This window comes from Natronobacterium texcoconense (genome assembly GCF_900104065.1).
In the GTDB taxonomy this organism is placed as follows: domain Archaea; phylum Halobacteriota; class Halobacteria; order Halobacteriales; family Natrialbaceae; genus Natronobacterium; species Natronobacterium texcoconense.
This window is the reverse complement of the sequence record NZ_FNLC01000004.1, coordinates 1-224748: the sequence shown is the minus strand read 5'-3', so window position 1 is coordinate 224748 and position 224748 is coordinate 1. Positions and strand designations below refer to the sequence as shown.

225 protein-coding genes, 2 tRNA genes and 3 pseudogenes (1 of these 230 only partly in view) are annotated in these 224748 nt (G+C 63.5%); 128 read left to right on the top strand and 102 right to left on the bottom strand.

Annotation, left to right across the window (positions count from 1 at the left end; genetic code table 11):
- From BLR35_RS17195 to BLR35_RS17180, 4 genes are all read left to right on the top strand, one after another.
- Nucleotides 1–444 carry the 3' portion of a TrmB family transcriptional regulator gene (locus tag BLR35_RS17195; RefSeq protein ID WP_090384728.1) on the top strand. The gene continues 618 nt to the left of window position 1, outside the view, so the window shows 444 of its 1062 coding nt (coding positions 619–1062); its start codon lies beyond the left edge, outside the window; its stop codon occupies nt 442–444.
- Between the two features lie 120 nt (nt 445–564).
- The gene (locus BLR35_RS17190; RefSeq protein ID WP_090384771.1) at nt 565–1215 is read left to right on the top strand and encodes a bifunctional 4-hydroxy-2-oxoglutarate aldolase/2-dehydro-3-deoxy-phosphogluconate aldolase; all 651 of its coding nucleotides are present in this window, start codon (nt 565–567) and stop codon (nt 1213–1215) included.
- 139 nt (nt 1216–1354) lie between these two features.
- Complete coding sequence (locus BLR35_RS17185; protein WP_090384725.1) at nt 1355–2428, top strand: glucose 1-dehydrogenase; 1074 nt, start codon at nt 1355–1357, stop codon at nt 2426–2428.
- A 66-nt stretch (nt 2429–2494) separates the two neighbouring features.
- The gene (locus BLR35_RS17180) at nt 2495–3733 is read left to right on the top strand and encodes a mandelate racemase/muconate lactonizing enzyme family protein (protein ID WP_090384722.1); all 1239 of its coding nucleotides are present in this window, start codon (nt 2495–2497) and stop codon (nt 3731–3733) included.
- Between the two features lie 185 nt (nt 3734–3918).
- Here BLR35_RS17180 and BLR35_RS17175 read toward each other — a convergent pair whose 3' ends face one another.
- A complete protein-coding gene (locus BLR35_RS17175; RefSeq protein WP_090384719.1) occupies nt 3919–4347 on the bottom strand; it encodes a JAB/MPN domain protein-containing protein in 429 nt (142 codons plus the stop codon).
- A gap of 62 nt (nt 4348–4409) precedes the next feature.
- Nucleotides 4410–5099, bottom strand: a complete 690-nt coding sequence (locus BLR35_RS17170) for a hypothetical protein (RefSeq protein WP_090384716.1) — start codon at nt 5097–5099, stop codon at nt 4410–4412.
- 93 nt (nt 5100–5192) lie between these two features.
- Between BLR35_RS17170 and BLR35_RS17165 the strand changes: the two genes are divergently transcribed.
- The gene (locus BLR35_RS17165; RefSeq protein WP_090384713.1) at nt 5193–5882 is read left to right on the top strand and encodes a VOC family protein; all 690 of its coding nucleotides are present in this window, start codon (nt 5193–5195) and stop codon (nt 5880–5882) included.
- Between the two features lie 123 nt (nt 5883–6005).
- Nucleotides 6006–6503, top strand: coding sequence for a YciE/YciF ferroxidase family protein (locus tag BLR35_RS17160; RefSeq protein WP_090384710.1), 498 nt, complete (start codon nt 6006–6008; stop codon nt 6501–6503).
- Between the two features lie 82 nt (nt 6504–6585).
- Here the strand turns inward: BLR35_RS17160 and BLR35_RS17155 are convergent, their stop codons facing one another.
- The 5 genes from BLR35_RS17155 to BLR35_RS17135 all read right to left on the bottom strand — a co-directional run bounded on the left by BLR35_RS17155 (nt 6586) and on the right by BLR35_RS17135 (nt 10779).
- The gene (locus BLR35_RS17155) at nt 6586–6876 is read right to left on the bottom strand and encodes a DUF5779 family protein (protein ID WP_090384708.1); all 291 of its coding nucleotides are present in this window, start codon (nt 6874–6876) and stop codon (nt 6586–6588) included.
- 62 nt (nt 6877–6938) lie between these two features.
- On the bottom strand, nt 6939–7394 hold the full coding sequence (locus tag BLR35_RS17150) for a ferritin-like domain-containing protein (protein WP_090384705.1): 456 nt from the start codon (nt 7392–7394) through the stop codon (nt 6939–6941).
- Nucleotides 7395–7512: 118 nt separating this feature from the next.
- The gene (locus tag BLR35_RS17145) at nt 7513–9228 is read right to left on the bottom strand and encodes a nucleoside recognition domain-containing protein (RefSeq protein ID WP_090384703.1); all 1716 of its coding nucleotides are present in this window, start codon (nt 9226–9228) and stop codon (nt 7513–7515) included.
- Nucleotides 9229–9238: 10 nt separating this feature from the next.
- Complete coding sequence (locus tag BLR35_RS17140; protein ID WP_090384700.1) at nt 9239–10483, bottom strand: NAD(P)/FAD-dependent oxidoreductase; 1245 nt, start codon at nt 10481–10483, stop codon at nt 9239–9241.
- Nucleotides 10480–10779 carry a hypothetical protein gene (locus BLR35_RS17135; RefSeq protein WP_090384697.1) on the bottom strand — a complete coding sequence of 100 codons (300 nt, stop codon included), beginning with the start codon at nt 10777–10779 and terminating at the stop codon, nt 10480–10482. Before BLR35_RS17135 ends, BLR35_RS17140 begins: the two co-directional genes overlap by 4 nt.
- Before the next feature lie 220 nt (nt 10780–10999).
- Here BLR35_RS17135 and BLR35_RS17130 point away from each other — a divergent pair, with 220 nt between their 5' ends.
- The 10 genes and pseudogenes from BLR35_RS17130 to BLR35_RS20815 all read left to right on the top strand — a co-directional run.
- Complete coding sequence (locus tag BLR35_RS17130; RefSeq protein ID WP_090384694.1) at nt 11000–11593, top strand: winged helix-turn-helix transcriptional regulator; 594 nt, start codon at nt 11000–11002, stop codon at nt 11591–11593.
- Nucleotides 11594–11918: 325 nt separating this feature from the next.
- On the top strand, nt 11919–13163 hold the full coding sequence (locus tag BLR35_RS17125; protein WP_449289335.1) for a LeuA family protein: 1245 nt from the start codon (nt 11919–11921) through the stop codon (nt 13161–13163).
- Nucleotides 13164–13492: 329 nt separating this feature from the next.
- Complete coding sequence (ilvB, locus tag BLR35_RS17120; protein ID WP_090384691.1) at nt 13493–15280, top strand: biosynthetic-type acetolactate synthase large subunit; 1788 nt, start codon at nt 13493–13495, stop codon at nt 15278–15280.
- Nucleotides 15277–15945, top strand: coding sequence for an acetolactate synthase small subunit (gene ilvN / locus BLR35_RS17115; protein WP_090384688.1), 669 nt, complete (start codon nt 15277–15279; stop codon nt 15943–15945). Before ilvB ends, ilvN begins: the two co-directional genes overlap by 4 nt.
- Nucleotides 15938–16981, top strand: coding sequence for a ketol-acid reductoisomerase (gene ilvC / locus BLR35_RS17110; protein WP_090384686.1), 1044 nt, complete (start codon nt 15938–15940; stop codon nt 16979–16981). The genes ilvN and ilvC overlap by 8 nt, the downstream gene beginning before the upstream one ends.
- 30 nt (nt 16982–17011) lie before the next feature.
- Nucleotides 17012–17275, top strand: a complete 264-nt coding sequence (locus BLR35_RS17105) for a DUF7989 family protein (protein WP_090384684.1) — start codon at nt 17012–17014, stop codon at nt 17273–17275.
- Nucleotides 17272–18699: a 3-isopropylmalate dehydratase large subunit gene (gene leuC / locus BLR35_RS17100; protein WP_090384681.1), complete on the top strand. Its 1428-nt coding sequence runs from the start codon at nt 17272–17274 to the stop codon at nt 18697–18699. Before BLR35_RS17105 ends, leuC begins: the two co-directional genes overlap by 4 nt.
- Nucleotides 18696–19337, top strand: coding sequence for a 3-isopropylmalate dehydratase small subunit (gene leuD, locus BLR35_RS17095; protein WP_090384678.1), 642 nt, complete (start codon nt 18696–18698; stop codon nt 19335–19337). The genes leuC and leuD overlap by 4 nt, the downstream gene beginning before the upstream one ends.
- Before the next feature lie 113 nt (nt 19338–19450).
- Nucleotides 19451–21781, top strand: coding sequence for a S8 family serine peptidase (locus BLR35_RS17090; RefSeq protein ID WP_090384675.1), 2331 nt, complete (start codon nt 19451–19453; stop codon nt 21779–21781).
- 161 nt (nt 21782–21942) lie between these two features.
- A pseudogene (locus BLR35_RS20815) lies at nt 21943–22071 on the top strand (3-isopropylmalate dehydratase small subunit); the annotation flags it as partial.
- A 594-nt stretch (nt 22072–22665) separates the two neighbouring features.
- On the opposite strand, the gene BLR35_RS17080 reads toward BLR35_RS20815, so the two are convergent.
- The gene (locus tag BLR35_RS17080; RefSeq protein WP_139169320.1) at nt 22666–23574 is read right to left on the bottom strand and encodes a hypothetical protein; all 909 of its coding nucleotides are present in this window, start codon (nt 23572–23574) and stop codon (nt 22666–22668) included.
- Nucleotides 23575–23675: 101 nt separating this feature from the next.
- Here BLR35_RS17080 and BLR35_RS17075 point away from each other — a divergent pair, with 101 nt between their 5' ends.
- Nucleotides 23676–24101, top strand: a complete 426-nt coding sequence (locus tag BLR35_RS17075) for a hypothetical protein (protein ID WP_139169319.1) — start codon at nt 23676–23678, stop codon at nt 24099–24101.
- Nucleotides 24102–24250: 149 nt separating this feature from the next.
- Here BLR35_RS17075 and BLR35_RS17070 read toward each other — a convergent pair.
- Nucleotides 24251–24630: pseudogene (locus tag BLR35_RS17070) on the bottom strand (CBS domain-containing protein).
- A gap of 180 nt (nt 24631–24810) precedes the next feature.
- On the opposite strand from BLR35_RS17070, the gene BLR35_RS17065 reads away from it, so the two are divergent.
- Together BLR35_RS17065 and BLR35_RS17060 are read left to right on the top strand one after the other, a co-directional pair.
- Complete coding sequence (locus tag BLR35_RS17065; RefSeq protein WP_090384668.1) at nt 24811–25791, top strand: isocitrate/isopropylmalate dehydrogenase family protein; 981 nt, start codon at nt 24811–24813, stop codon at nt 25789–25791.
- A gap of 68 nt (nt 25792–25859) precedes the next feature.
- Nucleotides 25860–26933, top strand: coding sequence for an alpha/beta hydrolase (locus BLR35_RS17060; protein WP_090384665.1), 1074 nt, complete (start codon nt 25860–25862; stop codon nt 26931–26933).
- A gap of 317 nt (nt 26934–27250) precedes the next feature.
- Here BLR35_RS17060 and BLR35_RS17055 read toward each other — a convergent pair whose 3' ends face one another.
- Together BLR35_RS17055 and dph5 are read right to left on the bottom strand one after the other, a co-directional pair.
- A complete protein-coding gene (locus BLR35_RS17055; RefSeq protein ID WP_090384663.1) occupies nt 27251–27445 on the bottom strand; it encodes a DUF8066 domain-containing protein in 195 nt (64 codons plus the stop codon).
- Between the two features lie 65 nt (nt 27446–27510).
- Complete coding sequence (gene dph5, locus BLR35_RS17050; protein WP_090384660.1) at nt 27511–28299, bottom strand: diphthine synthase; 789 nt, start codon at nt 28297–28299, stop codon at nt 27511–27513.
- 193 nt (nt 28300–28492) lie between these two features.
- On the opposite strand from dph5, the gene BLR35_RS17045 reads away from it, so the two are divergent.
- The 4 genes from BLR35_RS17045 (at nt 28493) to BLR35_RS17030 (ending at nt 32074) form a co-directional block, all read left to right on the top strand.
- The gene (locus tag BLR35_RS17045) at nt 28493–29161 is read left to right on the top strand and encodes a metal-dependent transcriptional regulator (RefSeq protein ID WP_090384658.1); all 669 of its coding nucleotides are present in this window, start codon (nt 28493–28495) and stop codon (nt 29159–29161) included.
- Nucleotides 29162–29230: 69 nt separating this feature from the next.
- Nucleotides 29231–30214: a metal ABC transporter substrate-binding protein gene (locus BLR35_RS17040; protein ID WP_090384656.1), complete on the top strand. Its 984-nt coding sequence runs from the start codon at nt 29231–29233 to the stop codon at nt 30212–30214.
- 22 nt (nt 30215–30236) lie between these two features.
- Complete coding sequence (locus tag BLR35_RS17035; RefSeq protein ID WP_090384654.1) at nt 30237–30989, top strand: metal ABC transporter ATP-binding protein; 753 nt, start codon at nt 30237–30239, stop codon at nt 30987–30989.
- A 77-nt stretch (nt 30990–31066) separates the two neighbouring features.
- Nucleotides 31067–32074 carry a metal ABC transporter permease gene (locus BLR35_RS17030; RefSeq protein ID WP_090384764.1) on the top strand — a complete coding sequence of 336 codons (1008 nt, stop codon included), beginning with the start codon at nt 31067–31069 and terminating at the stop codon, nt 32072–32074.
- Between the two features lie 278 nt (nt 32075–32352).
- Here BLR35_RS17030 and BLR35_RS17025 read toward each other — a convergent pair whose 3' ends face one another.
- Nucleotides 32353–32811 (bottom strand): Rieske (2Fe-2S) protein, encoded by a 459-nt coding sequence (locus BLR35_RS17025; protein ID WP_090384651.1) that lies wholly within the window; start codon nt 32809–32811, stop codon nt 32353–32355.
- A gap of 90 nt (nt 32812–32901) precedes the next feature.
- Here BLR35_RS17025 and BLR35_RS17020 point away from each other — a divergent pair, with 90 nt between their 5' ends.
- The 17 genes from BLR35_RS17020 to BLR35_RS16940 all read left to right on the top strand — a co-directional run bounded on the left by BLR35_RS17020 (nt 32902) and on the right by BLR35_RS16940 (nt 46104).
- Nucleotides 32902–33882: a class I SAM-dependent methyltransferase gene (locus BLR35_RS17020; RefSeq protein WP_090384649.1), complete on the top strand. Its 981-nt coding sequence runs from the start codon at nt 32902–32904 to the stop codon at nt 33880–33882.
- Nucleotides 33883–33964: 82 nt separating this feature from the next.
- Nucleotides 33965–34038: transfer RNA gene (locus tag BLR35_RS17015), tRNA-Thr, on the top strand.
- A 422-nt stretch (nt 34039–34460) separates the two neighbouring features.
- Nucleotides 34461–34655 carry a CbtB domain-containing protein gene (locus tag BLR35_RS17010; RefSeq protein ID WP_090384646.1) on the top strand — a complete coding sequence of 65 codons (195 nt, stop codon included), beginning with the start codon at nt 34461–34463 and terminating at the stop codon, nt 34653–34655.
- Nucleotides 34655–35422: a CbtA family protein gene (locus tag BLR35_RS17005; RefSeq protein ID WP_090384645.1), complete on the top strand. Its 768-nt coding sequence runs from the start codon at nt 34655–34657 to the stop codon at nt 35420–35422. Before BLR35_RS17010 ends, BLR35_RS17005 begins: the two co-directional genes overlap by 1 nt.
- Before the next feature lie 111 nt (nt 35423–35533).
- On the top strand, nt 35534–36409 hold the full coding sequence (gene cobA, locus BLR35_RS17000) for a uroporphyrinogen-III C-methyltransferase (RefSeq protein WP_090384642.1): 876 nt from the start codon (nt 35534–35536) through the stop codon (nt 36407–36409).
- A 6-nt stretch (nt 36410–36415) separates the two neighbouring features.
- Nucleotides 36416–37039: a precorrin-2 dehydrogenase/sirohydrochlorin ferrochelatase family protein gene (locus tag BLR35_RS16995; RefSeq protein WP_090384640.1), complete on the top strand. Its 624-nt coding sequence runs from the start codon at nt 36416–36418 to the stop codon at nt 37037–37039.
- Nucleotides 37040–37134: 95 nt separating this feature from the next.
- Nucleotides 37135–37692, top strand: coding sequence for a precorrin-6Y C5,15-methyltransferase (decarboxylating) subunit CbiT (cbiT, locus tag BLR35_RS16990; protein WP_090384761.1), 558 nt, complete (start codon nt 37135–37137; stop codon nt 37690–37692).
- Complete coding sequence (locus BLR35_RS16985; RefSeq protein WP_090384638.1) at nt 37689–38417, top strand: cobalt-factor II C(20)-methyltransferase; 729 nt, start codon at nt 37689–37691, stop codon at nt 38415–38417. Before cbiT ends, BLR35_RS16985 begins: the two co-directional genes overlap by 4 nt.
- Nucleotides 38414–39235 carry a cobalt-precorrin-4/precorrin-4 C(11)-methyltransferase gene (locus BLR35_RS16980; protein ID WP_090384635.1) on the top strand — a complete coding sequence of 274 codons (822 nt, stop codon included), beginning with the start codon at nt 38414–38416 and terminating at the stop codon, nt 39233–39235. Before BLR35_RS16985 ends, BLR35_RS16980 begins: the two co-directional genes overlap by 4 nt.
- Before the next feature lie 167 nt (nt 39236–39402).
- Nucleotides 39403–40371, top strand: a complete 969-nt coding sequence (cbiG, locus tag BLR35_RS16975; protein ID WP_090384634.1) for a cobalt-precorrin 5A hydrolase — start codon at nt 39403–39405, stop codon at nt 40369–40371.
- Entirely contained in the window at nt 40368–41243 is an 876-nt protein-coding gene (locus tag BLR35_RS16970; RefSeq protein WP_090384631.1) for a precorrin-3B C(17)-methyltransferase, read from the top strand. Before cbiG ends, BLR35_RS16970 begins: the two co-directional genes overlap by 4 nt.
- A gap of 2 nt (nt 41244–41245) precedes the next feature.
- A complete protein-coding gene (gene cobJ, locus BLR35_RS16965) occupies nt 41246–42250 on the top strand; it encodes a precorrin-3B C(17)-methyltransferase (RefSeq protein ID WP_090384629.1) in 1005 nt (334 codons plus the stop codon).
- A 3-nt stretch (nt 42251–42253) separates the two neighbouring features.
- The gene (locus BLR35_RS16960) at nt 42254–42526 is read left to right on the top strand and encodes a ferredoxin (protein ID WP_090384627.1); all 273 of its coding nucleotides are present in this window, start codon (nt 42254–42256) and stop codon (nt 42524–42526) included.
- The gene (locus tag BLR35_RS16955; RefSeq protein ID WP_090384623.1) at nt 42523–43203 is read left to right on the top strand and encodes a cobalamin biosynthesis protein; all 681 of its coding nucleotides are present in this window, start codon (nt 42523–42525) and stop codon (nt 43201–43203) included. The genes BLR35_RS16960 and BLR35_RS16955 overlap by 4 nt, the downstream gene beginning before the upstream one ends.
- On the top strand, nt 43200–44429 hold the full coding sequence (locus BLR35_RS16950) for a CbiX/SirB N-terminal domain-containing protein (protein ID WP_090384620.1): 1230 nt from the start codon (nt 43200–43202) through the stop codon (nt 44427–44429). The genes BLR35_RS16955 and BLR35_RS16950 overlap by 4 nt, the downstream gene beginning before the upstream one ends.
- Before the next feature lie 23 nt (nt 44430–44452).
- A complete protein-coding gene (locus BLR35_RS16945) occupies nt 44453–44830 on the top strand; it encodes a DUF3209 family protein (RefSeq protein ID WP_090384618.1) in 378 nt (125 codons plus the stop codon).
- 2 nt (nt 44831–44832) lie between these two features.
- Nucleotides 44833–46104 carry an outer membrane protein assembly factor BamB family protein gene (locus tag BLR35_RS16940; protein ID WP_090384614.1) on the top strand — a complete coding sequence of 424 codons (1272 nt, stop codon included), beginning with the start codon at nt 44833–44835 and terminating at the stop codon, nt 46102–46104.
- 114 nt (nt 46105–46218) lie between these two features.
- Here the strand turns inward: BLR35_RS16940 and BLR35_RS16935 are convergent, their stop codons facing one another.
- The gene (locus BLR35_RS16935; protein WP_090384613.1) at nt 46219–46566 is read right to left on the bottom strand and encodes a (2Fe-2S) ferredoxin domain-containing protein; all 348 of its coding nucleotides are present in this window, start codon (nt 46564–46566) and stop codon (nt 46219–46221) included.
- 124 nt (nt 46567–46690) lie between these two features.
- Entirely contained in the window at nt 46691–48793 is a 2103-nt protein-coding gene (locus BLR35_RS16930) for an ATP-binding protein (RefSeq protein WP_090384610.1), read from the bottom strand.
- A 48-nt stretch (nt 48794–48841) separates the two neighbouring features.
- Here BLR35_RS16930 and cobN point away from each other — a divergent pair, with 48 nt between their 5' ends.
- The 4 genes from cobN to BLR35_RS16910 all read left to right on the top strand — a co-directional run bounded on the left by cobN (nt 48842) and on the right by BLR35_RS16910 (nt 55573).
- A complete protein-coding gene (gene cobN / locus BLR35_RS16925) occupies nt 48842–52765 on the top strand; it encodes a cobaltochelatase subunit CobN (RefSeq protein WP_090384608.1) in 3924 nt (1307 codons plus the stop codon).
- The gene (locus BLR35_RS16920; RefSeq protein WP_090384605.1) at nt 52758–53501 is read left to right on the top strand and encodes a precorrin-8X methylmutase; all 744 of its coding nucleotides are present in this window, start codon (nt 52758–52760) and stop codon (nt 53499–53501) included. The genes cobN and BLR35_RS16920 overlap by 8 nt, the downstream gene beginning before the upstream one ends.
- Nucleotides 53498–54292, top strand: a complete 795-nt coding sequence (locus BLR35_RS16915; RefSeq protein ID WP_090384603.1) for a cobalt-precorrin-7 (C(5))-methyltransferase — start codon at nt 53498–53500, stop codon at nt 54290–54292. The genes BLR35_RS16920 and BLR35_RS16915 overlap by 4 nt, the downstream gene beginning before the upstream one ends.
- 1017 nt (nt 54293–55309) lie before the next feature.
- Nucleotides 55310–55573, top strand: a complete 264-nt coding sequence (locus BLR35_RS16910) for a HalOD1 output domain-containing protein (protein ID WP_090384601.1) — start codon at nt 55310–55312, stop codon at nt 55571–55573.
- 102 nt (nt 55574–55675) lie between these two features.
- Here the strand turns inward: BLR35_RS16910 and BLR35_RS20405 are convergent, their stop codons facing one another.
- Complete coding sequence (locus BLR35_RS20405; protein ID WP_139169318.1) at nt 55676–56008, bottom strand: DUF7344 domain-containing protein; 333 nt, start codon at nt 56006–56008, stop codon at nt 55676–55678.
- Nucleotides 56009–56211: 203 nt separating this feature from the next.
- Here BLR35_RS20405 and yqeC point away from each other — a divergent pair, with 203 nt between their 5' ends.
- Nucleotides 56212–56940 (top strand): selenium cofactor biosynthesis protein YqeC, encoded by a 729-nt coding sequence (yqeC, locus tag BLR35_RS16905; protein WP_090384598.1) that lies wholly within the window; start codon nt 56212–56214, stop codon nt 56938–56940.
- Nucleotides 56941–56982: 42 nt separating this feature from the next.
- On the opposite strand, the gene BLR35_RS16900 is transcribed toward yqeC, so the two are convergent.
- From BLR35_RS16900 to BLR35_RS16880, 5 genes are all read right to left on the bottom strand, one after another.
- Nucleotides 56983–57342: a hypothetical protein gene (locus BLR35_RS16900; protein WP_090384595.1), complete on the bottom strand. Its 360-nt coding sequence runs from the start codon at nt 57340–57342 to the stop codon at nt 56983–56985.
- Nucleotides 57343–57454: 112 nt separating this feature from the next.
- Nucleotides 57455–58291 (bottom strand): ParA family protein, encoded by an 837-nt coding sequence (locus BLR35_RS16895; protein WP_090384592.1) that lies wholly within the window; start codon nt 58289–58291, stop codon nt 57455–57457.
- A gap of 113 nt (nt 58292–58404) precedes the next feature.
- Nucleotides 58405–59109, bottom strand: coding sequence for an energy-coupling factor transporter transmembrane component T family protein (locus BLR35_RS16890; RefSeq protein ID WP_090384590.1), 705 nt, complete (start codon nt 59107–59109; stop codon nt 58405–58407).
- Complete coding sequence (locus tag BLR35_RS16885) at nt 59103–59807, bottom strand: energy-coupling factor ABC transporter ATP-binding protein (RefSeq protein WP_090384587.1); 705 nt, start codon at nt 59805–59807, stop codon at nt 59103–59105. The genes BLR35_RS16890 and BLR35_RS16885 overlap by 7 nt, the downstream gene beginning before the upstream one ends.
- Nucleotides 59804–60394 (bottom strand): biotin transporter BioY, encoded by a 591-nt coding sequence (locus tag BLR35_RS16880; protein ID WP_090384759.1) that lies wholly within the window; start codon nt 60392–60394, stop codon nt 59804–59806. Before BLR35_RS16880 ends, BLR35_RS16885 begins: the two co-directional genes overlap by 4 nt.
- Nucleotides 60395–60786: 392 nt before the next feature.
- Between BLR35_RS16880 and BLR35_RS16875 the strand changes: the two genes are divergently transcribed.
- On the top strand, nt 60787–64758 hold the full coding sequence (locus BLR35_RS16875; protein WP_090384756.1) for a DUF7282 domain-containing protein: 3972 nt from the start codon (nt 60787–60789) through the stop codon (nt 64756–64758).
- 48 nt (nt 64759–64806) lie between these two features.
- On the opposite strand, the gene BLR35_RS16870 is transcribed toward BLR35_RS16875, so the two are convergent.
- Nucleotides 64807–65091: a DUF7545 family protein gene (locus BLR35_RS16870; RefSeq protein ID WP_090384583.1), complete on the bottom strand. Its 285-nt coding sequence runs from the start codon at nt 65089–65091 to the stop codon at nt 64807–64809.
- 138 nt (nt 65092–65229) lie between these two features.
- On the opposite strand from BLR35_RS16870, the gene BLR35_RS20810 reads away from it, so the two are divergent.
- Entirely contained in the window at nt 65230–65373 is a 144-nt protein-coding gene (locus BLR35_RS20810) for a DUF7557 family protein (RefSeq protein WP_170831065.1), read from the top strand.
- Nucleotides 65374–65382: 9 nt separating this feature from the next.
- Here BLR35_RS20810 and BLR35_RS16860 read toward each other — a convergent pair whose 3' ends face one another.
- The 4 genes from BLR35_RS16860 to BLR35_RS16845 all read right to left on the bottom strand — a co-directional run bounded on the left by BLR35_RS16860 (nt 65383) and on the right by BLR35_RS16845 (nt 67976).
- Nucleotides 65383–65844 (bottom strand): DUF5799 family protein, encoded by a 462-nt coding sequence (locus tag BLR35_RS16860; protein ID WP_090384579.1) that lies wholly within the window; start codon nt 65842–65844, stop codon nt 65383–65385.
- Nucleotides 65845–65907: 63 nt separating this feature from the next.
- Entirely contained in the window at nt 65908–66408 is a 501-nt protein-coding gene (locus BLR35_RS16855) for a gamma carbonic anhydrase family protein (RefSeq protein WP_090384577.1), read from the bottom strand.
- 357 nt (nt 66409–66765) lie between these two features.
- Nucleotides 66766–67161: an OsmC family protein gene (locus tag BLR35_RS16850; RefSeq protein WP_090384575.1), complete on the bottom strand. Its 396-nt coding sequence runs from the start codon at nt 67159–67161 to the stop codon at nt 66766–66768.
- A gap of 107 nt (nt 67162–67268) precedes the next feature.
- The gene (locus BLR35_RS16845) at nt 67269–67976 is read right to left on the bottom strand and encodes a metal-dependent hydrolase (RefSeq protein ID WP_090384572.1); all 708 of its coding nucleotides are present in this window, start codon (nt 67974–67976) and stop codon (nt 67269–67271) included.
- Between the two features lie 347 nt (nt 67977–68323).
- On the opposite strand from BLR35_RS16845, the gene BLR35_RS16840 reads away from it, so the two are divergent.
- The 5 genes from BLR35_RS16840 to BLR35_RS16820 all read left to right on the top strand — a co-directional run bounded on the left by BLR35_RS16840 (nt 68324) and on the right by BLR35_RS16820 (nt 73768).
- Nucleotides 68324–68587: a hypothetical protein gene (locus BLR35_RS16840; protein ID WP_090384570.1), complete on the top strand. Its 264-nt coding sequence runs from the start codon at nt 68324–68326 to the stop codon at nt 68585–68587.
- Between the two features lie 170 nt (nt 68588–68757).
- Nucleotides 68758–70917, top strand: a complete 2160-nt coding sequence (locus BLR35_RS16835; protein WP_090384567.1) for a DHH family phosphoesterase — start codon at nt 68758–68760, stop codon at nt 70915–70917.
- Nucleotides 70918–70997: 80 nt separating this feature from the next.
- Entirely contained in the window at nt 70998–71477 is a 480-nt protein-coding gene (locus tag BLR35_RS16830; RefSeq protein WP_090384563.1) for an SHOCT domain-containing protein, read from the top strand.
- A gap of 80 nt (nt 71478–71557) precedes the next feature.
- Complete coding sequence (locus BLR35_RS16825; protein ID WP_090384560.1) at nt 71558–73225, top strand: tRNA uridine(34) 5-carboxymethylaminomethyl modification radical SAM/GNAT enzyme Elp3; 1668 nt, start codon at nt 71558–71560, stop codon at nt 73223–73225.
- 117 nt (nt 73226–73342) lie between these two features.
- Nucleotides 73343–73768: a COG1361 family protein gene (locus BLR35_RS16820; RefSeq protein ID WP_090384558.1), complete on the top strand. Its 426-nt coding sequence runs from the start codon at nt 73343–73345 to the stop codon at nt 73766–73768.
- 24 nt (nt 73769–73792) lie between these two features.
- Here BLR35_RS16820 and BLR35_RS16815 read toward each other — a convergent pair whose 3' ends face one another.
- From BLR35_RS16815 to BLR35_RS16800, 4 genes are all read right to left on the bottom strand, one after another.
- On the bottom strand, nt 73793–74566 hold the full coding sequence (locus tag BLR35_RS16815) for an HpcH/HpaI aldolase family protein (protein WP_090384556.1): 774 nt from the start codon (nt 74564–74566) through the stop codon (nt 73793–73795).
- 40 nt (nt 74567–74606) lie between these two features.
- Nucleotides 74607–75413, bottom strand: coding sequence for a ZIP family metal transporter (locus BLR35_RS16810; protein ID WP_090384555.1), 807 nt, complete (start codon nt 75411–75413; stop codon nt 74607–74609).
- A gap of 236 nt (nt 75414–75649) precedes the next feature.
- Nucleotides 75650–76519: a M48 family metalloprotease gene (locus BLR35_RS16805; RefSeq protein WP_090384554.1), complete on the bottom strand. Its 870-nt coding sequence runs from the start codon at nt 76517–76519 to the stop codon at nt 75650–75652.
- A gap of 103 nt (nt 76520–76622) precedes the next feature.
- Nucleotides 76623–76967 carry a DUF8153 family protein gene (locus BLR35_RS16800; protein ID WP_211704983.1) on the bottom strand — a complete coding sequence of 115 codons (345 nt, stop codon included), beginning with the start codon at nt 76965–76967 and terminating at the stop codon, nt 76623–76625.
- Between the two features lie 103 nt (nt 76968–77070).
- Here BLR35_RS16800 and BLR35_RS16795 point away from each other — a divergent pair, with 103 nt between their 5' ends.
- The 3 genes from BLR35_RS16795 to mutL all read left to right on the top strand — a co-directional run bounded on the left by BLR35_RS16795 (nt 77071) and on the right by mutL (nt 81722).
- On the top strand, nt 77071–77961 hold the full coding sequence (locus BLR35_RS16795; protein WP_090384551.1) for a dihydrodipicolinate synthase family protein: 891 nt from the start codon (nt 77071–77073) through the stop codon (nt 77959–77961).
- 1092 nt (nt 77962–79053) lie between these two features.
- Entirely contained in the window at nt 79054–79419 is a 366-nt protein-coding gene (locus BLR35_RS16785) for a hypothetical protein (protein ID WP_090384547.1), read from the top strand.
- 182 nt (nt 79420–79601) lie between these two features.
- The gene (gene mutL, locus BLR35_RS16780) at nt 79602–81722 is read left to right on the top strand and encodes a DNA mismatch repair endonuclease MutL (protein ID WP_090384543.1); all 2121 of its coding nucleotides are present in this window, start codon (nt 79602–79604) and stop codon (nt 81720–81722) included.
- 5 nt (nt 81723–81727) lie between these two features.
- On the opposite strand, the gene BLR35_RS16775 is transcribed toward mutL, so the two are convergent.
- A complete protein-coding gene (locus BLR35_RS16775; protein WP_090384540.1) occupies nt 81728–82990 on the bottom strand; it encodes an MFS transporter in 1263 nt (420 codons plus the stop codon).
- A 127-nt stretch (nt 82991–83117) separates the two neighbouring features.
- Here BLR35_RS16775 and BLR35_RS16770 point away from each other — a divergent pair, with 127 nt between their 5' ends.
- Complete coding sequence (locus BLR35_RS16770; RefSeq protein WP_090384753.1) at nt 83118–84011, top strand: DUF7351 domain-containing protein; 894 nt, start codon at nt 83118–83120, stop codon at nt 84009–84011.
- A gap of 53 nt (nt 84012–84064) precedes the next feature.
- A complete protein-coding gene (rtcA, locus tag BLR35_RS16765) occupies nt 84065–85132 on the top strand; it encodes an RNA 3'-terminal phosphate cyclase (protein WP_090384537.1) in 1068 nt (355 codons plus the stop codon).
- Nucleotides 85133–85194: 62 nt separating this feature from the next.
- On the opposite strand, the gene BLR35_RS16760 is transcribed toward rtcA, so the two are convergent.
- Nucleotides 85195–85605 carry a hypothetical protein gene (locus BLR35_RS16760; RefSeq protein WP_090384533.1) on the bottom strand — a complete coding sequence of 137 codons (411 nt, stop codon included), beginning with the start codon at nt 85603–85605 and terminating at the stop codon, nt 85195–85197.
- 184 nt (nt 85606–85789) lie between these two features.
- Here BLR35_RS16760 and kdgK1 point away from each other — a divergent pair, with 184 nt between their 5' ends.
- The 4 genes from kdgK1 to BLR35_RS16740 all read left to right on the top strand — a co-directional run bounded on the left by kdgK1 (nt 85790) and on the right by BLR35_RS16740 (nt 89569).
- The gene (kdgK1, locus tag BLR35_RS16755; RefSeq protein WP_090384531.1) at nt 85790–86749 is read left to right on the top strand and encodes a bifunctional 2-dehydro-3-deoxygluconokinase/2-dehydro-3-deoxygalactonokinase; all 960 of its coding nucleotides are present in this window, start codon (nt 85790–85792) and stop codon (nt 86747–86749) included.
- 111 nt (nt 86750–86860) lie between these two features.
- Nucleotides 86861–88138 (top strand): putative sodium/potassium/calcium exchanger, encoded by a 1278-nt coding sequence (locus BLR35_RS20805; protein ID WP_090384530.1) that lies wholly within the window; start codon nt 86861–86863, stop codon nt 88136–88138.
- 197 nt (nt 88139–88335) lie between these two features.
- Nucleotides 88336–88860, top strand: a complete 525-nt coding sequence (locus tag BLR35_RS16745) for a GNAT family N-acetyltransferase (protein WP_090384528.1) — start codon at nt 88336–88338, stop codon at nt 88858–88860.
- Nucleotides 88861–89068: 208 nt separating this feature from the next.
- Nucleotides 89069–89569 carry a hypothetical protein gene (locus BLR35_RS16740; RefSeq protein WP_090384526.1) on the top strand — a complete coding sequence of 167 codons (501 nt, stop codon included), beginning with the start codon at nt 89069–89071 and terminating at the stop codon, nt 89567–89569.
- Between the two features lie 147 nt (nt 89570–89716).
- Here BLR35_RS16740 and BLR35_RS16735 read toward each other — a convergent pair whose 3' ends face one another.
- From BLR35_RS16735 to BLR35_RS16720, 4 genes are all read right to left on the bottom strand, one after another.
- Nucleotides 89717–91021 carry an RNB domain-containing ribonuclease gene (locus BLR35_RS16735; protein WP_090384524.1) on the bottom strand — a complete coding sequence of 435 codons (1305 nt, stop codon included), beginning with the start codon at nt 91019–91021 and terminating at the stop codon, nt 89717–89719.
- Between the two features lie 71 nt (nt 91022–91092).
- On the bottom strand, nt 91093–91395 hold the full coding sequence (locus tag BLR35_RS16730) for a DUF7562 family protein (RefSeq protein WP_090384522.1): 303 nt from the start codon (nt 91393–91395) through the stop codon (nt 91093–91095).
- A gap of 84 nt (nt 91396–91479) precedes the next feature.
- Nucleotides 91480–92568 carry an NAD(P)/FAD-dependent oxidoreductase gene (locus BLR35_RS16725; protein ID WP_090384519.1) on the bottom strand — a complete coding sequence of 363 codons (1089 nt, stop codon included), beginning with the start codon at nt 92566–92568 and terminating at the stop codon, nt 91480–91482.
- Nucleotides 92569–92647: 79 nt separating this feature from the next.
- Nucleotides 92648–93142 (bottom strand): TspO/MBR family protein, encoded by a 495-nt coding sequence (locus BLR35_RS16720; RefSeq protein WP_090384517.1) that lies wholly within the window; start codon nt 93140–93142, stop codon nt 92648–92650.
- Between the two features lie 160 nt (nt 93143–93302).
- Between BLR35_RS16720 and BLR35_RS16715 the strand changes: the two genes are divergently transcribed.
- A complete protein-coding gene (locus tag BLR35_RS16715; protein ID WP_090384514.1) occupies nt 93303–93782 on the top strand; it encodes an RNA-binding protein in 480 nt (159 codons plus the stop codon).
- Here the strand turns inward: BLR35_RS16715 and BLR35_RS16710 are convergent, their stop codons facing one another.
- The gene (locus BLR35_RS16710; protein WP_090384511.1) at nt 93783–94550 is read right to left on the bottom strand and encodes a DUF1028 domain-containing protein; all 768 of its coding nucleotides are present in this window, start codon (nt 94548–94550) and stop codon (nt 93783–93785) included. It abuts the gene before it with no gap.
- Nucleotides 94551–94779: 229 nt separating this feature from the next.
- On the opposite strand from BLR35_RS16710, the gene BLR35_RS16705 reads away from it, so the two are divergent.
- Entirely contained in the window at nt 94780–95136 is a 357-nt protein-coding gene (locus BLR35_RS16705) for a cell division protein SepF (RefSeq protein WP_090384509.1), read from the top strand.
- Between the two features lie 151 nt (nt 95137–95287).
- Nucleotides 95288–95989, top strand: a complete 702-nt coding sequence (locus BLR35_RS16700; RefSeq protein WP_090384506.1) for a helix-turn-helix domain-containing protein — start codon at nt 95288–95290, stop codon at nt 95987–95989.
- Nucleotides 95990–96022: 33 nt separating this feature from the next.
- Here the strand turns inward: BLR35_RS16700 and BLR35_RS16695 are convergent, their stop codons facing one another.
- A complete protein-coding gene (locus BLR35_RS16695; protein ID WP_090384503.1) occupies nt 96023–96457 on the bottom strand; it encodes a universal stress protein in 435 nt (144 codons plus the stop codon).
- A 286-nt stretch (nt 96458–96743) separates the two neighbouring features.
- Here BLR35_RS16695 and BLR35_RS16690 point away from each other — a divergent pair, with 286 nt between their 5' ends.
- Together BLR35_RS16690 and BLR35_RS16685 are read left to right on the top strand one after the other, a co-directional pair.
- Entirely contained in the window at nt 96744–97790 is a 1047-nt protein-coding gene (locus BLR35_RS16690) for a TAXI family TRAP transporter solute-binding subunit (protein ID WP_211704982.1), read from the top strand.
- Nucleotides 97791–97855: 65 nt separating this feature from the next.
- On the top strand, nt 97856–100042 hold the full coding sequence (locus BLR35_RS16685) for a TRAP transporter permease (RefSeq protein WP_090384500.1): 2187 nt from the start codon (nt 97856–97858) through the stop codon (nt 100040–100042).
- Nucleotides 100043–100047: 5 nt separating this feature from the next.
- Here BLR35_RS16685 and BLR35_RS16680 read toward each other — a convergent pair whose 3' ends face one another.
- Nucleotides 100048–101316 carry an MFS transporter gene (locus BLR35_RS16680; protein ID WP_090384497.1) on the bottom strand — a complete coding sequence of 423 codons (1269 nt, stop codon included), beginning with the start codon at nt 101314–101316 and terminating at the stop codon, nt 100048–100050.
- A 128-nt stretch (nt 101317–101444) separates the two neighbouring features.
- Between BLR35_RS16680 and BLR35_RS16675 the strand changes: the two genes are divergently transcribed.
- Nucleotides 101445–101819, top strand: a complete 375-nt coding sequence (locus BLR35_RS16675; protein ID WP_090384495.1) for a VOC family protein — start codon at nt 101445–101447, stop codon at nt 101817–101819.
- 6 nt (nt 101820–101825) lie between these two features.
- On the opposite strand, the gene BLR35_RS16670 is transcribed toward BLR35_RS16675, so the two are convergent.
- The gene (locus BLR35_RS16670; protein WP_090384492.1) at nt 101826–103025 is read right to left on the bottom strand and encodes an MFS transporter; all 1200 of its coding nucleotides are present in this window, start codon (nt 103023–103025) and stop codon (nt 101826–101828) included.
- Nucleotides 103026–103267: 242 nt separating this feature from the next.
- Between BLR35_RS16670 and BLR35_RS16665 the strand changes: the two genes are divergently transcribed.
- The 3 genes from BLR35_RS16665 to citZ all read left to right on the top strand — a co-directional run bounded on the left by BLR35_RS16665 (nt 103268) and on the right by citZ (nt 107983).
- On the top strand, nt 103268–104323 hold the full coding sequence (locus BLR35_RS16665) for a substrate-binding domain-containing protein (protein WP_211704981.1): 1056 nt from the start codon (nt 103268–103270) through the stop codon (nt 104321–104323).
- 80 nt (nt 104324–104403) lie between these two features.
- The gene (locus BLR35_RS16660) at nt 104404–106587 is read left to right on the top strand and encodes a TRAP transporter permease (RefSeq protein ID WP_170831064.1); all 2184 of its coding nucleotides are present in this window, start codon (nt 104404–104406) and stop codon (nt 106585–106587) included.
- 247 nt (nt 106588–106834) lie between these two features.
- The gene (gene citZ / locus BLR35_RS16655; protein WP_090384489.1) at nt 106835–107983 is read left to right on the top strand and encodes a citrate synthase; all 1149 of its coding nucleotides are present in this window, start codon (nt 106835–106837) and stop codon (nt 107981–107983) included.
- 28 nt (nt 107984–108011) lie between these two features.
- Here the strand turns inward: citZ and BLR35_RS16650 are convergent, their stop codons facing one another.
- Together BLR35_RS16650 and BLR35_RS16645 are read right to left on the bottom strand one after the other, a co-directional pair.
- Complete coding sequence (locus BLR35_RS16650) at nt 108012–108350, bottom strand: DUF8060 family membrane protein (protein WP_090384487.1); 339 nt, start codon at nt 108348–108350, stop codon at nt 108012–108014.
- Nucleotides 108347–109411, bottom strand: coding sequence for a DUF7490 domain-containing protein (locus BLR35_RS16645; protein ID WP_090384485.1), 1065 nt, complete (start codon nt 109409–109411; stop codon nt 108347–108349). Before BLR35_RS16645 ends, BLR35_RS16650 begins: the two co-directional genes overlap by 4 nt.
- Nucleotides 109412–109541: 130 nt before the next feature.
- Between BLR35_RS16645 and BLR35_RS16640 the strand changes: the two genes are divergently transcribed.
- Nucleotides 109542–109955, top strand: coding sequence for a gamma-glutamylcyclotransferase family protein (locus BLR35_RS16640; RefSeq protein WP_090384482.1), 414 nt, complete (start codon nt 109542–109544; stop codon nt 109953–109955).
- Nucleotides 109956–110209: 254 nt separating this feature from the next.
- Nucleotides 110210–111421 carry a threonine ammonia-lyase gene (gene ilvA / locus BLR35_RS16635; protein WP_090384481.1) on the top strand — a complete coding sequence of 404 codons (1212 nt, stop codon included), beginning with the start codon at nt 110210–110212 and terminating at the stop codon, nt 111419–111421.
- Nucleotides 111422–111427: 6 nt separating this feature from the next.
- On the opposite strand, the gene BLR35_RS16630 is transcribed toward ilvA, so the two are convergent.
- Genes BLR35_RS16630 through BLR35_RS16620 form a run of 3 tightly spaced genes read right to left on the bottom strand, consistent with a single transcriptional unit; the run spans nt 111428 to nt 114008 of the window.
- Complete coding sequence (locus BLR35_RS16630; RefSeq protein WP_090384478.1) at nt 111428–112117, bottom strand: DUF8130 domain-containing protein; 690 nt, start codon at nt 112115–112117, stop codon at nt 111428–111430.
- Nucleotides 112114–113121, bottom strand: coding sequence for an ABC transporter ATP-binding protein (locus BLR35_RS16625; protein WP_090384475.1), 1008 nt, complete (start codon nt 113119–113121; stop codon nt 112114–112116). The genes BLR35_RS16630 and BLR35_RS16625 overlap by 4 nt, the downstream gene beginning before the upstream one ends.
- Complete coding sequence (locus BLR35_RS16620) at nt 113118–114008, bottom strand: ABC transporter permease subunit (RefSeq protein WP_211704980.1); 891 nt, start codon at nt 114006–114008, stop codon at nt 113118–113120. The genes BLR35_RS16625 and BLR35_RS16620 overlap by 4 nt, the downstream gene beginning before the upstream one ends.
- A 172-nt stretch (nt 114009–114180) precedes the next feature.
- Here BLR35_RS16620 and BLR35_RS16615 point away from each other — a divergent pair, with 172 nt between their 5' ends.
- From BLR35_RS16615 to BLR35_RS16605, 3 genes are all read left to right on the top strand, one after another.
- Entirely contained in the window at nt 114181–114561 is a 381-nt protein-coding gene (locus BLR35_RS16615) for a Rid family detoxifying hydrolase (protein WP_090384469.1), read from the top strand.
- A gap of 9 nt (nt 114562–114570) precedes the next feature.
- Complete coding sequence (locus tag BLR35_RS16610; RefSeq protein WP_090384466.1) at nt 114571–114825, top strand: DUF7981 family protein; 255 nt, start codon at nt 114571–114573, stop codon at nt 114823–114825.
- 27 nt (nt 114826–114852) lie between these two features.
- Nucleotides 114853–114933, top strand: a tRNA-Ser gene (locus BLR35_RS16605).
- A gap of 40 nt (nt 114934–114973) precedes the next feature.
- Here BLR35_RS16605 and BLR35_RS16600 read toward each other — a convergent pair.
- The gene (locus tag BLR35_RS16600) at nt 114974–115492 is read right to left on the bottom strand and encodes a GrpB family protein (protein WP_090384464.1); all 519 of its coding nucleotides are present in this window, start codon (nt 115490–115492) and stop codon (nt 114974–114976) included.
- A gap of 157 nt (nt 115493–115649) precedes the next feature.
- Between BLR35_RS16600 and BLR35_RS16595 the strand changes: the two genes are divergently transcribed.
- The 4 genes from BLR35_RS16595 (at nt 115650) to BLR35_RS16585 (ending at nt 120735) form a co-directional block, all read left to right on the top strand.
- Nucleotides 115650–116354, top strand: a complete 705-nt coding sequence (locus BLR35_RS16595; RefSeq protein WP_090384462.1) for an SOS response-associated peptidase — start codon at nt 115650–115652, stop codon at nt 116352–116354.
- 213 nt (nt 116355–116567) lie between these two features.
- Nucleotides 116568–118220: a thermosome subunit beta gene (gene thsB / locus BLR35_RS16590; RefSeq protein WP_090384460.1), complete on the top strand. Its 1653-nt coding sequence runs from the start codon at nt 116568–116570 to the stop codon at nt 118218–118220.
- A gap of 334 nt (nt 118221–118554) precedes the next feature.
- A complete protein-coding gene (locus tag BLR35_RS20800) occupies nt 118555–118698 on the top strand; it encodes a hypothetical protein (RefSeq protein WP_170831063.1) in 144 nt (47 codons plus the stop codon).
- Between the two features lie 99 nt (nt 118699–118797).
- Nucleotides 118798–120735, top strand: coding sequence for an ABC transporter ATP-binding protein (locus tag BLR35_RS16585; protein ID WP_090384457.1), 1938 nt, complete (start codon nt 118798–118800; stop codon nt 120733–120735).
- An 18-nt stretch (nt 120736–120753) separates the two neighbouring features.
- Here BLR35_RS16585 and lrp read toward each other — a convergent pair whose 3' ends face one another.
- Nucleotides 120754–121215: an HTH-type transcriptional regulator Lrp gene (gene lrp / locus BLR35_RS16580; protein WP_090384455.1), complete on the bottom strand. Its 462-nt coding sequence runs from the start codon at nt 121213–121215 to the stop codon at nt 120754–120756.
- A 126-nt stretch (nt 121216–121341) separates the two neighbouring features.
- Here lrp and glnA point away from each other — a divergent pair, with 126 nt between their 5' ends.
- Nucleotides 121342–122697 (top strand): type I glutamate--ammonia ligase, encoded by a 1356-nt coding sequence (gene glnA, locus BLR35_RS16575; RefSeq protein WP_090384452.1) that lies wholly within the window; start codon nt 121342–121344, stop codon nt 122695–122697.
- 81 nt (nt 122698–122778) lie between these two features.
- Nucleotides 122779–123222, top strand: coding sequence for a DUF5680 domain-containing protein (locus tag BLR35_RS20900; RefSeq protein ID WP_211704979.1), 444 nt, complete (start codon nt 122779–122781; stop codon nt 123220–123222).
- A gap of 5 nt (nt 123223–123227) precedes the next feature.
- On the opposite strand, the gene BLR35_RS16565 is transcribed toward BLR35_RS20900, so the two are convergent.
- From BLR35_RS16565 to BLR35_RS16555, 3 genes are all read right to left on the bottom strand, one after another.
- Nucleotides 123228–124187, bottom strand: coding sequence for a phosphatase PAP2 family protein (locus tag BLR35_RS16565; RefSeq protein WP_090384450.1), 960 nt, complete (start codon nt 124185–124187; stop codon nt 123228–123230).
- A gap of 97 nt (nt 124188–124284) precedes the next feature.
- On the bottom strand, nt 124285–125628 hold the full coding sequence (locus BLR35_RS16560; RefSeq protein ID WP_090384447.1) for a YihY/virulence factor BrkB family protein: 1344 nt from the start codon (nt 125626–125628) through the stop codon (nt 124285–124287).
- A gap of 125 nt (nt 125629–125753) precedes the next feature.
- On the bottom strand, nt 125754–126869 hold the full coding sequence (locus BLR35_RS16555; protein WP_090384445.1) for a tRNA (guanine(26)-N(2))-dimethyltransferase: 1116 nt from the start codon (nt 126867–126869) through the stop codon (nt 125754–125756).
- Nucleotides 126870–126970: 101 nt separating this feature from the next.
- On the opposite strand from BLR35_RS16555, the gene BLR35_RS16550 reads away from it, so the two are divergent.
- From BLR35_RS16550 to BLR35_RS16535, 4 genes are all read left to right on the top strand, one after another.
- Nucleotides 126971–127621: a hypothetical protein gene (locus BLR35_RS16550; RefSeq protein ID WP_090384442.1), complete on the top strand. Its 651-nt coding sequence runs from the start codon at nt 126971–126973 to the stop codon at nt 127619–127621.
- A complete protein-coding gene (locus tag BLR35_RS16545) occupies nt 127618–128952 on the top strand; it encodes a hypothetical protein (protein ID WP_090384439.1) in 1335 nt (444 codons plus the stop codon). Before BLR35_RS16550 ends, BLR35_RS16545 begins: the two co-directional genes overlap by 4 nt.
- Before the next feature lie 55 nt (nt 128953–129007).
- A complete protein-coding gene (locus BLR35_RS16540) occupies nt 129008–129364 on the top strand; it encodes a hypothetical protein (protein WP_090384437.1) in 357 nt (118 codons plus the stop codon).
- Nucleotides 129365–129477: 113 nt separating this feature from the next.
- Entirely contained in the window at nt 129478–130125 is a 648-nt protein-coding gene (locus tag BLR35_RS16535) for a hypothetical protein (protein ID WP_090384434.1), read from the top strand.
- Nucleotides 130126–130201: 76 nt separating this feature from the next.
- Here the strand turns inward: BLR35_RS16535 and BLR35_RS16530 are convergent, their stop codons facing one another.
- The 4 genes from BLR35_RS16530 to BLR35_RS16515 all read right to left on the bottom strand — a co-directional run bounded on the left by BLR35_RS16530 (nt 130202) and on the right by BLR35_RS16515 (nt 137373).
- Nucleotides 130202–131029: a hypothetical protein gene (locus BLR35_RS16530; RefSeq protein WP_090384432.1), complete on the bottom strand. Its 828-nt coding sequence runs from the start codon at nt 131027–131029 to the stop codon at nt 130202–130204.
- An 81-nt stretch (nt 131030–131110) separates the two neighbouring features.
- Complete coding sequence (locus tag BLR35_RS16525; RefSeq protein WP_090384430.1) at nt 131111–132310, bottom strand: Cdc6/Cdc18 family protein; 1200 nt, start codon at nt 132308–132310, stop codon at nt 131111–131113.
- Between the two features lie 1036 nt (nt 132311–133346).
- A complete protein-coding gene (gene hisH / locus BLR35_RS16520; RefSeq protein ID WP_090384427.1) occupies nt 133347–134009 on the bottom strand; it encodes an imidazole glycerol phosphate synthase subunit HisH in 663 nt (220 codons plus the stop codon).
- An 88-nt stretch (nt 134010–134097) separates the two neighbouring features.
- On the bottom strand, nt 134098–137373 hold the full coding sequence (locus BLR35_RS16515; protein ID WP_090384425.1) for a cbb3-type cytochrome c oxidase subunit I: 3276 nt from the start codon (nt 137371–137373) through the stop codon (nt 134098–134100).
- Nucleotides 137374–137497: 124 nt separating this feature from the next.
- Here BLR35_RS16515 and BLR35_RS16510 point away from each other — a divergent pair, with 124 nt between their 5' ends.
- A complete protein-coding gene (locus tag BLR35_RS16510) occupies nt 137498–138325 on the top strand; it encodes a glycerophosphodiester phosphodiesterase (protein WP_090384423.1) in 828 nt (275 codons plus the stop codon).
- Here BLR35_RS16510 and BLR35_RS16505 read toward each other — a convergent pair whose 3' ends face one another.
- The 7 genes from BLR35_RS16505 to BLR35_RS16475 all read right to left on the bottom strand — a co-directional run bounded on the left by BLR35_RS16505 (nt 138326) and on the right by BLR35_RS16475 (nt 145989).
- On the bottom strand, nt 138326–138928 hold the full coding sequence (locus BLR35_RS16505; protein WP_090384420.1) for a hypothetical protein: 603 nt from the start codon (nt 138926–138928) through the stop codon (nt 138326–138328).
- Nucleotides 138929–139063: 135 nt separating this feature from the next.
- Nucleotides 139064–140605 (bottom strand): FAD-dependent oxidoreductase, encoded by a 1542-nt coding sequence (locus BLR35_RS16500; protein WP_090384418.1) that lies wholly within the window; start codon nt 140603–140605, stop codon nt 139064–139066.
- 165 nt (nt 140606–140770) lie between these two features.
- The gene (locus BLR35_RS16495; protein ID WP_090384415.1) at nt 140771–141976 is read right to left on the bottom strand and encodes a tubulin/FtsZ family protein; all 1206 of its coding nucleotides are present in this window, start codon (nt 141974–141976) and stop codon (nt 140771–140773) included.
- A gap of 35 nt (nt 141977–142011) precedes the next feature.
- On the bottom strand, nt 142012–143187 hold the full coding sequence (locus BLR35_RS16490; RefSeq protein ID WP_090384412.1) for a tubulin/FtsZ family protein: 1176 nt from the start codon (nt 143185–143187) through the stop codon (nt 142012–142014).
- A gap of 141 nt (nt 143188–143328) precedes the next feature.
- A complete protein-coding gene (locus BLR35_RS16485) occupies nt 143329–144210 on the bottom strand; it encodes a TIGR01548 family HAD-type hydrolase (protein WP_090384409.1) in 882 nt (293 codons plus the stop codon).
- A gap of 148 nt (nt 144211–144358) precedes the next feature.
- A complete protein-coding gene (locus BLR35_RS16480; protein ID WP_090384406.1) occupies nt 144359–145456 on the bottom strand; it encodes a M48 family metalloprotease in 1098 nt (365 codons plus the stop codon).
- A gap of 134 nt (nt 145457–145590) precedes the next feature.
- A complete protein-coding gene (locus BLR35_RS16475; protein ID WP_170831062.1) occupies nt 145591–145989 on the bottom strand; it encodes a UPF0146 family protein in 399 nt (132 codons plus the stop codon).
- A gap of 39 nt (nt 145990–146028) precedes the next feature.
- Here BLR35_RS16475 and BLR35_RS16470 point away from each other — a divergent pair, with 39 nt between their 5' ends.
- The 3 genes from BLR35_RS16470 (at nt 146029) to BLR35_RS16460 (ending at nt 148410) form a co-directional block, all read left to right on the top strand.
- Entirely contained in the window at nt 146029–146550 is a 522-nt protein-coding gene (locus BLR35_RS16470) for an archaemetzincin family Zn-dependent metalloprotease (protein ID WP_090384402.1), read from the top strand.
- Nucleotides 146551–146781: 231 nt separating this feature from the next.
- Entirely contained in the window at nt 146782–147621 is an 840-nt protein-coding gene (locus BLR35_RS16465) for a hypothetical protein (RefSeq protein WP_090384400.1), read from the top strand.
- 141 nt (nt 147622–147762) lie between these two features.
- Nucleotides 147763–148410 carry a class I SAM-dependent methyltransferase gene (locus tag BLR35_RS16460; protein ID WP_090384745.1) on the top strand — a complete coding sequence of 216 codons (648 nt, stop codon included), beginning with the start codon at nt 147763–147765 and terminating at the stop codon, nt 148408–148410.
- Here the strand turns inward: BLR35_RS16460 and BLR35_RS16455 are convergent.
- The 3 genes from BLR35_RS16455 to BLR35_RS16445 form a co-directional block, all read right to left on the bottom strand.
- Nucleotides 148407–149921, bottom strand: a complete 1515-nt coding sequence (locus BLR35_RS16455; RefSeq protein ID WP_090384398.1) for a glycosyltransferase family 87 protein — start codon at nt 149919–149921, stop codon at nt 148407–148409. The genes BLR35_RS16460 and BLR35_RS16455 overlap by 4 nt on opposite strands.
- A gap of 96 nt (nt 149922–150017) precedes the next feature.
- The gene (locus tag BLR35_RS16450; protein ID WP_090384395.1) at nt 150018–151832 is read right to left on the bottom strand and encodes a ribosome biogenesis/translation initiation ATPase RLI; all 1815 of its coding nucleotides are present in this window, start codon (nt 151830–151832) and stop codon (nt 150018–150020) included.
- Nucleotides 151833–151834: 2 nt separating this feature from the next.
- Nucleotides 151835–152182 (bottom strand): EMC6-like membrane protein, encoded by a 348-nt coding sequence (locus BLR35_RS16445; RefSeq protein ID WP_090384393.1) that lies wholly within the window; start codon nt 152180–152182, stop codon nt 151835–151837.
- Between the two features lie 197 nt (nt 152183–152379).
- Here BLR35_RS16445 and BLR35_RS16440 point away from each other — a divergent pair, with 197 nt between their 5' ends.
- From BLR35_RS16440 to BLR35_RS16430, 3 genes are all read left to right on the top strand, one after another.
- Nucleotides 152380–153990, top strand: coding sequence for a long-chain-fatty-acid--CoA ligase (locus BLR35_RS16440; RefSeq protein ID WP_090384390.1), 1611 nt, complete (start codon nt 152380–152382; stop codon nt 153988–153990).
- Nucleotides 153991–154160: 170 nt separating this feature from the next.
- Nucleotides 154161–154454 (top strand): MarR family transcriptional regulator, encoded by a 294-nt coding sequence (locus tag BLR35_RS16435; RefSeq protein WP_090384388.1) that lies wholly within the window; start codon nt 154161–154163, stop codon nt 154452–154454.
- An 89-nt stretch (nt 154455–154543) separates the two neighbouring features.
- The gene (locus BLR35_RS16430) at nt 154544–154954 is read left to right on the top strand and encodes a hypothetical protein (RefSeq protein ID WP_170831066.1); all 411 of its coding nucleotides are present in this window, start codon (nt 154544–154546) and stop codon (nt 154952–154954) included.
- Nucleotides 154955–155081: 127 nt separating this feature from the next.
- Here the strand turns inward: BLR35_RS16430 and BLR35_RS16425 are convergent, their stop codons facing one another.
- Complete coding sequence (locus tag BLR35_RS16425) at nt 155082–155471, bottom strand: DUF7344 domain-containing protein (protein ID WP_090384384.1); 390 nt, start codon at nt 155469–155471, stop codon at nt 155082–155084.
- Between the two features lie 90 nt (nt 155472–155561).
- Nucleotides 155562–156221, bottom strand: coding sequence for a helix-turn-helix domain-containing protein (locus BLR35_RS16420; RefSeq protein ID WP_090384381.1), 660 nt, complete (start codon nt 156219–156221; stop codon nt 155562–155564).
- A 167-nt stretch (nt 156222–156388) separates the two neighbouring features.
- Here BLR35_RS16420 and BLR35_RS16415 point away from each other — a divergent pair, with 167 nt between their 5' ends.
- Nucleotides 156389–157447 (top strand): M48 family metalloprotease, encoded by a 1059-nt coding sequence (locus tag BLR35_RS16415; RefSeq protein WP_394328368.1) that lies wholly within the window; start codon nt 156389–156391, stop codon nt 157445–157447.
- 246 nt (nt 157448–157693) lie between these two features.
- Here the strand turns inward: BLR35_RS16415 and BLR35_RS16410 are convergent, their stop codons facing one another.
- A complete protein-coding gene (locus BLR35_RS16410; protein ID WP_090384378.1) occupies nt 157694–159664 on the bottom strand; it encodes an aconitate hydratase in 1971 nt (656 codons plus the stop codon).
- A 181-nt stretch (nt 159665–159845) separates the two neighbouring features.
- Between BLR35_RS16410 and BLR35_RS16405 the strand changes: the two genes are divergently transcribed.
- The 3 genes from BLR35_RS16405 to BLR35_RS16395 all read left to right on the top strand — a co-directional run bounded on the left by BLR35_RS16405 (nt 159846) and on the right by BLR35_RS16395 (nt 162404).
- The gene (locus tag BLR35_RS16405; RefSeq protein ID WP_280139372.1) at nt 159846–160388 is read left to right on the top strand and encodes a deoxyuridine 5'-triphosphate nucleotidohydrolase; all 543 of its coding nucleotides are present in this window, start codon (nt 159846–159848) and stop codon (nt 160386–160388) included.
- Between the two features lie 66 nt (nt 160389–160454).
- Complete coding sequence (locus BLR35_RS16400) at nt 160455–161795, top strand: hypothetical protein (protein WP_090384374.1); 1341 nt, start codon at nt 160455–160457, stop codon at nt 161793–161795.
- Between the two features lie 54 nt (nt 161796–161849).
- Entirely contained in the window at nt 161850–162404 is a 555-nt protein-coding gene (locus BLR35_RS16395; protein WP_090384371.1) for a hypothetical protein, read from the top strand.
- 144 nt (nt 162405–162548) lie between these two features.
- Here BLR35_RS16395 and BLR35_RS16390 read toward each other — a convergent pair whose 3' ends face one another.
- Nucleotides 162549–163799 (bottom strand): RNA-guided endonuclease InsQ/TnpB family protein, encoded by a 1251-nt coding sequence (locus BLR35_RS16390; protein ID WP_090384369.1) that lies wholly within the window; start codon nt 163797–163799, stop codon nt 162549–162551.
- Nucleotides 163800–164060: 261 nt separating this feature from the next.
- Between BLR35_RS16390 and BLR35_RS16385 the strand changes: the two genes are divergently transcribed.
- From BLR35_RS16385 to BLR35_RS16370, 4 genes are all read left to right on the top strand, one after another.
- A complete protein-coding gene (locus BLR35_RS16385; RefSeq protein WP_090384366.1) occupies nt 164061–164525 on the top strand; it encodes a copper resistance protein CopD in 465 nt (154 codons plus the stop codon).
- A gap of 89 nt (nt 164526–164614) precedes the next feature.
- Nucleotides 164615–165052, top strand: coding sequence for a hypothetical protein (locus tag BLR35_RS16380; protein WP_090384363.1), 438 nt, complete (start codon nt 164615–164617; stop codon nt 165050–165052).
- A gap of 56 nt (nt 165053–165108) precedes the next feature.
- Complete coding sequence (gene gnd, locus BLR35_RS16375) at nt 165109–166014, top strand: phosphogluconate dehydrogenase (NAD(+)-dependent, decarboxylating) (RefSeq protein ID WP_090384360.1); 906 nt, start codon at nt 165109–165111, stop codon at nt 166012–166014.
- Nucleotides 166015–166252: 238 nt separating this feature from the next.
- Nucleotides 166253–166564, top strand: coding sequence for a HalOD1 output domain-containing protein (locus BLR35_RS16370; RefSeq protein WP_244510265.1), 312 nt, complete (start codon nt 166253–166255; stop codon nt 166562–166564).
- A 110-nt stretch (nt 166565–166674) separates the two neighbouring features.
- On the opposite strand, the gene BLR35_RS16365 is transcribed toward BLR35_RS16370, so the two are convergent.
- The 4 genes from BLR35_RS16365 to BLR35_RS16350 form a co-directional block, all read right to left on the bottom strand.
- Nucleotides 166675–167913 carry a hypothetical protein gene (locus BLR35_RS16365; protein ID WP_090384355.1) on the bottom strand — a complete coding sequence of 413 codons (1239 nt, stop codon included), beginning with the start codon at nt 167911–167913 and terminating at the stop codon, nt 166675–166677.
- Between the two features lie 113 nt (nt 167914–168026).
- Nucleotides 168027–168377, bottom strand: a complete 351-nt coding sequence (locus BLR35_RS16360) for a type II toxin-antitoxin system PemK/MazF family toxin (protein ID WP_090384353.1) — start codon at nt 168375–168377, stop codon at nt 168027–168029.
- A complete protein-coding gene (locus tag BLR35_RS16355; RefSeq protein WP_090384350.1) occupies nt 168374–168745 on the bottom strand; it encodes a MarR family transcriptional regulator in 372 nt (123 codons plus the stop codon). Before BLR35_RS16355 ends, BLR35_RS16360 begins: the two co-directional genes overlap by 4 nt.
- A gap of 73 nt (nt 168746–168818) precedes the next feature.
- A complete protein-coding gene (locus tag BLR35_RS16350; protein ID WP_090384347.1) occupies nt 168819–169010 on the bottom strand; it encodes a hypothetical protein in 192 nt (63 codons plus the stop codon).
- An 80-nt stretch (nt 169011–169090) separates the two neighbouring features.
- Between BLR35_RS16350 and BLR35_RS16345 the strand changes: the two genes are divergently transcribed.
- Complete coding sequence (locus BLR35_RS16345; RefSeq protein ID WP_090384740.1) at nt 169091–169504, top strand: DCC1-like thiol-disulfide oxidoreductase family protein; 414 nt, start codon at nt 169091–169093, stop codon at nt 169502–169504.
- Nucleotides 169505–169510: 6 nt separating this feature from the next.
- Here BLR35_RS16345 and BLR35_RS16340 read toward each other — a convergent pair whose 3' ends face one another.
- Both BLR35_RS16340 and BLR35_RS16335 read right to left on the bottom strand, forming a co-directional pair.
- A complete protein-coding gene (locus BLR35_RS16340; RefSeq protein ID WP_090384344.1) occupies nt 169511–170971 on the bottom strand; it encodes a lipase maturation factor family protein in 1461 nt (486 codons plus the stop codon).
- Nucleotides 170972–171032: 61 nt separating this feature from the next.
- Nucleotides 171033–171827, bottom strand: a complete 795-nt coding sequence (locus tag BLR35_RS16335; protein WP_090384342.1) for an HpcH/HpaI aldolase family protein — start codon at nt 171825–171827, stop codon at nt 171033–171035.
- Between the two features lie 84 nt (nt 171828–171911).
- Between BLR35_RS16335 and BLR35_RS16330 the strand changes: the two genes are divergently transcribed.
- A complete protein-coding gene (locus BLR35_RS16330) occupies nt 171912–172415 on the top strand; it encodes a cupin domain-containing protein (protein WP_090384340.1) in 504 nt (167 codons plus the stop codon).
- An 89-nt stretch (nt 172416–172504) separates the two neighbouring features.
- On the opposite strand, the gene BLR35_RS16325 is transcribed toward BLR35_RS16330, so the two are convergent.
- On the bottom strand, nt 172505–172789 hold the full coding sequence (locus tag BLR35_RS16325; protein WP_244510264.1) for an Hsp20/alpha crystallin family protein: 285 nt from the start codon (nt 172787–172789) through the stop codon (nt 172505–172507).
- 78 nt (nt 172790–172867) lie between these two features.
- A complete protein-coding gene (locus tag BLR35_RS16320) occupies nt 172868–174373 on the bottom strand; it encodes a sulfatase family protein (RefSeq protein WP_090384337.1) in 1506 nt (501 codons plus the stop codon).
- A gap of 208 nt (nt 174374–174581) precedes the next feature.
- Here BLR35_RS16320 and BLR35_RS16315 point away from each other — a divergent pair.
- Nucleotides 174582–174743 (top strand): annotated as a pseudogene (locus BLR35_RS16315) (carboxymuconolactone decarboxylase family protein); the annotation flags it as partial.
- Nucleotides 174744–174845: 102 nt separating this feature from the next.
- Here the strand turns inward: BLR35_RS16315 and BLR35_RS16310 are convergent.
- The gene (locus BLR35_RS16310; RefSeq protein ID WP_211704978.1) at nt 174846–175448 is read right to left on the bottom strand and encodes a hypothetical protein; all 603 of its coding nucleotides are present in this window, start codon (nt 175446–175448) and stop codon (nt 174846–174848) included.
- 122 nt (nt 175449–175570) lie between these two features.
- Between BLR35_RS16310 and truA the strand changes: the two genes are divergently transcribed.
- Genes truA through BLR35_RS16295 form a run of 3 tightly spaced genes read left to right on the top strand, consistent with a single transcriptional unit; the run spans nt 175571 to nt 177143 of the window.
- Nucleotides 175571–176479: a tRNA pseudouridine(38-40) synthase TruA gene (truA, locus tag BLR35_RS16305; RefSeq protein WP_090384329.1), complete on the top strand. Its 909-nt coding sequence runs from the start codon at nt 175571–175573 to the stop codon at nt 176477–176479.
- Nucleotides 176480–176533: 54 nt separating this feature from the next.
- Complete coding sequence (locus BLR35_RS16300; protein ID WP_090384325.1) at nt 176534–176776, top strand: hypothetical protein; 243 nt, start codon at nt 176534–176536, stop codon at nt 176774–176776.
- Between the two features lie 43 nt (nt 176777–176819).
- Complete coding sequence (locus BLR35_RS16295; RefSeq protein ID WP_090384322.1) at nt 176820–177143, top strand: NifU family protein; 324 nt, start codon at nt 176820–176822, stop codon at nt 177141–177143.
- Here the strand turns inward: BLR35_RS16295 and BLR35_RS16290 are convergent.
- Nucleotides 177140–178504, bottom strand: coding sequence for a M28 family peptidase (locus tag BLR35_RS16290; RefSeq protein WP_090384319.1), 1365 nt, complete (start codon nt 178502–178504; stop codon nt 177140–177142). The genes BLR35_RS16295 and BLR35_RS16290 overlap by 4 nt on opposite strands.
- A gap of 437 nt (nt 178505–178941) precedes the next feature.
- Between BLR35_RS16290 and BLR35_RS16285 the strand changes: the two genes are divergently transcribed.
- The 7 genes from BLR35_RS16285 (at nt 178942) to BLR35_RS16255 (ending at nt 184457) form a co-directional block, all read left to right on the top strand.
- Nucleotides 178942–179238 (top strand): hypothetical protein, encoded by a 297-nt coding sequence (locus BLR35_RS16285; protein WP_139169316.1) that lies wholly within the window; start codon nt 178942–178944, stop codon nt 179236–179238.
- Nucleotides 179239–179344: 106 nt separating this feature from the next.
- Nucleotides 179345–181138, top strand: a complete 1794-nt coding sequence (gene pepF / locus BLR35_RS16280) for an oligoendopeptidase F (RefSeq protein WP_090384314.1) — start codon at nt 179345–179347, stop codon at nt 181136–181138.
- A gap of 145 nt (nt 181139–181283) precedes the next feature.
- Nucleotides 181284–181886, top strand: coding sequence for a hypothetical protein (locus tag BLR35_RS16275; protein WP_090384312.1), 603 nt, complete (start codon nt 181284–181286; stop codon nt 181884–181886).
- On the top strand, nt 181864–182115 hold the full coding sequence (locus BLR35_RS16270; RefSeq protein ID WP_090384309.1) for a DUF8150 family protein: 252 nt from the start codon (nt 181864–181866) through the stop codon (nt 182113–182115). Before BLR35_RS16275 ends, BLR35_RS16270 begins: the two co-directional genes overlap by 23 nt.
- An 89-nt stretch (nt 182116–182204) precedes the next feature.
- The gene (gene pan2 / locus BLR35_RS16265) at nt 182205–183440 is read left to right on the top strand and encodes a proteasome-activating nucleotidase Pan2 (RefSeq protein ID WP_090384307.1); all 1236 of its coding nucleotides are present in this window, start codon (nt 182205–182207) and stop codon (nt 183438–183440) included.
- Nucleotides 183441–183497: 57 nt separating this feature from the next.
- Nucleotides 183498–183995 (top strand): pyruvoyl-dependent arginine decarboxylase, encoded by a 498-nt coding sequence (locus BLR35_RS16260; protein ID WP_090384305.1) that lies wholly within the window; start codon nt 183498–183500, stop codon nt 183993–183995.
- A gap of 69 nt (nt 183996–184064) precedes the next feature.
- Nucleotides 184065–184457 carry a DUF5811 family protein gene (locus BLR35_RS16255; protein WP_090384302.1) on the top strand — a complete coding sequence of 131 codons (393 nt, stop codon included), beginning with the start codon at nt 184065–184067 and terminating at the stop codon, nt 184455–184457.
- 90 nt (nt 184458–184547) lie between these two features.
- Here BLR35_RS16255 and BLR35_RS16250 read toward each other — a convergent pair whose 3' ends face one another.
- The 3 genes from BLR35_RS16250 to BLR35_RS16240 all read right to left on the bottom strand — a co-directional run bounded on the left by BLR35_RS16250 (nt 184548) and on the right by BLR35_RS16240 (nt 185950).
- Complete coding sequence (locus tag BLR35_RS16250; protein WP_090384299.1) at nt 184548–184961, bottom strand: DUF6276 family protein; 414 nt, start codon at nt 184959–184961, stop codon at nt 184548–184550.
- Between the two features lie 6 nt (nt 184962–184967).
- The gene (locus BLR35_RS16245; protein ID WP_090384297.1) at nt 184968–185681 is read right to left on the bottom strand and encodes a V-type ATP synthase subunit D; all 714 of its coding nucleotides are present in this window, start codon (nt 185679–185681) and stop codon (nt 184968–184970) included.
- 65 nt (nt 185682–185746) lie between these two features.
- Nucleotides 185747–185950 carry a zinc ribbon domain-containing protein gene (locus BLR35_RS16240; RefSeq protein WP_090384295.1) on the bottom strand — a complete coding sequence of 68 codons (204 nt, stop codon included), beginning with the start codon at nt 185948–185950 and terminating at the stop codon, nt 185747–185749.
- A 61-nt stretch (nt 185951–186011) separates the two neighbouring features.
- On the opposite strand from BLR35_RS16240, the gene BLR35_RS16235 reads away from it, so the two are divergent.
- Both BLR35_RS16235 and BLR35_RS16230 read left to right on the top strand, forming a co-directional pair.
- Complete coding sequence (locus tag BLR35_RS16235) at nt 186012–186278, top strand: DUF8143 family protein (protein WP_090384292.1); 267 nt, start codon at nt 186012–186014, stop codon at nt 186276–186278.
- The gene (locus tag BLR35_RS16230; protein ID WP_139169315.1) at nt 186275–186535 is read left to right on the top strand and encodes a hypothetical protein; all 261 of its coding nucleotides are present in this window, start codon (nt 186275–186277) and stop codon (nt 186533–186535) included. The genes BLR35_RS16235 and BLR35_RS16230 overlap by 4 nt, the downstream gene beginning before the upstream one ends.
- A 263-nt stretch (nt 186536–186798) precedes the next feature.
- Here the strand turns inward: BLR35_RS16230 and BLR35_RS16225 are convergent, their stop codons facing one another.
- From BLR35_RS16225 to ahaH, 8 genes are read right to left on the bottom strand one after another with little or no spacing between them, the layout of a single operon-like run.
- Nucleotides 186799–188208 carry an ATP synthase subunit B gene (locus tag BLR35_RS16225; RefSeq protein WP_090384287.1) on the bottom strand — a complete coding sequence of 470 codons (1410 nt, stop codon included), beginning with the start codon at nt 188206–188208 and terminating at the stop codon, nt 186799–186801.
- Nucleotides 188209–188210: 2 nt separating this feature from the next.
- Nucleotides 188211–189974 (bottom strand): ATP synthase subunit A, encoded by a 1764-nt coding sequence (locus BLR35_RS16220; protein WP_090384285.1) that lies wholly within the window; start codon nt 189972–189974, stop codon nt 188211–188213.
- A 3-nt stretch (nt 189975–189977) separates the two neighbouring features.
- A complete protein-coding gene (locus BLR35_RS16215; RefSeq protein WP_090384282.1) occupies nt 189978–190310 on the bottom strand; it encodes a V-type ATP synthase subunit F in 333 nt (110 codons plus the stop codon).
- Nucleotides 190307–191359, bottom strand: coding sequence for a V-type ATP synthase subunit C (locus tag BLR35_RS16210; RefSeq protein ID WP_090384280.1), 1053 nt, complete (start codon nt 191357–191359; stop codon nt 190307–190309). The genes BLR35_RS16215 and BLR35_RS16210 overlap by 4 nt, the downstream gene beginning before the upstream one ends.
- Nucleotides 191356–191937, bottom strand: coding sequence for a V-type ATP synthase subunit E (locus BLR35_RS16205; RefSeq protein ID WP_090384277.1), 582 nt, complete (start codon nt 191935–191937; stop codon nt 191356–191358). The genes BLR35_RS16210 and BLR35_RS16205 overlap by 4 nt, the downstream gene beginning before the upstream one ends.
- A gap of 21 nt (nt 191938–191958) precedes the next feature.
- On the bottom strand, nt 191959–192216 hold the full coding sequence (locus BLR35_RS16200; RefSeq protein WP_090384275.1) for a hypothetical protein: 258 nt from the start codon (nt 192214–192216) through the stop codon (nt 191959–191961).
- 5 nt (nt 192217–192221) lie between these two features.
- Entirely contained in the window at nt 192222–194483 is a 2262-nt protein-coding gene (locus BLR35_RS16195) for a V-type ATP synthase subunit I (protein ID WP_090384273.1), read from the bottom strand.
- Complete coding sequence (gene ahaH / locus BLR35_RS16190; protein ID WP_090384270.1) at nt 194470–194802, bottom strand: ATP synthase archaeal subunit H; 333 nt, start codon at nt 194800–194802, stop codon at nt 194470–194472. The genes BLR35_RS16195 and ahaH overlap by 14 nt, the downstream gene beginning before the upstream one ends.
- A 228-nt stretch (nt 194803–195030) precedes the next feature.
- Here ahaH and BLR35_RS16185 point away from each other — a divergent pair, with 228 nt between their 5' ends.
- Nucleotides 195031–195654, top strand: a complete 624-nt coding sequence (locus BLR35_RS16185) for a methyltransferase domain-containing protein (RefSeq protein ID WP_090384267.1) — start codon at nt 195031–195033, stop codon at nt 195652–195654.
- On the opposite strand, the gene BLR35_RS16180 is transcribed toward BLR35_RS16185, so the two are convergent.
- Nucleotides 195655–196143 (bottom strand): type IV pilin domain-containing protein, encoded by a 489-nt coding sequence (locus BLR35_RS16180; protein ID WP_090384265.1) that lies wholly within the window; start codon nt 196141–196143, stop codon nt 195655–195657.
- A 75-nt stretch (nt 196144–196218) separates the two neighbouring features.
- Nucleotides 196219–197478 (bottom strand): DUF7096 domain-containing protein, encoded by a 1260-nt coding sequence (locus BLR35_RS16175; protein WP_090384262.1) that lies wholly within the window; start codon nt 197476–197478, stop codon nt 196219–196221.
- 149 nt (nt 197479–197627) lie between these two features.
- Between BLR35_RS16175 and BLR35_RS16170 the strand changes: the two genes are divergently transcribed.
- Nucleotides 197628–198890 carry a helix-turn-helix transcriptional regulator gene (locus BLR35_RS16170; protein ID WP_170831061.1) on the top strand — a complete coding sequence of 421 codons (1263 nt, stop codon included), beginning with the start codon at nt 197628–197630 and terminating at the stop codon, nt 198888–198890.
- Between the two features lie 231 nt (nt 198891–199121).
- On the opposite strand, the gene BLR35_RS16165 is transcribed toward BLR35_RS16170, so the two are convergent.
- On the bottom strand, nt 199122–200117 hold the full coding sequence (locus tag BLR35_RS16165; RefSeq protein WP_090384257.1) for a radical SAM protein: 996 nt from the start codon (nt 200115–200117) through the stop codon (nt 199122–199124).
- A gap of 194 nt (nt 200118–200311) precedes the next feature.
- Between BLR35_RS16165 and BLR35_RS16160 the strand changes: the two genes are divergently transcribed.
- Both BLR35_RS16160 and BLR35_RS16155 read left to right on the top strand, forming a co-directional pair.
- On the top strand, nt 200312–201730 hold the full coding sequence (locus BLR35_RS16160; RefSeq protein ID WP_090384255.1) for an APC family permease: 1419 nt from the start codon (nt 200312–200314) through the stop codon (nt 201728–201730).
- A gap of 78 nt (nt 201731–201808) precedes the next feature.
- On the top strand, nt 201809–202948 hold the full coding sequence (locus BLR35_RS16155) for a DUF373 family protein (RefSeq protein WP_090384252.1): 1140 nt from the start codon (nt 201809–201811) through the stop codon (nt 202946–202948).
- 6 nt (nt 202949–202954) lie between these two features.
- On the opposite strand, the gene BLR35_RS16150 is transcribed toward BLR35_RS16155, so the two are convergent.
- The 5 genes from BLR35_RS16150 to BLR35_RS16130 all read right to left on the bottom strand — a co-directional run bounded on the left by BLR35_RS16150 (nt 202955) and on the right by BLR35_RS16130 (nt 209539).
- A complete protein-coding gene (locus tag BLR35_RS16150; protein ID WP_090384250.1) occupies nt 202955–203797 on the bottom strand; it encodes a polyprenyl synthetase family protein in 843 nt (280 codons plus the stop codon).
- 45 nt (nt 203798–203842) lie between these two features.
- Nucleotides 203843–206224 carry a methyl-accepting chemotaxis protein gene (locus tag BLR35_RS16145; protein ID WP_090384247.1) on the bottom strand — a complete coding sequence of 794 codons (2382 nt, stop codon included), beginning with the start codon at nt 206222–206224 and terminating at the stop codon, nt 203843–203845.
- Entirely contained in the window at nt 206224–207483 is a 1260-nt protein-coding gene (locus BLR35_RS16140; protein ID WP_090384245.1) for an ABC transporter substrate-binding protein, read from the bottom strand. The genes BLR35_RS16145 and BLR35_RS16140 overlap by 1 nt, the downstream gene beginning before the upstream one ends.
- A 314-nt stretch (nt 207484–207797) precedes the next feature.
- Complete coding sequence (locus tag BLR35_RS16135; RefSeq protein ID WP_090384243.1) at nt 207798–208751, bottom strand: electron transfer flavoprotein subunit alpha/FixB family protein; 954 nt, start codon at nt 208749–208751, stop codon at nt 207798–207800.
- Complete coding sequence (locus tag BLR35_RS16130; RefSeq protein WP_090384241.1) at nt 208748–209539, bottom strand: electron transfer flavoprotein subunit beta/FixA family protein; 792 nt, start codon at nt 209537–209539, stop codon at nt 208748–208750. Before BLR35_RS16130 ends, BLR35_RS16135 begins: the two co-directional genes overlap by 4 nt.
- 155 nt (nt 209540–209694) lie before the next feature.
- On the opposite strand from BLR35_RS16130, the gene BLR35_RS16125 reads away from it, so the two are divergent.
- The 7 genes from BLR35_RS16125 (at nt 209695) to argS (ending at nt 217133) form a co-directional block, all read left to right on the top strand.
- Nucleotides 209695–210162: a TRAM domain-containing protein gene (locus BLR35_RS16125; RefSeq protein ID WP_090384239.1), complete on the top strand. Its 468-nt coding sequence runs from the start codon at nt 209695–209697 to the stop codon at nt 210160–210162.
- A gap of 96 nt (nt 210163–210258) precedes the next feature.
- Nucleotides 210259–211797, top strand: coding sequence for a stage II sporulation protein M (locus tag BLR35_RS16120; protein ID WP_090384236.1), 1539 nt, complete (start codon nt 210259–210261; stop codon nt 211795–211797).
- A gap of 90 nt (nt 211798–211887) precedes the next feature.
- The gene (locus BLR35_RS16115; RefSeq protein ID WP_090384234.1) at nt 211888–212847 is read left to right on the top strand and encodes a succinylglutamate desuccinylase/aspartoacylase family protein; all 960 of its coding nucleotides are present in this window, start codon (nt 211888–211890) and stop codon (nt 212845–212847) included.
- On the top strand, nt 212847–213977 hold the full coding sequence (locus BLR35_RS16110; RefSeq protein ID WP_090384231.1) for a pyridoxal-phosphate dependent enzyme: 1131 nt from the start codon (nt 212847–212849) through the stop codon (nt 213975–213977). The genes BLR35_RS16115 and BLR35_RS16110 overlap by 1 nt, the downstream gene beginning before the upstream one ends.
- Nucleotides 213978–214002: 25 nt before the next feature.
- A complete protein-coding gene (locus BLR35_RS16105) occupies nt 214003–214539 on the top strand; it encodes an NUDIX domain-containing protein (protein WP_090384228.1) in 537 nt (178 codons plus the stop codon).
- Between the two features lie 92 nt (nt 214540–214631).
- Nucleotides 214632–214946, top strand: a complete 315-nt coding sequence (locus tag BLR35_RS16100; protein WP_090384224.1) for a YbjQ family protein — start codon at nt 214632–214634, stop codon at nt 214944–214946.
- 396 nt (nt 214947–215342) lie between these two features.
- Nucleotides 215343–217133, top strand: coding sequence for an arginine--tRNA ligase (gene argS / locus BLR35_RS16095; RefSeq protein ID WP_090384221.1), 1791 nt, complete (start codon nt 215343–215345; stop codon nt 217131–217133).
- A gap of 14 nt (nt 217134–217147) precedes the next feature.
- On the opposite strand, the gene BLR35_RS16090 is transcribed toward argS, so the two are convergent.
- From BLR35_RS16090 to minD, 3 genes are all read right to left on the bottom strand, one after another.
- Nucleotides 217148–218236, bottom strand: coding sequence for a hypothetical protein (locus BLR35_RS16090; RefSeq protein WP_090384219.1), 1089 nt, complete (start codon nt 218234–218236; stop codon nt 217148–217150).
- A 321-nt stretch (nt 218237–218557) separates the two neighbouring features.
- Nucleotides 218558–219070, bottom strand: coding sequence for a DUF8159 domain-containing protein (locus BLR35_RS16085; RefSeq protein WP_090384217.1), 513 nt, complete (start codon nt 219068–219070; stop codon nt 218558–218560).
- Between the two features lie 307 nt (nt 219071–219377).
- Entirely contained in the window at nt 219378–220238 is an 861-nt protein-coding gene (gene minD / locus BLR35_RS16080; RefSeq protein WP_090384214.1) for a MinD/ParA family ATP-binding protein, read from the bottom strand.
- Between the two features lie 160 nt (nt 220239–220398).
- Here minD and prf1 point away from each other — a divergent pair, with 160 nt between their 5' ends.
- Nucleotides 220399–221658: a peptide chain release factor aRF-1 gene (gene prf1 / locus BLR35_RS16075; RefSeq protein WP_090384212.1), complete on the top strand. Its 1260-nt coding sequence runs from the start codon at nt 220399–220401 to the stop codon at nt 221656–221658.
- A gap of 27 nt (nt 221659–221685) precedes the next feature.
- Here prf1 and BLR35_RS16070 read toward each other — a convergent pair whose 3' ends face one another.
- Entirely contained in the window at nt 221686–222549 is an 864-nt protein-coding gene (locus BLR35_RS16070) for an alpha/beta fold hydrolase (RefSeq protein ID WP_090384736.1), read from the bottom strand.
- Nucleotides 222550–222657: 108 nt separating this feature from the next.
- Entirely contained in the window at nt 222658–222903 is a 246-nt protein-coding gene (locus tag BLR35_RS16065; protein WP_090384209.1) for a hypothetical protein, read from the bottom strand.
- Between the two features lie 231 nt (nt 222904–223134).
- Between BLR35_RS16065 and BLR35_RS16060 the strand changes: the two genes are divergently transcribed.
- Nucleotides 223135–223875: a TraB/GumN family protein gene (locus BLR35_RS16060; protein ID WP_090384208.1), complete on the top strand. Its 741-nt coding sequence runs from the start codon at nt 223135–223137 to the stop codon at nt 223873–223875.
- Nucleotides 223876–223898: 23 nt separating this feature from the next.
- On the opposite strand, the gene BLR35_RS16055 is transcribed toward BLR35_RS16060, so the two are convergent.
- Nucleotides 223899–224231, bottom strand: a complete 333-nt coding sequence (locus BLR35_RS16055) for a HalOD1 output domain-containing protein (RefSeq protein ID WP_090384206.1) — start codon at nt 224229–224231, stop codon at nt 223899–223901.
- Nucleotides 224232–224748 lie beyond the last annotated feature (517 nt).

Sequence of the window (224748 nt, the reverse complement as noted above, 5' to 3'; positions counted from 1 at the left end):
CAGATTCTCACGAGTTCGACCAGCGACACGCGAGCGATCGCTCTCTCACAGGAACAGCTCGTCCCCGTCCTCACCGGTTCGTTCCTGGCGAACTACTGGCCGACTGCCGAAGAACAGTACGTCGCACCGCCGGCCGACCTCCCGGGAACGTACGAGGGATTCCGGAACGCCGTCTTCCAGATCGCCCTCCACCAGGCGGCCGACACTCGACTCGAGGCGACCGTCGAGGGGACACCAGTCGGCGAGCGCGACCTCCCGTCGACGCTCTCGGGAGAGATCGTCGACGTCCGCCAGAGCCTGGTTCGACCGGCCACGTCGACGGTTCCGATCGAGAACGCCTTCGAGATCGACGTCGACGGCGACCGGTACAGCGTCGGCGGCACTGGTGCCTTCCTCGAGGATTTCGAGGCCGAGTCGGTGACGATCCGGCCGCTCGAGGAGTAGGCTTTATTCTGTGAGTAAACTTCATGGATCGAGGGGGAGAACGTCGAGCGTAATGACTCGACGGATCACTGGCAGCAATCGTACGTATCCACGCACTCTCGAATGGAGGTACCGAGTACGATGACCGACGTTCGAGCAGTTCGCGACCGCATTGCCGAGGGCGGCGTCGTCGCCGTCCTCCGTGGCGTCGACGAGGACGACATTGTCCCCGTCGCTCGAGCGATCCACGAGGGTGGCGTCGCCGCGATCGAGATCACGGCCGACGGAAAATACGCCAGAGAGAAGATGGCCGCCGTCACGCGGGAACTGGCCGACACCGACGCGGTCGTCGGTGCTGGCACCGTCCTCGACGCTGCGACCGCACAGTCGATGATCGATGCAGGCGCGGAGTTCGTCGTCTCGCCACACCTCGAGGTCGACGTCGTCCGAACCTGTAACCGACACGACGTACTCGCCGCGCCGGGGATCATGACGCCGACCGAGGCAGTGACCGCGATGGAGGCCGGCGCCGACCTGCTCAAACTGTTCCCGGCGTCGACGGTCGGACCCGGACACATCGGCGCGATCAAGGGGCCACTCGGGGACGTCGACGTGATTCCGACCGGCGGGATTTCGGCGGGCAACGCCGGCGAGTACCTCGAGGCGGGCGCGCTCGCCGTCGGTGCGGGCGGTGCGATCGTCGACGACGAGGCGATCGCCGACGGCGACATGGATCGGGTTCGGGAGAGTGCAGCGACGTTCGTCGAGGCCGTCGACGACGCACGAGAATAGGTGTTCGTTCGACGCGTATCGGCCTCTCGTTTTCGCCGTTAGTTCGAAATTCGGTAGCCGTGACGACGGTTTCCAGCCAGTTTCAGTATTTACTACGAATACGGTAAATCCTTTATTCGTGGGGTGCGTTGTCCCGGCTATGAAAGCGATCGCTGTCGAACCAGGGGCCGGCGAACCGACGCTCGTCGAGCGGCCACGGCCAGAACCGGAGCCCGGCGAGGCCCTGGTTCGAACGCTACGAGTGGGCGTCGACGGAACCGACCACGAAGTTATCGCGGGACACCACGGGGAAGTGCCCGCCGGTGAAGACCGACTCGTACTCGGACACGAAGCCGTCGGCGTCGTCGAGGACTCCAACGGGACGGCCCTCGAGGAAGGAGCAGTCGTCGTCCCGACCGTCCGACGGTCGCCGACAGCGGTCGGCACGAACGACTACTTCGAGCGCGGCGAGCCCGACATGGCGCCCGACGGCGAGTACGTCGAACGCGGAATCGTCGGCGAACACGGGTTCATGGCGGAATACTTCACCAGTCCGGCGGAGTACCTCGTGGAGATTCCCGAGGAGTTGGCGTCACTGGGCTTTCTCGTCGAACCGATCAGTATCTCCGAGAAGGCGTTCGAACACGCCTTCGCCTCCCGGTCGGCGTTCGACTGGGAGCCAGAATCGGCGTTGGTGCTCGGCAACGGCTCGCTCGGACTGCTCACGCTGGCGATGCTCGAGGACGTCCTCGAGTTCGACCGGACCTACTGTCTCGGTCGCCGCGACCGGCCGGATCCGACGATCGACGCCGTCGAGAAACTGGGTGCGACCTACATCGACTCCCGTGAGACGCCGGTCCCCGAGATTCCCGACGCGTACGAGGCGGTCGACTTCGTCTACGAGGCCACGGGGTACGCCAGACACGCCGTCGAAACCGTCGACGCGCTCGCCCCGAACGGCGTCGGTGCCCTGCTCGGCGTTCCGGAACCCTGGGAGTTCGAGGTCGACGGGGGTCGACTCCACCGCGAGATGGTCCTGCACAACAAGGCGCTGGTCGGCACCGTCAACTCCCATCGCGGCCACTTCGAGTCCGCCGTCGACACCCTCACACAGCTTCCCGACTGGTTCACCGACGACCTCGTGACCGGCGTCTACGGCATAGAAGAGTACCAGAAGGCCTTCGAGACCGGCGACGACGTCGTGAAGACGGCCGTCGAGTTCGCCTCGCTGTAGTCCGTCCTCGCCCTCGAGCGGGACGTGATGGAAACTATTACTTGCTTTCGAGTTATGATTTTTCCTATGGGAGTCGATTACACGGATCTTCACGACCCGAACGCGGAGTATACGATGCGGGACCTCTCCGCGGAGACGATGAACGTCACACGCGAGCGTGGCGGCGGACGGGACGTCGAGATCACGGACGTCCAGACGACGATGGTCGACGGCAACTTCCCCTGGACGCTCGTCCGGATCTACACCGACGCCGGCATCGTCGGCACGGGTGAGGCGTACTGGGGGGCCGGAGCACCCGAACTCATCGAGCGAATGGCACCCTTCCTCGAGGGCGAGAACCCACTCGACATCGATCGCCTGACCGAACACCTCGTCCAGAAGATGTCCGGCGAGGGCTCGATCGGCGGCGTTACCGTGACAGCGATTTCGGGGATCGAGGTCGCACTGCACGACCTGGCGGGCAAGATCCTCGAGGTACCCGCATACCAGCTTCTCGGCGGGAAATACCGCGACGAGGTACGCGTCTACTGTGACTGTCACACCGAGGAGGAAGCCGACCCGATCGCCTGTGCCGACGAAGCAGAACGCGTCGTCGAGGAACTCGGCTACGACGCCCTCAAATTCGACCTCGACGTTCCCTCCGGCCACGAGAAGGATCGCGCGAACCGCCACCTTCGGGGGCCCGAGATCGAACACAAAGCGAGCATCGTCGAGGCGATCACCGAACGCGTCGGCTCCCGCGCCGACGTCGCCTTCGACTGTCACTGGACGTTCTCCGGTGGCTCCGCGAAGCGACTCGCGAAGCGCCTCGAGGAGTACGACGTCTGGTGGCTCGAGGACCCCGTGCCGCCGGAGAACCACGACGTCCAGCGCGAGGTTACCCAGTCGACGACGACGCCGATCACCGTCGGCGAGAACGTCTACCGCAAACACGGGCAGCGCCGACTGCTCGAGGAGCAGGCGGTCGACATCATCGCGCCCGATATGCCAAAAGTCGGCGGCATGCGCGAGACCCGAAAGATTGCGGATCTAGCGGACATGTACTACGTTCCCGTTGCAATGCACAACGTCGCCTCGCCGGTCGCGACGATGGGCAGTGCCCACGTCGGTGCGGCGATTCCGAACTCGCTGGCCGTCGAGTACCACTCCTACGAACTCGGCTGGTGGGAGGACCTCGTCGAGGAGGACGTCATCGAGGACGGCTACATCGAGATCCCCGAAGCGCCCGGTCTGGGCGTCACGCTGGATCTCGACGTCGTCGAGGAACACATGGTCGAAGGCGAGGAACTCTTCGACGAAGCGTAGCTTCGTCGAGCCAGCAAATCTTCGATTTGCGCTGTTTGACGAGGCTTACGCCTCGTCAGGCTCGCTGAGGTCTGCTCAGCGTTGTTCGACGAGGCGTAAACTGCCGATTCGAGCGGCCTACGACTGATTCTATCTCTCAATTCCCTCTCGAGGCGTCGTCGAACGAAAACGTCGTCCGCTCGGTATCACTCCGAAAGCGACTGCTCGGGTGGCTGTGCCTCGATGATCTCGAGCGGCTGTCGTTCCCCAGCCCGATCGAACGCGCCGAAGGAGTCCTCGGCGTCGGACCAGGGTGGGACGGCGACGAAGATCACCTCGGCGAGGTCGTCGCGCTTCGTCACCTCGAGTTCGCGAACGGGGTGGGAGACGAACTGCCCCTGGGCCTGGCGAGCGGGCGTCGAGAGGTCGACGCCGAAGACGGCGTTGACGGCGTTGCCAGGGTCGGGGAGGAAGAAGTCCGTAAAGACCGGGGTCTCCGGCGGGATCGCGTCGGCGTCGCGGCCCTCGAGTTCGCGTGCAGGAGTGATCGAGACGCCCGTCGTCAGGCGATCCGGATCGGCGTCGCTGGCGAGATCGAGCAAGACGTCGACGAGTGCACGCGTGATGTAGACCACGGTCGTAGTAGGCGCTGACGGTAGTTAGATGTATCCCCCTACACTGTCATCCTCGGGGGAGTTCAGATGGGGAGCAGCGACCGGACGGTCTTGGCGTAGAGGAACGGTGCACGCCGTCGTGAGCCGTCGAGGGCGTCCGCGAGCGTGGCGGTCGCCCCCTCGAGAATCCCGTCTCCGTGACCGACGAGCACGCGATCTGGGGATAGTCCGCCGAGCGCGCTTCGAGGCGGACGGAGTCGCTGCATCGGGTGGACGCCGAGCTGTTCGCTGCCGGTCAGGAAGTACGCCGACGTTCCGAGCGACTCGGGGACCACCAGCGTCCGTCGGTCGCGGTCGTACAGCACGGCTTCCTGCCAGAACCGGCTGTCGACGAGCGGGTACGAGACGATACCGGTATCCGCGAGTTCGTCCTCGAACCGGACGATCGGCGTGTCCGCCTCGAGTTTCTCGGCGACGCCCTCGAAGAACGACGGCAGGTAGACCGGAACGTCGTGTCGGGCCGCGATGGTCGCGGCGTCGCGCGTGTGGCGGTCGAGGAGAACGACGACACCGGCGACCTCGCCGAACTCGGCGAGCAGATCGTCGAGTCCTTCGGCGTCGACGGGGTCGATCACCCAGACCTCGTCGTCGACTGCGAGGGCGTGGCTCGCACGTTGCATCCGTTCGTCGGGGTGGGCGATCCAGCCGACACCGCCGTCGAAGCGGTCAATCTCGCGGAAGTCTGTCGCTCGTTCGTCGATTCGGAAGGTCATGGGTCTGTATACGCGCCTGGGGACTATAAACGCGGGAGAACCGGTCGGTCTCTCGGCGACGGTTCTTTGACCTCGCTCCGAGAAGGGAGGCACATGCTCTCCCGGCTGGCCTGGCTCGGACTCGAGGTCAAGTACCTCGAACCGGCACGGACGTTCTACGAGGACACACTGAGGATGACCGCTCGAGACGAAGACGAGAACGAGTGTGTCCTCGCTGCGGGCGACACCGATCTCGTACTTCGGCGACCGACCAGCGTTCCTCGCGGTGGCCTCCACACCCACTTCGCGTTCTCAATTCCCGCAGGCGAATACGACGACTGGTGGGGCCGACTCGAGGACGAGTACGATCTGGACGAAGCCCAGTTCGGCCCCGCGAAGTCGCTGTATCTGTACGATCCCGACGGCAACTGCGTCGAACTCGGCCAGCAGGACGTCGAGGGGCCGGGAATCGACGGGATCTTCGAGGTCGTCCTCGAGGTCGAGGATCTCGAGCGCGCCGAATCGTTCTACACCGAACTCGGGTTCGAGACGGTCGACACCAGCGGAGATCGGACTCGCGTCCGGATGAACGGGCCGATGGCGCTCGAACTGTGGGAACCACACCTCGGGATCGCCGACGCCCGCGGCGGCGTCCACGTCGACCTCGGGTTCGAGACCAGCGAGCCGACGGCCGCGCTCGAGGCCGTTTCCGACCGCGTCACACAGGTCAATCAGGTGGAAGACGAGCGGGTCGTCGTCCGAGATCCGGACGGTCACGTACTGACGTTCGCGACGAATCCGTAGCCACGTGCGGACATTTTCGGCGAATCCGTAGCGTTGAGGTCCGAGACCTCCATCGAATCCATCCGCTCAGGTGCAGGCCCCCGATTTATCGACAGAACCACTGTCGGCCCACACGGATCACCCATGACCATCGACTCCACTGAAGACCTCTTCGCATCCGGACTGAAACACGCCTACTACACCGAACAGCAACTCCTCGAGGCGCTCGAGGAACTCGAGGAGACCTCCTCGAGTGACGAACTCAAGGCAGGATTCGCGGAACACCGCGAGGAGACCGAGGTGCACATCGATCGCATCGAGCAGGTGTTCGACGAACTCGACGCCGACGCCGAACCCGAGGAGGATCCGATCGTCGAGGGGATGATCGAGGCGCACGAGGAGTTCATGAGCAAGGACCCGAGCGACGAGGCCATCGATCGGTTCAACATCGCCGCCGGGCAAAAGAGCGAGCACTACGAGATCGCGACCTACGGGAACCTCATCCCGATGGCCGACCAGATGGGGATGGACGAGATGGCGGACCTGCTCGAGAAGACCCTCCGTGAGGAACAGGACGAACTCGACAGCCTCTCCGAGATGGGTGAATCGTTCGATTACGGCGAACTGACAGTCTCGGAGTGAGAGAGCGAAGCAGCTGGATTCCGTCGTCCTGTCCTCTTTTCGCTGTCCGGCAATCAGAACGCGGACCCCCGTCCCTGACGGCCTAGAGTCGATCCGTATCTACGTCTACGCCAGGGGGCGTTACGATGAGAAATCCCCGGAAGTGAACCAGGTTCCCGCCGGCTTCCTTGACGTCGCGGGCGAAACCAGCCGCCAGTTCGTTGACGTCGCCTTCGACGTTGAGCACGAGCACGTTTCCGTTCGAGATCGTCTCGAGCCACTCGTCGGCCGGCGTCGTTCCGTCGAGAATGCCGAGAACGATGCTGCCCTCGAGGTCGAGTTCGTCGTCGATGTGTTCCTCGACCGTCCGCAGATCGAGGTCGAAGTCGCTCATGTGGGCTCCCTCGAAGCGCGACGAGAAAAACGTTCCTCTCCACTGAGAACGCAAACGCCCCCCTAGTCCGTCGGGAACTCCTTCTGGAATCCGCGGAACTCCGTCCGATGGGCTTCCTCGTCGACCAGCAACGTCACCGCCACGTCCTCCGTGACGGGATCGTTCGCGTCGTCCGCGGCCGCCGCCAGTGACCGATACGTCTCGATCGCGTCCTCTTCGGCCTCGAGGACGCCCTCGATGACCGACCGGACGTCGGTCGTGTCCTCGGGAGGCTGGAGATTCGCTTGCTGTGCCTCGAATGCCTCCGAGCCAGGTGGCGACTCGTCGAGTTGCTTGAGTCGCTGGCCGAGCATGCGAGCGTGCTCGAGTTCCTCCTGGATGTCCTCCTCGAGGCTCTCCTTTACCTCCTCGGCGTGGATGCCATCGAGGACGATGGCGTTTGTCATGTAGTTCATCACGGTCTCGAGTTCGTCGAGGTACGCCTCGGTCAGCAGGTCGGTGATTTCGTCGGTCGTCATTGCGGGCGGGGCTACCACGAACGGGGATAAAGTACTCACACGCACTCGGAGTGTCGTCCGTCCGTCGAACCAGTGTCGTAACCGTCGTGAGTGTCGAATTGCTGTGATTCGTCCACCATCAGCCGATCAACATCGTTCCGCCCCACGCGATCAGGACGGCAAAGCCGATCGCGGCAGCCATCTGTCGGGCCATCATCGTCAGTGCCCACTTCGGCGACACCTCTCGAGCGACCGTAAACGCCGTCACCAGACAGGGTAGCAAGACACCGGCCAGATAGACGGCGACGAGCACCTGTAGCGGGGAAAGAGCCGTCGCGCCACCGCCGTCTGCGGTCAGCAGGGCGATTCCGTCCTTCCGGATCGACGCGAGGACGACCGTCAACGCGACGTCGGCGGGCAGGTTGAACAGCCCCATCACCGGCCCGAGGATCGATCCCAGCGAATCGATGACGCCGAGTCGATCGAGTATCGCCGCGACGAACGTGATGAGCGCGAAGATCGGTAACGCCTTCACGAAGAATTCGCGTAATGCGCTCCAGGCCTCGCGAGCGACGGCTTTCGGATCCGGCCACTGGAGAAACGTTCGCCGGTCGATTATCATCGACGACTGGCGCGCTTCCGGTGGCGCGATCACGGCGACGTAGAGCAGCGTCGTCACGGCGAGTACGAACAGGTACGGTCCAACGAGCCAGCTCATCCCGACGGCGGCGAAGACGGCGAGAGTAGCCGGGAACTGGTAGGAACAGGCCGACCCGAACGAAATCGCGGAGATCGTCGTACATCGGGTGCAGTCCGAACACGACCGGGTGTTCACCACCGCCGGAACGTTACAGCCAAAACCCATGACGACGCGGACGAGGTCTCTTCCGGAGAGTCCGAACCGTCGCATCGTCGGGTGCAGGGAGACTGTCATCCGTGTAATCAACCCGGTGTTCTTGTAGACGCCGAGGACGACCGCGAAGACGAGCATCGTCGGGCCCGCCCAGACGAACAGGAACGGCCCCATCGAGAGGAAACCGTACTCGCTCGCCAGGACGGTCGCGAACGGCTCCGGCAGTGTTGCCGCCCGCGCGACCACGGGATCGAACGCCGCGGCGACGAACGGATCGAGTTCGCCGGCGAGCGTGTTTGCGAACCAGACTGCGATCATCGCGGGGACGAGCAACAGGAGGGCGCTCACCAGCGGGCCGAGATAGGGCCACTCGAGGATCGTCCTCGGTGGCTCGATCCGCGTTCCGACGCGTCGTCTAGCCTGTCCCGGAAACGGACCCGGCTGCTCGAGGGCGTTCGTAATCTGCGCGTAGGCATCTCGCCCTCCGGACGGGGTGCCGTCGCTCACCGTGCCGCCGTCGGTCATCGGTCGGGCCACGTCGCGGGCGTCGACCGGCACGATCGGCACGCCGAGGTCGGCGCTCAGCATCTCGAGTGCGCGACCGGTCTCGTCGGTGTCCTCGACCTTGTCCCAGAACGTGACGACGACGATCCCGAGGTGGTCTTCGACCAGCGGAAGCAGGTCCTCGAGGTCCTCGTCGACGTCCGTCGCCGGAACGACGAGCATCACGGTCTCATCGTCGGCTACCTGTGCCAGCGCGTCGCGGGTGGCTTCGGTGTCCTGGTCCAGGACGAGCCCCGGTGTGTCCACGAACTCGTAGGACGACGTCACGTACCGTTCGCTACGAACGGTCGTCCCGCGGAAGTTCCCGCTCGTCGGCCGGTCGCCGGTCAGCGAGGAGACGAGTTCGGACTTGCCGACGCTCTCCTTGCCGACGACGACCACTGTCTCTCGATCGGTGCCTCCCGTTGCAGTCTGGTTAGGTTCGGTCTGTCTCGTCATTCACGCTCTCCTAACAGTCACACATATCCGGTTCGCAACACGACAGGTCCTCGAGGTACATGTTCTGCTCCCGGTAGACCTCGAGCGGATCGGTTTCGACGCCCAGACGATTCCCGATCGTTTCGGCGATAACGGGGAACCTGGCCCTGAACTTGTAGATGAAGCAGAACTTGACTCCCTCGTGTGTTACCTCCGGACCGGCGAGGAACAGGCCCGGCATCGTCGGCGATTCGTCCCGATCGGTCAACTGGATCGTCCCCTCTTCGCGAGGGAAGTGATCGTCGGCCGGGCCCAGATTCGGTTCGAAGCCGGTCGCGAGAATCGGTTTCGTCGGGACGGTGTAGGTCGGTGATTCGCCCGTTTCGAGTTCGTATCCGTCGGCGGCACGCGCACGGATCTCGAACTGACTGTCATCGCCGCGACTGACCTCCTCGACGACGGCACCACCCTCGACGAGCAGGCGATCCGTATCGGCGACTGACTCGAGGCGCTCGAGGGTGTACGGTGACAGGACCTCGCTCGGATCGGGACCGCGTGTCGCCCACGGCTCGCCGCGGTCGAGAACGCGCACCCGACAGCCGGCCTCGACGAGCGCGACGGCAGCGTCGATGCCGCTTTCGTAGCCCCCGACGATCAGGAACTCGTCCTCGTCGCTCGCCGACGCGTGGTCGGTCCACGACCGGACGTCGCTCGTGTGGAGACACGAGTCTGCTCCCGGGAAGACGTCCGTCCGCGGGGAACCGAACTGTCCGGTTGCCCAGACGACGTACTCGCTATGGATCGAGCCCTCGCTCGTCTCGAGGACGAAGCCGCTGTCGTCGTCGGACTCCTCGCGTGCAGTGCCGCCGTCGACGGCCGGTTCCGCCGTCGATTCAGCGGCCGAGGTCGCAGTCGTCTCGTTCCGACGTCGGATCCCGGTCACGTCGACGCCCGTCTCGACCGGCAACTCGTGGAACTCGGCGACCGCCTCGAGGTAGTCGGCGTACTCGTCACCACTCGGGTGTTCTCGCTCGAGCGTGACTGCGGGTGAGGTGTTCGGCGTGACCGCGTTCAGATCAGTCAGACCGAAGCTGTTGCTCGGGAACGATGGCGTGATGAACCGCATCTCGTCGGGCCACCGGCGAAACGACGCCCCGAGCTCGTCTCGCTCGAGGATTACCGTCTCGAGGTCGAGCATCGACAAGGCCAGACCGGTCCCGATACCGGCCGCACCCGCACCGACGACTGCGACGTCGACGTGTTTCGGTAGCGTCATCGGGCGTTCGTCGTAGTCGAGTCGGTTGCGTCTCGTCTCTCGTCACTCCGCTCGGTTCTGGGACGGTGATGGGCGGGCCGTGGGATTCGATACGTCCCGGTCCCACCGGTCACGGTCAGTGTGAGCCGACAGAGGAACCAGTACGAGCCGCCGCCGACGGCCACTGTGATCAGTGTGGCAACCGCCAGTTGGCGACTGATCGGACCGCCACCTGCCAGTCCAGCCGATCCGCCGACGAAGAGGGCGATAAGCGTCACTGTCGCTACAAGCCACGGGTTGGCGGCGAGATCGTACATTATCGAGTCGTCCGTTATCGTTACCCTGTTCACGATATTACTAACACAATGCACCTTATTAATAAATGCTGCTAAGGAACTGGGATAGGATATTATAATGGTCACAGGCCAAACGGACGATCGACGGGAAGACAGCGACCGAAAGGCAACCCGTCCGAAGCCGGTGTACTCGCTCTCGAGACGGGACACACTCTTTTCGCTCCCACACGAACCCACTCGTATGCGCGACCTCGACGAGACGGACCTCGAGATTCTCGAACTCCTCACCGAAGACGCTCGCCGACCGTACAGCGAGATCGCCGACCACGTCGGCCTGACGCCGCCCGCCGTTTCGGACCGCATCTCTCGGCTCGAGGAGCAGGGAGTTATCCAGGGATTCACGATCGACGTCGACCGCGAGAAGTTACGGGGCGAGACGGCCGCACTGGTCGAACTCGAGCCGACGCCGGCCGCCGTCGACGACGTCTACAGAGCGGCGGCGGACCTCGAAGGTGTCGAGGGCATTTACGAGGGGATGGACGGCCGGATACTGGTGCAGGCGACGCTTGCGGGCAACGACGTTCGGTCGTGGCTCGAGACGGAACTCGACCTCGCGGATCTCGAGGGGTACGACGTCACGCTGCTGTCGCGATCCGACCGCGTGGTCGGCGTTTCGGCGGACGGCTTCGCACTCGAGTGTGTGGTCTGTGGGAAGGAGGTCACCGGCGACGGGGTGACCGCGACGGTCGGCGGCAAGGTCAAGACGTTCTGCTGTACGTCCTGTGAAGACCGGTACGTCAGCCGGTACGAATCCCATCAGGATGCACTCGAGTGACGGTTCGATGGACGACTGATCACGAGAGGCGTCTTTTCTGGACGAACACACAGATTACCGACCGATACTGTCGTCGTGGTGCCCATCCGTCAACTCGAGGGCGCGCGCCAGCGCGATCGTCCGCTCGAGACCCCCAATTACTCGGTGGTAAACCCCGTTTACCGCTGACAGCCGCCAACCGGACTCATATGATACCATCACGTATTATCTGTATAAGGTCGTTGGTGTCGTGCGGTTTTCCTCTTCGATTGCGACACCATACCATGACAACGTATCGATCGATTCCGCTTTCAGCACCAGATTTATATACGTCCTCCCGCCTGGGATTCGACTACAATGTCTGCACAAGACGATCCGTCCTCTGACACCAGTCAGGGGGGTCGAGTTCTTCCAGGGCACGTTAGATTCCACTGACGAAATAGAGTCAGCACGTGTCTTCGACACCACCCTCCGGGATGGTGAACAGTCGCCCGGCACTTCGTTCTCGTACGACGACAAACGGCAGATCGCCGCGATCTTGGACGAGATGGGGACCCACGTCATCGAAGCAGGGTTCCCCGTCAACTCCGACGCGGAGTTCGAGGCCGTTCGTGACATCGCTTCCTCGACGTCGACGACCACCTGCGGGTTGGCCCGCGTCGTCGACAAGGACATCGACGCGGCGCTCGATTCGGGCGTCGAGATGGTACACACCTTCGTATCCACCAGTGACGTCCAGATCGAGGATTCGATGCACGCCACGCGAGACGAAGTCCGGGAGCGCGCAGTCGAATCAGTCGAACGCGTCGTCGAGACGGGAACGACCTGCATGTTCTCGCCGATGGACGCGACGCGAACCGACGAGGAGTTCCTCATCGACGTGATCGAAGCGGTCACGGAGGCGGGTGTCGACTGGATCAACATCCCCGACACCTGTGGCGTCGCCACCCCCGGCCGGTTCCGGGCCCTGATCGAGAAGGTCACGGCCCACACCGACGCGCGGATCGACGTCCACACCCACGACGACTTCGGGCTGGCCACTGCCAACGCACTGGCCGGCATCGAGGCCGGCGCGGACCAGGCACAGGTCTCGGTCAACTCCATCGGGGAGCGGGCCGGCAACGCCGCCTACGAGGAGTACGTGATGGCAGTCGAGTCGCTCTACCAGACCGATACGGGGATCGACACGACCCGCATCACCGAGCTCTCGGAGGTCGTCGAGGAGAAAAGCGGGATGGACACGCCGGGCAACAAGCCCGTCGTCGGCGACAACGCCTTCTCCCACGAGAGCGGCATCCACGCCGCCGGCGTCATCGAAAACTCCGACACCTTCGAACCCGGCGTGATGACCCCTGAGATGGTCGGTGCACAGCGCCGACTCGTCATGGGGAAACACACCGGGACCCACTCGGTCCGTGAACGCCTGCAGGAGTGTGGGTTCGACCCCACCGACGAGCAGGTACGCGCGGTCACCCGCCGCGTCAAAGACTACGGAGCCGAGAAACAGCGCGTCACGGTCAGCGACTTAGAGCGCTTCGCAGAAGAGGCTGACGTCGACCGTCAGCAGGAGCAAGAGGAGGTGCGAGTCTAAGGAATGTCACCTCCGTTAGCCACCGGCCGCGAGCAGCGGCTGTCGCGAACGCGCCCGTCGATCGGCCGCGAACGTTGCCCCCCTCGCAACAGTTATGTCCCTCGAGGTGCGTATCCGTTCAGTAATGACGTCGCGCGCTTCCCTGTCGGCTCGCAGTCGGGACGACAGCAGCGCGTTCGCCGCGATCCGTATTGTAGGGGCGTACTAGCCCCTTACCTCTTACTCCGCACTGACCCCGGTTTCGCATCGTTTTCAGAGCGACCAGCAATCCAGCAGATGACACAAACAGCAACGAACGCGGATCGCCGCGAGAACGCGGGAGATACTCGATGAGCGAACGCGCAGCGAAAGTCACGCCACCGGAAGAACAGTACGACGAACAGGACGAACCCGCCGAGGAGGTGGGAGACGGAGCGTCCGAACCCACCCCAGTAACCACGGGTGCCGAAGCCGTCGTCCGCGCGCTCGAGAACGCGGGCGTCGAGTACGCCTTCGGCGTCCAGGGCGGAGCGATCATGCCCGTCTACGACGCGCTGTACGACTCGGACATCCGCCACGTGACGATGGCACACGAACAGGGTGCGTCCCACGCGGCCGACGCCTACGGCATCGTCTCGGGCGAACCCGGCGTCTGTCTGGCCACGTCCGGTCCGGGCGCGACGAACCTCGTGACCGGGCTCGCGGACGCGGACATGGATTCGGATCCGATGATCGCACTGACCGGCCAGGTGCCGACGGCGTTCGTCGGGAACGACGCGTTCCAGGAGACCGACACCACTGGCGTCACGACGCCGGTCACGAAGGAGAACACGTTCGCGGCCGACCCCGAGCGGGTCGGCGACGACGTCGGTCAGGCGTTCGCGCTCGCGAACGAGGGTCGACCCGGCCCGACGCTGGTCGACCTGCCGAAAGACGTCACGAACGCCGAGACCGAGAGCGAACCCGGCGAACCCGAGACGCCCGACACCTACGAGTACCAGGAACGGGCGGATCCGGAGATCGTCGAGGCTGCGGCCGAGCGAATCGAGAACGCCAGCCGTCCCGCCATGCTGCTGGGCGGCGGCGTCATCAAGGCCGAGGCCAGCGAGACCTGCCGAGAGTTCGCGATGGAACACGAGATCCCGGTCGTCACGACGATGCCCGGCCTCGGATCGTTCCCCGAAGATCACGAACTCTCGATGGAGATGGCGGGGATGCACGGCACCGGCTACGCGAACCTGGCCATCTCGAACTGCGATACGCTGATCGCAGTCGGTACCCGGTTCGACGACCGACTCACGGGCGGGATCGAAACCTTCGCGCCCGACGCGGAGGTCGTCCACGTCGACATCGACCCCGCCGAAATCTCGAAGAACATCCACGCGGACTACCCGCTGATCGGCGACGCCGACACCGTCGTCTCCCAGTTGGCCGAGGCCGTCGACGCCTCGCCCGAGGCGACGAAGTGGCGCGCCCAGTGCCAGCAGTGGAAGTCCGACTATTCGATGGCCTACGACGCGCCCGAGGACGAACCCGTCCAGCCGGAGTTCGTCGTCGAAGCACTCGACGAGGCCACGAGCGACCGCGCAATCGTCACCACCGGCGTCGGCCAACATCAGATGTGGGCCTGCCAGTACTGGACCTTCACCGAGCCCCGGACGTGGGTCTCGAGTCACGGACTCGGGACGATGGGGTACGGTCTGCCGGCGGCGATCGGCGCGCGACTCGCGGCCGACGACGACCAGGAAGTGGTCTGTGTCGACGGCGACGGCTCGTTCCTGATGACGATGCAGGGGCTGTCCGTGGCCGTCCGCGAGAACCTCGATATCACGGTCGCCGTGCTCAACAACGAGTACATCGGCATGGTCCGGCAGTGGCAGGACGCCTTCTTCGAAGGCCGACACGCCGCCTCGGAGTACAACTGGATGCCGGAGTTCGACAAACTCGCCGAAGCGTTCGGCGCGCAAGGCTTCCGGATCGACGAGTACGACGAGGTCGCCGACACCATCGAGGCCGCACTCGAGTACGACGGCCCCTCGGTGATCGACGTCCACATCGATCCCCAGGCGAACGTCTACCCGATGGTGCCAAGCGGCGGCGACAACGCCCGATTCGCACTGACGGAGGATCAGCTATGACCGGCGGACTCGACGGCCCGGCACCCGACGAGCGAGAGATGCCGAGCGGCCGACGGAACGAACAGGGCATCCGCGTCGACCCCGAAATCGAGGCGACCCACGAGCCCCGACGGACCGTCATCTCGGCGCTGGTCGAACACGAACCCGGCGTGCTCGCCGAAGTCTCGGGGCTGTTCTCGAGACGGCAGTTCAACATCGAGAGCCTGACGGTCGGCCCCACGGAGGACGAAGACCGCGCCCGGATCACCCTCGTCGTCGAGGAACCCGACCCCGGGATCGACCAGGTCAAGAAACAGCTGCGGAAGCTGATCCCGGTCGTCTCGGTGCGAGAACTCGATCCCGACGCAATGTCCCGCGAACTCGCACTGATCAAGGTCGACGCCCACGACCCCGCTGCGGTCAACGCCGTCGCCGACATGTACGACGCGAAGACTGTCGACTCGAGTCCGGAGACGGCGACGTTCGAGGTCACGGGCGCGCGCCAGAAGATCGAGGCCGCGATCGAGACCTTCGAACAGTTCGGCATCCGGGAGATCGACCGGACCGGGACGACGGCGCTGGCCCGCGGAACCGACGAGACCGCTGGCCCGACGCCCGCAGAGGCACGCGTATCGACCGCTGACGAGGCGAACCACCACACCTACACCAACGCAGACGATGACTGACGAATTCACCACCGACATCTACTACGACGACGACGCAGACGTATCGACGCTCGACGACGAGACCGTGGCCGTGCTCGGCTACGGGAGCCAGGGCCACGCCCACGCGCTGAACCTGAACGAAAGCGGCGTGGACGTGGTCGTCGGCCTGCGCGAGAACTCCTCGTCTCGCTCGGCTGCCGAAGCCGACGGTCTCGAGGTGGCGACGCCCGCAGACGCCGTCGCGCAGGCGACGTACGTCTCCGTGCTCGTCCCCGACACCGTCCAGGCCGCGGTCTACGAGAACGCGATCGAACCCAACCTCGAGGCGGGTGACACGCTGCAGTTCGCCCACGGGCTGAACATCCACTACGACCAGATCGAACCGCCCGAGGACGTCGACGTGACGATGGTCGCACCGAAGAGTCCGGGTCACCTCGTGCGGCGCAACTACGAGAACGACGAGGGGACGCCCGGTCTGCTGGCAGTCTACCGGGACACGACCGGCGACGCTCACGAACGCGCGCTCGCGTACGCGAAGGGGATCGGTTGCACTCGGGCGGGCGTCATCGAGACGACGTTCCAGGAGGAAGTCGAGTCCGACCTCTTCGGCGAGCAGGCAGTGCTCTGTGGCGGCGTCACCGCGCTGGTCAAGCACGGCTACGAGACGCTCGTCGATGCTGGCTACTCGCCCGAAATCGCCTACTTCGAGTGCCTGAACGAGCTCAAACTCATCGTCGATCTGATGTACGAAGGCGGAAACATGGAGATGTGGAATTCCGTCTCGGATACGGCCGAGTACGGCGGTCTCACTCGCGGTGAGCGTATCGTCGACGAGAGCGTTCGCGAGAACATGGAAGAAGTCCTCGAGGAGGTCCAGAACGGCGAGTTTACGCGCGAGTGGATCCTCGAGAATCAGGCCGGACGCCCGAGCTACGGGCAGCTCCGGGAAGCCGAGAAGAATCACGAGATCGAGGAGGTCGGGGAGCGACTCCGCGACCTGTTCGCGTGGGCCGAGGAAGCGGAACCGGAAGACGCCGAGGTGCCGGCGGACGACTAACGCACCACCAGAATACACCAACGCAAACCAATGAGCGAAAACGAGACCAATACAGACGCGATGGGCGAAGTCAGTCACACCAACCCCTACACCGGCCGGACGGTCGGACAGCTGTTCAGCCGCGGGCCGACGCCCGTGACCGACGGGGGAGAAACGACTGACGCCGAAAGGAACGGACGATCGAACGGGAACGAAACGATGGAGGACGTCGAGCATACGCCGCCACACGACGCCGACGACGCGAACGACGTCTTCGAACGCGGTCGTGAACACGAGGAAGTTGTAGAGGAATGAGCGAGGGAACCCTATACGACAAGGTGTGGGACCGCCACAAGGTGACGACGCTGCCGACCGGACAGGACCAGCTGTTCATCGGACTCCACCTCATCCACGAGGTGACCAGCCCGCAGGCGTTCGGCATGCTCAGAGAGCGTGATCTCGAGGTCGCCTACCCCGAACTCACTCACGCGACGGTCGACCACATCGTCCCGACGGCCGATCAGTCCCGACCCTACGAGGAAGACGCCGCCGAGGAGATGATGGCCGAACTCGAGGAGAACGTCCGCGAGGCGGGCATCGAGTTCTCGGACCCAGATAGCGGCGATCAGGGCATCGTCCACGTCATCGGCCCGGAGCAGGGGCTGACCCAGCCTGGCAAGACGATCGTCTGTGGCGACAGTCACACCTCGACTCACGGCGCGTTCGGCGCGCTCGCGTTCGGGATCGGCACGAGCCAGATTCGGGACGTGCTCGCGACGGGCACCGTCGCCATGGAGAAACAGAAGGTCCGGAAGATCCAGGTCGACGGCGAACTCGGCGAGGGCGTCGAGGCGAAAGACGTTATCCTCGAGATCATCCGCCGCCTCGGTACCGAGGGTGGCGTCGGCTACGTCTACGAGTACGCCGGCGAAGCGATCGAAAACCTCGGAATGGAGGGCCGGATGTCGATCTGTAACATGTCTATCGAGGGTGGTGCCCGCGCGGGCTACGTCAACCCCGACGAGACCACCTACGAGTGGCTCGAGGAGACCGATTACTTCCAGGAGAATCCCGAGAAGTTCGAGGAACTGAAACCGTACTGGGAGTCGATCGCGAGCGACGACGATGCCGAGTACGACGATGTCGTGACGATCGACGCGAACGAACTCGAGCCCGCCGTTACCTGGGGTACGACGCCCGGACAGGGGATCGGTATCACGGACCCGATTCCGGCACCCGAAGACTTGCCCGCGGACAAGCAGGACACTGCGCGACGCGCACAGGAACACATGGGTGTCGAGCCCGGTGAGACGATGGACGGCTACGAGATCGACGTCGCCTTCCTCGGCTCCTGTACGAACGCCCGACTGCCCGACCTGCGGCGTGCGGCCCGGATCGTCGAGGATCGCGAAGTCCACGAGGACGTCCGCGCGATGGTCGTCCCCGGCAGCCAGCGCGTCCAGGAGACAGCCGAACAGGAAGGGCTCAAGGACACCTTCGAGGAAGCCGGCTTCGAGTGGCGAAACGCCGGCTGTTCGATGTGTCTCGGCATGAACGAGGACCAGCTCGAGGGCGACGAGGCCTGTGCCTCCTCCTCGAACCGGAACTTCATCGGCCGGCAGGGATCGAAGGACGGCCGTACCGTCCTGATGAACCCGCGGATGGTCGCTGCGGCGGCGATCGAAGGTGAAGTGACCGACGTTCGCGAACTGCCGGAAGCGGAGGTGACCACCGTATGAGTGCCGATAGCGAGGTCGAGATTCCCGAAGTCGACTCCGTCTCCGGTTCGGGCATCCCGATCCGGGGTAACGATATCGACACCGACCAGATCATCCCGGCGCGCTTTATGAAGGTCGTCACGTTCGACGGCCTGGGCGAGTTCGCCTTTTTCGACCTGCGGTTCGACGAGAACGACGATCCCAAGGAGCATCCGTTCAACGAGGACCGGTTCCAGGACTCGTCGGTGATGGTCGTCAACAGCAACTTCGGCTGTGGCTCCTCCCGCGAACACGCGCCCCAGGCGCTGATGCGCTGGGGGATCGACGCGATCATCGGCGAAAGCTTCGCCGAGATCTTCGCGGGGAACTGCCTCGCGCTCGGCATCCCGACCGTGACGGCCGACAGTGAGACGATCGAGGAACTGCAGGATTGGGTCGACGAGAACCCGAACGAAGAACTCGAGATCGATGTCGAAGCCGAGACGGTCACGTACGGTGATCGGACCATCGACGTCACCGTCGACGACGCCCAGCGCAAGGCACTCGTCGAGGGCGTCTGGGATACGACGGCGCTGATGAAGTCCAACGCCGGCGAAGTCCGCAGCAAGGCCGAGGAACTGCCGTACGTCGAGGACGCGGCGATCCCCGAAGCCGAGTAGTCCGTTCCGACCGACGTCGAATTCGTTTTCGTTCGGTTCGATATTCGACCCGTTATCTCTGCTGTCCCGTTCGATAGCTACGTTTAACCTGCCGGACTGTCTGGGGACAGATAATGTCTCGTCGGTCGACTGATCTCCGGACGGGGTGGCGACTGGTGGGGATCGGACTGGTTCTGACGCTCGTCGTTTTGCTCGCCTCGAGCGGCACGCTGGCGGCTGGAGCGATGGCGGACACGGAGTCCGTCTCGGCTACCGGCACAGCCACGGACGAATCTCCTCACTTGGCCACTGGAGCGACCGACGGAACGGAGCCGGCGATCGATCCCGCTCTCGAGAACGCCACCGGCGAGGTACGCGTCGTCGTCCAGTTCGACGACCTCGAGCGCGATGAGATCCCCGACGGCGAGGCCGCGATCGAGACGCGGCAGGCACACGCGAACGCGAGCCAGGAACCACTCGAGCGGCACGCGAGCGAGACGTCCGGAGTCACGTTCGAACGCGGATTCTGGATCACCAACGCGGCGGTCGTGACGGTGGACCGCGAGCGGGCGGACGTCACGGAGCTGGCGACGATCGACGGCGTGTCCGGCCTGTACGCCGATACCGAGGTCGTCGCCTCGAGTGGAACGGTCGACGGCGCGACGACGGCAGCGACCGCCGACGCCGGCGAGGAGTACACCGAGGGACTCGAGACGATCAACGTCCCGCAGGCGTGGGACGAGTTCGACACGCGCGGCGAGGGCGCGACCGTCGTCGTCCTCGACTCGGGCGTCGACGGCGATCACCCCGATCTCGAGGTCGAGGGCTGGAAGGACTTCTCGAGCACTCCCTCCGACGAACCGGTCGATTACGACAGTCACGGCACGCACGTCTCTGGAATCGTCGCTGGTGGCAACGCGAGCGGGACCCAGATCGGGGTCGCACCGGAGGCGACCCTCGTCCACGGCGCGGTCATCACCGACTGCGACGAGGAGTGTCGCGGCCGCCAGTCGACCGTCCTCGAGGGGATCGAGTGGGCGATCGACCAGGATGCGGACGTGATCAGCACGAGTTTCGGCTGGGACGACTACCTTCCGAGCATGGTGCAAGCGGTCGAGAACGCCAACGACGCCGGCACAGTGGTCGTCGCCGGCGTCGGGAACGGCGGCGAAGGGACCTCGATCGCGCCCGGGAACGTCTACGACGCGGTCGGCGTCGGTGCGAGCAGCAAGACCGACTCGGTCATCGGCTTCTCCGCGGGCGAGGAGATCGACACTGCCGACGCGTGGGGTCGCCACGCGCTCGATAGCTGGCCCGACTCGTACGTCGCTCCCGACGTCGTCGCGCCCGGCGTCGGCGTGAAGGGACCGGTTCCCGGCGGCGACTACGCGTCCCGAAGCGGGACCAGCAAGGCCACGCCACACGTCGCGGGAACGGTCGCGCTGATGCAGTCCGCGACCGACGAGGAGTTGACTCCCGACGAGATCCAGCGCGCGCTCCGGGAGACCGCCTGGAAGCCCGACGGCGAACCCGACGAACCCGATACCCGGTACGGCCACGGGATCATCGACACGCGCGCAGCCATCGATGCAGTCGGCGATCACTCGAGCGTCGAGGGCACCGTCAACGACGCGGTGACCGAGGAACCGCTCGCGGAGGCGACCGTCGAGATCGTCGCCGAGGACGGAACGGTCGCCGAGATCGAGACCGACGAGGACGGCACGTTCGACCGCTTCGGACTCGCGGGCGACGAGGAGTACACCGTCGTCGTGGCGAAGGAAGGATACGAGACGATCGAGGAGACGGCGTTCGTCCCCACCGACGAGCGAGTCATGATCGACGTCGTCGCGGCCGGTGACGGTGAACTCGAGGTCACGCTCAGGGACACTCACTTCGACGCGGGGATCGAAGACGGGACGGTTTCCCTGAACGGCAGTCGCGGAATCTACCCCGGAACGACCCTCGAGAACGGGACCTACGTCGTCAGCGACGTGCCGACGGACGAGCACTATACGCTCGAGGCCAGTTCGGACGGCTACGAGGACGAAACACGACGGGTGGCAGTCGAGGACGACGCGGCGACGAGGACGGTCGCGATGACGGGTGACGCGACGCTCGAGGTCACAGTCGAGAGCGAAGAAGAAGGCGATCCGATCGAGAACGCCTCGGTCGTACTCGAGCGCGGCGACGGGGAATCCTACGAAGCGGCCAATTTGACCGACGAAAGCGGACAGCTGACAGTAGTGATCCCCGGAACGGGCGAACCCTACACGGTCGAAGCCTCGGCACCGGAGTTCGCGTCGACCGCCGTCGAGAGCGAACCGATCGAGAGCGAGGCGACCGAGTCGGTGACGGTCGTCCTCTCCGAGCCGTTGTTACCGATTCCCGGCTTCGGGCCGGCGGCGGCAGTGATCGCGCTGGCAGCGTTCACGCTGCTCGCGATGCGGGTCGATCGGCGGGACTGATCGTCGACTCGAGGATGGTGCGGGAACCGCAGAACTGACGGTATCGATACCCTCTTTTCGCCCCTGGATCGATGGGTGGGTATGACTCCGAGATCGCCGTTATCCCGGGCGACGGAATCGGACAGGAGATTACGCCCGCAGCGGTCGAGGTACTCGAGGGGCTCGACGACGCCCAGCGCAAGGCGCTCGTCGAGGGCGTCTGGGACACGTCGGCGCTGATGAAGTCCAACGTCGGCGAAGTACGAAAGAAGGCCGAGGAACTACTGTACGTCGAGGACGAGCGGGTCTAGAAGTCGAATCCATCGATTGGTTTCACCGCACACTGAGACGACACTGGATCACACCGATCCGGAAGTCCAGTCGTGATCCGTCCGAAGGGACTCAATCATCTTCTCACGCTATGATCGCTCGTCGTGTCGAACTCATCAAACGGCTATAGTGTGAAATGATTTACACACCCTCACAGCGAGACGCCCCAGAAGCGGCAGTCGCCGATTTTGGGCCGGTGGATCGGAAAGATGTGTACAATGACTTTTGCTGGTTACTATATATTTAGCCAACTGTCATCGACACAGTGGGTCCCGATCGATCCTAATTGTTACCTTCGATCCCGTCAGCGACGGTTTCATCACAGTGGGAGCAAAAACTATCTGTGACCTTTTGTGTCACATAATGCATAACACAGCTAGTCGTGCTATACGAAGAGTGGTGTGCCTGGTCTTCGTCGTGACCCACGGTGGTACTTTTGTAGCACCCGAAGTTATGTCCAATCTCATGTTGGAGCAGCGTCGTCTTTGACCAGGCTTGCGGCGGATTGTACCACGCCGTGCTATCAATGGCATTCACCGAGTAGAACCCAGGGAGTCGAGCTCTTCCTCTGTTGTTCATCTCTTCGACCCACAGCGTTGCGAGCGTGTTTTTCGAATCTGCATCTCGGCGTCGTGAGCGTAGTCAGCGAACTCATCAAGCTGGGTTGATGAGGAATCGGTTTCGGGTGGGTCGTAGTCCCCATAGTGTGTGGTGACTGTTGTGTTGACCGAACTATTGAGGTTATCCAGCTCGTCGTCCTCAAATCGGCCGAACGCTTCCTGCGTATCGCTTAACGTTCCTTCGGACGGATACTGGTCGTGACCGAACGGCGGTAAGTACCGGTGGAGAATCAGTTCCGAGTCCTCGGCGGTCGGCGTCGTACTCGAAACACCGGGTGGCCGTCGACTCTGGATTCCAATCGTATTACTGTTGCAGCACTCGCACATGCCTGCATCAGCCGCGTGTTCCTGATACTGCCGTCTGAGCTCGTCGGTCGAATTGCCAGTCAGTGTTTCAATATCTATCGTCGATGGTACACTCTGTTGGCTGTGAACGACCTCTTCGTACAGATCCTCGAGGAATTCATCCGGGACAAAAAGATCCCCTATCCGCGTCATCGCCGGGTCACGAGGATCAACACCGTACTTTCGCTGATAACGTTGGGCTGCTCGCTCCACGATCCGCTCTTCGTCATCGCTGGAAAGGAACGTATCGTAGTTGGCGTTTTCTGGAATGTAGGTTCGATCAGGAGCAGCCAGAATGCGTTCGTCCGGCGCAGCTAACTCGGTCCCTTCTAAGAAGTGAGGGAGCTCACGCCTTGCAAACCGAATACGACTGTTCGAGACATTGTACTCCGCATACACGTTTTGTAATTCCTTCTGAACAGCACTTCGATCATCACTGCTTGCAACCGAAGGTTTGACAAACGCGATTGAACAGAGGAGTCCGATGCCGAATCCTCGCCGAGATGTTTTCTCCGTCATATACATTGGCGAATTTCATTAATTCAAATAAATTCTTCTGCTAATTAGGTCCTTCTTATTATTAAGGTCAGGAATATATAGTTTCGAATGGATTGAATCGTATGAGCGTTCCTACGCGCGTTCGAACGGCATTCCGAGGCGAAAAACCCCTCGAGCCAGTGCGACTCGCACTACTCGTTCTTGTCGGAGTGGGACTCGGTACTGGCTGGCTCGCGTTCAACAGCTTCGTCCAGAGCAGAGTTGCGTTTCCCGGTGAGTTCGCTCTGTTTGTCTGGTTCGGCGTACCTGCACTCCTAGCACTCCTTGCCCCGGCAGTGACCATGTTCATGCGACGCGGGGTCTTCACCGGAATGCTTCTCGGTGCGGCATTCATTGGCCCACAGACGCGGCCGTTTTGGGATCCGTACGCATCGACGATGGAGAATATGGTGATGTCACTCGCGCTCAGTTGTTTGCTCGCGTTGCTGTTCGGACTCCTGGGTGTCATCAGCGGCTCCGCAGCCCGCACACTCCGATCGATCGTGTGATCGACTTCGCGATTCGTACGTGCCCCTTTCCGGCGGTTCGTGGGTACGTCGATTACGAATACCGGACACCCAGTGTATTTGAGGGCGGTAATTTCCGCGGTCGTATGCGAGTGTTTTGTCCACTGCACAGACCCGGTGGGCACCCTGTCCTACGATAGCTGTGCCGTGACGTCCGTCGAGGAGACCATTCCCACGTATTCGTCGTCTCCGTCGACGACGGGAAGGTGTGTGATCCCGAAGGTGGGCATCATCGCGGCGATTTCCTGGAGGGAGATGTCCTAGGGGACGGTTTCGACCGACTCGGTCATCACGTCGGTTACGGGCACGTCGCCGGCGTTGCGTCCGTCGGCGGCGACCGAGATCACGTCCGTGCTGGTGATGATCGAGGGCAGATGGGTCGTCACGACTAGCGCGCTGAGTTCCTCGTCAGGCACCCGTCGCGCAGCGTCTTGGACCGTCGTGTCTTCGATATCGTCTCGAGCGGCGTCGGCATCACTTCGTCGACCCGGGTTCGGGAATTCGAACTCATAGAACGTGCTATGGATAGTAACTACTTCGAGGTATGGAATACACCGATCGGTGATATTCATCATTTTCGAACGGAGATACGGGTCGTCCACCGGGGGACACCGTCAGTCGATCGCCGCGTTCGCGGCCCGCGGTGGTCGACATCGATACCCTCTTTTCGCCCCCGGATCGATGGGTGTGTATGACTCACGAGATCGCCGTCATCCCGGGCGACGGAATCGGACAGGAGGTCACGCCAGCAGCCGTCGAGGTGCTCGAAACGCTCGAGATCGACTTCGAGTTCCGCGAGGGTGACGCGGGCGACGCAGTACAGGAGGAGACGGGCGAGGCGTTGCCCGACGAGACCTACGAACTCGCGGCGTCGGCCGACGCGACGCTGTTCGGTGCCGCCGGTGAGACGGCCGCGGACGTGATTCTCCCACTTCGGGAGGCCGTCGACTCGTTCGTCAACGTTCGTCCCGCGAAGGCGTATCCGGGGATCGACGCCGTACGCCCAGAGACTAATCTGGTCTTTTTGCGGGAGAACACCGAGGGCGTCTACTCGGGCCACGAGGACCGCCTGACCGACGACGTCGCGACGCTGACCCGCGTCGTCACGGAGTCGGCCTCTCGGCAACTCGCGGAGTTCGCCTGCGAGTACGTCGAGGACAACGACTACGACGGCTTCACGACCGTCCACAAGGCGAACGTGATGCGGGAGACGGACGGCCTCTTCCGAGACACCGTCGCAGACGTCGCCGACGAGAACGGCGTCGAGACCGACGAGGTACTGATGGACGCGTTCGCGACGCACGTCTGTCTCGAGCCCGACAATTTCGACGTGGTCGTCTGTCCGAACCTCGCGGGTGACGTGCTCTCGGACCTCGCAGCGGGGCTCGTCGGCGGCCTCGGCCTGCTTCCCTCCGCGAACGTCGGTCCCGACCGCGGGCTGTTCGAACCCGTCCACGGAACCGCGCCCGACATCGCCGGCGAGGGCGTCGCCAACCCTGCCGCGGCGATCATCTCGGCAGCCATGCTCGTCGAGTACCTCGGCTACGACGAGGACGGTGCAGCGATTCGCGAGGCCGTCGAGACGACGCTCGAGGAGGGGCCACGCACGCCCGACCTCGGTGGTGACGCCTCGACCGACGACGTGACCGAAGCGATCGTCGACCGACTGTAGCGGGCCCGCCCTCTCGCAAATTCGAGTTACGGCTGAACGTTATCAGGGGGGCCGTGGTATCGCCGGCCATGACTCGAGACGATACCCTCGCCGGCGTCCAGTCACGTACGATCGAGACCGACCGCCTCGAGACCCACCTCCTCGAGTCGGCCGATCCCGACGCCGACGGCGACCCGGTCGTTTTCCTCCACGGCAACGTCTCCTCCTCCCGTTTCTTCGAGGACCGACTGACCGACCTGCCGGAGAGCCACTACGCTATCGCTCCCGACCTCCGAGGGTACGGCGACAGCGAGACGAAGCCGGTCGACGCGACGAACGGTCTCGGTGACTTCGCAGGCGACCTCGAGGCGCTGTTCGACGAACTCGGCCTCGAGACGCCCGTAACACTCGTCGGCTGGTCGAACGGCGGCGGGGCTGCGATGCGGTACGCGCTCGAGAACCCCGAGCGCGTCTCCACGCTCGTGCTCGTCAACCCGCTCTCACCGTACGGATTCGGCGGGACGAAAGACCTCGAGGGGACACCGTGTTTCGACGACTACGCCGGCTCCGGCGGTGGGACCGGTAACGACGAGTTCGTCGCCGGACTCACGAACCGCGACCGAGGAGAAGAGGGCGAAGCCAGCCCACGGAAGATCCTGCGGACCTACTACGTCGATCCGACCCACGAGTTCGACGAGGAACGCGAGGAGTCGTACCTGACAGGGATGCTCGATACGGCCACCGGCGACGAGAACTACCCCGGATCGGCCGCAGAGAGCGAAAACTGGCCAGGCGTCGCACCCGGTGAGACGGGTGTGAACAACGCGATTGCACCGAAGTACTGTGACCTCTCTGGGATCACGGACATCGATCCGGACGAAAAGCCGCCCGTCCTGTGGATCCGCGGCGACTCCGACCAGATCGTCTCCAACGAGTCGCTGTTCGACCTCGGAACGCTCGGTCGGATGGGGCAACTCCCCGACTGGCCCGGAGAAGACGTCTTCCCGCCACAGCCGATGGTCGACCAGACCCGTGCCGTCCTCGAGGAGTACGCGGACGCCGGCGGCGAGTTCGAGGAAGTCGTCTTCAGCAATGTGGGGCACACGCCACACCTCGAGGTGCCGAGTGAGTTTATGGGAGAACTCGAGGGCGTGCTCGAGTGAGTAGGTCCCGACGGCTCGATGCGAACCGGTTCGGTCGAACTGCTGTCCGTCGTCCTTGGCGTGCGGTGGCGCGCGCTGTCGGCCGCTCTTTAGGGCGGCCGACGATTGCGTGCGAGGGATGAGGACCGTCGCGCCTGATCGCGGCGTGAAGCGCCGCGATCAGGCGCGAGGACCGCAATCGGCTGGGGAGGACGTGGCTATTCCTCGTTGCCACGATAGCAATGTCTGCGTATCTTCCTCAGGTCTCCTTCTACCTCGCTCGATCGGGAGCGTTTGTAGCAGGACGAATTATCCAGCAATCACGTCTCATCAATACATTACATCTTGGCAGCGATCTCTTCAACGGCAACGACGAACCGATAGAGGAGGTGGAGAAAAACCGCGCCGAATACGACCACGACTATTACGAGCAGCCCGAGAAAGATGTTCGCGGTCAGGACGGCGTAGACCAGAATCACCAGCAGCAGAATTCCGAGAGCGGTACCACCGAGCGGTCGAAACTCTTCGTCCATCGGGTCGACGATTCGAAGAACCGTCGTAAATACCTGTGGACGACTATCCGATCTCGAACCATCCCTCAGGCGATCTCGAGCATCTCCCGGTCCACACCTGCGAGTTCGACCAGCGCGTCGGCCTCGAGGAGGTGACACTCGCCGGGGACGACGAGCAGGTGCAGCGGATCGCCGAACTCTCGGTCGGCGAGGTCGGTCATCGTGCCAGCCTCGACCTGTGGGTCGGGGCTGCCCGCGCGGGCGACGACGACGCCGACGAGGTCGGGGTACTCTTCAGCGAGCAGTTCAGCGCCGACGTCGGCGGTCATGTACTCGTCTTCCTCGGTACGCTCGTGGCCCACCTTGATGTCGAGGTAGACGACCGTGTGCAGGCCGTCCGCACGATTCGCGTCGATCGTCTCGGTTACGCTCGCTGGGAGACCGTCGGCACCGTGCGCGTAGGGAAACGGCAGCGTCGTCGCCTTGCCGAACCGGTAGTTCTGCAGCCCCGTCAGCGAACTCGTGGCGGTCTGGGCGGTGACGCCGTGGATCACGTGGGTCTCGATCCCGCGTTCGTGAGCGCGCAGGCGAAGATCGACGTGGGTCGTCGAGATCATCGTATCGCCCGCAGTCAGGAAGGCAACGTCCTCCTCTTCAGCCGCCTCGAGCATATCGTCGGGTTCCTGTTCGACGCCCGCGCGGTCGCGGACCTCGATCTCGAGGTCGTGGTGGGCCTCGAGGTCCTCGATCGTCGTCCCGATGAGTTTACTGGTGTAGAACTCGGCGTAGGCACGGTCGGCGTTCCGGAGTGCCTCCTGGCCCTCGACGGTGATCGATCGTTCGTCGTAGAGCCCGAGACCGATGAAGGTGAGCATATGGGTCGTAGACGGACCGGTCGGGAGAAGGTTTCGAGTCGTGTCGCCAGCGGGAGGTCAGCAGAATCTCCAGCGAAAAACGGTACGCAATTTTCGAGTCAGTGACAGCCATCGCCCGCACCTATTTAGACTAGTCTAAAGCCTTCTTTTCATAGGACAATATATTAGGGAAGCCATCGTGAACCGGCTGTTGATGGATCTCAGTCCGGTCGCAGAGGACTATCTCAAAGCGATTTACCACCTCGAGAACGATCACGGAGAGCCGGTCCGTACCGCCGAAATCAGCGACGCCGTCGGCGTGACCTCGCCGACCGTCTCGAGCATGGTCGATACGTTAGACGAGCGCGACCTCGTGGAGTATACGCCCTACGAGGGCGTCGAATTGACCGACCAGGGCGAACGGGTCGTCCTCCGACTGGTGCGGAACCACCGACTGCTGGAGACGTTCCTCGCCGAGCACCTCGACGTTCCGTGGGCGGACGTCCACGACGAGGCCGACCGACTCGAGCACCACGTCAGCGACGAGTTCGTCGCCAGACTCGCGGAGTTTCTGGGCCATCCGACGACGGACCCGCACGGCGATCCGATCCCGGACTCCGAGTTTCGACTCCCGGAAGAAAGCCCGTACGACCCATTGACGACGTACGATCCCGGTGAGAGGCTCGTCGTCGAACAGGTTCCCCATCGGGACCCGGACATCCGGGAGTACCTGTCCGACCACGGAATCGGGCCCGGTACTCGACTCGTCGTCGAGGAGGTTTCGGCGGTCGACCTCGTTACAGTCGTTCCGACCGCGGGAGAGAATCCCGTTCCCCTCCCGACACGTGTCGCTCGACGGATCGGCGTTCGTCCGACAACATAGATTAGATCTATCTAACTATTGTATTCGCCTAGGGAAATAATAAGTACGGGTTTCGAAAACCCGGGAGTGATGACAGTCGATTCGAACGAATCCAACTCTCGTATCGTCTCGCGTAGAACGTTCGTCGCCGTAACTGGAGCAACGCTCGGGGCCGGTCTTGCGGGCTGTCTCGGTGACGATCCGCAAAACGGTGACCAGGGGGACGAGTCCGCCGACTTCACTGTCTTCGCCTCGATGCCCGCCGTCTGGGACTTCATTCGGCAGACGGCCGGCGACCAGATGGAAGCGATCGATCTCGTTCCGGTCGGCGAACACGGTCACGACTGGGATCCCAGGACCGACGTCGTCGAACAGATGGACGACGCAGACGGGTTCGTCTATCTGCGGGATTTCGCAGCCTGGCAGGACGACGCCGCCGACCAACTCGAGCGACGCGACGACGTCGTCGTAATCGAAGCCTCCGAAGGCATCGAGTTCTTCGACAGTCCGGCAGAAGACGACGACGAACACTGGTGGATGGATCCGGTCGAGTGTCAAACCGGAGTCGAGAACATCGCCGACGGACTCGCCGAGATCGATCCCGACAACGCCGACACGTACGAGGCAAACACCGAGGCGTTCAACGACGAACTGCAGGACCTTCACGAGGAGTTCGAGGAAATCGTCGAGCGAGCGACCCTCGAGTCGCTCGTCGTTGCGACACACGACTCGTTCCAGTGGTGGAACCGACGGTACGGCGTCGACATCTACTCACCGGTCGGCACCTCGCCCGACGACGCGGCCTCTCCCGGCGACGTCGAGGAAATCGAGAACCTGATCGAAGCGGAAGGGATCGAATACGTCCTCTACGACGTCGGCGAACCTGGACGGCTGGCGGAGTCGCTCGCAACCGAAGTCGACGCGGAAATCCTGCCGCTGTCCCCGGTCGAAACGCAACTCGACGGAACTCCCGAAGTCGATACCGGCCTCGAGATGGAGCCCGACTGGGGGTACGTCGATCACTTCCAGGAGATCAACTTCCCGACGCTCGAGCAGGCGTTACAGACCGAATAACACCAGTACACTACTTTCAACGATGACGCACGCGATATCAGTCGACGACGTCAGTTTCGCCTACGACGACCAACCGGTTCTCCGGGACGTCACGCTCTCGATCGACGAGGGGGAGTTCCTCGGTCTCATCGGTCCGAACGGCTCCGGGAAGACGACGCTGCTGAAGATCATGCTGGGGTTGCGCTCGCCCGATACCGGACGGGCCGAACTGTTCGGCACGCCGGCCAAGGAGTTTTCGGATGGAACACGACTCGGGTACGTCTCCCAACACGCGACGGACGCAGAAGAGATGATGCCCGTTACGGTTCGCGAAGTGGTTCGAATGGGTCGATTCCCACACGCGGGGATCGGACGGCTCTCGGACGACGACAGGACGAAAGTCGACGAGGCTCTCGAGACAGTCGAGATCACAGACCTCGCCGACAGGCGGCTGAATCACCTGTCGGGTGGACAGCGACAGCGAACGTACATCGCCCGGGCGCTCGCCTCCGAAGCCGACCTGCTGGCGCTCGACGAGCCAACCGTCGGCGTCGACGCCGATTCCGTCGAAGCGTTCTACGAGCTTCTGGAAGCCCTCAACGCCCGTGGGATCACCATCGTCCTGATCGAACACGACATCGCCACGGTCGCAGACCACGCGAGCACGATGGCGTGTCTCGACTGCGAACTGTACGAACACTGTGAAACGCGTGAGTTTCTCGAGAGCGATGCACTGGAGCGAGCGTTCAGTTCGGCTCGACTGGTCGGCTCGACGGAACTCGCAGCGGGTGATTGAACGTGTCGACTGCATGCGTCGATCGACTCCACGCGATCCGCGAAGAGTACGCAATCGCCGGGATCTTGCTCGCAGTAATGGTCGTCGCCAGTCTGTTCATCCTCGGTTGGCTGCCGGTGGTCCGGCCGGCGACGTGGACGGCGTTCTCCCTCGGGATTCCCGGGATCGACGCACTCGAGGCCGAACTGCCGATCCCGCGCGACTGGGGGCTCGCGTTCGCCGGTTTTCCGGCGCTGTTCGACGCGTTCTGGGGAGCCACCTGTGGAACGTTCGATACGTGGCTCGTCTGTAGCGGATTCCTCCAGCGAGGGTTCACAGCGGGTATCCTGATCGGGATCACCGCGCCGATCGTCGGCAGCTACCTCGTCAACCGCCAGATGGCGTTGATCGGCGAGGCGCTCGCTCACACGGCCTTCGGAGGCGTCGCGATCGGGTTGTTCGTCGGATCAGCCGTCCCGCGCCTGGACTACCCGTTGCTGTTCGCGCTCGTTGCTGCAGCGATCGCCGCGCTCGGAATGCAGTACGTCGCCGTCAAAACCGACGGATACGCGGACATTCCGATCGCGATCATGCTCACTGGCGGGTTCGCACTCGGCGTCGCCGTCATCTCGTACGGCGTCGTCTTCAGTGCGACCGTCGAGAGCTACCTGTTCGGTGATATCCTGTTCGTCCCGTTCGAGAACGTCCAGCTGATGGTCGGACTCACCCTGCTCGTGCTCTCGACGGTCGCCATCACGCACAAGCAACTGCTGTTGATCACGTTCGACCGCGAAGCCGCACGACTCGCCCGGATCAACGTGTGGTTCTACGATACGCTGTTGATCGTCCTCACGGCACTGGTCGTGGTCGCGGCGATGCAGGTCCTCGGCGCGATTCTCGTCGCCGGCATGCTCGTGATCCCCGTCGCAGCCGCGATGCAAGTGACCGATAGCTTCAACGGAGGGCTCGTCGCGTCGATCGTGCTCGGGCAGGTAGCAGTGTTCGGCGGCATCTTCCTCTCGTACTACCTGAACGTGGCGACCGGGGCGACGATCATCCTGGTCGCAATCGGGACGTACGTCGTCGCCGTCGTGACGACCTCGTAACGGCTGATCGGCGGTAGAGCCACCGCTGCGATACGTTCGGGTTTCTGCTGCTCGAGAAGCGAGAAGGAACGCCAACAACATTTAGATTGGACTAATATAGAAATTAGCGAGGAGTAAATATAAGTGGTTCTTCGATGTCGTTCCACGTGCGTTCCGGAGACGGAGCGCAACCGTAGCTACAGGGTGAGCTCCTGTGGTCGATCGAGAGCGGCGTGGTCAGTCAATCTCGATCGCCGCCTTATACTCTAAAAAAACGGTTTTTCGGTGTCTAGTCGTCGTTAAAACGAGATATGTGAGGTCGAGGAGGGGTCGTCGTCCTCGTCGTCGATCCCGCCCCGATGGGCGAAATGTACGTCGTCGTCGGTCAGGTAGACGTCGCCGTCCTCGAGTTCGATCTCGATTCCCGGCAGCGTCGTGTCGGCGGCGGGGCCGTTGTCACACTCGCCCGAACAAGTGTCGAACATCGAACCGTGGCGCGGACAGACGAGCTGACCGTTTCGGATCGGTGCGCCACGGCCGGTGTCGAACTGCTGGGCCTCGTGCGTACAGCGGTTGATCCACGCTTCGACGCCTTCGTCGGCCTGTGACCGACTGCTCGTGGAACCCTCTCCCCCGCTTTCCTCGCAGGGGACGAGGATCACCTCCTCGTGTTCGCCGTTTCGATCCCGGACCGTGAACAGCCACGACCCCTCCTCGCGGACCGTCTCGAGGGAGGTGAGTCGCATTCGAACGCCCATACCGACGAGTACCGCCCGTGACACGAAAACGTTCGGGACGGCGACGAGCGGAAACGTCAGCGTTACGGCGCCCCCGGAGCGAGTAGGCGTATGGAAGTGCCGTGCGTCCGCGTCCCCCGCGAGGAGGGCGAGACGACGCGACGACGACTGGCGGAGGACGATCTGATCGACGACGGCTACGAGATTTCCGTCGAGGAGGGATCGCTCTACGTTCCAGTCGCCGATCCCGACGCCGTTCCCGACGACCTCGAGGTCGTCCACCGGTCGCCCTCGGAACGCGAGACCCAGACGACGCCTGCGGACCTGCTCGAGTTCGATCCTTCCTACGAGCGACTCGGGAAGGCAGCGCTGCTCGACGAGGACGACACAGAGCGCGCGCGGGAAATCGCCGACGCCGTCCTCGAGTCGGACCTGCCGGTCGAGACGGTACTGAACAAGGCCTCGAAGGTGAAAGGCGAGACGCGAGTCCGGGACTGGGAACTGCTGGCTGGCGAGGACACCGAAGTAACCCACCGCGAGTACGGCTGCGAGTACGCGCTGGATCTCGCGGAGGTGTACTTTTCGCCGCGGCTGGCGACCGAGCGCTACCGTGTCGCCCAGCAGGTGAGCGATGGCGAGCGAGCGTTCGACATGTTCGCCGGCGTCGGTCCCTTCGTCGTTCCCTTCGCGAAACGCGGCGCGGCGGTCGTCGGCGTCGACGTAAACCCCGATGCGATCGAGTACCTCGAGGAGAACGCCCGCCGCAACGACGTCGAAGACCAGGTGACCGCGATCAACGACGACGTCCGGACGGTTGCGGACAAGTACGAAGACTGGGCCGACCGGATCGTGATGAACCTACCCCATAGCGCCGGCGACTTTCTCGAGTCGGCCGTTCGGATCGCGGGCGACGACTGCGTGCTCCACTACTACGACATCCAGCACGAGAACGACCCCTTCGGCCCCGGCGAGCGAGCGATCCGCGAGGCCGCCGAGCCCGAGTACGACGTGACCGTCGAGACCCGCCATACCGTCCGCTCGTACGCGCCACACGAACTGAACGTCTGTCTGGACGTGCGACTCGAGCGGTAGCCGGGCTACGCAACAGCGTCACACGACGGCCGCGATTCGCAATCCTTATGGCTGACATCGCCCCTACGAACAAGTGCACGGTGCCGGTGTAGCTCAGACTGGCAGAGCGAATCCTTCGTAAGGATTAGGTCGAGGGTTCAAATCCCTCCACCGGCTCTTTTTGTTCGAACGTCAGTGGGAACGAAAGAGCAACTGGTGGGATTTGAACGAGACCACGAGCGAGCACCGCGAGCGAAGTAGACGGAGTTCACAATCCCCTCCACCGGCTTGCTTTCTGCGACGAACATCCGTGAGGAGCGAACGAGCGACTGGTGGAGCCTGAACGAGACGAGACGCGCAGCGTAGCGAGCAGTCTCGGCGTTGTTCAAATCGCTCTATCAATTGCTGTTGTTACGAGCGGTCATCTCGAGCGAATTCCGTCTAGAGTACCGATCGGGACACACTGCGTAGCGAGCAGTTTCGGTGGTATAACTGCCAATTCCGTCGTGAACGACGAACGAGAACGTGTTCTCTGGTGATAGTATCACGTCGAATCCAAACATTTACAATCTAACTTTCAGTACACCAACTCAGGTTTCATGAGTACGACGACAGCAAACGAAACAGTTCACGACCGAATTGCAGTCGCAAAAGAGACGATGACGCTCGGGCAGATGGCAGCAGTGACCGCGTTCGCCGCAGCCATCGCGTTCGCGCTGATATTCGTTCAGGAACCGCTCGTGCACGATTCGATGCACAACTTCCGACACGCCGCCGGGATCACCTGCCACTGATGATTTACGACTACCTCAAACGCGGCGTCGCGGCGGGCGTGCTCGCCGGGCTCGCGTATGGCCTGTACATCGCACTGGTTGCCAATCCGCTCCTGGAATACATCCACGACGCTGGACACGGTCACGACCACAGTCATGGACACGACCACGGCCATGGACACGATCACTCACATGCCGTCTCCGAGACGACGAACGCCGTCGTCAGCGTCGGGAGCGGCATCCTCTGGGGAATCCTCCTGGCCGGCGTGTTCGCCCTCGCGTACTACTTCCTCGAGCCCGAACTCCCGGGCCGAGAAACCGCGACGGCAGCGATCCTCGGTGCAGCCGGGTTCTTCTCGGTCTCGATCGTCCCGTGGCTCGTGCTCCCTCCGGCAGCGCCCGGTGGGGAGGCAACACTCGGCATCGACGCACGGCTGGCGATCTATACGGGGCTGATCGGTCTCGGTATCCTCGTGTCGGGAGTTGCCATCGTCGGCTATCGACGTCTGGCTCCGGCAGGTCGGCTCAAAGCACTCGCCGGTGCGAGTGTTCCGATCGTGATCACCGTGGCCGGTCTCTCGATAGCCCCACCGACGATCATCACGCAGCCGGACGTCGCCGACGAACTCGTGTACGCCTTCCAGGGAAGCGCGCTCCTGAGTCAAGCAGCACTCTGGGCGCTGATCGCCGGTGGATTCGTCTGGTTCCAGAACCGTGCTCGAGCGACACCATCCTCGCAGTCCATCGACGCCGACGACGGCCATCCGGTAGCGTCGAACCGAGCCTGATTCTCGAGCGACACTCGATATCACAGCCTTCACTGGCTGTCGACGACGGGGCGTCTCACGCGACACCAATACAAGTAAATTGAAGTTACTGCAAATTTCTATTAACTCTCGATGGAAGACGACACCGCTCGAGGGACAGCAGGATCGAGCGACCCGTACCCTGTTCCGGGGAAGGATACCGAAGCGAGGACGCCGTCGATCCCCGAGCGGTGTCGTGCCGCGCCCGGACACGTATACCTGATCGGTGCCGGGCCGGGCGATCCCGACCTGCTCACGGTGCGAGCGCGCTGGCTGATCGAAACGGCGGACGTCGTTCTCCACGACGCGCTCGTTCGAAACGCAATGCTCGAGAGTCTACCCGACTCCGCCGAGATCGTCGACGTCGGGAAGCGCGTCGAGTACAAGACGCCCCAGTCGGAGATCAACGACCTGCTGGTCGAACGCGCTCGCGCCGGCGACGCCGTCGTCCGGCTGAAAGGCGGCGATCCGTTCGTCTTCGGCCGTGGCGGGGAGGAAGCCCAGCATCTCACCGAACACGACGTCCCGTTCCAGATCGTCCCCGGCGTCTCGAGCGTGATTGCAGCGCCGGGTATCGCCGGAATCCCGCTTACCCACCGCGACATCTCCTCACGATTCACGGTCATCACCGGCCACGAGACGCCGGACAAGGACGAGAGCGCGCTCGACTGGGGCGCGATCGCCGCCGCGGTCGAAAGCGGCGGGACGCTCGTCGTGTTGATGGGTGTACGAACCCTCGAGCGAAACGTCGAAGCCTTGTGTTCTCACGGTGTCGACGGCGACAAACCCGTCGCGCTCGTCCAGAAGGCAGCCTGGGCAGACCAACAGGTCGTCCGGGGCACGCTCGAGACGATCGTCGATCGAGCCGAAACCGAATCAGTATCGCCGCCGGCGACGGCGATCATCGGTGACGTCGCCGCGATCCGAGACGAAATCGAGGCCGAACTCCTCTCGTTCGATCCCGCCTGAGAAACGATGCTTCCGCTCTTTCACGATTTCGAGGGTCGATCGGTCGTCGTCGTAGGCGGTGGCTCCGTGGCCCTGCGAAAGACGCGGTTCTTTTCCGAAGAGGCCGACGTGACGGTCGTCGCTCCCGAGTTCGTCGACGGATTCGAGGCCCTCGAGTGTGAGCGCCAGCACCGGAAACTCGAGCGCGACGAAGTCGAGGACGTCGTCGACGGGGCGTTTCTCGTCGTTCCGGCGACGGACGACCGAGAGCTAAACGATGCCATCGCGGAAGCGGCACGAGCGGCTGGCTGTCTGGTCAACCGGGTCGACGAACGCGGCGACACCGTCACGCCGAGCCGAGTGGAATCCGAGCGAGTTACGGTCGCCATTTCGACCCACGGAGCGAGTCCGGCGACGACGAAGTACCTCAGACAGCGGATCGAACCGATGCTCGAGCGCGCCCATCCGATGGTCGTGCTCCAGTCGGAACTTCGGACGGAGTTGCAGTCCAGCGGGAAGCTTCCGTCGGCAAAGCGCCGCGAAGCACTCCGGGCGGTCCTCGAAGATGAAGCCGTCTGGGAGTTTCTCGACGCGGATCGCGAGGCCGACGCACGGGAGCGGGCGTGGGAACTCGTCGACGCCCTCGAGTGAAATCGTAGTTGGAGTACTCCAACACCAGGTGTGAAATCACGCTTGGAGTAGCACAAACAAAATTGATTTTACGGATGAGCGAAACGGTTCAGGTGATGTCCCAGGTAGCCTTGCCACACGACGCGAAAGCCGGGCCGACAAAAGCGGAGGTCCGTGCGGTGACGCTGTCGAAACTCGGCCTTCGGCCGTCGGATCACTTCGTCGACGTCGGCTCCTGTACCGGCGCGGTCACCATCGAAGCGGCCCGCCGAGTCGCACGCGTGACGGCACTCGAGCGGAAACCCGAACGGGTCGAGGTCACGGAGCAGAACCTCGAAATGAACGAATACGACGCCGAAGTGACGGTGCGAAACGCGGAAGCACCCGAGGGGTTCCCCGAAGACGCCGACGCTGCGTTTCTCGGTGGTAGCCGGAACTTCGAGGCCGTGCTCGACTGCGCCCTCGAGTCCGGTGTCGACCGGATCGTGATGAACGTCGCTCGTCTCGAGGTCGCGGGCAAAGCCGTGGAGGCGTTCCGCGAGCGCGGAATTCTGGACGAAGTCGTCCAACTACAGGTGAGTCACGGTTACGACCTCGTCGGCGCGACGAGTTTCGACTCACAGAACCCGGTGTACGTCGTCGTCGGCCGCCGCGACGCGGAGGGGTTGACGTGACGGTCTACGGTATCGGCCTCGGCCCCGGGGACGCGGACCTGGTGACGGTGAAAGGGAAACGCGCCCTCGAGTCGGTCGAGACCGTCTACTCTCCGGGCCGTCTCTCGCGGTCGGTGGCACTCGAGTACGTCGACGAGTCGAAGATCGGCGACCTCGACTTCCCGATGACGCGGGACCCGGAGAAGCTCCGGAGCGCCTGGAAAGAGGCCGCCGCGGAAGTAGCGAGCGAGGCCCACGAGGACGACGTCGCCTTCGTTACGCTCGGCGACCCGAACGTCTACTCGACGTTCGGCCACCTCCGGCGGACGCTCGAGACGTTCCACCCCGAGGTGGAACTCGAGGTCGTCCCTGGCGTGAGCGCGATGACGGCGTTCGCGACGGCGCTGGGGGTCGAGGTCGAGGCCGGGACCGGACTCGCGCTCCGAGAGGCCGCGAACGGCACGGCACCGACGGGGCCGGATCGGATGATCCTGTTCAAGGTCACCGACGCGCCGGCCACGTACGAAAAGCTGACCGAGGCGGGCTACGACATCCGCTTCGGCCGTCGGCTGTTCATGGAACAAGGCGAGACCGTCGTCACCGACGACCCGGCCGAGATCGACGAGCGCGATTACTACACGCTGGCCTACGCCGAACGCGAGGATCTCGAGCGAGACCTCGCGACGGCGGAGTTCGACGTCGACGACGATGCGGACACCGACACCGAACTGGAGGGGACAGCATGAGCGACGAGGAGTACACCGCCGGCGACGTCCGCGAGGGGATCCCCTTCGTCGGGGCCGGTCCCGGCGACCCCGGTCTGCTGACCGTGACGGGCAAGGAACTGCTCGAGCGCGCCGACCTCGTCGTCCACGCTGGCTCGCTGGTCAACAGCGAACTGCTCGAGGCGTACTGCGATCACGCCGAACTGGTCAACTCCGTCGGCAAGGACCTCGAGGAACTCGTTCCGCTGATGGCCGACGCCTACCACGAGGGACGGGAGGTCGTCCGGCTCCACAGCGGCGATCCGGCGATCTACGGGGCCGCACTCGAACAGATGGACGCGCTCGAGGCCGAAGACGTTCCGACGTACTTCGTTCCCGGGGTCACCTCCTCCTTTGCGGCGAGTGCGACGCTCGGGACGCAGTTGACGTTGAACGAGGTCGCCAACCACGTTGCGTTCACCCGTCCGCAGGGCAAGACCCTGAGCGAGGAGGAAGATCACATCAGCGACTTCGTCGGGATGGGTGACGTGACGACCTGTATCTACCTCGGGACCCACGCCGTTCGCGAGACGATGGACCGGTTGCTCGCGGACGGCCACGACCCCGAGACGCCCGTCGCGGTCGTCTACCACGCCTCGTGGCCGGACGAGGACGTCATCACGGGGACGCTCGAGACGATCGCAGACGAAGTGGAGGAGGCAGGGTATCGGGCCTCGGCGCTCGTACTGATCGGCGAGGCCGTTACCGGCGCAGGATACGAACGATCCTACCTCTACGGGGACTGGGCCAATCGTGGCTCTGGTAGTTCCGAGGAGAGCGAAGAGGGGTGTTCGGACTGAGATGACTAGTCGTACAGCCCGGAACCGGAGCCAACGACAGGGTGAAAGCCCCCGACCCAGCCGGCCCCTTTCATTCCCGCCCGGGGTTGCTGGTCGGCGAGGCGACTCGAGCGGCCGCTCGATCACGCGATTCGATCGTGGAACGACCGATAATTCGGAGGTATACAATGAGTACTGACGACAACGATTCCGACAGTGGACACTGTAAAACGCCCGACAGCGACGGCGAAGTAGCCGAAGAAATCGCTATCGTCGCCTTCGAGCGGAAGATGGAGACCGCCGAGGAGATCGTCGACGGTATCGGCGATCGGTACGAGACGATCGAGATCCTCGAGTACCACGGCGACGTCTTCGAGGAGCATTGGGGCGAGTACGACTGCTTTATCGGCTTGATGGCCTCGGGGATCGCGATGCGAAAGACGGCCCATCTGCTCGACGACAAGTGGGACGATCCCGCGATCTGTGTCGTCGACGAGGAACTGACGTGGGCCATCCCGATCACGGGTGGTCATCACGGCGCGAATCAGGTCGCACAGGATCTGGCGACGATGGGCGCGATTCCGGCGATGACGACCGCGAGCGAGGCCGCCGGAAAGCAAGGCGTCGAGTCCCGCGCGAAGGCGATGGACGCCCACGTCGTCAACGGTGACTCGACCGTTCAGACCAACCTCGCCGTCCTCGACGACGAACTCGGACCGGTCGCGCGACTCGACGGCCCCCAGGCGGTGCTGGTCGGCGACGACGTGACCGTCCTCGAGCGGAACAAAGACGACGGCGTCGTCATCGGCACCGGGAGCGTTTCGGGTGCGAACAAAGAGACGTTCCTCGAGGCCTGGGAGATCGCCCTCGAGCAAACCGACTACGCCTTCGCGGACGTCGAGTTCGTCGCGACGGCGACGCGGAAGGAAGACGAGGAAGGGTTGCTCGAGGCTGCAGACGAGCTCGGCCTGGGGGTCGTCGCCTTCGACAAGGAGACGCTGCTCGCTCACGAAGGGCCGACGCCCTCGAAGTCCAAGGAGTTGATCGGCTGGCCGGGCGTCTCGGAGTCCTCGGCGATCGCCGGCGGCCGCGAGCAGGAACTGGTCTTAGAGAAGATCAGCTACGAGGACGAGGTAACGGTGGCGATCGGTCGATGAGTTCGGACGTCGACTCCACGAATTCGGCCGATGGTACCCCTGACGACCACGGCACGCTCTACGTCGTCGGCATCGGGCCCGGCCTCCCCGAGCACATGACCAAGCGGGCGAAGGCAGTGATCGAATCGGCGGACGTGGTCATTGCCTCGAACCTCTACCAGGAGTTCCTGCGAGCGGACGGTACGTTGTCACCCGAAGACGCCGTCGACGACGACGGCTTCGTAACTCGATCTAACGGCCACGAACAGCAGATCGTCCGCTCGTCGATGGGGCGACAGATCGAACTCGCCCGTGCAGCGTTCGAGTACGTCCGCGAGGGGAAAGACGTCGCTCACGTTTCGGGCGGCGATCCCTCCGTCTACGGCAAGTCCGACCTCATCTTCAAGATGGCAGAGGAGGAGTCGGCGACGGACGTCCCGATCGAGATCGTCCCCGGACTCACCGCAGCACTCGGGGGAGCAGCAAACGTCGGCGCACCGCTGTGTAACGACTTCTGTACCGTCTCGCTGTCGGACAAGTGGCGCGGCTGGGACGAGATCGAGGAGAAACTACGCGCGGCGGCGATCAGCGACTTCGTGATCGTGCTGTACAACTGCTGGCGCAACTACGAGAAGGCAGTCGAGATCGTCCGCGAGGAACGCACCGACGACGCACTCGTGGCGATCGTCAACGACGCCGGCCGAGCAGACGCCGGACGAAACGGCGAGGACCACTTCATCACGTCGCTCGGCGAGGCCGCCGACCACGACGACAAGGTCTCGGGCATGGGTACCTCGCTGATCATCGGCAACCACGAGACCGAAACCTGGAGCAACGACGATCGAACGTACCTGGTCACCCCGCGTGGCGGGCGTGACGTCGACGATTTCTAACCATGAGCAACGATACCGACACCGAATCCAACGAATCGACTTCGAACTGTGGCGCGAAAACTGACACCTCGAGCGACTCCGGCTCTAAATGCGGGGCCTCGAGTAGCGACGACTCGAGTTCCTCGAAGTGCGGTGGATCGAGTTCGAGCGACTCGAGTTCGAACTGCGGTTCCTCGAGCAAGAAAGAGACGACCGAGGAGAAAGTCGGCGCGACGGTCGACGACTTCGACGCCGACCCTGGCCAGTTGATCGCCGTCGGTCTCGGTCCGGGACATCCGGAGGGGATGACCCAGCGTGCAAAAGACGCACTGCTCGAGGCAGACCACATCGTCGGCTACACGACCTACATCGAACTCATCCCCGACGAGATCACCGAGCAGGCCGAGGACATCTACGACACGCCGATGTGTGGCGAGGTCTCGCGAACCGAGGAGTCGGTCGACCGGACGCTCGCGGGCAACGACGTCGCCATTGTCGGCAGCGGCGATCCGAACGTCTACGCGCTGGCGGGGCTCGCCCTCGAGATCCTCGAGTCGAAGGGTGCGACGGCGTCGATGGTCGAGTTCGAGGTCGTGCCGGGCGTTCCGGCGGCGCAGTCCTGTGGCGCGCGCCTGGGTGCACCGCTCGTGAACGACACCGTCTCGATCTCGCTGTCCGATCATCTCGTGCCAATGCCAGAGATCGAGTCGCGGCTGCACGCTGCCGCCAAGGAGTCGTTCACGATCACGATCTACAACCCCTGGAGCCGCAAGCGCCGGGAGAACTTCCAGAAGTGCTGTGAGATTCTGCTGACCCACCGCGATCCGGAGACGCCCGTCGGCATCGTCCACGCCGCCGGCCGCGAGGACGAGGAAGTGATGATCACCGAACTCGGCGAACTCGAGGACCTGGGCGAAAGCGAGATCATCGACATGACGACCACCATCGTCGTCGGCAACGAGGAGACGTACGTCTGGGACGATCGGATGGTCACCCCGCGCGGGTACGAGACGAAGTACGACTACTGAACCATGCCCGAGTACGAAGTCACTCTCGAGAAAGCGACCTGTGACGGCATCTTCGCCTGCCTGACGCGCGATCCGCGGTTCGTCGAGGACGACGACGGGTTGGCGACGATCGACCCCGACGCCGACCCCGTCTACGACGCGACGGGCGAGGAGACCGTCACGGTCGAAGACGACCGAATCGTCGCTACGTTCGACGACGACCGCCTCGAGGACACGAAGCAGGCAGCCGAGGCCTGTCCGGTGAACGCGATCGAGGTCAGGGAGGTGGGCGAATGAGCGCCGACGCTCTCGAGATCGAGCGCCCGTCGGATCTCCTCGCCGGCCATCCGGCGACCGCCTACCTCTGGGGCCACGTCGCCGGCAGCGGCGAGGTGACCGACGAAGGCCTCGAAATCGTCGCGAACGACGAGGAATCGGCCGAGGTGCTCGCGGCGATCGCGGGCGGCCCAGCCGCCGACCCCGAACGCGAGACCACGACCCGCGAGTACGCCCACGACGCGTCGATCACCCGAACCGACGAGGAGTACACCGTCTCGATCGACGGGGCGGACCTCTACGGGGTGAGCGGCCCGCTCGGACTGCCGGTCGACGGTCGCGGCAACTACCGCTTCGGCGCCTTCACCGGCCACGAGCGTGAACTCCTTCGCGGACTGCTCGAGGGCTGTGGAACGGTCTGTTTCAAGTCCTCGAGCGGTACGGTCGGGATATCGTTCGTCCACGACGACCGCGAGTTACTCGAGGTGATCGACAACCTGCTCGCGGCCTGTCCCGTCGACGCGCCCACGGGAGAGGTCGGTGAGACCTCCTCGGGCGGCTACTGGTTCGGCCTCGAGGACGCGGCCGCTCCAGCTTTCGGCGAGTGGGTCTACGACGGGAGCGAGGCAACGAGGCTGTACGCACCGAGTCGGAAACGGAAACTCGAGCGCAGCCTCGAACAGGCCGAACACGCATGAGCGTCGATAGCCCGGACCTCGCGGACGACGTACTCGAGGACGACACCGTGCTCGTCGTCGGCCACGGGTCGCGACGCGAGAAGTCGAACGAACAGGTCAAAACGCTCGCGGCGATGCTCGAGGAGCGCGTCGACGTGCCGGTCGACGTCGCCTATCTCGAGCTCGCGAAGCCATCGATTCCCGACGCAATCGAGGGGCTCGCACCGACGTGTGAGCACCTGTCGGTCGTCCCGCTGTCGCTGTTCGGCGCGAGCCACGTCAAAAACGACGTGCCACTGGCCGTCCAGACGGCGCGGGCGCGATACGACGACCTGTCGCTGTACTGTGGCGCTCACCTCGGCGTTCACCCTGCACTCGTCGAGTTGCTCGACGAACGGGCACGGGCGGTCGAGGCCGACCTGGGCGTCGACCGCGAGGACGACGACGTCGCGGTCGTCGTCTGTGCCCGGGGCTCGAGCGATCCGGACGCCAACGCCGACGCCCACAAACTCGCGCGACTGCTCTACGAGGGGCGATCGTTCTCGCGAGTCGAGACCGCGTTCATCGGGGTGACGGAGCCCCGACTCGAGGACGCCCTCCACACCGTCGCGAAGAACAGGCCCGACGCGGTGGTCGTGCTCCCGTACATGCTGGGTGACGGCGTTCTGACCCAGCGGATCAGGGACCGAACTGCAGAGTTCGATTCGGAGTATCCCTACGTGGCTGCTGGGAGCGGCGATCCGCTCGGAACCGACGAGCGGATCGTCGACGTGCTCGCGGATCGCTTCCGGGAGGCACGCACCGGCAGCGTCGAGATGTCCTGTGACACCTGCAAGTACAAGGTCGAACTCGACGGCTACGAGGACGACCGGGGCGGCGCTCGAGCGATGTTACGCTCGCTGGTCCACCAGGCCGAACACGCGGACCGAGAGGACGTCGGCGACGACCCCCACGTCCACGACGCGCCCGACCACCACGTCGCGGTCTGTACGAACCAGACCTGTGCGGCAAGTGGTGCGACGACCGTTCTCGAGCGCCTTCGACAGGAGATACGCGACGCCGACGAGTGTGACGCCCACGTCACCCGAAGTTCCTGTCTCGGGCAGTGTGGCGACGGCCCGATGGTCGCCGTCTACCCCGACGGGATCTGGTACGGCGGCGTCACGCCCGAGGACACCGAACGCATCGTTTCGTCCCACCTGGAACGGGACCGCATCGTTTCCGATCTGGTCCATCAGACGCTGTAGGACCACGAACACGACAATACAACATGGCTTGCGCAGAACTCGAAGCACTGAGACTCGCACTGATGAACGTCAACGGTAGCGTCGACGAACAGGTCAAACAACACGCCGAGGCCGAAATCGGCGACGCACTCGAGGAGAACGGGCCGATCGCGGCCCTGGCGAACGCGGAGACGCTCGAGGAGATCCAGCGCCACCTCGACGCGGCGCTGGTCGACCTCGAGGAGGAAGCAGCCGACGCTGACTCGACCGACCCATACGGGGCCTACCTCCGGGGGCGACTCGTCGCGGTCCGGGACGCCGAACAGCGGATTCGACGGCTCCGCGAGCGAACCGACGGACTGCTCGAGGACCTCGGCGAAACGCACCACACGCTCCACGAGGCGTTCCCGGTCGAGGAGTGAGCATGAACGAACCGCTGTGTGACGACGGTGACGGCGTCCTCGAACGCGAGACGCGAGTATCGCTCGGGGATCTCGGTCCGGCTGCGAGCCGACACAACTGGCGTCGATCCGCCGTCGCCGTCGGCGAGGAGTGCGTCTTCGCCGGTCTTGCGGACGGGCGAGTGAGCACCTACGACCTCGCGGACGGCGAGCCACGGGAACGCTGGACCGTCGACGGCGACGGGGAGCGATACGTCGTCTCGATGGCCGTCGCCGACGGCTACCTCGTCGTCGGGGAACGGGGTCCCGAGGGACGGGTTCGCGTCCGCTCGAGCGAGACTGGCGACCTCCTGTGGGAGTACGTCACCGCCGAAGACGTCGGTTCGCCCGCCGACGAGACGTTCTTCGCCCAGCCGTTCGTCGTCGACGTTCGGATCGCCGACGGAACGGTCGTCGCCGCTGCCAGACGGTACGAACGCGACGGCGACGTCCAGCACTGGTCGAGCGTCGTCTACGGCTTCGACCTCGAGGGTGGCCTCGAGTGGGCCTACGACGCCCGGGCTTCCCCGATCGCGGTCGACGTCGACGATCGGCGGGTAGCCGTCGGCTACAATCGCTGTCCGCCGAACCACGAGCACGATCACGGACTCGTCGTCCTCGACCTCGAGACCGGCGACGAGGTCGCGACCTGGGACCCCGGTACGTCGGGCGAGCGCCGCGTCGGTGACGTCGCTCTCACCGACGAGGGAATCGCTGTCGCCAGCCACGGCGACAAACACGGCTATTTCCTCGACGACGACTGCGGCGAAGTATGGCACATCGATCTGGCGAGCGAGCGCAGCCTCGAGGATGAGACACTGTACGCCTATCCGAATCACGCTACCGTCGCCGACGGCACCGCCGTTTTCGTCACCGGAAACACCTTCGCCGAGGACAGTCGCGATCCCGACGGTCGCCATCCGAACGAACACACGGCAATCGGGGTCGACCTCGAGGACGGGACGAAACGCTGGTCGCACGACGTCCGCGGCTTTGCCCGCTGTGTCGCTCGAGACGGCGATCTCGTAGTGATCCCGTCGGCACAGAACTTCCGCGAGCGGGACGCCGAGACCCACGCTGTCCACGTCGTCGATCCCGAAACAGGGCCGGTCGAGATTTGTCCGATCGAGGGCATCTCGACTGTGGCTTCCCTGTCGAACGATCGACTCGTCGTGATCGAGGAACCCGTCGAGTACCACGACGAAGGGGTTACGCGAGGAGCCTATCGGCTCCACACGTGGCGACTCGAGCGGTAAGCACCCCGGAGGCGCGATCGAGCGCGTTCCCCCGAGCCTTCGAGCGTAAAACCATCGACTGGCGGAGTTGATCGACGACTGTCGACCGCGGCGTCGGTTCTCCGGTCTCGAGGGTTACTCGCGGTCCTCGGGAGGCTCGTCGTCGACGCGGGACGCCTCGGGGCCGAACTCGCGTTCGAGCAACGCGGGGACGTCTTCGGGGCGAACGTCGGAGTACCACTCGTTGTGGGGCTGGATCGTGATCGCCGTCCCACCTTCGCTACAGAGTGCGAGACAGCCCGTGGTCGACACGCCGATCGGCGACCAGAACGCGTTCCGCTCTCGAAGCCAGTCTTTGACGGCTTCGAGCGTCTCTTCGGCTCCGGCATCGTGACAGCACGCGTACTCGGAGTCGCGGTCGGTCGTACAGACGAAGACGTGGGCGTCGAGCCGTTCTCGCTGTTCGGTCGTGCGGCGTTTCATTCGTATTCGGAACGGACGACGGGTTCGTTCACGTGCTGACGAGAACCTCGTCGGTTGCGGTTTCTCGCTCGATTCCACCTTCGTATCGCCGGAGTAAGTTGCAATTCGTCCATCGATTGAAACCTCATTTGTCTCTCTGAACTGTATTTTCTCCGCGTCCGATCGCCGATGCAGTTTCTGCCACTCGCTCGGCTGAGAGCTCCGAGAGCGGTATCCGTTTCCCCCCGGTTTCGGCCTCGAGGATGCCGATCAATCCCGCCCCGTCGTCGCCGGCGTCGACGACCACGACCTCGGAATCGGTTCGAGCGAGTCGACGCGCTGCTTCTCGCGTGCTCGCCGTCGGACTCCCCTCCGCGACGTTTGCCCGCCCGTCGGTCACGACGACCACGAGGCTCGCGTCGGCGTCGGTTCGCGTCACGAGGCGGGTCGCTTCCTCGAGACCCGACGGCAGCGGCGTCCGGTCGCCGGTCGGGAGTTCTTTCAGATGGCGAGCGGCGAGCGTGACGCTGTCGGTCGGCGGCAACACGGCTTCGGCCTCCTCGCCGGCGACGGCCACGAACGCCACCTCGTCGCGGTGTTCGTAGGCGTCCTGCAGCAGGTTCATGACCGTCCCCTTGGCCTCGGCCATCGCCGGACGCATGGAGGCGCTGGCGTCGACGACGAAGACGATCAGGGAACCGGCTCGAGATTGCCTGACGGACTTGCGGAGGTCCCCTTCCTCGACGTGTGTCCGGCCGTCAGTCGCGGCGGCCCGGACCGACGCGGCCGCGTCGACCGACTCGTCTGCAGTTGCACGCTCGGTCCGCACCCGCGCGCCACGGCCCCGATCCGACGCCCGTGCGCGCACTCGAGCGCCATCGCCTCGAGTCGAGGTGTCGGCCTCGACGTCGTCGACAGTCGGCCGTTCTGCATCACCGATTTCGGCCCGTTGCTGGCCCGGGACGAGCGGTGTCGCCTCGTCTTCGTCGTCGCCCTCGGCTGGCGCGTCCGTATCCTGTGTCCCACCGTCTCCGTCTCCGTCGTCATCGTCGAGGGCATCATTCGAAGGCTGGCTCGAGCCGTTAGCGCCGCTACTGCCGGTGTCACTCGAGTCGCCGGAGCCGTCGTCTTCGCTGTCGCCTCGAGCGTCGGTTTGGGGCTCGTCGTCCTCACTCGCTTCGTCGCTGCTCGCTTCCGGTTCATCGGCTTCGCCCTCGCCGTCTCTCTCCTCGTCCTCTTCGTCGAAGTGATCCTCGAGTACGTCCTCCGGGTCCGGCGCGTCCTCGAACGGTCGACTCTGGAGACGGTGTGGAAGCGCCAGCCGAGCGGCTTCCTCCACGTCGGGTTCGATCACCTTCCGTCGACCGTCCAGCGCAGCGAGCGTTCTGGCAGTACGGGCGATGGCGATGTCTCCCCGGTGGCCGTCGACGCCCGCCTCGAGACAGAGTTCGGCGATGTCGCGTTTGAACTCGTCGGGAAGGGCGACCGTCTCGAGCAGGTCTCGGGCCTCGCGTAACTGCGTTCGTCGAGCGGCGGTGTCAGCCTCGTAGTTGTCAGCGAACGTCTCGGGATCGACATTTCGCTCGAGTGCGCGGTCGATGATCTCGATCCGGTCCTCGGGGTCACGACAGCCGGTTACGGTCGCCTGGAGGGAAAATCGATCCCGAAGCTGTGGCCGCAACTCGCCCTCTTCGGGGTTCATCGTCCCGATCAGGGTGAAGTCGGCGGGATGAGAGACGCTCACGCCGTCGCGCTCGACGCGATTGACGCCGCTCGCGGCTGCATCGAGGAGGACGTCCACGAGGTGGTCCTCGAGCAGGTTGACCTCGTCGACGTAGAGGAAGCCACGGTTCGCCCGTGCGAGCAGGCCGGGATCGAACTCGGCCTCGCCCTCGAGGGCGTTGGCGACCGAGAGCGTGCCGACGACGCGCTCGCGGGTCGCCCCGAGCGGGAGCGTCACCAGGGGGACGGGCCGGGTTTCTACTGCGAGGTCGTCGGGATCGCGTGAGCGACACGTCTCACACTGGCTGGCCGGATCGTCGGGTGGACAGCCGTACGGACAGTCCGCGACGGCCCGTTGCTCGGGCAGCAGGTCGACGAGTCCGCGGACGGCCGTCGACTTCGCGGTCCCCTTCTCACCCTGGACGAGCAGGCCGTCGAGCCCGTCGTCGACCGCGACGGTGAGCAGCGCCCGCTTCAGTTCCTCCTGTCCGACGATCGCCGAAAACGGCGCTCGGTGACGCTCCATGTCGATGTACAACTTTATTTGTAGTACCGAAATAATACTTTACCATCGATGCCGACCATCGGGTTATACACGGCGACCGAAAACGAGTTGGGCGCGATACAGGAGGCCGCGGACCGGCTCGAGGGAATCGACCTCGAAGTTCGCTCCGAGAGCGACCTCGAGGACGAGGCCGAACTCGAAGCGTACATAGAGGCACTCGAGTCCGTCGACGCGGCGGTCTTCTGGCTTCACGGGGCCGAAGACAGCATGCCAGGGTACGATCTGGCGACCGAGCGACTCGAGGACGCGGGCGTCCCACTGGTCGTGAAATCGACCGGCGACGCCTACGCGTTCGAGGACACGACGGTCGCCGAAAGCGACCGCGAGCAGGTCTACGAGTACCTCGAGCGCGGCGGGACGGTCAACGTCGCGAACTGCTGTCGGTACCTCGCGGCGGCGTACGGCGACTACGATGGCGACTACGACGATCCCGTCGAATTGCCGACGGAGGGCGTCTACCACCCCGACTACCCCGCCGTCGAGTACGAGGAACTGCTCGAGACCCACGACGACGAGAAGCCGACGATCGGCGTCTGGTTCTACGAGTCCCACTGGACGCACGCCAACACGCGCTACGTCGACGCGCTCGTCCGGGCGCTCGAGGACCGAGACGTGAACGTCCTGCCAGCGTTCTGTAATCCGGCGACCGACGAGGAGGGTCAGGAGAACGCCGAGTGGGTCGCGAGAAACTGGTTCAGCGACGAGGACGGGCCGATCGTCGACGCCGTCGTCAGTTCCTTCATGTTCTCGCTGGGGATGAGCGAACGGGGCCGGTCGGCCAGCGACGAAGGAAACACGGAGGACATCTTCCTCGAAGAACTGGGCGTTCCAGTCCTGCAGGCGATCACGACGATGCGCTCGCGGTCTCGCTACGAGGCGAGCGACACGGGCGTGATGGGGTTCGAACTCGCACTGTCCGTAGCGCTGCCGGAGTTCGACGGCAACGTGGTCACTCATCCCGTCAGCGGAAAGGAGCGGATGGACGACGAGGCCGGCGTCGGCAGCGCGCCGAAACAGCACTTCCCGATCGAGGACCGGATCGACCACGTCGCCTCGCTGGCAGTCAACTGGGCACAGCTTCGTCACACGCCCAACGAGGAGAAGAACGTCGCCGTCGTCCTCCACAACTACCCGCCGAGCGACGACGGCATCGGGACCGCCTTCGGCCTCGACAGCCCCGAGAGCACGATCAACCTGCTCGAGGAACTCGAGGCCCGCGGCTACGACCTCGAGAATCGGCCCGAGGGCGGCGGGGAACTAATCGACGAGTTGACTTCGCAACTCACGCTCGAGGATCGGTGGGTCGCTCCCGAGGACGTCCGCGAATTGAGCGTCGACACCGTCTCGTCCGAGCAGTACGCGGAGTGGTTCGAGGACGCGGACGACCGCTTCCAGGAACACGTCGTCGAGGAGTGGGGCGAACCGCCGGAACGCCCGTTCGCGATTCCGGGCATGGAGTGTGGCAACGTTCTCGTGACCGTTCAGCCGCCCCGCGGGTTCGGGATGGATCCCTCGAAGGTCTACCACGATTCCGACCTGCAGCCGCCACACGACTACTATGCGTTCTACGCGTGGCTGCGCGAGGAGTTCGAGGCCGACGCCGTCGTCCACCTCGGCACCCACGGCAGCCTCGAGTGGCTCCCCGGCAAGACGGTCGGATTGAACGGCGAGAGCGCCCCCGATGCGCTCGTCGCCGACCTCCCGAACGTCTACCCCTACATCGTCAACAATCCCGGCGAGGGAACTCAGGCGAAACGCCGTTCGTACGCCGCTATCGTCGACTACCTCACGCCCGTGATGCGTGCCGCGGGAACCTACGACGACCTGGCCGAACTCGAGGAGCTGGCGAGCGAGTACCGCGAAGCCGGGATGGAAGACGCGCGAAGCGACGAGGGCGAGCATCTCGAGCGTCTGCTCCGGGAGAAAGTCGAGGAACTAGATCTCGCAGTGGAACTCGGTATTGCAGGAACGGTAGACGAGAAAGCCGACGTTCGTGGTCCCGACGAGGCTGGGTCGACTCTGGCGGAGGGCGACGTAGACGGCGACGAGGTCGATATCGACGAACTCGTCGAACGCATCCACGAGTACCTCACCGACGTCAAGACGACCCAGATCCGGATGGGGCTGCATACGATGAGCGAACCCCCCGAGGGCGAGCGACTCGTCGAGTATCTCGTCGCGCTCACTCGTCTCGAGAACCCCGGCGCGCCGAGTCTGCGCGAAAGCGTTGCGGGGGCGCTGGGCGTCGACTACGAGACGATGCTCGAGTCGCCAGGCGAGTACGACGAGGAACTCGGCATGACCTACGCCGAGGCAGCGGACGTCGTATACGAGCAAAGCGTCGAGTTGATCGAGACGCTCGCGGCCCACGACTTCGACGTTCCCGTCTCCGAGTTGGAGGGTGGTCCCGAAGACGAGGTCAACGTCAACTTGCTGATCGTCGACCTCGAGACGATCGGTGACGCGAAGGCGAAACCGGGCGCACACGACGACCTGCGGGAGGTGCTGGCGTTCATCTGTGAGAAAGCCCAGCCCCGCGTCCAGGGGGCCGACGAGGAGGTTCCACGGACTGTCGACGCCCTCGAGGGCAAGTACGTCCCACCGGGAGGGTCGGGCGCACCCACCCGCGGCGGCGTCGACCTGCTGCCGACCGCGCGAAACTTCTACACGCTCGATCCGCGCAAGGTGCCGGCGAAAGCCGCCTGGCAGGTCGGCAAGGAGGTCGCCGAGGGTGTGCTCGAGCGCCACTACGACGAGAGCGCGACTCCGGAGGAGTCGCGAGAAGGCGGCGAAGCCGCCGGAGCGGGCGAGTATCCCGAGGAGATCGGCGTCGTCGCCTGGGGCACCCCCACGATCCGCACGCGCGGGGAGACCATCGCCCAGGTGCTCGCGATGATGGGCGTCGAACCCGTCTGGACCGACGCGGGCCGGATCGACGACGTCGAGCCGATTCCGCTCGAGGAACTGGGCCGGCCGCGAGTCGACGTGACGACTCGGGTTTCGGGCCTGTTCCGGGACGCCTTCCCCGCGGCCGCGGGCGTGATTCACGATGCGGTGGACGCTGTCGTCGATCTCGACGAACCGCACGAGATGAACTACGTGAAAAAGCACGTCGAGGAGGAAACTGCCGAACTCGAGGACGACGGACTCGAGGAATCCGACGCCCTGAAAGCCGCGAAGCATCGCGTCTTCACCACGAAACCCGGCGGCTACGGGGCCGGGACGAACAAGGCCGTCGACGAAGGCAACTGGGAGGATCGCTCGGACCTCGCCGACGTCTACGTCCAGTGGGGTGGCTACGCCATGGGGTCGAGAGGGCGCGTCTCCGACGCCCACGACGCCTTCGAGCGGCGACTCTCGAGCGTCGACGCCACCGTGAAGATCGAGGACACGATGGAACAGGACGAGTTCGACTCCTCGGACTGGTACGCCTTCCACGGCGGATTCATCTCCGCCGTCTCGGAGGTCTCGGGCGAAGAGCCCGCTTCCTACGTCGGCGACTCCTCGGACCCCGACAACGTCTCGGTCTACACCAACGAGGAGAAGGTCCGGAAGGCGATGCGGGCCCGCGTCCTGAACCCCGACTGGCTCGAGTCCATGGAGGAACACGGCTACAAGGGTGCCGGCGACCTCTCGACGACGGTCGACGTCACGCTCGGCTGGGACGCCACGACGGGCGTAATCAGCGACCGACTCTGGGAGGACGTCGCCGACGCGTACGCCTTCGACGAGGATCGACAGGAGTGGATGAAAGACGTCAACCCGTGGGCACTCGAGTCGATCACGGCGACGTTGCTCGAGGCGATCGACCGAGGGCTCTGGGACGCAGACGACGATATCGAGGACAGACTGCGTGACATCAACCTCTCCGTAGAGGGCGATCTGGAGGCGCGAACGACGAACGAGCTGACGGAGGTAACCAACGATGACTGACAGCGAATACGAAGACGAGTACGCGGATCTGGGCGCAACGACACAGGAAGCGATGGACATCGCCGAGACGAGCATCGACATCGTCCGGCAGTTCGTCCCCGACGAGACGCTCGCCGATCGAGTCCGTCAGAAGTCGGTTCACTCGATGGGCGACATCGAGTTCCAGCACATGATACGGTTTACCGGCGAAGACGAAATCGGCGACGACGAGGACGCTCCCGTCCGGGCGGGCGCTCGAGCGGTCCTCGAGGAGGCGAACGTGGTCACGGACATCACGATGGCCCAGGCCGGCATCACGGGCCGCGGGCACGACTGCGAGAAACACAAGGCGATCGGCCACGGGTCCGAGTTGGCGAACGAGACGGGGATGACCCGGACCGCCGCTGGCGTGCTCGAACTCGACAAAGAAGGCGTCTACGACGGATCGATAGCGACGATCGGCAACGCGCCGACGGCCGCGTTCGCGCTGGCCGACTGTATCGAGAACGGAACCCGTCCGGCAGTCGTCGTCGCGACCCCCGTCGGGTTCGTCAAAGCCGAAGAGAGTCGACAGCGCATCCGCGAGATCAGCGACGAGTACGGTGTCCCGGCGATCACGAACGTCGGCCGACGTGGCGGAAGCGGACTCGCCGCCGCGCTGACGAACGAACTGATCCACGTCGCCAAAGACGTTCGAACGGATGCGCTCGACCTCGAGCAGACGGCCGACGCTCGAGCGAGCACGGAGGATCGATGAGCGACGGGTACGACCTCGAGAGCGGCCCCGATCCGGCGACGTTCGCGGCCGCCGACCCGGAACCGGATATCGACGGCTCGGCCGTCGATCCCGTCTACGCGGTCGGTGTGGGGCCGGGAAACCTCGAGTATCTCACCCCACGTGGCGAGCGAGCGATCCGAGAGGCCGACGTCGTCGTCGGGTTCTCGACCGTCGTCGAGTTCGTCGCGGATCGAACCGACGCGGAGCTGTTGACCTGTGGCTACAGCGACGAGGGAGAGACGCTCGAGACGTTCGCCGAACGGGTCGCCGCCGGCAAGTCGGGGACCGCCGTCGCGATGGGCGATCCGAACCACTCGGGATACCAGTTCGTCGGGAAGGTAAAGCGGGCCGTCGAACGCGAAGCACCCGAGAAACCGGTGCAGGTGATACCAGGTATCTCCTCGCTGCAGGTCGCCGCCAGCCGTGCTCGAACGCCGATGGAAGACACCGAGTTCGTGACGCTGCACAAGAGCGGCGACCTCGCCGACGACATGGATCGACTCGCGGCGGCCGTCGGCGACCGACACCTGCTCGTGCTCCCCCGACCGTACGACCGCATGCCCGGCGATATCGCGGCGTTTCTGCTCGAGAACGGCGCAGATCCCGAACTCGAGGCGCTGGTTCTCGAAAAACTAACTCACGATGACGAGGAAATCCATCGGTTCGGACTCGCGGAACTCGCGGCGTACGCCGGTGGCGACGAGAAATCGGATACGCCGTTTTCGGATCTGGTCGTACTCGCGGTTCGCCGACCGGTAGAGATCGAGTAGGTCGAATCGACCGAGCAGCGTCGCTACTTTAGGACGTAAAACCGCATTCGGCGGGGAACTCCACGAGTTCAGTGGACTCACTCATGACGGTAAACTCCCCAATCCCCGCCGGATGGGAGATTACACTAATATCGATTAAAGCTACTGGCAAACCGGAGCAGGTGGCGGGGATAGTACCAGTCGAACGAGCACGAGACGGCAGTCGCGGTCCCCAATCTCCCCGCCATGCGGAAAACCCAGTTGTTCGGCAGTAAATTTATCGATTCGTTCACAGGTAACGACGACCGCAGTAGAAGTCCCAGGAACGGAGACGGGTCGTGGCGTCTGGCCCGAACGACTATTGACGAGTCCCCATCCCCGCAGGGAGTGTATTTTGTGGGCGGGTAGTAAGGTCAGTTGGTTCGATCGTCGAAACGGTTGGTCACCGTTTACGGATGAGAACGAATGAAACCGGCCGAAAGAGACAGGATGGCCGGTCGAACGAATCAGTCCATGATCGAATCGGGAAGATACGATCGGGGAAGTCACCCTGGAGTGACACGGATTGGCGGGGTACTGTCACGTATCGGACGAGATCAACCGACGAACGATTGAACCCCAATTTCCCGCCGGGTAGACGTTGCTCGTAGCCGGTAGTAAAGGCGTTGGCCGAAACAGTACGCAGTCCATCGATTTCGGGACGTTACGGTTCGAAGTTGGCCGGGTGGTGAACCGACCGGCCGAATGCCCCCAGTGTGGGTGATCGGGAAGATGTGGTGGTTGAATCGATGTGTCGACAGTGGAGGCGGCAGGGTGTGTCACGAGTCGAACGGGACCAACCGTGGCAACGACTGAATCCCCCAATCCCTGCCAGTTGAGCGAAGGTGGCTCTCCATACTAAAACTGTTGGCCATATTGACAGTGTCTACCGTTCTAACGGCCGGTTGCGTTCCCTGAAAGGGAGAGCTGAAGCCCTTCATTTTCCGTACGTTCTTGCTTGCCAATATGTTTATCAGGTGGCTCGTCGTACCGACTGGCATGGATCGGGGCAAGCGGCCGAGTCAGATGGTCGTCGAAGAGGTAGCTGCAGCCGAGGAGATCGAACCGGTAGCGCTGGATCGACCGCTGTACGAGACGATCGATCCCGACGCACTCGACAACCTACTCGAGTCGGCTACTCGAGGGACGGCGGTTACCTTTACGTACTGTGGGTACGCGATCCGTATCGACGAATCCGGCACCGTCTCACTCTCTTCTACCGACCGGGACGGTGGACCCCAGCACGGAACGTACAACGACTGATACGGAACGCTGTAACGATTTACCGGAACGACTGCAGGACGCGGAAATGGCTTACAGCGGCCCGGATGAATCGCTGGCTCGACTCGAGAACGATGCCCTCGCTTATTCGTTCCCTGCCGGCCCGTACTCCTCGAGACACTCGAAAACGTCTTCGACGAACGCGGTCGGACGGTATCTGACGACCTCGCTTCGGACGTCGTACTCGACCACGCTGTGGTCTACGAGTGCTGGCAGTACCTGGTGGACGAGACGAATCATTTCGGCGTCTTCGTCTCTGGCATTCGAGCAGTTGGTAGCGAGTTGCGTCGCGAGTTCTGGGAACGTCGCCGTCCCGTCGGTCGTATCGCGGAGGTAGAGAACGACAGTCCGTCGGCGGCAGTCAGAGAGAACGGTGAGAAATTCGTCAACTAGCTCCGGGTTCCTGCAAGATTTCATACCGGTACTAGATATAACGAGACTACTAAGTTCTACTCCCCGATATGTATTTTCGTCCCGCTGTATACTGGTCTCCAACTCATACACCAGTATCAATTTATTAAGATACAGCGATTGCCGGAGACCGATCTATTTCAGTTCGGCGACCGTCTTGAGAGTCGAATGAGCGATACACGACCACGTCCGAGTCCGGGTGAGAATCCGTGACCGATTCGCTCGTCGACGCACTCGAGGCCGAAACCGGCGTGACCTGCGTCGTCGGAGCGGGTGGGAAGAAGTCGACGCTGTACGCACTCGCAGCACGACTCGAGCGGGCGATCGTAACGGCGACGGTACGCATTCCGCCGTTCGAAGAGCAGGTCGCGGACCTCGCGATAACCGAGCGGCCACTCGAGGTCGCCCGGTCGAACGAAACGTGGCCGCTCGGTCTGGTTCCCGCTCGAGAGGGGGACGACCGGTATCGCGGCTACGGGCGGGAGACCGTCGATGCGCTCGCGGACCTCGAGGGCGTTCCGATACTCGTGAAAGCCGACGGCGCACGAACCCGCTGGTTCAAGGCCCCGGCGGAAAAGGAGCCACAGTTGCCGTCGACTGCGAATACCGTCGTTCCGATCGCGAGCACACGCGTCGTCGGCGAACGACTCGAGGACGAACACGTCCACAGGCCCGAACGAGTCGCTGCGGTCACTGAACTCGAGATGGGTGACCGAATCTCGCCGGCCGACGTCGCGACCGTGCTCGCGAGCGAGGCGGGTGGCTGCAAGGACGTTCCCGACGGTGCGACGGTCGTCCCGCTGCTCAACATGGCGGATACGCCAGAACTCGCGGAAACCGCTCGAGAGATCGCCGCCGCAATACACGATCGACGCGACGTCCCGCGAGTAGTCGTGACCAGTCTGCTCGAGGAGAACCCAGTCGTCGACGTCGTCTGATTTTATCTTCTGGGAGGGGCAGGGCAGAACACGTCTCGAGGCCTATCTCGGTGTATCCGTGGTAAAGTAGTCGGCGTTCAGGAAGACGATGCCAACCAGCAAACCCCAGGAGACCACCACCGCTGTCCACTCTGTCGACGTTCGATATCCGATTTCGAAGACGCCGAAGTACACCATCACAATCCCGAGGTGAACGGGGATAACGACGAGACCGATACGATGCGCTCGCCAAAGAGAGGCATACATTCCCAGCAGACCAGTGGTAGTGAGAATCGCGTAGAGGGCCCAACGAGGGTGGAAACCGAAGGAGACCAGGAATCGCCATCCGATGTTTATCGTGGAAAGGACGACAAATCCAATGACAAATGAGAGGGCAATACTGGGAGTTCTATCGGCTTGCATATACAGGCACCCACATATATTTTTTATAAGGATCGACGTTCAGGGTATTCATCGTACTGTAGTTACGGTTCTGACAACTACTATTGACGGCTCGGCGAGTATTTTGCCGGAATCAGGCGATCTCCCGTCCCTTCTCTTCGATCTTGTTCGTGAGCGAGTCGAGTCGGTCGAGCATGTCGACGTCCGGATCGTAGGACGCGAGCGGGACGCCGCTGCGGTACGCCCGGCGAAACGCCACTCGTTCGCGGATTCCCGGACCGGGCGAGTCCGCGTCCTGGAGCAGGCTCGAGCGGGCGAACGCCGGCAGGTACGGCTCGAACTGGCTGTCTTCGAGTGCCTCGAGGACGCGCTTTTCCTCGTTGTCCCCGCTGACGCGGTTCGGAACGATCGCGAGAATTTCGATCGGTTCCCGTTCCGGCAGCCGGTCGTTGAGCGCGAATAGCTGGTTCGTGACCGTCCGCGTCAGTGCGTCGGCGCTCGGTTTCGATAGCTGCAGCGGGACGACTGCCTGTCGCGTCGCGACGATGGCCGAGTTCGAGAGCGGTCCGATCGTCGGCGGCGAGTCGAGGACGATCCAGTCGTACCGGTCGGCAAGCGGGCGAACGAGCTTTCGATAGAGCTGTGCCTCGCCGTTTTCGGTGGCCTGGATCTCCGCCGCGAGTCGGTCGAGCGACGCGTGCGACGGGACGAGATCGAACGACAGTTCGGTTCCGGTGGATCGGACCACGTCGCCGGGCGTCGTCGGATCGGACGGATCGAAGACCTGCCCCAGGTGGGTATCACCGGTGTAGGCATCGCCACAGCCGACGCCCTCGGTCGCGCTTCCCTGCGGGTCGACGTCGACCAGCAGGACGTCGTGTCCTCGGGCCGCGAGCCGTTCGGCCAGGTTGATGGCGACGGTCGTCTTCCCGACTCCCCCCTTCTGCAACGTAACTGTAATTCCCCTCATATCAATTCTCTCCCGCGTGCGACTCCCCCACGCGTCGCGAGCCGCGGTCCTGTCACTGTCCCAGTACACTCATTGCAGAGAACATAAATCTCATCGCCGACTGACGTTTCTCGCTAGAGAACCGCAGTCACGGCGAGCAAAAGTGCGACTCCCAGTACGGGCACGTCGAGTCGGGAGAAGGATAGCGATGGCAGCGTCGGATTCCAGGCGAAACAGCGGGCCTGCAGGGCCAGCGAGAGCCGATCGGCCCGATCGAACGCCCGGGTAACACTGAGCAGTCCGAGTCGACTCGCCCGATCGACCGCGCCGCGTTCGGTGCCGAGACGAGCAGCCGACGCCTGGCGGATCGTCCGGACGTCGGCCTGCAGGACGGGGAGAAACCGGAAGACGAGGGCAATCCCGACGCCCAGTAGCTGCCCCGGTTTGCCCGGGATCGTCCGCTGGATCGCAGCCCGAGAGTCGCGTACGGGTGTCGACCGAACGTAAGCGGCACTGACCAGCAGGATGAGCAACACGCGATAGCTGGCGCGCGCGGACGCGAGGCCGTCCGAGACGTCGATCCAGGGTGGGCCAAGCGTCACGGCGGCGACGAGCGGCGCTATCGCGATTATCACCAGTGCGAACCGGTAGGCGTACAGCGTCCGCAGAAGCGAAACGCCTGCAACGGCCAGGATTCCGGCAGTGACGGCCGACAGTGCGAGCAACGCAGGCAGGCTCGTGTGAGCCAGCGCAGTCACGGCGAACCCCATCTGGACCGCCAGCTTCGACCGCGGATCGAGTCGATGGGCCAGCGTGTCGTCGGGTTCGTAGCTCAACATCGTGGCACGCGAACCGCAAGTCCCTCCAGTCGTTCCACGGCCTGTGCCGGCGGTGCGTCGACGACCACCTCGCCGTCACACATCGCGATCACGCGGTCCGCCAGGTCGAGGACGTCCCGGAGGTCGTGGGTCGCGAGCAAGACGCCGGTACCGTCGACCGACAGCGCCTCGAGGCGCTCGAGTACCGACTGCCGGGCGGGTTCGTCGAGTCCGGTAAACGGCTCGTCGAGAACGAGGTGGGTCGGTTCCATCGCCAGCGCGCCGGCGATCGCGACGCGGGCCTGTTCGCCGCCCGAAAGACCGTCGATTCGATCGTCCTCGCGGCCCGCGAGGTTGACGGCCTCGAGTGCGACCGCGACACGACGGTCGATCTCTTCGCGGTCGAGACCGAGGTTCTCGGGGCCGAAGGCGACGTCCGCGCCGATCGTTGCGGCGACGAACTGGTCTCGCGGGTGTTGAAAGACCATGCCGACGCTCGCGCGGGCGGCGACGACATTCTCCTCGACGGGCGTGCCGTCGACGAGGACGGTCCCCGAGTCGGGCGACAACAGCCCGTTACAGTGTCGCAACAGGGTGGTCTTCCCGCTGCCGTTCGCGCCCGCGACGAGGACGAACTCGCCGTCCGCGATCGATAGCGAGAGGTCCTCGAGGACGGGGACGTCCTCGAAGGCGTAGGTGACCGAGCGGAACTCGATCATCGGGCGCCGACCGGCGTGATCCGCCCGCTCTTGACGATCGCGAGCGCAGCGGCCATCTTGAGGAGTTCGAAGGGGATGAACGGAACCGCACCGACGAGGATCGCTTCGACGAGACCTAGTTCGAAGAGCCAGGCCATGTAGCCGACGCCCATCGCGTAGATGACCGCCGTCCCTGCCACGAGCGCGGCGACGAGCACGGGTGTGGAGACCGTCGCTGGATCACGGAGGTCGCGGCCGCGGTGAACGAGCAGGCCGATCAGCCCGGCAGCGATCGGATACGCCCAGAGGTAGCCGCCACTGTCCCCGAGCAAGACGCCGGGACCGGCGGTGAACGCGGCGAAAACGGGCGCGCCGACGGCACCGGCCGCCAGGTACAGCACCATCGAAACGGACCCCCAGACGGGGCCGAGCACGATACCGGCCAGGAAGACGAACAGCACCTGTAACGTGACCGGTGCCGGTGAGAACGGGTTCGGAAACGCAATCTGTGCCCCGACACCGATCAACGCGGCGAGCAACGCTGCTCGTGCGAACTGCCTGACGACGACGTCATCGACCGCCTGAACCGAGCCATGTTCGGTTTCCATGCACCTCGCTCTCTCGTAAACCCAGTTCAAAACTTCGGTTTCCGAGATCGGTCGGGTCGACTCGACGACGAGGGAGAGAGTCGCCGCCATCGGTCGAAATCGGCCGCTTCCTGTCGGGATTCGTGAGGGATTTTCGATCGGCTCGGACGACGAATACGGCGTCGTCGTCGATAGACTGGCGGATCGAATCGGTTGCCACGGCGTAGTAATCGCGTATTGTGTCAGACAACAGGCCGAAACGACCGGCGTACTTATGGACCGATTCGGCTGGGTGGTGAGAGAATGCGCTTCGATCGGCCGCGGTTCGGATATCGAGGGTATCGAACGGGTGGATGGGCGACACCACGACAGGTCGATGGCGCGTGCCGTCGGATCGGTGGCGGGTGGCGACGATGACGCAGCGACGAACGCGGACGGTCGTCGTGATCGCGGTCGCGTTCGCCGTCCTCATGGCGACGAGCGTCGTCGCGTTGCCGTTTCTCGGCGGCGGGTTCGGTTCGGCGGAGGACGACGAAGCGCCCGCCGTGAACGATGGGGCAGCCGAGAGCCAGGACGATGGAGCGTCGGCTTCGATCGGTGCCGAAGCGAGCGACGACCTCGAGTTGATCTCGATGGAATCACCGGAAATCGAGGAGGCTGCGGGTGATACCGGCGGGAGCCCGACGGCACAACTCCAGGAGGACCGCAGCGAGGCCGTCGAAGCCGGGGTCGACGAGGGAATCTCCCTCGCCGAGGAAGAGGGCGTCGAGGTGACCGACGACGAGCGCGAGGCCGCCATCCAGGGAGCAAGCGAGTTCGTCACAGAGCACGACGACGCCGACGACGAACAGGTCCGGGAGGCGACGAAAGGGGCCGTCCACGGCTCGCTGCTCGCCGCCCAGGAGGTAAACGTCACCGCGACCCAGTACGCCGTCGGTGGTGCGGTCGACGGCGCGCTCGCCCAGCACGCGACGGTCGAGGCGAGCCAGCTACAGCGTGCAGCCAAAGGAGCGACCTTCGGCGCGATCACGCAGGAACAGCGCGTGACCGTCGAACAGATCCAGGTCGCGACGCGCGGTGCTGCGTCCGGCGCTGCGAGCGAAGCCGGTGAACGCGGCGTCGAGGACGGCACCAAGACGGAGGAAGCCGCCAAGGGAGCAGCCTACGGCGTCCTCGAGCAGTACCAGTCGATTACGGTCGAACAGCGCCAGCAGGTCACCCTCGAGCACGTCCAGCACGCGGCCGCGGGTGCGGGTGCGGGAGCGATTGAGGGTTCGGACGAAGTGGACGTCGTGGACGAAGAAGTCGACCTCGAGGCCGACCAGTACCAGCGTGCAGACGCCAAGCAGATCCAGAAGGCGGCGACGGGAGCCGCGAAGGGCGCACTCGTTCAGCGTCAGACGGTGACGGTCGAACAGACCCAGTCCGCGGCCTGGGGAGCCAGCGCGGGGGCGCTGAAGGGAGTGCAGTCGGTAACCGTCGAGCAGGTCCAGCGGGTCACGATAACCGGGGTGCAGGAGGCCTCGTTCGGCGCGGCCAAGGGAGCGATCTATCAGAGTCAGGAGGCGACCGTCGAGCAGATCCAGGCCGCCGCAGACGGGGGTGCACAGGGAGTGCTCGTCCAGCAGCAGGAGGTCACAATCACGCAGATCCAGTCTGCCGCGACCGGGGCCTCGAAAGGAGCCGTCGAGTCGGCGATCCAGTATCAGGTCGTCGAGATCGAACAGATCCAGAGCGCCGCCTTCGGCGCCGGTGAGGGCGCAGTAGTCCAGCAGCAGGTCGTCGACGTGACGCAGGTCCAGCAACTAGCCAGCGGAAGTGCAAGCGGTGCCCTCTCCCAGCATCAGGAGGCGACGGTCGAACAGATACAGATCGGGGCCGCGAGCGCGAGCCAGGAGACCGCCCGCGCGATCCAGTACCAGCAGATCAGCGTCACCCAACTCCAGGTGTTGACTCAGGAGACCGCCGCCGACGCGACGGGGTACGCGGTCGCCGAAGGCATCGACGACGCGACCGCGGTCGTCCAGTACGTCGAAATCGAGGTCGTCCAGCGGGTCGAGGAGATCGACGAACTCGAGGGCGAGGCGACGATCACCTTCCAGGATCAGGACTCCGACGGCGACAGCGTCGTGATCGACGCGATAGAGCTCTCCGAAGGCGGCTTCGTCGCAGTCTACGACGAGCTAGCGGTCGACGCCGATCCCGAGGCCGTCCTGGGCTCCTCGGAGTACCTCGAGGCCGGCGCGTACGACAACGTGACCGTCGAACTCGACGAGTCGCTCGAGGAGAGCCAACCGCTGACCGCGGTCGTCCACCACGACACGACCGGCGACGAGACGTTCCAGTACGTCGAGAGCGACGGCTCCGAGGACGAACCGTACGTCTCTGAGGGTGGTGCGCCGGTGCTCGACAGCGCGTTCGTCACCGTCGACGAAGAGCCGGAACCCGAACCCGAGGCGGAACTCGACGTCTCGGATCAGACCGGTGACGGCGAGACACTGACCGTCGACGAGGCCAACGCCTCCGTCGACTACACGGTGTCGGCCGAGTACGACGACGGCGAACGCGTCGACAGCGAGGCGTTCGATGCAGACGACGGAGTCGAAGACCTCGAGCTGGAACTCGAGCCACCGATCGACGCCGACACCAGCGTCGACGTCTCCGTCCGTGACGTCGAAGACGACGAGGTACTCGCGAGCGAGACGATCGCGTACGCGCTCGAGGACGACCCCGAACCCGTCCCCGAAGCCGAACTCGAGGTCTCGGATCAGCGCGGCGACGGCGAGGCGGTAACGATCGGCGAGGCGAACGCGACGGTCGACTACAGCCTCACCGTCGCCGAGGAAGGCGAAGACGACTTCCTCGTCGAGACCGATCCGTTCCCGGCCAGTGAGGGAATCGAAAACGAGTCGATCGAGTTCGACGACCCACTCGAGGATAACGCGACGCTCGAGGTCTCGATCGTCGACGTCGCCGACGACGAGGTGCTCGCGAGCGACACGCTCGAGTACACCCTCGACGAGGCGTTCGAAGTCGAGTTCGTCGACTGCACGCGCGCGGAGGTCAGCGACTCGCTCGAGGAGGGAGACACTGTGGCGGCCAGCACCGGGTTCTACACCGCCGGCGGGTTCGGGAACACGATCATCGAGGACTTCGTGACGGTCGGAGAAGACGTCGAAGCGCCGTTCACCGGAACGATAGTCTTCGAGATCGGTGACGGCGAGGGTGTCGTCGAAGCCGACGAGGACGAGGTCGTCGTCGACGTCGGCGACTACGGCGACTACGGAACGACCATCACGGGCATCAGTTCGCCCGAGGCGGTGCCGACCGCGAGTATCGATCATCCGAACCCGGACAGCGCCGAGTGCATCGCGGAGACGCGGCCCGACCTGCCGACGGTCTCCGTCGAGGAGACGACCGTCGTCGACGAGGGCGACACCGACGAACCGCCGACGATCGACGTCACCTTCGGCTACGAAAACCCCAACGACGCGAGCATCTTCGTCGGGACGGAACTCGAGGGGACGACCGACGACGAACCGATCGACGAACTCGAGCCCGGCGAGAACACGTTCACCGTCGAGTGGACGCCCGAGACCGACGAGGAACAACTCGTCTGGACGGTGGACATGACGATCTACGACTACGACGAGGTGCTCACCGCGGAGACCGATCCTGCAGGCGAGATCGTCGACGTTCCCGAGGAAGAGCCCGCGACGTTCGAGATCAGCGAGGTGGCGACGAACTCGCCGATCGAACAGGGCGAAGACCTCGACATCGACGCGACGATCACGAACGTCGGCGACGAAGCCGGTACCCAGGACGTCGAACTCGCGCTCGAGAACGAGACCGTCGACACGAGCGAACTCACGCTCGAGGCCGGTGAGTCGGCGACCGCGTCGCTTGCCGCGGAGACCGACGATCTCGAGCCCGACACGTACACTGCGACGCTCTCGACCGAAAACGAGAGCGTCGAAATGACGCTGGTGGTCGAGGAAGCCGAGGACGAGATGGAGGACGTCGAGACCGAAGAGGAGACCGACAACGAACTACCGACTGAAGCCGACGACGAGTTCGAAGACCCCGGCGACGAGACCGACGTTGACGACGAGACGGAAACGGACGACAGTCTCGAGGTGCCGGACGACGGCCTCGAGGAACCGGATGCAGAGACTGACGAAGACGACGAAACGGATGCGGGCGACGAGGAAACTGATACCGGTCTCCCGGACAGTCCGGACGAAGCGACGGGGCCAGACGGGATTCAGGACGACGGGTCAGAACCGGGAGCGACCGACGAGCCGGCCACTGGCGACGATGGGCCACAGATCGAGGACGGACCAGCGGCCAGCGATTCGCCGGACGAGACGGCAGGGTCGGCGTAGCACCGGAACTCGCGAGTGGAAAAACGAAAGGTCGGTCGAACGCTCGAGTCAGTGCTGGTGGCCGGTCGCTTCGCCGAACGTGACGCCGAACCGTTCCTCGAACAGGTCCATAATGCGTTCCTCCTGGGCCTCGAGTTCCTCGTCCGCGCCGTCGCCGTGGTGGACGATGTGGTGGGCGCGGCTGGCGAACGACAGCAGGGTGACGTCGCCGATCGTCTCGGCGGACGTCTGGTCGCCTTCCGCGACGAGGTCGACGAGGCCGGCGGGAATGGTGACTTCGTCGGTCGAGTCGTCGGCGTCGATCGAGACAGTGATCGTGTCTACGTCGGACATACAGTGACGGTCGGGAAGCGTACCTAAAGGTGCTGTGACTTGCAGGTGCGCGGATCGATATTCGCCACCCAGCACCAGCAAGCACGGAAAGTCGACGGCCCCGTGGCGCTTTTGCTCGTCGACGTCGAACCAGTAGCTATGCCAACCGTCGAACTCGAGGAGGAGACCGTCGAACGGCTGGACAGGCTGCGCGTCGAGGACGAATCCTACGACGAACTGGTCACGGAACTCATCAACATCTACGAGGCCAGCGAGTACACGATGTTCCGGGCTGGCGACTGATACCCCTCGTTACTCGCTTTCGGCTGCTGCCTCGCGAACCGAGTCCCAGCGGCCGTTCTCCTCGAGGTGGGCCTGTAGTTCGTCGGCGTACTCCTGGGTGAGTCGTTCGGCGATCTCGAGTTTCTCGTCGTGATCGTTGCCGCCACCGCCGAGTCCGAGCGCGCCCTTGATCGAGTCGACGAGCCCACCCGAAGCGCCCGAACCGCCGCCCTGTGCGCCCGGACCGCCCATCGCCCCCATGCCGGCCTGGACGTTCTCGAGTTCCGGAATGATCTGTTCGACCTGATCCGTGTTCGCGACGATCCGAGCGCGGTCGGGATCGTCGGGGTGTTCGATCTCGAACTCGGTGGCCGTCATCACCAGACTCCACTGCTGGTTCGACAGCTCCGACGACGCGATACGTGACGAAAACTCCTGATCGACGGTCATTCGCTCGCCGACGATCCGGTCGGTCCACGACCTCTCGCTCATGACCGTCGGTTCGGCCGGTGGCTGTATCAGCGTTTCCCATCGCTCGAGATACGGTTCGAGCGGTCAGTCCAGTCGCTCCGACGTTTCCTCGTGTTCGCTCGAGAGCTGCATGTACCGTTCTGCGGTCACCTCGAGTCGCGGATCGTCCACCTCGGCTTTCGGTTCGGCCGGCGAACCGGCGACGAGCGTCTCCGGAGGGACCTCGGTTCCCTCGGTGACGACGCTTCCAGCCGCGACGACGGCCTTCTCCCCGACGTGGGCGCCGTCGAGGACGACCGCGTTCATCCCAACGAGGGCGCGTTCGGCGACGGTGGCGTCGTGGACGATCGCGCTGTGGCCGACCGTCGCGTACGGCTCGAGTTCCGCTTCCTCGTGGAGGACGGCGTTGTCCTGGACGTTCGCCCCCTCGCCGACGACGATGGTCCCGTGATCGCCACGGATCGTCGTATTCGGCCAGATGCTCGCGTCGGCTTCGACGACCACGTCGCCGATGACGACCGCCGTCTCGTCGACGTACGCCGAGTCGGCGACGTCGGGTTCTGTCCCGTCGAACGAACGTAACATGGTGGTTCCTGTCTCGAGCAGCGTCTTGAAGGTGGCTATCGGTCGAGCCCGGCAGGTACAAGCGATCCCAACGTACTTTGGCGTCACCAATAATACCAGCGTCGTTGCACGAACTGATGCAGCGGACGTCGCGGCCCGTTCCCAGCCGGGCGTACCGCTGACCACCTTCCACCGACTCACCCCACTTCCCACCCCAATCGGCGACCGAGGCACTCCCTCCCTCCCTTTCCCCTACCCATCCCCCTTCCGATCCCGTGCCGAACAGTCGCGACTGGTGAGTTCCCCGACTCGAACTCCGCAAAACGAGCAGCAACTTCTGGCTCGAGATGCCGACGAACGGCACCACACTCGAGAGCGTTAGAACGCGCCGCCTTCGAAACTCGTCTCAGCGTGGAGACTCTCCTTCAGCGCGTCGTGGACCTTGCAGAGTTCGAACGCGCGCTCGAGGATCTTCTCGCCCGTCTCGTCGTCGACATCGGCCTCGACGCGGATGTCGAACTGGATCGACTCGAGTTTGTCGTCGTCGTTGAGTTCGCCCGTCGTTTCGATCTCGATCTTGCCGAGATCCTCGACGTCGCGTTGCTGACCGCCGACCCGAAGCGCGGGGACGTAACAGGAGCCGTAGGCGGCAAGCAGCGCCTCGAGGGTGTCGGGGGCCTCCTCGCCGTTGGGGTCGATCGTCTGTTCGAAGTCTCGGATGTCGTTCGTCGCGCTGAACCCCTCCTCGGAGGTCGTGGTGACTGCTTTCGACATGGCAGTCGGGACGTCCACGGCCGATGCTGTAAACGTTGTTCTCCCGGAGGGTACCGTTCGCTCGAGCGACGAATGCGCGTGAGAACGAACGGGGACTGGTGATCGCGTTACAGGTCGAACGTCTCGTCGCCAGAGAGGACGTGGACCTCGGCGTCGTCGACGTACTCGGCGAACGCCTCGGGGTCGGTCTCGATCGGTGGGAAGGTGTCGTAGTGCTGTGGGAGGACGTGATCGACGTCGAGCCAGTCGGTGGCGATGGCGGCCTGCTGGGTGCCCATCGTGAAGTGGTCGCCGATGGGGAGGATCGCGGCGTCAGGCTCGAGATGCTCGCCGATGACGTCGCGCATCTCGGACATCAGCGAGGTGTCACCGGCGTTGTAGACGGTCGTGGCGTCCGGACCGGCGTCGTGTGGGTGTTCGTCCGAGATGACGAAACCGGCGGGCATCCCGGCGTCGACGTCGTACTCGGTCATGATCCCGTTGGTGTGGTCGGCCCGGACCATGGTGACGTAGGCGTCGCCACACTCGACGGTGCCGCCGAGGTTCATCCCCATCCCGCCGACGGCGTCCTCGAAGCCGAACTCCTCCTCGCAGTAGGAGACGAGTTCCGGCGTCGCGACCAGCATCGCGTCCGAAAACTCGCCGGCGTGGGCGATGTGGTCGGCGTGGCCGTGAGTCAACAGGACGTAATCGGGCGTGTCGACCTCCGAGGGCTCCAGATCCGTCTTCGGGTTGTCGAAGAACGGGTCGATCAGCAGGTCGGTGTCGCCAACCGATACGTGCCACGTCGAGTGACCGTGCCAGGTGAGCTCCATAGCGTTCGAACTGTTGGTTCGAGGATACCTTAAAATTGGCTGAGTAGCAGGGGGACGTAGCCGAACAAAATCGGCGTTTCGGCTGTTCGGCGGTACGAGGCCCTGACGCGGAGAATGTACGATCACCAACACTTATCAACCATACCGTATCCACTTACAGGCGACCGCAGGCGATCTGACACACCACGCATGCGGTCCGATCGCAACGCGCGATCACCTCACCAGGCAGAGCGCGGTTCGGCGGCGTGGTCGAAATTCCACAGATCACGGCCGAGGGCGTTACGTCCACGGATACCGTCGTCCCGGCGATGCCGTGTCGTTTTTTACCCGGGGGCCGTAGAGCGACCATGCTCGCACTCACGCTCGAGGACTTCATGGTGGAACTGAACGACGGATCGATCAAGAACGTCGGCCCGAAGAACAAGGCAGCGACCGCGAAACTGTTCGACGTCGAGTCGGTCGAGGCCCGCGAGTTCGGCGATAAACGCGTCAAACTCGTCTTCGAGGACGACGACGGAAACGAGATCCAGATTTCGCTGTTCCCCGAGGACGTCCAGAAGCTCACCGACGACGTCGAGGCGCTCGAGGAGGACTCCCCCGTCTTCGACTGAGACGAATGGCCGACGGGTTGCTGTCGCAACCGCGGACCGTTCGGCGATTGTGCCGAAAATGACGTGCCGTCAGCCGATAACTCTCATAGCTGGTGACTGATCGTCAGCACGGAGATTTGTCGAGCGCATTTCGACAACCGTTTTAGGACGAACCTGCTTGACTCGAATAGATGGGTAACTGTATCATCTGTGGCACAGCTGTCGACGGAGAAGTCTGCGAGAGTCACGAGGAGGACGTCGCTTTCGAATTTCGCGGTACCTCCGCTTCGCATCTCTCCCCCGGCCGGTACTACCGGGGGACCGTCGACGGCTATGCCGACTTCGGCGTCTTCGTCGACGTCGGCGATCACGTCACTGGCCTGTTGCACAGAAGCGAACTCGACCAACGACTCGAGAGTCTCGACTGGGAGCCCGGGGACGAAGTCTTCGTCCAGGTGCTCGACGTTCGGGACAACGGTAACGTCGACCTGGGCTGGTCGATCCGCCAGCGCGAACGCGAGTTCCGCGGCAAGCTGATCGAGACGGCCGACGACGAGTTCCAGCCCGAGGAGTTCGACGACGAGTCCGAGAGCACCGAAAGCGAGTCGGCAAGCGACGACTCGACCGCGGACGCCGACGACGTCGCTGCCGGTGACCTGCAGGCGGCCGCCGAAGAGGACCAGTCTCCCTCAAGCGGCGGTGACGCTGTCGCCGCCAGCGGTTCCGGCGGCGCGAGCACTACGGTGACCACCGAGACGTCGTCCGGGTCGACGGCCGCAACCGACGACGCGGCCGACGCCGAGCCCACCACCGACGCGGAGCCCGCACTCAACCGGACGACCGTCGACGCCATCGAGAACCAGGTCGGTAGCATCGTCCGTCTCGAGGGCGAGATCACTGGCGTCCGCCAGACGAGCGGTCCGACCGTCTTCGAACTGAGCGACGAGACCGCGACCGTCGAGTGTGCCGCCTTCGAGGAGGCCGGCGTCCGCGCCTACCCCAGCGTCGAGGTCGACGACGTCGTCGCCCTCGAGGGCGAAGTCGAACGTCACCACGGCGACCTCCAGATCGAGACCGAGACGCTCGACGTACTCGAGGACGAAGACCGCGAGACCGTTCGCGACCGCCTCGAGAGCGCGATCCAGCAGGAGGCACAGCCGGCCGAAATCGACCTGCTGGCCGAGCACGACGCCGTCGTCGCCGTCGAGGACGGACTCGCCGACGCCGTCACCGCGATCCGACGTGCCGTCATGGAAGCGCGACCGGTCGTCGTCCGCCACGGTGCGACCGCCGACGGCTACGTCGCCGGTGCCGCTATCGAACGCGCCGTCCTCCCATTGATCCGGGAGAAACACACCCGCGAGGACGCGGAATACCACTACTTCGAACGGCGTCCCCTCGACGACCGTGTCTACGACATGGACGCCGCAACCGACGACGTCACCTCGATGCTCGAGGCTCGCGACCGCCACGGCGAACAGCTGCCGCTGGTCGTGCTCGTCGACGTCGGGTCGACCGTCGAGTCGGTCGACGGCTACGACCTGCTCTCGCTGTACGACGCGAACGCGATCGTCATCGACGACAGCCGCGCCGACGAGGAGATCACCGACGCCGTCGAGGTAACCGTCGCACCGTCGCTCGCCGGCGCCGACGTCTCCGACGTCACGTCGACGGCACTCGCCGCCAACGTCGCCGCCCACGTCAACGACGACGTTCGAAGCGAGATCGAACACCTGCCGGCGATCAGCTACTGGGAGGACACTCCCGAGGACTATCTCGAACTCGCGACCGACGCCGGCTACGACGAGACCGCGATCTCCGAGCGCCGCGAAGCCGTCGCGCTCGAGGCCTACTACCAGTCCTACAAGGACAAGCGCGAACTCGTCGCTGACCTGCTCTTTGGCGACAACGAGTCGCCGGAGGCACGGGACGGCGACCTCGCCGCCCACGTCTCCGAGCAGTTCCGCGCAAAACTCGATACCGAACTCGAGACCGCACGGGAGAACGTAGAGACCGAGGAAGTCGACGGCATCACCGTCGCCGTCCTCGACACCGCGGCGTTCACCCACCGGTACAACTTCCCGACGACGACGCTGCTGCTCGACGAACTCCACCGTCGACAGCACGACGAGGGGCCGTTCGTTACCCTCGGCGTCGGCGACGACGAACTGCACGTCCGTACGACCGAGTCGCTGAACGTCCGCGACCTCGGTAACGAAATCGCTGACGCAGCGCCCGACGCCGGCGTCCGCGTCGTCGGCGGTCAGGACGGCCACGTCGAGTTCCTCCCCGGCGAACGGGAGGCCGTCCGCGAGGCCGCGCTCGACGCACTCGACGAGACGCTGAACTAAACCTCCTGTCGCTGTCCTCGCGGCATCGCTGCCTACTACCCGGGAGAAACATCTTTCGTGGTCGACAGACGAGATTTCGTATGGACGACGATCCGAAGCGCCGGTTCCGCGAGAACGTGACTGAAATCGCGGCGACCGTCGTCACCGGCATCTGGCTCGCGGCACTGCTGACCGGCCAGGGCTGGTGGCTGGGGGCGCTGTTGATCGGATACATCGTCGTCGTGCCACTGATCGCCTTGCTGTTCGGGGACGAGGAAGACCGGGCGGAGTGGTGGGACGACGACTGGTGGGACGAGGAGTCGGAATCTGCCGACGAACCCGCCGATTCCGGCGAAACGAGTGTCGCGCCACGGTCCAACCGCGACGCCCTCGAGACGCTGCGCGACCGCTACGCTGCCGGTGAACTCACCGACGAGCAGTTCGAGCGGAAACTCGAGCGCCTGCTCGAGACGGAGACGCTCGAGGACGCCGACCGGTGGCGACGGCAGGCCCGCGCCGAACGCGACCGACAGCGGGACGCGAACGACGATCGGGACCGTGATCTGGAGTACGAGACGTAGCGAGTAGCGTCCACGGTCGAAGCCCGAGAGGGGTTGCGAGTCCGACACGCTTATTCGCGCCGCGGTCCGAAACGCGTGTAGTGAGTACCGAGACGCCCGATTCCGATCCAACGGAAACCGAAGCGTTCCAGCAGGTCTGTGAGACGCTCGTCGAACGGATCCTCGCGGGCGAGATCGAACGCGACGAGGTCGAGAAGGCCAAACTCGAGGCCTGTTCGGAACACTCGGCGCCGAAGGTGCCGAAAAACTCCGAACTGCTCGACTACGCGCCCCAGGAGCACCGCGAGGACTTGGAGACGGTGCTCCAGCGCAAACCCGTCCGCACCGCGTCGGGAGTCTCGCCGGTCGCGATCATGACGTCGCCCGAACGCTGTCCGCACGGGAAGTGTCTCTACTGTCCCGGTGGCCCGGACTCGGAGTTCTCGAGTTCGCAGAGCTACACGGGAGAGGAACCCGCGGCCGCCCGCGGCGTCCAGAACGACTACGATCCCTATGGACAGGTTCGGCTGCGTCTCGAGCAGCTACGGGAGATCGGTCACCCCGTGGACAAGGTCGAACTCATCCTGATGGGCGGGACGATGACCGCCCGCTCTCACGACTACCAGGAGTGGTTCGTCAAGCGAGCACTCGAGGCGATGAACGACTTCGACGTCGACAAGGAGCCCGAACCGGCCGAGGGCGTCAGCTTCGCCCAGGATCCCGAGGAGTACGAGTGGAAGTACGTAGAGGACGTCATCGCGGAGAACGAACGCGGCGACATTCGTAACATCGGGACGACCTTCGAGACCAAGCCCGACTGGTGTGATCCCGAACAGGTCGACCGGATGCTCGATCTGGGCGGAACGAAAGTCGAGGTCGGCGTCCAGACCACCTACGAGCGGATCAACCGCGAGATGCACCGCGGCCACGGCGTCGCCGAGTCGATCGACGCCAACCAGCGCCTGCGCGATGCGGCGTTCAAGGTCGGCTTCCACATGATGCCCGGCCAGCCCGGAATGAGCAAGGAGATGTGTCTCGAGGACTTCCGCCGGCTGTTCGAGGAAGAGCAGTGGAAGCCCGACTATCTGAAGATCTATCCGACGCTGATCGTCCGCGGGACGGCGACCTACGACTGGTGGCACGAAGGCGAGTTCGAACCGCTGGGCAACGAGGAGGCCGCCGAACTGATCGCCGAGATCAAGGACATGATCCCCCGGTACACGCGGCTTCAGCGCGTCCAGCGGGACATTCCGGCGGACTTCATCGACGCCGGCGTCTGGAAGTCGAACCTCCGACAACTCGCCCGACAGCGCATGGACGAACACGGCTGGTCGTGTGACTGCATCCGCTGTCGCGAGGTCGGGATGAACGACGAGGAACCCGAGACCGTCGAACTCGACGTCATGAAGTACGACGCCTGCGGTGGCACGGAACACTTCATCTCCTTCGAGGACTTCGAGAAGGACCTCCTGATCGGGTTCTGTCGGCTGCGGTTCCCAGATGACCCGATCCGGCCGGAACTCGAGAACACCGCACTCATCCGGGAACTGCACGTCTACGGCTCGGAGGTCGCGATGGGCGACGAGGGCGACGGCGACCAGCACCAGCATCAGGGCTACGGCACCCGACTGATGAACCGGGCCGAGGAACTCGCCGCCGACGCCGGCTACGACAAAGTGAGCGTAATTTCGGGCATCGGCGCTCGAGAGTACTACCGCGAGAAGCTTGGATACTACCAGGACGGGCCGTACGTGAGCAAACGGCTCTGATCGGCCGTCGCACGGAGTTCGGGCCCGTTTTCCGATTCCCGTCGAATGTGGATCGACTGCCCGGTCGATCCCGCTATTCTGGACAACGAATTAATACGTCGGGCGAGAAGCACGTCCATGAAGCGACGGCCCCTTCTCGGGCTGGCTATCGGTACTACGGCGTCCCTTTCGGGCTGTCTCGGACGGATTCGTCCGCCGGAAGTGATCGGCGACGAGCCGACGCTCTCGCCGGGTGAGGAAGCGACGCTCTCCATCGAGGCACGCTCGGCTCGAGGGCTCAGATTCGAGGAGTTGCCGGACGAAACGCACGCAGTTCTCGAGATAGGCGACGCCGAGATCGAACCCAGCCCGTCGAGGATCGCCGAGTCGTATCCGCCGGACTGGTACTGGCGGTTCGCTCGCTGGAGCGTCGAGGTGCGCGTCCCGATTCGGATTCCCCCTGATTCGCCGCCAGGTGAGTACCAGTACGCAGTCACCGTGACGGCGACCGACGACATCAGGTCGGACGCGACGACCGAGGAGTTCTCGATACTGGTGGAATAAGCAGAACTGATTCGATACGTCGAATTATTCCACGTCCTGCTCGCCGACGGCCTCCTCGAACGCCCGTTTTGCCCGTTTACTACCGGAGAGTACGTAGTCGACGTCGACGCCGACCATCACGGCATCGAACCCGCGCTCGAGCCAGCGTTCGACGTCTGCTTCCTCGAGTGCGATCGTCGCCACGGGTTTGTCCACGGTGTGGCCGGCCTCGAGAATGCGGTCGACGGCCTCGAGAAAGTCCTCGCTGTCGGTCTCCCCGAAGATTCCGAGCGCGGCCGAGAGGTCGGCGGGGCCGACGAACAGGCCGTCGAGTCCGTCGACGGCAGCGATTTCCTCGACGTTCGCGAGGCCGTCGCGGGTTTCGATCTGGGCGATCGTGACGGGATCGGCGTTCTCGACGGAGTCGGCCAATGAATCACCGTAGCCGGTGGCGCGGCCGATACCGACGCCACGGACGCCCTCGGGCGGGTACCGAGTCGCGGCGACTAATTCCTGCGCTTCGGCCGCGGTCTCGATCATCGGTCCCATCACGCCGGCGACGCCGGCGTCGAGGACGCGTTTGATCTCAGTGGCGTCGTTTTCGGAGACGCGAACGAGCGTTTCGGTGTCGGTTCTGGTGGCGTCGACCGCCCGTGCCATCTCGGTCGTCGTCTCGAGCGAGATCGGCGTGTGCTCGCGGTCGATCACGGCGACGTCGAACTCGAGTTGCGCAGAGGCTTCGGTGACGGCCGGATCGGCGAGCGTCAGCCAGTTGCCGACGACGGGGTCGCGGTCGCGGAGTTTGCTGGCGAGGGTCACAACTCGCCATCCGGTCACGGTGAACAAAAGCGTACACGTCTCAGACCGCGAGCACCGTATCCACGACCAGCATCAGCGCGAAGCCCGCGACGAACGTCACCGTCGCCGTGTCGGCGTAGCCGTGGCCGTGACTCGAGGGGATCAGCTCCCGGAAGACGACGGCGATCATCGCACCCGCCGCGAAGCCGGCGGCCAGCGGAAAGAGGCCGGTGACCAATACGACCAGCGTGAAGCCGACGGCGGCGGCGATCGGCTCCGGAACACCACCTGAGAGAGTTGTGTAGAGTATCGTCTTCGGGCTCGAGACGCCGGCTCGAGCGGCGGGGACGGCCATCGCGAACCCGTCGGGGACGTTCTGGACGGCGATGGCGGTCGCGATGGCGAAGCCGAGTCCGGCCTCGCCGCTGCCGAAGGCGATGCCGACCGCAAGTCCCTCGGGAACGTTGTGGATCGTCACCGCGGAACCGACCAGCAGCGCTCGCCGGAGGTCGTCCTCGGGAGTTTCGTCGGCGCCCGTATCGTCGATTCTGCGGGGAGCCGTTCCCTCGACGCGCGGCCCTCGAAAGCGGAGATGGAGGTGAGGGAGGACGGCGTTCGCGACGAGCAGAAAGCCGGTTCCGGCCGCGAGGCCGGCAACGACCTCCCAGGGCGTGCCGAACTCGAGGCCGGGAACGATCAGCGCGAAGACGGCAGCGCCGACCATGACGCCCGCGGCGAAGCCGATCGCACCGTCGTAGACGCGATGGCTCACGCGGGAGGTAAGAAGCGTCGGCAGCGCGCCGATCCCGGTGGCACAGCCGGCGACCAGCGCGACGGCAACCACGAGGACGAGATCCGGTTCCGCCACGGGACAAGTACGGGTTCGGCGGACAAAAAGCGGGACCCTGCTCGTGGCGCACTCGAGCGGTACGACTGCATTCCTTCTCAGCAGCCGTCAGTCGTACTCTTCGTGAGCGGCGGGCCGGCCTCACCAATCGTCTCGTACTCGAGTCGCAACCGGACACAGTCGGCGGCGGAGTCGAGAGCGACGAACTTCTCGGAGCGTCGGTTATTGTTCTTCTCGAGGAGTCGATCTCACCGCTGTCACACCCCGTCGGCGAATTCCTCTCGCAACCGTTGAATCCGTTTGTGGGTCGGCGGATGGGTTGGGACCGGGAGCATCGACGCCGTCGGGACGATACAGAACGCGTTGAAGGCAGCGACCGAGCGGAGGTCTTCGTTCGGCGGCGTCGACTCGCCGTGGATGGTCGCGAGCGCGCTGGCGAGTGCGAACGGCTTGCCCGTGATCGCGACGGCACCGCGGTCGGCGGCGTACTCGCGGTACCGCGAGAGCACGAGCGTCCCGGGGAGGCTGGCGACGTAGACGGGGAGGCCGACGAACAGCAGGTACGTGGCGATCCAGAACGGGAACCCCAGAAGCATCGACGCAGGGGTAATCGCTCGGCTGGCCGTCGAGAGCGCGACGATCGAGACGGCCGTCGGGAACCCGGCAACGGTCAGCACGCTCGAGTCGCTGTTCTTGAGGTGGGCGAGTTCGTGGGCCAGCACCGCCTCGAGTTCGTCCTCCTCGAGCGTCTTCAGGAGGCCGGTGGTCACGCAGATCACGGTTCGGTTGCCCGTCCCCGCCGAGAGCGCGTTCGGTTCGTCGGAGGGGATCACGGCGACCGGCGGTCGCGGGACGTCGGCTTGCTGGGCGAGGCGGTCGGTGAGATCGTAGACGAGCGGGTGCTGTTCGCGTTCGATGGCGACCGCGCTCGTCGCCCAGTAGGCGATGTAGTCAGCCCAGTAGACGCTGGCGATCATGACGATACCGAGTACGACGCAGGCAAACAGCGCGAGCGCCGTCGGAAGCACCCAGAACAGGAGCCAGAGGAGGACGCCGTAGCCCGCGAGGGTGAGGGTGAGCGCGAGGAGCATCCGCCGCTGGAGGCGGCGATCGGAGGACCAGTCCATACACACCCTTGGGCGAGTACGGTCAAATAAGTAACTGGTCGGTTCTGATAGCTTCGTGAAGGCTCGAGAAGTGGCGCTCGAGTCGAACCGGTTCGCCTTCGAGTCACGATTCGTCAGTCACGTCCAACTCTGCGGTCGTGAGCACCGATCCGAACAGCAGCAACCCGTATCCGGCGATGCCGGCGGGAATCGAAACCTGCAGCAAGCCGATGCAGACGAAGGCGCTGACGCCGCCAGCGATTGCACCCATCTTCCACCCTGCTCGAGACTCTCGGCTACCGAACAGGCTGGTTGGAAGCGCGTCCCAGTGTGCGATGGCAGTCGTGGTAGCATACACGAGCGGAATCGCGAGCAGGATCGTCGGGCTATCGTATCCGACCAGCAACACGGGGACCGTTACGGCGAGACCGACTACTACCGAAATCGCGTAGCGGGTGAGTCGTCGCATACTCCCCCGGTTGCTCGCTCGAATCAAATGTCGTTCGATCGACCTGTCCCACGACGCTCGCCTCGAGCGAAGACGTTTACTTCCGACGGAGAGAGTTCGACCCATGACACTCGAGCACGACCTGCAGGGGATCACCACGCCGCTGGTCACCCCGTTCGACGCGGATGCCGAGGAAATTGACGAATCGGCACTCGAGGACCTCGTCGATCACCTCCTCGAGAACGGTATCGACGGCCTCTTTCCCTGCGGGACGACCGGCGAGTTCGCCAGCCTGACGCCCGCAGAACGCCGGCGCGTCCACGAGGTCGTCGTGGATCGTGTAGACGGCGAAGTACCGGTGCTTGCGGGCGCGGCCGCGACGACCGTCGAGGAGGCGGTCGACTACACCGAACACGCCGCCGAGATCGGTGCTGACGTCGCGGTCGTCACGGAACCGTACTTCCACGGCCCTAACGCACCCACCGGGAACCGGCGGTTCTTCGAGCGCGTGGCCGACCGATCGCCACTGCCCGTCCTGCTGTACAACATCCCGCCCTGTACCGGCGGGAAGATTGCGGTCGAGACGCTCGAGGCCGTCGCCACCCACGAGAACGTGATCGGGATCAAGGACTCGAGCGGCGACCTCGAGTACATGCTGTCGGTGATCCGCCGGACACCCAACGAGTTCGTCGTCCTCCAGGGGTACGATGCTCTGCTCGCCCCCGCGCTCCGGATGGGAGCCGACGGTGGTCTGAACGCGGGGTCGAACGTCGCGCCCGCCACGTATGCGGAGCTGTACGACTCGTTCGACGACGAGCGTGGGATCGAACTGCAGGACGCCATCGAACCGCTGTTTGGCGCCTGTGCAGAGTACGGGTTCGCACCGGCGACGAAGACCGCACTCGAGTATCGTGGCGTAATTCCGAGCGATGCCGTTCGTCCGCCGCTGGTTCCGGTTCCGGAGGAGGGGCAGGCTGGGGTGGCGGAGGGCGGCGACGCGTTGCTCGAGAAGTGAGCGAGTCGAATTCAGAAAAGACGTCTCGAACACCCCGAAAGCTCCGGACCACTCGAGTCGCCCGTTCGAAATTCTGTAAACACGAATTCGGCGAACGCGTTTCCCTACCACTCCGAAAGCCCCCGGGCCCTTTCAGTCCCGCCCGTACAGCACCTCGAGCCTCGCCAGCCGACTCGTTCGTCGCTTCGCTTCCTCACTCGCCCCTCGCGCAGAATCGAGACGCGGTTCTGTCGTTTACCGCGCCTCCGCGCGCGCCAAAACGTGACACTGGTCATTCACTACATACGTATCATTTACCAAACCTATCTAAGAATACTCTAAAATTATAATAGCCGATGCGAGTGCGAGAATCGAAATTACGAGTAGAATATTCTCACTTACCTCGTTCATCCACTCATCTACTGATTTTGAGACGAGTTGTAAGGCGGTAAACACGGCCAATACCATACAAAAACTTGCTGCGATTAGATTCTGCTGGAGATACATCGTAATCCCGACCAATATAAGGCCAATTCCGCCGAGCGCGATACTTAGCCTGGAATTATTCATTGGGATGTCAAGAGTATCGATCCTATTAATTCTTCTTCGGCGAGGTAACAGGATAGCCTCCAGCAACGGGTCTGTTGTACTAAATCACCCTCTGAATTCAGCGAGAATTTCTGGTAGCTACAGAGCAGTTCAGCAGAGCCACCGACAGAACGGGCTCACTGGCGCGCAGGCGAGGCGTCCGAGCAATCGCGAGGACGCCTCGCTAACTTGCGAGGGACGAGTGAGGAAGCGAAGCGACGAACGAGTCGGCTGGGGAGGGCGTGGCCACTCATCGTTGCCACGATAGCAGGATGCGAGCAAGAGTACTCGAGTGATTACAGGACGCGAACGAAAAATCCGCGAGCGGTTCGAAGCGAACGATCGACAACTCGATCGTTTCGTGGATCACCCCACATCGTTCCAATCACGTACAGTGAGTGATCTCGAGCAGAAGCAAGGCACGTCGAGGGTTTCGAGAGTAAGAGTTCGACGAACAACGATTTGACCGCACTACGACGTCCGAATTCACAGAAAGACTTTACGCGAATCGATCGGATTTCTTGTATGAACCGGCGACGGGTGCTCGCCACGTTCGGACTGATCGGTCTCTCTGGCTGTCTCTCTCGCATGCGGTCACCAGAAGTCGACGCGACTGTCACGCTCTGGAACCAGACAGATCAGCAACAGCAGGGGACGGTGAGAGCCTACAAAAACGACGAGGAGATACTCGCCGAGGAGTTCAGTCTGGATCCCGAGAAAGGCAAAGACCTGATCGAACTGACTCGCGACATCTACCGGTTCGAGATCGAATCCGATACCGTATCGTGGGGAGAGGAATTCGACGTCGTAGCGGAGGAAGAAGGGGTAGACATTTTCAATATCCATCTCTATGACGACGAGGTGTCCGTATTCTGGGGAGTAGAGGACTGATAGGGAGAAGTAGCCGTCTCGAGCGATAGGGTCCACGAATCGCTCGAGTCGGAAAGCATAGACGAGGACACGCAAGGACTTTGCCGATCCGCCCGTCCTAGGCGAACAGTGAACGCGACTCGAGTCGCGTCGACCGATATCGGGGGAGTCGACGCGCCGAGCGAGGGAGAATCCAGCCAACGATGACCGACGACACAGACATCCACGAGCTAGACGAGGACACGGTCGCCCGCATCGCCGCCGGCGAGGTCGTCGAGCGGCCGGCGAGCGCGGTGAAGGAACTCGTAGAGAACAGCCTGGACGCGGACGCTTCCCGCGTCGAGGTCGCCGTCGAGGAGGGTGGCACCGAGTCGATCCGGGTGGCCGACGACGGCCACGGGATGACCGAGGCCGACCTGCGGGCCGCGGTTCGCCAGCATACGACGAGCAAGATCGAGGGGCTCGAGGACCTCGAGTCGGGGGTCAGAACCCTCGGTTTCCGAGGTGAAGCCTTACACACCATCGGCTCGGTTTCACGGCTGACGATCCGGTCGCGCCCTCGAGACGGGAGTGAGGCGGGGACGGAACTCGTATACGAGGGCGGCGACGTGACGAGCGTCGAACCGGCAGGCTGTCCCGAGGGGACGGTCGTCGAGGTCGAGGACCTCTTCTACAATACGCCTGCCCGCCGAAAATTCCTGAAGACGACGGCGACGGAGTTCGCTCACGTCAACCGCGTCGTCACCCGCTACGCGCTCGCGAATCCGGACGTCGCGGTCTCGCTGGTCCACGACAGCCGTGAGGTCTTCGCCACGACGGGCCAGGGCGACCTGCAGGCCGCCGTCCTCTCGGTCTACGGCCGCGAGGTCGCCTCGGCGATGATTCCAGTCGAGGTGGACGAGGAAGACCTCCCGCCGGGACCGGTCGACTCGGTCTCGGGGCTGGTTTCCCACCCTGAGACGAACCGCTCGAGTCGCGAGTACCTCGCGACGTACGTCAACGACCGCGCCGTGACCTCGGACGCGATCCGCGAGGGGATCATGGGAGCCTACGGCACTCAGTTAGGAAGCGACCGCTACCCGTTCGTCACCCTCTTCCTCGAGGTTCCCAGCGAGGCCGTCGACGTCAACGTCCACCCGCGCAAGCGGGAGGTGCGGTTCGACGACGACGATGCCGTCCGCCGACAGGTCGATTCGGCCGTCGAATCCGCGCTACTCGAGCACGGGCTGTTGCGGTCTCGAGCACCGCGCGGCCGATCGGCCCCGGGGGACGCTCGAGTCGAACCCGATCGCGGGCCGTCGAAGTCGGAGGTCGAGGGCTCGAGCGGAGATGAGCCAGAAACATCGCCCTCGAGCGACGAGATGGGCGAGCAGTCCCCTACCAGCGACGAACCAGCAACGGCCGATTCGGAGGCCGGTGTCGAATCCAGTGCTCCCTCGAGCCCCCCGCGTTCGGAACGGCCCGAACGGTCGAGATCGACCGGAAGCCAACCCGTCGATCCCACGCCGAAGTCGGCGACTGACTCGAGCGAATCCGGCAGCCCCACACCGGAACCGGAGCCGACGACTGAACCGGCTGCCTCGAGTCCTCAGCCCGACGCGCAGGCAACCACCGACTCCCGCCACCCCGAACGCGATCCGGAACGCAAGTTCGACGGCCCCACCGAACAGCGAACGCTCGAGGGGGGCCGCGCGACCGGCGAGGAGACCGATTTCGACTCCCTGCCACCGCTGCGCGTCCTCGGCCAGCTCGGGGACACCTACATCGTCTGCGAGACGCCCGACGGCCTCGCGCTGGTCGACCAGCACGCGGCCGACGAGCGGGTGAACTACGAGCGTCTGCAGGAGGCGTTCGCCAGCGATCCGCCCGCGCAGGCGCTGGCCGAACCCGTCGAACTCGAACTCACGGCCGCCGAGGCCGAGGCGTTCGCGGGGTACAGCGAAGCACTCGAGCGGCTGGGGTTCTACGCGAATCAGGTCGATGATCGCACTGTTGCCGTCACGACCGTTCCCGCAGTCTTAGAGGAGACGCTCGAGCCAGAACACCTGCGGGATGTCCTCACGTCGTTCGTCGAGGGCGACCGCGAGGCGGGCGCGGAGACGGTCGACGCGCTGGCCGACGAGTTCCTCGGCGACCTGGCCTGTTACCCCTCCGTCACGGGCAACACGTCGCTGACGGAGGGCTCGGTCGTCGACTTGTTCGCGGCGTTAGACGACTGCGAGAACCCCTACGCCTGTCCGCACGGGCGGCCGGTGATCGTCCAGTTCGACGAGCGCGAGATCGAAGAGCGGTTCGAGCGGGATTATCCGGGTCACGGCGGCTGACGAAGTCACGCCTCGTCCTGTGGCCGACCGGACGCGTCGATCACGACCGGCGACGCGACGGCAATGATGAGGACTGCGACAGTGAGAAAGCCGCCGCCCAGCGTGCCGACGGCTGTGATCGGCGACGCGACGTCGGCGACGAGTCCAGCGAGGGGCATCAGCGGTGCCCGCACGCCCGCTTTCGCCATCGAAATCGTACTGAGCACCGTTGCCCGACTGGTCTCGCCCGTTCGATCGTTGACGTACTGTGCAACGAGCGGCGTGACCAGTTCCGCTCCGCCTTTCATCGCGAAGAAGACTGGAATCGCGAGCAACGGGAACACGAGTGGGAGGAGAAACGCCGCGGCGACGCAGACGGGAAGCGCCACGAGCGCGCGACGGAGACCGACGTGACGGCGGACGGTCTCGGCGTGGTAGCTGGCGACGGCGGCGACGACGGCGAACCCGGCGTACACGAACCCGAGCGTCGTCTCCGCCTGGATCGGGAGTCCAGCTAGTTCCGGGCTCGAGAGGACGTCCCCGACGCGGGCCTCGACGACGTCGACCGTGATCGGCTGGATGTATTCGTCGGCCGCGTGGACCACCCCGAAAAACAGCGCGACGTAGACGACGAACACTCGAAGTGCGGGGGTTGCGAACTGCGTGGTGAGTATCGAGACGGACTCCCGGACGCCGACGCGATCGTCGCCCGTCGACGACTCGAACCGCGGATTCCTGGGCATCGCGAGGACGATCAGGACCCCGACCGCGTTGAGAAGCGCCGATGCGACGAACGGGTAGGTGGGGTGGACGACGTACAGGAAGCCGCCTGCGACCATTGTGACCGCCGACATCCACTGGTAGACGGAACCGCCTCGGCCCCGGACGTGCGTGAACGAGCGATCGTCGACCGCCCCGCGTAACGCGTCGTACAGCCACGCGTCTGCGGTTCCGCTCTGGAGCGCCATCGAAAGCGCCCAGAGCGCGTACAACGCCGCGAACTCGAGGAACGTATCCGCGACGACGAATCCGGCCGTAGAGACGGCCATCGCGGTCATCCCGATCGCGAGTGCGGTCCGTCGACCGTATCTGTCGGCGACGTACCCCGTCGGGAGTTCGAGCGAGACGACGAGTATCGCCGAGAGCGCGCTCAGCGTTCCGATCTGAGTGTAAGTGAGGTCGTTCCACAGCAGGAAGAGCGTGAAGATCGGCCAGATAAATCCGACCGAGTCAGCCGCCTGGTAGAGGTAGTAGGTGAGAACGACTGGCTGCGGTCCGTCTCGCACCATGTATCGTGCTCCGTACCTGTGACCGAAACACGAAATACGCTCGCGAACGCGCGTTTTAGTTGGAAATCAAACATATCCGGCGCAAGTCGACGCGAAGATTATCGTATCAGTGGAACTACTCGACGGTATGGACCGTGAGCAGTCGGATTCCGGCGGACTTGCACCTGCCGACGCGTTTTCCCTCCTCGGTCACGACTTGCGGGTCGACATTCTGCGGGGCCTGTTGGAACTGAGCCGAACGCGGGCGGAGTATCCCGCGTCGTTCTCGACGCTGCGCGAGCGCGTCGGTGCCGACGTCAGTTCGCAGTTCAACTATCACCTCGACGAACTCACGGGACACTTCGTCAGGCGAACCGACGACGGGTACGAACTCCGGTATGCAGGCTGGGAAGTTGCGACGTCGATTCTCGCGGGGACGTACAATCGTCGGGCCGCGTTCGGCCCAACCGAAATCGACGGTCGGTGTCCCCACTGCACCGAATCGTCGCTCGCTGCGACGTATCGCGAGGAGTGGCTCACCGTCGAGTGTCCCACCTGCAACGAACGACTCGTCCGGTACCCGTTTCCGCCGGGCGGACTCGAGTCGCGATCGCTTTCGGAGGTTCTCGAGGCGTTCGACCGACACGTCCGATCCCACGTGGCGCTCGCCCGGGACGGGATCTGTCCGGGTTGTACCGGCCCCGTCACGGTGCAGACCGCGACCGACGCCGACCTCGAGGGAGAGAGGATCGCGATCTTCGTCTGTCAGCGGTGTGGCAACCGGCTTCGTCCACACCTGGGACTGGCGCTCGTGGCGGACGAACACGTCGTACAGTTCGCCCGCAGTCACGGACGGTCGCTCTCGAAGACGCGGTTCTGGGAACTCGAGTGGTGCGTCTCCGACGCGGCCGCGTCAGTGTCGACCGATCCGTGGCGGTGTACGGTCCCCATTCCGATAGCGGACGAGACGTTGGTGCTGACGGTCGACGACGAACTGGTCGTTCGGTCTACGCGCATCGACGACGGCGAAATCGAACGGTAGTACGATTCGCTGCGAACGGTACGGCTACGGCACTCGAGTCCCTACCACCAGCCGTGACGCCGACGTACGAACTCGACGGAAACGAGGCCGGCGGCCAGTTCGTCCGGACCGCACTCGCACTGTCGGTCCTCGAGAACGAGCCGATCCGTATCGAGAACGTCCGCGGCGACCGGCCGGATCCCGGCCTCGCCCACCAGCACCTCGCGGTTCTCGAGACGATGGTCGAACTCGCCGACGCCGACGCGACGGGTGTCGAACTCGGCGCGGAGACGATCGAGTTCGATCCGGGACTAGACAACGGACTCGAGGGAGGCCAGTACGCCGTCGACATCGGGACCGCGGGCAGCGTGACGCTGCTGTTCGACGCCGTGTTACCGCTCGCGACCGTCCTCGAGTCGCCGCTCGAACTCACCGTTACCGGCGGGACGGACGTGAAGTGGTCGCCGCCGCTGGATTACGTCCGGCACGTGAAACTCCCCTTGCTCCGGCAGTTCGGGCTCGTCGCCGACTGTAAACTCGAGCGTCGTGGCTTCTACCCCGACGGTGGCGGCAAAGCGACGCTCCACCTCGAGCCCTCGGCGATCGAACCCATCGAACTCGTAGCGCGCGGCGATCCCAAAACGGTGCGGCTCTACTCGACTGAATCCGAATCACTCGCCGACCGGGACGTCGCTCACCGACAGGCCGAGGGCGCACTCGAGCGCCTCGAGTGGGACGGCGACCTCGAGCGCCAGGAGACAACGGCGGACAGCCCCTCGCCGGGATCGGCGGTCGTGATCTGCGTCGATTACGCACTCGAGGGCTCGAAACCGATGGGAATCGCGGGCTTCAGTTCGCTCGGCGAGCGCGGAAAGCCGGCCGAGCGCGTCGGCGAGGACGCCGCCGACGCCGCGAACCGATTTCTCGAGGGGACGGCACCCGTCGATCGACATATGGCCGACCAGTTGCTCGTCTACCTCGCGATCGCTGGCGGCCAGGTTCGAATTCCGGCCGTGACCGACCACGTCGAGAGCAGTCTCGAGTTGTTCGAGGAGATGAGTGTGGTGACGGAACTCGAGCGCGACGTCAGCGACGAGGAGACTGCAGTCGTGACGGTCGACTCGAAGTCGACGATCCAATAGTTACACCTGGCCGATAAACTGTCCGTCTGGACACTGACGTCGTTGTATCCGGTCGACCGACGTCAACAATCCGGCTGGTCTTCGGGAGTAAGAATATCTATCTCTGTTCTCGAGTCGGTGTAGCGGACGATCATTTTGGCACAGTAGTCTCCCTTGACGTCGGTTCGTTCCATACGGAACACCCCTGTTCCGACTTCGTCGTTTACAACCGCATGTATACGTTCTTCTGTCCCGTCTCCAGGCAGAGGCATAGAAACTGTTTCGCGATCGTTCGGTTCTACGTCCCGCTGGTTCCACTCGCTCAACCCGTCAGACGTCTCTATGACAAACGAGAAGGTGTTTGCGGTCTCAGCACGGTTCTCGAGTTCCAATTCGAGTTCTACGAGCTCTCCGTCAGTAGTGACGTCTGTACACCCAGAGAGCAAAAGGGACGAAGAACCAACCGCTAAAATGTACCGGCGAGATCTTTTCATGTATCCGTACCGTCTGTGACAGAACCCTACTATTTTGGGGAGGTAATCTGCCGCAAGATATGCGAGGATACCCGTATCTCGTTTTTCGACTGGACGGCGTCCGCCTCAGCAACGGTCTTATATCACGCCCGGTTGTGTTCCGATATATGACAGCAACGCGCACCGAACGGGAGGGAGTCCGACCGTGAGCGGGGACGACCTCGTCGCCTTCGGCGAGACGATGCTTCGTCTCTCCCCGCCAGGAAACGAACGGATCGAGTCCGCCGACGAGTTCGAGGTGTGTGCCGGCGGTGCAGAGAGCAACGTCGCGATCGCGGCCCAGCGACTGGGAACGTCGGCAACCTGGATGTCGAAGGTCCCGGAGACGCCGCTTGGCCGGCGAGCGGTCGGCGAACTCCGCCAGCACGGTATCGAGACCGACGTCGTCTGGAGCCACCGCGGGCGCCAGGGAACCTACTACCTCGAGCGGGCCGGCGAACCTCGCGGGACGAACGTCATCTACGACCGGGAGAACACCGCCGTCTCGACCGCGAAGGCCCGTCAACTGGATCTCGAGCGGATCAAATCGGCGTCGATGTTCTTCACGACGGGGATCACGCCCGCGCTCTCGTCGACGCTGCGGGACACGACCGCGAGCCTGATCAAGGCGGCACAGACGGGCGGGACGACGACCGCTGTCGACTTCAACTACCGAAACAAGCTCTGGTCGCCCGAGGAGGCAGCGGAGACGATGACCCACCTGTTTCCCGGAATCGACCTGCTCGTGATCGCTGCACGGGACGCCCGTACGGTGCTCGGCATCGAGGGTGATCCGCGACAGCTCGCACACAGGCTCGGCTCCGAGTACGACTTCGAGACCGTCGTCGTCACCCGCGGCGCCGAAGGCGCGGTCGGCTGGCACGACAGCGTCGTCCACGAACAGCCGGCTTTCGAGACCGACACCGTCTCGAAGATCGGCACCGGCGACGCCTTCACCGGCGCGTTCATCGCTCGTCGACTCGACGGCGACGACGTTCCGACCGCACTCGAGTACGCTGCGGCGGCTGCGGCACTGAAGCGAACGATCCCGGGCGATATCGCCCTCATCACGGAAGAAGAGGTCGAAGCGGTCGTCCGCGACGGTGGCGAGGCGCTGTCGCGATAACGGCCGATCCGTCTCGACGTCTCACGAACGACGACCGTTCCGGTCATTTACCCATCATTTGATGGGACACTCCGCAAACTATTTTGAACCGTATTCTAGTTCCCTGGTACGATGAGTCGTGGAATCACACTACTTGTTACGTTACTGGTGGTTACGAGCGTCGTCGGAATGACGGCGACTGCCGGTGCAACGACGGCATCGGCGAGTACGGTCGAATCGAGTGGCGAAGCCTACGCGGGCGCACACGTCGACTTCGAGGTCGATGGTGACGCTATCGCGGACTACCGCGTCGGGGGCGAGCAGACGTTCTCGTCGGTCGCGGTCCAGTCCCAGAGCGAGGCTGACGTCGGTGCCGGCCTCGGTGCCGACGTCGCGCTCGAGGCGATGACGAACCTCGAGGGAGCAGAACTGTCGCTTGCAGCCGAGACAGAGACGAGCGCCCAGGTGCAGGCGGAAAGCGGTGCGACGATGTCGGCCCACGACAACCAGCGTGGAGCGCTCGTCGTCGAGGCTGGCGGCGAGTCCCAGTACGTCGAAGCCGAACTCGCTGCGGGTACCGAAGCCGAAAGCGAGGGTGACGGCGCGGTCCGTGTCGAAACCGACGGCCAGACCGGGACCTTCCTCGTCGTCGGCGACGGCGACGTGACCGTCAACGAGGAGGGTGACGTCGTGGCCGACCTCGAGGGCGACGCGACCCTCGCGTACCGCTCCTACGGGGACGGCGAGCGCGACGACAGCGCCGAGTACGAGGAGTCACTGATCGCCAGCGGTCAGGCGGCCGCCGAGGTCCACGTCGAGGACCGAACCGAGGAGACGGCCTCGAGCGCGGTCACCTACGGCGAGGAGACGAGCGCCGAGGTCGCTGCGGAAGCCGAAAACCAGGTCGAGGTCACTGTCGAGCGCACCGTCAGCGAAGGAACGGTCGCGATCACGACCGTTTCCGAGGAAACCGTCGGGAACCTCGAGGACCTCGCGGTGACAGTCGACGGCGAGGCGGCCGTCGAAGCTTCGTCCGAGAGCGAACTCGAGGGTGCGATCGACGGCGACGAGTCGCGCTACATGGTCTCCCAGAACGCCCAGGCACAGGGTGAGGCGACGGTGTACATCGCGTTCAACCACTTCTCCGAGCGCACGGCGACCATCGAAAGTAGCGACGATACCGATGAGAACGGCGCGTCCGACGACGAAACCGACGGTGCCGACGACGGCACGGACGAAGGAGAGACGGACGACGCGGCGGACGAAACTGACGAAGACACAGAAACGACGGACGCCGAAGACGAGCCCGCCGACGAACTCGATAGCGCGCTCGATAGCGTCCCCGGGTTCGGCGCAATTGCCGCCCTCGCTGCCCTACTAATCGGTATCGGCATCCGCGTCCGGCACTGACTCGTCTGTCGGTCCGGGCCGTTCTCCACCACTTTTTGAGTCGGCTGCGTGGTCGCTGACACCGACGGCGACGCAGTAGGTAATGACCGAGACGACGAAACTGGACGGCTGCGAACGCAAGGAGGCGTAGCGATCGTCGCCTCCGGCCGGCGACTGCGGCCAGCCGCTTTTTGCCGGTCGCTGGCCTACGTCCGTCCGTGACCCGAGTCGTGCGGGAGGCGACGACCGACGATGTCTGGGCGATCCACAAGACGGCACGCGAGAGCTGGCATGCCGCCTACGACGACGCACTCGGGCCGGAGACGGTCGACGAGATCGTCGACGACTGGTACGCGCTCGGCGACCTCGAGTCCGCCATCGACGACGCAAGCGAGCGCGACGACGCACAGTTTCTCGTGGCGACCGCAGACGACGAGAGTCGCGTCGACGGTGCCTGTGACGGTTTCGCTCACGTCGTCCCCTGGCCCGAAGACGGTGACGTCGCCTATCTGGTACGGCTCTACGTCCGTCCCGACCGCTGGGGCGAGGGGATCGGAACCGCGTTGCTCGAGCGTCTCGAGGCCGACCTCGAGGATGCGTTCGATCGGGTTCGACTGGCCGTGCTCGCGACCAACGACGTCGGAATCTCCTTCTACGAGTCGACGGGGTTCGACCGCATGGGGGCGCGGAAGACGGATCTACCCGGCGGACTCGAGGAGTACGTCTACGAGAAGCTGTTGTAATTCTACGGCGTCGTTTCGATCTCTTCGCGGGAAACGACTTCGATGCTGTCGACACGAGGCCAACCTCTCGGAGGTACTGCTCGTGCTCGCGCTCGCTCGCGTCGTTGTTCTATTGTCGCTCGTGCGGTCACGGCCCTACGAGGCTAAGTTCACGTTCTAAACCGTCAGGTATGATAAGACTGCTTCTGGAACATACTGCTATTCAAACATGAACCGACGCGAAATATTGTTCGGTGGAACTGCGTTCGGAGCGGCGATAGCAGGTTGTCTCCAGGCGCATGGACGGAGCGAAGACGGGGCGACCTCCGCTACCGACGCAGTCGAGCAGTATTTCCTGGCGCTGAGAGAAGGTGACCGGGAGCGCGCGAACCACTATGCACATCCGGACGGTGAGTACTATCTCGACGATGAGAACGAGCTCTTTCTGGACGCAGAGGGCATTACGATCGACGAAACGGAGACCGTCGACGTCGAAACGGGTGTGCGGCACATGCACGCCGATCCCGACGAGCATCCGATCGACGAGTTCGTTGAGGAAGAGAGAGCCGCGTTAGAATCGCTTCAAGACGAGTACGGATTCGACGACTACGCATACGTTCGTCACGATGCCGAAGCCGAGACGCTCACGTTCAATTCGATCTACGTCCTCTTCGAGGACGACGATGGATGGGCCATCTGGTCGTTACCGACCATCCTCCGCGAACGCTGAGTTTCTCTCTCGCTTGTGATACAATCAGCCAGCACGAGACCGGACTCGAGCGGCCTCCCGAGAGGTGCGCGGTGCGACGTTCGACCGGTCAGCGAGTCGCGAGAGTTCGGTCCTAGCGGCGACGATGGAACCGATGGCGTGCACTCGCTACAGCGTCTTCTCCGCTTCCTCTTCATCCACGACTTCGATCCCACGGTTGTTGACCGCCATCGGATCGAGGCCGACCTCCTGAAGGAATCCTTTGTACTCGCGTTCGCACTGCTCGGCGTCTTTCTGCTTGTCGCTCGCGCGATCACAGAGTTCCAGGAGGTTCTCGGGGACGTCGTTCTGGTAGACGATCCAGTGGTTGATCAGGTCCGAGAGCCGGCGAATGGGGCTCGTGAAGTGGCCGTAGATCTCGAAGTTCAGCGCGTGGTGGCCGCCGAACGGGTCGTTCATGTACTTCGCGCGGGGCATCACCTTCATCACGGCCCACTGGATCTTGTCGAGCTGTCGGCCAGGAGCCTCCTCGAGCGTCGCGTTGACCGCCTTCCGCGGGTCGTCCCAGGAGTCGCCGGGGATCGAGACGCCGTCTAAGTCCTGAATCTCCTGGAGGGCTTCGGACCACTCGTCGGGGCTGGGCTGTGGGTGGACGCGGTACATCGCCTCGACGCCCCGGTCCCACATCAGCGTGTGCGTGACGGCTTTGTTCGCCTTCAGCATGCACTCCTCGATGATGGTGTGGGCGCGATCGCGGGCAGGGTTGAGAACGAGCGAGCCGTCCTCCTTGCGCTGTTCGTGCATCCGGTCGGCGAGTTTGTGAACGAGTTTGTTCTCCTCGTGCAGCGGCGCATCGGGGTCGTCCAGTCGACTTTCGGCCTGCGAGTAGGTGAGGCGTTCGTCGGACCGGATGACCGACTTGTAGATGTCGATGCTCTCGTAGCCCAGGTTCTCCTTGTCGAGGTGCATCTCGACGGTGTGGGCGAGTCGATCCTCGTTGGGGACCAGCGAACAGACCGTCTCGGCGAGCACCGGCGGCAGCATGTGGATCGTGTACCCCGGCAGGTAGACCGTGTTACTGCGCTCGACGGCCGAATCCCACATCGCGGTGTCGGGGTTGACGTAGTGCGTGACGTCGGCGATGTGAACCCAGAGGACGTACTCGTCCTCGCGTTCCTCGATCGAGATCGCGTCGTCGAAGTCCTGGGCGTCGATCGGGTCGGTCGTCCACGTCGTCAGATCGCGGAGATCCTCGCGTTCCTCGACCTCGTCCTGAATCTCGGCCTGGACGCCTTCGGTTCGTTCTTCGGCCTCCTCGAGTACCTCGGGCGGGAACCCGTCGGGAATCTCGAACTTCTCGAACAGTTCCTCGCGTTTGTTCTCGAGGTGACGCGCGAGGTCCTCGGAGATCTCGACGGGGCCCTGGCCTTCGGCCGTCCCAGCTTCGGCCTGCGTGTCTGCGTCGTCGCTCATAGGGTAGGTTACGGACGTGGGTATGAAAGTCGTGTCGGGACGAGAAGCGAGTGGCTCCGCCTGGGATCGTCCTAATCGTGGCCTTCCTCGAGCGGCCCGTACCGGTCCTCGACCGTCGAAAGGTACTGCGAGAGGAAGACGGCCTGCGTCGTCTCGCCGGCCTCGAGTTCGACGAGCAGGTCCTCGAGTTCGTCCCGTGGGTGATGACAGAGGTCGCCGTGACAGGACTTGCAGAGGTGTTCGAACGTCTTGTCCTGGCGGTCCCAGCGGTCGCCGTGTTTGTCGTACTCCCGGGCGTCGTCTCGGGGCACGTCGTCGCCGCAGGCGAGACAGGTAACCGTCCTGGTGCGGTTTCGGGAGGACCACAGGGGCATGGTTGATCCGATGCCATGCTATTACTTAGCGATTGTCACAGGTTTCGGGAGTCAGGACAGTCAGTCCGGACGACTCGCGGTCCGTTACCGGCCGGGGGAGGGATCGCGAAGCCCTGGATGGGTCTCGAGCGTCCGGACGCGGCGCATCTGTGCCCGCAGTGTGGCCGAAGCGCCGGGCGCGTCGTTGTGTGTCGCGTCCTCCTCGTCCCGGCACTCCTCGAGTGACAGTGGGAACCGGCGCAGGTCCTTGTGGACCACGAGACCGGCGTAGGCGCCGTCACCGATGGCGATCGTGGTCTGGTTCTGTCCGTGGGTGACGTCGCCGACCGCGTAGGCGCCGTCGACGCTCGTCTCGCGGCGTTCGTCGACGTCGATCGCGCCGTCGTCGGTGAGATCACAGCCCAGTTCTGCCGCGAGGTCGGCGTTGTACGCGGTGCCGTACATCGCGAACCCGCCGAGATAGTCGCGTTCGGTGCCGTCGCCGAAGGAGAGGCCGCCGAGCCACGGCCGTTCGCTCGAGTCGGCGGCACTGTCCTCGTAGGCCGAGACGACCGTCGTCTCGATTCGGTCGACAGGGTGAGCCTCGAGCAGTTCCGCGGTTTCGTCGCCCCACTCTGGCTCGCGACCGTCCAGCAGGAGGTCGACGTCGTCGGTGAAGTTGCACATCGTCATCGCGACGTGAGCGGCGCTTTCGGTGTGACCGAGTACGAACACGGAGCCGTCACCCAGCGTGTACGCATCACAGTGCAGACAGTAGTGGAGGCCGCGGCCGGTAAAGCGCTCGAGGTCTGCCACCTCCGGGCTGCGGTCGCGAAAGCCGGTCGCGAAGACCACGCGGTCGGCGTCGACGGTGGCGTGACTCGCCTCGAGTCGAAATCGGGGGCCGGAGTCGTCCTCGAACCGGGAGACCGATTCGACGGCGTCGAGGTAGAAGTCGCCGCCGTAGTGCTCGAGTTGATCGACGGCGTGGGCCGCCAGTTCCTGGCCGGAGACGTTCTCGGAGACGCCGAGCAAGTTGTGGACGTGGTCGACCGCCGCGTGGCGGCCACCTTCCTTCTCGAAGACGGCTGTCTCGTGGCCGAGTCGGGTAGTGTAGATCGCGGTCGTCAGTCCGGCAGGGCCACCGCCCACGACGACGACCTCGTAGTCGGGATTCGATCGGTCGCGTTCCATGGGAGAACGGTGGTCCGGAGACGGTTGACCGTACGGCGTGACTATGCGCTCGAGTGATCATCCGTGGCGTCGCTCGAGGCTACGTTCCGGCGTAGATCGCGTAGTTGAGCACGGTCGCGAACGACACCCAGGCGAGATACGGGACGAGGAGGGCCGCAGCCAGTCGATCGACGCGGTCGAAGGCGACGATCGTCCCGACGATCGCCAGCCACAGTGGGACGATCACCGCGAGCCCCAGGTCCGGGCGCTGCATACCGAAGAAGGCCGGCGTCCACGCGAGGTTCAGGGCGAACTGGACGGCGAAAGCAGCGATCGCAATTCGGACGTCACGGCGCTCGAGGCCGCGCCGCAAGACGAGAAAGAGTGCGACGCCCATCAGGGTAAACAGGAGCGTCCAGACGACGGGGAAAAGGATCGTCGGCGGGAAGAACCAGGGTTCGTCGATCCATCCGGTGTCGGAACTGAAGAGCACGCCGGGAGCCGAACCGAGAACGTTGACGCCGACGACGAGCGCGAGCGCGACCAGCAACTCGCGAGCGGAGAGTCGCGGACGCCAGCCACTGACCGATTCCATACCGACGGTTCACCTCGAGAGGAGTAGGTGTTCCGGGCAGCATACGCCGGCAGCGCTAGCCCGTCACCGCTCGCAGCGAGACGTGGTCTCTCACCGGTCGTCGAGTGGCGAGCGCGGAACTCGAATCCTTAAATGGGCCGGGACGGTAGAACACACCGATATGGACGTCAAATCCCGACATCATCTCCGGAGTGACGCCGTCTCGGACCTCGAGAGTGGTCTCGAGGAGAAACTGGGCGTCTCGCCGGACGGCGACGCCTACGAGCGCGTCGAGTTCGAGGACACCGACTGGGAGGTCGTACTGATCGACGGGGAGCCACAGGTCGCACACTTCGACGAGGAGCCGTTCCTGACGGTTCGGGGCGCGAACGCCTACGAACCCGAGCGACGCCTCGTCACTGTCGACTCGGGCGCGATCTCGTTCGTCAGCGACGGCGCGGACGTGATGCGGCCAGGAATCACGGAGGCGACCGAGGACATCTCTCCCGACGACCTGGTCGTCATCGCCGAGGAGTCCCACGGAAAGGTGCTCGCGGTCGGCCGCGCCCGCGTCGACGGCTCGGAGATGGCGGGCGACGAAGGGAAAGTCGTCGACTCGCTGCACCACGTCGGCGACGAACTCTACGAGTTCACCGGCTAGTTATTCTGTTTCGGCGAGCGAATCCTCTTCGTACGCCTCCTCGTACTTCTCGAGCGACGTCTCGTACCCTTGCATGGCGAGGTCGTAGGTCTCGCGCAGGTCGGCGATCGGTGTCTCGGTTGCGTCGACCCGCAGATCGTTGTACGGCGGCGTCATGTCGTGGCTCTCGGTCGACTCGACGACGACCGCGGCGCTCTGGACGGTGAGTTCCTCGCGTTTGTCGCCGCCCTCGCGGTGGCCGGCCGCCAGCGCGTCGATCAGTCGTTTCGCGAGCGGGTCCGGGTCGTCCTCGTCGTCGCGTCTGGCGGCGTTCGGACCCGTGGTGGGGTCGGTTGTCTCGTGGACTGCGTTGGACTCGTAGGCGTCCGCGGTCGCTTCGATGACGCTCTCGCCGGTGAGCAGGTTGCCGGCGACAGTGAAGTGCTCGCCCTCGAGATGACCGAACCAGTCGCCACACTCCTCGCCGGAGAACGTGAACGTCCCGTCGGCGTCGACGCCGTGTAGCTGGCGCTGGGGTGCGCCATCGTCGGCGTTTAACAGCGCCTCGAGTGCGTCGTCGACGGCGAGTCCGTCGTCTATGTACTCGACGCCACGCCGTCCGAGGTCGACGTTGACCAGGCTCTGGGTGGCGACGGCACCGTTCTCGCTGACGAACGGGCAGAGGGTGCCGACTCCCGGCAGGCGGGTCGTCACGGCGACGCCGAACCGCTCGTGGGACTGGCCGTCTGCCGTCTCGTAGCTCTCGTGGACGCAGATGCTGAACGTCATACGTACGAACTGTCAGACTGAATCGTAAAAACGGTACTCGTCGTCAGTAGTCACGAGTCTCCCCACGCGATCATCGGTGAATCGATCGGAGCGATAACTCAAACGGCGGGAAACACACAATAAACCCATGGACAGGCGACGAATCAGCCGTTTTCGGGGTGACTGGTCGGCGAGACTGACGTTCCGTCTGACGTAAGAACTATACTGGCGGCGATGATGGATACCGGCAATGGGACTCATGAGCAAAATCCTTGGCGGGGACCAGTCGCGGACCGCCGAGGACTACGTCGAACTGGATCTCGACGACGTTTCGGCTGAGTCGGCAGCCGCAACGATGCAGGTCCATATCGCGGAGGTCAGCGGTCAGGCCGACGCGATCGACATCAAAGACGCCGTCTACGACGGCGATATCGTCATCGCCGACGTCACTCGGCTCCGGACCGAAGACAGTACCGTCGAACACATCGTCGACGAGTTACGACAGGTCGCCGAAGAGGTCAACGGCGACATCGTACGAAAAGGCGACGACCAGATGATTATCACCCCGACCGGCGTCCACGTCAGCCGGGAGAAACTCGGCCAGTGAGACCGGCTACTGTAACGACGCCCCGGCACGAACCGTCGCAGTCGTGCCGAAGCGGACAGTAGCCCGTATGAACGTCGGGAACACGTTCGGCAGTTGCCAGTCGGCGGGAATTACGACAGCGCGTTATTAGAACGAAGCCGTACAACCATGTATGACCGGGTTCCGAGCCACCGTCGTCGTCCGAGATCCCGCCGACTGTCCGGTTGCCAGTATCTCGGCGACCACCGAGGAGTCGATCGACTCCGTTACCAGAACGCGAGCCAGCCCCCGATCACCGTCCGGTGACGGAAACGAACCCAACCCCGATCGAGACGACGTCATCGTCGAGGAGTTCGAAATCTCCGCGAACGCCTCGCTCGAGGACCTCGAGCCCGACGAACTCGGGACCGACCTCGAGATGACGGCGGTGCAGGCGAACGAACGCGAGGAACGGTACCGGTTCGAACGCGACGGTACCGGCAGCTGTGCGTGCGAGGTCGTCGAGGAGACGGGAACGCCGATCTCGTCGGTTCGGGCACAGAACGGGGCGTTGTTGCTGTCCTTTCACACGCTGAACCTCGACGATATCTCCGCGATCGTCGCCGACCTCCGGGAGCAGTTCGACGGCGTTCTCGTCGAGGATTTGACCAAAGACGAAGAGACCTCGGGCGATCCCGTCATCGTCGATCGCGAGGAACTGACCGACCGACAGCAGGAGATCCTCCAGACGGCCCACGAGATGGGATACTTCGATTACCCGAAAGGAGCGAACGCGACCGACGTCGCCGAGGAACTCGGGGTCGCCCGGTCGACGTTTACCGAACATCTGGCGGCAGCACAGACGAAACTGCTCGACACGATCGTCGAGGAGTGAGCCGGACTCGACCGTTCGGCTCGATCGGTGGGATTAGCTGACGAGAACGGGCCGGTCCGTCTCCAGGATTACCGACTGCGTAACGCTTCCGAAGACGGCTTTTCCGACGGGAGTTCGATCTCGAGCGCCGAGTACGATCGTGTCGGCGTCGGTCTCCTCGGCGATCTGCAGGATGCTGTCGGCCGGATCGCCGACCATCTCGGTACGATCGGTGTCGATGCCGTGTTCCTCGAGGCGTTGCTGGGCCTGATCGACGGAGTCGGGAATGTCCCGAATTTCGGGCAACGACTCGTTGAGGTCCTCGATGAACGTGGGGCCTGCTTCGTCGGCCGCCGCGTCGATTTCCTCGATGACGTGGAGAATCGTCACCGAGAGATCGTCCTCGTCGCCGGGTAGCGACAACAGTGTCTCTACCTGTTCGGTGGCACGGTCTGGATCGGCGTCGACCGGTAAGAGCACTCGGTACATATCACACAGTGTGAGGGGAGGTACAATATACGTGACGACGGGTTCCTGTCAAGTATCTATTTTCTCACTCGAGTCTCGTTCCGGCCGCTCAATAGTGAATGAATGTTGCCAATAATAATTGACGTGAGGGACTGCTTCCTGTTCGAGCCATCAGTAATTGCGACTGGATCTGTCACTACACACATTAAAATATTAGTGATATTTGGCATTGTATGGAGGATTAGCGCCCATTTGGGCAGAAAATAGGAGTTACACTTTTCACCACCCTCATGGAAACCCGTTTTGTATGCCAGATAATCGCTCACAGGGAAGGCGGAATTTCCTGAAAGGTGCAGCAACGGTGGGGATCGTCAGTGCTGCTGGCTGTCTCGGTGGTGACGCAGACCATACGATCACGATAGCCGGCACCGCAAGCGGCAGCGCGACGCAAGCAGCGGGACAGGCACTCGCTCGAGCCGCGTCCGAACACAGCGACGAACTACAGATCGACGTCCAGGAGACCGAAGGCTGGACCGCGAACATGTACGAATTCGACGAGGGCGAGTTCAGTACCATCGGCGTCGACAACAACTCCTGGCAGGCGGCGATCAACGAGGAGGAAGACTTCGCCGACAACCCCGTCGAGAACATGCCGATGCAGGGGTTCCTGTTCACGAGTCTCGAGATGCACTGGGTTGCGATGGACGGCTCAGGCATCGAGTCGACGGAAGACCTCCGTGACGGCGGCTACACGATCTACCCGATCGAACCCGGGTTCGGGACTCGGCTGCTCACGGAACAGCTCCTGCGTGAAGACGGCATCTGGGACGCAAACGATATCAACAACGAAGACACCGACGACATCCCCGGAGCCGTCGAGGAAGACCGCGTCGACGCACTCGCACTGTACGGCTCGAACGGCATCGAACTCGCCGGCTGGTGTCAGGAAGTCGACGTTCGAAGCGGTGGCGAACTGTACGCCATCGAAGCCGACGACCAGTTCCGCGAGTCCATCGAAGAGCTAGAAGGCGCCGCGCTCGTCGAACAGGAGCCCTACGGCTACGAACAGGACGTCACCAGCGAACTCGGCCTCGACGAAATCAGCTTCTGGGCACTGCAGGGACAGTGGGCGTTCGGCCCCGACGTCGATCCCGACGCCGTCTACGAGATGGCACGGATCGCCGACGAACACCACGACACGATGCGCGAGTCCGACCCGACGACGCTCGAGTACGATCCAGAAGTGATGACCGAGGTGATCATGGAAGACGTCGACGTCCACCCCGGAATGGTCGAGTTCTACCAGGACAACGACGTCTGGGACGACAGCTGGTCCGAGGGAGAAACGGAGTAGCTGCCGTTCCAGTCGTCGACCACGTATAGCGCGGGAAGACAACTGCGATCGGACGAGACACGACAATGGACGATGGACCACCGATAGACGAGGACGACACCGAGGCCATCGATATTTCGAGCGAGGAGTCGACCGTCAAAGACGTCGACGAGGACCTCGCAGAACGGTCCATCGGTGCGGCCGTTCGGGAACGAGTCGGGGCGGAGAGTCTGAAACGAAAGACGACGCTGTGGACGCTACTCGGCGTCCTCTCGATCCCGTTCTGGCTGTACGTCATGTGGATGGCGTACCTCCAGGCGGAGCTGACCGGCCAGGCTCCCTCGCGTGCACAGTTCGGGGCGGGGTTCCTCGGCGGGATCATCGCACTGTACGCGCTCCACGAGATGGCACAGCGGGTCGGTGGCGGACAGCGGTTCATCTGGACGGACGTGAAGGCGCTGTTCTCCCGTGAAAATATCGGGGACACGCTGACGTTGATCGTCGCCGTTCTCCTGATGATTCCGACGGTCGTCTACGTCTACGTCAACGCATTAGATCTGGCTGGGCGGGGTGGCGCGACTCAGCCGGAACTCGTGATGGCGGCGCTGTTTACGCTCGTGATGATCTACGTCACGTGGCGGGCGTTCGGGATTACGTTCCTCGCCGTGTTACTGGCAGGGATCGGGTACGGGCTGTTCGGCTACCTCATCCCCGGGACGCTCGGACACACCGGGATCGGCTACCAGCGGATGCTCCGCGTGCTCGTGATCAGCATGGATGGCTTCTTCGGCTTCCTGACACAGCTGACAGCAGCCTGGATCGCGCTGTTTCTCCTCTATGCGGGGATGCTCAAGGCCTACGGCGCGTTCGACCTGATCCTCCGTGCTGCAGTACAATCGGCGAAGTACCTCGACTCCGGTGTCGCCCAGACCGCCGTCATCGCAAGTGCCGTCATCGGCTCGGTCAACGGCAGTCAGACCGCAAACGCCGGTATGACCGGCTCCTTTACGATCCCGATGATGAAACAGAGCGGCGTCAAGCCCGAAACCGCCGGCGGGATCGAATCGGTCGCCTCGACCTCCGGACAGGTGCTCCCGCCCGTGATGGGTGCCGGTGCGTTCGTCATGGCGACGCTCATTCCCGGCATGTCCTACTTCGACGTCATCATCGCCGGACTCATTCCCGCGGCGATCCTGATGATAACGATCGTCGTCGCCGTCCACTACGCGGCCGCCCCACAGATCGAGGAACCCGACATGGACGAGATGTTCGACCAGCGCCTCACGCGGTTCGAACTCGGCCTCGAGGCCGTCAAGTTCGGCATACCGCTTGCCCTGCTGGTGTACCTGCTCGGTATCGTCCAGTTCACCGTGATGACCTCGGCGTTCTGGACTGTCGTCACGATGGCGACGCTCGGCATCGTCATCCCGACAGGCAAGCAAGCGTTCGACACGACGAGCCTGCGGCTGACGTTCTGGACGTTCGTCGGGACGCTGAAACAGACGTTCGACGGCTTCCGCGAAGGAATCGTCGTCCTCGCACCGGTGGCGATTATCCTGGCAGCGATCAACGGCGTCGTCGACATCCTGATGGCAACCGGCGTTCCGACGGCGATATCGCTGACTCTGATGGACCTCTCGGGTGGCGTGTTGATCGTCGCGGCGATCATGGCGATGATCATCTGCATCCTGCTCGGACTGGGGATGCCGACGACGGCAGCGTACACGATCGTCGCCCTGTTGATCGCGCCGACGCTGGTCGAACAGTTCTTCCTGCCCGAATTCGCAGGACACTTCTTCGTGTTCTACGCCGCAATTCTGGCGGGGCTGACACCGCCGATCGCGACGTGTGTCGCGGTGGCGACCGGGATCGCCGGCTCGAACTTCTGGCGGACCTGTTTCGAGGCGATCAAGATCTCTGCACCGCTTTTCGTCCTGCCGTTCTCCTTCATCTACCACACCGACATCGTCAACCATCAGGGCGAGTTCGGCTCGGGACTGCTGTTCATCAGCGCCCTCGTCCTCCTGGGTGGGCTGGTGATAATCCACGGACTGAACTACCGGTTCGACCTCGGAACGTGGCCGACGTACGGGCTTCGCGGCCTGTTCGTCGTGCTCGGTATCGTCGTGATGGTCCATCCGGAGTTGCTCGTCCAGCTCGGGGCACTCGGCGTCGCCGCGTTCCTCTATCTCACGCAGGCGGCCGTCGGCGAAGCGTCACCGCTCGAGAAACTCCAGAACGTGACCGCCGGAATCGGAGGGAGACGCGAGTAGCCGTTTTATTCGGCGCTTCGGTCGACGCGACGCAGGACGAACGCGATCGTCGCACCGATCACGGCGATCGTCCCGAGGACGAGGAACAGTTCTCGAGCGCCGGCGACCGTCAGCACCCAGCCGGCGAGTCCGGCACCGAGCGCACCGATCCCGAAGATGACGAGGAACGTGTAGCCGAAGGAGATCCCTCGCGTTCCGGGAGAGGTGTGTTTCGCGACCGTGGCCTGCTGGAGCGGCTGGATCGTAAAGAGCGCGACGCCGAGCAACAGTGAGACGACGACGAACGCGGGAGTCGTCGCGGTCGCCGGGACGAACAGCACGGCAAGTATCGTCAGCGTCACGAGCACGTAGACGAGCGCCCGCTCGACCGGGATGCGGTCCGCGAGGTAGCCGCCCAGGTACTGGCCGAAGACGCCAAACACCAGGATCGCGACGTAGAAGTACCGTGCGAGGTCGAACTCCTCGGCGTAGGGGCTGTCCGGATCGACCAGTTCGATATCGACCAGCCCGGCGAGGAAGTCACTCAGCAGGTCCGGCAGGAACGTGAGGAAGGCCCTGTAGTAGAGACCGCTCATCATCACGACGAGCAAGACGAGCCCGAACGTCAGCGTCAGGAGTTTGCGAGTATCGTCGACGAAGCTATCTAGCGACACCTGGCCTTTCGTGTCGTTGCTTTCCTCTCTCTCCGGGCCACCGTCGGTCGTCGCCGCCGACTCGGCCTCTCGAGGAGCTACCTCGACGAACAGGCCGAGAACCAGCACCACGACCGCGGGGATGGCAAGCAGGATCGAGACGATACGCCAGTCGAACCAGAGCAACAGGATCGCGGTCGCGAGCGGGCCGAGTGCAATCCCGAGGTTGCCGCCGATCCCGTGATAGCCGAGCGCGATCCCCGTGCGTTCGACTCGAGTCGAAAGTAATGCGAGTCCGGCGGGGTGGTAGACGCTCGCCGTGACGCCCCAGAGGGCGATCGCGATCGACAGAAAGAGTATCGATCCCGACAATCCGACCAGGACGAACGAACCCGCCATTCCCGCGAGACACGCGAGTATCAGTGGTTTCGAGCCGTACTGGTCGACCAGCACGCCGCCTGGCAGTGCGCCGACGCCGAACAGTCCGTAGCCGACGGTGACGATCAGGCCGAGCATCGCCTCCGTCGTCGAGAACTCGACCAGCCAGACGGTCATCAAGATCGGGATCGACAGCTCGTAGGTGTGAACGAGCCCGTGAGCCGCCGACGTGAACAACACGATTTCGCGGTCCGAGTCGTCCATTGTCGCGCTGTATTTCGACTCATCGGATTAAGAATCGGGGGTGTGTGTCTAGCTTTGCCGGTATGTTACACGTCATCAGTAATCACGAATCCGGTACGGCTTTGGCAGACCGGCGGTCATTCGAACGCATGGACGTTATTCACACGGCACTGTGGGTTTCGGACCTCGAGCGAACGCGGGAGTTCTACGTCGACGCGCTCGGCCTCACCGAAAACTGGTCGTTCACGGCAGACGACGGCGTCGAGAACGTCTACGTCGGGGGCGAGAACGCGGAGTTCCAGTTCAAGTACGATCCCGACGGCGGGCCGAAGATCGATCCGGGAACGATGGCTCACGTCGCCGTCGGCGTCGAGAGTACCGACGAGACGTTCGAACGACTTAGCGAGCGCGCCGATCCGCCGGTTCACGAGGAGCCGACGACCATGGAGAAGATCGACCGCCGCGTCGCGTTCGTCGAAGATCCGGACGGGTACGTCGTCGAACTCGTCGAACGACTCGAGTAAGCGAGGTCAGCCGCCGGTCGCTGCGGGGTTCGAAACCGACGACGGAATTCGAACGACGAACACGAGAAGGATGGACGCGATCACGACGAGCATCGCGAGCAAGAGCCAGGACGCACGGTAGCCGACCATGTCGGCGAGGTATCCGAAGGCTGGCGGTGCGAACAGCCCACCGCTTGTGAGTGCGAGCTGGCCGCCGGCGGTCGCGCCACCCATTTCGTCGGCACGGACGAGCGTCGCCATGACGGAGTAGTAGACGCCGGTGTAGCCGAGGACGAAGAAACCGAGCACCGAGAACGCGATCGTCGCACCGATCACGGTCGTCGTCGATGCAACGACGACGAACATCACTGCGCCGGCCAGCGACTGGACGATGAGGATGCCGCCGATTCGAACCTGTGGGTCACCGGGCAAGACGTCGCTCAGCCACCCCGTTACGACGCGGCCGACGCTGCCGAATAGCTGGACGAGTGCGAGAACGACGCCGCTGTAGGCGACCGATGCCTCGATCGACTCCTCGACGTACAACACCGTGTAGCCGGTCGTCGTGAAAAGCGCTGCACCCAGAAAGAGGCCGGAGACGGTAAGCAGGAAGTACGGACGGTTCGAGAGCAACGCACGGAAGTCGGGATATTTGGCCGCCCCGTCGCCACCGCTTCCCGAGTAGAGGACGTAAAACGCGGCTGCGATGGCCAGCGCAAACCCGGCAGCCAGGAGGAATCCGGCCTGCCAGAAGAGAACGCCGGCGAGACCGGTCACCAGCAGGGCACTGATACCGCTTCCGCCTGTCACGCCGACCTGCTTGATCCCCATCGCGAAGTTCTGTTTTCCCGGTTTGATGTTGTCGAAGATCGCCTTGTTCGTCCCGGGCATCGCGGTTCCGTACAGCGAACCGAGAACGAACACCGCAGCCAGAAGCAGGGCAAACGTCGGTGATCCAGCCACCAGTGCAGTTGCAGTACCGAGTCCAACCAGTCCGAGCGTGAGCATCAATCGCTCACCGAACTTATCGACCAGTGCACCCTGTGGAAGCAGGAAGACGGCGTAGCCGAACGTCAATGTCGTGACGACGACGCCGACCCAGAATCGAGAGAGACCGAACGTATCCCGGAAGAACGGAGTTGCGGCGAACACCGAGTAGTAACAGATACTCGCCGAAATTTGCCACAACGTAACGAGAAGCACTGTCCGCCAGTACGACGTATCCATCGGCGTTAGCTGGCCGAGTACAGGATAAAAGGGTATCGTTCCCGGAAAGTAACGGGAATCCGCCGAAACAGCAACTACATTAATAAAATGATGTGCTCGTATAAATAATATAGTGCTATCATTATAGATGCGAGATTTACGGTTTGAGGTACCAGTATGTCTCTTTTGGATATAATACACGGTAGATAATTTGTAATGAAGAACGATGGTTTTTTATAGTGGGGATAGAAAGCAGTTGGCACATGCCTGGTAATGGAACACAGGGGAGACGGAACTTCCTGAAAGGTGCAGCAGCAATGGGCGTCGTCGGCGTCGCCGGCTGTCTCGGTGACGATGACGGACACACGATCACGATTGCCGGAACCGCGAGTGGAAGCTCGACGCAGGCAGCGGGTCAGGCCCTTGCTCGTGCCGCACAGGAACACAGCGACGAACTATCGGTCGACGTGCAGGTGACCGAAGGCTGGACCGCGAACCTGTACGAGTACGACGAAGACGAGTTCAGCACTATCGGCGTCGACAACAACTCGTGGGCGGCCGCGCTCAACGGAGAAGAAGACTTCGCCGACAACCCAGTCGACGACCTGCCCATGCAGGGATTCCTGTTCACGAGTCTCGAGATGCACTGGGTGGCGATGGACGGCTCCGGCATCGAGTCGACGGCCGACCTCCGTGACGGCGGCTACACGATCTACCCAATCGAACCCGGGTTCGGTACCCGACTGCTGACCGAACAGCTCCTCCGCGAGGACGGCATCTGGGACGAAAACGACATCAACAACGAGGACACCGACGACATCCCCGGTGCCGTCGAGGAGGGGCGTGTCGACGCGCTCGCACTCTACGGCTCGAACGGCGTCGACCTCTCCGGCTGGTGTCAGGAAGTCGACGTCCGCAGTGGCGGCGACCTCTACGCCATCGAGGCCGACGACCAGTTCGTCGAGTCCATCGAGTCGATGGACGGTGCGAGCCACGTCCGGAAGGAGCCGTACGGCTACGAACAGGACGTCACCAGCGAACTCGGCGTCGACGAAGTCGACTTCTGGGCGCTGCAGGGACAGTGGGCGTTCGGCCCCGACGTCCACCCAGACGCCGTCTACGAAATGCTGCGAGTCGCACACGAGCACCACGACACGATGCGCGAGTCGGACCCGACGACGCTCGACTACGACGATCCAGCAGTGATGACCGACGCGGTCATGGAAGACGTCGACGTTCACCCAGGTGCAGCCGAGTTCTTCCAGGACAACGACGTCTGGGACGACAGCTGGAGCGTGGGCGAAGCCGACGCCGAGTAACGCACGAAAGAATAGATTCTTACTGTTTCGAGCGCGACCCATATGCTAACGACTCGCTTGTATAGCGGGACCAGGTAACAATGGACGACGAACCACCGACAAATACCGACGACGACTCGATCGACCTCTCGGACGACGAGGCGGACGTCACCGACGTAGACGAAACGCTCGCAGACCGCCCAATCAGAGACGTCCTCCGGGAGAGTTTCTCGAAAGAAAGCCTCAAAGAGAAGGCGACGCTCTGGAATTTCCTCGCAGTCTTTTCGATCGTATTCTGGGGGTACATCATGTGGATGGCGTACCTCCGGGGTGCGGTTACCGGGAGTGCTCCCTCACGTGCACGATTCGGTGCAGGATTCCTCGGCGGAATCATCGTGCTGTACGCGTTCTACGAGATGATAAACCGCGTCGACGGCGGGAATCGGTTCTTCCTCACCGATCTCAAGGCACTGTTCTCGCGTGACAATCTGGGAGATACAGGCCTGTTGCTCGTCGTCATCCTCCTGACAGTCCCGACCACGGCCTACGCTTACGTCAACGCGCTCGAGCTCACCCAGCGAGGGTATATCACGCAACCGGAGCTCGTAGTGGCCCTCCTGTTTACGCTCGTGATGATCTACATCACGTGGCGAGCCTTCGGTATCACGTTCCTCGCAGTCTTGCTCGCTGGAATCGCATACGGCTATTTCGGCTACCTCATTCCCGGAACGCTCGGACACACCGGGATCGGCTTCGATCGGCTGTTCCGAATCCTCGTGATGACGATGGACGGCTTCTTCGGCTTCCTGACCCAGCTGACGGCAGCGTGGATCGCGCTGTTCTTGCTGTATGCAGGAATGCTGAAAGCCTACGGCGCGTTCGACCTGATTCTTCGTGCGGCGACGCGCACCGGGAAGTACCTCGACTCCGGCGTCGCACAGACGGCAGTGATCGCGAGTGCCGTCATCGGCTCGGTCAACGGCAGCCAGACCGCAAACGCCGGCATGACCGGCTCCTTTACGATCCCGATGATGAAAAAGAGCGGCGTCAAGCCCGCGACGGCCGGCGGAATCGAATCCGTCGCTTCGACCTCCGGGCAGGTGCTCCCGCCCGTCATGGGCGCTGGCGCGTTCGTCATGGCTCAGTTCGTTCCGGGTTCGTCGTACTTCGACGTCATCGTCGCCGGACTCATTCCCGCGGCGATCCTGATGGTCGTCATCTTCGTCGCCGTCCACTACGCGGCCGCCCCACAGATCGAGGAGCCGAACATGGACGAAATCTTCGACGAAAAACTCGAGACGCTCGAACTGGCACTCGAGGGGCTCAAGTTCGGTATTCCGCTGATCCTGCTCGTCTACCTGTTGGGTATTCTCCAGTTCACCGTCGGTACCTCGGCGTTCTGGACTGTCGTCAGTATGGCAGTGCTCGGAATCACCGTTCCGGTGGCCAAAGAAGTGTACGACAGTGCGGACGTCCGCCGGGCGTTCTGGGCGTTCGTCGGCGGCCTCAAACAGACGTTCAACGGGTTCCGCGAGGGGGTCGTCGTCCTCGCGCCGGTTGCTGTCATCCTGGCGGCGATCAACGGCGTCGTCGACATCCTGATGGCGACCGGCGTCCCGGGCGCGCTCTCGTTGACCCTGATGGATCTCTCGGGTGGCGTGTTGATCATCGCGGCGCTGATGGCGATGGTCATCTGTATCATCCTCGGGCTGGGGATGCCGACGACGGCCGCGTACACGATCGTCGCGATCCTGATCGCGCCGACGCTGGTCAACCAGTTCTTCCTGCCCGAGTTCGCCGGCCACTTCTTCGTGTTCTACGCAGCGATCCTGGCGGGGCTGACACCGCCGATCGCGACGTGTGTCGCGGTGGCGACCGGGATCGCCGGCTCGAACTTCTGGCGGACCTGTTTCGAGGCGATCAAGATCTCCGCGCCACTGTTCGTCCTGCCGTTCTCCTTCATCTACCACCCCGAAATCGTCGACCACGGTGGTGAGTTCGGAACCAGCGTCCTGCTCACTGGATTCATCGTCCTGCTGGGCTCGCTTGTAATCATCCACGGACTGAACTACCGGTTCGACCTCGACAGGTGGCCGGCGTACGCGCTCCGAGGGTTCTTCTTCGGGCTCGGCGTTATGGTGATGGTGCATCCGGAGCTGTACTTCCAGCTCGGCGCACTCGCCATCGCGACGTTCCTCTATCTCACCCAGGCAGCCGTCGGTGAATCGTCGCCGCTCGAGAAGATCCAGAACGCGGCTGCGGGAATCAACGGCCGACAGAAGTAGCCGTCGTCCCGCTTTCCCGGATCACTCGGCTGAACTATAGTAACAACTGCAACTATTTACACCTGATCGCACAGCTGTCGTGCGATCAGGTGTGCATTGACTTGCAGTGGCTACTATACATTTTCGTCGACCGACCGACGTACACTTGGCGAGCGTTCGCTGTCCGAACCCGACGTACCACCGGTGTTCATCCCAGCCGACGAGGGAAACGATAATGCTTTTCCATGGGCGACGGAAAGGTAAAATCATGGCAAACGACCTCAAGAAAGGGCTGGAGGGTGTTCTGGTCGCAGAGTCCGATCTGAGCTCGATCGACGGTGACGAAGGGCGCCTGATCTATCGAGGGTATCCTATCGAGGAACTCGCCCGCGGCGCGAGTTACGAGGAAGTCCTCTATCTTCTCTGGCACGGCCAGCTCCCGACGGAAGACGAACTCACGGAGTTTGCCGACGCGATGGCGACCGAACGCGAGGTCGACGACGACGTGCTCGCGACGATGGAGCGACTCGCCGACGCCGACGAACGGCCGATGGCCGCGCTCCGGACCGCAGTCTCGATGTTCTCGGCCTACGAACCCGAAGCCGACGTCGATCCGGACGACCTCGAGGCGACGCTTCGCAAAGGTCGACGCATCACCGCCAAAATCCCGACCGCGCTCGCGGCTTTCGAACGCTATCGGCTCGGCGAGGAGCCGGTCGATCCCGACCCCGACCTTGGACTCGCCGCAAACTTCCTCTACATGCTGACCGGCGAACAGCCGGACGACGTCGCCGCCGAAACCTTCGACCAGGCACTCATCCTGCACGCCGACCACGGACTCAACGCCTCGACGTTTACCTCGATGGTGATCGGCTCGACGATGGCCGACATCTACAGCGCCGTCACCGGCGGCGTCGCAGCACTCTCCGGGCCGCTCCACGGCGGCGCGAACCAGGACGTCATGGAAGTGCTGATAGAGATCGACGACAGCGGCAAGGACCCGCTCGAGTGGGTCGAAGAGGCTACCGACGCAGGTCGACGCATCCCCGGCTTCGGCCACCGCGTCTACAACGTCAAGGACCCACGCGCGAAGATCCTCCAGAGCCGACTCGAGGAACTCGCCGCGAACGGCGACGACAAGTGGTACGACATCACGACGACGATCGAAGACTACCTCACCGAAGAGAAAGGCCTCGTCGAGAAGGGCATCGCCCCGAACGTCGACTTCTACTCCGGCTCGGTCTACTATCAGCTGGGCATCCCGTTCGACATGTATACGCCCATCTTCGCGATGAGTCGCGCCGGCGGCTGGATCGCCCACGTCCTCGAGTACCAGGAGGATAATCGTCTCATTCGCCCACGCGGACGTTACACGGGTCCCGAGAGCGAGGAGTTCGTCCCGCTCGAGGATCGATAAAACAGTTCTCGGTTCGGCTTTTTTCGATTCAGCTGAGTTCTCGGACGACGAGCGAGATGCCGACGAGCGAGCCGAGCAACACGACGAGGTTGAACGCCGCCTGCATCAGCGGCTGGTAGCGATCGGCCACCCAGAGATCGATCGCAGACGTGACGCTCCCGTAGAACTGGACTGTCGCGACGAGCGCGAGGAGCGAACAGACGGCGAGCCCGCCCCAGGCGAGGTATCGCCTGACCCTCGTCGGCTCGAGGGCGACGCCGCCGTCCTCGTCGATCGGTTCCGGCGGTTCGTCCGGTAGCTGCTCGGCGTCGGTGAACGATTCCGTGGTCGATTCGGTCGTCTCTGCTGGTGGTGTCGTATCGGTCATGGCTTTCTGGTTCGTGTCACTGCGAGCGCAACTATCGCCGCGATCACTGCAATCGTCGTGAGAACGATGCTGAAGCCGGGCGTTCCGTCACCCTGGTCCGCTACGTCGTCGCCGGCGCCGTCGTCGTCTACCGGTCCTCTGGTGGGTCCGGCGTCCTCTTCGACCGTCTCGAATCCGCCGTCGTCGTCCTCGAAGTCGGCCGTCTCGAACGACGACTCGCCGTCCTCGCCGTCCGGACGCAGGTCGGCGAGTGCCCGGTCGGTCTCGACGATCGTCCCGTCGAGCCAGAGGACGGCATCGAGGTAGTACTCGTACTCGTCGGAGACCTCGAGTTCGGCCGCTGGCGTGACGGTCTCGCCGGGCTGAACCGCCGGCACGGAGACCGTGCTGGCGTCCGCGACGACGTTCGAACCGGCCTGCCGAGCCTTCAACTCGACCTCGAGATCGGTGGCTCTCTCGTCGCCCTCGTTCGTGAGATAGCTCGTCACCTCGAGAGTCGCCCCACCGTCGCTCGCGTCCGCGACCGAGTACTCGATCGCGGGGACGTCGGCGAGTACGCCCCCGTCGCCGAAGCGGTGGAACTCGACGGAGCTATCGGCGTAGGCCGGCGTCAGCGCGTCGACGCCGGAGACGCGGTGGCTGGTCGATTCCGTCCGTGTCCCGTCGACGTAGACGAACGTCTCGACCTCGTACGATCCGTCTCGAGGAACGTCGACTGTCGCAGTAGCCGTCGTCTCGACTTCGCCATCGAGCGTGCCGACCTCGTGGTCGGTCGTCTCCTCGACGAGTCCCGTTTCCGTATCGGTGGCTCGATGGACGATCGTCACGTTCGATACCGGGCCGCCGTGGTGCTGGAGGTGGCTGTCGACCTCGAGTGCAACCGTCTCGCCCGACACCTCGTCGGCAGCGATCGTTACCTCGAGCAGCGACGCGTGACCGTCGAGTTCGGCCGCCGTATCGGGTTCTGCGGGGTCGGCGACCGCACCGGAGAGGGCAAGCGTCGCGAGTGCAAGGGCCACGACGACGAACGCGGCACCACTCAGGGCTAGCTCGCGATTCATGAACCTGTGTCTCGAGAGATATTATAAATGTTTTGTGTATTAGAGAGTGAATTAACGGCCGCCGAATGATGGCCCGGGAGACCACCGAAACATCGTCGAACAAAAGTAACCGGCCGTCCGACGAACGCGCGTGTACGTCTTCGTCTACGGAACACTGACCGATCCCGACCGGGTCCAGACCGTCCTCGAGGGGCATCCAACAGCGGAGTACGCTCTCGAGGAGACGGCCACGCTCGAGGGGGTACACCGCGTCGACGGCCGCTATCCGACGCTTGCACCGGGTGGAAGCGTCGACGGACGGGTACTGGCGGTCGACGAGGTGGGACTCGAGCGCCTGGATCGATACGAGGGGGTCGAAGACGGACTATACGTTCGGGTTACGGTCCCGTATTCCGGGCGTGACGACGAAGCCTTCGTCTACGTCGGCGATCCGGCCCGTCTCGGAGTCGACGACCGGATCGACTGGCCGGGTGATGGTCCCCTCCTCGAGCGGGTTCGTCGCGTGGTTCGCGAGGACGAAATCGTGCTATCGAGTCGCGAATGACGACCGTCAGTCGATCGTCTGTCGACCGTCTGACGGAGGTTTCATCCCGGCGCCTTCTTGCACTTTCACTTTCGGTCCGGAGGGGTGGGTTTTATGGTCTCTCCGTTCCCGTCTACAGTCGCACGTCACACGCCGTGTATTCCCTGTCGTGCTGCCTGCACCCGGCAGCACTTTCCTGTCATAACATCCATACCGGCTGGACTATCCGGATGTGATCCCAACAATATTACGAGACCCGGCGAATAGTCGGACGTATGATCGAACTCTCGGACGTTCTCGAAGCACGCGAACGGGTACGGGAGACTGCCCGGCACACGCCACTGGACTACTCACACACCTACTCTTCGATGACCGGCGCGGAGGTCCACCTGAAACTGGAGAACTTCCAGCGGACGGGCGCCTTCAAGATCCGTGGCGCGACGAACAGGATCGCGACGCTCTCCGAAGAGCAGAAAGAAGCCGGCGTCGTCACCGCGAGCGCGGGCAACCACGCCCAGGGCGTCGCACTCGCAGCCAGTCGCGCGGGCGTCGACTCAACGATCGTCATGCCCAAACACGCGCCGATCTCGAAGGTGAAAGCGACCAGAAACTACGGCGCGGAGGTCGTCCTCGAGGGCAGCGACTACAACGAGGCCGCAGAGCGCGCCCACGAGATCGAACGCGAGGAGGGGATGACCTACCTCCACGCCTTCGACGACGAGGACGTGATGGCCGGCCAGGGGACGATCGGCCTCGAGATTCTAGAGGACTGTCCGGACGTCGAGACCGTCGTCGTTCCGATCGGCGGTGGCGGCCTCATCAGCGGGATCGCGACGGCGATCAAGGGGAAAAAGCCCGACGTACGCGTCGTCGGCGTCCAGGCCGAGGGTGCTTCCAGTGCCGCCCCCTCCCTCGAGAAAGGCGAGCGAGTGACGATAGACGGGGTGGACACGATCGCCGACGGGATCGCCACCCGCAGCGTCGGCGAGCAGACGTTCCCGCACATTCAGGAGCGCGTCGACGAGGTCGTCACCGTCTCCGATCCCGAAATCGCCATGACCATCGTCCACCTGCTCGAGCGCTCGAAGACGGTCGTCGAGGGTGCGGGCGCGGTCCCGCTCGCAGCCGTCCTCTTCGAGAGGTTCGACTACGACGAGGACGAGACGATCGTCCCGGCGATCTGTGGCGGCAACATCGACCTCAACACGCTCAGCAACGTCATCGTCCGCGGACTGCTCGAGACCGGCCGCTACCTGAAGATCCGGACCGTCCTGACCGACCAGCCGGGTGCCCTGGAAGGACTGCTCGATATCTTTACCGCTCACCAGGCGAACATCTACGCGATCCACCACGACCGGACCTCCCGCGGCGTCGAACTGAACGACGCCGAAGTCGAGATCGAACTCGAGATGCGCGGCCCCGAACACGTCGAGGAGTTCCTCGCCGACCTCCGGGAGGCCGGCTACGAGGTCGACGTACTGGCCTAACACGACTCAGCGGAACGGAATCCGACTCCGAGAGTCGACCGTGACTTCGATTCGAGGAGTAACGCCAGTTCCAGCCACCCTGCTCCCGTCCTCCTCGTTTTCCTCGTTCTCGGACTCGCCAGTTCCCGTCTCCTCGTCGTTCGTCCCGTCCGGACGTCGATACGTGACGATATCCTCGTTGCCGAGCCCAGCGGCGAGTTCGTACGTGCCGGTCGGCCCGATATCGTCGCCGTGAATCTCGTACGCGAACGACGTCGTTTCGCCGGGTGAAAGCGTCATGATGAGTTCCTCACCGTCGAGACCCATCCCGCTGGGACGGACGTCGACGTGGTCGCTTTCCTCGTACTCGTCGCTCCACAGGCGGATCCGTGCTTCGCCCGGATACCCCTCCGGCTCACCACGTAACTCGAGGATACCGTACGGTCGAACGCCTCGACTCGCGATCTCGAGTTGCTCGTCACCGTCGTTCTCGGTAGTAAGTTCGATCACGCCGGGTGAATCGACCCGGATCTCCGGATCCAGTACGTCCAGATCGAACGAGAGCAACTCGTCCGGACTCGAGTGGGTCTCGACAGCGCCGATCTCGTACTCGGAGTCGGCCATACAGCCCGCGAGGGCGGTAGTCGAGCCGGCGACGACGCCGAGCAGCGTACGGCGACGAATGGACGGGCCACGGGAGGGGTCGTCGCCGTTCATTCTCGGTCACCTCCGTTCGATCCGTCGTCGGTGTACGCGACGAACAGCGACTCGACCGACGGCTCGTCGACGCTCGTTCGCTCGACGCGGATGCCGGCGTCCTCGATCGCGGCGACGACTGCTTCGCGTCGCTCCGGCGACTCGAGGTGGACGGTCATCGACTCGGCCGCTGTTTCGGTCAGTCGACCGCCAGCAGTATCGGCGTCGGACGAAGCATCTGTCGGCGAGTCCAGGAACGCGTCGGTAACGCCGTCGACTGCGGCCGCCGTCCGGCGTGCCCGATCGGAATCGCCATCGATCGTTAACTCGAGTTCCGTCGCAACGGGTGCGTTCGCTCGCAGTTCCTCGACCGTTCCCTCCGCGACGAGTCGACCCTCGTGGAGGATGCCGATCCGATCGCAGACGAGTTCGACCTGCCCGAGGACGTGACTCGAGAAGAAGACGGTCGCGCCGCGGTCGTTCTCCGCGTGTGCGATCTCGCGGACCGTCCGGACGCCGTGGGGATCGAGCCCCGAGAACGGCTCGTCGAGAATCAGCAGGTCCGGTTCGCCGACCAGTGCCATCGCGAGCGCGAGTCGCTGGCGCATCCCGCGGGAGTAGCTCCCCGCCTTGTCGTCGATCGCATCCGCGAGGCCGACGCGCTCGAGCAGGCGTTCCGGGTCGTCGTCGGCCCGTTTCGTGTCGATGACAAGCCGCAGGTGGTCGTGGCCGGTCCGGTTCTCGTAGACGCTGAAGCCGTCCGGCAGGATGCCGACCTGCTGGTGGACCGAGACGACGTCGTCGCGGGGATTCATCCCGAGGACGCGACACGAACCTTCCGTCGGGCGCGCGTAGTCCATCAGGAGGTTGATCGTCGTCGACTTGCCGGCACCGTTCGGCCCGAGGAAGCCGTAGATTTCGCCCGATTCGACGGTGAGCGAGAGATCTTCGATGGCTGCCTTGGAGCCGTAGCGTTTCGTCAGTCGATCGGTGTCGATGGCCGGGTCGAGGTCGTTCGAACTCATACGAGATCACCGCGATCGAAACGGAGGTAGGCGATTCCAAGCGGTACCAGCCCCCAGGCGGCGAGGATAACCAGGCCACCCGCTTCGTGGAGATACAGCGGGACGGTCCCCGGGTCGAACGCGGTATCGACGACGAGCGCGTTCGACGAGACGTTAGGTTGTATTTCGCTCAGGACGCTCGAGTAGTGCCACGCGGAGTTGCCGGTGTCTAAAATCCCGTTCGTGACAGTGTTGTACGCCCCGCCCGGCGAGAGGCGATCCAGAAGAAACAGTCCACCCTCTGCCGGTGGATCGTACGGATCGACAGGGGTGCCCGTGAGCCGCGAGTACAGCATCGGTGATAGCATCTGCCAGAGAAACTCGAGTAGCAGGAAGAGGCCGACGAACAGCGTCACGGCAGCAGTAGCCGCACGGCCAGCCAATGCCGAGACACTAACGACGATCGAGACGAGCACCGCGAGATACGCCAGCGTGACGAGAATTACGGCGAGATACCGCAGTGGAGAGAACAGGCCGAATCGGACGACGCCGACGAGCGTGACGAGGCCGAGTGCAAGCAGCATCGGGATCGCGATGCCGACTGTCAGCCCGACGAGCTTCCCCAGAAGGACGTCACCGCGCGTGAGAGGGAGTCCGAGGACGAACTGCAGGCTTCCGGACGTTCGTTCGCCGACGATCGTCTGATATCCGAGTGCGATCGCGGCGATCGGAAGCAGAAACGCGGCACTGTACTGGACGAACCCGATCGTCATGTCGGGACCGAGTTCCGCCCAGGCGGTGTAATCCGGTCGATACGTCCAGAGCGGAAGCGCGAGCGCGAGCAGCCAGACGCCCTTGGTAGAGAGCAGGGCTTTACACTCCTCGCGCGCGAGCGGGAGCCATCGCATTACCGACACTGCTCACGACCTGCATATAAACCCAGACGGGCGTTTTCCGACAGGGAACACGGGTGAGACAAAACGACAACCGAGTTCGGTAACCGCTTGCGAATGTTCGACGATCTAACCCTGGCACTGGATTTCGTCTGGTTTTAAGACGTGTTGGAGAGTCATCCCGTGTATGAAACGAATCATCGAAACCGACGAGGCTCCCGCAGCCGTCGGCGCGTACAGCCAGGCGACGACCAACGGCGACGTCATGTTCACCGCCGGCCAGATTCCGATGACGCCCGACGGTGACCTGCTCGACGACGAGTCCATCGCGACCCAGACCGAACAGGCCCTGGACAACCTCACCGCCATCCTCGAGGAAGAAGGTGCGAGCATCGACGACGTGCTCAAGGTGAGCGTCTTCCTCGACGACATCGAGGACTTCGACGAGATGAACGAGACCTATGGTAGCTACTTCGACGACGAACCCCCGGCCCGTAGCGCCGTCGAGGTCGCCGCACTCCCCAAGGGCGTCGGCGTCGAAATCGAAGCGATCGCGACCGTCGAGTAACGCCGACCGATGGAGCCACGCACCAAATCTGCACTCCTGTGGGGCGCGGTCGGCTTCATGGCGTTTCTGGTGCTGGTCCAGGGCTACGCCCTGGTCGTCGAGCCACTGGTGACGATCACGCAGGGCGGTGCCGTCGCCGTCCTCGTGGGTGCGGCAACGGCAGTGAGTGCGTACGCCCTCGAGCACCGGATCGCCGCGTGGTCGGCACGCCGCGTGGCGGACGAAACCGAGTCACACGGCGGCGACAGTAAAAGTAAGAGTTAAACGACCGACGTGGTTACGTTTACTCGAGCCAGGATGGCCGAACGGTAAGGCGCACGCCTGGAAAGCGTGTTCCCTTTGGGATTCTGGGTTCAAATCCCAGTCCTGGCGTTTTCGTACTTAACACTCGGAAGTGTCGCGAGCAACGCGATTAGCTATTCATCGCTCGTTCGAGAACGTCCTGAATAAAGTCGCCTTTCGCGGCGGTATACTGCTCTCTGTTCTCGGGGTACGTTTCGGCCAATCGTTTCTTCAGTGAAGAGTACTGGGCAGCGATTTCTGGATGGTCGCGGAGATAATCTCTGAAGGCGATTTTCTCTTCGTAGAAGTCGCTTCCTCGCTCCGTAACCGAAAGGTAGTACGTGCGGTTCGTGTGTGGCCCTTTGGCGAAAAAGAGCCGTCCTTCTACGTCTTCAGGGCGATATTCGTACTTATGGTCTTCGAGTCTGGATATGAGGTCTTCCGTTTCGTCTAGTGTTTCGACGACGGCGAGGATATCGATTATCGGCTTCGCCAGCATCCCCTCGATGGCGGTACTACCGATGTGTTCGAAATCGAGGAACCAGTCATTCGCAATATTCTGTAGTCGCTCTGCTTCCTCTTCGTAGAGGTCCACCCATTCTTTTCGATACGGCTCCAGTTCGACGGTTCCTCGTTCTAACCCGACCATTGATTCCAGAAATTAGAGTTGTGTGTATATGTCTTTGGACCGATCAATGCACGCGAGGAATCTATCGACTGAGGGTGCAATAAGCCTCCAGAAATACAACTGTACATTTCGTGGGCCGAGCGGAATCCGTTTGACCGAGGAGCACGAAACTTCGCCCATGTGCGGCCGGTACACTCTCACCCTCGAGTCCGACGACCTCGAGGAACGATTCGACGCAACCCTCGAGGAGGAGTTCTCGCCCCGCTACAACGCTGCACCCGGCCAGCGGCTGCCGGTGATCACCGACGCCGAGCCCGAGACAGTCCAGCGCCTCGAGTGGGGACTGGTTCCGTCGTGGGCCGACGACGACACTGGCGGGATCATCAACGCGCGTGCGGAGACGATCAACAAGAAGCCGAGTTTTCGGGAAGCCTACGAACAGCGCAGATGTCTCGTGCCCGCGGACGGCTTCTACGAGTGGGTCGAGACCGAGGACGGGAAACAACCCTACAGGGTCGCCCTCGAGGACGACCGACCGTTCGCGATGGCGGGGCTGTGGGAGCGCTGGGAACCCGACGAGGAGACGACCCAGGCCGGACTCGAGGCGTTCGGCGGCGGCAGCGCGGATGCGGGCAGGGACGACGACCCGCTCGAGACGTTCACGGTCGTCACGACGGAACCGAACGATCTGGTCGGGGATCTCCACCACCGGATGGCGGTAATCCTCGAGCCCGGTGACGAACGGGAGTGGCTCATGGGGGACGATCCGAAAGACCTCCTCGAGCCCTATCCAGCGGACGAGATGCGGGCGTACCCGGTCTCGAGGGCAGTCAATGATCCGTCGACGGACGAACCGTCGCTGCTCGAGCCGATCGAATCCTGAACCACAATCCAGCGCACTTAAATATAGCGGAATGGCCGGCCGCGAACACGATCTCGAGTGACGGTACCACACCGCAATACAAGTGTACAACTCGTACGCACTATGGCGATTTCGACGTTGTAGATTCGTCGGTCGACGAACGACACGAACCCCGAAGAGCAGTACTTTTATGTAGAAGGACAATCAATGATTCGCTTGACTATGAGCCAGCGAATGCAGCAGGGTCAGCCGATGATCGTAATGAGCGAGGACTCCCAGCGCGTCAAGGACAAAGACGCGCAGGACTACAACATCTCCGCAGCGCGAGCGGTCGCCGAGGCCGTCCGCTCGACGCTCGGTCCGAAAGGGATGGACAAGATGCTCGTCGACTCGATGGGATCGGTGACGATCACCAACGACGGCGTCACCATCCTCGAAGAGATGGACATCGACAACCCGACGGCCGAGATGATCGTCGAGGTCGCCGAAACCCAGGAAGACGAAGCTGGTGACGGCACCACGACCGCCGTCGCGATCGCCGGCGAACTCCTCAAGAACGCCGAGGACCTCCTCGAGCAGGACATTCACCCAACGGCAATCATCAAGGGCTTCCACCTCGCCAGCGAGCAGGCCCGTGAAGAGATCGACGACATCGCCACCGATATCGACACCAGCGACGAGGAACTCCTGCGCAAGACCGCCGAGACCTCGATGACCGGCAAGGGCGCCGAGGTCAACAAGGAACACCTCTCGCAGCTGATCGTCGACGCCGTCCGCGCCGTCACCGTCGAGAACGACGCCGGCGAAAACGTCGTCGACCTCGAGTTCCTCAACATCGAGACCCAGACCGGCCGTAGCGTCGACGAGTCCGACCTCCTCGAGGGCGGCATCGTCGACAAGGATCCGGTCCACGACAACATGCCCGTCGAGGCCGAAGACGCCGACATTCTCCTGCTGAACGACCCGATCGAGGTCGAGGAGACCGACGTCGACACCGAAGTTTCGGTCACCGACCCCGACCAGCTCCAGAAGTTCCTCGACCGCGAAGAGGAACAGCTCAAAGAGAAGGTCCAGCAGATCGCCGACCTCGGTGCCGACGTCGTCTTCTGCCAGAAGGGCATCGACGACCTCGCCCAGCACTACCTCGCCAAGGAAGGCATCCTCGCCGTCCGCCGCGCCAAGAAGTCCGACCTCGAGTTCCTCTCGGAAGTCGTCAACGCGGCGATCGTCTCCGACCTCTCGAGTGCCTCCGCCGCGGACCTCGGTCACGGCGACGTCACTCGCGACGAGGACGACGGCATGTTCTACGTCGAAGGCGACGATGCCCACGGCGTCACCCTCCTGCTTCGTGGCTCGACCGACCACGTCGTCGACGAACTCGAGCGCGGCGTCAACGACGCACTCGACGTCGTCGCCCAGACCGTCTCCGACGGCCGCGTCCTCGCCGGCGGCGGCGCAATCGAAGTCGAACTCGCCTCCCGGCTCCGTGACTACGCCGACTCCGTCTCCGGCCGCGAACAGCTGGCCGTCGAAGCGTTCGCCGACTCGCTCGAGCTCGTCCCGCGCGTGCTCGCCGAGAACGCCGGCCTCGACTCCATCGACACGCTCGTCGACCTCCGTGCAGCCCACGAAGACGGCGACGTCAAGGCCGGACTGAACGTCTTCTCGAGCGACATCGAGGACACCTTCGAGGCAGGCGTCGTCGAACCGGCCCACGCCAAAGAACAGGCCGTCGCATCCGCCTCCGAAGCCGCCAACCTCGTCCTCAAAATCGACGACATCATCTCCGCCGGTGACCTGTCGACCGACAAGGGCGACGACGAACAAGGCGGCGCGCCCGGTGGCGGCATGGGCGGCATGGGCGGCGGCATGGGCGGCATGATGTAGGACTAAATTTTGCTCTGCGGGCCGCCGACGGCGGCCCTCGGCAAAATTTAGTACAAAAGTCTCCTCGCTCCCGATCGTCGCTCGTCGACCCGCGAGCGCCTGAAAGCGCTCGCGGTGAACGGCGTCGCTCACGGGCTCCGCCCGTTCGCATTCCGCGGTTCTCGCCCTTCGGGCTCCGAACCGCGCTCCACTCGGGTTCTTCGAACCGCTCGCTCGCCGACAGATTATTTTGGCAAGTGTCTGCCTGTCGACGGAAATGTATCGCTCGAGTAGCGCACCCACCGTTGCTTCTGGCAAGCCGGTGACCTTTTGTGCTCGCCGTCGTATGCCGGCTATGGCCTTCCAGACAACACTCGGCTGGTCCCTGATTTCGTCCGGTATCGTCACCCTAATCCTGAAAGTCCTGCCCGGCGACTCGCTGTGGTGGGGACTGCTGTTCCTCGTGATCGGCGTAACTGTGCTGTACATCCGGAGTTAAGGAGTTCTCTCACTGCAGATTTGGTTCTCGAACGGAACACTCACGGATTCCGGTACGAACCGAGGGAGACTTACGTTTCGAAACGATACCGGCGTGGCAGTGAGTACCAACGACGACGAGACGCCGTTCGACGCCTACCGCGAGGACGTCGATCGGCCGTTGATACGATTGTTCCGTGAGTATGCGCCCGGCCGACTGGGGTACTTTACGGCCGGGATGGTCGCGAACTTCGTCGCACGGATGGCGAGTCTCGTGCCACCGCTGTTGCTCGGGGTCGCCATCGACGCAGTGTTCAACGAAAACCCCGGGGCGTTCGAGTTGCCGCTCGTACCCGACGCCTGGCTGCCGGCCGAGCAGATGGCCCAGTTCTGGTTCGTCATCGTCTCGATTATCGTCGCCTTCCTCGTGGTGGCGGTTTTCACCTGGATCTACGGCGTCACCGCCAACTTGTTCGCTCACGACGTGATGCACACCGTCCGGGTCGACTCCTTCCGGAAGATGCAGCGGCTGGACATGTCCTTTTTCGACGAAAAACAGACCGGCGAGGTCATGGCAGTGCTGAACAACGACACCCAGAACTTAGAGCGGTTCCTCGACAACGCGCTCATGAACTCCGCGCGACTGATCGTGATGGTCGGCGGGATCACGGCCGTTCTCTTCTACCTGAACTGGCAACTCGCCGTCGTCACCCTGTTTGCCGTGCCGGCGATGGTCGGGTTTACGATCTGGTTCATGCGCGTCGTCGAACCGCGGTACGTCCGCCAGCGGTCCGCCGTCGGCCGGTTGAACACTCGCCTCGAGAACGCTATCGCCGGAATGGGGCTGACGAAGACGACCTCGAGCGAGTCCTACGAGGTCGGTCGCGTCCGCACGTCCTCGAAGAACCTGTTCGATCGGACGATGGACGTGCTCAAGCTGAGCTACGTCTACCGACCAGGGATGGAGTTGCTCGCCGGCGTCGCCTTCGCCGCGACCTTCCTCGTCGGCGGGCTCTGGCTGGCGACGGGAACCGCGCCGGGGCCGCTCACCGGGACGCTCTCGGTGGGTGACTTCGTCGTCTTCCTCATGCTCACCCAGCGGATCGTCGACCCGCTCGCGGAGGTCTCGAACATCGTCGACCAGTACGAGAACGCGAAGGCCTCGAGCGAGCGCATCTTCGGCCTGATGGACATCCCGGTCGCCATCGACGATCCGGACGATCCAGCCGACATAGAGCCGGTTCGCGGCCGCGTCGAGTACGAGAACGTCTCCTTCAGCTACGCCGACGCGGAGGGACGGAAGACGGTCGGGGACGACGAGGAGAAAGCGTTCGAGGAACCCGTCATCGAGGACGTCTCCTTCGAGGCCGAACCGGGCGAGACCGTCGCGCTCGTCGGTCCGACTGGCGCGGGGAAGTCGACGATCATCAAACTCCTGCTCCGGCTCTACGACGTCCAGGAAGGCTCGATCCGGATCGACGGCCACGACATCCGCGAGGTCGCCCTCTCGGATCTCCGGTCGGCCGTCGGCTACGTGAGCCAGGACACCTTCCTCTTCGACGGCACGATCGCGGACAACATCCGGTACGGCCATTTCGACGCACCCGACGAGGCAGTCGAAGAGGCTGCCAGGGCTGCCCAGGCCCACGAGTTCATCACCGACCTCGAGGACGGCTACGAGACCCGCGTCGGCGAACGCGGGATCAAGCTCTCTGGCGGGCAACGCCAGCGAATTGCGCTCGCACGCGCTGTGCTGGCCGATCCCGAAATTCTGATTCTGGACGAGGCGACCAGCGCGGTCGACACGAAGACGGAACTGCTCATCCAGCAGTCGATCGACCGGCTCACCGAGGATCGGACGACGTTCGCCATCGCCCACCGGCTTTCGACGGTCAGAGACGCCGATACGATCCTTGTAATGGCCGACGGCGAAATCGTCGAACGAGGCAATCACGAGAAGCTACTCGAGGCCGACGGCCGGTACGCGACGCTGTGGCGGGCACAGACGGGATCACAGCGAACAGCAGTAGACGGCGGAGACGTCTTCGGCGACGAGTAAGGAGTGACAGAGCGGAGATCAGGTGTCGTCGATATCGAGTTCGAACTGTTCGTTCTCGGAGACGGCGTTGAGAACGACGCTCGTGTTCGATGCCTTGATGTCGGGGTCGGTGAGCAGTTCCTTGATCTGGTCGTTCATCCCATCGGTGTCTTTGAATTTGCCGATGGCGATCACGTCGTAGTCTCCCGTGACCTCGTAGACGCTGGTCATCTGGCGGTGGTCACGGAGCGTGTCCGTGATGTCGGGGAGGGCGTTCCCCTCGACCTGCAACTGGATGACGGCGGTGACGTCGTAGCCGACCGCGTCGTAGTCCAGCCGCGGTGTGTACCCCTCGATGACGCCTTCGTCTTCGAGGTCGGAGAGATGATTGGAGACAGTAGTAACGGAGACGTCCAGCTCTTCGGCGAGGCTGCGGAGACTCGCACGGCCGTCACCGAGGAGTGCATTCACTAGTTTCGCGTCGAGATTTTCGTACGTCATCACGTGTACCAACTAATCCCACCCTTTAGAAATTTACGAATATACAATTCCGGCCGGTGAAGAGAAGATTTGCTTAGAACAGTAGGGTTTTAGTAGGGGAGATCCGAGGGTACCACGACAATACGGATGACAAGCGGAAACATCAGTGCTGCCGAACAGGCAGTACTCGACGAAATCGAGGAGAAAGAGATCGATTTCCTTCGTCTGCAGTTTACCGACATTCTCGGCACCGTCAAGAACGTCTCGGTGCCCGCGCGCCAGGCCGAGAAAGCGTTTACCGAAGGGATCTACTTCGACGGCTCGTCGATCGAGGGGTTCGTCCGCATTCAGGAATCGGACATGCGTTTAGTTCCCGATCCGGAGACGTTTGCGATTCTCCCCTGGCGGGACCGCGAAGACGGCTGCTCCGCCCGGATGATCTGTGACGTCTACGACACCACGTCGGGCGAACCGTTCGAGGGCGACCCGCGTCACGTCCTCAAACGCGCCCTCGAGCGCGCCGAAGACATGGGCTACACGGTCAACGCCGCGCCCGAACCCGAATTCTTCCTCTTCGAGGAGGACGAGAACGGCCGCGCGACGACTGATACCAACGACGCTGGCGGTTACTTCGACCTCGCGCCGAAAGACCTCGCCTCGGACGTTCGGCGAGACATCATCTACGGTCTCGAGGACATGGGCTTCGAGGTTGAGGCCAGCCACCACGAGGTCGCCCAGGGACAGCACGAGATCAATTTCACCTACGACGACGCCCTCGCGACCGCGGACAACGTCGCGACCTTCCGTACTGTCGTCCGTGCCATCGCTTCCGAACACGGCTACCACGCGACGTTCATGCCCAAGCCGATCCCGAAGATCAACGGCTCGGGGATGCACACCCACATCTCGCTGTTCACGGACGACGGTGAGAACGCGTTCCACGACGGGGACGACGAGTTCGACCTCTCGGACACCGCCAAGTCGTTCCTCGCAGGGGTTCTCGAGCACGCGCCGGCGATCACCGCCGTCGCGAACCCGACCGTCAACAGCTACAAGCGACTGGTTCCGGGTTACGAGGCGCCTGTCTACGTCGCCTGGTCGGACCGCAACCGATCGTCGCTGATCCGCAAGCCCGCAGCCCGCGTTCCCGCGGCGAGCCGTATCGAACTGCGCTCGCCCGACCCGTCGTGTAACCCGTATCTCGCCATCGCGACCATGATCCACGCCGGTCTCGACGGCATCGAGAACGACCTCGAGTGTCCCGATCCGGTCCGTGAGAACATCTACGAGTTCGACGAACAGACCCGCGAAGAGTACGGTATCGACACGCTGCCGTCGAATCTCGGTGAGGCCGTCGACGCCCTCGAGGACGACGACGTCGTCTACGACGCGCTGGGCGATCACGTCGCGCCGAAGTTCGTCGAAGCCAAGCGCCAGGAGTTCGAGGAGTACCTGATCGACGTCTCCCAGTGGGAACTCGATCGCTACCTCGAGACGTTCTGAAACTCGCTGCTCTCGAGTGGTTCACCGCTTTTCGCGTGGCCGTACCGGTAACCTATCAGTCGAGTATCTTGTACGAGATATATGACGAACCTCGCGGCGTTTATCGTCGAGGCACACAGGAACGGCTACGCTACTACTCAGGCGGATCCTGGACCAGACGGGGAGAAGGTCATCACGTACGGGCGTGGCGAGTACGGCTATCGCGATCAGTACTACGGATCGACGGCGTTCGTCGGACACGAGGTCGTCACCCGCGACGGTCGGCCCGTCTGGGGAATGAGTTACTACGGAGACGTCGTTCGCGAAGACGCGGATCCGAACGACGTGTACGCCGTTCTCCGTGAAGCACTCGAGCAGGCGACGACGGATCGACCGTACCGGGGTCCAGCGGCGTACGAGGGTGACGAGATGACGTACTCGAGTTCGGTCGACGGCGATCTCCAGCGGTTCGAAGGCGAAGAACACATCCAAAACAGTGAGACGGTCGTCTACCGCGGTACTTTCGCCGGTGGCCGCGTCGACTGATGGGGTCAGCCGGCGACGTCCGGCCGAACCGCGGAGATCGAGGCCAGTGAGACCAGCCGCGGCAAAGCGACGACAGTCGCTCCGCCGGCGACGCCGACGAGGAACCAGACGACGACGGCGTCGGTGACCAGCAAGACGAGCGCAACGACGGCGAGCGTCCCGATGCCGACCACCGCCTGGCCGACGCGACGCAGCGACAGCGACCACGGCTGACGGGCCGGCCTCGCGTACTCCCAGGCGAGAACGGCACCGATCGAGCCGCCGAGCAACGCCGCTGCATCGGTCCCCCCACCCGCTCGCAAGGCCAGCACGGAGAGGACACCGGCAGTCGCGAAGACGGCGGTCGCGGCCTGGCGCAGGTCCAGCGTTCGGGTGGGCGAAGACGCCCGACTCGAGCGTCGCCACGGCGCGGGCCAGCCGGTGATCCGTTCGCGCAGCCACAGGACGAGCGCCAGGTAGCCGACGGCGACGGCGACGCCGGCGACGACATCGATCGGGTAGTGAACGCCCGCTCCGATCCGCGAGAACGAGACGAGAGCGATCATCGTCGCCGCGACGACCAGTCGCTGGACTCGAGTCCCGACATCGACCTCGAGGGCGAGCATCGTCCAGACGATCGTGCCGGCGAGTGCGTGGCCGCTGGGGAACGTCGTCGTGTGGATTTCGACGGCCGGGGCGTAGAGGAGTGCCAGAACGGTCGGGAGGGAGTCGGGTGTGATCGCGGGACCGACGCCGGGGCGAGCGATCGAGAAGAAACTCTTGAGAGCGACCATGATCGCGTAGCCGCCCATAACGACGCCGAGCCAGTAGCCAAAACGGTGGCGATCCCAGAACCAGAACGCGAGGACGACCGCAGGCGCGACGAACCAGACGCTCCCGAGGTAGGAGAAGAACGCGAAGAGAAAGGCCATCCACTCGGGGAACGCGTCTCTAACGGTCTCGACCTGTGTCGACTCGAACCACATCGGGCGGCCGTAGTACGGACACGATATTATAGCCACCGACTAGTTAGGATACGAACACGTGTGGCGAGGCAAACGGGCCAGCGAACCAGACATCATGTCAGGACCGCCAGTCACTGACCCGATCCCGGAGTCGCCCCGGAACGCCCAGCACGGACAGTACCGCACCGAACAGGACCATGAGCGCGTAGACGCCGAGCGTCGACGTCCAGACGACGAACATCGCGAGGATCGCCCACCCACCCTCGAGGTAGTAAAACGCCCCGATAGCCATCGCGGTACCGTACAGCAAGACGAGGTACGGCCCCCAGTCGCGGGCGTGGCCCCGGTAGATTCGACGCCGGACGTAGCGTTTGAGGTCGCTCTCGAGAGAGGACTTCTCGACGGTCCGCGATTCGACGCTGGATTCGAACTCGTCGACGCGGTCCCGGAGCCGTTCGATCTCCTCCCGGAGCGCCTCGGGATCGTCCGATCGATCTCGAGTGCGGGACGTGGCGGTCGACGCGGCGCTCGCGTCCGAACGTGGATCCGTCTCCCCGCCCGTTCCGGTTTCGTCTCCGGTATTCTCGGTCCCGTCGTCGGCACTCGTGGCGTCGTCGACCATCGCTCCTGTTCGAACCTGTCGCGCGCCGGGACTTTGTAGCTGCCGGTCCACTTCACGACCGGCGAGAACGGCGTTGCAGATCGCGCCGAAGATGAGGAGCATCGCACTGGCGTACATCCAGATGAGAACGAAAAAGACCGCGCCGAGCGCACCGTAGACGGTGTATTCGGCCGCGATCCAGGCGTACCGAGAAAAGAGACGGGTCAGGGCGAACCAGCCGACTGCGGCGATCATCGTTCCCGGGATCGCCTCTCGAATCTCGACGGGTTCGCCGGGAAAGAGGACGTACAGCGGCAGAAAGGTGACTGCGAGTCCGAGCACGACGAAGCTGTCACCGAGATACGCAACCCGGATGTACGGAGCGGCCCCGACGAAAAACTCGAGTGCAGCGACGGCCGCCAGCCCGAGGGTGATCACGACGAACGCGATCGTCGAATCGCGGACCGTATCGATCATCGACTTCGATCTGGTCGTCCCATACACCGCCGAGAACGCTCCATCGAGGCCACGAAGTGCGCGACTGGCACCCCACAGCAGACCGGCAGAGCCGAGTACGGTCGCACTCCGTCGTCCAGACCCATCGAGGACTGTCGTGGCGAGGAGCTCCTGTGCTGACGGTGTGAGGAACTCACTGCCAGCTTCCGTGACTCGTGCAGCGAGGTCCTCGCCGCCCAGGGTCACCGCGACTCCGACTGCGAGCATTACGAGCGGAATGAGCGAAAGGAAACCGTAGAACGCGACGCCAGCCGCGAGTAGTGTCAGCTGCTCGCTACGGGCGATAAAGACGGCTCGAGCGACATACCCTGCTACGGTCCGCTCTCCTCGGCGTCGATTCAGCACATCCGGTTAGAAGGAGTGAACTTTCAAATAGCGTCTGGCCGAGCGGGACGAACTACTGGAAGTCAGTTCCGGCGTAGCAGCCAACAGGTCGCGGTTGCCCCGCTAAATCGGTACAGTACTCGGTATCAGCCGAGGTTGCTCTCGGTTGCGTCCCGGATCTGGGTAACCGAGGCGTCCGTCTTGAACGTCGTCCCACCGTAGTGGGCACGCGACGCCTCGTATCCCGCGTCGTGGAGATCCGCGAGGAAGTCGTCCATCGCGTTTGCGGGCAGCCCCCAGTTGCGACAGAGTTTGTGCTGGTCGTAGTGGGTCGGCTCGTCGAGTTCGGCCTCGAGCGTCGCACAGAGTTCGCGGGCTTTCTCCGCGGTGCCGAAGGAGTCGGGAATCGCCTCGCGGACCGCGGCGACGAACTCGGGGTCGCAGGTGTGGGCCAGCCAGACCGGTCCCGCGGTCAGCATGCGATTCCCGCCGCAGTTCGGGCAGGTTTCGAGCGGGTCGGCGATCATCCCGGGGTCGGCCTCGCGGTACGTGCAGTCCTCGCAGTGATAGATGTGGCCGAGTTCGTCGACGGCAGCGTCGGCTGAGGTGGCCTTGTGCTCGAGTTCGAGGTAGGTCCGGACGTAGTGGCTCGTCGCGTGGGTGAGCAGTGGCTGGACGCCGACGTCGAACCGCGCCGCGCTGCGGGCGAGCGCAGAAAGGAGGATTCGGACGCCCATCTCGGGGTGGTAGTCGGTGTTTCGCGGCACGGCAGAGTAGGAGCGGACGCCGCTGTTGAAGTGAGCGCCACACAGCGGCGCGGTGTCGGTCGCCGTCACGCAGACCAGATCCCGGCAGTTCGCGAACGCGGCGTCGCCAAAGGGCATCGGCGTCCCGTACGGATCGAGGTCGATCACGTCGAACACCTCGTCGTGCATGAGTGCGTTGACGTTGCGGTGTTCGACGGTTGCCTCGAGCCCATTCTGTTCGAGGTTCTCGCGGGCCAGTTCGACGGCCTCCTCGTCGACGTCACAGCACGTGACGTCCCAGCCGTCGGCCGCAGCGCGAACGCCGCGGATGCCGCTCGCCGTCATCGCGTCGAGGTACGTCTCGGCCCGTTCCTCGCGCTCGCGGTAGGCCCGCAGCGTCGCGATCGTCAGATCGCGATTCAGTTCCTGTCTCGGGTTGTAGAAGACCGACTCCTCGACCCCTTCAGTTTGCTCGCCGGGGACCTCGAGTTCGACCCCGCCCTCGGTGACGCGCATACGAAACGGTTCGGCGTGGTGGGGCGAAAAGCGCCGTGGTCTCGGCCCGACAGCGATCGATCACGAAAAGATACTTACACGATTCCTCGAAAGGAGTCGCTATGCCCCAGTCCCCGTGTACGCGCCGCAGAGCCCTCCATCTCGGTGTCGGCGCGCTCGCGCTCGCCAGCGGCTGTATCGGAACCGATCCGTCCGAAGACGAGCCGGACTCCGACGACGAGATCGACGTGATCGACGGCGTCGGCGTCCACACGTTCCGGTTCGACGCCAACGATAGAGAGGCCGTCGTCGAACGAGAAGACAACGACAATGACACCGTCTCACGCCGTTCGCGACTCCCCTACGTCTTCGAAGCGGAGTACGTCGACGCCCTCGAGTTGCAGTACGAGCCAGTCGCCAGCGACGGGGAGGACGAACCGGAGGATCCGCTGGCTGCGCTCCGCGAGATCGACTACGAGGAAGCGAGTGGGTTCGTGGTTCAGGCTACCGTCTCGGCCTGCCACCGGCAGGCCTTCCAGTACGCCGAACGTCGCGATACGAGCGACGACGAGAGCGGCGTTCGCGTCCAGTTCTGTACGACGAAACGCGAGCCAGACGTCGCGTGCTCGATCGACGACCAGCAGGTGCAGGTCACCGTCCTCGAGTTGCCGATTGCCTACGAGCAACGGCCGAGCGGACACGGACGGGGGAGAAGTAGCAGCTGTGGAGTACCGCCTGAGATGGCCGAAGACCTCGAAGGTGGTCGCGAATGACTCTCGATCGCTCCCGTCGCCGCTTCCTCGAGCGCGGCGTCGCTTTCGGTGCGACAATCGGGACGGTCGCTCTCGCGGGCTGTAGTTCGCTCGACGAGGACGACCACCCGGCGGTCGACGCTACGGGAGCAGAACTGACGTCGATCACGGAAATCGACCCGCCAGAACGCCTCGAGGAACTGCCGGTCGACGTCAGCGACGAACGAGTCGAGGAGGGGATCGATCGCGTCGAAACGCTGCTCGAGCCGATACCGGGCCCCGCCGGACTCGTCGAGGAGATTCCCAACGAAGCGGTCCGAAACTACGTCGACGAGACGCGGAAACGCGCTCGAGACGGGCTCGAGGACGTAGAGGAGGAGCCGACGAACTACGCACGACTGTCGTCGCTCGGCTCTCCGCGGCGGCGGGCTGCGGAGGCCGAAGCCGCGTACGCGGCTGCGACGGACGGATTGACGCCGGACGAGGTAGAAGAACAGTTGGCGGATCTCGAGGACGAACTGTCTGGGACCGAGTCGGAACTGACCCGGTTCGGAACCGACGACGAGCCCCAGTACGCGGTCGTCGTCTACAGCGTCGTCGAGCGCGAACTCGACACGGCAGGCAGGTTCGTCGAGAACGCCTATCGACCGATGCTGGGGGCGTCGACGGTCGAGGCCGTCGGCGACCTCGCGAGCCGGTACGAACGAGCAACCGCGTCGCTCGAGGAGGCACAGTACCTTATCGACCGACAGGCCGAGGTTGGTGAGCGAGCGTTCGACGACGAGTTCGAATCGGCAGCGTCGGCTCTCCTCACCGACCTCGAAGAGAGCGTCGAGAGACTGCCGCTCGAGAGCCGCGATCCAGCCGAAGAGCTGTTCGACGCACCGGTCGAAGGGACGCCCCGGGAGTGGGCGGGCGAAAGCGCGATCCGGCGGACGCGCTCGAGTTACGACGACGTCTCGGCCCGCCTCGAGAACGGACGACTCGCCCGGGCGCTCACGTCGCTGCACGCGGCCGAAACGGGTCGCCGGACGATCGAACGACTGCGATCGATCGTCGACGACGGTGGCCTCGAGCGACCCGAAGACGCAGACGACGTCCGGGGCGCGAAGCAGGACGCGATAGACGCGATCCGGACGGCTCGCGGCGAGACGTCGGCCCCGTATCTCGTCGACCGCAGTCTCGGAACGGCGATTTCGGCGATTCGGGGCGGGGATCGACGACTCGAGCGCGATGCCGATCGATCCTCGGATCGTGCCGTCCTGTATACGACGGCCGAGTACGCCTACGCCGCAGCCTGGGCACGGGCGCTGCCGGGAGCGACCGAGTGGTTCGTCGACGCCTTGCCATGACTCCGCCAGGCCCGACAACCAAACCGATTTTACAGTTCGGTGCACAGTTCCGGACGTGCCCGAGGCCACACCCGTCGAGCGTTGGCAAGCCGAACTCGAGGAGACAGGCAAGCTAACGCCGGATATCGTCGAACAGATCTCGCGCGTCCACGGCGACCGCGGGGTCCGGGCGATCGAGGCGGTTAGCGAGAACCGGGTGAAGGCCTACCGCGATTTCACGATCGTCGTCGGCCACGAGGACGAGTACATCGTCGAGAACGGCGGCTGTACCTGCAAGGACAGCGAGTACAATTTAGACGCCGAGGATCCGACGGACCTCTGCTGGCACGCGATCGCGGTCGCCGTCGCCCGCAGAATTGGACACGTCGACTACCACGATATGTGGTACTCCGACGTTCGGGAGTTCATGTAGCCGTTTCGTAGATCGGCACTACCTCGTGTACAATTATTCGTAAATCTGGGTGTGAAGAGCTTCAGTTTCGATATGAATAGGCTTTGAAGTACCGGCTGAGCGGAGCGTCCCGTATGCATCGTCGACACTATCTCGCGGCCGGTTCCGGGCTGATCCCATCGATCGTCGGATCGACCGGAGTGACCGCCAGTTCGGAGCGGAAAAGCCTACAAGACGAACCCGAGCCGCTCGAATTCGAAGGGTCAGGAGCGACCGTCAGCGACGAGTTCGAACTCGAAGGTGGCGTCACAATTGCCGAGACTGCCCACGACGGGGAATCGAATTTCATCGTCGAACTGATCCCGACTGACGGCGATCTCAGCGAACTGCTGGTCAACGTGGTCGGTGACTTCGACGGAGCATCTGGCGTCCTCGCGGAAGCGGGGACGTACCTGTTAGACATTGATGCCGATGGAGCATGGGAACTCGAGATCCTACAGCCGCGTGCAACGGAAGAGGAAGCCGATACGTTACCGGTAGAACTAGAGTGTGAGGAACCAGCCTGGGACGGACCGTTCCTGTTCGAGGGGCTCGGCCAGGCCAACGGGACTCACGAAGGCAGTGGGAACTTCATCGTCGAAGTCCTTCCACAGGACGGGCAATTTTCGGACCTCGTCTTCAACGAGATTGGACAGTTCGAAGGCGAAACCACGTTCGACATCGACGGAATTGGATACGTGACGATCGAAGCCGACGGGCCGTGGTCGCTCACGATGGAGTGAGAAGACAGCTGCTCCGACTCATTCAGGAGTTTGATACCTTGCTGGATTCGCCATCTGCCACCGACTGGATTCTACATCAGGCAGACATTTTCGGTGTATCTTTCCCACGAACACGGTTGAGAACCTGCTGTACGACCTCGGCGTCGTCCGGATACGTCCCGTAGACGATCTCGTCCGCGTACTCCTCGAGTTTTCGCGTGATCTCGGCGAGTCGCTCGGGTTCGATCTCGGCTGCCGAAAGCTGGATCGAGAGGTCGACCTCGAGTCCCTCGAGTTCGGTAGTGAACCCGCGAGCGAGCGATTCGAGCCAGTAGGTCGTCTCGTAGCCTGGGCTACACAGCGGGACGAGGAAGCCGTCGACGTGTTCGGCCAGCGCCTGCACGTCGAGTCCGGCACGCTCCTCGAGATGGCCAGGGTACGGATCGGGGTACAGCGTCGCGGTCAGTTCGCCGTCGACCCGCATCGCAGCGTCGGCGACGAACTCGGTGACGACAGCCGAACGCCACGCCGTACGGTCGTCGTGCTCGCTCTCGGCGAACTGACGGTCGCAGCGATCGCAGTGACAGAACGACTCCCCGGGAAAGCCGAGCGTCGTGAGTCGGACGTCACCCTCGAGGTCCTCGAGGCGCTCGAGCAGGTCGGCACGGTAGTCAGGATCGGTCGGACAGACCGTCCCCCAGTGGTGTCCCTCGGAATCGGGTGTCGCGCGAGTGCCGTCGGCTGAGACTGCTGCTCGCTCGGGATCAGCCTCGACTGCCGCGGTGTCGCCCCAGCAGGCGACAGAGGCGACCGTCCCCTCGAGCGGTTCGTTCGTGGTGCCGTCGACGTACTCGACGAAGTAGTAGGTGCGGTCGCCGATCCCCGCTCGAGCGAGGTCGGGGTCGTCGGTGAGAACGGCGTACATACTCCTCGATTCAGGTGAGTCGAAGTAAAACCCACTCTTCGGTAGTGGATTCGTCGGACGTAACCGGTCGAAGGGATTCCGCTACTCCGACTCGTTACAGGCCGCAAGAATGACGGCCGGATCGTCGATCAATCGGTTTTCCATGTAGTTGCCTTTCCCCTTGCCGGCCCACTTGCGCTCCTGTTCGATTATCGAGAGGAACTCGAGTTCCGAGAGGATGTCACGAACCCGGCGCAGTTTCAGGTGATCGGACTGATCGCGTTCGCACAGGCGCTTGTAGAGGTCGTACGTCTCGTTCGTCGTCACGGGCGCGTCGTTGCCCTCCTTCTGCTGGGTCAACAGCGCCATCGCCTCGAGGACGAGTTTCGCGTGACTGGGGCTTTTCGAGATCAGTTCCGCGAGTCGACTCGTCTCCTCGCGCTCGTGAGCCTGGTTGACGCACTCTTCATTCACGGTCTCGAGATCGTTCTCTTCGGCGATCTCACCCGCAAATCGGAGGATGTCGATCGCCTTTCGCGCGTCGCCGTGTTCCCGGGCCGCAAGCGCCGCGACGCGGGGGACGACGCCGTCCTCGAGGACGCCATCGTGGAACGCATCCGACCGTGACCGAAGTATCTCCCGAATCTGCGTTGCGTCGTACGGTGAAAAGACGTATTCGCGTTCACAAAGGCTCGATTTGATACGCTCGTCCAGCGAGTCCTTGTACCGAACCTTGTTCGAGATGCCGATGACGCCGACGGTACTCGAGGTGAGTTTCCCGGACTCGACGGCCCTCGAGAGTTGCATCAGGATGTCGTCGTCTTCGATCTTGTCGACTTCGTCCAGGATGATGAGGGCAACGTCGTAGCGAGTGTCGATGATCTGCCACAGCCGCCGGTAATACTCGGACGTGCTCAGCCCCGAGTGAGGGATCGAGATATCGGTTTCGGGCTGGTCGTTGAGCTGGTGGCCCGCTGACTGGACGGCCTGGGTCTCCGTCGACTCCTGGAGACAGTCGACGTACGCGACGCCGATCGACACGTCGTTACCCTTAGCGCGTTCGATCGCCTGGTTCGTGATGAACTTCGAACACAGTGATTTACCGGTGCCCGTCTTGCCGTAGACGAGCACGTTGTTCGGCGTATTCCCCCGTGTCGCCGGTTTGATCGCGTTCGCGAGGTTCGTCAGTTCGTCTTCGCGGCCGATGATGCGGTCGCCGTCGGGGAGATGAGAGACCTGCAAGAGTTCCTTGTTCCGGAAGATATCGTTCTCACTCCCGAAGTAATCCATCGAGTCCGACATTCGAATAGAAGTAACGTTTTGCGGGAGTGGCTTAAACGTTGGGAACCGAAGTTCCGCTGTATAGATCGGATTTTGGGTTGTATCGTACTCTAAATAGGAGTTTAGACCCTGTATTTCCGCTGTATAGCAGATCAAACACCCCTCGATGCCGCTGTATAGGCGCGGCCGACCCCACGATGCCGCTGTATAGTTGTCCCCAGTCCGTGATTGAGTCCCGCAAGCAACATTTTCTCGCAGGACCAGAGTCAAGCGCGAGTGATAGGACCCAACCCCGGAGTGCCGCTGTATCGTGTCGCCTCCGACGTTGCCCCTCGAGACCTGCACACGTCGCGAGAAGCGACGCGAATCCGGACCGTGCCCTCGAGCACGATGTGAACACCGCATTTCCGCTGTATCGGTTCAAAAGGATTGTCATCGATGTCGAACGGATCGTTCGACACCCCTCGGTGCCGCTGTATGCGGAGACACACACCCCGGAGTGCCGCTGTAACGCTGTGAAGAGGTTCTCGATTCGAAACGGAGGTGATCGTCCAGAAATGGAAAGAACCGACCCTGAGACCTGAAAGGACGCGATGTAAGGTGTAGGAAACGGTTACTCGAGCGCGGACGGACGTTCGATTCCGTCCGAACGTCGATCCGTTCGATCCTCTTGACGAAATTTTACACAGGTTTTCTATTTAATGATGGCGATCCACAATAACACCGACCTATCACTCGCACCCCCCTCGATAGATTAACGTCAGTTATAGTGCTCGTATTTAGGTCAACCCGACCTCCTCGAGCATCTATACAGCGGCAACGAGGGGTGTGTCTCCGGACAGGTCAGGACTTTTCGCTGTCACCGATCGCGAAGTTCGCCAACACTGACCAGGCAGCGAACTCCTCGAGAAAGAGAAACCGAGAGCTACTCGTCGGCGCAGATATCCACGAAGTTCCGCTAGACCACCTTTTCCCGCTCGGGTGGGCTTCGCCGACCACTCGCGGCAAAAATCTGGACCAAAAAAGCCGCTCACTCCCGTCGGTCGTTCGCGGTGACCTATCGTTGAGTACAGATCTCGACGAAGTTCCGAAGAATCTGCAGTCCGGTTTCACCGCTCTTCTCGGGGTGGAACTGCGTCCCGAAGACGTTGCCCTCCTCGTTGGCGACGATCGAGGGGAACTCGCGTTCGTAGTCGGTCGTCGCGACCGTCGCGTGCTCGTCGTCCGGGACGGCGTAGTAGGAGTGGACGAAGTAGGCGTAGTTGCCATCGATGCCCTCCACGAGCGGATGCTCGCGCTCGACCTCGAGTTCGTTCCAGCCCATATGCGGGACCTTCTGGCCGTCCGCGAACCGCACGTTCGTTCCGGGGACCAGGTCGAGTCCCTGGACGGCGGACTCGCCGTCGTTGTCGCCTTCCTCGCTGGTCGTCAGCAGCATCTGCATGCCGAGACAGATGCCGAACAGTGGCGTGCCGCTGTCGGCGACCGCAAGCAAGTCCTCACGGAGCGGATCAGCATTTTCGACGCCCTCACGGAACGCGCCGACGCCCGGCAGGACGACCCCGTCGGCGGCCTCGAAGGCCGCGGGATCGTCCGTGATCTCGACGTCAGCGCCGGCGCGCTCGAGGCCGCGAGTGACGCTGCGCAGGTTCCCGAGTCCGTAGTCGACGACGACCACAGAGGCGAGCGACTGCGTCTGGTCGGACGAGACGGTGCTCATACCCGTATTCGGTGGAGCGCGCTCAAGTGTGTTGTCTTTCGTGCAACCATGGGTACGACCCGAGCACTCCAAAAAAGAGAAGCCGACCTCAGCTGCTCTCGAGCGCTTCGCCTCGTGCCGCGTACAGGTGTCGAACCGCGGCGACGGTGAACGCGAGCGCGCCGAGGATCATCGGCGTGTCGCCGAGCGTCCGGGCCCACAGCAGGGTCTGGACGTGGTCCTGTTCGTAGAACTCGAGGCTGCGTGCGGCGGCGTAACCGTCCGTGTAGGCTGCTCGTAGCTGGACGAAACCGATCGGGAGCAACGATGCGACGGTCATGACGGTGAGACCGACGTTCGTCAGCCAGAACGCGCCGCGGAACCAGGTTGGATTCCAGGACTCCTCGGGCGTGACGACCCGCAGGATGTAGGTTCCGAGTCCGAGCGCGAGCAGGCCGAACGCGCCGAACGTCGCCGCGTGGGCGTGGGCGACAGTGAGGTAGGTGCCATGCTCGAAGTAGTTGATCGCCGGCAGGTTGATGAAGAACCCGAGCACGCCGCCGCCGACGAAGTTCCAGACGCTGCTACCGATGATGAAGAGCAGGGGTAGCGTGTAGGGGAACTCCTCGCCCTGGGCCGACAGCGTGCGGTACTCGCCGATGCTGCGATAGAGGATGAAGATCAGCGGGACGAACTCGAGCGTCGAGAACGTCGTTCCGATCGGCACCCAGAAGTCGGGGAGGCCGACCCACCAGTAGTGGTGGGAGACGCCGACGATGCCCGCGGCCATGATCGCGAACACCTCGAAGAGAATCGCTTTCTCGGCGTCAGCCTGGTCGACGAGTTCCATCGAGACCAGCGCGACCGAGATCACGGCGGTCACGAAGAACTCGAAGACGCCCTCGACCCACATGTGGACGACCCACCAGCGCCAGAACTCGGTCACGGCGATGTTCGTCTCGGGCGTGTAGAGCATGCTCGCGCCGAACATCAGCGCGATCGAACCGCCAGCGTAGGTCATGAAGTGTCCCAGGCCGGTCGGCGGTTCGTCGAGTTGGCGGACGCTGCGCAACACGAGCCCCGTCCAGCCGGCGAGTGCGCCGAGCAAGGCGAGTTTCCAGACCCGGCCCGTCTCGAGGTACTCGAGGCCCTCGGAGCCGAGCAGCCACCAGAGTTCGCCGTCTTCGGGCGTGCCGAGACTGCCCTGGATGCCGAGCCAGACGCCCACGAACGCGCCGACGGTGGCGACGACGAGCGCGCCGAGCAGGACGGTCGCGCCTTCGGCCTGCCAGGGCGGGTCGCGGTCGCTGAACAGTCCCGGCAGGAAGAGCCCGCCGGCGAGCCACAGCGTCGTGATCCAGAGCACGGCGAGGTTGATGTGCCACGTTCGGCCGACGGAGAACGGGACGAGCGAGACGATGTCGATCCCGAGCGCGTCGCCGATGCCGTAGAAGCCGGTCCGCTCGACGTAGTAGTGCGCCAGCAGCGCGCCGACCAGCGCCTGCGCGACGAACAGCGCACCGGCGACGGGAACGTACCACGCCGCGGCGTACTGGGCCGGCGTGATCGAAACCTCGTCGGGCGAGGGGACGTCGACGACTTCGGTCGTCGGCTCGGCGAAATCGAGGGCGTGGTAGCCCCAGACGCCGAGGCCGCCGCCGGCGATGAGCAAGACGACGCTGATCGTGCTCCAGACAATCACCTGGCCAGTCGGCCGGTTCCCCGCTTCGGGCACGTACGGCCAGTCGTTCGTGTACGAGTGATCCGAGCCGGGACGATTCGTGTGGGCCATCCACGCCGTCCAGCAGGCGAAGTCGGCGATGCGTTCGGCTGCGTCGGGTGAGTCGACGTATCCCTGCGGGACACCGCGTTCCGGGTCGCCGCCGTAGTAGCGGTCGACGTACTGCTCGCGGATGCGGCGGTGAGCGTAGACCTCCGCGTCCGAGTAGCGTGCGATCGACCCCTCGGGCGCGTCGGCGTCGAGTTCCCGCTCGACGCGTTCGGCGACGACCGCCTGCTGGTCGTCCTCGAGCGCGTCGAAGGAGTCGGTCCCGTGCTGGCGCGCGTAGTAGTCGCGCATGTACTCGACCTTCAGATCGAGTGCCTCCGCGGTGAGATCGACGCCGAAGTACGAGCCGTTGCCCAGGATCGAGCCCTGGTTCATCAGGCCGTTCGCCTGGAAGTACTTCTTGCCCAGTCGCACCTGATCGTCGGTGACGATGGTCTCCCCGTTCGGCCCCCTGATTTCGTCGGGAATCGGCGGGGCACGCTCGCGGGAGAGCCACGCCCCCACCGTCATCGCGACGAGGTTGGCGACGAACAGTGCGACCAGCACCAGCGACCCGTCAGACCGCGACCGGAGCGCCGACAGATCGAGGCCGCCGCTTTCGGTCTCGAGGAGCAGCGTCGAAACGACCCCGAGAAGCGCGCGCTCGAGTCCCGGATCACCCCCGTCGTCGGCCAGCGTCGACGCGAGGCCTGGAAGCGCACGTATGAGGGATGAATCGCCGTCTACGTCCGACGAGAGCAGCGTCGCCGCCGCGAACGCCAGCGCGGTCGTCGGCCGGGCGGTTCCGGCCCCCGCAGTGGGTTCGGGTCCAGGGTCGTCGATCGATATCTCGGCCGGCCCTGCAGTCGAACCGGCGGAGTCGGTTCCGGTGGCGTCGACTCGTCTCTCCTCGAGTTCTTCGCGCACTCGCGGTAACTCCTCGGTCACCAGTCGCTCGACTGCGTGACCGACGACGACCGCGTCCTGCTCGAGGACGTCCTCGGCCATCCCGGTGATCGACTGGTCCGACTCGACGTCCAGATCCGTGCGGAACGTCGAGTAGGCCTCGGAAAGTGCGTCGATCGGCGTCTCTTCGGACGCACCCGACGTGTCGGCTTCCGACGGCTCCGCCGAGCGGAGTCGCTCGAGTAACTCCTCGGGGTCGAGGTCGACGTCGACCTCGGCGGCGAGGTGGCTCCTGATCGCCGCGAGCGTGCCGTCGTCGAGTCGGCTCTCCTCCAGGTCGTACCGGCGCAGGAACGACTCGAGTGCGCGGTCGACCGGGTCGACACCGTCGGCACTCTCGAACTCCTGGAGATCCTCGAGCGACTGGTCCAGATACCGCGTACAGAGTTCGTCGACTGCGCGCTCGAGGAGTCGGTCGCGCAGTTCGTCGCGGTCCCAGTTGGTCGCACGCTCCCGTAGTTCATCGGGGTCCCAGTCGCTCGCACGCTCCCGTAGTTCGTCCACGCTCCGATCGTCGGCGACGTGACGGACTCGTCTCGAGAGGTTGGAAACGGTCTCCGAGCCCTTCTCGAGGCGATCCGTCACGTACTCGGCTGGACGTCGACGGCCACTACTCCAATCGCTGGTCGAAAAAACGTCGGTTATACCCATCTGTAAACCCAGCAAGACTAGAGGCTCGAAGGAATGGTGTAAACGTGGACGTGTCACTTGCAAGCAGTTATACGGTCGGTAGAGCAAACGCAGTCTCCATTAGTCCCGGCGTCGACGAACCGGTATGACCGATCCCGACGTCATCGCCCATCGCGGATATGCCGGCGTCACTCCCGAGAACACGGTCCGTGCGATCCGGGAAGCCGCGGCCCGCGACGAGACAGCGATGATCGAGATCGACGTCCAACCGGCCGCCTGCGGGACGCCCGTCGTCGTCCACGACAGCCGTCTCGAGGGGACTCACGACCGGGGCGGCCGTCCGCTTACCGACACCGAAGGAGTCGTCTGGGAAACGCCGCTCGAGGAGATCACGTCAGCGCGGGTTATGGGCACCGACGAGACAGTGCCGACGCTCGCCGCGGTGCTCGAGGCGATCCCCGAGTCCGTCGGTTGCAACGTCGAACTGAAGAATCCGGGAACCGACGACCTGCGGTTCGGCGAGTCGCTCCCGGCCGACGCGCACGACGACCGACGCGACGTCTGGCAGCCGTTCGTCGAGCGCGCCCTCGAGGTCTGTACGCCGTTCGACGGCGAACTGCTGTTCTCGTCGTTTTGCGAGGGCGCACTCGCGGCTCTCCGCGAGGTCACACCCCGCTATGCCACTGCAGTCCTCGTCTGGGACGACCTCGAGGCCGGTCTCGAGATCGCACGCCGATACGACTGTGAGGCGATTCACCCGCCGCGGAACGCGATCGTCGGGACCGACCTCTCGCGGACGGAGTACGCGGGACTACCGGCCGGGAAACCGGAGATCGACGTCCTCGAGGAGGCCCACGCCGACGGCCGGACGGTCAACGTCTGGACGGTCGAACGATGGAGTCAGTACGACGACCTCGCGTCTGCGGGCGTCGACGGGATCATCGCGGAGTATCCGGGACTGGCTGGCGGCTGATCACAGGGTTCGCGGCGTAAACGCGAGCCAGCAAGCACCGATCTGGACGACCGTCGCGACGGCTGCACCGACGCCGGCGGTCAGCCAGGCTGCGTCGACCAGAAGGAAAGCTGCGGCGGGAACGATACCGAGTGCGACCGCGTACGCGATCACGCGAACGAAATCCGCTGGCTCGAGGGCGAGGCGCTCGAGTCCGCCGTAGAAGGCGAGCCAGCCTGCACCGAGCGTAGCACCGAGAACGAAGAGAGCGTCGAACAGCGGCCCGTTGGCGACCACGAGTCCGATCGCGATCCGAAGCGGGGCGAACGCGAACGGAACGAAAAAGATCGCGAGCCACGCGAACGTCCACCCGGCAGAGGGGTCCGCACCGAATCGCTCGTAGCCGCCCTCGGAGAGAACTCCGGCGGCGACGATAGCGACGGCGAAGACGACGATCCAGATCGGCTCCGAGGGGACCGATACGTCAGTTACTGTCGCCTGGAGAGCCCGAACGACGACGAGACTAACGACGAAACACAGCCACACGATTCCGACGAACGTGGCGAGCGACCGCGAGAGTTCGGCGACGGCGTCCCCGACGCTCGAGCGGAGTGGCTCCGACATCAACGGCAACTGCGGCGTAGAACCAAATAGGCGTTCTGTTCTTCCCGGGAAATTGAGAGAACGGTTCGGCCGGTAATACCCGTTGAAACGGCTTACACAGGCACCGTGGAATAAATATGAGCCTATCGGCGACGGTCACTCGATCCGACGCGTCGGTAGCTCCTCCGTCGCCGGCCCCTCGAGGACGTCTCCCTCCGGCGAGAACCGCGAGCCATGACAGGGGCAGTCCCAGCTTCGTTCGGCGTCGTTCCACTCGACGATGCAGGCCATGTGGGTGCAGACAGCCGACGTCGCATGGAGGTTCCCGTCGGCGTCGCGGGCACAGGCGATCGGACGGCTTCCCTTCCGGAGGACGGTTCCCTCGCCGGGCTCGAGCGACGTCAGGTCGGGTGTGAGGAGAGTTCGAGCCCAGTCGGTCGCGAACTGGCTGATGGCGTCGGCGTTCTCGGTGACGGTCGAGGCCAGCGACGTCTTCGGCGTGAACCGCAGCGGATCGAAAAGGTCGCGTCCAGCCGGTCGTTCGTTCGCGAGAAGGCCCGCGAGCAGGCGGCCGGCCGCGACGCCGTTGGTCATCCCCCAGCCGCGGAAGCCGGTCGCGACGTAGACGTTCTCGGCTCTGGCACCGACACGGCCGACGAACGGGACCTTGTCGGCCGAGACGTAGTCCTGGGTCGACCACCGGTAGGCGACCGACTCGACGGGAAATCGTTCGCGCGCCCACCGGAGGAGTCGCCGGTAGCGGTCGATCGTCGACCCACCCTGGCCGGTCTTGTGGTTCTCGCCGCCGACCAGCAGGAGTTCTCCTTCCTCGTCGCGGTGGGTCCGGACCGATCGGTAGCTGTCGCCACTGCGGTAGTACATCCCTTGAGGCGGTCGTCCCTCGAGTCGTAACCCGAGAACGTAGGATCGTTTCGGGTGCATTCGGGCGAAGTAGCCCGCTCGATCGAGGATCGGGAAGCCGGTCGCGAGGACGACTCGATCCGCCCGAACCGTCGCTTCGGACGTCTCGATGCGACACGGCGAGCCAGGCTCTACGTCGGTGACACGAGTGTGTTCGTAGACGGCTGCGCCGTCGTCGTCTCGCAGTTCGGCGGCGATCCCCAGGAGGTATCGTCGGGGGTGGAACCACGCCTGCTCGTCGAATCGGACTGCGGCCTGGGCCCGTTCGAACGGTGGGACCGACGTGACGTAGTTCGCGTCGATCCCTGCGGCCTGCGCAGCGTCGGTCTCACGTTCGATCTCGTCGGGCGTGTTGCTGTAGAGATACGAGGAGACGCGTTCGAAGCCACAGTCGATCTCCAGTTCGTCGATCCGTTCCTCGACGGTATCGATCGCCTCCTCCTGGGCGGTCGCGTACTGGCTCGCCGCCTGGCGGCCGAACTCCCGGCGAAGGTGATCGTAGATCAGCCCGTGCTGGCTGGTCAGTTTGGCCGTCGTCTTGCCCGTCACACCCGTCGCGATCCGGTCGCGCTCGAGGACGGCAACCGTCAGGTCGCGCTCGCGGAGTTCGATCGCCGTCGACAGCCCGGCGATTCCAGCTCCGATCACGGCGACGTCGACGGATTCGGTTCCCTCGAGCGTCGCGTCGGGATCGCCGCTGTCGTCGTCGAGCGTCGTCGCCAGCCAGGGTGACGTCGGTTCGCCGGGGAGGTCGTCGGCACGGGAGAAGTTCGCCATTGGACTCGGCGGATACCTACACCGAGAGCGGGCAAAAAACGGCGGGGCGACTCGGACGGTCTGCTGGAACGGTTTACCGGTACAACTGCAAGATGGTTCGCGGTTGGATCGTCAACGACGGACAGCAGTCCGTATCACGGCCGTAGAACTCGAGGGAGAGAAGAGCTAGACGAACTCGAACTCGCTTTCCGCGGGATCGATCTCGTCTTCGTCGTCGAACTCGTCTTTGACGCTCACTGCCCGTTGTTGCATCTCGTCGATCCGGGGCACCTCCGTCACGTTCGAGAACAACACGGTGGCCGTCAGCGACGACGCTTTCGTCCGTGGCTCGTCGCCGGCCATCACCTCGACGGTGTCCGACTCGTTCTCGAGCCAGTGGCGGGCGCTCTCGAAGCCCTTCCGGGAGACGGCCGACGGTGGCCCCGAGAGAACGACCAACGTTCGTTCGGTGCTATCGACCGCACAGGGGAGCGAAAGCCGCTGATCGACGGCGTCGCGGACCACCTGTTTGACCTTCACGGCGTCGGTCGGCTCCGGTCCATCGCTGCCGCCGACGAACGGAACGAGTGCGAGGATGCGGGAGAGCAGGCTGTTGCTTCGTTCGATGTCGTGGCTTGCCTGTCCGATCGAGGAGACGCCGCCGGTCTCGAGGGTACGTGAGAGGTCGCTCGCGTCGGCCCGGTTCTCGGCGATCGTCATCGACTCGATTTCGCCTGCGCCCAGCAGCAACAGGACGTGTGAGGCGATCGAGCGGTTGAGTTCGTCGTAGTCTCGCTCGATCTCGTGATCGGTCTCGGCGTCCTCGTCGTACTCGAGTGTTTCGTCGTCCTTGTCGATCGAATCCGTCCACTCCTCGTTGTCGAAGAGGACCACGTTGTCCGCGATCTCGACGAACGACGGGAGTGCCCGCGCCGCGTTGAGCGCGGATCGATCGGACTCGTCGTCCTCGGGCAACACGCCGAGCGCGTAGACCGGTTTCTCCGAGATCGCCTGTAGCTCCTCGAGCAGGACGGCACCGGCGCCGCCGCCGGTCCCGCCACCGAGTCCCGCGATCAGCAACGTTCCGTCGACTTCGGTGAAATCGAGGGTGTCGAACGCCCGACTGATCTCGTGGACGTCCTCGCGGGCGACGTCGACGCCGAGGTCCGGGTTGCCCCCGGTACCGTTCTCGTCGATCCGCGGGCTGACGTCACCGAACAGCGCCCGGTGGTCCTCCGGCACGTGGTCGACTTCCTCGAAGGCTTCCTGCGTCGTATCGAACACGAGCATGTTGCCGTTACAGAAGTTCCGGCCCGTCTCGACCTCGCGTTCGATGATCCGGTCGACGATCCGCACACCGGCACTACCGACTCCGACGAGGGCGAGTTTCATTGATGGGGTCCTCCTAACATGACGTGATCAACGGCTCAAATCACCGGATCAAGTTCGTTGTCGTCGTCCGTGATCAAATCGTTGATGGCATCCTCGCGGTCGTCCTCGAGTTGCTGGATCTTGTCCTGGGCCTCGACGGCCTGCTCTTGAATCTCGTCGACGCGGGGGGTTTCGGTGACGTTCGAGAGCAGGACGACTGCCGCGAGGTCCGAGGCGTTCGGGCGTGGGTCGTCGCCAGCCAGCACTTCGACCGTGTCCGCCTCCTGCTCGAGCCACTGACGGGCGCTCTCGACGCCTTTCCGGGCGATCACTTCCGACGGGCCGGAGAGGATGACCAGTGCGCGGTCCGCGCTGGCGACGTTACAGGGGAGCGTGAGCCGGGAGTTGACTGCCCGGCGGACCAGACCCTTGATCTTCGCGGCGTCGGTCGCCTCACTGGGGTCTTGCTGCTCGTTTTTGAACCGGTTCAGTAGTCCTTCGTCTTCCTCTCGAGTGATAGGGGTCGAGGCGTAGCCGATAGAGGAGATACCGCTCGTATCGAGCGTTCGCATGACGTCGCTCGAGTCCATCGCGTTCTCGGCGACCTCCGTCTCGTCGATTTCGCCGGCTGCGAGCAGCGTCACGATACGAATCGCCAGTTCGCGGTTCATGTCCTCGTAGCCTTCTTCGATCGTCTGGCCGCGGGAGCGCCAGGCGTCGTTGTCGAAGGCGATCATGTTGTCGACTTTCTGAACGAACGACTGCAGCGACCGCGCGGCGTTCAGCGCCGGCCGACCGCCCTCGTACTGGCCGGGGAGAATACCGAGTCCGTAGACAGGCTCGTCGTACATCTTCTGAAGCTCGTCGATCACGACCGGTCCTGCGCCACTGCCCGTCCCGCCGCCGAGACCTGCTGCGACGAGGATCGCGTCGACCTCGTGGATCTCTATGTCGTCGAACGTGCGTCGAATCTCGTCGATGTCGTGTTTGGCGACTTCCGCGCCGACGGTTGCGTCACCGCCCACGCCGTGTCCTTTCGCTTTCTGGTGGGTATCGCCGATCAGGACCCGTCGATCTTCGGGGACGTAGTCCGGTTTCGCGAGGTCCGTCCGAGCAGAGTTGATAACCATAACGTGCCGACAGAGATTCCGACCGGTCTCGTCTTCGAACTCCAGCATTCGATCAATTATCTTACTTCCCGCGTTTCCGACACCTATTGTCGCGAGCTTCATACACCCTCCATTCTATTCCAGGGCTAATTCGCTTTCGTTTATATTCAAATAATTGATGGTACGTGTGTAAGGCAATCCCACTCCGTTACGGCGACCCAGAAATTACCGCCGGAAATTAATATCATATTTCGAACTCGATCGTCAGTTCTCGAGCCACGAGGGGAGGTCGTCGACCGACTCGAGGACCGTAGTCGCTCCTTCACGGTCGTACTTTTGTCGACCCTCTTCGCCCGTGAGACCGCCGGTCAGGACGCCGACGCCGTGATACTCGCGGTCCGGATCCGCCTCGGCCGCGTTCGTCGCCGTCCGGACATCGTCGAGCGTGTCGCCGACGAAGACGACCGTTTCGGCGTCGAACCGGTCGGCGAGCGTCGTCAGCGCGTGCGGATGCGGCTTTCCTTCCTCCCAGTCGTCCATCGTGAACCGGTGCTCGAGCGCGACGGCGTCGTCGAGTCCTACGCGCTCGAGCGCGATTTCGGCCTCGGCTCTCGGCCGACCTGTCAATATTCCGATGTTGTACTCCTCGACGAGAACGTCCCGAGTCTCCGACTCGAGAAGAACCGGTTCGTCGTGAATGAAGCCGGCGTCCGCGAGGTCGTCGTCCGGTTCGCCACCCTCGAGACCTCGATAGAGTTCGGGCCCGAGGTACAGTTGCTGGAAGACGTCCCGGAGTCGCTCGGGGTCCCAGCGGTCGTCGACACGCTGGAACGCACGGGCACCGATCGAATCTCGGACGACAGTCTCCGCTGCCTCGAGGCCGCCACCCTCGGCGGCGATTCGATCGGTGAACTCGTCGAGCGAGTCGTCGTACCCCTCGCTCGTCGCGAGGACGTACAGCGCGGCCGCGTAGGTCAGTTCCCAGTCGTTGTTGAACCCGCCCGCATCCTTGAACTCCTGGACGTCTTCCTTGCGGATCGTCCGGTCGTAAACGTACTCGACGGACTCGAGGATCGCCCGCCGGTAGGAGTCGGCGACGTCGACGAGCACTCCGTCGACGTCCAGTACGACGGCGTCTGCGTTCATACCGCAGTCGAGGACCGCGGCGAATAAAGTCGGTCGGGTTTCGGCCTCGGACGGGAGACTCGAGCGTCGATAGTCGGACCGCTGTACGTCGTCACCGGTCCCGTTCGTTCCACGAGTACATCGTACGACCGTTCGTCGGAGCTGTCGATCAGGCGTCGTTCCGGAGCCGATCGATACGCCGACCCAGCGGTGGCCGTGCTCGTAGCAGGTACCAGAACTTGCCTCGAGATAGCTCGAGGTCCTGCTCGTCTGCGACCCGTACGAACGTTCGAGCGAGGACGTCTCGCCCGACGACCGTGCCGGCGTACGCGTCGGCGCGATACAGCGCTCGCCGTGCCGCCCACTGAACCGGGAGCGAAGCCACGAGCCCGAGGAAGATCACGGCGGAGACCGTCGCCGTGTTCCCCCAGCCCAGCGCGACGACGCCAGCGACGACGAATCCGAGGAGCGCGTAGCTAGACATCCCGACGTGGTAAGTCCGGATTCGGCCCGTATGGAGCGCGAAGAGTGCCTCGAGCGCGTCGTCTTCGAGCGTCTCGAGGGTGGTTGCGCTGACGAACAGGTGACGGCGACCCGGCGGCCCGACGATCCGCACTTCGATGTCGTCGGTGTCTTCGACGACACAGACGTCAGTAGTGTCGAACGCGGCGTGTTCGAGGAGCGGGGTGAGGCGGTCTGCCTCGGCGTCGGTCACGCTCCGCGCGTCGCGTAGCGTTCGAGTCAGCTGTGGAAATCCGATTTCGAAGACGACGACAGTGAGGAGAGCGAGCAACAGGAGCGCCGAGAACGTTCTCCCATCGGAAAACGGGAGTTGAAAGAGCACCGCGAGCGCGAACGAGATGAGCGCGGCGATCGTGAGCCCGAACTGCCCGAGCCACACGAGTTCGTCCCGGATGGAAACGTCTGTCTCGAGGATTCGATCGGTTGCCGGAAGCAGTGCCAGATACGACGGAACCGTTACCCCGAGCGACGCGAGTGAAATCGCGCCGAACGCTGCGACGTCGCCGACGAGGGATTCCTCGAGCGAGGGCAACACGGCCCCGAGCGACGATCGACCGAGGTCGCCGATACCGAGGAGAGAGAACGTGACGAACGCGAGAGCGGCAACACCCCAGAGGCTTACTGCCAGTCGGTGGATCCACCGGCGTGCTCGTCGCCTGCGAGCGGCCGCTCGAGCGGCGATCCAGTACGCAGGCGGACAGACAGCGACGAACACCACGGCAGCCGTAACGATCGCTATCGCCATACTGTCAACCGAATGAACTAGTCGCTAGTAACGCTGTCGATCATCGGTTGCGAGAGCGATTCAGGGAGCACGTCGTCGTTCCGATTCACCGCACGACCGTCACGGTATCAGGCTGAACGCGCTCGGTGCGTCTCCTATCCCGAATTCGCGACGTACAGCGTTCCCTCCCGCACCGTCTTCCGTTCGACGGGGATCACGGGCTGGTCGCCACCGAGCGTCGTGAACAGCAGGTCGGCGTCGGCATCGCGCGCGACGGAGAGCGCCGGCCGGTGGAGTTCGGGCGGCAGGTTCCGCGCGTAGACCGCGTCGGCGTCGGCGTAGACCGACGGGTCGGGGTCGACGACGTCGTCTTCGACGAACGCGACGCCATCGGGGACCTCGCGGGAGTGGACGTCAGTCGCAGTTACGGAAACGCCGTTACGGGCGAGTTCGGCCGCCAGATCGGTCCGACGGCCGATTCCGAGCTCCACGACCCGGTCGTACGCGAGGAGGTAATCGATCATTGCGTCGAAATTCCGGCGAGAGTGGGACACGGCGGGACGTTTATGATGTACCCGGTCATAGCAGTTGCCATGCTCGTCGACATCGTGCCGGTCGGCAACGTGTCCGCGACGGTCAAGCGGGCGGCCTCGGAAGCGTTGCGATCGGTCTACGACTGCGAGGTCTCGGTCAACGACTCGCAGTCGGTCCCGAGCGGGGCATACGATTCGAGCCGGAATCAGTACTCCGCGGAGACGTTCATCCAACTTGCCGAACGGGTCGGTCGCGGAGAGAAGAACATCGCGATCACGCCACACGACCTCTTCTATCGCCGACGCAACTACGTCTTTGGACTCGCCTACCTCGACGGCAGCGGCAGCGTCGTCTCGACGTACCGACTCCAGACCTCGAGCGACGGCGGCTTCTCGAACAAGAGCGCCAGCGAAATCTTCGAGAATCGCGTCCGCAAAGAGATCGTCCACGAGATCGGTCACACGTACGGACTCGAGCACTGTGACAACAACCGCTGTGTGATGAACTTCTCGCCGACGGTCCGAGAGGTCGACATCAAAGAGGAGAACCTCTGTGGAAGCTGCCAGCGGCTGGTGAAGTAACGGACCTCGATAATACGGTTTCTGTATTCAGCGTGGCGTGGGAAACCCGCGTTCAGTATAGAGCGTGAGTGTAGCACGGCGTGAAGAGTGGGCGATGCAGACGAGTGAACGAATTTACGCGGCCGGGACGCTCAACGATGAAGCCGTCCTCCGAAAAGAGAAGCCTACGACGGATGCGACGAGTCAGAATATGGAGAAAATACTTATTTATTAACATGTTAGTGGGCAGTGATGAAGTCGCAGCTTCTCCTGGGAGTCTCGCTGCTGGTCGCGGTCCTGCTGGTTGGCGGAATGTTCTCTCCTGCCGTCTTCGGCGACCCGTACGAGCCCCGGTCGGAATCCCCGTCGTACTACATTGCTCACGAGTCAACTACGGACATCGAAGTCGACCCGGTTATCGTAGAAGATCGGCCTATCGAAGCCGACCCAACACCGCTAGAAGCGTTCGACGATGAGCAACAGCGCCTATTCGAGGCCATCTACGAAGAGCAACGCGATGAGGTATATAACTCTCCTGCCGACGATGAGTACGAGTCGTACCTGGATCTCCGCTCAGACCGAGAAGCGTACACGAGAACGGTGTGTGAAGACTGGACGCTCGCTTGTGATGCCTACGAGAGTGCGCCAACGTTCCCAGCGGATGGGTCCTACAGATATGGCTCGAAGAGCCACTTTGAACTCACGATCGTCGAATACGAAAACGAGACGTATGAAGTCGTAGAGCGTCATCAGTCTGAATCTCTATTTCAGAACGTCGTCGAGGTTCTGCTCCGGTTCGGGCTGTTTGGCCCGCTCGCGCTCGTGATCAGCGGAGTCGCAGTAGTGGCAAGAGAGACACGTCCGAAAACAGTAGTTGCACTGACTGGGTATGGAATCGGTCTGGGCGGACTAGGAGTTGCAACACCCTACCTCTCCATGTTCACTGGCACGGATGTACTGGCATATGCGACCGAGTTGGGACTGGTGACGTGGATCGTGATTTCCGCCACCGTACTGTCTCTCTGGTGGTCTGACCCCCCTACAGCGGATTCCGACTCGAGCACGTCTGGGACGGATTCAGATCCGGAATAGAGAGGAGCTACTGCTCTCGTCCAGCATAGCTTTTGTCCCTGATCAGTCCCACTTACAGAAGACACAGGTGAATGCTCACGGCTTCAGCCGTGTGGAGGAGGTCAACAAACACTTTCTTTCTGGGGTACAGTGGATCAGACGATGTCGACAACTGGTCCCTTCGAGACACTCACCGACGAGTACGATAGCTGGTTCAGCGAGAACGACGGTGCCTACCGTGCCGAACGAGCCACACTCGAGCGTGCCCTCCCCGACGCAGTCGACGACGACCGGGCGCTCGAGGTCGGCGTCGGCACCGGGCGCTTCGGTGGACCACTGGAAATCTCACTCGGCGTCGACCCTGCCCGCGAACCACTCGAGCGGGCACGTGACCGCGGCATCATACCCGTCCGCGGCGTCGCCGAATCCCTCCCCGTCGCCGACGACGCGCTCGACCTCGTGCTGTTCGTCACCGTTCTCTCGTTCGTCGACGACCTCGAGGCGACGCTTGCCGAGGCCCGGCGCGTCCTCGATGCCGACGGCACGCTCGTCGTCGCCGTGCTGGATCGCTCGAGTCCGGTCGGACAGGTCTATCAGGAGCACAAAGATGAGAGCCCGTTCTACGCCGACGCCGAATTCCTGACCGCCGGGGAAGCAGGGGAGGCGCTCGAGGCGGCAGGGTTCGTGGTCGAAACGCGACTGCAGACGATCTTCGAGGATCCTGCGGAGATTCCGACCGAGGGCGAACCGGACGTCCGCGAGGGCCACGGCGACGGGCTGTTCGCCGTCTTCCGGGCCCGCGTCGCCTAATCGTCGCGAGGGGTTCCGGGCCCGTACGGTGGCGTGATTCCCTCGAGAAGTGACAGCGATCCCTCGCCTGCCCGCCACTGTCGGTACGCAGAGACTGGATCGGTGCCGGCCGCGACTTTCGATATCGCACAGCCGAGCGCAATCAGTGCGATTCCCCATAGCTGGGTCGTCCCGAGCGCGGCGAGCGGCGCGAACGGCTGGAGCAGGGGAGCGAGCAGGTCGAAAGTGGCCAGAAGGTCGACCAGCGGAACGTAGCCGTCGGCCGTCTCGAGCCACCAGGGAGCGATTCCCGACTCGAGGACGGCGTAAACGTCGCGCGGATGTGGGCTCGTCGAAAAGACGACGACGCCGGCGACGAGAAACGGGTAGCCGGGCCCCTCCCAGCAGTACGCGAGAACGAGAATGGGGAGGTACAGCAGGACGACGTACCAGCGCAGGGCGGGGAAAGCGACGACCGCGGCTGCTGTCGTCGCGAAGATGGCAGCGTGGCGGTCCATCGGCCGCGAGAGGTCCGCGTAGAAAAAGGCCAGAAAGCCCGCGAGGACGACGGCGGTCGTCGCGTACAGCCAGCCCGTCGAGGCACCGGGGTAAACGGTCCAGACGAGCCAGGAGACCGGCCGCTGGACGGTCACGTAGTTGAGTTCGCCGACGCCGTAGCCGCCGACGAACGCCTCGGATTCCGAGCGACCGGCGACGACCTCGCGGAAGTAGAAGGTCGTCTGCTCACGACCGAAGAGGACGAGTCCGAACAGGAGTCCGCCGATACCGGTCGCGATTGCGCCAGCCGTCGCTCGCCAGGCACGCACTCGCAGGAGCCAGATGCCGACGAGTGCGGGAAAGAGTTTGAACAGTGCCGCGAGCGCGAACGCGACGCCAGCTACCATCTCTCGGCCGCGCAGCAGTGCGAGAAAGCCGATCGAGAGTAGCCCCGCGAGCCAGAGGTTGACGTTGCCGAAGACGACCGTTCCGGCGGCGTACAACGAGCCGACGAAGAACGCGAAGATCAACGCGACGTCGAGCCAGCCCAGGCGTCGGCCGTGGTCCTCGACGTAGGCGACGACGGCCCACGTGCTCGCTGCACCAGCGAGCATCGAGGTAAGCGTCGCGAGGAGAAACCCCTGTGCGACCTCGAAAAGCGTGAACGGGTAGAACGCCAGCAGCGTGATCGGCGGATAGAGGTAGACGTAGTCGGCGGAGAGTCGCTCCGGCGGCGCGTCGTAGAAGTCGCCACCGGACTGGGCGGTCTCGGCCGCGACGTGATAGACCTCGTAGTTGATCGCGAACGACGAAGCGGAGTCGAACGCGAACGGGACCAGCGTGAGCCCCTCGAGGTGCGACGAGTAGAAACTCGCGCCGAAACCGATCGCAACGAGCACGACGAGCCAGATTCCGGGGGCCAGGTGTGCAACGAGTGGACGGCCGAATGGACGGGTAAATCGGCCGGTGATCGGACGGATCCGCTGGCGAATTTCGGAGTCGATAGCCGACGAGTCGTTACTCGAGCGGTCCATTACCGTCGTCGTTCGACACCGATCGCCGAAGTTGTTTCGCCGACGAACAGTCGTTCGATCAAATAGTCGTTCGCGCTGGAATAAGCTCCGCGACGACTACGGTGCGTAGTAGTACTCGCCCTCGGACTTCTGTTCCTTGTCGAGTTGCGAGTCGGGCTTGTTGATCCGCGGCCGCGAGGTGCGGTTGTCCCGGCGGAAGGTGACCTCGAGGTTCGCGAGGAACTCGTTCATGCCATCTCGCATGGACTGTGGCGGGCTGGCGCGGCCAGCGACGGCGGGTTCGCCGTCGAAGACCATCAGTCGGTCCGCGAGCAGGTCGATCGTGTAGATGTCGTGGTCGATGACCATGACCGTCGCGTCCTGCTGTTCGGCGTAGCGACGGATCGCGCTCGTCGCCTGGACACGCTGTTCGACGTCGAGGTGCGCGGAGGGTTCGTCGAGCAGGTAGAGGTCGGCGTCGTCCGAGAGACAGGCCGCGATCGCCACGCGCTGGCGTTCACCGCCGGAGAGATCCGAGAGGTTCTGCTCCATGATCCGCTCGAGCTGGAGCGGCTGTGCGATCTCGGTGTTCCAGTACGACGACCCGAACTGGTCGGTGATCGAGGAGAGGAAGGCGTCGACCCGCATGTGCTGGTCGATGGTGACGTACTGTGGCTTGTACGAGATGTCGAGATCGAGGTCGGCGTCGCCCTCGTCGGGTTCGAGGTTGCCGGTGAGGAGATTCGCGAAGGTGGACTTACCGATCCCGTTCGGACCGACGATGCCCAGCACTTCGTTCTCGTGGATCTGGCCACCCTCGACCTCGAGGGTGAACTCGCCGTCGCCGTAGCTCTTGGTGAGGTCGGGGTAGTCGACGAGCACGTCGCCGTGGGTCGCGGTACGGGGTGCGTGTTCCTCGAACTCGATGGGATCCTGACGGATCCGCATGTTCTCGTTGTCGAGGTAGCCCGCGAGGTACTCGTTGATCCCGTTGCGGACGGACTTCGGCGAGGTGACGACACCGTACGCGCCGGGTTCACCGTACGCGACGTGCAGCGTATCGGCGACGAGGTCGAGGATCGCGAGGTCGTGTTCGACGACCAGCATCGACTTGTTCTCCTCCTCGGCGAGTTCGCGGATCAATCGAGCCGCCGTCACGCGCTGGCCGATGTCGAGGTACGGCGTGATTTCGTCGAGGAAGTAAAAGTCCGTATCGCGAACCAGCGTCGCCGCGATCGCGACCCGCTGGAGTTCGCCACCGGAGAGGTCCTCGATGGACTGCTCCATGACCGGACCCAGCGAGAGTCGTTCGACGATCGTCTCGAGGGCTCCGCGTTCGTCGACCCCCTCGAGCAGTTCGCGGGTGTTGCCGTCGAACTGCTCGGGAATCTGGTCGACGTACTGTGGTTTCCGGGCGACGGTCACGTTGCCGTCCCGGACGTCCGCGAGGTAGTCCTGCAGTTCCGTGCCGCGGTAGGCCTCGAGCACGTCGTCCCAGTCGGGCTGGTCGTCGTGGCGACCGAGGTTTGGCTCGAGTTCGCCTGCGAGGATGCGAACGGCGGTCGTCTTCCCGATTCCGTTCGGTCCGAGGATGCCCGTTACTTTTCCTTCCTGTGGTGCAGGGAGCCCGTACAGCGAGAAGGCGTTCTCGCCGTAGCGGTGAGCGGGGTCGTCCTGCAGTTCCTGTGGCAGGTTGATGATCTCGATGGCGTCGAACGGACACTTCTCGACGCAGATCCCGCAGGTCTCGCCGAGACAGATCTCTTCGGAGATACGGACCTGTTCGGGCTGGCCCTCCTCGGTCTCCTCGCCCCGGAGGGTGATACACTCCTTGCCGGTGCGGTTGGGCGGACAGTAGTTCTTGCACTCGTAGCTACATCGGTCTGGCTGGCACCGATCGAGGTCTACGACGGCAATGCTATCGTCAGCCATGATTATTGCGCGAGGTACGGAGCGGCTTCGGCGGTCAGCAGGATACCCAGCACCACGAACCAGAACGAGAAGGTCATGAACGTGATGTAGAGGTAGTGTTTTGCACCGAACTCCTCGTCGTCGTAGATGTCCGTGAAGTCGTACAGGACGAGCTGGACGAGGATGGCCCCGATAACGAGTGCGTACGCCTGCGCGTTCGATGCCGCTTCGTTCGCGGCCTCGAGCGACGTGATGTCACCCGCCAGGGACATGGAAGCGAGCGCCGCACCGACGCCGAGCAGCGCCGACAGCGCCGTCACGCTGATCGAGCGTATGTGCTCGTGTCGGTCACTGATCGATTCGGTCGACATGGGTCGAACTCTGTGGTCAGTGGTGAAAAGGGGTTCGGGTTCCGACGCACGCGGAATTCGGGGTATACGCTCGTGCGTCGAGCACTCCCGTCCGTCGCTCGAGGACCGGCGTGGAACGAGCTTATCACCGTATCTACCCAGGAAATTATCGCTAGTAATCGAAATATGTATCATGGTCGTTCGGGAAAGATTTGGGTATGGAAACGCCACTCATTGTCACGGACTTCCTCGAGCAGGCCCGCACGTACTACGCCGACGAAGAGGCCGTCGTCGCGACGGACGGCCAGCGGTTCACGTACGCCGAACTCGGCGAGCGCGCCGACCGGTTTTCGGCGGCACTGCAGGAACGTGGCATCGAGAAAGGCGACCGCGTCGCCGTGCTCGACCCGAACACCCACTACCATCTCGAGGCGGCCTACGGAACGATGCAGGTCGGAGCCGTCTTCACGCCGCTGAATTACCGGCTGACGGCCGACGATTACGAGTACATCCTGTCGGACGCGGGCGTCGACGCGATCTACGCCGACTACGAGTACGCCGAGAAGATCCAGGCGATCCGCGATTCGGTGCCGACGGAGACGTTCATCACGAACGACGTCGACGCCGTCGACGGCGAGTGGGAGGCGTTCGACGAGGTGCTCGAGGCGGCCGGAACCGAGGTCGACCGGCCGGAGATGAGCGAAGACGAGATCATCACGATCAACTACACCTCGGGGACGACCGGCGATCCGAAAGGCGTCTGTCGCACTCATCGGACCGAGACGCTTCATGCCTACCTGGTGTCGATCTATCACGAACTCTCCGAAGACGACGTCTACCTCTGGACGCTGCCGATGTTCCACGTCAACGGCTGGGGACACATCTACGCGCTGACCGGTCAGGGGGCGAAACACGTCTGTACGCGTGGCGTCAACGCCGACGAGATCGTCGACGCGATCACGACCGAGGACGTCTCCTTCCTCTGTGCGGCTCCGGCAGTGCTCAACCAGTTGATCGACTACTACGAGAGCGAGGGTGAACCGGCGATGGCGGGGGACAACGACGTCCGCGTCACCACCGCCGGTAGCGCCCCGCCTGAGGCGACCATCCGTGCCGTCGAGGAGACGTTCGGCTGGAAACTCAAACACCTCTACGGGGCGACCGAGACCGGTCCGCTGATCACGATCTCGGCCCCATCGAGACACGTCACCGACGACAACCGCTTCGAACTCAAGAAACGGCAGGGGATGGGTATCCTCGGAACGGACGTCCGCGTCGTCGACGAGGACGGCGACGACGTGCCGCGGGACGACGAGACGCTGGGCGAAGTCGTCGTCCGTGGCAATCAGGTGATGGACCGCTACTGGAACAAGCCCGAGGAGACCGAGGCGGCCTTCCACGACCGCGTCGAAGGCTACTACCACACCGGCGACCTCGCGACAGTCGACGAAAACGGACTGATCGCCATCCGCGACCGGAAGAAAGACATCATCATCTCCGGCGGCGAGAACATCTCGAGCATCGAACTCGAGGACACGCTGTTCGACCACGACGCGGTTGCAGATACGGCGGTAATCCCAGCGCCGAGCGAGGAGTGGGGCGAGACGCCGAAGGCGTTCGTGGTTCCCGTGAACGGTGATCCCGACGATCCGCCGGTGTCGGCCGAGGAACTGACCGAGTACACCCGCGACCGACTCGCGAGTTACAAGGTCGTCCGTCGGGTCGAGTTCGTCGAGGAGCTCCCCAAAACGGCGACCGGCAAGACCCAGAAGTACGAACTACGACAGCAGGAGTGGGAAGACGAAGAACGAATGATCGGCCAGGGGTGACGCCGTCGCTTCGCCGGGCCCAGCCAGATCCTGACCAGCCAGTCAAATACAGACATAGGCCTTCTCGAGCCCTCTACAGCAATCTTTCCCCAAATATAATATAGAATTTATATTGATTCACACCCAGTAAGGCTCAAGTTTTATACTGCTGGGGGTTTTCGATTCGTAATATGGCAGAGACCGACGGGGAGGAAATCGAGGACTTGCCACCAAGTGCCAAGCTCGTTTTCAAAGTACTCGAGTACGACGGTCCGTTGACCCAGAAACAGATCGTCCAGGAGTCGATGCTCTCGGCCCGGACGGTCCGATACGCCCTCGAGCGACTCGAGGGGATCGGATTGGTCGACGAGGATATCTACTTCGCGGACGCCCGGCAGAGCCTCTATCGACTCGAACAGCCGGTCGCTGCGGACGGAAACGGGGTCGAAGAGTCCCCGAAGAAAGACGCCTGCTGTGCGGAGTAACGCGCGGCTTTTCTGGTCGTTTTCCTCCGTTTTCCGCGTCGAATAGCGGTAGGATTATTTTGCCCCAGTAACCGTTTCCGTGCATGGATATCGACAAGGATCGGTTGCCACGGTGGGGCTGGCTGCTTGTCGGACTGTTCGTGGCTTCGATGGGAGCCCAGTTCGTCAACGCGTTCGTGTTCGCACCGGCTGGGCTGGCGGAGGAGTACTGGGTAATCACCGTCATCACGGCGATGGCACCGGTGCTGATCTACCTGGGGATCTGGTACGACGACGACCGCCAGCACTACTGGGAGTACCCACGGGAACGCATCGTCGGCGACCTCGCGTTCGTCCTCATGGGCGCTGCGGTCGGCTCGGCACTGGCTCTCGTGGCCATCATCGACTTCGACATCCCGCGACTTCTCCGGGAAGTCGTCTCGATGGGTGTCGGCTTCCTGTTCTCCTGGGCGCTGTTCTGGTGGCGAAACCCGGACCTGTACGGCGTCGGACCGAAGTGACTCCCTCCCCGTCGTAACCAACGGGGCTTCCGACGAGTTCGATCCACTGGGTAGGAAACTGGCGGTTGTATACCGATGGGAAGCTGGCGAGGCCACGCCGCCGTCACTGCCATCCGGTAGTGAGATTCTACTTCGGCTCCGACCGCGTCGACACCGAGATATCGAGTATTCCGCCCGGGTTTCGGATCGACACCGACAGGTGGTCCAGAAGCGACGAGAGTGTGATTCGCTCGCTCTCCCGGTCCCACTCGACGATCCCCGTATCGGCGAGCAACGGCAGGTGAACGTGCTTCAGACGGAGGTAGATCTCCTGTCGCTGATCGGTCGACACGCTCCCGACTGTCGTCCCGGACTCGAGTTCGGCGAGTTCGTTCGCCAACTGGTGGACCGAAACCGGTTCGGAGTGAGCCAGGAGGTACTGAAGAGCGTACCGTCGCTGTGTATCGGCCAACACCGAGTAGATCGTGTCGAGGAATTCGGGGGTTTCCACCCTGTCAAGCCGGAGTTGTTCGACCATAGTTTTCAGTAGGTGTAGATTATGAAAGCTGGCACTCCGGACTACTCAGGGTCTTTATCTTCGTAGTACTGGTTCCCGTGAATATCGGTGTTAAGCGTTTCGCTCACCGGGGTGGAGTAAAGCAGCACTCAGCACTTTGTCCGTCCCGCGACGAACCCGTTCCGAGAGCGCCTGCACGGAGACGTCGAGTTCTTCGGCGAGTTCGTCGTACTCCACCGCTCGAGGAACCTTGAAGTACCCGCGCTCGACGGCGAGTGCGAGGGCCTCGTACTGACTGTCCGTCAGTTCGTACTCGTGACCGTTCGAAGGCGCAGTATCGAGCGAAGACACGCGGTTGAGCCGGTACGAAATCCCGTGCTCCGTGCAGTACTGGTTGAACTGGGCGAGACCGGTGTGGTCTTCGAACCGGATGCGAAACAGCCACTCCTCGTCGCTGTGTGCCTCGAGTATCGTCGCGTCGGTCTCGGCGATGCCAGCGATCAACTGTTCGGCCGGATCCTCCCACTCGATCCTGTACAGCGCCCGATCGTCGTACTGGTCGAGGACCGTGATCGACTCCACGTTCGGGCTTTCCGCCATCGCCTTCTCGAACGCCGCCAGGTCCGTTCCGTACCCCCAGATGTACGGCATTACTCGCTGTTCCGCGGGAACGACGCGCTCGAGTTCGACGGAGAGTCCGGCGTGCTCGGCGATGATCTGGCCGAGGAGGAACTGATCGGCCTCGATCGAGATTTCGGCGACGACTGTCATACCGTCGGTAGGCGACGACTGGTATTAGACCTGCCTCCTGACGGTGTTTTCTCGCGGTTCGAGAGCGAAAACAGTAACACCGACAATACTATCAGCTCGCGGTGACGTCTCGAACGTAGACCTTTCAGACGATGGCTCCAGACTCCGATCGGCGATCACCCGTTCGAATGCTCGTTGCATCCGTCTCCGACACCCTCGAGTCGGCGATTCCCGGTCCCGAGCGCCAGCTCCGGATCCGGATGGTCGTCGCACTCGTATTGATCGCCCTCTTGCCGTTCGCGTTCGTCTACACGTTCCTGTTTCTCGCGAACACGGTCGGTATCGCGTTGATCAGTTTGGAGGATCCGCGGTCCAGCAGCGGCTTCGGCATCGACCCAATCCTTCTGACGGTCGTCGTCCTGGGTGGAATCGCCATCCAGTACCGGTACGGGCCGCGTGCGATCCTCGGCTCGGTCGGTGCGCGACGCGTCGAACGAGACGAGTATCCGAATCTTCACGCCACCGTAAACCGGCTATCCACCCAGATCGACCTGCCGACGCCCGGCGTCGCGGTCGTCCACAGTAACGTCCCCAACGCCTTCGCCGTCGACGGCGGCGACCGGGCCCGCGTCGTGGTTACGACCGGCCTACTCGAGACGCTCGACGACGAGGAACTCGAGGCCGTCGTCGCCCACGAACTCGCTCACCTCCGCAACCGGGACGCGAACCTGATGACCGTCGCCTGGCTGTTGCCGACGATTACCTACTACCTCGCGGTCGTCGCCTTCTACGTGCTGTACGGGCTCTTTCAGGCGCTCGGTTCGACCAGAACTTGGACGAGAGGCAGCAGCGACAAGCGCGGACTGGTCTACGCGACCGTTATTATCACCATCTGTGCAGTCCTGACTATGACCGTCTCGGCGATGTTCTGGTTCGCGAGCGTCCTCCTGTACCGGGTGCTCTCGCGTCACCGAGAGTACGCCGCTGATCGGGCCGCAGCGACGATAACGGGTTCGCCCGCCGCGCTAGCGAGCGCGCTCGAGAAACTCGCGGAGACGATGCCGGACCAGCCCGACGAGGACCTCCGGGAACTCGACGGGGGTGCGGAGGCACTGTACCTCGCACCGCTCGAGGACCGCGCGTTCGGCTCGAAGGAACTGGTCAGTACGGACATCTTCCCCGACACCCACCCGCCGACCGAGGAGCGCATCGAACGATTGCGCAACCTCGCTCGTGACGAACTGTGACCAGCGACAGGGGAAGACGGCTGGTCGCAGCGGTGATCGCCGTCCTGTCGAGTAGGCTCACTGGCTGTGGGTCTGTACGGGTTCCGGACGAAATGTGGAGACGCGTCTCGCTTCTCAGCTGATACGGTCTGGTGCAACGATTGCCGGCGCAACCCCAATTCGGCCCGCAGTCGTGTCGTCAACGACCGACAGTAGTCCATCCGAGAGAACGAAGACGACTTCGAAAAAGACGGAAACGAGAGCCGATCAGTCGTCAGCCGGCGCAGCGCCGCTGCCCTCGGCCTGTTCTTTCGTCCAGGCGAGCTTGCCACCGGCGGCGAGGATGTCGCGTTCGCGTTCGGAGGCGTCGAGGGTTGCGGTGTACTCGTCTTCACCGTTGACGCGGACGGTGAACTCTTCCTGACCGCTCGTGACGGCGTCGTAGACGTCGTCGACGATTTCGACCTCGTCACCCTGGTCGATGTTCTCGTAGGTGTCCTCGTCGATCGTCAGCGGGACGATACCGAAGTTGAAGAGGTTCGCACGGTGGATGCGTGCGAAGCTCTGTGCGAGGACGCCCTCGATGCCGAGGTACATCGGACAGAGCGCGGCGTGTTCGCGCGAGGAGCCCTGACCGTAGTTCTCGCCGGCGACGAGGAAGCCGCCGTCGGCATCGAGTGCGCGGTCGGCGAAGGTCTCGTCGACACGCGAGAGGGTGAACTCGGAGAGTTTGGGGACGTTCGACCGGTACATCAGGATGTCCTGGGTTGCAGGGATGATGTGGTCGGTCGTGATGTTGTCCTCCATCTTCAGCAGGGCCTCGCCCTCGACCTCGCTACTGAGCTGGTCGCGGATCGGGACGTCGCCGATGTTCGGGCCCTTGATGAGTTCGTCGTCGACGGCCTCGTCCGGCGAGATGAGGTCCGTCTTGGAGGCGTCGTACTCGTCGGGGAGTTCGACACCGGGAGCCTCGAGGTCGCCGAGTTCGTCGGCGAGGTTCCGTGGGTCGACGATCTCGCCTTTGAGTGCGGCTGCGGCCGCGACTTCCGGCGAACAGAGGTAGACATTGTCGTCTTCGATACCCGAGCGACCCTCGAAGTTGCGGTTGAAGGTACGCAGCGAGACCGAGTCGGAAGCGGGCACGTGGCCGATACCGATACAGGCACCACAGGTCGCCTCGGAGAAGTTGACGCCAGCGGCCATCATCTCCGCGACCCAGCCCTCGCGGGCGAGCATCTCGGAGGCCTGCTTGGAGCCGGGGGCGACGATGGTCTCGGTCTCCATCGAGGTCTCACGACCCTCGAGCATCTTGGCGACTGGGAGGATGTCCTCGTAGCCACCGTTCGTACAGGAGCCGACAATGACCTGCTCGACGGATTCGCCCTCGACTTCGCTGACGGGGACGACGTTGTCGGGCATCGACGGCTGGGCGATCAGCGGCTCGAGATCCGAGAGGTCGACGACGATTTCGTCGTCGTACTCGGCGTCGTCGTCGGGCTGGAGCTCGACGAACTCGTCTTCGCGGCCGACGCGCTCGAGGTAGTCCTCGGTCTGCTCGTCGGTCGGGAAAATCGACGTCGTCGCGCCGAGTTCCGTCCCCATGTTGGTGATCGTCATCCGCTCGGGGGCGGTCAGCGTCTCGACGCCGGGTCCGGTGTACTCGAGAATCTTGCCGACGCCGCCTTTCACGGAGAGGCGACGGAGAAGCTCGAGGATGACGTCTTTCGCGGTAGCCCACTCGGGGAGTTCACCCTCGAGACGGACGTTGACGATCTCGGGCATCTCGATGTAGTAGGGAGCGCCACCCATGGCGACGGTGACGTCGATCCCGCCGGCACCGATCGCGAGTTCGCCGAGGCCGCCGGGGGTCGGCGTGTGGGAGTCAGAGCCCAGCAGCGTCTTGCCGGGAGCCGCGAAGTTCTCGCGGTGAACGTTGTGACAGATACCGTTGCCGGGGCGAGAGAAGTAAGCGCCGTATTTGCCGGCCGCAGAACGCAGGAAACGGTGGTCGTCGGTGTTCTTAAAGTCGAACTGGTAGGTCTGGTGGTCACAGTACTGTGCTGCAATCTCGGTCTGGACCTCGTCCAGTCCCATCGCTTCGAACTGGAGCCAGACCATCGTACCGGTCGTGTCCTGGGTGAGAACCTGGTCGATCTCGATCCCGATTTCCTCGCCGGTCTCGAGTTCGCCCTCGACGAGGTGGTCGTCGAGAATCTTTTCGGTGAGAGTCTGTCCCATAGCACACGAAACTCGGCTTCCCGCCCTGATAAATCCAGCGTGTTTCTATGACGGTTGTTAATTCGTTTCCAGGTGGTAAGACACGTGGTCTGGCAAGTTTTTCGGTCTGTCGAGGACTCTCGATTACCGAATGGTACCCATCATTTGGCCGGTATTGAAGCGAAGTTCATAACTCGAATCCGTGCAATCTGTCCCGAGCGAAACGAATACGTTTTCTCGCTGCCGCCGTGAGAACACCACCATGTTCCGGTCCGGTGCGTTCGTCGCCGAGCACATCTCGCCGACGACCGACGAGCAAGTCCAGCCAAACGGCGTCGACCTCACCCTGGACGTCGTCTTCGAACAGCTCGAGCCGGGTCGCATCGGCCGCGACGGTAAACAGATCGGCGACCGCGTCGCCCGGCCGCTCGAGGAACTCGAGCAGAAGTCACCCGATACGTACTACCTGCCCGAGGGGGCCTACGTCGCCCGCTACAACGAACGGATCGAGATCCCTGAGGGCCATATCGGGTTCGTCTACCCGCGCTCGTCGCTGATGCGCAACTCCTGTATGCTCAACACGGCCGTCTGGGACGCCGGCTACGAGGGTCGCGGCGAGGGGCTGTTGCAGGTCCACCACGACGTCGAAATCGAACGCGACGCCCGGATCGCCCAGATCGTGTTCGCCGAGGCCGACCACGAGGACGTCTACGACGGCAGTTATCAGGGCGAGAACCTCGAGTAACCGTCTCCGCCGACCACCATTTCGGAAACCCAACCTTTTATTCGGCGGTGGTCGTTCTCGGTTCCTATGAGCCGCCCTCCACGACCCTCCCGCCGCCGGTTCCTCGCCGCGGCCGGCGCCGGCAGTCTGGCTGCCCTGGCCGGCTGTACGACGGCCTACAGCACGCTGCCGAACCGACTCGCCTACGCTCGAACCCGACGGCGCAGTATCCCGACCGTTCCCGCTCCCGTTCACGCGACCGACGAGTTGCTCCACGAGTTCGCCGACGAGACCGGTGAGTACGCCGCCGACGCGCTCGAGGCATGGGATCAGACCGACGAGCACGATCGCTTTCTCAGGTACAGCCGACCGCGGCTGGAACACGCCGCCGAGTACGCCGAAGACCGGCCCTGGGAGGCGCCGACGGCCGACGCCGTTCGGACGGTTCGAGGCCACCAGTGGCAGGCCGCTAGCGGCTACGCGTACGCGATGGCACGTGTCGGCGAGTTCGACCGTGATCCGACCGCCGACGCCGAGTCGTACCTCGAACGGGCCCGCGATCGACACGCGGAGTTCGAGTACGTGACCGCCGATCCCGCGACGTTTCTCGCGTACGGCCGATACGTCGAACACGATCTCCACCAGGCACGGGCGCTCCTGTCGCGTCGGGTGGATGCCGACGTGGACGACCGAGACGACGACACTAGCCGCGCCGAACGGATCGGAAGCCTGTACGGAGGGGTCCAACAGAATCGGGCTCGGGTCGACACTGCGGAGACCTACCGCGATGTGCTCCGGGAACGCGACCCCGTCTCCGACGGCGACCACTTCGCCGAGACGATGGCCGACGCTCGAGCAGTCTTCCACGACCGCGTCGAGGACCTGCTCGAGGACCGCGAGGAGTGGTCCGATCGTATCGGCGAGTTCGAGGGCGACGACGTCGGAGAATCCGAAACCGGCCGTCGTGACGTTCACAGCGCGCTGTACTCTCGATCCAGCTACGGCGACTCGCTGGTCGGGGATTCCGACCGACGCGTCGACGGTGGGTACGCCGTCTACGGCACCGTCGAACTCGCCAAAGGATGGCTCTTCCTGGCTGCAGGCCGCGCCGAACGCGAGCGCATCGAGGCCGAGGAGGTAGACGTACTCGACAGCGGCGCGATCGACGCCGCCAAACGCGACGCGGTCGAACGACTCGAGGATGTCCTCGCCGACGATCCGGATCCACTCACGCTGTTTTTCGCCGAGGAAGCACAGTCGTGGATCGAATCCGGCGACCGCGGCATCGAACGTTCCGGGCTCGACGACGACGAGGAAGACTGGCGCTGGAGCCAGGCCAACGGATATGCACGCTACCTACTCGCAAGAGGAATCCTCGAGCGGATCGACGAGGCCGTCGCGGTCGCCACCGGGGACGTCCGCGAGTAGTCCCGTTTTTCCCGTTCCGGTTCGAACGACCGGTATGACCGGTGATCGGGGCCGATGATGGCGACCACGCACGTTTTCGTCGCGCTCGCTGCAGTCGCCCCCGTAGCGATGGCTCTGCCCGAGTTCCGCGTGCCGCTGGCTATCGGTGCGATAGTGGGCGGACTCGCGCCCGATCTCGATATGATTCTCGAGCATCGTCGAACCCTCCACTTCCCGGTTCTCGGACTCGCAGTCGCCGTCCCTGCAGTTTCGATTGCCGTCGCCGTCCCCTCGAGTGTCTCCGTCGCGTTCGCTGCGTTTGCCGTCGCAGCCTGGCTTCACGCCGCCAGCGACGCCCTCGGCGGCGGTCCGGAGATGGACCCGTGGAACGATCCGACCGATCGGGCGGTGTACGACCACGCTCGCGGGCAGTGGATTCGGCCGCGACGCTGGGTTCGCTACGACGGCGCACCCGAAGACGCCGCACTCGCCGTTGCACTCGCGATTCCCGCACTGGTCGTCTTCGACGGCTGGATCGCAACCCTCGTCGTCGGTGCCGTCGTCGTTTCGCTGGGGTACGCGCTCGTTCGCCGACGGGTCGTCGGTTGGCTTCCCGAGTGGCTCGAATGAGACGGTCCGCTGTAACGATTGACCGGGACGACCGCGAATTGTCTGCGGTTGTCCTGGAAACGACGTACAGTGGTCCGCATGGTGACATCCTCCTCGCCGTAAACGGCGAGGCTTCCCGTACCGTAGGTTGGGATATTTGCTGGTCTACGACACGACCTGTTCTCTCGTGTTGAACGTCCCGCTCTCGCGGTCGAACAGGTGTACCGATGGCTGTGCCACACAGCCGTTACTCCTATCCTCACCGTGAGGACTCGGAGTTATCTTCTGACGCATATTCTCCGCCCCGTTACAATCCGCGTTCCCGACCAACTCGCACGACGAGCAGACATACAGCCCACGTTCGACCCGGTTTGATTTCGTGTCGTCTCCACACCGTGAGCAGGTCTTCGATGTCTCCCACTCGTTCTCTTTCAGTACCTCGACACCACGAATCTCGCCCTTGTATTCGAGATACTGGTAGATACGGTCGAACGCCCACGAGTGGAGTTTCTTGTTGCCGGTCTTGCCCCAGTCGGACTCTCGCACGTCTTTGGGCCAACTCACCGCGAGTGTTCCAACACCCCGTTCGACACACTCCGTGATAATGGTGTCCGTGAGAACGTGGTAGAAGTGTGTCTCTCGGTCAGCGAGTTTCCGACGTGCCCACCTCGACTTCTCCGAAGGACCGTTCTCCCCTTCGGTGTCGTACTCGGCACGTTTGAAGTAGTGCTTGTCCTGTTTGAGCGAGTTGCCGGGGTACAGGACGTACTCGTCAGGGAACGCGACCGTGGCGATGTTCTTGATGCCGAGGTCGATCCCTGCCACGCCGTCTCCTGCTGAGTCGTTGGTTTCGAGTTCGACTTTGCAGACGAAGTGCAGTTCCCACTCGTCGCCGTTCCAGACGGCTCGAACGTTCTGCACGCTGTTGACTTCTGTGAGGTCAACGTCTGGGCGTGTCTGGTACTCGCAGAGGATGAAGTCCGACCAGTTCTCTTTCAGGTTCGAACCTTTCGAGAGGCGGACGCGGTTGTTCTCTGGATCGTGTTTGAAGCCGTCTGCCTTGAACGTGACCGTACTCTTGGGGCGTGTGTCGCCATGTTTGCGGTAGCCGGGTGGATTCGCCTCGTCGTCTTTGTGTCGCAGGTCGAACCACGACTGGAAAGCGTCAGAAAGTTCTTCGATGACTTTCTGACTGGATTGTGCGTTCAGGTCTTTCCAGCACGCTTGGTTCTTCATGTACGATTTCAGCGTTCCTTCATCGGGGATTTCGCCGGTTACCTCCCAGATACGATCAACTGTCCAGCGTGCGATGTTCCAGATCTTCGAGGCGGAGTCGCCGAGCGAATCGAGGCCATCGCTGACCTGTTGCTGGTTCTGGATGGAACCAACGTAGGTGCGCGTGACCTCAATCGCCATACATAGCCTATGTAGAGAAATCTACTTAATGGTGTGGATTAGCGTGGAAGATCCGGTCTGCTGTCGAGCGGTGGTTCGCGTAGTTGAGTGACGCGATTCACGCCCGGTCGTCAGACTACGTCTGACGGGCAATCAGAAATCGAAGATTTCTGATGACGGCGTAAACGCCGGGATTCTCTCGCTGTAAGAAGATAGTAGCGATGACTGTTACTGACGGCTGTAAGTCGGAACGCTGATACCATCCCTCTCTAACCCAAGGGTATGGTCGATGCGTTCATCACACAGACGCTCCATCTCGTCTTCGCCGCTATCTGGGCGGGTAGCGTCGTCTACGTCGCGTTCGTCGTTCTTCCACTGGCTCGTGACGGTGCGTTCAACACGACGGCACCGCTCGAGACGATCTCGAGCAAACTGACGACGATTTCGAGAGTGAGTGCGCTGGTGTTGTTGTTGACCGGTGCTCACCTTGCAGAGGCTCGTTACACCGCCGACTCGCTGTTCGGCACGATCAACGGGCAACTGGTGCTCGTGATGGTCGCGCTCTGGCTGGCGCTTGCCGCCCTCGTCGAGATCGGCTCGAAGCGGTTCGAGGCCGGTCTCAACGGGAAGAAACTGCGCGAACCCGCCGCCGACGCACTCGGACTGTATCGGATCGCCGCCGTGGTCGCGATCGCGTTGCTCGTCGTCGCCGGCGCGATCACGTCGAACGTTGCCGCGGTGCTGTAGTCCGGGTTCCCATCACCTTTCAGACTTGACTTCTTAGAAACGAAAATTCTTGCGAAAGATACTTAGTCAGTTACTGTAACGTACTCCCCATGATGCTCAGGGGGAAAGACATGACACTCCCGTTGCTCGCCGTCGGGACGGCAGCGGCTGCTGGCTACTGGCTCCGGTCGCGACGGTCGCGCGCGAGCAGCGGACAGTCGAAAGCCGATCTCGGTGCGCGGATAGTCGACCAGACGGACGTTCCAAGCGGCGCGACGATCGTCGACGCCTCGTCGGAACGCCTGTCGAAGATTCCTGGCGCACAACGGGCGATCATCCGGGCCATCCGGAACGACGCCCGCGAAGAGTGGGAACACGTCACGATCGACCGAGAGGGTGCCTGGTCGGTCGTCGACAGAATCCGCGATTCGCTTCCGTACTACGACGGCAACGGCTCCGAGTACAACGGCGTCTACGTTCTCTGTAACGACCGGATCGTCGTCCTCGACGCGATCGGCTGGGCACGTCTCGAGCAAGCACGCCACTGACACGACCCGCGCGGGGAATCACAACCACTACCTCCCTCCCCAGCGGAACCACTGCCATGCAACTGGGCGTCATCGGACTCGGACGCATGGGACGGATCGTCGTCGATCGACTGCTCGCAGCAGACCACGACGTCGTCGCCTTCGACATCGACGACGACGCCGTCGACGCGGCGGCCGACGCGGGCGCGCGACCGGCCGACTCGATCGCGGCTCTCGCCGAAAAGTTGGACAGCGAGGACGGCAAGCACGTCTGGCTGATGGTTCCCGCCGGCGACCCCGTCGACGCGGCACTCGAGGAACTCGAGCCACACCTCGAGAGCGACGACGTGGTCGTCGACGGCGGCAACTCCTACTTCGAGGACTCTGTTCGGCGCGCCGAGTCCTGTCCGGCGGCGTACCTCGACTGCGGGACGTCGGGTGGGCCCGCAGGTGCGGAACTAGGTTTCTCGCTGATGGTCGGCGGCCCCGAAGCAGCCTACGAGCGACTTACGCCCGCGTTCGACGCCGTCGCAACGGGTCCGAACGGCCACGAACGGCTGGGGCCCGCGGGCTCGGGCCACTACGTGAAGATGATCCACAACGGCGTCGAATACGCGTTAATGCAGGCCTACGGCGAAGGATTCGAACTGCTCCACGAGGGCCGGTACGACCTCGACCTCGAGTCGGTCGCCTCGGTCTGGAACAACGGTTCGGTGATCCGCTCGTGGCTGCTCGAACTCTGCGAGGAGGCGTTCCGCGAAGAGGGCAACGACCTCGGGACGGTCGCCGACCGCGTCGAGGGCGGTTCGACGGGTACCTGGACGGTCCAGGAGGGTCTCGAGCAGGAAGTACCGCTGCCGCTGATCTACACTGCACTGGGCGAACGCTTCGGTTCGCGGGCCGACGACGGCCGGTTCTCGCGACGGCTGGCCAGTCGGCTTCGGTACGGGTTCGGTCGTCACGACGTCCCGCGACGGGAGTAGCCGTCTCTGTGCGAGGCAGAAATGTTCGAGTAGCGAAATACTAACGTTCGATTTGCCCGAATCCTTTTTCTGGAGAGAACAACGCTAACGGGCCAGACAAGGAATTACGACGCTCTTTTCGGAGTTATATCACTCATTAATTCGTGCTAGATAGCGATCTGGACTGTAATTCCACCGTAACAGTACCGGCCGGAATTTTGGGATATTTACTTTACCACTGGTGCCATGGACGTGGGTAATGAGTGCTTCACGAGCAACGACGGTAGTAGACGAGGAGCGACGACTCAGTATGGTGGTCATCGACCTCGTCGCTCACGAAACCGGTACTGACCCGCTCGAACTCGAGCCGCTCTACGACACGATCGATCCCGACGTGATCGACGCGCTAGTCGAATCCGACGGATTTACCAGTCTCGAGTTTGCCTACGAAGGCCGGACCATCAGGGTCGAAGACGTCGACGGTGATCTCCGCGTTTCGTTCGCAGACGGAAGCGTCACTGCCGACAGTGAGCCACGTACCGTCGACACCGGTTCGTCGCCGTCGCTGTAGGGAGACTCTTTTCCAGTCCAATCGTCGCCGGGTAGTCGAATCGCTCGAGGTTCGAACGCCAGTATCGCTCGAGAGACAGTCTTCAGCCAGCGACGACACGGCCACGACAGTCACACGGGCTCACGGAGAGCCCAGACGTCCTCGGTCGGCTCGAGGTTGCTCGGCTCGGCCCCGCGTTCGGTCAGAATGCCGGCGTGGTACAGCATCGCTTTCAGCTGAAACACTGTCGGCGAGTGGTAGACGGTCCCGTCCTCGAGTGCCGACGGACGGAGGTCGCCGTCTTCTGTCAGGACTCGCCTGCGAACGTCGTCGTCCCCGCGGACGAACAGTTCGACGGTGAACGAGGGGAACTGCTCGTGGAGCCACTCGACGGTATCGACCAGCGACGGGTTCGTGATACCGTGGTCGTGCATCGCCTGGAGTTCGCCGACGAGTAGTTCCGTCGCCTCGTAGTCGAAGACGACGCGACGAGCCAGTTGCCCCCACGCCGGCGCGAGGTCGACGAACCGTTTCGGCGAGCCGTGCCAGTTCTCGAACTGCTCGAGTGCCGACTCGACGCTCCCGTAGCGGGCCTTCCCGAACCGGATCACTTCCTCGCCGAGCGACGTCAGTTCGACCCTCGTGCCGTCCTCGATCAGTCCGAGGAAGGCAGCGCCACGGCGGGCGTCCGTGACGGCGTTGACCACCTCGTACTCCGACAGTAGCGTCGCCGTATCGCCGTCGGCGTAATGGGCCAGCGGATAGCCGAGGTAGTTTTTCGGGTGGTTGAGCCCGAACGAAGCGTCCGCGACGCCCTGGGCCCCGGCCTGGAATCGCAACGCTCGCGCCTCGGTCGTCGTCCGGTTGCCGACGACGCGTGGCACCTCGAGTACCTCGACGGTCCCCGCCGCGTCGACGCCCAGCACGCCGACGTTGAGTTCCCGCGCGAGCGTCCGGTCCGTCTCGGAGATGACGTCGACCGGTGCGGCGACGTAGGCCGCGTTCGCCTCGTTGAGACGGTCGTACGCCTGGACGATCCCGAGTTCCGTATCCACGCCGCTGCTCGTGTACCCCTTCGCCTCGATAGCGATCAGCGGCGGTTCGTCGCCGAGTCGTTCGACCGCCAGCAGATCCGACTCGAGGTTGCGAACGCCGACGAGGTCGGGATAGCCGCCGCCGACCTGCACGTGGTTGAACGGTGCCAGCCGATCCCGGACGGACGGCTCGATGGGCTGTCCGGGGAGCCACTCGTCTTTCGAGAACTGCGTGTCGGCGACGACGTAGGAGTCGTCCTCCTCGCCCGGAAAGAGCCGCCGCTTGGTGTGGGCAAGTACCTGCGGTTCCGACAGCGACCCGGCCGCACTGCTCATACGAGCGGAATAGGCGACGGGATGCAATAATTTTCCGGCAGTGGGGAACTTCGGAATTTCGTGGTGGTTGTCGTCGACCGAGAGCCACCCCGTTAAGAGAAACGTGCGTGGGACTACTGCAATTCGTCGACGAGGGCAGAAACCGCCTCGTCGACGAGAGACTCTTTCAGTCGGCCCTGCCAAAAATCGATGTCGCCGTGGTCGATCGATTGGACACCCCATGGAATTATTCGGCTCTCGTCCGGCGTTCCACCACGAATCCAACTCTCCTCGGAGATATAGATGAGGTCATCCATCCAGGACTTCGACGTTAACGTTAGTACGATGTACTGCTCACCGTGGAACGGACGACCTTCGTGATTCGAGAGAATGAGCCAGGGTCGAGCAGCTCCGTCACCTTTGAACGGGTCGTCGCCGTAGACGACATCGCCTCGCTCGAAGATCGGGGACTCTTCGTCAGTCACTGTTCGTTCTCCACGTTCGGATGTGGTTCGCTGGGAGCGTGTTCACGCCAAGCGTCCCTATCTTCCGTACCGAACTGTTCGTTGAACAGGGCAGTTGCCCGCTCGTAGCCGCTGTATCTTTCGAGGCGGTCGGCGTCTTCGGTGATTGCCCAGTACGTCGCTTTGTGTTCGACCAGATCGCGGTCCTTCAACCGCGAGAGTGCTGTACTAACAGCGCCTTCGTCGACGCTGATCTGGGTGGCAATTTCCCTGGCCTTGAATGCCCGATCTTCGTTTGCAGCGAGGAACCCGAGAACTTGCTCCGGAACCGAAAGTCCCGAAAGCTCTTCCTCGCTCGCGTTCTCGAAGGTGTCTCGATCGATGGACATCGTCGAATGGAACTACAGTATCTACCGTAAAGAGCGTTAGGAGTGAAAACTACGAAAATACCGAAAGAAGTGATCACTCAGAACCACGAACTAGCTCACTCTCGAGTTCGCTGAAAATCCCGGCGAAGACACTACCAGTACCGACCACGGCGAGGACGACTCCAGCCAGCCACGCGAGCGACCACCACTCGAACAGTTCGACGAGCCAGAGCCCGGCGACGAGCGCGATTCCGCCGGCCACGATCGCCTGCACGAATCGCTCCATATCGATCTTTCTCGAGTCCGACGGAAGTATTCCGCGTGTCGGGGTGGCGTATTTTGTACCTCGAGGCCGTCTGTTCTCACGTGAGCCACACCCAGGACACGTTCGTCTTCGACGACGACTGCGGGTTCTGTACCTGGTGGGCCGAGTTCTTCGACGAGCGCACCGACCTCCGGATCGTCGGCTTCAGCGATCTGACGCCCGAGCTACGGGAGCGACTGCCGGAGAACTACGAGGCCTGCTCGCATCTGGTAACGGACGAGTGGGTTTACTCCTGTGGCGCCTCGATCGAGGAGGCGTTCGTCCGCTCCGACGTCGCCAAGCCGCTCCGGGACGGCGTCTTGTTCCTCAGGAACTTCGAGGACTATGGCCGCCTCCGCGAGTGGGGCTACCGGTCGGTCGCCGACCACCGGGCACAGTGGGGCCAGGTCGTCTCGAAGACCCCACCAGTGAGACGAGACCGCGAAGACGACGACTCGAGTTCGAGCGATCGATAACCGGGGTTACGCCGCCGGTGCTCGCGTTCGAAGTTCCTCGAGGCTCACCGGGTGGACGTAGGTGCCGACCCGCTCGCGGCGCCACCAGTCGCCGGTCTCCTCGCGTTCTTCGGGCGTCGTGTACTGGTACCGGTAGCGGATCGCCCGAGCGTGGGTCGGCTGTTCGCCGTCCTCGAACGGCACTTCGGCGAGCAACGACTCCGTTCGCTCGTCGCGCTCGAGCAGTTTCACGAGCAGGCGGTAGAACCACGGCTGGCGACGCGGCGTCGGTCGCATGGCGGCGAACCAGAGTTGCCAGTCCAGTCGCAGGTGGTACGGCGCGATCTGTGGCGGCCGACGGCTCGGATCGGTCGGTTTCCCCTCGAACCGGTAGGTTCGCCACTCCGCGTCCTCGTCGGGCCGTTCGTCGGTCGTTCCCTGGATTACGACCTCGTAGCGATCCTTCGTCACCGAACCGAACGCGCCGTAGGTGTTGACCAGGTGCAGCGGGTCGAACGCCGTGTTCATCGTCTGGCTCTCCGAGAGCATGTTCTCGACGGGCCGGATGCTCATCGCGAGGACGACGACCGCGATCAGGATCACCGTGCCCTCGAGATAGAGCGGCGTCGCGACGGTTTCGGGTGCGGCGACGGGGAGAACGGCCTCGAGGATCCCGTCGCTGAAGGTCGCGATCGCGAGCACGATCGTCAGGGCGTTCAGCCACGCGAAGTTCCCGGTGAGCATCAGCCAGCCCATGAAGCCGATCGTCACGACGCCGGCGAACGAGGAGGCGGGCTGAGGCGCGAAGTAGAGAAACGGAATCAGCAGTTCGACGACGTGGTTTCCGAACGTCTCGCCGCGGTGGAACCGATCGGGGAGGTGGTGGGCGAACCAGCTGACGGGGTTCGGAATCGGCTGGGTCTCGTAGTGGTAGTCCATGCAGGTCAGGTCGCGCCAGCAGTCGTCCCCGCGGAGTTTGATCAGCCCTGCACCGAACATATTGCGGAAGAGCACCCACTGAAGCAACAGGAAGACGACGACCGGCGGCTCGACGGGACCTGCTCCGAGGAAGATCGCGAGGAAGCCGGTCTCGAGCAGCATCGACTCCCAGCCGTAGCCGTAGAAGGTCTGCCCGGCGTTGACGAACGAGAGGTAGAGCAGCCACAGCGTGGCCCACAGGACCATCGATGCGGGCGTCGCGTATGCGTCGGGCAGCCAGTACGGTACCGCAAGCACCGCCATCGCAGAGAGGACGACGCCGCTCCAGGCCGCCAGCCCGACGACCCGATCGTCGGGATAGACGTAGAACAGGCTCGGCCGTTCGCGAAACGACGCACCTTCGGCGTACCACTCGAGCGGCAGGAGACCGTCCTCGCCGGCCAGCGCCCGGAACTGGAAGGCGGCGACGAGGAAGGCGAGCAGATAGAGGATAGCCAGCCCCCGCTGGAAGAGAAACCGGACGAGCCAGAACTCCTCGCCGTGAAGCATACGGGACGCTGACAGGCTCCGGCGGATAAAGTCGTGGATTTTCAGCTGCGATGGCCACGGATCACTCGCGTTCGCCCTCGTATTCGGTGAACCACGAGCGAACGACCCCCTGCAACGCGCCGGTCGTGCTTCCGAGGTTCAATATCTGATAGCCCGCATCGACCTTCTCGTTGACGTCGTCCATCCCGAAACCGAGACCGCCGAGGGGAACGTCGGCCTCGAGCGCCTTCGTCCGAATCTCTTCGACCAGTTCCTCGACGTCCTCGTGGTCCGGTTCGCCGGGATGGCCGGTCGCGACGGCGAGGTCCAGCGGGCCGGCGAAGACGAAGCCGAGTTCTGGCACTGCGAGGATCTCCTCGAGGTTCTCGACTGCGGTCGGGTGTTCGATCGTCGCACCGACGACGATCTCCTCGTCCTCGGTGGCCGCGTAGTCGTTCGTGGTTCCCCAGCGACTCGCACGGGGATTCGCGAATCCACGTTGCCCCGGCTCGCCGTCGTACTCGAATCGGGCCGCCTGGACTGCCTGCCGGACGTCCTCGGCCGTCTCGATCCGCGAGACGAACAGGTTCCGGACGCCCGCGTCGAGGACCTTCCGGACCGCGCCGGGATCGGGATCTGGCAGCCGAACGAGTAGTTCCGTCCCCGAGACGTCCGCGGCCCGCAGGAGTTCCTCGAGACGATCGCCGTCACGGGGACTCGGACCGCCGTGTTCGAGGTCGATCCAGACGAAATCGAGGCCGAGTTCGCCGTACAGTTCGATCAGCGCCGGCGAGTAAGTACTCTCGAGAATGCCCAGTGCGACGTCTCCGGCCTCGAGCGTTCGACGGAGTGCGTTGAGCCGCGGTGATCTCGTCATGGGCGACGGACACCGGTGGCGAGGATAAACGTTGGCGGCGAGGTTGCGGGGGACCTATTTGTGTCAGGCGAACGGAATCTGGCCATGGAACGGATCTCGATCGACGACCTGCCCGCCGAACCGTACGACGAAAACCTCCACACCGACCGTCGGGATCTGACGGAGCCGCTGTCGCTCGAGGGCGTCTCGATGGTTCAGTATGCCCTCGAACCCGGCGAGCGATTCAGCGGCGCGGCTCACGCCCACCCGGACCAGGAGGAGGTGTTCGTCGTCCTCGAAGGCGAGGCGACGTTCGAGGTCGGTCGAGCAGCGGACGACGACGGCCCACGGACCGTTCGGATCGGCGAGAACGAGGCGATACGGTTCGCACCCGGTGAGTTCCAGACGGGATGGAACGACGTGGACGACCGACTCGTCGCGCTGGCGCTCGGTGCACCCCGCGAGTCGGAGGACGTCAGAGTCGATCGCATTCCGGTCCTCGGAGAGGATTCGGTTACGTGCCCGGACTGTGGGCACGATCACGCACGCATCGGCGACGAGGGACTCGTCTGTCCCGACTGCGGTGCGTCGATAGCTGTCGACGAGTGATACGAATCGCTGTAAGGCATTTCTGGCGCGACCGTCGGAATCGGGAGTACCAGTAAACTTTACAGCGTTTCGTACGAGAGCGCCGGAACTCAGCGACGCGACAGTCGCTCCGCTTCGGTCTCGAGCGTGACCGTCAGGATTCCGTTGTGGTAGACAGCACTCCGATCGTCACCGATCGGGAGAGGGGAGACGACCGTCCGTTCGTGCTGGTCGTCCCCGGCGTCGATACTGATCCGGACGCGACGAGTGCCGACTTCGACCGAGACGTCCTCGAGTGCTGCCGGTGCTGCGTCGACGGCAATCGAGAGGCGTCCGTCGGACCGATCGTGAACGGCCTGCATCGGAACCGGTCGCGCGTGGAGGGAGGGGGACACGAGTTCGTGTTTCCAGCGGAAGCGGAAACCCGTCCCCGTGAACGACTGTACGTTTGACGTTCGCACTCGAGTCGCGGCTCAGAGATATCCCAAGTCTGCGAGCCGTTCTTTCGTGTCGGTTCGCATCTCGACCTCGTCGTGAGCGGCGTCCTCGGAGAGCGGACCGAATCGTTCCTCGAGTCGGTTCCGAAGTCGCCTGGCTCGTTCCGGTTTGTCCGCGACTATATTCGTCGTCTCGGAGGGGTCGCTTGAGACGTCGTGAAGCCGTTCGAAGCCGTCGCTGCCCTCGACGTACTTGTACTCGTTCGTCCGGATCGCCCGGAGACGGCGGTCGAACTCGCGGACGCGGTCGGGAATCGCGTCTTCACCGAACCGAGCCTCGAGACGCTCGATCGACGGCTGCGGGGCGACGTACTCGGCGAAGACGGCGTCTCGAGTTCGCGTCGTGTGAGCGTCCGAGACCAACGGTACCAGTGACTGTCCCGAACCCTGCTCGAGCAGTTCCGGGTCGTCGATGCCGGCCGCCTCGAGCAGTGTCGCTGGCAGGTCGAGCAACTGGACGAGTTCGCTCCGTCGGCCGCCGTCGGTAAACGGCCCGCCGTGGGCGACCAGCGGAACGTCGAGCAGGGTGTCGTAGAGGTTGTACTGGTGACCGAAGAAGTCGCGCTCGCCGATGTGTTCGCCGTGATCGCCACAGACGACGAAGATCGTGTCCTCCCACTCGCCGGCGTCCTCGAGGGCCGTCCGGATCTCGGCGAGTTGATCGTCGACGTACGCGAGTTCGGCGCGGTACAGTCCGCGGAGAGCGGCGAAGTCGCGATCCGAGAGTCCGTAGTCGCCACAGTCGTAGGCGCGAGGGTCCTGGCGAATGTCGGTCGCCTCGTCGTAACTCATTCCGTCGGGCAGGAACCGCTCGGCGTACTCGCGTGGTGGATCGTACTCGACGTGGGGTTCGATGAAGTTACAGAAGAGGAAGAACGGCCGGTCCTCGCGGCGGTTCTCGAGCCAGTTCGCGATCCAGGTGGTCGATCGGTCGGCCCCGTCGTCACCGCTCGGCTGGAAGACCTCGCTGTAGAGGATGTTGGCTGCGTTGACGAGTGGGTTTCCGTCGAAGAGGTGCTCGCGGGCTGCCTGAATCTTCTCGCGTCGGTCCTCGCCCCGGACGACTGCGCCCATGTCTGCGTCCGACTGGATGTACTGCCAGCCCTTGCGTAACTCGTCGAACCCGCGGTCGAATCCGAACTCCTCGGTGAGCCAGGTGTTGTTCGAGACGCCGATGGTTCGGTAGCCAGCGTCGGCGAAGGCCTCGGGGATCGTTCGAAACTCCGCGTCGAGATAGGTGTGGCCGCCGTGAGCTCCGTGTTCGGACGGGTAGGTGCCGGTGAACATCGACGCGTGAGAAGGCAACGTCCAGGGAGCCGCTGCGAAAGCGTTGTCGAACGTCGTTCCTTCCTCGGCCAGCCCCGTCAACGTCGGGGTCGTTCGCTCACCCACGCTGGTAGCGCGGGCCGTATCGAGAACGACGAGAACGACGTTCCGCACAGTATCGTGTGACTCCACGTCACGTCCGTTGGATTCCGCCATGATAGGACAACTCCACCCCTCACGGGGAAGGTCGTCAGCCCGGATTATGCAGGTGATTCACGATATCGAGATGCACCACCCCGGAAAATCGGCCTCGAGTCGACCTGACGGAGCCGTTCTCGAACCTCATAGAACCACACCCGATCGTTAACACCGGCGGTCTGGAAGCTACGTGAGCATGGTCGACGAAATCGACGACCTCACGGAACTGCCGTCGGGCACCCAGTCGGAGGGAGCCGTCCACTCCCACGTCCGGTGGGCGCTCGAGGAGGACGTCGACCCGGAGCCGCTGCGACACGTCGCCGCCCTCCAGATCCCGACGGTCGGCTTCCCGAAGGCGATGGCCGCGATATCCTGGATCGACGAGTAACGTTCTCCACGGCTAAAGCCGTGATTTTTCGCCTCGAGAATATGCATTTCGAACTACTGGGCGGATCTGCTTCGCTGTGTCGGGAAAGCAAATTACAGTAGTTTAGCCGCTTTCGACGTGATACTCACGCTCGCCTTGATCTTCGAGAAACGACTCGATCCAGTCTTCGACCTCTGGTACTGTCACTCGTCTCTCTGCACGGTCCCCTTCCGCTACCTCGGTCTCGCTTTCTGGATATCCGATAATTCCAACTTCTGGAGTGGGCCATAGAGTAACCCAGGCCCCGACGTGCTCGTGATCGCCTTCGGCGACCGTCTTTTCGACCCAGGAGTCCGACTCCGGATATCGTACCCGGATGCCATACGCTGCAGGTTCGTCCGACCAGTTCGGTTCGATCATGTACTGGGACGCTGGCGTCGTTCCAGCAACGTCCGCTCTCGAGGTTCCAGCTGGAGGAAGTTCGTACGACGCCTCGACGACGGGCTCCCCGTCTTTCTCGACCCGAACGTCGATCTGCTGTTCGTCGGTTGTATTGTTGTTCAGGACGATAAATAACAGCTGTCTATCTTCGTCCTCGTTCAAAATCTCCTCCACGTTTGAGGTTAGATCCCCGGAAAGGCATCCTGAAAGGCTGATACTCGTAGCTGTGGCGAAAGTCAGCAATACGCTTCGTCGTGTGGAGGGCAAGCTCATACGAAATGACATTGATTGAGGAGAATTAATTTTACTCTCTAGAAATTTCGACGTCGAACGTAGTCACATCGGCCTCGAGGCCGACGGAGTAACGACGCCTCTAACTCCGTGGCGCGAATCGTCGAGTACGAACGATGCCCGCGCCCCGGACACCGTCGTCGACCCCGGACGAGAGAAAGCTGCGTGCGTTCCGGATCGCCTACGACGGCACCGACTACTACGGCTACCAGCGCCAGCCGTCCGTCCCGACCGTCGAGGACGCGGTCTTCGAGGCGCTTCGATCGCTCGAGGTGCTCGCCCCCGACGCCGAGAAGCCGGCCGGCTACGCCGCCGCGGGACGAACCGACAGGGGCGTCTCCGCGCTCGCCCAGACGATCGGACTCGAGGTTCCGGACTGGCTCACGCCGCGTGCGTTCAACGCGGAGTTACCTGCAGACGTTCGGGCGTGGGCCAGCGCCGACGCACCCGAGGGGTTCCACGCGACCCACCACGCGACCCGTCGAGAGTACACCTACCAGCTGTACGCGCCACCTGCGGACGGTGAAACTCCCCTCTCGCTCGAGTCCGTCGCCCGCGTCGACGACGAACTCGTCCGGAAAGCCTGCCGGGAACTCTCCGGCAGCCACGACTACCACAACCTCACGCCCGACGACGACCCCGACCGCACCGAACGCTCGCTGTCGATCGAGGCGAGTCGGGACGGCGACTACCTCGTCTTTACCGTCGCTGCCGGCGGTTTCGCCCACCAACTCGTCCGACGACTCGTCTCTCTCGTCCGCGAAATCGGGGCCGGAACGTCGAGCCTCGAGAAGGTCGACCGGGTGTTCTCGCCCGAGCCGTTGCCGGGGCCCGAGGGCGTCGCCCCTGCAGCGCCCGAGCCGCTGGTGTTGACCGCCGTCGCGTACCCCGACCTCGAGTTTACCGTCGACGAGGCGGCTGCCGCGAGCGCACGAGCGGTGTTCGGAGAGCGGGCGCTCGAACGAAAGACGGGAGCACGAGTCGCGAGGGAGTTAGCCGACGGCGTCGAGACCAGCGATTCGTAGCGGCGGCCGACGGCGGACGAAGAGGCTTTTTACCCCCAGTACACAGTTCGGCGCATGGAACTGTCGCCGGAAGAGTACGGTGCATACTGGCGTGCGTCGATCCGCGTCGCCGCAGGAGTGTTGCTCCTCGCGCTCGCCGTCCGCATCTCGTCGCCGTTGCTCACCCACCCGAACGCCGGAGCCGTCGGTCTCGGTCTCTTCCTGTTCGCCGCGCTCGTCTTCGCCGGCTGTTTCGCCGTCATGCTCGGCGTCGCTCGAGTCGTTCGGACGGCGGTCGACGCCGAGATGCGCGGGTAGGTGGAGAGACAGGTATACCACGCTCGAGTCCCTCTCGACTCACATGAGTGATTCCCGGCGCGCCGACGCGGACCGCGAAGACGAGGTTCGAAACGACGTCTCGTCGTTTCTCGCGCGAAACTTTCCGCAGATCCAGGGCCACGGCGGTGACTTCTCGATCGTCGACGTCGACGTAGAGGCAGGTCACGTCGAGATCAACCTCAGTGGCGCGTGTACCGGCTGTGGCGTGAGTCCGATGACGACCCAGGCGATCCAGCGACGGCTTCCGGGAGACGTCGAGGCGATCGATTCGGTCGCTGTCACGACCGGCTTCGACGGTCTGGGAGAGGGGTCTTCGCGGGACGTGCCGCCGGATACGCCGTTCTAACTGTTCCAGCCGTCGGGCCAGATTCCAGCGGCTCGCATTCCCGGCTCGTAGTCCTGCGCTCGTAATTTCTCCCGCAGATCCGCAACGTCGATCCGCGAGACCGATTCGTCCTCGTCCGTCAACTCGAGCACCAGCAGTGCCGTCAGCATGGCGTGTTCCCGCAGATTTCGCGGGTCAACCTTGTCCCGCGTGTCGGCTGCAGTGTGGCCCCAGCCACGGCCGCGTTCGCCGCCCTCCGGTGGATCGCTGTGCAGTTGCAGCGCCGGGACGCCCGCCCGGAGGAACGGCCAGTGATCGCTGAACGGATGGGGGTCGTCGTCGCGGACGACCGGTTGCCCGGCCGCGTCAGTTACCCGCTCCGCCAGGTTACCGAGATCGTCGGAGCCGTGGGTCATCGCTACCAGGTTCCGGAACCGGCCAGCACCGTCGACGTTGACCACCGCGCGGACCGACTCGAGGTCGAGGCCCTCGGCCAGCGCCTCCGCGCCGAGCAGCCCGATCTCCTCGCAGCCGACGCCGGCGATCCGGACCCGACGGTCGAGTTCGTCGGCGACTTCCGAGAGGGTCGACGCTGCGCCGGCGACCGTCGCGATCCCGCAGCCGTTGTCGAGTGCGCCTTCGGCGACGTCGTGGCTGTCGTAGTGAGCGACCACGAGAATCTCTTCGTCGGTGTCGGGACCGACGACGCCGGTGACGTTGCGACTCGAGCCCTCGTCGGTTGTCGCATCGACCGTAATTCGGCCGTGGGCTCCGCGTTCGGCGTACTCCCTGAGCCAGTCGCCAGTCTCCGCGCTGACGCCGATCCCCGGCGCAATTGCTTCGCCGGCGAACTCGAGTGCACCCGTCGGCGGAAGCTGCCCGTCGACGTGATTGACGAAGACGAACGCTTCCGCACCGGCGTCGACGGCGTGGCCGAACTTCTCCATGCGGTGAACGAACCGCTTCTCGGCGGGCGTGGTCGTGCTCGCGACGGCGATTCCCCCCTCGAGATCGGCCTCGGCGATCTCCTCGGGCGTACCGTAGCCGACGTCGACCAGCGGGCCCTCGACGTCGCCAGCAGGCGAGTATGGAAGCGCAATCGCCGCGAACGTACGATCGGGGCCGTCCTCGCGTACCACCTCGAATTCGGTGTGACCTCGCTGCCAGTGGTGCATCGGGAACTCCCGCTGTTCGACGTCCTCGAGGCCTGCTTCCGCAAACGTCTCGGCGACGATTTCGGCCGCACGCGCTTCGTGCTCGGAGCCACCCATTCGGTGTGGGAGTTGCGTCAGTTCGGTCAGCAACTCCCACGGCAGGTCGTCACGCCAGGCTCGACCGAGCGCCCGCTCGAGACGTTCGTCGTCAGCGAATCCGTCGTCCATACACGTTCGTACACGCTCGGACAGAATACGTTGATGGTCACGAATCCCGGCGGCTACAGGAGCCACCGAACCTGTTTGCACACCGACTGAGGATCGTCGAGCGAACGCCTGCCGCCCGCCGACGGCGAGAGCCGGTTTCGTTCGATGACAGTCACTTTCCAAAAACCCATACGTACTCGAGATTACCTTTGGGTATGGTACTCGGAAGGCCGTCGTGTCCGAACTGCGAGAGCAGGTTCCTCGTGGGGAGGATTCGGACGGGTGGGGCGATGTTTCCACCGTCCGAGAGATACTACCGGTGTTACAGGTGTTTCACCAAATTCGCTCCGGACGGCGAGCCGTCCGGCGACGGCACCAAACGAAGCATGCCTACGTCGTCGGATCCGCTGAAAGAGTCCCCCTCCATCCCCGGCGAATCGCGTTCGAGAGCCGAAATCGTGGATACTCGCTTGGAACTCGACGAACGCGGGACGAAATACGCCGTCGAGACGTTCGAAGTACGCATCAAAAATCGGAGTGATACGCCGCTACGAGTGACTCGAATAACCCTCACCTTCGACGGGGACGAAGAGAAAACCACGCCGAAAGACGAACTGGTCGTGCCACCGAATCAGACGGAGACGGCCGACATCCACTGGGACTGGATTCATCCGGACCAAAACAGCGTGACCATCGACGTCCGATCCGACGGCGAAACCGTTGCGACGGCCGACGTCACCATCTCTATGCCGTGACGTCGTCCGCCAGAGAGCCTTCCGTAGGTCTTGACAAACGTCGACGGCCGAGTGGCTGCGCTCGTCGTCCGATACGTTTTACCACTTTCGTTTCGAAGCACGTGCTATGAGTTCAGTCCCCGAACGCTCGGAAATCGACGAGGAGTACACCTGGGATCTCGAGAGCATCTACGCGACCGACGACGACTGGGAGGAGGCCTACGAGAACGTCGCCGAACGCGTCGAGGAACTCTCGAACTACGAGGGACAGGTTACCGACGACGCCGAGACGTTGCTGTCGGTGCTGGAGCTGCGCGACGAGATCATGCGCGAGGTGTCGACCGTCGCGGCCTACGCCCGAATGCGACGGGACGAGGACACCACGGACCAGCACTATCAGGCGCTGACTGCCCGTTCACAGTCGCTCGCGGCCGACGCCCAGTCTGCGTCGTCGTTCATCGAACCCGAACTGCAGGAACTGACCCGCGAGGAGTTCGACGAGATGATCGACGACGTATCCGACCTCGAGACGTACGACCACTACGTCGACGACGTGCTCCGGATGAAACCGCACACGCGGTCGGCGGAGGTCGAGGAACTGCTCGCGGACCTGAGCGAGGTCACGGGTGCGACCGGGGAGGTCTACAACATGCTCTCGAACGCGGACATGGAGTTCCCCACTGTCGAAGACCCCGACGGAGATGCCGTCGAGATCACCCAGAGCAACTTCACCAACCTGCTCAAACGCCCCGACCGGGAGTTCCGCCAGCGCGTCTACGAGAACTACTTCGACGAGTGGGAGTCCATGCGAAACACCGTCGCCGCGGCCTACAAGAACAGCGTCAAGGCAGACGTCAAGACGGCGCAGGCGCGCAACTACGACACCGCCCGCGAAGCCGCGCTCGACGGTCCGAACGTCCCCGTCTCCGTCTACGACAACCTCGTCGAAACCGTCAACGACAACCTCGAGAAGCTCCACCACCACGCGGAACTGAAACGCGAGGCCCTCGAGGTCGACGACCTCCAGATGTGGGACCTCTACATGCCCCTGACCGGCGACGAGGGCCCCGACCTCGAGTACGACCAGGCAACCGAATACGTCGTCGACGCACTGGAACCACTGGGCGAAGAATACCAGTCCCGCGTCGCCGAGGGCCTCGAGTCGCGCTGGGTCGACGTCTACGAGAACGAGGGCAAACAGTCGGGAGCCTACTCTAGTGGCACCTACGACACCCAGCCGTTTATCCTGATGAACTACCAGGACGACGTCGCCTCGATGTACACGCTGGCCCACGAACTCGGCCACTCGATGCACTCCCAGTTCACGAAAGAACAGCAGCCGTACGTCTACTCGAGCTACGAAATCTTCGTCGCCGAGGTCGCAAGCACCGTCAACGAGGCCTTGCTGACGAACCACCTGCTCGAGACCGTCGACAATCCCGAGTTCCGCAAGGCCGTCCTCAACGAATTCCTCGAGCGCGTTCGCTCGACGCTCTACCGCCAGACCCTGTTCGCCGAGTTCGAACACGAGGCCCACCGACTCGAGGAAGAAGGCGAACCCCTCACCGCCGACCGACTGGATGAACTCTTCGGAGACCTGAAGGCGGAGTACTACGAACCAGCAGCCGTCGACGACCGCATCGCCCGCGAGTGGATGCGCATCCCGCACTTCTACCGGGCCTTTTACGTCTACCAGTACTCGACCGGCATCTCCGCCGCGCTCGCGATCACCGACCGTATCTTCGAAGAAGGCGAGACCGCAGCCAAAGACTACCTCGAGTTCCTCCGGCAGGGCTCTCGCGAGTACCCGCTCGAGTTGCTGCAGACTGCTGGCGTCGACATGAGCAGTTCGGAACCGATCGAGCGTGCACTCGAGACGTACGGGCAGCGACTCGAGGAGATGGAGTCGCTGCTGGGCTGATACGGTTTACTGTAAGTCATTTCCGGCGCAACCGCGACCCGGGCGGCGGTTGCGCCGGTAAATCGTTACAGCAATCCGTATGACACGCTGACCCGATCCCCAACTGTAGTACACACTTATTGACGACGTCACACAAGTACCGACGATGAGCGGAATCGAACTTCGCGGCGATACACTCGTCGTTGATCGCGAACCTAACGCTCTCGATGAACTCGCTATCGACTTCTCCGCAGTTCTATCCGATCTCGACGTCGAACATGTTTACATTGCGGGCTACCTCGCTATTCTCACTGGCCGTCCACGAGCGACGGACGACATCGACGTACTCGTCGAACCGCTCTCTGAGACCGAAATCGAGACGGTAGTCGAAGAACTCCGAGATGCCGACTATTGGGGGCCGGCGATGCCGCTCGAGGAGATGTACGGAAATCTTTCCGAAGGGACGAACATCTGGGTCGCCCCGGACGGGCAAACGACGCCACATCTGGAAGTGAAGTTCCCGACTGACGAATTCGACCGTGCCTCGCTCTCGAACGCGATCGAAGCACGGGTTGCCGGTGAGACGATCCCAATCGGTCCGCTCGAACTTCAGATCGCGTACAAACTCTACCTGGGCGGGCAGAAAGATTTCGAAGACGCCGCTCACCTCTATTCGCTCTTCGGAGAAACGCTTAGGGAGACGGACCTCGAACACTGGGCTACCGAACTGGACGTTCTCGATACGTATGAGCGACTCAGAGAAATTTGAGAGATTGGCGGCGAAACACGAACGAATCGACGAAGAGCGATTAGCCGCCGTCACGGACTGGGTCGACTACATTACCGAGAATCCACCCGAGGTCTGGGGCCCGCAACAGAACGCAGTCGTCGATTCACAACTCGAGAGTGCCCAGCAGACAGGACTCTCGGCTGAGCACGAGCAACGCGTCCGAGACGTCGCCCGACAACTGAAGGCGGAGCAAACCGACCGCGACTAATTCGCTACTGGAACTATCTCGCCCTCCCCGAAAACCGACCGGGACCCAAAGGCACATTTATCGTGGGCCCCGTACCCGGGAACGTCAGGATGTCTCGAAGCCCGTCTATTCCCGACCGACCTCATCGCGATATCGATCCCGATCTCCCCGAAGACGAGCGGCTCGAGGCGCTCAGGGGCCACTTCGAAGATCTCGTGGACGTCAACGAACAGCTCTCGACCCAGCTCGAGGAGGCCGAAGACCGCCGCGGCCGCCTCCGGGAGAAGGTCGATCGCGTCGAACGGGAAAACGAGACGCTCAAGAGTTCGTCGCTGTACATCGCGACCGTCGAGGACGTGATGGACGACGACGGCGAGGTCGTCGTCAAACAGCACGGCAACAACCAGGAGGTCCTCACCGAGGTCTCTCCGCGAATCGTCGACCGCGTCGAGGCCGGCGACCGCGTCGCTGTCAACGACTCCTTTGCAATCCAGACGGTGCTGGAGGCGGAGACCGACGCCCGCGCCCAGTCGATGGAGATCACGGAGCGGCCGGAGGTCAGCTACGAGGACATCGGCGGCATCAACGAGCAGGTCCGGGAGGTTCGCGAAGCCGTCGAACAGCCACTCGCCGAACCCGAACGGTTCGAAGAGGTCGGCATCGACCCGCCAAGCGGCGTCCTTCTGTACGGCCCGCCGGGAACCGGGAAGACGATGCTCGCGAAAGCGGTCGCGAACAAGACCGACGCCACCTTCATCAAGATGGCTGGTTCCGAACTCGTCCGCAAGTTCATCGGCGAGGGCTCGCGACTCGTCCGCGACCTCTTCGAGATGGCCCGCGAGCGCGAACCCGCCATCATCTTCATCGACGAAATCGACGCCATCGCGACCACCCGCTCGGAGTCGAAGACCTCCGGCGACGCCGAGGTCCAGCGAACCATGATGCAACTGCTCTCCGAGATGGACGGCTTCGAGGCCCGCGGCGAGATCCGAATCATCGCCGCGACCAACCGCTTCGACATGCTCGACCGCGCTATCCTGCGTCCGGGCCGGTTCGACCGCCTCATCGAAGTCCCCGAACCCGATCGCGACGGCCGCGAGCAGATCCTCGAGATCCACACCCGTGGCATGAACGTCTCCGACGAGATCGACTTCGGCGACCTCGCCGACGAGACCGAGGGCTACTCCGGTGCCGACGTCGAGAGCCTCGCAACCGAGGCCGGCATGTTCGCCATCCGCAACGAACGCGACGAGGTCCGCCACGAGGACTTCGTGGATGCACTGGAGAAACTGGAAGACGACGACTCGAGCGACGTGATTTCGTCGGCCGGCTATTTCTACCAGTAGCCTCTCTTTTCGCTCTCGAACCGCAACTCCTTACGCCGTCGATCCCCGAGAGCGACCATGAGCACGATTCGAGTCGTCTGGGGTTCTGCCTCTGCGCCGACTGCGATGTCGTCCTACGACGCCGCGCTTGCGGACGCTGGCATCGAGAACTACAATCTCGTCTCTGTCTCCTCGGTGATCCCGGCTGGCGTCGACGTCGAGGCCGTCGGCACCGCACCTGATCTCGGGCCGGCAGGAGAGCGGCTGACCGTGGTCGAGGCGCGAGCGACGACCGCCGGCCCGGGAAGCGTCAGCGCCGCACTTGCGTGGTCACAGTCCCGGTCCGACGACTCCGCGTCGAAACTCGGACCCGGACTCTTCTACGAGGCTGCCGGCGAGATCGACCCCGAAGACGTCGAGCGACGAGTCCGTGAAGGAATCGCCACTGGCCAGGAGCTACGCGACTGGGAGTTCGACGAAACGCAGGTCGCAGTCGAGAACGGACAGGCCGACTCGGGCACCTACACGACAGCAGTCGTCGTCGCGGTTTACGGCGACAGCGACCCGCTGCTGTAATTCCGGGCGCAAGTGCATCGAGGCCAACCCTTTTCACTCATCGGCACTTTGTTAGTGTACAGACTTCTCATGAACGGAAATACGCCGTATGCCGGGCTGCCGGGTGAAACAGCCGCTGGTCAGCGTGCCTCGGTCGACGTTCCGGACCTCTCGAGGACGCAAAAGCGGCTGCTCCACCGGGACGTGACGCGGATCGCCGCGCGCACGCGCGAGTACCTCCCGAACGAGTACGTCGTCGACTCGGACGTCTCGACCGGCGTCGGTGGCCCGCAGGTGACCGTCGCCGTTCGACCGCCGGTCGGCCACGCGGTCAGTGCCGGCTTCACTCCCGACCTCGAGGACGTCTCCGAGGAGATTATCACGGCTGACGAACGCGACGAGGTCGCCCGCGGTCTGGCTGCGACCGCGGCGTTACAGGTCAAACAGGCGATCGGCGAGAACGTAACGCCGACCGCGAAGTAACGGGCTCGACTAGCTCTCTTCTATAGTAGCCACTGAAAGTCAGTGTGCACCCGATCGCACGACGGCGGTGCGATCGGTGTGCAAACAGTTTCAGTTGTTACTATAGTACAACAGCTGTTCGATCTGGTGACTCCGCCTCTCGAGGTCGACCCGCGGCTCGAGGTCGGGGTCACGCGCGAGTCGATCGATCGCGAGTAACGGATCCGCGCCTGCCCGTTCGACGTCCCGAAGTAGCGATTCGATCGCGTCTCGGTTCGTCGCGAGTGAATCGGCGAGTTCGAGCGCCAGCAGGAGTGGGATCGCTTGCTCCTGATCGGTCGGAACGGCGTCGCTGATCCGGCCGAACTCGGGAGTCGACGCGTCGGTGTCGGCGTCCGTAACTGGTTCGACAGTTAGACAGCGCGTACAACAGTTCGCGACGGCGGCGTCCGTCGAGAGAGACGCCCGGTACCGCTCGGGAAGGGAAAAGTCGATCGTCGGCGATCCACACTCCGAACAGGACATCGGCGACTAGTTTCCGCCGGCGACGCCACCCGCAGCGGCCTGTTCGACCGGTTCCTCCTCGTCTTCTGTCGTTTCCTGTTCGGCTTCTTTCTCCTCTTGCTCTTTCTTGTCCTTGATCTTCTTCAAGCGGAACGTCTCCTCGCGTTCCTGCTCCTCGAGTTTCTGCTCGATGTACTCCTGGCTGTCGTAGAGTTCGGGCAGGAGTTTGAATTCGAGTGCGTTGACGCGGCGCTTCGTCGTTTCGATCTCGCGGAGCATCTTCTTCATCGCCGTCTCGACCTCGGCGGCGAGGATGATGCTCTCGAGGAGGTCCTCGTAGGCTTCTGCGGCCTCGTCGATGCGGGCGGAGGTGCCCATGATACCGTAGCCGCGTTCGTCGAGGCTCTTGGAGACGCGCGAGGATTCGATCTGTGGGACGACGACGCCCATGATGTTCTTCGATTCAGTGGTGATCTCGGGGTGTTCCTGGAGTGCGGCTGCAGCCCCGCGAACCGCGACGTCGCCCTCCATGGCGCGTGCCATGTTGATCTTCTTCTGGGCCTGCTCGTAGTCGTCGGCGAGGTCGCCACGGACGTCCTGGGCCTTGTCCAGGATGTCCATGAACTCCATGATCAGCCCGTCCCGTTTCTTCTCGAGGGTGCCGTGCCCGCGTTCGGAGAGTTCGATGCGGTCTTCGATCTCCATCAGGTTCTTGCGGGTGGGCTTTACGTCCTTGGCCATCTTGTCGGTGGATTGCGCTCCCAGCCGGATAACTGTTTACAGTTTTGCTGGCGAACCCGGTCGTTCTACCCGAGGAAGAGGTCGACGATCTCACCGGAAGACTGGCCGCGATACAGTTCGGAGTAGCCACAACTCGTACAGCTCACGACGATGAACCGGCGGTTCTGGATGTCGAAGAAACGTGACATTCCGCTGCCGGTCGTGGAGATCTCGTCCATCTCGGTCTCTTCGTGTCCACACTTCGGACAGCCGCGGTCGTCGTCTCGCATGGCGCGTTCTGCTCATCCCAGTAACAAATTCTTTGTGTTCGGAGCGACGATAGGAGAAACGATGTCCGCTGGCGCCGTCTTCGTCGTCTTCCTGCTCGGTATCCTGCTCACCATCGCGGTGTGGGCTGCCATCCTCGGTGAGACGTCGAACGCGACCGTCCTCGACCGAGACGAAGCCGAACGACTCGCGAGGGAACGTGGAGGACGCGGGTTCGATCGAGCGCGCTCGAGCGAGCGCGACGACAGGTCCGGCGCGAACGGTGACGAACGAAGCGAGGCGTATGGATGGGGAGTCGACGAATCGAACTGGGACGACGATCGACAGTGACGGGTGCTCGAGAGAACGAGGCCGCTACCAATCGCATGGCGATGGCGTTCTTCGCAGCATTCGGCGCGATTATCTTCGTCCACGGGGTAGTCACTGGCGAAGTCTACAGAATCCTAATGGGTTGTATTTTCGGGATGCTCGCCGCTGGAGTGGTACTCTCATCGGCGTTCGAACGGTGGGCGACGGATCACGCACTCGTAATTCTCGCAGTGATGATTCTCGTGTTCCTCACGTCGCTGCAGTGGCAGGGACCCTGATGTCTCCAGCCGAACGCGACGTCCGAATCCCTGAACGACCGAGTTCTATAGAAGCGAGTGAGAGAAACTGGCGGCAAGTTCGTGAACAGTACAGTTACATCGCGACAAGCACCGTTCCGTACCTGTTAACGGCTGATATCGCGTAATTCACCGCAGGACGACCAGACCGGCCGAGCGTACAGCAACCCCTATCAGGTAAACAGTACGGCGTTCCGACGGCGGGAAAAAAGCTGATAAACGACGAAATCGCTACAGTCGACGTCTCAGTCGTCCGCGGTGGCTTCGACTGCCTCTTCGCGGTAGTGCTCTTCGATGAGGTCCTCGTCGATACGGTTGAGTTCCGTCTTGGGGAGCATCGAGAGCAGGTCCCAGCCGAGATCGAGCGTCTCCTCGATCGAACGGTTGGTGTCGTACCCCTGCTGGACGAACTCCGTTTCGAAGCGGTCGGCGAAGTCGAGGAACTTGTTGTCCCGCTCGGAGAGTGCTTCGCGACCGACGATGTTCACGAGGTCGCGCAGGTCCTCACCCTCAGCGTAGGCGGCGTACATCTGGTCGGAGACGTCGCCGTGGTCTTCGCGGGTCAGGCCCTCACCGATACCGTCGTCCATCAGCCGCGACAGGCTGGGCAGGACGTTGATCGGCGGCTCGATACCCTGGCTGTTCAGGTCCCGATCCATCATAATCTGGCCCTCGGTAATGTAGCCAGTCAGGTCCGGAATCGGGTGGGTGTCGTCGTCGCCGGGCATCGTCAGGATCGGAATCTGGGTGACAGATCCGTCCTTGCCTTCGATACGACCGGCGCGCTCGTAGAGCTGAGCCAGGTCGGTGTACATGTAACCCGGGTAACCACGTCGGCCCGGAACCTCCTCACGTGCGGCACCGATCTCACGAAGCGCCTCACAGTAGTTGGTCATGTCCGTGAGGATGACCAGCACGTGGTAGTCCTTCTCGAAGGCGAGGTATTCGGCCGTGGTAAGTGCGAGTCGCGGCGTGACCTGACGTTCGACTGCCGGGTCGTCCGCGAGGTTCATGAAGACGACCGACCGCTCGAGCGCACCGGTGCGCTCGAAGTCGTCCATGAACTCGTTTGCCTCTTCCTGGGTGATCCCCATCGCACCGAAGATGACTGCGAACTCCGAGCCTTCGCCGTCGCCTTCCTCTTCTTCCGGCACGGTCGCCTGACGGGCGATCTGGAGCGCGAGTTCGTTGTGTGGCAGCCCCGATCCGGAGAAGATCGGCAGCTTCTGGCCACGAACCAGCGTGTTCATGCCGTCGATGGCGGAGACGCCGGTCTGGATGAACTCCTCGGGGTACTCACGCGAGAAGGGGTTGATCGCCTCGCCGACGATGTCCTGTCGCTTGTCGGGGACGATCTCCGGACCGTCGTCGATCGGGTTCCCGGAGCCGTCGAGCACCCGTCCGAGCAGATCCTCGGTGACGGGCATCTTCATCGTCTCGCCCAGGAAGCGAACGGAGGCGTTGCGGTCGATACCGCCAGTCCCTTCGAACACCTGGATCGAGACGATACCTTCGCTCGATTCCAGTACCTGTCCGCGCAGGGTCTCGCCCTGTGGTGTCTCGATCTCGACGATCTCGTCGTAGCCGACGGGTTCGTCGACTTCGGCGAACACCAGCGGACCGCTGATTTCCGTGATAGTCTGGTACTCTTTCATCGTTAGTACAGTGCTCGCAGTTGTTCTTCGAGATCGCTCTCGATGTCCTCGATGAACGCCTCCCAGTCCTCGGAGGTGCCCATCCGGTTGAGTCGCGGTGCAGCGTCGACGTCCTGGATCTCGTCGACCGGGACGCCTGCCTCGAGCGCATCGAAGGCCTCGTCGTTGAAGGTCTTGATCGCCGTCAGCATCCGGTAGGTCTTCTCGGGTTCACAGTAGGTGTCGACGTCGTGGAGTGCGTTCTGCTGGAGCCAGGCCTCACGCAGGTAGCGAGCGACTTCGAGCGTGAGCTGCTGGTCTTCCGGCAGCGCGTCCTTGCCGACGAGCTGGACGATCTCCTGCAGTTCGTCCTCTTCGTCGAGGGTGTCGACAGCCCACTGGCGGACCTCCGACCAGTCGTCGGCGATCTCGGACTCCCACCAGGGGTCGAGCTGGTCCTTGTATAGCGAGTAGGACTCGTTCCAGTTGATCGACGGGAAGTGCCGACGTTCCGCGAGGTCGGCGTCCAGCGCCCAGAACGTCTTGACGATACGCAGCGTGTTCTGGGTGACCGGCTCGGAGAAGTCCCCGCCCGGCGGCGAAACGGCACCGACGACCGAAATCGATCCCTCGTCGCCGTTGATCAGCTGGAACTTGCCGGCTCGCTCGTAGAACTCGGAGAGCGCGGCGGCGAGGTACGCAGGGTACCCCTCCTCGCCGGGCATCTCCTCGAGTCGGCTCGAAATCTCACGCATGGCCTCTGCCCACCGGGAGGTGGAGTCGGCCATCAGCGCGACGTCGTAGCCCATGTCGCGGTAGTACTCGGCGATCGTGATACCCGTGTAGATACAGGATTCACGGGCTGCGACGGGCATGTTCGACGTGTTGGCGATGAGGCAGGTCCGGGCCATCAGCGGGTTCCCGGTCTGTGGGTCCGGCAGTTCCGGGAAGTCCTCGATGACCTCGGTCATCTCGTTGCCACGCTCGCCACAGCCGATGTAGACGACGATGTCCGCGTCGGACCACTTGGCGAGTTGCTGCTGGGTGACGGTCTTCCCGGAACCGAAGGGACCGGGAATCGCCGCCGTCCCACCCTTCGCGAGCGGGAACAGTCCGTCCTGGACGCGCTGTCCCGTCACGAGCGGCTCGGTCGGCGTCTCCTTGTTGCCCGCAGGTCGGGCCTCACGGACCGGCCACTCCTGGCGCATCTGGATTTCCTCGCCGGAGGAGAGTTCGGCGACGGTCTCTTCGACCGTGAACTCGCCGCTCTCGATCGAGGTGACTTCGCCACCCTCGTAGTCCGGCGGCACCATGACCTTGTGGTCGATGGTGACCGTCTCGGAGACGATCCCGACGACGTCGCCGGGTTCGACTTCGTCGCCTTCCTCGACTTCGGGCTCGAACTCCCACTTCTTCTCGAGGTCGATACCGGGGGCGTCGACCCCGCGGTCGAGGAACGCCGTCCCCATCTTGTCCTCGAGGACGTCCAGCGGACGCTGGACGCCGTCGTAGATAGAGTCGAGCATACCGGGTCCGAGGTCGACGGAAAGGGGCTCGCCCGTGTTCTCGACGGGTTCGCCCGGGCCGACGCCGGACGTCTCCTCGTACACCTGAATGGTGGTCAGGTTCCCTTCGATCTCGATAACCTCGCCCATCAGTCCTTCGTCGCCGACGTAGACGACGTCGTTCATCCGGGCGTCGAGGTCCATGGCGGTCACGACCGGACCGCTCACGCTTTCGATTACACCGTCTTCGTCGACGGATTCGATGTCTTCTGCCTGGCTCATAGTTTAGCTGTCTTCGTCCTCTTCCATTAGGTCGATACCGATCGCGCGTTTGATCTGGTCGCGCAGTCCGCCGCCACCGGTTCCGCTGCCGATGGTGACGACGACCGGTTCGACGCTCGTCTCGACGTCCTGACGAACGCCCCGTGAGAGGTAGTCGAGGTCGTCGTCGTGCATGACGACGATACCGACGCCCTCGTCCGCGAGGACGTCCGTCACTGCGTCGTCCAGTTCGTCGTCTTTCTCGTCGTCCGGGACGTTCTCGAAGCGCCGGACTCCCGCGAGGCGGAAACCGGTAGTGAACTCCGGACTGCCGACGACTGCGATCTCCTGGCTCATAGGATCACCAGCTCCTCTTCGATTTCGCTTTCGTCGAGACCGACCTCACGGCCCCGTGCGATCGCGCGGATGTTCTCGACCTCGCGTTCTTTCGCGAGGATGTACGACAACACGGCCGACACCGACACCGGATAGATACTCGAGAGGGTATCCGCGTACTCGAGCAACGCAGCGTCTAGTGCGTGCTCGAACTGGATAAGGCTGTCAGCATCGCGCAGCCGATCCAGTGCTCCGGAGAGTCGGTCGCCGTAGCGTTTGTTCTCGGCGATGTGATCGACGAGTTCGTCGTAGTCCGCGACGAGTCGGTTCAGTTCCGACTCCTCGAACAGGACGCCACCCTCGATGTAGTAGGTCGCCGGATCGAGGTCGGCACCGCTGCGAGCGAGTCGCAGTGCGTTGCGGGCGTTCCGGAAGTCGATCTCGGCCTGCAGGAACTCGACGTACTTCGCTTCCGGCCCCTCCTGGGGGCGACCGAGGTCGTCGAGCAGGTGCTCGTAGAACTCGCGGTCGAGTGCGTTCTCGAGAGGGACGAGGACGCCGGTCTCCTCGAACTCCTCGTAGCCTTCACGGAGCGGCTCGTAGTAGGTCGTCCCGTCGAGGATCTCGATGGCGTCCTCGATCTCGTCGACCTCGAGCAGCCGGTCGATCGTCGCGTCGTCGAGTTCACCGGCCCGAATGAGGTCCGTCCGGATGTCCTCGGCGGGCGTGTCGGTGTAGATCCCGCGGATGATCGTCTTGAGGTTCCAGACGTCGAACTTTCGGAGGTAGCGACCGATGAGGTCCTCGATGCGGCCTTCGGACCAGTCGAGCAGGTCCTGGAAGTGCTTCGCGAGGTTGCGGTTCAGGGCGTATTCGATCAGGTCGACGCCCGAGAACCGCGTCCCGAGTTCGTTGATCTCGCGTTCGTACTCCGACTCTTCCATGAACCGCGCGATTCCGCTTGGCCCCATTCGGATCAGTTTGCGGTAATCTTCGTCCGCAAACAGCGACGCTCGTCGTGCTCGGACGCGAGCGTTGACGTACTCCGTGTTGGAGGCACCTAGACTCATTGGTCGAAGAGTCGATTACTGATCTCCTGGAGGTTGTCCTCCCAGACGTCCTCGAGCACCGAGTCGAACGTGTTGTTGACTCGAACGCGAGAGCCCTCGCTCTCGACGACGACGCCGCCGAGACAGTCGTACTCGCCGGCGTACTCGTAGTCGTCGTACTCGTCGAGGATCGACTCGATCAGCTCCTGGTCGTCCGCACGACCGTAGACGCTGACGTCGTCGCCATCCTCGAACTCCTCGCTTGCAGCCTCGAGGAGAGCGCGAGTGAGTTCCTCGCGGTCGTCTCCCTCGAGGGCAACGAGTTCGGATTCGGCCTGCTCGTGGACGTCCTCGAGGACGTCACGGCGGGCCTCCAGGCGTTTCTGTTTCGCCTCCAGCTTCGCGCTGGAGAGTCGCTGTTCGCGCAGCTGCTCGGTCTCGCGTTCGACCTCCTGCTCGGCCGACGACTCGATCTCTTCGGCGTCGGCCTCGGCTTCCGAGACGATCTCGTCGGCGCGAGCCTCGGCCTCGCTACGGATTTCCTCCGCACGCGCGTTGGCCTCTTCTCGAATGTCTTCTACGACTGTTTCCAAACTCATTGTGAGAGAAGGGGAGGGAGGTTATCCGACGATGAAGACGACGACCAGAGCCAGGATCACGAGCGTCTCTGGGAGGACGGTCATGATCAGGCCAGGAACGAACAGGTCGTCGTCCTCGGCGATCGCACCGATTGCGGCGGCACCGATACCTCGCTCGGCATACCCTGCGGCGAGCGCGGAGAGGCCGACAGCGATCGCTGCGGCACCCTCAGCGGTCAGGAAGGGCGATTCTTCGACACCATTCTGCAGTACTGCGTTGACGAGTTCGAGTTCACTCATTGTAGTTAATCCTCACTGTGGTTTCGATCGGTTCCGAACGGTTCGTAGTTCTTTCCACCGCCATCATAAAACTTCCCAAAGAACTCGACATACTCGAGTCGGATCCCCTGTAATCCGGCACTTGTGATACCAAGTAGCAAGACCAGGATGTGTCCAACGATGAACACGAGAATGCCGACGACGAACTCGGCCGGTCCCATGTGGAACAGGCCGGGGAACATCTCGGTCGAGCCTTCGGGAATGGCGTTCCATGGAGCGGCGAACGGTCGATACCCTTCGGGGGTCTGGTAGGCCCCGAACGTCAGCAGGTTGACGACGAACGCCATCCCACCCTTCGCGAGCAGGACGGCGGTCATCCGTGCGTAGGAGACGACGTGTGCGAACGGCATTGCGAACTCGGCGAGTTCGACGGGATCACCGACTGCCAGCAGCACGAAGCCAGCGATCACCATCAGCAGCGGGAACGTGACGTCGAAGCCAGCAAGCGCCCCGCCGACGGCGGGAATCGCTTCGGCCGCTGCCGGGACGGTGAAGACGTCCATCAGCGGGAAGCCGCTGAAGCCGAACGCGAACGGTTGGCCGTCGAACGCGTTGTAGATGAAGTCCGGCTTGACGTCTGCTGCCTGCGCCGAGAACACCCAGATCCAGATCCCGTTGAGCATCAGGAGCCACGAGCCACTGTGGGTGATCGCACCCCAGACACCGTGGCCGTGCTGAATGTTCTCGACGAAGTCGAGGATCCAGCCGATGTTCAGGTGGAGCACGCCCAGCGCGATTGCGATGATCAGCCAGGCGTTGACGAACTCAGCCGTCGCTGGCGTGAGACCCTTGTCTCCCATGGGCGCACCGGCGTCACCGAAGACGATGTAGCCCAGTTCGTGGAGTCCGAGGAATTCACCGAACAGGATCCCGAAGAATATCGTGAAAGCGCCACACCACATCGCGACGCCACCGAGACTCGTGATCCCGGGACTCTCGAAGCTCTGGTACATGTAGTACCCGACCAGCACGTACAGGAGTCCGTACCCGACGTCACTGATCATGAACCCGAAGAAGAACGGGAACGTCAGGAACAGAAGGATCGTCGGATCGAGTTCGTTGTACTTCGGCCGGTTGACTGCCTTGACCAGTGCCTCGAACGACTTGGCCCCTCTCGGATTGTTCTGGATCGTCGGCGGCTGGTCGTCCATCGTGACGACCGAGCCACCGTCCGTGACGGCCTTTTGCTGTTCCTGCTCGTCGGCGTCCGGACTCGGACCGTCTTCGTCGTCTTTCGCCGCCTGCGTACCCTGTGCAACGTCTTCGGTGTGCGTAGCACCGTGGCGGTCGTAACTCGCCTGCTCGAGCTCTTCGACCTCGACGCTGTCGCCGACGGCGTCCTCGAGTGCGGCAACGAGTCGGTCGTACTCGGCCGTCGGGATCCATCCTTCCGCGATGAACGCCCGATCGGTCGTCGCGAACTGGAGCGGAGCCTCCGCCTGCTGGACCTCGATGGTCAGTTTCTCTTCGATGCGAAGCAGGAACGCGCCGTCCTTTCGCTTGATCTCCGCGAGATCCGAGTCGATTCGCTCGATCTCCGCCTCGAGTTCGCGCTTTTGCTGTTCCAGCGCATCGACGTACTCGGACGGTGATTTCTCGGTGTCCGGAACCTCGTGGCGGGTGAATTCGACGCCGACCAGCGCGTCGGCGATCGGGTCGTCGTCCTCGTCGACGTCCTCGGCGGGTGCGGCCACGATAGCCACGACGTCGCCACCGGTGAACGTCTCGAACGTACGGATCTCCTCGGCCGCTTCGAGCGCGGCTTCGATCTGTCCCGTCGGCCCTTCGCCGACGCTGACGTCGACGGAGTCGTAGCCCGACAGCAGGTCCAGTTCGATCCCCAGTTCCGCGAAGGGCTCGAGACGGTCGATCCGTTCGTCGACCTGCCGGAGTTCCTCCTGAACCTCGCTGCGCTGGTCATCGAGGTCGTTGATCTGTGTGCGGATCTCCTCGAGACGCCCTTCCCAGTCGTCCGCGAGCCGGACGGAACCGGGGTCGGCCTCGTCCGCCGAGAGATCGAGCGTACTCTCGAGCGCACGGACCGTCACCAGCTTCTCGGAGGCGTCGTCGGCCCCTTCGATCGGGTTACCGTTGTCGAACCCCTCCCAGGAACCGTCGTAGTCCGAGAGGTGGACCAGGTTCAGTCCGTGGATCGTCTCGATGACCGTGGGCATGACGCCCTTGGAGCCGGTCACCGAGACCTTGCTCATCTTCTCAGGTCTGAGCATGGACGTCCTCCTGGAACAGGTCGACGACGTGGTCGGTCACTTCGTCGATCCGATCCCGAGCGCGACCCGCGAGTTCCTCGCGCTCGTCTTCGCCGTCCTCGAGAACGCGTTCACACTCCGCGTCGATTTCTTCGCGCGCCTCCTCGAGTCGGCGCTCTTTGAGTTCCTGTGCGTCCTGTTGTGCTTGCGTGCGAATCTCCTCGGCTCGTTCCCGGGCCTCGGCTATTCGCTCGTCGCGATCCTCCTCCGCTTCTGCGACGATCTCGTCGGCTTCTTGCTCCGCCGACTTGATTCGTTCGAGAACCTGTGGCCTCGGCATACTCTAAGCAAGCGAACGTTTGAAAGAGCGCGTATATGGTAGTTGCGAAAGCGTCTGGTCCGTCCCGTCGGTTCCGGAGCCAGTATACTCCGATTACTCGGCCCCGATTCCCCCGCCGAAAGCCAGCCTATCGGCTCCGTTCCCCCCTGCAACTGCCGATCGAATCCGTTACCGAGGACGAAGACCGGAACAGTAGACATATCCCGATCCGACCGAAACTTCCGTCCAATGGGAGTTCTCGAGAACAAGGCCCGGGCCCGGCTGTTCTACAAGTACCTCTCGAAGGTGTACGACCAGGTCAACCCCTTCATCTGGAACGAGGAGATGCGCGCCGAGGCCCTCGAGTTGCTCGACCTCGAGGAGGACATGACCGTCCTCGACGTCGGCTGTGGCACCGGCTTCGCGACCGAAGGACTGCTCGAACACATCGACGAAGTGTACGCGCTCGACCAGAGCGAACACCAGCTCGAGAAAGCCTACGGCAAGTTCGGCAAGCGCGCGCCACCGGTCCACTTCCACCGGGGCGACGCCGAACGGCTACCGTTCGCGACCGACACGTTCGACGTCGTCTGGTCCTCGGGATCGATCGAGTACTGGCCGAACCCGATTCTCGCGCTCCGGGAGTTCCGCCGCGTGCTGAAACCCGGCGGGCAGGTGCTGGTCGTCGGCCCGAACTACCCGGACAACTTCCTCGCCCAGCGACTCGCCGACTCGATAATGCTGTTTTACGACGAACACGAGGCGGACGAGATGTTCAAGACCGCCGGCTTCGAGGACGTGAAACACGCCTTCATGGGGCCGTCCTACGATCCCGACGTCGCGATCACGACGGTCGCTCGCGCACCCGAGTAGTTACGCCGTCGCCTCGAGTTCCGCGAGCGCGTGTCCGTCGACAGCGAGGACGACTGTAACGGTATCACCGGACTCGAGCAGCGGCTCGTTCGTGTCGGCGACGGTCAGCGTCGCCCGCTCACCGGTCCGCCAGTGCGGGTCGGATTCGGCGTTGAACGGTCCCGACGGCGCACCGTCGAACCCCTCCGTCCCGACGAACGGGAGCTGAGGCTGGTGCGACAGCTCAGTCCCGTCGATCGCGATCGTTAGCGTCAACTCGCGAACGTCGATCGAGTCGCCAGCCACGTGATCGAAGACGAGTACGGATCCGTCGCCGTCCACCTCGAGTTCGACTGCCGCGTTCGGGCCTGTCGACTCGAGTGACCACGAGGCAGCGCCGACGGCGACGACAGCAGCTAGACAGACCGTAATTACGATCAGGGCCAGCGCGCCGACCAGCGGGCTGACACCTCGATCGGCCTCACAGCACTCGGCAGCCGCCGACGGCATACTCACGCGTCGCTCTGCGTCGTGATGGTATATAAACAGAAGGCGAACGAACGCAGGTGTCGTAATCGACGGCGGTTATCCAGTCGACGAGACGGTCCCGTTGACAGTGTTAGTTGCCGTCTCCGCAGTGATCTCGAAGTCGCCCGTCGGCGGCACGAACCGGAGCGTACCGTCTTCCGGATCGGTTTCTCCCAGTTCGATCAGGTCCGTTTCTTCGTTCTCGAGATCCTCGATCGAAACGGTCGCCGGGACGGGGTCGCCGGTCTCTTCGTCGGTAACCGTCACTTCGACCGGGCCGTTCGCCGCCGTCTGGTTGACCGACATCTCGAGGCTCTCGTTCGCCCAGCTGTTTTGGTCGGTAACGGGCAGCGAACTGATCGAAAGTTCCTGTATCTCTCGGTAAACATCGCCTGTCCCGGCGTCGAGATATACTTCGAGGTTGCCCTGAGCGTGACTGTACTCGAGCCAGTAGAAACCGCGTGTATCACCGTGGAGTCGAGAAGGTGGCGTATCGTCCGCAGCCCACGGATACAGTTCGTTCGCACGGTCGATGTGTTCGAACCCGCTGAATTGGTCGGGTTCGGTCGTGTCACGGTTGTCGAACCGAGCGGTTTCGAGGAGGTACACGTCGCCTTCGATCGTCGCGAGACTGTATCCCTCCTCGGTCGTTTGAATTACGTACTCGTACTGCTGGTCGGCATCGGCCGTTTCGCTCGCGATATCGAGGCCAGTCCGTGGCTGGGTCTGGTACGCACTCAGCGCGTCCCGATCCGCCCGAAGTTCATCACTCGGGAGCGAGTAGCCAGGTATTCGTTCTGCACGTGATTCGAGCTGGTTGAGCGTCGTTTCTAGCTCGTCGGCCTCGTGGTAGTTTCGCAACAACGTCTGTGTTAGTTCAGCCGTCGTTTGTTCGTCGTTCGCATGAGCACGAACCGCCTCGCGCTCACGTTCCTCGAGGTCGTCGATCCGTTCCTGGATCCGCTCGTGTGCGGCTTCGACCATCGTAGCCTGTTCGGTCATGTTCGCCTGATCGAACTCCCGTTCCGAGAGCGCGAACACTTCGTGATCGATGCGGAGGGCATCGTCGCTGCTCGCGAGTGCGATACCGAGGTCGGAACCGTACTCTGCATACTCGGTTTCGGGGTCACCGGGGAGGGAGAGACGGTTCGTCGTGTTGACAGTGTTAACAGGGTCGGACTGCTGGGCGACGGTCGGCTGTACGCTCTCGTCGAACTGACTCCGGGCTTCGCTACCAGGATCCGCCGCGACGAGGGCAATCGCGGGCAGCGAACAGACGAGAAGCAACGCGAGGAAAACGGGGGTCACACCCTTCATCGGGCCACTGTATGCGCTCCTGATATAAAAGCCGGTCGCACCGGTCGGAAGGCCACTGCACGCTCTGATACATCGTCTGACGGCTGGAAAGCTCGTATTATCTGCTATAGAAAGTGTTTTTTCCCCCGGGAAACCACCCGTTGATACGCATGCGGTTATCCACCGCCATCACATTTGCCCTCACAGTCCTCCTCGCAACGTCTACTTTGGGGGCGGTGGCCGCTGTACCGTCGGCATCGGGTTTCACGTCCAACTCCAATCCCGACCCGGCGGCGACTCATCAGCCTTCCCTAGAGACCGACTCGGATCTCCAATCAGTTTCCGCTACTAGTGAGCCACGCGTACAGTCGGCCTCTCTCTCCTCGAACAGCACGTCACTCCCGCCTGCCGACCCCGCACAGGTAATACGAATTCAGGTGCAGGACGACGGTGACGCCCACTGGTCGATCGAGAGTCGATTCCTCCTGATCGGCGAAGAAGGTAACGAGACGTTCGACGAGTGGTCCGAAGCAGTCGTCTCCGGGCAGCGATCAGTCGGATACGACGCACAATCGTTCCAGACCGAACTCGAGGCTGCCGAAGAGACGACCGGCCGCGAGATGGCGATCGGCGACGCTGGCTGGGACGAGCCACGAACCGAACCGCTAGAACCGGAAACCGAAGCGGATCTCGCGGACGACATCGACGTCGAGAACGAGACGGTGCGAGTCGGCGTCGTTTCGTACTCGTTTACCTGGGAGAACTTCGCCACGGCCGACGAGGAACGAATCTACTTCGGTGACGCGTTCGACTCACCGGACGGAACGTGGTTTCCGAGCCTGACCTCGGATCAGCGGCTCGTGATCGAATCGCCGGACAACTACGCCCTCGAGACGCCGACACACCTCGTCTGGGACGGCCCACATCACTTCGAGGACGGCGAACTCGAGATCGTCTTCGTTCGCGGTGCAGCGCCACTAACGGGGGCCGACTGGTATCTCGCCAGCGCGCTCGCCGTCCTGACCATCGGTATCATCGTATACGTCATCTACCGGCTGTATCACGCCTACTTCGACGACGACAGCGGTCCCGACAACCCACCTGTCGCCGCTGCCGAGGCCGGCGACTCGAGTTCCAGCCAACCCGCAAACGAGCCGTCCACCGGTTCGGGCGTCGAGTTGCAACACGAAGCGGAACCCGAGGACGACATCGATCCGGAACTGTTGAGCGACGAAGAACGCGTCCGTCGACTGCTCAAGCAAAACGGCGGTCGGATGAAGCAGGCCTCGATCGTTACGGAGACCGGCTGGTCGAACGCGAAGGTCTCGCAATTGCTCTCGAAGATGGACGAGAACGGCGAGATCGAAAAGCTCCGAATCGGTCGGGAGAACCTCATTACGCTGCCGGACGTGGACCCCGTGGAGATGGATTGACTCCCAACTGCTTCTCGTACCACCCGATCACCCACACCCCGTCAGAGGGCTCAAACGGCCTTCGACGAGTTAAACGAGTGCTCGAACGGCGTCTCGAGAAACGAATTTTTAGGCGAACGGCGTTCGCTCGACGACCTGCCACGTGCACCTTTTTCTCGTCGGGATCGCTCACGTTGTTCGCGACCGCTCCTCGAAAAATCTGCACCAAAAAGCCGCTCGCTTCGCTCGCGGTCAGGCGAGTGGGGTTCGTTCCACAACCTGCCCGTCGTAACTCGGATACTGCTCGACGATTTCGCCATCCTCGAGGTCCCCCTCCTCGATCATCTCCTCTAAGAGCCACCAGGCGACCTCGACGTGATTCGACTTGACCGTGTAGAACTCCTCGGGAACGCCCAGTTCGACGAACCGTTCGGGATCCGCACGGGTCTTTCCGTAGACGAGAGTCCCATCGTCGGTGACGTCGTCGAACTCCCGACGGATGTTCCGGGCCATGCGCTTGAGGCGACGGCGGTGCTGGGCGGCGTCCTTGAAGACGGAGGTACAGAAGTAGACCTTCTCGTGGTCGCCCATCACCTCGAGGATCTCATCTCGGGAGCCCTCGACGGCACTCATGTGATCTTCCTTGAGTTCGAAGCCCTGTTCCTGCATCCGCCGGTAGTTCCCCTGGGACATCTCGAACTCGTTGACGTTACAGAACTCCGCAGCGCCTTCATCGAGGAACTCGAGGAACTCCTCCTCGGCGCGGATGCCGGGAATCTCGAAGGCCGGCGTCAAGCCTTCCTCGCGAGCGATGTAGAGGATGTCCTCCCACTCGGTGCCGTGGAGGTCACCCCACTGCTCGAGCGGCGGATGGAACCGGATCTCGTCGAGACCGGCTTCCGAGAGGCGGCGCATGTTCTCGCGGCCGCCCGTGATACCCGTGTAGAGGTGGGTGTGGTGGTCCTCGCCGAACTCGTCTTTCAGCAGTTCGAGGTAGTGGCAGGTCCGATCGAGTGCTTCCTGTGGCTCGCCGCCCGTAATCGAGGTCCCGAGCGCGTCCATCCGATGGGCTTGCTCGAGAACGTCCTCGTCGCTCTCGACCTGTCGTTCGTTGGCGTAGACGTCGGTGACGTTCTTGCGGTTTTCGCCGAGCGGACAGTAGAAGCAATCGCGCTGGTCGCAGTAGCCGTAGACGAAGAGCACCATCTTCCCGCCTTTCGCACACTGCTCGCAGCCCTTAGATATCATCAGTTGCCCACTCCTATCCGGTGGAGACGCAAAAGTCGTGCGTCTCGAGGTCGTCGGTGACCGGTCGAGACTGTTGTTCTGGAGGCGGCCAGAGAACCACACGAAGTCACACAACGAGCACTAGTCGGCAGACAACACGTCTTCGTTTGAAACGGAACTACTTTCTAGAACGAATTGAATTGTGAGGTGTTCACATGGTAGCAACAGACGAAATAGATCCGATTGTCGGGAAGAAAATTGGATTGCTCGGGGCAGTGGCACTCGTCGTCGGCAACGCCATCTCCGTGACGATGTTCTTGCTCCCAGCACATCTCATGGCCGACGGCGTCGGTCCGAGTATCGTTCCGGCAGTCGTCTTTGCCGCACTGCCGATGGTGTTTGGAGTCATCGTGATGATTCAACTCGGCGCTGCGCTGCCAGTCGCCGGGGGCGGATACGTCTATCCCTCGCGGTTGATCGGCCCGTTCTGGGGGTTCAGCGTCCCGTGGGTCGTCGTCCCCACGATCTGGTTCGGACTGGTGTACACCGCCCACGGGTTCGCCGAATACGCACGGTTTTTCGTCGACGTTCCGCTGGAACTGTTGATCGTAGCCGTGTTACTCGCGTTCGTCCTGTTGAACCTTCGAGGTATCTCGATCGTGACTACCGTCCAGTTCGCCCTCGTGTCCATCATCGTCGGTGGCATGCTGCTGTTCATCGTCCCCGGTGCTTTCCACGTTGATTTCGCGAACTACACGCCGGTGTTCCCCGAAGGGTACGGCCCGTTCGTCGTCGCGACGATCTCGCTTTTTATCGGGATGTACGGGTTCAACCTGGCGATCGACATCGGCGAGGAACTCGAGGATCCGGAACGGAACGTTCCGCGAGTGCTCGTCTACAGCATGGTCGTCGGTATGTCGCTCATGATCGGGATCGTCGTGATCGCCGTCGGCGTGATGCACTGGACGGAACTCGCCGGACTGGAAGCCGGCATCGCGATGGTCGCCCTCGAGTTCCTGCCGTGGTGGGCGAGTGGGTTCGTCGCACTGGCCGCAGTGGTCGGCGGACTCACGACGGTCAACACGCTCATCGTCACCTACTCCCGCGAGATCATGCGTGCAGCGCGTGACGACGTTTTCCCGGCGGCGCTGGCGAAGCTCCATCCCGAACACCAGAGCCCGAACCGAGCAGTGCTTCTGCTCGGCGTGCCACCGTTGGTTATCGTTCCGTTCACTCCCTCTCCGTCGCTTCTGGCTCCCGGTCTGGGGCTGGTCCTCCTGTATGCCTTCTTCCTGCTCTCGGTTGCCGCGTGGCGATTACCGGCGATGTTCCCTGACCGGTACCGGAACGCCCACGTCAAGCTTCCGCGGACCGCACTCATGCTGGTCGCGATCGGCGGCGGCGTCTCGACGGTCGTCTTCTGGCTCCTGTTGTCGTCACAGCTTCCGTGGATGGGACTGCTCATTCTCGGCTGGATCGCTCTCGGTTACCCCGTGTTCCGATATCGACTCACCCAGTTCGAACGGCGTGGGATCGATCTTCGCGAGCGACTCCGAACGCTCGACGACCACGAGCAGATTACTCACTCGCCGGACCCGGGCGAACAGCCGGACGCAGTGACGAGCGGCGAGTAATCGTCGCCGCTATTCGACTGCCGGCCCGAGGATCGTCGTCCCGAAAACAATTAAACTCGGCTAGCGTACGGCCGGACGATGCTGCTGGTCCTCTGTGTCGACCTCGACGACGACCTCGGTCGGAAGACCGGCTTCTCGACGCCCGTCGTCGGCCGCGAACCCGTCGAAGAGGCAGCCATCGCGCTCGCCACCGCGGACCCGGAAGACTCCGACGTGAACGTGATCTTCCAGGGGCTACACGTCTACGACGATCTCGACGAGCGCGACGAGAGCGTCGAGGTCGCGGTCGTCACCGGCAACGAGGAGAGCGACGTCGCAGCAAATCGCGAGGTCGGCGACGAGGTCGACACCGTCCTCGCGAGCCTCTCGACCGCAGAGGACGTCACCGCACTCGTTATCACCGACGGCGCACAGGACGAGTCGGTCATCCCGATCATCCGCTCGCGGGTCCCCATCGACGGCGTCCGCCGCGTCGTCGTCCGCCAGGCCCAGAACTTAGAGTCGATGTACTACACCTTCAAACAGGTGCTGAACGACCCCGAGACAAGGGGGACCGTCCTGATCCCGCTTGGCATCCTGCTTTTGATCTATCCGCTCGCGTTGATCGGCAGCGCCATGGAGTGGCCGGGGTTCGTCCTCGGGACGACCTCCGCGCTGCTTGGCCTGTATCTCATCTCGCGCGGACTGGGACTCGGCGAACGGATCGACAGCGCCGCAGCACAGGCCCGTCGGTCGCTGTACGCCGGGCGGACGACCCTGCTCGCGTACGTCGTCGCCGCGGCGCTTTTCGTCCTCGGGGGCGTCAGCGGGCTGAACGAACTCGAGGCGATCCAGGAGTCGGCGGCCGGCGACGTCGGCGTTCCCGTCATGCTGGCTGCGCTCGTTTACGGCTCGATCCAGTGGCTCGCCGCTGCGGGCGTCACCACCAGTCTCGGGCAGATTACCGACGAGTACATCGCTGGCTCGCTCGAGTGGCGCTACCTCAACGCGCCGGTGTACGTCGTCTCGATCGCACTGGTCTTGCACGGGGTCAGCGGGTTCTTACTCGATCGAGCGGACGTCGGCTATCTCGCCACGGCACTGACGGCAGGGACGCTGCTCGGGATTACGAGTACGCTCGCGTTCGCCGTCGCTGAGTCGCGGTTCTCGGACCGAGACGCCGATTCCGATGGCGATTCCGAAGAAGGGCCACGCGCGGCCGACAGAATCCGTTCCTGACCAGAATTACCGTTCCCGTTCGACGACGAACTCCGCGAGTTCTCGCAAGTAGTCGCTCGCTTCTCGGTCGACGACGTCGACGCGCTCGAATGCGTCGAGCGCTCGGTCGGCTTCGGCTCGAGCGCGAGCGTTTGCCTCTTCGGGTGAGAGGTCGGTCACCTGGACGACGGAGGGACGCTCTAGCTCGGCGTCGTGGCCGGTTGGCTTGCCGAGTTCGTCGGGATCCGCGACCGCGTCCAGGACGTCGTCCCGGATCTGGAAGGCGACGCCGACGCGTTCGGCGTACTCGCCGAGTGCCTCGACGGTGAGCGGGTCCGAGTCGGCGGCGATCGCACCGAGTTCGGCCGCGGCCCGGAAGAGTGAGCCGGTTTTTCGTCGAGCTAGCGTCATGTACTCGTCTTCGTTCGTGGGCTGGGAGGACAGTTCCGTCGCTTCGCCGATACCGAGTTCGACCATCGCCTCCGCGACGACCTGGGTGGCCTGTGGATCCGCGGAGAAGAGCGCGAACGCCTCGCCGAGCAGTCCGTCGCTCGTGACGATCGCCGGCCCGTGACCGAATTCAGACCAGGCACTCGTCGTTCCCCGACGGAGTTCCGAGCGGTCGATGATGTCGTCGACGACCAGCGAGGCGTTGTGGACGAGTTCGATCCCGACGCCGAATCCGACCGCGTCTTCGGCCTCCCCGCCGACCGTCTCACAGGCAAGCAGGGTGACCATCGGTCGAACGCGTTTCCCCCCGGAAAGCGTCACGTGGCGAACTTCCTCGTTGAGCGTCTCGGGCTCGACGCCGTCGACGACCTCGACGAGACGCTCCTCGATCAGCGCCCGACGGCGCTCCAGAAGTTCCATTACCCGCGCTTAGAAGAGGGTGAAAAAGTAGCTGACGGTTACCGATTACTCGTCGGTCCGTTCCGGACCCGACTCGAGGGACCGATCGGTCGATGAATCGTCCTCGAGTTCCGGCTCACCGCCGTCGTCGGTAGCCGTCGTTCGTTCGTCGAACCCGACTTCGACCGACTCTGCAGACCGAGACGTGCCGATAGCAGGGTCGTAGTCGACCTCGAACTGGTTCAGCGTCCCGGAGAGCTGTGATGCCTGCTCCGCGAGCGCGTTCGCGTTCCGGGAGACCTCCGTCAGCGCCGAGGTCTGTTCTTCGGCCGCGGCAGCGACGGTCTCGCTTTCGTCGCTCGTCTCCGCCGCGATCGTCGCGACTTCGTCTGCCATCGCGACGACTTCCTGGGTCGAGGCCGCCTGCTGCTGGCTGGCTGCCGAGATTTCCTGGACGCCGGTGTTCGTCTTCGTCGCGTAGTCGGCGATTTCGTCGAGTGCTTCGACGGCGTCCTCGACGGAGTCGGTGTGTTCCGAGACCCGATCGCTCGCTCCCTGTACTGCGTCGGCGGAGCGTTCGGTCTGGGTCTGGATCCGTTCGAGTCGCCGTTCGATGTCGTCGGCCGCGGTCTTCGTCTCCTCGGCGAGGCTCTTGACCTCGTCGGCGACAGCCGCGAACCCGTCGGACGACTCCCCGGACCGGGAGGCCTCGATGTTCGCGTTCAGCGCGAGCATGTTGGTCTGTTCGGCGACTTCGGTGATGAACTCGAGGAGTTCGTCGATCTGTTCGACCTCCTGCTGGAGCTGTTCGATCTCCTCGACGGCGGTCTCCGACTCGGTCTCGACCTCGCTCATCCCCTCGATCGCGTTCTGTGCGGCGTCGCGTCCGCGTTTGCCGGTGCGTGCAGTCCGTTCGGCGAGATCGGCGACCTCGCTCGAGGAGGCGGCGATCTGTTCGGTGGTCGTCGAGAGACCGTTCATCTCGTCGGTGACTGCCTGTATTTGGTCGTTCTGCCGGGTCGCGCCGTCGGAGATCTCCTGTACCGACTCGCTGACCCGGACGGAGGCCGAGCGAACCTCCTCGCTGGAGGCCGTCACCTCCTCGGAAGCCGTCGCGACCTCCGTCGCGAACGATTTGACGGTGACGACGGTCTCCTCGAGTTCATCGACCATCTCGTTGAACTCGGCCGCGATCTCGGCCATCGCTTCGCTCTCGCTTTCCGGATCCAGCCGTACAGTGAGGTTGCCGGCCGCACACTCCTGCATGACCTCGCTGTACTCGTCGGCTTTCCGCTCGAGGTGGCGGTTCATGGCCTCGGTTTCTTCACGGGCGCGTTCGGCCTCTTCCCGGGCGGATTTCGCCTCTTCGATCTGCGTCTGTAGTGACCGACGCATGCTCTCGAAGCCGTCGAACAGCCGGCCGATCTCGTCGATCCGGTTGCTTTCGACCGCCGTCTCGAGGTTGCCGTCTTCCATCTCGTCGACGCGGTCCCTGAGCCGGGCCAGCGGGACGACCGTCTGTCGGCCGAGGACCGTCCCGACAACGCCGAGCGTCAGGAGACTCACCACGACGATGCCGATGACCGTCGCCCCGACGTCGGCGGCGACACCGTAGGCTTCGTCCGTCGGGACCGTCGAGACGGCCACCCAGTCGGTGTCCGCGACGGGGACGTACGCTCGCACGAACTCCTCGTCCTCGGCGACGCTCATCCGACCGCCGAGTGCCGCCATCGTCGCCTCCTCGTCGAGGTCTGCAGCGGCGAGTTGGCCGTCTTCCGGCTGGAGGACGACGGTGTCGGTCCCGTCGACGATCGCGGTCGAGGAGCCGGCACCCGGCTGATCGAGCTGGTCGACGCGATACTCGAGGGTGCCGACGAGGACGACGAATCGGTCGTTCCGGTCCTCGATCCGGCTCGCGAACGCCATCACCTGATCGTCGAGCGATCCCGTCGACGACTCGTAGGCCTGTTCGGAGTGCCACACTGCATCGTCGAACGCGAGGTCGTCCACGATAGCGCCATCGCCCCACGGTTCGTCGACCTCCTCGAGAGAGACGCCACGGAGCTGGTCGTCCGTACTCGTGACGACCGTCTCCTCGTCGGCGTCGACGTAGTGGATCGCCCGAACGTCGACCGACATGCGTGCCTGTTCCTCGACGAGTTTGCCCTGTGCCTCCTGGGTGTCGTCGGCTGCCAGTTCGGAAGACGCCGACAGCGTCCGCGTCTGGACCTGCATCGTCTCGACCCAGTCACCGATGCCGTCGGCCTGTAGCTCGGCCGTCGACTCGAGTTGCTCGCTCGCGTCGGCTCGTACCGTTCCATCGATCGACGCGTATCCCGCAAAGCCCACGGCTGCGACGACTACCGTAACGACGAGGATCGACACGACGAACTTCGCGACGTACCGTTTCCGGATCGCCTTCGGAACCAGTCGTGCGAGTCGCGACATTAGACGCTCACCCGTTCGATTTCGCGGATGCCGCCGTCCGCCTCGTCGTCGTACTCCCAGTACTCGAACGTCGCTGCGACCGTGTCTCCGTTCTCGTCGAACTCGATCGGCCCCGAAACGCCCTCGTAGACGACCTGTTCGCCCTCGCCCGCGAGTTCGAGCCCTTCGGCGAGGTTCGCGGGGCTGACGGGCCGGCCGGGGCGGGTCGTCACGACGTCGATGGCGTTAGCGATCGCCTGCCCGTCGTTTTGCCCGGCGTAGGCGTTTGCCAGCAACAGGACGGCCGTCGCGTCGTAGGAGTGACCCGCGAACGTTCGGAGTTCGGGTTCGTGTCCGTGATCCTCGAGTATCTCGAGGTACTCCTCCGTGCCGGGACCGTCCGACAGCGGCACCGTTCCGCGAATCCCCTCGAGGGAGTGGTCGACCGCGTCGTGAAGACCGCCGTCGTGAAGGCCGTCGGTGACGAGGACGTCCTCCTCGCCGCCGGTTGCGGCGAAATCGTCGAAGAGTTGCGCGCCGCTCTCGGGGTAGCCGACGACGACCAGCAGCGTGGGGTCGTCCTCCCGTGCGCGCTCGAGTTCGTCGGCGTAGGAGTTACGCGCTTCCTCGAAGGGGACCTGTGTGGTCACCGCCCCGTCGTGGTCCGTCTCGAAGGCCTGAGTGAACGCCTGACTCAGTTGCCAGCCGTAGTCGTTGTTGACGTACAGCGTCGCTGCACGCTCGTGGTCCAGATCCGTGGCCGCTCGATCGGCGAGCACCCGCGCCTGCAACGTGTCCGAGACCGCCGTGCGGTAGACGAGTCCGATGTCGTTCAACGCCGTGATCGTCGGCGTGGTTGCGGATGGGGAGCAACTCGCGATTCGGTGTGGGATCAGTACCTGCTGGGTCGCCTGCAGCGTTGCCCCAGAGGAAGCGGGGCCCGTGACCATCGGGTACTCCGCGTCGACGAGTCGCGTCGCCGCGTCGATTCCCGCGCTCGGACTGGTCTCGGTGTCCTCGACTTGCACGTCGAACTCGAAGGAGACGTCGTCTTCGACCTGCTCGACCGGCAACACCGCACTGTCACGCATCGGAACACCCAGCGATTCCAGATCACCACTCGTCGGGAGCAACACCCCCAGTCGCAGCGTTCGGTCGGTACCACCGATTTCGCTCTCGGTCTCCGGACTCGCAACGCTCTCGAGACAGCCCGGGAGCGCCGCGAAACCCGAAAGACCGATTCCAGACAGCAGTTCACGCCGTCTCGATCGGTTAGACATACGTTCACAACGTAACCGATAACATATAACTATTGATCAAACGTATTTACTGTCTGGCATGTTTTAATTTGGGTTAGGTATAGAGAATCAAAGGAGTCGGCTGCTCGTTACGAGATAGCAGCTATGCTACAGTTGTGCGGGTCACAACGACACCGCGCTCTCGCTCCGAAAATCGAAGAAAACGCTCGCTCCCGTCGGTCGCTCACCCTCTCGAAAAAATCTGGACCAAAAAGCCGCTCGCTCCCGTCGGTCGCTCGCGGGCGCAACGCGCCCGTTCGCTACTCCGTGGTTCTCACGTCGTTCGAACCACGCACTTACTGAAACTCTTCCGTAAGCGCGGGAACGACGTCGAACAGGTCGTCCGTAATCGCGTAGTCCGCGATGTCCATGATCGGCGCGTTCGGGTCCGTGTTGATCGCGACGATCGTATCGGAGCCTTTCATCCCGGCGACGTGCTGGACCGCACCGGAGATACCGATCGCGATGTAGACGTCGGGCGTGACGACCTTCCCGGACTGGCCGACCTGCCGGTTCTTCGGCAGCCAGCCGTTGTCGACGATCGGCCGCGAGGCCGACATCGTCGCATCCAGCGCGTCGGCGAGTTCCTCGATGATCTCTAAGTTCTCCTCTTCCTCGATACCGCGGCCAACCGAGACGAGCACGTCGGCCTCGCTGATGTCGACGTCGCCGCCGCCGACCTCCTCGAAGCCGTTGACCGTCGACCCGAGCGCGTCTTCGTCGATGTCGGCATCGAACGCCTCGATCGTCGCACCGCCGTTGCCGTCGGCCGCAGGCCACTCGGCACCGCGGATCGTGACGACCACGTCACCCTCGAGTTCGGTCGTCGTCTCGACCTTGCCGCCGTACATCTCGCGGGTGGCGACCAGCGTGTCGCCGTCGGTCTCGAGGTCGACCGTGTCGGTGACGATCGACAGACCGAGTTCGTTCGCGACAGCGGGCGCGTAGTCGAGGCCGTTGACGCTGTTGGGCGTCAGCACGTACTGTGGGGCGAGTTCGTCGTACAGCTGGGTGACCGACTGGGTGTAGACACCGTGGTTGAACTCCTCGCCGTAGTCGACGGTGTGAACGACGTCGACGCCCTCGCGGTCGAGCTTCTCGGCGAACTCGTCGACGGTGCCGCTGATGACCGCCAGGTGGAGGTCGCCGCCGGTCTCGTCCGCGAGCTGTCGGCCGGCGGTGACGATCTCGTAGCTGACGTCACGCAGTTCGCCGCGACGGTGGTCCGCGACTGCGAGGACGTCCGTCATGGTGCCACCCCCTTCTCGCGGAGCAGTTCACCGAGCTCTCCGGCGGTCTCCTCGGCACTCCCTTCCCAGACGGTGACGTCGGTTTCGCTCTCGGGTTCGTACATGTCGGTCAGTTCGAGGTCGGAGTCGGCGACGCTCTCGTCGACGCCGATGTCGGCGAGGGACTGAACGTCCAGTTCCTTGCGCTGGGCCTGACGGATACCGCGCAGGCTAGCGTACCGTGGTTCGTTGATCCCGGTCTGGATCGTCAGCACGGCCGGCAGTTCGACGTCGGTCAGCTCCTCGACGCCACCCTCGAGTTCACGACGGACAGACGCGATGCCGTCCTCGAGGTCGTGCTCGAGGTGGTTGACGACGGCAGCCCACTCGAAACCGAGTTCCTCGGCGACGGAGACGCCGGTCGCACCGAATGCGTCGTCGCCGGCCTGGACGCCGGTCAGTACGAGGTCGGGGTCTTCCTCTTCGACGACGGCGGTGAGGATGTCCGTCTTGGCCTCGACGTCGAGCAGGTCGGCACCCTCGAGCGTGTCGTCCCAGATGCGGACGGCACGATCCGCGCCTTTCGCGAGCGCCTGTCGGATGGTCTGTTCGCAGTCTTCGGGACCGATCGTGACCGTGACGACTTCGTCGGCGATGCCAGCCTCCTGGAGTTGGACGGCCTCTTCGACGGCGTAGTCGTCCCACTCGTTGAGGTCGGCACCGAGGTACTGATCCGCGATCTCAGTACCCTCGATCTCGAACTCGTCTTCGACGGTCGCGACTTCTTTGACCGTAACGAGGATTTTCATCGTCTACAAGTCGGATGTCCCTCCCGTAAACGTTTTCGAAACATTCATTCGCGGAGTCGTCGTTCATTTATCGTTTTTGGCGCCGATTGCCGATATCGTCGTCTCCGTGCCCGCGAGACGGAAACGGTTTAACGACGCCGACGGTACTACGGACCATGGCAGACTGTCCACTCGCCGACGATTGTCCGAGTTTTTCCGAACGAATCTCGGGAATGGGGTGTCAACATTACGGTGATCGGGGTGGCAAAGAGTGGTGTAACCACTACAGCCAGCCGATCGAGGATCTGAAGACCCAGCCCGTCAAGTCCGGCGAGGAACTCGTCGTCGACGTCGTCGACATGCACGAAAGCGGTGCCGGCGTCGGCCGCACCGAGGACGGTTTCATCGTCATGGTCGACGGCGTCCTGCCGGAGGCCCGCGCTCGAGTCGAAATCTCTCGAGTCCACAGTAATCACGCCCGCGCGGAGAAACTCGAGTTGCTCCCGATGGAGGAAGACGATGACAGCGAGGAGGACAGCGACGAACCGGCAGTCGACAGCGAGGACGACGAAGACGAAGATGAAGGCGGTTCCACCAGCCGACGTGAACGACTCGGCAGCCGCGACAACTTCTGGGGCTCGTAAGAGCGCAGTGGACAGTCACAGTCTCGAGACCCGTTTCGCTGATCGATCCGTCTCCGGAACGTATTTCTTTATCTACGGACAAGTCGACAGACAACCATGTCCCGTTCGCTTTCCGACGCAGTCGCTTCGGTCGGTGCGGTGTTTCGCAACCGACCGAGCGACTTCCTCCCGGTGTATCTGCTCGGGGCTGCTACCCCCGCCATCGCCCGCGTCGTTCCGTTTCTGGCCGCTGTCGTCAGCTATCTATACCTCTTGACGACCGGCCGACTCGACGCCGCACTCGACCAGCTCGCCGCGATCGACACCTCGCCACCGGATCCCGAGGCCGAGCCGGAAGCCTTCGAAGCGTGGGCCGAGGGGCTCGTTCCCGTCATGGAGCAACTGATGACACCGGCGGTGGCCGCACTCTTTCTCGTGTCGCTGGCCGGAATGATTCTCATTCTCATCGTCCTGTCACCGATCGTCTCGGCCGCCCAGCTATCGGCCAGTTACGGCCGGCTGCGTGACGAACGCGGACTCGTCGCCGGTATCGCCGGCGTACGCCGGTACTCCCTGCGGTTTCTCGCGCTGTATCTCCTCGAGGTCATCCTGTGGCTGATCATCGGCGCCGGCTTCGTCGCAGTCATGATGGCCATCGTCGGTGGGTTTGCCGTCGCTGGCGTCCCGATACTCGGCGTACTCGTCGCACTGCTGGCCTCGTTCGTGGCTATCGCGGCGTTCGCCGTCGTTCGGGCAGTGTTTGCGTTCGCACCGGTCGCCGTCGTCGTCGACGACGCAGGCGTCTTCGGGTCGTTATCGGCGACCGGCTCGTTCGTTCGCTCTCGTCCGGTCGGCGCACTGTTTTACTACGCGATTTCGGTCGGCTCGATAGTCTCGCTCGTGTTTGTCTCGGGCATTCTCGCGTTTATCGAGGCTGCCGCAGCCGTCTCGCTTCTCACAGTGTTCCTCCTGTGGCCCGCACTCGACCTGCTGAAGACGGCGATCTACTGTGACTATCGCGGTCGGCTGACGCCGCCGCCGTCGCCCGAACGCTCCGTCCGGACGCAGTTCCGCGACGGAGTCGAACGAGGATGGAGCGAGATGACCTCGTTCGTCCGGGCAACGCCGATCACCCACGCTGTCGTCGTCGCGCTCGCAGTCGTCAGCTTCTGGGCCGGCTGGCGGGCTGCAGATCCCTACACTGGCATCGGCGCGCTCGAGGCCTCGATCGGTGCCCGTCTCGAGGGACACATCCCGCCGGCGGCCGCGCTCGAGTTCTTCGGAAACAACTGGATGGTAGCGATAATGACGGCGTTCTCGGGGCTCGCCCTCGTCGTTCCAGCCATCATCTCGTTGCTGTTCAACGGGGTATTCATGGGCGTTCTCTCTCGATTCGAGGTCGAGCCGATGGAACTGCTGGCGTTCGTGATCCCCCACGGCATCTTCGAGATTCCGGCGATTCTGATCGCGAGCGCGCTCGGCATCTCGCTCGGTGTCACCTTCTGGCGAGCGGCCCGCGGGAAGATCAGCCGCGTGGCCTTCGCAGACGAACTCGAGCGGGCGTTCTGGGTACTGGTCGGGGTCGGTATCCTGCTCGCAATCGCTGCGTTCGTGGAAGGGTTCGTGAGTCCGTACTATTACCAGCCGTTCTTCTAGAGCGGCCGTCGCCGCTTTTTCGGGCCGGCCACCGTCTCTGCGTGCGAACAGACCGAATCAATAAAGGCCGGCGGGTCCGTCGTGGGTGACATGACGACGAGGCTCGGAACGGCGAGCGCGGGCCCCGGTGAGGTCGATACGGGTCGACTCGAGGTCGGTGAGACCAGGGACGGCAGTCCGTTCGGCCTCCCCGTCGCCGTCGTAAACGGCGAACGACCGGGCAAGACGCTCTACATGCAGGCAGCGAGCGACGGCGACGAACTGAACGGCGTCGGCGTGCTCCAGCGCGTGGTTCCACAGCTCGATCCCACCGAGATCGCTGGCACGATCCTGATCGTCGGGATCGTCAACTACCACGCGTTCCAGGTCGCCGAACACCGGAACCCGATCGACGACACGAAGATGAACCGGGCCTACCCCGGTTCGGAGAACGGCACCTCGAGCGAGCGCATCGCCGCCGCAACCTTCGACGTGGCGAAGCGTGCGGACCTGATCCTCGATCTCCACCAGGGATCGACCAGCCGGATGATCGACGAGGTCCGGGTTCGCTGTGGCCAGCGGCACAGACTCCACGACGAGTGTCTCGAACTCGCGAAGGCCTTTGGCTGTGGCTACGTTCTGGACCAGAAAGGACCGGACGGCCAGCTCGCCCGCGCTGCCCCCGACGAAGGCATCCCGACCGTCGATCCCGAACTCGGCGGCTGCGTCGGCTGGGACGAGGAAAGCATCCGAAAGGGCGTCGAGGGCGTCCTGAACGTCCTCACCTACTACGGCTTCCTCGACGGATCGATCGACCTCGAGAGCCAGACCCGTGCGAGCGGGTTCGAACAGTACGGCGCGCCCTGTGGCGGCCTCGTCAGCCTGCAGAAAGAACTCGGCGACGAGGTGGCACGCGGCGACACCCTCTACGAGGTGACGACGCCCTTTGGCGAACCGAAAGAGACCGTCACGGCCGACAGCGACGGTATCCTCTGGCGGACCCGACGCCTGCCACAGGTCGCTACCGGCGAGTACGTCTGCTCGGTCGGCACCGACGTCGACACCTACTGATGGCGTCCGATCTCGTCTGTCCCGACTGCGGGACCGCGTACGACGCCGGCCCGTCGGAGCCGTGGCGCTGTGGCTGTGGCCGCGCCCTCGAGTTCGTCGATCAGCCGCTTCCGACGGGCGATCCATTGCCGCTCTCGCAACTGGACACCAGCGACGGGCTCTGGACGTTCTTCGAGTTTCTGCCGATCGAGAAGCACGTCACCTTCCACGAGGGCTTTACGCCGCTCGTGGACGCTCCCGACTGGGACGCCCAGTTCAAACTCGAGTACGTCTTCCCCACTGGTTCGTTCAAGGACCGAGGTGCGACGACGACGCTCTCGCGGGCGGTCGAACTCGGCGTCGAGAAGGTCATCGAGGACTCCTCGGGCAACGCCGGCGCTGCTATCGCGACCTACGCCGCTCGAGCGGGGATCGAGGCGGACATCTACGTTCCGGCGGACGTCAAACAGTCGAAACTGATGACGATCCAGCGGGCCGACGCGCGTCCGATCCGGATCGAAGGTTCCCGGCAGGACGTCACCGACGCCTGCATCGAGGCCGTCGAAGGCGAGACCGACTCGAGCGACGGCGCACCCCACCAGACTGGCGAGGGCTGGTACGCCAGTCACGCCTGGAATCCGGCGTTCTACGCGGGGACGATGACGTTCGCCTTCGAGGTCGCCGCCCAGCGTGGGTGGACTGCACCGGACGCCATCGTGCTCCCGCTCGGCCACGGCACGCTCTTTCTGGGCACGTACCTCGGATTCAGTCGACTGCACGAGGCCGGCATCGTCGACGACCTGCCGCGACTGCTCGGCGCGCAGGCGGGCGGCTACGCACCGATCGTCGAGACGCTCGGCGGTAACGGCGGCCCCGAGGGAACCGACGTCGCCGACGGGATCCAGATCACCGAACCCGCCCGCCGGGACGACATCCTCGCAGCGATCGACGAAACTGACGGCGACGCCATCGCGCTCGACGACGACGAAATCGAGGCCACGCTCGATCGCCTCCACCGCAACGGCTTCTACGTCGAACCGACGAGCGCGGTCGCTCCCGCGGCGCTGGAGCGGTACCGCGAGACCGGGGTGCTCACAGCAGACGACGACGTCGTCGTTCCACTGACCGGCAGCGGACTGAAAACCCTTTGAACCCCCCACCCCGATAGGCGGGTAGATGGTCAGCCGTCCAGCCGACTACTGTCCTCACTGCGGTACGGCCCTCGAGCGGATCACGTTCGACGGCCGCAACCGCAGCCACTGTCCCACCTGCGAGCGCGTCGTCTGGCACAACCCAGTTCCCTGTGCCGGCGTCGCCGTCGTCGACCGCTCCCAACCCGAACCAGCCGTCCTCTGTGTCGAACGCGCCGTCCCGCCCGGCGTCGGCGAGTGGACGATCCCCGGCGGCCACCTGGAGGTCGGCGAAAAACCCGAGGTCGGAGCCGCACGCGAACTCGAGGAGGAGACCGGCGTCTCGGTCGATCCCGACGCGCTCGAGATTCTGGACGCGACCGCATTACCGCCGCGGAACGGCAAGCACGTCACGATGGTGTACTACGTCGCCGATCGAGCGGACGCGACCGGCGAACCGATGGCCGGCAGCGACGCGGCCGACGCCCGGTTCTGGACGTCGAGCGAGTTCACCGACTCGAGCGAGGAGTTCCGGCCGGTCCACGAGGAGCGGTTCCGGGCCGCTATCGCGCATTTCGAGTGAGAGAGCGTCGCCACCGCTCGAGTCCCGGAGCGACGGTTTCCCACCCTGAAACTCCGCGGCAGGTTTACGTCAGCCGAAACGAACGGTGGGGTATGGAAATCGTCACGACCGAAACGATCCCGCACCGCGAAATCGACGAAGCCCTCGGCGTCGCCCGCGGCAACACCGTCGAAGCCCGCAACGTTGGCCGAGACATCACCCAGAGTCTGCGGAACATCACCGGCGGCGAACTGAAAGCCTACTCCGAACTGCTGACGAAAGCCCGCGACGAGGCCATTTCGCGGATGGAAGACGACGCCGAGCGGATGGGTGCAGACGCCGTCGTCAACGTTCGCCTCGAGACCTCGAAGGTCACCGAAGGTGGGTCGGAAGTGATCGCGTACGGGACGGCGGTCACGCTCGAATAATCTCGACAACGAAGGAGTGGCAGCTGTCCTAACGCCGAACAAAACCACCACGAAAGCCCCTGCCGGCTCCGGTCGAAGGTCTCGTTGCGCGCGCTCGCTTTGCTCGCGTGCTTACTCCGCCCGTCTTCCCGGAGCCGGCAGCCCCTTTCATTCCCACCCATATCGGCTGCTCGACTGGTCACAGTGGGGTGGGAATGAAAGGGGCTGGCTCGGTCGATCCCTCCCGGGCGACGTAAGGACCGCAGCGAAGCGAGGACCGCAACGAGTCCCGGAGGGTCGAGCGAGCCAGGGGCTTTCGTGGTGGTCGATCCGACTGTGAACAACCCAACGTAGCCCCAAACACGATCAACGACCAAACCCGACATTCCTTTACTCCCGCCCTGAATACGAGCGGGTATGTTCCTCTCCCTACGCGCGGAGGTCGAGGACGCCCTCGAGGGGGCGCTCTCCGAACTCGACTTCCCCACCGACGACCTCGGGATCGAAGAACCGCCGGACGACGTCGAGAGCGTGCTCGCCTCGAGCGTCGCGTTCCGACTCGCGAGCGAGGCGGGTGCGCCGCCGCCGCAGGTCGCGGGACAGGTCGCAGACGAGATCGACGTCGACGAATTGACCTACGTCTCCGAAGTCCAGACGCAGGGGCCGTACCTCAACTTCCTGCCGAGCGAGGCCTACTTCGGTGAGACGCTCGAGACCGCGACCGACGACGCCTACGGCGCGCTCGAGGACCGCGACACGTCGGTCGTCGTCGAACACACGAGCGCGAACCCGACGGGACCGGTTCACGTCGGCCGTGCGCGGAACCCGATCGTCGGCGACGCGGTCGCGAGCCTGCTCGACTACGCGGGGTACGACGTCGACCGCCACTACTACGTCAACGACGCCGGCCGGCAGATGGCCGTCTTCACGTGGGCCTACGAGACGTTCGACGAGGAGGATCTCGACTCGGAACCCGAGCGCGACCGCATCGAGTACGACCTGGTGCGGTACTACCGCAAGGGCAACGCCTTCCTCGAGGACGGTCCCGAGGACGAGGTCGCCGAGGCCGAAGCCGAGATCGAGGCGATCATGCAGGGGCTCGAGGAAGGCGACGAGGAGACCTACGAGCGCGTCAGCGAGGTCGTCGACCAGGTGCTGTCGGGCATGACGGAGTGTCTCGAGCGACTACCCGCGGCGTTCGACGAGTTCGTCAAGGAGACGCGGTTCATGCGAAACGGCGACACCGAAGACCTCGTCTCCCGCCTGAAGGAACTCGACGAAGCGGTCTACGAGGAAGACGCCTGGCAACTCGACCTCGAGGAGCACGGTATCGACAAGAAGATGGTGTTCCTGCGCTCGGACGACACCACTCTCTACACGACTCGCGACCTCGCCCACCACGAGTGGAAGTTCGAGAACTACGATCGCGCGGTGACCGTCCTCGGCGAGGACCACAAACTCCAGGCGAACCAGCTCCAGCAGACGCTCGACCTGCTGGGCAACGACGTCGACCAGCTAGAGAACGTCATCTTCTCGTGGGTCAACCTCCCCGGCGGCCTCGGGATGTCCACCCGCGAGGGCACCGGCGTCGACCTGGACGACCTATTAGATGAGGCGATCGACCGCGCCCGCGAGGAGGTCGAGGACCGCCTGGACGACCGCATCCGCGACGACGACTTAGACGACGAGGACGTCGAACGTATCGCCCACCAGGTCGGCATCGGCGCAGTCCGGTACGACATCGTCTCCAAACAGCCGACGAAGGCGATCACCTTCGAGTGGGATCAGGCGCTGGACTTCGAGGCGCAGTCCGCTCCCTACGTGCAGTACGTGCACGCGCGTTGCTGTGGCATCCTCGAGGAAGCCGGCTTCGAACCCAGAGAAATCGCTGCGGGTGACGTCGAGATTGCAGACGACCTCGACGCAGAACTACTCGAGACCGAGGCGGAACGCGACCTGCTCGAGACGATCGGCCGGTTCCCGGCAGCCGTCGACGAAGCAGCAGACGACCTCGAACCGCACCAGATCGCGACCTACACCCGCGAGTTCGCCGACCGGTTCAACGCCTTCTACCGGGAGTGTCCGGTGCTCGCCGACGACGTCGATCCGGAACTGCGCGAGGCCCGCCTCGCGCTCGTGGCGGCCTCGAAGTACACGGTCGCGAACGCGCTGTCGATTCTCGGCGTGGAAGCGCCGCGGTCGATGTAACCGAACGCAGCCGTTCAGTTCTCTCCGAGCGCGTCTTCGGCTCCACTGACGAACGAGCCGAGTACGTCCGCCGTTCCGTACTTGAACCGGTTTCTGAACCCGTTGCCGCTGACTGTAACGTCGTCGCGCCCGTAAGCGTCGCTGGCCTCCGCGACAGGATCGTCCGCGTTCCGGATCGTCTCGTAGGTGTCGGCCGAGACGACGACGTCGGCGTCGGCACCGTCCCGTTCGGTGATCGAGTAGTCGGCGATCGTTCCGGAGTCCTCGGTTTCGATCCAGTACACGGACAGATCCTCGCCGTCCTCCTGGACGCGGAAGTGGTACGTGTCGCCGGCGAAGAGGTCGAGCGCGGCATCAGGGACGTTCGCCCTGACGTCGTCGACGTTGTGGTTGTACAGCGTCACCATCTCCGGAAGGCCGAATAGCTCGCCCTCGCGAACCGTCTCGAGGTGGTCGGCGAGAAGGTCGTCGGCGGCCTCGAGGACGGTCAGGACGGCCTCGGCGTTGTCCCGGACCAGTTCGGCCCCTTCCTCGGCGTCTCCGACCCGCCACGAATCGTAGGCCGGCGGATGGACGTCACTCCAGGCGTCGATCCACTCGACAGCCGCGAGGGTGTCCCGTTCGGCCTCGAGCGCCTCGACGAGAGCGTGGCCACGCTCAGCCGACGGATCGTCGGCGAAGGCTTCGGCGGCGTCGGTCACGGCGTCGGCTCGGTCCGCCAGTTCCTCGAGTTCCCCGTGGGCTTCGTCCATCGCGTGCCCGCCGTTCCCCCGGCCAGGCGAGTCGTCGAACTCCTCGAGCAATCCCTGATCGGCGACGTCGGCGAACTCGCTCATCTCGATGATGTCGCCGTACCACTCGAGCGTCTCGAGGAGTTCGGCTGCTTCGCCGGCGATTCCTGGAAGCATCGAACTCGCCGACGGCGCGAGGCTTTCGACGAACTCCGCCTCGAAGTCCTCGCGCTCGGGTGGATCGAAGATCGGCCCCATCGTCTCGTATAACTCCCGCCGCTCGGAGGCGTATTTCGCGAGGTAGCGACCCTGTTCGGCCATGGCGTCGTCCATGAGGTCGTCTTCGGCCGCAGCGGTGGTGCCGGACCCCACTACAGCCGCCCCCACGCAGGCTGCGAGAAACGTCCGTCTGGAAGTTGCTGTCACGACAACTAGTCTCGGCTAACGAAATATAAAATATTTGTCCCGTAGTCGGCTCGGTGTGCCAAATACGGGCATCCGGCAGGATCGTGACCGAAGACGGCGTGCAACGTGAGACGTAACGTTCTCGACACACCGTGCTACCGGGGCGACACCGTACTCTTCGTATCCGCTTCGGTCGGGAAAACGGAGGCAGACGCCGTCGTCCGACAGCGTTCCGCGTCGGATCGAGCCGCAAGCCCTCGAGGCGTCGTCGAACGGAATCGAACGCGGTTACTCCTCTTTCGACTCCCGGACCTTCTTGGCGAGTTCCTCTTCGGAGAGTTCGCCCTCGAGGTAGTCGATGACCCACTCGACGTTGACGAATACGCCGAGTACGTGGCTGCCGTCGTACTCGAGCACCCACTCGACCTCGCGGATTTCGTCTTTGAAGTAGTCGGGGTCGGTGACCGCGTCCGCGATGTCGCGGGCGACCGTCTCGAGTTCCTTCGAGAGGACCTCTGGATCGGTGGTCTCGGTTCGGGTGAGGACGTAGAGTCGATCGTCGTCTCGATCGACGTCCATGACGGTCATCACGTCGCTGTCGGATTCGAGTGCGTCGTCGTCGAATCCAGGAACCCCGTCGTCGCCGTCGTCACCGTCGTCGTCATCGTCACCGTTGTCGTCGGTGACCGAGTCGTCGGTTCCGTCGTCGGGGTCTTCTTCGCCGGTTTCGGTACTTGAACAGCCCGCAAGGACGGTTGCGAGCGCGGCTCCACTGCCGAGGAGGATCTTACGTCGCTCCATGGTCGAGCGGTCGAGAGACGGAGGGATTAGTAATTAGCTCGTACTCTCTTGCAATCTGACCCGAACTTCGAAGACAGTTTGTTTAGAGGATAAATGGCCGATACAGGCCCTATAGTGCTATAATATCGGCGTTTCGGTTTCGTTCACAGATAGCTATCTGTTCCGTCCGAATACGGTCCAGAAACGTGGACTCTCCCGAACGATGGGTAGTCATCGCTTTCGATAGAAACGCAGTCTCGAGTGCCGAGACGGGGGATACAGGCGGCCCCTACCGGCGAGTTAGTGAGTACGTCCCGTGAAACGCTGGTCAGGTATCGGATTCGGCTTCCGTGATCGCGCTCGAGACCTCGTCCGGCGACGCCTCCCAGCCACCGTCGCCGTCGCCGTCGGCGTCACCCGGGTCGTCACCGTCATCGTCGTCTTCGGAATCGGGGTCGTCGATCGTGGTTTGTGCGACGTCGATTCCTGCAAGGTCGGCTGCAATCTCTCGATAGGCGGTCGCCGCGGGGCCGTCGGGGTTGTAGACCACCAGCGGCGTCCCGGCGTAGACGCTCCTGCGGGCGACCGGATCTTCCGGCACGGTGCCGATCAACGGAACCTCGAGTCGTGCAGCGATTTCGGTGTAGTCGATGCTGCTGTTGGGGTGGGTTCGGGTGAGGATGAGTCCCTCGACGGTACCGCCGGCGCGGTCGGTCAGTTTGACCGTCTTCTGGGAGTCCTGGATCGCGGCCGGTTCGGGCGTCGAGACGACGAGCACGCCGTCGGCGAGTCCGAGCGGGAGGACGGTCTCGTGGCTGATACCCGCACCGACGTCGAGGAAGACGTAGTCGTAGGTCTCTCGTAGTTCTTCGACGACGTCGCGAAGCCCCTCGGGGGAGGCTTTCGCGTAATCGTCTAAGCCGGTTCCGCTCGGGAGGGCGACGATGTTATCCGCTAGCCGGTAGGTGGCCTCGTCGATCGTTGCGTCGTCTGTCAACACGTCGTGTAAGGTCGTCGAATCGGGCGAGAGGCTCACGAACCCGGCGAGGTTCGCCATGCCGAGATCGACGTCGACGACGGCAACGCGCTCGTCCGCCTGAGCAAGCGCTGTACCGAGGTTTACCGTCGTCGTCGTCTTCCCGACACCGCCTTTCCCGCTCGCGATGGCGTACACCGTCTCTTGGGACATACTCGAGTACTGTCCGGACAGTGGAACGGCTAGACCTTAAATCGTCACCTCACGTCCGTCCCCGAATCATGGGAAAACAAGTCGGCGCTTCGGCCGGGAATCTCACACATTCGAGGGCGTGTCAAAGAATACTTACCCACAGCAGCGTTTTCTAGGGACAATGAGCCAGGAGGGCGAGCAGGAGCACTCAGACCGGAAGAAATACGAATTTCGGAAGGTCATCGAAGACCTCAAGAACTACGACGGCTCCGGAACGCAGCTCGTTTCGATCTACGTTCCCGAAGACCGACAGATCAGCGACGTCGTCCAGCACGTCACCCAGGAACACAGCGAAGCGGCTAACATCAAGTCCAAGCAGACCCGCACCGCAGTGCAGGACGCGCTGACGAGCATCAAGGACCGACTGCGCTACTACGACACGTACCCACCAGATAACGGAATGGTGCTGTTCTCGGGTGCCGTCGACTCCGGCGGCGGCCGGACCGAGATGGTCACCAAGGTACTCGAGAGCCCACCCCAGCCCGTCGAGTCGTTCCGCTATCACTGCGACTCGGATTTCCTCACCGAACCGCTCGAGGAGATGATGGCGGACAAGGGTCTCTACGGCCTGATCGTCCTCGACCGCCGCGAGGCCAACGTCGGCTGGCTGAAGGGCAAACGCGTCGAACCCGTCAAGTCCGCCTCCTCGCTGGTACCGGGCAAGCAGCGCAAAGGTGGCCAGTCCGCCCAGCGTTTCGCCCGCCTGCGACTCGAGGCGATCGACAACTTCTATCAGGAAGTCGCGGGGATGGCGAACGACCTGTTCGTCGCCAAGCGACACGAACTCGACGGGATCCTCGTCGGGGGCCCCTCGCCGACCAAAGACGAGTTCCTCGACGGTGACTACCTTCACCACGAGATTCAGGACAACGTGATCGGCAAGTTCGACGTCGCCTACACCGACGAGTCGGGGCTTTATGACCTCGTCGACAACGCCGAGGACGCGCTGGCCGACGCGGAGGTGATGAAGGACAAGAAGCAGATGGAGGAGTTCTTCGAGGAACTCAACGCGGGCGACCTCGCCACCTACGGGTTCGAACAGACTCGACAGAACCTGGTGATGGGGTCGGTCGACCGACTGCTGATCAGCGAGGATCTTCGGAAGGACGTCGTCACCTTCGACTGCGAGGAGTGTGGCAACACCGACTACGAGGTGATCGACCGGCGGAAGTCGACGCCCGGCCACACCTGCAGCGACTGTGGCAGCGACGTCGACGCGACAGAAGAAGACCGCGAGGACGCCATCGACCACCTCATCGAGATCGCCGAACAGCGCGGCACCGAGACGAAGTTCATCTCCACGGACTTCGAGAAGGGCGAACAGCTCTACAACGCCTTCGGCGGCTTCGCGGGCCTTCTACGGTACTCGACCGGCGTCTAATCACGGGCGCTCCTCCTGGCAGTCGTTTTACTTCTCGAGAAATTCGCGAAGAGACGCCATGACGTGGTCTCGAGCGGCCGATGAGAGGATGTGATTCTCTCCAGAAAGTACCTCGACTGTCGAGAGCGACTGAAGGCGGTCTCGAGCACGCGAAACGATCGCGTCGGGTGGGAAGAACGGGTCGTTTTCGGCGACGAACAGCGCAACTGGCGCGTCGAAGTCGGCCAGTTCGTTCGCGGTGGCTTCGGGGAACTCACGCTCGAGTTGCACGTGTCGCAGCGACGCGCCGACGGTGTCGCGAACGACGGGATCGCGCGTTGGTTCCGTGACGATCGATTGCAGAACGTACTCCAGCAGCCACTCGCTTCCGAGAAACCGATAGAGGACGGACGGGAGACCGACCCGCAGTAGGGAGGCGAGCGATCCCGTCCCGAATCCCGCGGGGACAACCAACGCGGCACGGTCGATGCGATCCGGTGCCATCGCCGCCGTCCGGAGGACGATACCGCTCCCGTACGACGTCCCGATCATCGGAACGCGTTGGAGTCCGAACGCCTCGAGGAGGTCGACGACCCACTCGCCGTAGCCGTCACCGTTCGGATCGATGCGGTTTTCCGCACTGTATCCCGGCTGGCCGACGGTATCCGGTGCGATCAGTCGATACTCGTCGGCCAGTCCGGTGTACCACGACAGCGTCATCGGGTTCGTCGCGTTGCCGCCGTGAAACAGGAGCAGCGGCTCTCCGTCTGCAGGCCCTGCCAGAAGAACGTGCGTCGTGCCGTGGCGCGTCTCGACCCGTCGCTTCCCGACGTCGACCTCGAGGTCTCGGAGAGCGTCAGTATAGGCTCGCTCGAGCACGCGTCGGCCAGTCGAAGAGCGGTAGATCGACACGAGTCGTTCGATAGCTCGGCTGAAGGGATGAATAACGTATCGAACGAGACTTCCGGCGATTCGAGTGGCGAGTCCGGGCTTTACACGATCGGTGTCGAACCCCACAGCTCAGAGAGTCCCCCGAAGGCGGACGACGTCGTCGGTGATCTCCTCGATACTGCCTTCGTCGAGGAGGTGAGCTTCCTCGGTGGCCTCTCCCCAGCCCAGTTTGGCCTTGATCGTGTCGGTGATCCCCGGATCGGGCTCGACGTAGGCGCGGTCGTCTTCGACAGCCACGATGCGACCGACTTCGGTCCCGTCGGTGTTCAGTACGCGTTTCCCTTCGTCGTCTTTCGTGAGCCTCTCCCGAGTCATGCATCGTCAGTCCCGTCGATCGGAACCGGGCTACGAGCAGCTAGGACTGCTGGAGAATAAACGACCGAAACCGTTGTACAGACCACTGGACCGTTACGGTGACCGAAACTGACGCCAGTTCGCTTATACCCCGTCACACGACCGTTCGGAAGCCTGTAACGTCGAGTAACGAACTTCTACCTGGCCACAACACAAGGGTTATACCGGTAGTCCCGTATTACCAGGCGATCAATGGACGGCTACGAGTTCCCTGACTCGATCGACGATCCCCGCGTCACCGAGCGGTTTTGCCGCCAGGTCTCCGGTGCGGACGGCGACGTCACCCTCCTCGGCGTCGTCCACGACCACCCGGCCAGCGTCGGCCGCGTCGAACGCGCCCTCGACGCCATCGACCCCGACACGCTCGCACTCGAGTTGCCCCCTGCAGCGGTCCCGCTGTACCGTGCTTACGCCCGCGATGGCGACGACCGACCCCGATTTGGCGGCGAGATGAGCGCCGCGATCCGGGCCGCACCCGAGTCGGAGGTCGTCGGTATCGACGCGCCGAACTGGTCGTTCCTCCGGCGGCTTCTGGCGCGACTGGTCGCCGACCGCGTTTCGCCGGCGATCGCTCGCCGCGTCGTCTCGAGTCTCAGTGGTGCGACCCGCGAGGCAGTGGCCTGTCGCGTTGCCGCGACCGTGACGAACGCGACCTCGATGACGGTCGCCTACGATCACGAGCCGATCGAGTACGACTGCAGCCACGACGATCCGCCGGAGCAACAGGCGGCCCACGAACGCTCACACGTCGCGGGCGTCAGGGCGCTGCTCGGGAGCGTCGAGGGCGGCGAGAGTGCGCTCGCTTACAGAGACGATACGCGAGAACAGTGTATGATCGATCGACTCGAGGAGTTACGACGGAGCGAGGGCGACGTCGTCGCCGTCGTCGGCGTCGATCACCTGGAGCGACTGGCCGACGAGCTATCGGCGTAGAAAGGAGAGACGTCCGAGCGCGGTTAACGCCAGTCCGACCTCGAGTCGGCTGCGGGCGGTTCGATCAGGATTTCTCCGTCGCTGTAGACCGTAACCTGATGGTCGGCGACGACGAACGAGACGTGACCACTGGAACGGGGCGTTCCGTCGTGGCGCGGGCGAAAGAGTTTGTCGAGAGCATCGGGATCGACGGCGTCGTACAGCGAGATTCGCCCGTCGGTCGGATCGACCCCCATACAGTCGGCCAACGCGTGGACGACCGTGGTGCTGAGCGTTGCTGGACCGTCCGGATCGTGAACCGCTCGGTAGACTGCGGATGGGCTCGAGTGCGACGACGGGGGTGTGCGTTCGTGCATGGCTATTCGTTCCCTCGACGGTCTGGAGGTGAAGACCAAAAGTGTATCCCTTCAGTACTGGGCGCTTTCTTCCGGTATCTCTCGATAGACTGTCGTTCTGGCGTGACGTTCAGAGACAAGTGACCTCCTCCTCGCCGTAAACGGAGAGGGATCGAAGATCCCTCAGGCAGTCGGGCTATGCCCGACGACGGCGAGGCTTCCCACGGCACCGCACCGCTGAGTTGGGATATTTGCTGGTTTACGACCCGTCGGCATGACGGGCCGATGGCGGGGCCACACCGCCGTTACTCCTATCCCGGCATGGGACTCGGAGTTATCTTGTTGGCCGAGACACCACAGCGGTTCGAGATGGGTGTCTCGAACGTATTGGGTCTCGGAGTCCCAATATTGTGCATTTAGGTGGCGGGGTGACCGCCTCGGTGTACGTCATACTACGACACGATGATCCTTAAATATCCGTATTGCTGCCGAACAGTGATTGTATCAGCGTTGTTGGATTCACGCCCGCCGTAAACGG

Bases quoted from the DNA above. Each gene is read 5' to 3' on its own strand.
- BLR35_RS16240 (WP_090384295.1), bottom strand. From the start codon at position 185,950: ATGCGAGACGACGACCGCGGCTGTCCGAAGTGTGGACACGAAGAGACC.
- BLR35_RS16120 (WP_090384236.1), top strand. From the start codon at position 210,259: ATGTCCCGTTCGCTTTCCGACGCAGTCGCTTCGGTCGGTGCGGTGTTT.
- BLR35_RS16485 (WP_090384409.1), bottom strand. From the start codon at position 144,210: ATGAACGCAGACGCCGTCGTACTGGACGTCGACGGAGTGCTCGTCGAC.
- BLR35_RS16460 (WP_090384745.1), top strand. From the start codon at position 147,763: ATGTCGACAACTGGTCCCTTCGAGACACTCACCGACGAGTACGATAGC.
- BLR35_RS16450 (WP_090384395.1), bottom strand. From the start codon at position 151,832: ATGGCTGACGATAGCATTGCCGTCGTAGACCTCGATCGGTGCCAGCCA.
- BLR35_RS17025 (WP_090384651.1), bottom strand. From the start codon at position 32,811: ATGGGCGTTCGAATGCGACTCACCTCCCTCGAGACGGTCCGCGAGGAG.
- BLR35_RS16185 (WP_090384267.1), top strand. From the start codon at position 195,031: ATGGGAGTTCTCGAGAACAAGGCCCGGGCCCGGCTGTTCTACAAGTAC.
- ilvN (WP_090384688.1), top strand. From the start codon at position 15,277: ATGACCGGCGGACTCGACGGCCCGGCACCCGACGAGCGAGAGATGCCG.
- BLR35_RS17140 (WP_090384700.1), bottom strand. From the start codon at position 10,483: ATGACGCTACCGAAACACGTCGACGTCGCAGTCGTCGGTGCGGGTGCG.
- argS (WP_090384221.1), top strand. From the start codon at position 215,343: ATGTTCCTCTCCCTACGCGCGGAGGTCGAGGACGCCCTCGAGGGGGCG.
- BLR35_RS17010 (WP_090384646.1), top strand. From the start codon at position 34,461: ATGAGTACGACGACAGCAAACGAAACAGTTCACGACCGAATTGCAGTC.
- BLR35_RS16365 (WP_090384355.1), bottom strand. From the start codon at position 167,913: ATGAGCAGTGCGGCCGGGTCGCTGTCGGAACCGCAGGTACTTGCCCAC.
- BLR35_RS16295 (WP_090384322.1), top strand. From the start codon at position 176,820: ATGAGTGATTCCCGGCGCGCCGACGCGGACCGCGAAGACGAGGTTCGA.
- BLR35_RS16625 (WP_090384475.1), bottom strand. From the start codon at position 113,121: ATGAGTTCGAACGACCTCGACCCGGCCATCGACACCGATCGACTGACG.
- BLR35_RS16400 (WP_090384374.1), top strand. From the start codon at position 160,455: ATGAGCCGCCCTCCACGACCCTCCCGCCGCCGGTTCCTCGCCGCGGCC.
- BLR35_RS16410 (WP_090384378.1), bottom strand. From the start codon at position 159,664: ATGGGACAGACTCTCACCGAAAAGATTCTCGACGACCACCTCGTCGAG.
- BLR35_RS16645 (WP_090384485.1), bottom strand. From the start codon at position 109,411: ATGAATCGCGAGCTAGCCCTGAGTGGTGCCGCGTTCGTCGTCGTGGCC.
- BLR35_RS17170 (WP_090384716.1), bottom strand. From the start codon at position 5,099: ATGACCTTCCGAATCGACGAACGAGCGACAGACTTCCGCGAGATTGAC.
- ahaH (WP_090384270.1), bottom strand. From the start codon at position 194,802: ATGCCGAGGCCACAGGTTCTCGAACGAATCAAGTCGGCGGAGCAAGAA.
- BLR35_RS16890 (WP_090384590.1), bottom strand. From the start codon at position 59,109: ATGTTGAGCTACGAACCCGACGACACGCTGGCCCATCGACTCGATCCG.
- BLR35_RS16690 (WP_211704982.1), top strand. From the start codon at position 96,744: ATGCCAGATAATCGCTCACAGGGAAGGCGGAATTTCCTGAAAGGTGCA.
- BLR35_RS16055 (WP_090384206.1), bottom strand. From the start codon at position 224,231: ATGCACGAACGCACACCCCCGTCGTCGCACTCGAGCCCATCCGCAGTC.
- BLR35_RS17145 (WP_090384703.1), bottom strand. From the start codon at position 9,228: ATGACGAGACAGACCGAACCTAACCAGACTGCAACGGGAGGCACCGAT.
- mutL (WP_090384543.1), top strand. From the start codon at position 79,602: ATGACCGACGACACAGACATCCACGAGCTAGACGAGGACACGGTCGCC.
- BLR35_RS16760 (WP_090384533.1), bottom strand. From the start codon at position 85,605: ATGAAAAGATCTCGCCGGTACATTTTAGCGGTTGGTTCTTCGTCCCTT.
- BLR35_RS16140 (WP_090384245.1), bottom strand. From the start codon at position 207,483: ATGTCTAACCGATCGAGACGGCGTGAACTGCTGTCTGGAATCGGTCTT.
- BLR35_RS16165 (WP_090384257.1), bottom strand. From the start codon at position 200,117: ATGATATCTAAGGGCTGCGAGCAGTGTGCGAAAGGCGGGAAGATGGTG.
- BLR35_RS16380 (WP_090384363.1), top strand. From the start codon at position 164,615: ATGATGCTCAGGGGGAAAGACATGACACTCCCGTTGCTCGCCGTCGGG.
- BLR35_RS16665 (WP_211704981.1), top strand. From the start codon at position 103,268: ATGCCTGGTAATGGAACACAGGGGAGACGGAACTTCCTGAAAGGTGCA.
- BLR35_RS16595 (WP_090384462.1), top strand. From the start codon at position 115,650: ATGTGCGGCCGGTACACTCTCACCCTCGAGTCCGACGACCTCGAGGAA.
- BLR35_RS16915 (WP_090384603.1), top strand. From the start codon at position 53,498: ATGAGCGACGGGTACGACCTCGAGAGCGGCCCCGATCCGGCGACGTTC.
- BLR35_RS16235 (WP_090384292.1), top strand. From the start codon at position 186,012: ATGTCCGCTGGCGCCGTCTTCGTCGTCTTCCTGCTCGGTATCCTGCTC.
- BLR35_RS16145 (WP_090384247.1), bottom strand. From the start codon at position 206,224: ATGTCGCGACTCGCACGACTGGTTCCGAAGGCGATCCGGAAACGGTAC.
- BLR35_RS16705 (WP_090384509.1), top strand. From the start codon at position 94,780: ATGGGACTCATGAGCAAAATCCTTGGCGGGGACCAGTCGCGGACCGCC.
- cobN (WP_090384608.1), top strand. From the start codon at position 48,842: ATGCCGACCATCGGGTTATACACGGCGACCGAAAACGAGTTGGGCGCG.
- BLR35_RS16950 (WP_090384620.1), top strand. From the start codon at position 43,200: ATGAGCGTCGATAGCCCGGACCTCGCGGACGACGTACTCGAGGACGAC.
- BLR35_RS16385 (WP_090384366.1), top strand. From the start codon at position 164,061: ATGGTCGATGCGTTCATCACACAGACGCTCCATCTCGTCTTCGCCGCT.
- BLR35_RS16910 (WP_090384601.1), top strand. From the start codon at position 55,310: ATGGATCGGGGCAAGCGGCCGAGTCAGATGGTCGTCGAAGAGGTAGCT.
- cobJ (WP_090384629.1), top strand. From the start codon at position 41,246: ATGAGCAACGATACCGACACCGAATCCAACGAATCGACTTCGAACTGT.
- BLR35_RS16215 (WP_090384282.1), bottom strand. From the start codon at position 190,310: ATGAGCCAGGAGATCGCAGTCGTCGGCAGTCCGGAGTTCACTACCGGT.
- BLR35_RS17180 (WP_090384722.1), top strand. From the start codon at position 2,495: ATGGGAGTCGATTACACGGATCTTCACGACCCGAACGCGGAGTATACG.
- BLR35_RS16670 (WP_090384492.1), bottom strand. From the start codon at position 103,025: ATGGATACGTCGTACTGGCGGACAGTGCTTCTCGTTACGTTGTGGCAA.
- BLR35_RS16500 (WP_090384418.1), bottom strand. From the start codon at position 140,605: ATGGCGAACTTCTCCCGTGCCGACGACCTCCCCGGCGAACCGACGTCA.
- BLR35_RS17185 (WP_090384725.1), top strand. From the start codon at position 1,355: ATGAAAGCGATCGCTGTCGAACCAGGGGCCGGCGAACCGACGCTCGTC.
- BLR35_RS16725 (WP_090384519.1), bottom strand. From the start codon at position 92,568: ATGGAACGCGACCGATCGAATCCCGACTACGAGGTCGTCGTCGTGGGC.
- BLR35_RS16275 (WP_090384312.1), top strand. From the start codon at position 181,284: ATGAGCGGAATCGAACTTCGCGGCGATACACTCGTCGTTGATCGCGAA.
- BLR35_RS20805 (WP_090384530.1), top strand. From the start codon at position 86,861: ATGAGTCGTGGAATCACACTACTTGTTACGTTACTGGTGGTTACGAGC.
- BLR35_RS16135 (WP_090384243.1), bottom strand. From the start codon at position 208,751: ATGACGGACGTCCTCGCAGTCGCGGACCACCGTCGCGGCGAACTGCGT.
- glnA (WP_090384452.1), top strand. From the start codon at position 121,342: ATGACAAGCGGAAACATCAGTGCTGCCGAACAGGCAGTACTCGACGAA.
- BLR35_RS16160 (WP_090384255.1), top strand. From the start codon at position 200,312: ATGGTAGCAACAGACGAAATAGATCCGATTGTCGGGAAGAAAATTGGA.
- BLR35_RS16125 (WP_090384239.1), top strand. From the start codon at position 209,695: ATGGCAGACTGTCCACTCGCCGACGATTGTCCGAGTTTTTCCGAACGA.
- BLR35_RS16175 (WP_090384262.1), bottom strand. From the start codon at position 197,478: ATGAAGGGTGTGACCCCCGTTTTCCTCGCGTTGCTTCTCGTCTGTTCG.
- BLR35_RS16710 (WP_090384511.1), bottom strand. From the start codon at position 94,550: ATGACGTTCAGCATCTGCGTCCACGAGAGCTACGAGACGGCAGACGGC.
- BLR35_RS16860 (WP_090384579.1), bottom strand. From the start codon at position 65,844: ATGAGCGAGAGGTCGTGGACCGACCGGATCGTCGGCGAGCGAATGACC.
- BLR35_RS16210 (WP_090384280.1), bottom strand. From the start codon at position 191,359: ATGAGTCTAGGTGCCTCCAACACGGAGTACGTCAACGCTCGCGTCCGA.
- BLR35_RS16310 (WP_211704978.1), bottom strand. From the start codon at position 175,448: ATGTCATTTCGTATGAGCTTGCCCTCCACACGACGAAGCGTATTGCTG.
- BLR35_RS20405 (WP_139169318.1), bottom strand. From the start codon at position 56,008: ATGAAATCTTGCAGGAACCCGGAGCTAGTTGACGAATTTCTCACCGTT.
- BLR35_RS16490 (WP_090384412.1), bottom strand. From the start codon at position 143,187: ATGAAGCTCGCGACAATAGGTGTCGGAAACGCGGGAAGTAAGATAATT.
- prf1 (WP_090384212.1), top strand. From the start codon at position 220,399: ATGAGCCAGGAGGGCGAGCAGGAGCACTCAGACCGGAAGAAATACGAA.
- BLR35_RS16840 (WP_090384570.1), top strand. From the start codon at position 68,324: ATGCTCGCACTCACGCTCGAGGACTTCATGGTGGAACTGAACGACGGA.
- BLR35_RS16155 (WP_090384252.1), top strand. From the start codon at position 201,809: ATGCTGCTGGTCCTCTGTGTCGACCTCGACGACGACCTCGGTCGGAAG.
- BLR35_RS16685 (WP_090384500.1), top strand. From the start codon at position 97,856: ATGGACGATGGACCACCGATAGACGAGGACGACACCGAGGCCATCGAT.
- BLR35_RS16770 (WP_090384753.1), top strand. From the start codon at position 83,118: ATGGACCGTGAGCAGTCGGATTCCGGCGGACTTGCACCTGCCGACGCG.
- BLR35_RS17080 (WP_139169320.1), bottom strand. From the start codon at position 23,574: ATGACGGAGAAAACATCTCGGCGAGGATTCGGCATCGGACTCCTCTGT.
- BLR35_RS16870 (WP_090384583.1), bottom strand. From the start codon at position 65,091: ATGTCCGACGTAGACACGATCACTGTCTCGATCGACGCCGACGACTCG.
- BLR35_RS16150 (WP_090384250.1), bottom strand. From the start codon at position 203,797: ATGGAACTTCTGGAGCGCCGTCGGGCGCTGATCGAGGAGCGTCTCGTC.
- BLR35_RS16875 (WP_090384756.1), top strand. From the start codon at position 60,787: ATGACGCAGCGACGAACGCGGACGGTCGTCGTGATCGCGGTCGCGTTC.
- BLR35_RS16255 (WP_090384302.1), top strand. From the start codon at position 184,065: ATGAACGGAAATACGCCGTATGCCGGGCTGCCGGGTGAAACAGCCGCT.
- BLR35_RS16350 (WP_090384347.1), bottom strand. From the start codon at position 169,010: ATGGAGCGATTCGTGCAGGCGATCGTGGCCGGCGGAATCGCGCTCGTC.
- BLR35_RS16290 (WP_090384319.1), bottom strand. From the start codon at position 178,504: ATGGACGACGGATTCGCTGACGACGAACGTCTCGAGCGGGCGCTCGGT.
- BLR35_RS17135 (WP_090384697.1), bottom strand. From the start codon at position 10,779: ATGTACGATCTCGCCGCCAACCCGTGGCTTGTAGCGACAGTGACGCTT.
- BLR35_RS17150 (WP_090384705.1), bottom strand. From the start codon at position 7,394: ATGACGACCGACGAAATCACCGACCTGCTGACCGAGGCGTACCTCGAC.
- BLR35_RS16060 (WP_090384208.1), top strand. From the start codon at position 223,135: ATGGACGGCTACGAGTTCCCTGACTCGATCGACGATCCCCGCGTCACC.
- BLR35_RS16115 (WP_090384234.1), top strand. From the start codon at position 211,888: ATGACGACGAGGCTCGGAACGGCGAGCGCGGGCCCCGGTGAGGTCGAT.
- BLR35_RS16720 (WP_090384517.1), bottom strand. From the start codon at position 93,142: ATGGAATCGGTCAGTGGCTGGCGTCCGCGACTCTCCGCTCGCGAGTTG.
- BLR35_RS16715 (WP_090384514.1), top strand. From the start codon at position 93,303: ATGGACGTCAAATCCCGACATCATCTCCGGAGTGACGCCGTCTCGGAC.
- BLR35_RS17060 (WP_090384665.1), top strand. From the start codon at position 25,860: ATGACTCGAGACGATACCCTCGCCGGCGTCCAGTCACGTACGATCGAG.
- BLR35_RS16470 (WP_090384402.1), top strand. From the start codon at position 146,029: ATGCTCGTCGACATCGTGCCGGTCGGCAACGTGTCCGCGACGGTCAAG.
- BLR35_RS16885 (WP_090384587.1), bottom strand. From the start codon at position 59,807: ATGATCGAGTTCCGCTCGGTCACCTACGCCTTCGAGGACGTCCCCGTC.
- BLR35_RS16675 (WP_090384495.1), top strand. From the start codon at position 101,445: ATGGACGTTATTCACACGGCACTGTGGGTTTCGGACCTCGAGCGAACG.
- BLR35_RS16390 (WP_090384369.1), bottom strand. From the start codon at position 163,799: ATGGCGATTGAGGTCACGCGCACCTACGTTGGTTCCATCCAGAACCAG.
- BLR35_RS16445 (WP_090384393.1), bottom strand. From the start codon at position 152,182: ATGTCGACCGAATCGATCAGTGACCGACACGAGCACATACGCTCGATC.
- BLR35_RS16340 (WP_090384344.1), bottom strand. From the start codon at position 170,971: ATGCTTCACGGCGAGGAGTTCTGGCTCGTCCGGTTTCTCTTCCAGCGG.
- BLR35_RS16425 (WP_090384384.1), bottom strand. From the start codon at position 155,471: ATGGTCGAACAACTCCGGCTTGACAGGGTGGAAACCCCCGAATTCCTC.
- dph5 (WP_090384660.1), bottom strand. From the start codon at position 28,299: ATGCTCACCTTCATCGGTCTCGGGCTCTACGACGAACGATCGATCACC.
- BLR35_RS16555 (WP_090384445.1), bottom strand. From the start codon at position 126,869: ATGCGCGTCACCGAGGGCGGGGTCGAACTCGAGGTCCCCGGCGAGCAA.
- BLR35_RS17130 (WP_090384694.1), top strand. From the start codon at position 11,000: ATGCGCGACCTCGACGAGACGGACCTCGAGATTCTCGAACTCCTCACC.
- BLR35_RS16510 (WP_090384423.1), top strand. From the start codon at position 137,498: ATGACCGATCCCGACGTCATCGCCCATCGCGGATATGCCGGCGTCACT.
- BLR35_RS16600 (WP_090384464.1), bottom strand. From the start codon at position 115,492: ATGGTCGGGTTAGAACGAGGAACCGTCGAACTGGAGCCGTATCGAAAA.
- BLR35_RS16920 (WP_090384605.1), top strand. From the start codon at position 52,758: ATGACTGACAGCGAATACGAAGACGAGTACGCGGATCTGGGCGCAACG.
- BLR35_RS17045 (WP_090384658.1), top strand. From the start codon at position 28,493: ATGGATCTCAGTCCGGTCGCAGAGGACTATCTCAAAGCGATTTACCAC.
- BLR35_RS16355 (WP_090384350.1), bottom strand. From the start codon at position 168,745: ATGTCCATCGATCGAGACACCTTCGAGAACGCGAGCGAGGAAGAGCTT.
- BLR35_RS17005 (WP_090384645.1), top strand. From the start codon at position 34,655: ATGATTTACGACTACCTCAAACGCGGCGTCGCGGCGGGCGTGCTCGCC.
- pan2 (WP_090384307.1), top strand. From the start codon at position 182,205: ATGTCTCGAAGCCCGTCTATTCCCGACCGACCTCATCGCGATATCGAT.
- pepF (WP_090384314.1), top strand. From the start codon at position 179,345: ATGAGTTCAGTCCCCGAACGCTCGGAAATCGACGAGGAGTACACCTGG.
- BLR35_RS16435 (WP_090384388.1), top strand. From the start codon at position 154,161: ATGGCAGAGACCGACGGGGAGGAAATCGAGGACTTGCCACCAAGTGCC.
- thsB (WP_090384460.1), top strand. From the start codon at position 116,568: ATGCAGCAGGGTCAGCCGATGATCGTAATGAGCGAGGACTCCCAGCGC.
- BLR35_RS16830 (WP_090384563.1), top strand. From the start codon at position 70,998: ATGGACGACGATCCGAAGCGCCGGTTCCGCGAGAACGTGACTGAAATC.
- BLR35_RS16835 (WP_090384567.1), top strand. From the start codon at position 68,758: ATGGGTAACTGTATCATCTGTGGCACAGCTGTCGACGGAGAAGTCTGC.
- BLR35_RS17040 (WP_090384656.1), top strand. From the start codon at position 29,231: ATGACAGTCGATTCGAACGAATCCAACTCTCGTATCGTCTCGCGTAGA.
- gnd (WP_090384360.1), top strand. From the start codon at position 165,109: ATGCAACTGGGCGTCATCGGACTCGGACGCATGGGACGGATCGTCGTC.
- BLR35_RS16085 (WP_090384217.1), bottom strand. From the start codon at position 219,070: ATGGAGCGACGTAAGATCCTCCTCGGCAGTGGAGCCGCGCTCGCAACC.
- BLR35_RS17055 (WP_090384663.1), bottom strand. From the start codon at position 27,445: ATGGACGAAGAGTTTCGACCGCTCGGTGGTACCGCTCTCGGAATTCTG.
- BLR35_RS16565 (WP_090384450.1), bottom strand. From the start codon at position 124,187: ATGTGGTTCGAGTCGACACAGGTCGAGACCGTTAGAGACGCGTTCCCC.
- BLR35_RS16775 (WP_090384540.1), bottom strand. From the start codon at position 82,990: ATGGTGCGAGACGGACCGCAGCCAGTCGTTCTCACCTACTACCTCTAC.
- BLR35_RS16735 (WP_090384524.1), bottom strand. From the start codon at position 91,021: ATGAGCGACGACGCAGACACGCAGGCCGAAGCTGGGACGGCCGAAGGC.
- BLR35_RS16250 (WP_090384299.1), bottom strand. From the start codon at position 184,961: ATGTCCTGTTCGGAGTGTGGATCGCCGACGATCGACTTTTCCCTTCCC.
- cobA (WP_090384642.1), top strand. From the start codon at position 35,534: ATGGAAGACGACACCGCTCGAGGGACAGCAGGATCGAGCGACCCGTAC.
- BLR35_RS17105 (WP_090384684.1), top strand. From the start codon at position 17,012: ATGAGCGAAAACGAGACCAATACAGACGCGATGGGCGAAGTCAGTCAC.
- leuC (WP_090384681.1), top strand. From the start codon at position 17,272: ATGAGCGAGGGAACCCTATACGACAAGGTGTGGGACCGCCACAAGGTG.
- BLR35_RS16270 (WP_090384309.1), top strand. From the start codon at position 181,864: ATGAGCGACTCAGAGAAATTTGAGAGATTGGCGGCGAAACACGAACGA.
- BLR35_RS16495 (WP_090384415.1), bottom strand. From the start codon at position 141,976: ATGAAACTCGCCCTCGTCGGAGTCGGTAGTGCCGGTGTGCGGATCGTC.
- BLR35_RS16845 (WP_090384572.1), bottom strand. From the start codon at position 67,976: ATGGAGCTCACCTGGCACGGTCACTCGACGTGGCACGTATCGGTTGGC.
- BLR35_RS16465 (WP_090384400.1), top strand. From the start codon at position 146,782: ATGAAGTCGCAGCTTCTCCTGGGAGTCTCGCTGCTGGTCGCGGTCCTG.
- BLR35_RS16515 (WP_090384425.1), bottom strand. From the start codon at position 137,373: ATGGGTATAACCGACGTTTTTTCGACCAGCGATTGGAGTAGTGGCCGT.
- BLR35_RS20900 (WP_211704979.1), top strand. From the start codon at position 122,779: ATGACGAACCTCGCGGCGTTTATCGTCGAGGCACACAGGAACGGCTAC.
- BLR35_RS16805 (WP_090384554.1), bottom strand. From the start codon at position 76,519: ATGGACTGGTCCTCCGATCGCCGCCTCCAGCGGCGGATGCTCCTCGCG.
- BLR35_RS16225 (WP_090384287.1), bottom strand. From the start codon at position 188,208: ATGAAAGAGTACCAGACTATCACGGAAATCAGCGGTCCGCTGGTGTTC.
- BLR35_RS16945 (WP_090384618.1), top strand. From the start codon at position 44,453: ATGGCTTGCGCAGAACTCGAAGCACTGAGACTCGCACTGATGAACGTC.
- BLR35_RS16100 (WP_090384224.1), top strand. From the start codon at position 214,632: ATGGAAATCGTCACGACCGAAACGATCCCGCACCGCGAAATCGACGAA.
- BLR35_RS16065 (WP_090384209.1), bottom strand. From the start codon at position 222,903: ATGACTCGGGAGAGGCTCACGAAAGACGACGAAGGGAAACGCGTACTG.
- BLR35_RS16960 (WP_090384627.1), top strand. From the start codon at position 42,254: ATGCCCGAGTACGAAGTCACTCTCGAGAAAGCGACCTGTGACGGCATC.
- BLR35_RS16970 (WP_090384631.1), top strand. From the start codon at position 40,368: ATGAGTTCGGACGTCGACTCCACGAATTCGGCCGATGGTACCCCTGAC.
- leuD (WP_090384678.1), top strand. From the start codon at position 18,696: ATGAGTGCCGATAGCGAGGTCGAGATTCCCGAAGTCGACTCCGTCTCC.
- BLR35_RS17020 (WP_090384649.1), top strand. From the start codon at position 32,902: ATGGAAGTGCCGTGCGTCCGCGTCCCCCGCGAGGAGGGCGAGACGACG.
- cbiT (WP_090384761.1), top strand. From the start codon at position 37,135: ATGTCCCAGGTAGCCTTGCCACACGACGCGAAAGCCGGGCCGACAAAA.
- BLR35_RS17160 (WP_090384710.1), top strand. From the start codon at position 6,006: ATGACCATCGACTCCACTGAAGACCTCTTCGCATCCGGACTGAAACAC.
- BLR35_RS16930 (WP_090384610.1), bottom strand. From the start codon at position 48,793: ATGGAGCGTCACCGAGCGCCGTTTTCGGCGATCGTCGGACAGGAGGAA.
- BLR35_RS16900 (WP_090384595.1), bottom strand. From the start codon at position 57,342: ATGCAAGCCGATAGAACTCCCAGTATTGCCCTCTCATTTGTCATTGGA.
- BLR35_RS16420 (WP_090384381.1), bottom strand. From the start codon at position 156,221: ATGACAGTCGTCGCCGAAATCTCGATCGAGGCCGATCAGTTCCTCCTC.
- BLR35_RS16610 (WP_090384466.1), top strand. From the start codon at position 114,571: ATGGAGCCACGCACCAAATCTGCACTCCTGTGGGGCGCGGTCGGCTTC.
- BLR35_RS16455 (WP_090384398.1), bottom strand. From the start codon at position 149,921: ATGGACCGCTCGAGTAACGACTCGTCGGCTATCGACTCCGAAATTCGC.
- BLR35_RS17165 (WP_090384713.1), top strand. From the start codon at position 5,193: ATGCTCTCCCGGCTGGCCTGGCTCGGACTCGAGGTCAAGTACCTCGAA.
- BLR35_RS16730 (WP_090384522.1), bottom strand. From the start codon at position 91,395: ATGCCCCTGTGGTCCTCCCGAAACCGCACCAGGACGGTTACCTGTCTC.
- BLR35_RS16245 (WP_090384297.1), bottom strand. From the start codon at position 185,681: ATGGCCAAGGACGTAAAGCCCACCCGCAAGAACCTGATGGAGATCGAA.
- BLR35_RS16130 (WP_090384241.1), bottom strand. From the start codon at position 209,539: ATGAAAATCCTCGTTACGGTCAAAGAAGTCGCGACCGTCGAAGACGAG.
- BLR35_RS16550 (WP_090384442.1), top strand. From the start codon at position 126,971: ATGCCCCAGTCCCCGTGTACGCGCCGCAGAGCCCTCCATCTCGGTGTC.
- BLR35_RS16320 (WP_090384337.1), bottom strand. From the start codon at position 174,373: ATGGCGGAATCCAACGGACGTGACGTGGAGTCACACGATACTGTGCGG.
- BLR35_RS16895 (WP_090384592.1), bottom strand. From the start codon at position 58,291: ATGAGGGGAATTACAGTTACGTTGCAGAAGGGGGGAGTCGGGAAGACG.
- BLR35_RS16855 (WP_090384577.1), bottom strand. From the start codon at position 66,408: ATGTTACGTTCGTTCGACGGGACAGAACCCGACGTCGCCGACTCGGCG.
- BLR35_RS16505 (WP_090384420.1), bottom strand. From the start codon at position 138,928: ATGTCGGAGCCACTCCGCTCGAGCGTCGGGGACGCCGTCGCCGAACTC.
- BLR35_RS17090 (WP_090384675.1), top strand. From the start codon at position 19,451: ATGTCTCGTCGGTCGACTGATCTCCGGACGGGGTGGCGACTGGTGGGG.
- hisH (WP_090384427.1), bottom strand. From the start codon at position 134,009: ATGAGCACCGTCTCGTCCGACCAGACGCAGTCGCTCGCCTCTGTGGTC.
- BLR35_RS16170 (WP_170831061.1), top strand. From the start codon at position 197,628: ATGCGGTTATCCACCGCCATCACATTTGCCCTCACAGTCCTCCTCGCA.
- BLR35_RS16105 (WP_090384228.1), top strand. From the start codon at position 214,003: ATGGTCAGCCGTCCAGCCGACTACTGTCCTCACTGCGGTACGGCCCTC.
- BLR35_RS16260 (WP_090384305.1), top strand. From the start codon at position 183,498: ATGAGCACGATTCGAGTCGTCTGGGGTTCTGCCTCTGCGCCGACTGCG.
- BLR35_RS16615 (WP_090384469.1), top strand. From the start codon at position 114,181: ATGAAACGAATCATCGAAACCGACGAGGCTCCCGCAGCCGTCGGCGCG.
- minD (WP_090384214.1), bottom strand. From the start codon at position 220,238: ATGTCCCAAGAGACGGTGTACGCCATCGCGAGCGGGAAAGGCGGTGTC.
- ilvC (WP_090384686.1), top strand. From the start codon at position 15,938: ATGACTGACGAATTCACCACCGACATCTACTACGACGACGACGCAGAC.
- BLR35_RS16795 (WP_090384551.1), top strand. From the start codon at position 77,071: ATGACACTCGAGCACGACCTGCAGGGGATCACCACGCCGCTGGTCACC.
- BLR35_RS16785 (WP_090384547.1), top strand. From the start codon at position 79,054: ATGAACCGGCGACGGGTGCTCGCCACGTTCGGACTGATCGGTCTCTCT.
- citZ (WP_090384489.1), top strand. From the start codon at position 106,835: ATGGCAAACGACCTCAAGAAAGGGCTGGAGGGTGTTCTGGTCGCAGAG.
- BLR35_RS16480 (WP_090384406.1), bottom strand. From the start codon at position 145,456: ATGGCGATAGCGATCGTTACGGCTGCCGTGGTGTTCGTCGCTGTCTGT.
- BLR35_RS16300 (WP_090384325.1), top strand. From the start codon at position 176,534: ATGGAACTGTCGCCGGAAGAGTACGGTGCATACTGGCGTGCGTCGATC.
- BLR35_RS16335 (WP_090384342.1), bottom strand. From the start codon at position 171,827: ATGACGAGATCACCGCGGCTCAACGCACTCCGTCGAACGCTCGAGGCC.
- BLR35_RS17035 (WP_090384654.1), top strand. From the start codon at position 30,237: ATGACGCACGCGATATCAGTCGACGACGTCAGTTTCGCCTACGACGAC.
- BLR35_RS16935 (WP_090384613.1), bottom strand. From the start codon at position 46,566: ATGAAACGCCGCACGACCGAACAGCGAGAACGGCTCGACGCCCACGTC.
- BLR35_RS16440 (WP_090384390.1), top strand. From the start codon at position 152,380: ATGGAAACGCCACTCATTGTCACGGACTTCCTCGAGCAGGCCCGCACG.
- BLR35_RS16545 (WP_090384439.1), top strand. From the start codon at position 127,618: ATGACTCTCGATCGCTCCCGTCGCCGCTTCCTCGAGCGCGGCGTCGCT.
- BLR35_RS16395 (WP_090384371.1), top strand. From the start codon at position 161,850: ATGATGGCGACCACGCACGTTTTCGTCGCGCTCGCTGCAGTCGCCCCC.
- BLR35_RS16995 (WP_090384640.1), top strand. From the start codon at position 36,416: ATGCTTCCGCTCTTTCACGATTTCGAGGGTCGATCGGTCGTCGTCGTA.
- BLR35_RS16200 (WP_090384275.1), bottom strand. From the start codon at position 192,216: ATGAGTGAACTCGAACTCGTCAACGCAGTACTGCAGAATGGTGTCGAA.
- BLR35_RS16220 (WP_090384285.1), bottom strand. From the start codon at position 189,974: ATGAGCCAGGCAGAAGACATCGAATCCGTCGACGAAGACGGTGTAATC.
- BLR35_RS16530 (WP_090384432.1), bottom strand. From the start codon at position 131,029: ATGTACGCCGTTCTCACCGACGACCCCGACCTCGCTCGAGCGGGGATC.
- lrp (WP_090384455.1), bottom strand. From the start codon at position 121,215: ATGACGTACGAAAATCTCGACGCGAAACTAGTGAATGCACTCCTCGGT.
- BLR35_RS16940 (WP_090384614.1), top strand. From the start codon at position 44,833: ATGAACGAACCGCTGTGTGACGACGGTGACGGCGTCCTCGAACGCGAG.
- BLR35_RS16535 (WP_090384434.1), top strand. From the start codon at position 129,478: ATGCATCGTCGACACTATCTCGCGGCCGGTTCCGGGCTGATCCCATCG.
- BLR35_RS17190 (WP_090384771.1), top strand. From the start codon at position 565: ATGACCGACGTTCGAGCAGTTCGCGACCGCATTGCCGAGGGCGGCGTC.
- BLR35_RS16700 (WP_090384506.1), top strand. From the start codon at position 95,288: ATGACCGGGTTCCGAGCCACCGTCGTCGTCCGAGATCCCGCCGACTGT.
- BLR35_RS16740 (WP_090384526.1), top strand. From the start codon at position 89,069: ATGAACCGACGCGAAATATTGTTCGGTGGAACTGCGTTCGGAGCGGCG.
- ilvB (WP_090384691.1), top strand. From the start codon at position 13,493: ATGAGCGAACGCGCAGCGAAAGTCACGCCACCGGAAGAACAGTACGAC.
- BLR35_RS17075 (WP_139169319.1), top strand. From the start codon at position 23,676: ATGAGCGTTCCTACGCGCGTTCGAACGGCATTCCGAGGCGAAAAACCC.
- BLR35_RS17155 (WP_090384708.1), bottom strand. From the start codon at position 6,876: ATGAGCGACTTCGACCTCGATCTGCGGACGGTCGAGGAACACATCGAC.
- BLR35_RS16415 (WP_394328368.1), top strand. From the start codon at position 156,389: ATGCTCGTTGCATCCGTCTCCGACACCCTCGAGTCGGCGATTCCCGGT.
- BLR35_RS16195 (WP_090384273.1), bottom strand. From the start codon at position 194,483: ATGCTCAGACCTGAGAAGATGAGCAAGGTCTCGGTGACCGGCTCCAAG.
- BLR35_RS16525 (WP_090384430.1), bottom strand. From the start codon at position 132,310: ATGTCGGACTCGATGGATTACTTCGGGAGTGAGAACGATATCTTCCGG.
- BLR35_RS16180 (WP_090384265.1), bottom strand. From the start codon at position 196,143: ATGCCGTCGGCGGCTGCCGAGTGCTGTGAGGCCGATCGAGGTGTCAGC.
- BLR35_RS16630 (WP_090384478.1), bottom strand. From the start codon at position 112,117: ATGAACGGCGACGACCCCTCCCGTGGCCCGTCCATTCGTCGCCGTACG.
- cbiG (WP_090384634.1), top strand. From the start codon at position 39,403: ATGAGTACTGACGACAACGATTCCGACAGTGGACACTGTAAAACGCCC.
- BLR35_RS16650 (WP_090384487.1), bottom strand. From the start codon at position 108,350: ATGACCGATACGACACCACCAGCAGAGACGACCGAATCGACCACGGAA.
- BLR35_RS20810 (WP_170831065.1), top strand. From the start codon at position 65,230: ATGCCAACCGTCGAACTCGAGGAGGAGACCGTCGAACGGCTGGACAGG.
- BLR35_RS16205 (WP_090384277.1), bottom strand. From the start codon at position 191,937: ATGAGTTTGGAAACAGTCGTAGAAGACATTCGAGAAGAGGCCAACGCG.
- BLR35_RS17065 (WP_090384668.1), top strand. From the start codon at position 24,811: ATGACTCACGAGATCGCCGTCATCCCGGGCGACGGAATCGGACAGGAG.
- BLR35_RS16680 (WP_090384497.1), bottom strand. From the start codon at position 101,316: ATGGACGACTCGGACCGCGAAATCGTGTTGTTCACGTCGGCGGCTCAC.
- BLR35_RS16370 (WP_244510265.1), top strand. From the start codon at position 166,253: ATGAGTGCTTCACGAGCAACGACGGTAGTAGACGAGGAGCGACGACTC.
- BLR35_RS16800 (WP_211704983.1), bottom strand. From the start codon at position 76,967: ATGCGACGACTCACCCGCTACGCGATTTCGGTAGTAGTCGGTCTCGCC.
- BLR35_RS16620 (WP_211704980.1), bottom strand. From the start codon at position 114,008: ATGCGATGGCTCCCGCTCGCGCGCGAGGAGTGTAAAGCCCTGCTCTCT.
- BLR35_RS16820 (WP_090384558.1), top strand. From the start codon at position 73,343: ATGAAGCGACGGCCCCTTCTCGGGCTGGCTATCGGTACTACGGCGTCC.
- BLR35_RS16110 (WP_090384231.1), top strand. From the start codon at position 212,847: ATGGCGTCCGATCTCGTCTGTCCCGACTGCGGGACCGCGTACGACGCC.
- BLR35_RS16955 (WP_090384623.1), top strand. From the start codon at position 42,523: ATGAGCGCCGACGCTCTCGAGATCGAGCGCCCGTCGGATCTCCTCGCC.
- BLR35_RS16880 (WP_090384759.1), bottom strand. From the start codon at position 60,394: ATGGAAACCGAACATGGCTCGGTTCAGGCGGTCGATGACGTCGTCGTC.
- truA (WP_090384329.1), top strand. From the start codon at position 175,571: ATGCCCGCGCCCCGGACACCGTCGTCGACCCCGGACGAGAGAAAGCTG.
- BLR35_RS16330 (WP_090384340.1), top strand. From the start codon at position 171,912: ATGGAACGGATCTCGATCGACGACCTGCCCGCCGAACCGTACGACGAA.
- BLR35_RS17030 (WP_090384764.1), top strand. From the start codon at position 31,067: ATGGTCGTCGCCAGTCTGTTCATCCTCGGTTGGCTGCCGGTGGTCCGG.
- BLR35_RS16695 (WP_090384503.1), bottom strand. From the start codon at position 96,457: ATGTACCGAGTGCTCTTACCGGTCGACGCCGATCCAGACCGTGCCACC.
- ilvA (WP_090384481.1), top strand. From the start codon at position 110,210: ATGATCGAACTCTCGGACGTTCTCGAAGCACGCGAACGGGTACGGGAG.
- BLR35_RS20800 (WP_170831063.1), top strand. From the start codon at position 118,555: ATGGCCTTCCAGACAACACTCGGCTGGTCCCTGATTTCGTCCGGTATC.
- BLR35_RS16660 (WP_170831064.1), top strand. From the start codon at position 104,404: ATGGACGACGAACCACCGACAAATACCGACGACGACTCGATCGACCTC.
- BLR35_RS16850 (WP_090384575.1), bottom strand. From the start codon at position 67,161: ATGTCGAAAGCAGTCACCACGACCTCCGAGGAGGGGTTCAGCGCGACG.
- BLR35_RS16980 (WP_090384635.1), top strand. From the start codon at position 38,414: ATGAGCGACGAGGAGTACACCGCCGGCGACGTCCGCGAGGGGATCCCC.